Genomic DNA, 167568 nt, shown 5'->3' with positions numbered 1-167568 from the left:
CTCCCTGGCCTCGCCAGGGAGACTCGGACAGGCGCTCTACTTCGCGGCCGCCTCGCCTACGCTCGCGCCATGGACGAACTCGTAGCGCGCCTGCGCGCCGCCGGATGTGTCTTCGCCGAGGACGAGGCCCGCATCATCACCGAGGCCGCCGACGGCGACGCCGCCCGCCTCGAAGAGCTCGCCGCCGCGCGCGTCGGCGGGCTCCCGCTGGAGCACCTGGTGGGCTGGGCCGAGCTCGACGGTCGGCGCTGGCTGGTAGCGCCCGGCGTGTTCGTGCCGCGGCAGCGGTCCGAGCTGCTGGTCCGGGAGGCGGCCGCCCGCGCCGCCGACGCCGGCTCCGGCCCGGTGCTGCTGGTCGACCTGTGCTGCGGCTGCGGGGCGCTCGGTGGTGCCGTTGCGGCCCGCCTCCTCGCGACGGGACGCGATGTCGAGATCCACGCCGCCGACGTCGACCCGGCTGCCGTGACCTGCGCCCACGAAAACCTCAAGGCGCTGTCCGACGACGGCGGTCCCGGGATCGGCGCGCTCACCGCGCACACCTACGCGGGCGACCTCGCCGCCCCGCTCCGGGCCGAGGTGTGGGGCCGCGTCGACGTCCTCGTCGCGAACGCGCCGTACGTGCCGACCACGGCGATCAGCCTGATGCCGCCGGAGGCCCGAGAGCACGAGCCGCACGCCGCGCTCGACGGCGGCGACGACGGTCTGGTGATCCTCCGCCGCGTAATCGACCTCGCCCCGAGGCTCCTGCGCCCCGGCGGGCACCTGCTGATCGAGACGAGCGAGGGTCAGGTGAGCGCCGCCGTCACGCACATGACCTCTGCCGGGCTGACCGCGACAGTCCTGACCGACGACGACCTGGGTGCCACAGCCCTGGCCGCTACCTTGCCGGGGTAGGCGCACGGGGCCCGGCCCTCTCGGGGTGACTGTACGAATTCGGGGTGTGTTGCTCTGCGTCGACATTGTCAACGCAGAGCAACACACCCCGATCGCATACCAGTACTCCGGCGCGACGAAACCCCCGGTGGTCGAGCCTGTCGAGACCTCGTAGCGGGTCTCGACAGGCTCGACCAACGTCCGGCTCAGCTCAAGGGCTGGCGCGCGGCCCAGTCCTCCAGCGACGTGCGCGGGCCCGTGAAGAACGGGATCTCCTCGCGCACGTGACGGCGGGCCTCGGTCGCGCGCAGGTCCCGCATCAGGTCGACGATGCGGTGCAGCGCGTCGGCCTCGAACGCGAGGATCCACTCGTAGTCACCGAGCGCGAACGCGGACACCGTGTTGGCCCGGACGTCCTTGTAGCCGGCGGCCGCCATGCCGTGGTCACGCAGCATGGTGCGGCGCTCGGCCTCGGGCAGGAGGTACCAGTCGTAGGACCGCACGAACGGGTAGACGCAGATGTAGTCGCGCGGCGCCTCCCCCGCGAGGAACGCCGGCACGTGCCCGCGGTTGAACTCGGCCGGCCGGTGCAGCGCGGCGACCGACCACACGGGCTCCAGCGAACGGCCCAGCTCGGACGCGCGCAGCCGCTGGTAGGCGCCCTGCACCGCCTCGATCGACGCACCGTGGGTCCAGAGCAGGAGGTCGGCGTCGGACCGCAGGCCGCCGATGTCGTACCAGCCACGGGTCACGAGGTCACCGGTGGTCGCGGCTGGGTCGGTGCCCCCGCCGACTGCGGCCTCGGCGTCGGCCACCACTGCCTTGCGCTCGGCCTCGTCCGCCGGAAGCGTCTCGGTCACGGAGAAGACCGAGAACATCGTGTACCGGATGCCCTCGTTGATGGCGGCCGTGTCGATCTCGTGGCCGGTGTCCCCGTGCACGTGTGCGTCGTTCATGTGTTGCCTCTCGGTCGTGGCCGTCCCGCAGGACTCAGGAGTACAGGTCGGTGCTGCACAGCGCCGGGACGCCGCTCGGCTCGCCGTCGCGCCGCAGGCAGCAGCCCGGGGCGCAGACCGAGCGGAGGGCCGGGAGCGAGCCTACGGTCGCCTCGGTGATCTCGTCGCCGCGGGCCAGGGCGGCCCGTTCCAGCAGCAGGTCGACGAGACCGCTGACGAACGGCTGACGCGTGCCCACGGTGCCGGCACGGACCGCCGTCATGCCGAGGTCCTTCGCGGTGGCCAGCGCCTCGGTGTCGAGGTCGTAGGCCACCTCCATGTGGTCGGAGATGAACCCGATCGGGGACAGGACGACGTTGCGCAGCCCCTCTCCCGCGAGGGCCTCCAGGTGGTCGTTGACGTCCGGCTCGAGCCACGGCTGGCTCGGCGGGCCGGAGCGCGAGCAGTACGCCAGGTCCCAGGGCACCTCGTGCCCAAGCCGTTCGGCGACCTGCGCTGCGACGACCCCGGCGAGGTCGAGGTGCTGCTCGGAGTACGTGGCGTGCGAGATCCGCGACGCCGCCTCCATGGTGTCCGGGATCGAGTGCGTGACGAACACCAGCTTGGCGTCGGCGCCGGAGCCGCCCTGTGCCGCGAGCTCGGTGTACGCCTCGACGACGGCGTCGACGTTGGCCTGCGCGAAGCCCGGGTGGTTGAAGTACGAGCGGACCTTGTCGAACTGCACGCCCGTGGACCCGTCGGGCCCGAGCTGCCCGCGCTTGTCGAGCGTGATCGCGAGGTCCTCGCGGTACTGGCGGCAGCCGGAGTACGAGGAGTAGGCGCTGGTCACCAGCGCGACGGCACGTTCCGCGCCCAGCTTCTCCAGCTCGTCGACCGCGTCGCTGGTGTACGGCGCCCAGTTGCGGTTGCCCCACACGACCGGCAGGTCGATGCCGCGGTCGGCGAGCTCGGCCTCGAGCGCCGCCTTCAGCGCGAGGTTCTGCTCGTTGATGGGGCTCTTGCCACCGAACCCGTAGTAGTGCTCGCCCACCTCCTCGAGCCGCTCGTCCGGGATGCCCTTGCCTGCGGTGACGTTGCGCAGGAACGGCACCACGTCCTCCGGCTTGTTCGGGCCACCGAAGGAGTAGAGCAGGAGGGCGTCGTACGGCGCGGCGTCGTGCGCCGCAGGCTGGGGGGAGTTCGCGGGCATGCTCCCATCTTTCCACCGTCCGCCGTGCGGGCCCGCCCGGAGAGGGGCGAACGGGACGTGACATCGAAGCGACGTCCTGTCAGAACCCACCCAGGAGCGCGCCGAGCCGAACTGCCGCGTCGATACCCGCGGCTGACTCGCGGCTCAGGACGCCTTCCGCCGGGCGTGCGTGTTGCCGCGGTCCAGCCGTTCGCGCAGGCCCGGGAGGACGTCGACCAGGCCCGACGGCGCGGGGCTCCGGGTCACCAGCGACAACCGGACCCGGAACCGGACCGGCGCCGGCTCTATCCGGTCGCCGGGCGCCGCGTACCAGCGCGCCACCATGTCGGGCACGACGACGGCGCAGCGCCGCTCCCGCGCGGTCCGCACGGCCGACTCCGCGGTAGCCGAGTGCCGGACCTGCGCGCCGAGATCGGTCAGCCGCTGCAGCAGGATGTCGCGCGACAGGTCGAGCGCACAGCAGACCACCGTCTGCCCGGCGTACGGCCGCCGCCCGGACCCGCGCTCCGGGGCGCCGTCGGGCAGCAGCGTGACCAGGTCGTGCTGGCCCACCTCCGTGACCACGAGGCCCCTGGCGATCGGTACCTGCTTCGCGATCGTCACGAACGCCGCGTCGAGCGTCCCCCGCTCGACCCACTCCAGCAGCCGCGGACCGTGCTCCACCTCCGGCTGGAGGACCACGTCGTCGAGCAGCACGTCCAGCACCGCGAACAGCGTGCCCGCAAGGCTCGGGATGGTGCCGACGGACACCGTCCGCGACTGGGCGGCCGCGAGCGCGCGGCCGACTATCGCGCCCAGGTGGTCGAGGACGTGCGCGGCCTGCTCGTAGAACTCCCGCCCGGCCGCCGTCGGACGCGCACCGGTGGTGTCCCGGTCGAACAGTGTGACGCCCACGCGCCGCTCCAGCGCGGCCAGCCGCTGGCTCGCCGACGGCTGGCTCACCAGCAGCTCGCGCGCGGCGGCGCCGAGCGACCCGTGGCGGGCGACCGCGTCGACCAGCCGAAGGTCCTCGACCGTGGGGTATGAGCTCATAGGTCAAGCCTATGTCCGGCCATGCCCGAGGGCTGTCTACCGGCTCCTGCGGCGACTGCCCAGGATGAGCATGTGCGTCACCCACACCTCACCACCCTGACCGCCACGACCTTCGTCACGTGGACCGGCCAGCGCATCACCGCCGTCGCACTGCCGCTGGTCGCGCTCGACCAGACCGGCGACGCCTGGACCACCGGTCTCGTCGGCGGCTTCGCGGGCCTGCCCCTGCTCACCTCCGCCTGGTGGGGCCGGCGCCTGCGGGCGCGGCTGACGTCGGGGCGCTCGCTCGCGATCCTCCTCGCGGTGCAGGTGCTCGGGCTGGTCATGGTGCCGGTCGCCGCGGCGACCGTGGGTGTCGGCGCGGTCGTGCTGTGCGCGACGGGCCTGGTCACGGGCACGACGTCGGCGATGCTCGCGCCCGCACAGCGCGCGCTGACCGCCGACCTCGCCGAGCTGCCCGGCAACGGGCCGGACATCGGCGCGCGGGCGCTGGCCTGGCAGGACCTCGCGCACCGGTCGTCGATGATCTTCGCGCCGCCGCTCGGGGCGTGGCTGCTGGTCGTGTGGGGCGCCGAGCCGTTGCTGTGGTGCGAGGCGGCAGCCGTCGCACTGAGCGCCGTCGCGATGCTGACGGTGCCGGGGGTGTCGTCCCGGCGGTCGAGCTTGTCCAGGCCTGGTGGGGTCTCGACAAGCTCGACCGACGAAGAGGGCTCGACCGACGAAGATCGCTCGACCAGCGGATCGGACGAGCCCTCACCCTCCATCCGTGCGGTGCTGCGTCAGCATCCGGACCTGGCCGTCGGCATCTGGCTGGCCGGCATAGGCGGTGTCACCTGGTTCGCGTTCACGCTGGGCCTCACCCTGCTCGGGGCGGAGCTGGACCGGCCCGGCGAGCTGGTCGCGGCAGGCATGGCGGGCTACGGCGCCGCGACGGTCGGGCTGTCGTTCGTCGTGCCGCTGGTGGTGCACCGGGTGCCGCGCATCCCGGCGATAGTGGTCTCGTGGGTCGTGTTCGGGCTCGCGTACCTCGCGCTGCCGCTGGCCGCGCCGAACCTGCTCGCGGTCGCCCTGGTGTCCGCCGTCGGGGGCGTGACCATGCCGTTCGGGATAGCCGCGCTCAACGCGCTGATCGTCGAACGGACGACCGGTGCGGAGCGCCGGACGGCGTTCACCGCGGAGACCGTGCTGCACAGCGGCGGCGCCTCGGCGGGGCTGCTCGTCGGCGGCGCGCTGATCGGCGCGTTCGGCGCGGGTCCGGTCCTGGTGGTCACCGGGCTGGTGCAGGTGGTCGCGGCCGTCGTGGCGGTGCTGTGGCTCCGCAGGCGACGGGTGCTAGCGGCGGACGGCGCCGACCAGGTTCGTGACGGCCGCGGCGAGCTCGCGCAGACGCGGCGCGGTGCGGGCGATCAGGTCGTCCAGCTCGACCGGTCCGGGAGCGATCGAGAACGCGGCGGTGATGCCTGAGGCGCGGGCAAGCGCCTCAGGAAGCAGCACCTGGCCCGCCACGACCACCACCGGTGGCCGGGTAGGTGACGCCGCGGCGAGCTGCGCGACGCCGTCGGCCACCTTGCCGTTCACGGACTGGGAGTCGAAGGATCCCTCCCCCGTGATCACCAGGTCGGCGGAGGCGAGCGCGGCGGGCAGGCCCACCGCCTCGGCGACGAGCACGGCGCCAGGGGTGTTCTCGGCGCCGAGCACGGCGATCAGCCCGGCGGGCACACCGCCTGCGGCACCCGTGCCGGGGAGCTCGGCGACGGCGACGCCCGTCTCGCGCTCCAGGACCTCCGACCAGTGCCGCAGCGCATCGTCGAGGTATTCCGCCACGCCGTCGCGCGCGCCCTTCTGCGGCCCGAACACCCGCGCCGCCCCGTGCTCGCCCACCAGCGGGTTCGTGACGTCGACGGCGAGGCGCCAGCGCACCGCGCGCGCCCGGGGGTGCAGCCCGGACAGGTCGAGGGACGCGACGGAGGCCAGCCCCTCCCCGCCGTCGGGCACCTGCTGGCCGTCCGCGTCGAGGAGGCGGGCACCCAGCCCGGTCAGGATGCCGGAGCCGCCGTCCGTGGAGGCCGAGCCGCCCAGGCAGAGGAGGATCTCCGCGACACCGGCGTCGAGCGCGGCCCGCGCGACGTCGCCGGTGCCGCGGGTGCTCGCGTGCAGCGGCTGGAGCGGCGCGTCGGAGACCCCCGGCAGACCGCTGGCCTCGGCGAGCTCGACGACGGCGGTACGCCCGTCCGGTGACACCGCCCACCGGGCAGTCGCCGGACGGCCTATCGCGTCCACCGTCGCGACGGTCAGCGGTTCCCCGCCCCAGGCGGCGAGCAGCGCGTCGAGCGTGCCCTCACCGCCGTCGGCCATGGGCAGGCGCGTCACGACGGCGTCCGGGGCGACGTCCAGCACCCCGTCGGCGACGGCGGACGCGACCTCGGCAGCGGACAGGCTGCCCTTGAACGAGTCGGGACAGACAACGACGTGCAGCGGCTCCACGCGCCGATCGTAGGCGGTCGGGACGCTCAGTCGGACAGGATTTCGGCCACTGGTACGGCGTGGGCGCCGAACGCCTCCGCCACGCCGGCGTTGGTGATCTGCCCGGCGTGCGTGCTGAGCCCGTGGGCGAGTGCCGCGTCGGCGCGCATCGCGTCCCGCCAGCCCTTGTCCGCGAGCGCCGCGACGTACGGCAGCGTCGCGTTCGTCAGGGCCCGCGTCGCCGTCACGGGCACGGCGCCCGGCATGTTGGCCACGCAGTAGTAGAGGGTGTCGTGCACGGCGAAGGTCGGGGCGTCGTGCGTGGTGGGGTGCGAGTGCTCGAAGCAGCCGCCCTGGTCGATGGCGATGTCGACGAGCAGGGCGCCGGGCTTCATGGCCTTGACCATGGCGTCCGTGACGAGCTTCGGAGCGGCGGCGCCGGGGATCAGGACCGAGCCGATGACCAGGTCGGCGGTCTCCACCTGCTCGGCCACCTCGTATGCCGTCGATGCGCGGGTGGCCAGCGCTCCGCCGAACTGCACCTCGAGCTGGCGCAGCCGCGGGATGGAGACGTCCAGCACCGTGACGTCGGCGCCCATGCCCAGCGCGTTGGCCGCCGCATGCTCGCCTGCCACGCCGCCGCCGATGACGACGACCTTGGCCTTCGGCGTGCCGGCCACCCCGCCCATCAGGACCCCGGTGCCGCCCTGGGGCCGCATCAGGTGGTAGGCGCCGACCTGTGCGGAAAGCCGTCCGGCGACCTCGCTCATGGGGCTCAGCAGCGGGAGGGAGCGGTCGGGGAGCTGGACGGTCTCGTACGCGACGGCGGTGGTGCCCGCTGCCAGCAGTGCGTCTGTGCACGGCGCGGACGCCGCGAGGTGGAGGTAGGTGAAGAGGGTCAGGTCGGGCCGCATGAGCGCGTACTCGGGCTCGATCGGCTCCTTGACCTTGACCAGGAGGTCGACGCTGCCCCACACCTCCTCGGCGGTGTCGGCGATCCGCGCGCCGGCGAGCCGGTACGCGTCGTCGTCGAAGCCGGAACCGAGCCCGGCGCCGGCCTGCACGAGCACGTCGTGGCCGCGCCGGACCAGCTCGTGGGTGCCGGCGGGCGTGAGCGCGACCCGGCTCTCGTTGTTCTTGATCTCTGTGGGGACGCCGACGTTCATAAGGTGACGGTAATCACTGTGGGGTGTGCGGGTCCAGGACACGTTCCCGAATAGAATGTTCGGCAGTTGTGCACAAGAATGGGCGGATGCTGAACCCCTGGCGACTGCGCCTCCTGCACCAGCTGCACCTGCTCGGCACCGTGCGTGCCGTCGCCGAGGCGGCCCGGATGAGCCCGTCGAGCGTCTCCCAGCAGCTCGCGACGCTGGAGACCGAGGCGAAGGCACAGCTCTTCGAGCGCGTCGGCCGACGTATCCGGCTGACACCGGCGGGCGTCACGCTCTCGGGCCACGCGTCGGACATCCTCGACCGGATCGCCGCGGCGGAGGCGGACATCGCGGGCCTGCGCTCCGAGCCCACCGGCGTGGTGCGGCTCGCTGCCTTCACGAGCGCCTTCCACGGCATCGTCGTGCCGGCGGTCGCCGCCCTCGCCGAGGAGCACCCCCGCATCACCGTGGAGCTCACCGAGGCGGAACCACTGGTCAGCCGGCCCGCCTTGCAACGAGGTGAGGTGGACGTCGCCGTCTGCGCGGACTTCCCGGACGCCCCCGTCCCGCCGGACACCGACCTCACGCGCATGCCCCTGACGGGCGACCGCGTGGTGCTCGTGACGGCGCGGGACACGGCCACCGGCGCACGCTCGGGACGAGTCGACCTGGCCACCCTCGCGAACGAGCCCTGGGCGTTCGAGCACCCCGGGGCCCACCTCGCCGACCTGGCCGAACGCCTGTGCCGTCGGGCGGGATTCACACCGCGGACCGTTGCCCGGTTCGAGAGCCACGGCACGCTGCTCAGCCATGTCGAGGCCGGGCTCTCGGTGACGCTGCTGCCCCTGCTCGCCGTCCACGACCGGTACGCGGTGCGCACGCTGGACCTCACGGACCCGCCACGCCGGGACATCCATCTGGTGGTCCGGCACACCACCATGGACCGGGCGGCGGTCCGGGTGGTGGTGGAGGCGCTCCGGCACCAGGCACGATCGGCCTGAGAGCCGGCCTGAGCATCAGCCTGAGAGCCGGCCCTCGATCCGGTCAGAAGTCGTCGATGTCCGCCTGGGCCGACCGCAGCATCTCCGTCAGCTCGCGCAGCCGCATCAGGTCCTCGACATCCATCGCGGGCGTCACGTAGTGCGCTATCGACCGCACGTGGCGCCGCCCGAGCTCCTTCTGGGTGGCGGCACCCTCCGGGGTCAGGCTCACCAGGACGCCTCGCCCGTCGTCCGGCGACGGGTGCCTGCGGACCAGGCCGCGCTTCTCGAGCCGCTCCACCATGCGCGAGAGCGACGACTGGGCCATGAGGATGTTCTCGTTGAGCTCACGCAGGCGCAGCGTCTCCCCGGGGGCGAGGGCGAGCGTGAACAGCACGTCGTACTCGCGCATGCTGAGGTCGCCCCAGATGTCGTCCGCCAGGAGCCGGCGCATCACTGTCACCTGTGCGCGGAACAGCGACTCCCACGCCTCGGCGGCCTCGCGAGCCGACGGCACACGTCGCTCGGTCATCAGCGCACCCTCCTCGTCATCCAGGGCACGCTACCCGACTGAACTTTCAGTTTCCTACCTCAGTTGGTGGTGGCGAATTTCACCATACGGAGAACTGTCCAGAGGACCTGAAAGGCTCCTCTCGACAGGCGTCGGGACCGGCCCGGATCAGCGTCCGAGACGACGTTCCCGCAGCGAGAAGTCACGCAGCGCGCGCAGGAAGTCCACCCGCCGGAACGCGGGCCAGTACGCCTCGCAGAAGTAGAACTCGGTGTGCTGGCTCTGCCACATCAGGAACCCGCCGATGCGCTGCTCGCCAGAGGTCCGGATGACCAGCTCCGGGTCCGGCTGCCCCTTGGTGTACAGGTGCTCGGCGATGTGCTCGACGTCTATCGACTCGGCGAGGTCCGCGAGCGTCGCCCCGTCCTTCGCGCGCTCGGTGAGGTAGCTGCGGACGGCGTCTGCGATCTCCGTGCGGCCGCCGTAGCCGATCGCCACGTTGACCTGGAGACCCTTCACGCCGGCGGTCCGGTCGGCAGCGGCGCGCAGGGCTGAGGCGAGGCGCGCGGGCAGCAGGTCGAGCCGGCCGATGACGCGCAGGCGCCAGCGGCCCGACTCCGCGAGGTCCGACACCGCGTCCTCGATGATGTCGAGGAGGTTGCTCAGCTCGTCGGCCGACCGGCTCAGGTTGTCCGTGGACAGCATCCACAGCGTGACGACCTCGATGCCCAGCGAATCGGCCCAGCCTAGGAACTCGGTGATCTTGTCGGCGCCGCGACGGTGTCCCGTCGCCGCCGTCTCCCCGAAGGAGCGTGCCCAACGGCGGTTGCCGTCGAGCATCACGCCGATGTGCCGGGGCAGCGTCGCGCCGTGCAGGGCGAACGCCAGGCGTCGCTCGTAGAGGCGGTACAACGGGCTGGGCAGGCGCACGAATACCTCAGTGGATCGGGCCGTGGGAGCCGCGGGACGCGGCGGCACGGAAGCTCTGGCGCTGGGTGGAACCCGGCAGGACGTGGACAAAGGTACCTCTCGAACGCGCGCGTTCCTGCGCACCGAGACCCTTCTGGGACGCCTGGCGGGCGACTCCCGCCAACCCAGCGCAGTATCTTCACAAGGCCCTTGTCAGGCGGGCGATCACCTAACCTACGCTAGAGTAAGTTACGCAACCGTAGGTAGCGTCCCAGCACCCAGAGGACGCCGGTTGCCGAACGTAGAGGAGAGCAGCGTGCGAGCACCTACGGGCGAGCCGGACCACTCGGCGGGCCGCTCGGACGATGTGGCGGGCACGTTCGACGACAAGTTGGACGACGTGCGCGACAAGGCCTCCGACGTCATGCACGACATCTCGGACTCGGTCTCGACCACCGTCGAGAAGGTCGAGCGCAAGATCAAGCCGCGACTGCGCGGCTGGATCCACGCGGGCACGTTCCCGCTCGCCCTGGCGGCGAGCATCGTGCTGATCGCGCTCGCCCCGACGATGGCGGGGAAGATCTCGGCCTCGGTGTTCGGCCTGAGCGCCTGCTTGCTGTTCGGTGTGTCGGCGGTGTATCACCGCGGCAACTGGTCCCCCAGGACCGACGCCGTGCTCCGCCGCCTCGACCACACCAACATCTTCCTGATCATCGCGGGCACGTACACGCCGCTCGCGGTCCTGCTCCTGCCTCGCGACCAGGGCACCGTGCTGCTCTGGCTGGTGTGGAGCGGCGCACTGCTCGGCCTGCTGGCCCGGGTCTTCTGGCTCAACGCCCCGCGCTGGGTCTACGTACCGGTCTACCTCGCGCTCGGCTGGGTGGCAGTCGCCTACATGGGGCAGTTCTGGGCGATCGGTGGCCCCGCCGTCGTCTGGCTCATCCTGGCGGGCGGCCTCGCCTACACGGTCGGCGCGATCGTCTACGGCACCAAGAAGCCCGATCCCAGCCCCGCCTGGTTCGGCTTCCACGAGATCTTCCACGTGCTCACGGTCGTCGGCTTCGCCTGCCACCTGGTCGCGATCTACCTGGCCAACCTCGCGGTCTGACCGCAGGCCGGCCGGCGGCCCCCTACGAGTCGCTGTGGCCCCGGCCGAGCCTCTTGTGCATCTTGATCGTGGTCGTCTCGTAGCCGAGCGACTCGTAGAGACCGTGCGCGCCGGTGTTGAACCCGAAGACGCGTGGGTCGTCCTTACGTTCGCGTCCCGCCCCTCGGGCGGGGTCGGAGTGCCTCACACGCCCGTGGGCACCACCGCGTAGCGACGGTTCACCAGGGACGGGTTCGTCCGGCGGATCGCCGCGAGCGGGGCGGGGTCCAGATCGACCGTGCGGTACGCCTGCTCCTCGCCCATCTCCAGCCCTACGACGCCGTCCGGCCCCACCAGGAGCGTGCGCCCCGTGACGCCCTTGCCGGTCATGCCGACGCCGATCGTCACAGCGGTGTTCTCGATCGCTCGCGCCTGCAGCAGCGTGCGCCAGTGGTCCGCCTTGAGCGGCCCCGCGACCCAGGCGGCCGGGTACACGAGGACGTCCGCCCCGGCGTCCACGAGACGGCGGGCCGACTCAGGGAACCGCAGGTCGTAGCAGGTCAGCACACCGAAGGTGAACCCGCCCAGGCGCAGGGTGACGGGCTCGGCGTCGGCAGGGCCGGGCTCGAGCAGGTCCGACTCCTGGTACCCGAACGCGTCGTACAGGTGCACCTTGCGGTAGACACCGGCGATCTCGCCGGCGTCGTCGACCACGACCAGCGCGTTCACCGCTCGGACGCCGTCGGATCCCGGCAGGGTGACGCCCGCGATCACGGCGACCCCGTGCTTGCGCGCACGGGCCCGCAGGAGCGTGACGAACGGTCCGTCGAGCTCCTCGGCATGCTCCGGCCCGACGCCACGCGGGTCGTAGGCGGACGCGTACTCCGGCAGCACCAGGAGGTTGGCCTTGGCGCGCGCCGCGACCTTGAACGCGTCGAGCACGGTCTGGCGGTTGGCGCCGTGGTCGTCAGAGACGGCCACCTGCGCGACCGTCACGCGGACCACGCCGGCCGGGGCGCCCGGCTCGGTAGCGTCAGCCGTGTCAGCCGTGTCAGTCACCTGACCCGCCACCGCTGCTGCTGCCGGACGAGCCGCCGTCGGACGACGAGCCCGAGGAGCCGGACGACGAGCCGGACCCTTCAGGTGTGCTGGGCGCCGCGGAGCCTTCGGCGCCCTGCTCGGCCTTGGTGTCGTCTGTACGGGTGTCGTCCTCCGACCGGCGGAAGCTGACGACCTGCGGGGCCGGTACCGGCAGACCCTGCTCGCGCGCGTTGTGGCCCGCGCGGCGCAGGTGCTTGCTCATGTTCAGGAACAGCAGCACGCACGCGACCGCGAGCGCGAAGGTGACGACGAAGCCGATGAGCCCCGGCGAGACCTGCCACTCCTCGAGGCCCGGGCGGAGCCTGCCCTCGGTGGGGTTCGGCGACGGTTCGGTCGCGAAGGCTATCGCTCCGGTGATCAGCGGGCTCATGCGGGGACCTCCGACCGGACACCCTCGAACAGGTCCTGCTCGTACTCACCATCGGCACGCTCGGGCAGCGGCACGCGGGACTCCGCGAGCTCGTACTCGTCCCAGGGCCACACGTCGACCTCGAGGTCGCGCGGCACCGCGAAGAAGAAGCCCTTGGGGTCGATCTGGGAGGCGTGCGCCGTCAGGGCGGCGTCCCGGTTCGGGAAGAAGTCGGCGACGGGGACCAGCGTGGTGACCTGACGCTCCGGGATCTCCCGTGCGTCGCGGGACTCGACCCAGTCGCCGAAGGGCGACTCGAGCCCGGCACCTTCCATCGCCTCGTGCACCGCACGGATCCGCTTCATCGAGAAGCCGTGGTTGTAGTAGAGCTTGAGCGGCTCCCACGGCTCACCCGTGCCCGGGTAGCGCTCCGGGTCCCCCGCCGCGTGGAAGGCCTCGAACGACACCTCGTGGCACTTGATGTGGTCGGGGTGCGGGTAGCCGCCCGACGGGTCGTACGTCGTGATGACGTGCGGGCGGAACTCCCGGATCGCCTGCACCAGCGGTGCGGCGGCCTCTTCCAGGGGGACGAGCGCGAAGCAGCCCTCGGGCAGCGGGGGCAGCGGGTCACCCTCGGGCAGGCCCGAGTCCACGAAGCCCAGCCACTGCTGACGCACACCCATCGCCTCGGCCGCCCGGGCCATCTCCAGCCGGCGGACCGCGCGGCGGCCCTCTGTCGACTCGAACTCGTGGCCCTCGGGAACCTCGAAGGACGGGTTCAGGATGTCGCCCCGCTCGCCCCCGGTGCATGTCACGACGAGGACCTCGACCCCTTCTGCGGCGTAGCGGGCCGTCGTCGCGGCGCCCTTGCTCGACTCGTCGTCCGGGTGCGCGTGCACCGCCATCAGACGGAGCGGCTCGCGCTCGGGTACGGACACTGGGTCCTCCTGTGTGGGATGCGTACTGGGACAATCACTCACATGGACCATGATGGTCCAGGGACAATCTTGCTACGAACCACTGACACCTCGAACCGAGCGAGCCGTGATGACCGACCCTGACCCCGCCGCCCCGACCGGCACCGCGCACCCGCAGGCACCGAGCCTCGCCGAGCGCTACGGCCGTGCAAAGCCTGGAGCGCAGCCGATACCCGCGCAGCGCGGCGAGGACGACCCGTGGGACGAGGACGACGACATCCGGCCCCGCCCCAAGCTCTCGGTGGGCGCCCGGATCGCGGTGGCCCTGGCCCTCGCCGCCGGTGTCGCGATCGCCGCGTGGTTCACGATCGTCGACACCCAGCGCGACCCCGTGACCTTCGCCGACGTCGGCTTCTCGGTGACGAGCGCCGAAGCGGTGGACGTGACGTTCGAGGTCAGCATGCCCCCCGGCACCGAGGCCGTGTGCACGGTGACCGCGCTGAGCAAGAACTACGCCGAGGTCGGCGCGGTCGACGTCGAGGTGGGCCCGGACGAGGCACGCACGACCCGGCACACGGTGACGATAGGCACGACGGAGCTCGCGACCACCGGCATCGTCGACCACTGTGACCTGCGCTGAAACCCGCTGTTCAGAATAGATAGCCCGTCCGCTCAGAGCGGAAACAGGGATTGTCTTGGCAAGTCTTTCCCGGGAATTGGTATTCTCGTCGTTTCACACGCTGTGTTGACCGGCTGACGCGCGTGCCCGATCCGCTCCGTCGGCCGGGCCCGGCGCGCTGCCGTAACTGTGGCTCGATCGAGCAACGACGAAAGGAGAGCCCCCGTGGCCGACGCTTCTGTCACCTGGCTCACCCAGGAGGCGCACGACAAGCTCAAGGCTGAGCTGGAGCACCTCTCCGGCCCCTACCGGGCGGAGATCACCGAGCGCATCGCGGCTGCTCGCGACGAGGGCGACCTCAAGGAGAACGGCGGCTACCACGCCGCGCGCGAGGAGCAGGGAAAGAACGAGCTGCGCATTCTCGAGCTCACCGAGAAGCTCCGTAACGTCCAGGTCGGTACTCCCGCGGACGACGGCAAGGTCGAGCCGGGCATGGTCGTGACCGCGATCGTCGCGGGCGACGAGATGAACTTCCTCTTCGGCTCGCGCGAGATGGCTGGGTCCACTGACCTCGACGTCTACTCGCCGACGTCGCCGCTGGGCGCTGCGATCGACGGAAAGTCGATCGGCGCGAAGACGAGCTACCACGCCCCGAACGGGCGCGACATCCCCGTGGAGATCACGGGCGCCAAGCCCTTCCAGGGCTGAACGAACCTCGGCAGAGTCCTCGGGCCTGTCAGACGTGCAGGTCACCATGGTGATCTGCACGTCTGACAGGCCCTTCGCCGTTTGTCAGGTCCGCGAGCCGGCGCTCGAGGAGCTTCCGGTCACCATCCCGGTCGACCTGGTCGAGCGCCCGCCGGTACTCCGCCGCGGCCTCTACGGGCCGGCCAGCACGCCGCAACAGGTCCGCCCGCATCGCCGGCAGCAGGTGATACGCCGTCAGCTCGGGTGCTGACGCGACGTCGTCGAGCGCGGCCAGACCGGCCTCGGGCCCCCGCGACATCCCCACGGCGACCGCCCGGTTGAGCTCGACGACCGGCGAGCGCGTCATCTCCACGAGAACACCGTAGAGAGCCTCGATCTCTGCCCAGTCCGTCGTGTCAGCGGCGGTCGCCCGTGCGTGCAGCGCGGCGATCGCCGCCTGCACCTGGTACGGACCGGCACGACGCGCCGCGAGCGCGTCGTCGAGCACGGCCAGCCCCTCAGCGATCTCGTCGCGCCGCCAGAGCGACCGGTCCTGCTCCTCGAGCGTGCGCGGCACCCCTTCGGGTGCGGGGCCCAGGCGTGCCCATCGGCGCGCGTGCTGGAGCAGCAGCAGCGCGAGCAGCCCTCGCGCCTCGGGCTCGTCGGGCAGCAGGCGCGCGACGAGCCGGGCGACACGGACCGCGTCGTCAGCCAGGGCACGGCGGGCCGCGGCACCCGCGTCGTCCTCGGCAGGCTCCGCCCACGCGTCGTAGCCCTCGGTGAACAGCACGTACAACACGGCGAGGACCGCCGAGACCCGTTCGTGCAGCAGCTCGGGCGGCGGCACACGGAACGCGATGCCGGTGCTCCGGATCTTGCGCTTGGCCCTGGTCAGGCGCTGGGCCATCGTGGTCTCCGGCACCAGGAAGGCCCGCGCGACCTGCGCCGTCGTCATGCCGGTGAGGGACCGCAGGGTGAGCGCCACGCGCCCCTCCAGCGGCAGCGCGGGGTGGCAGCAGGTGAAGACGAGGCGCAGCAGGTCGCCGTCGGGGTCCTCCGGTTCGACCCCGGCCCAGCCGTCGCCGTCGTCCAGGGCGTCCGCCGCCTCGGCGACCGGGTCGGCGACCGCCGGGTCGAGCCGTTCGGTCAGCCGCGCCGACGTCGCCACCTTCTCCGTCTCGACCTTGCGCCGCCGCAGCCGGTCCAGCGCGCGGTTGCGCGCCGTGGTGGTGAGCCACGCACCCGGTCGGTCGGGCACGCCGTCGCGCTGCCAGGTGCGCAGCGCGACGGCGAACGCCTCCTGCGCGCAGTCCTCGGCGAGGTCGAGGTCGCCGGTGCTGCGCGCCACGGCCGCGAGCACGCGGCCCCACTCGTCGCGGAACGCAGCGGTGACGGCCTGCCCGACGTCGGTCACGGTTCCGTCGGCCAGAACGGGTGCACCTCGACCAGCGCATCCCGCGCCCCCGGGGACGCGGCAGCTATCGCGAGCGCCTCCTGGAGGGTCGCCGCCTCGATGATGTCGAACCCGCCGATGACCTCCTTCGACTCCGAGAAGGGCCCGTCCGTCACGACGGTCTCGCCCTCTCGCACGGTCACCCGGCGGACGTCGGCACCCGGGCGCAGGCGCGAACCCAGGACGCGTGCGCCGGAGGCGTCCTGCTCAGCGACCCAGGTCTCGGTCTCCGGCCTCGGCGCCCGGTCGTCCGGCTCGATGACGAGCATGAGGTAGCGCATCAGCGCGCCCCGGCCTCGGGCTCCGTGGCCGTGGCGTCGCTGTCGAGCTCCAGCGGCCAGAAGGGGCGCAGCTCGACCGCGCCGGTGTGCGCCATCGGATGGGCGGCGGCGATCCTGATCGCCTCGTCGAGGTCGGGCGCCTCCAGGATGTCGAAGCCCGCGATCACCTCTTTGGTCTCCGAGAACGGGCCGTCGGTGACGACCACCTCGCCGGTACGGACCTGCACGCCGACGGCGTCGGCGGGCGGGCGCAGCCGGTCACCGAGGATCGCGCGGCCGGTGCCGTAGGTGTCCCGCACCCAGTCCTCGATCTCGGGCACGTTCCCCGGGTCGGCCGGGGCGTCAGGGGTGGACAGGACGAGCATGAGATAGCGCATGGTGTGCTCCCTTCCGGGGCGGTCCCCGGTGTCATGGTCGCGCGGCAGGTCGGCCGCGTCACCCTGACGACGAACGGGAACGCGCCCGCACGACACCCGCACGACGATCAGTTCGCGATGACCTCGTAGCCCTCGGACTCCAGGCGTTCGACGACGGCGGTCCGGTGGTCGGCGCCCTTGGTCTCGAGCTGCAGGTTGACCCGCACCTCGGACACCGCCAGCGAGACGTCGGTCCGCGTGTGGTCGACGGCGACGATGTTGGCGCCCGCCGCGGCGATCGTCTCCACGAGCCGGGCGAGAGCGCCTGGCTTGTCCATCAGCCGCACCTGCAGCTTGAGGTACCGCCCGGCCGCCACGAGGCCGTGCTGCACCACACGCAGCAGCACCAGGGGGTCGATGTTCCCGCCCGACAGCACCGCGACGATCGGGCCCTTGAACGCTCCGGGGCCGGCGGCCATGATGCCGGCGACCGCTGCCGCGCCGGCGGGCTCGACCATCAGCTTCGAGCGCTCGAGCACCGCGAGGAGACCACGCGAGAGCTGGTCCTCGGTGACGGTCCGGACCTCGACGCCCTCCTTCTGCACGATCCCGAACGGCACGTCGCCGGGCAGCCCGACGGCGATGCCGTCGGCCATCGTGGAGCCGAGCTTTCCCGCCAGCGGCTTGCCGGCCTTGAGCGAGCCCGGGTACGCGGCGGCCGACGCCGCCTGCACGCCCACGACCTTCACGTGCGGTGCGACCTCGGCCAGCACCGCGGCGATGCCGGCTACCAGACCGCCACCGCCCAGCGGCACGACGACGGTGGCGACGTCCGGCACCTGCTCCAGGATCTCCAGGGCGACGGTGCCCTGGCCCGCGACGACGTCCACGTGGTCGAACGGATGGATGAGCACGCGCCCGGAACGAGCGGCCTCGACGCGTGCGGCGGCGAGCGCCTCGTCCACCGACGAGCCCACCATCCGCACCTCCGCCCCGTAGCCACGGGTCGCGGCGACCTTGGGCAGGGCGGCATCGACCGGCATGTAGACGACCGTGTCGATGCCGAGCATCCCCGCGGCTACCGCCACGCCCTGCGCGTGGTTCCCGGCGGAGGCGGCGACGACCCCGCGCTCCCGCTCAGCGGCCGACAGACGCGCGAGGCGCACGTACGCGCCGCGCACCTTGAACGAGCCGGCGCGCTGCAAGTTCTCGCACTTGAGCAGCACCTTCGTGCCGGCGATGGTGGAGAGCGCGCGGCTCTCGGTGATGGGGGTACGGGTGATGACGCCGTCAAGCATTGCTGCGGCGGCACGGGCGTCGTCGGCGGACACCGTGAGGTGGCCGCCGTACGACTCCAGGTCGAACGGATCCAGGGGCACAGCGGGCATGTTGCCCGACTAAGCCGCCGGATGCACGTTCAGCGCTTCTGATCACCCTCTGAAGCGCCTCGGCCCGAGGGGTCCAACTCCTCGTCGATGCCGACGTCCTCGACGGCCGCCTCGGCCACCACGCCGGGGCTGCGGCGCAGCCGGAGCGGGATCGGCGGTGCGTCGGCCGCTCGCCACCGGATGGGCAAGGCGTCCTCGTCGCCGAGCTCGGGGAACTTGTCGTGCCCGTTGAGGTAAAGGATCACGGTGTTCAGCACGGCTGCGAGCGGGACCGCGAACAGGGCACCGACGATGCCGGCGGCGTACGACCCGGCGGCCACGGCGAGGATCACGGCGACCGGGTGCAGCGAGACGGCCTGGCCCATGAGGAACGGCTGCAGCGCGTGCGACTCGATCTGCTGCACCAGCAGCACCACGCCGAGCATGATGAGTGCGGCGACCCAGCCGTTCGACACAAGGACCACGACGACGGCGATGGCACCCGTCACGATGGCACCGACCACGGGCACGAACGAACCGACGAACACCAGGATGCTGATCGGCAGGGCGAGCGACGGGACGAAGAACACCGCGCCGATCCCGATACCGAGGGCGTCCACCCCGGCGACGAGGATCTGCGTACGGGTGTAGGCGGCGAGCGTGACGGCCCCGCGCCGGCCGGCCTGGTTGACACGCTCCCGGGAGGACTGCGGCAGCAGACCGACGAGCCAGCCCCAGATGCCCCGCGGGTCGTGCAGGAAGAAGAACGTGCAGAACAGCGCGATCAACGCCCCGACCAGCACGCTGCCCGCCGTGGCGGCGGCGCCGAAGACGCCGCTCACGATCGCGCTCTGCTGCGCCTCGAGCTGGTCGAGGATGTCCTGGCTGTAGCTCCGCAGCTCCTGCTCGAGGCCGAAGGTCACCGAGACCTGTGTCCACAGCTCGTTGAAGCCGCTGATGGCCTGGGTCCGCAGGTCGGCGAACCCGTTGGCGATCGACTGCCCGGCCAGCGTGATCAGGCCGACGACCACGACGACCAGACCGACCAGCGACAGGCCCGCGGACAGCCCGCGCGGCACGCGCAGCCGCTCGTTCAGCAGGCGGCGGAACGGCGTCAGCATGATCGTGAGCAGCAGGGCCACCGCCACCGGGATCACGATCGTCTTCAGGAGCGTGATGAGCCAGAGCGCGGCGGCCACGAACGCGCCGATGAGGAGCATGCGCCATGACCATGAGGCGGCCGCCTGGATGGCTGGTGGGACAGCGCCCGACTTGTCGATGGGCGGCGCGGTGGTCTGGTCGGACGTCACGCTTGTCTCCTCGGTCTGCGACACGGATACGACCCTACGGCGTGTTTCAGAAAGTCGTGTGGCTTTTGAGACACCGCCCTTCTCGGGCGTCCAATCTTCAGGCCGCGGGTGCGGTCTGAAGATTGGTTCCCACGTCATCCAGTCCCTTGCCACCAAGGCCACGAGAGCCGGGGTGGGTGGGGGTGTCCTGTCGGTGGGCGTTGTTGACGGGGCCGTCTGCTTGACGGTCCCCGACCCGGGCAACACCACGCCCCGCACCGTCATCGACGGGCAGGGTGTGGTTCTCGGCCCAGGCGGCGAGATTCACTGCGGCATTCAGATCCCGATCCAGCACAAGCCCGCACCCGCGGCACTCGAAGACGCGGTCCTTAAGCGTCAGGTCCTTACGCACAGTGCCGCAGGACGAGCAGGTCTTGGACGACGGGAACCACCGGTCCGCGACCACGACCTGCCCGCTGCGCCAGGCCTGCTTGTAGGTGATCTGCCGGGCGAGCTCACCCCAGGCAGCGTCCGAGATGGCGCGGGAGAGCTTGGGGTTGGACCGCATGCCGGTGATGTTCAGGTCTTCCAGGACCAGTAGGGCGTGGTTCTTGACCAGCTGGTTGGAGACCTGATGAAGCAGATGGCGACGACGGTCACGGATCCGGGCGTGCTGTCGTCCCAGACGCACGACAGCCTTCTTGCGGTTCTTCGATCCCTTCTTCTTCCGGGACACGGCCTTGGACAGGCGACGTAGACGCGGCAGGCCACGCCGGAGGGCTCGTGGGTTGTTCAGACGGAGTACCTCGACGCCGTCGGACGAGCCCGCGACGGCCAGGGCATGCAGGCCGCGATCCACGCCCACCCAACTGTTCTCGCGGCGCGGGGGCTCGATAGGCGGTGGTGTGTGTCGCCGAGCGGGGTGCAGGTCGGCGGCCTCGACGGTGATGGAGATCCACCACCGGCTCGCACCCCGGGACACTGTCACGAACAGGATCCGGGCACGATCCTTGGCGATCATCCGGCGCAGCCGGCGCGTGCATTCCCGCACCCGCAGGACGCCGATCTTCGGCAAGGTCACCGACCGGACGCGCTCTCCGTCCCCGACACGAACGCTGGCCCGCCCCTTGCCGGTCGTGTTCCGGATCCGGAACGACCCACCCATCGGACCCTTCTTCTTGAACCGGGGGAACCCGACCTTCGGTCCCTTCCGAGTGACCGTGCGGGAGTCGGTGAACGCCTTCAGCCCACGGCCGAGATCGACGCAGGCTTCCTCGAACACCTGCGCCAGCACCCGGCCCTGCCAGGCCAGACCAGTGACCTCCATCCGCGTCATCCCGGTTGGGGCGACCAGGAATCGACGCCCAGCAGCCTCGGAACGCTTCCACTTGTTGAACCCGTTGATCAGATCGAACCCCGTCCAGGGCACGTGGATGGCGTCGGAGACGTCACGCCCAGGGTGGTCGTCGGGCCCGCCTGCGGCCTCGGGCGTGGAGTCCCGGCCCTGCCCGCGCTCGGCGGCGGCACGGGCGTTCTTGTGCAGGCGCAGGGCCTGGTTGAACGCGAATCTCGCAGCCCCCACGTGCTGGGACAGCACGTGTTCCTGCTCGACCGACGGGTCGAGACGGAACCGGAACGACGTGTGCCTGGGCATGTCAACCATACTGCCATCAGCCGCTGACATATTCCCGTTATCAGCACTACAACTATTCATTGATGCGGACATCAGTTCGACATTTCCACCAATTCTCCAGGCCACCCGGCTTACTCCCGGATTCCCACGAGTTCCGAAGCACAGGCCTGCGGGGAACCAACCGAGACACCGCTGACGTGCTCACGCGCCGCACCAAAGGTGCACCGCCCGTACACCGGTCCGACATGTCTCGAAAGTCGTCCGGGTGCCGCTCCCCGCCGTCAGGCTTCCAGCTTCCGCTTCTGCGGATGCGGCGTCTCGCCGCGCTCCAGCATCTCGACGAACTTGGTGATGTTGCGGGCGCGGGTCTCCGCCTTCTTGACTCCCGTGACCCGGAACAGGATCGAGAACCGGTTCTGCGCGGTGAGGATCTCGAACATCGCCGCGGCACGGGGACTCGCCGCGAGCGCCTCGGCGAGGTCGGGCGGCACCTCGAAGTTGCTGTTGACCTCGTAGGCGGCTTCCCAGCGCCCGTCGGCCTTGGCCTTGTCGATCTCCTCCTGGCCGCGCGGACGCATCCGCCCCTCGGCGACCAGGCGGTCCGCGATGCGCACGTTCCGCGCCGACCAGCGGCTACGGGACCGGCGGGGGCAGTACCGCTGCAGGGTGGTCGTGTCGTCCCGGCTGAGCGCCTGGGCGTCGATCCAGCCGCTGCACAGCGACTCCTCGAGTGCCTGGTCGCGGGTCAGGCTCGTCGCGGAGTCCTTGCCCTTCCTCGCGAGGACCAGCCAGACGCCGTCCGACGTCCCCTCGTGCTCGTCGAGCCAGGCGCGCCACGCTGTGACGTCGGTGATGAGTAGCTCGGGATCGGTGTCGGCCATGGGACGCACGCTACGCCGGGACACCGACATCGACGGCTCGATCCGGCTCACTGGCCACGGGAAGGATCACGAGAGCGGCTGCGCACCCCGCCAGGGCCCGAGCTTGTCAGGGTTGCGCACCGTCCAGATGTGCGTGATCCGGTCGCCTTCGACGTGGAACGCCGCCACGGTCACAGTCACGCCGTCTCGCTGAGCCACCAGTCCCGGCCGGCCGTTGACCACGCGTTCCAGGACCTTCAGGCCGGGCACCCGCTCGGCCAGAGCGACGATGTAGCGCGCGATCTGCTCGCTGCCCTCTACCGGGCGGAGCACTGTGCTGACGAGGCCGCCGCCGTCGGCGATCACTGTGGCATCGGGGTCGAGGAGCCCGACGAGGGCGTCGATGTCCTTGGCCTCCCAGGCCTGCTTGAACTCCCTGACGATGCCGGCCTGCTGGGCTGCGGGACCCGCGGCAGCACGTGAGGTGTGCAGGCGACGGCGGGCCGAGGAGGCGAGCTGGCGGCATGCCGCCGGCGTGCGGCCGACGATCTCGGCGACGTCCACGAAGGAATAGCGGAAGACGTCGTGCAGGACGAAGGCGACTCGCTCGGCCGGTGTCATCGAGTCGAGCACCACGAGGAAGGCCATGGTGATCGACTCGTCGAGGCCGACCCGCTCGGCGGGGTCGTCCGGGGCGCTGCCCGATGACCCGCTGATCCACTCCGTACCGCCGGGCAGCGGTTCCGGGATCCATTCGCCCACGTACCGCTCCCGTCGGGATCGTGCCGACTTGAGCAGGTCGAGGCAGATGCGCCCGGCCACCTTCGTCAGCCACGCACCTGGGACGTCGATGGCCTCCTGCTGCTCCGGGGTCATGGCGTACCAGCGCGCGTACGTCTCCTGCACGACGTCCTCTGCGTCGGCCAGAGAGCCGAGGAGCCGGTAGGCGACGCTGATCACCTGGCGTCGCTCGCTGACGAGCACCTGCAGGACCGGATCGGTCGGGCTCTGCCCGGGCTCGGGATCCGTGGTCATGTCGTGGCTGCTCCCTCGGTCGCTCCTGCTGTCACCCACCCGACGAGACAGCCTGCCGGAACGTGCGGCCGGCGGGCCGCCTGACCTTCTCGGCGGCTACGTCGTCGGACCGTCGGCGGTGACGAGATCCGGCATCCGCCAAGACGAACGGAGCAACGATGACGACATGGGGACTGGTGGTCGTAGTGGTGGCCATCGCGATGAATGCGATGTCCGGTGTGCTGTGGGTGGCTCGCCCCGAGCGGGTCGTGAAGAGTATCCGGCAGAACCTGGCCACGATCGGCGTCCCGGAGTCCTGGACGGTGTTCCCGATCGGGACGCTGAAGCTCGCCGGAGCGGCGGGCCTGCTGGCCGGGCTGCTCGGCGTGCCCGCCGTCGGGGCGATCGCGGCCTTCGGGCTGATCCTGTTCTGGGTCTGCGCGACCTTCAGCCACGTCCGGGTCGGCGACTGGTCTGCCCAGTTCTACGCCACGTCCTGCCTCTACGCGCCCCTCTCGGTCGGGGCGTTCCTGGCCTACGTGGGATGGCCGTACTGACGAGGCCTCATAGCCGGCCGTCCCGGGGAGCGAACGCCCGCAGCGCGTCCGCGTCGCTGTTGGCCGACGTCACGTACTCCCGTGCCCACTCCTCGGCGCCGGGGTACGTGCTGGCCGTCGCGACAGCGGCCACCGCCGCCTCGACGTCGACCGGCGTGTGCCGCAGCTCGACCTGCCCGTCCCGCAGGAGCGCCCAGGATCCGCCCGCCCGGCCGTAGGGCATACCGACGCTGCCGGGATTCACGCACAGCCGCCGGTCGACGAGGCGCACGAACGGCATGTGCGTGTGACCCATGACGACGGTGCCGACGTCGGCGTCGAGCCCGCCGAGCACCTCGGCCCAGCGCGCCAGGGAGGAGTCGACGAGCACTACCTCCTCGTCGTCCCGCGGGGTGCCGTGGCAGAACACCACGCGGCCGGACCCGCGCACGGTCAGTTCTGCGGGATGCGGCAGGCCGGCGAGCAGGGCGACGTCGTCGGGCCGTAGCTGGGCCGCCGCCCAGGGCGCGACCGGATCGGGGATGGCCGTGCCGCCGCCTCGCGCGAGCGTGACAAGCTCGCGGTCCGCGTTCCCACGGACCAGGAGCGCCCGCTCCCCCAGGGATCGCAGGCGGTCCAGCACCGCGACGGGCTGCGGCCCGGCGGCGTGGTCACCGGTGACGACGACGCGGTCGGCGGCCGCCACATCGGGTTCCGCGAGCACCGCCTCCAGCACCGGAAGTACCCCGTGGACGTCCGACAGGACCGCTACGGCACCGACCTCGCTGCTCATGACCCGACCTTGGCCCGAACCGCTTCGCGACGCCACCAGAGTCTGCCGACGGCAGAACGGCAGCCCCGGAACACTGCCGGGCCTGCGGGCGTTGCCATAGGCAAACGTGCTGTCGCACGAAGCAGACCTTTAAGGATGTGTGTCGGATGACGTTCCTCAACTCCCTCTTCGGCCCCGGCTCCGGTTCCACGAAGACCACGATGGTCGCGCCCGAGAACGCACTGCCCGGCCGTTCCGCGCCGGTGCTGCAGAACCCGCGCCCCCACACGGTCCTCGGCTCGTCGATCACGGGCCCGTGGGAGCCCGGTACGCGCGTGCTGTACCTGGCGATGGGCTGTTTCTGGGGCGCCGAGGAGATCTACTGGCAGGTACCCGGCGTGGTGAGCACCGCCGTCGGCTACATGGGCGGCACCTCGCCCAACCCGACGTACGACGAGGTCTGCACCGCGCGGACCGGCCACACGGAGACTGCGCTCGTCGCGTACGACCCGACCAAGGTGACCGAGGAAGAGCTGCTCAAGATCTTCTGGGAGCGGCACGACCCGACGCAGGGCTTCCGCCAGGGCAACGACGTCGGGACCCAGTACCGCTCGGCGGTCTACTGGACGTCGCCTGAGCAGGCAGAGGCGGCGCAGGCGACGGCGAAGCGGTACGCCGAGGTACTCAGCGCCAAGGGCTACGACGCGATCACGACGGAGATCGCCCCGGCCGCCGAGGCCGGGCCGTTCTACTACGCCGAGGACTACCACCAGCAGTACCTGTCCGACGCGAAGAACCCGAACGGCTACCGCTGCCACGCGACCACGGGCGTGCCGTATCCGGCGCCTGCTGCCTAGCACCACATAGCTGCGCCCGGTGATCCGTTCGACGGATCACCGGGCGCATCTTTGTGTGCAGGGCCTGCGGTCAGGCCGAACCTGCGGTTCGGGTCAGCGACCCGTCACGCGACGTCGCGCGATGATCAGCGAGACACCTGCCGCAACGGTCAGCAGGGCGGCCCCGCCCAGCACCGCCGCGTCCGACGGACCGGTGGCAGCCAGCTGCTCCGGCTCCGCCCCCGACGGCCTGGGCTGTCCCGCTCCGGGCTCGCACGTCACCTCGTCGAGCTTCACGTCGTACCACGCGACGTCCACATCCGACCAGGTCCAACCCTCAGGGAACTTCTCTTCTTTCGCCCAGAAGTAGCTCCAGGAAAGTGTCGCAACCACGTCATGGGTGGACTCGGGATCGGACACGTGGTCAGCCAGCCGGTAGGTGATCCCATCGCCGGCCTCCGGCAACGTGACCGTCGGCTCCGTCAACTCACCGTCCACGCACTCCGCCTGCGTCACCACAGGCAGTTCCGGCACGACCGGGTCATTGTGCGGCGCACACGGCACGTCCTCGAACTTCACCTCGTACTCCGCCGAGTCCGGGTACTCCGCGAACAAGAGCCAGCCATCCGGCATCTCTGCCGCCCAGGTGTAACCCTCCTTCAGCGATGCGGACACCTCCAGGTCGATAGGCACGAGGAACGGATTCGTGTACCAGTAGCCCTCGAACAGGTACTCGATGCCTTCGCTGTTAGGCGGGGCGCTGAGCGTCGGAGGGATGTACTTGTCGCCCTCGCACCTCGGCCAGGTGATCGCGGGCATTGCGGGCACGACCTCGATCAGCCCATCGTCCGGGGCGGAGGGTTCCGGGGTGGGTTCTGGAGTCGCCTCTGGAGTCGCCTCTGGAGTCGTCTCTGGAGTCGCCTCTGGAGTCGCCTCCGGGGTCACTTCCGGAGTCGCCTCCGGGGTCACTTCCGCGGTCTGGATCGGCCCCTCGGTATCGGCCGCGATCGCCGGCATCGCGCCCAGTGCGCCGATGAGACCGGTGAGGCCGAGGGCGATGACGACGCCAGTCGACTTCGCACCGCTCAGCCTTCTCTTGTGCTCGGGCACATCTCCTCCTCAAATCCCTGGGAACTGTTCCCACACCCCATGACGCGCCGCGAGAAGGTTTCGTTGGTCGACCGTGAAGCGCCCGAACGCCTACCGCTGCCACCGACCACGGGCGTCCCGTATCCGGCGCCTGCTGCTTCGCACCACGTAGCTGCGCCCGGTGATCCGACGAACGGATCACCGGGCGCATCGGTGTGTGCGGGGCTCGCCGTCAGGCCGGCCCGGCGGTCCGGGGGTCAGTGACCCGTCACGCGGCGTCGCGCGATGATCAATGAGACACCTGCCGCAACGGTCAGCAGGGCGGCCCCGCCCAGAACCGCCGCGTCCGACGGACCGGTGGCAGCCAGCTCCTCACGCTGCTCCGGCTGTTCCGGCTGTTCCGCTCCGGGCTCGCACGACACCTCGTCGAACTTCACGTCGTACCACGCGACGTCAAGATCTGAAAAAAGCCAACCCTCAGGAAGCTTCTCTTGGTCGGCGAAGCGGTAGCTCCAGGAAGCCTTCGCAAGCACCCGAGGGTCGGAGTCTTCGTACTCACGCAGCTCATAAGTGACCCCCTCGCTGTTCTCCGGCAACGTGACCGTCGGCTCCGTCAGCTCACCGTCCACGCACTCCGCCTGCGTCACCACGGGCACCTCCGGGACGATCCGGTCGTGGTGCGGCGCACACGGCACGTCCTCGAAGTACACGTCGTAGAAGGCCCCATCCCCGGAGCTGTACGCGACCCAGCCGTCGGGCATCTCCGCCGCCCAGGTGTAGCCCTCTTTCAGCTCCGCGTACACCTGCAGCCTCAGGGGCACGGTGAACGGCAGCGGCTCGTACCAGTAGCTCTCGAACGTGTAGTCGATGGCCTCGTCGTCCGGCGGGGCCTGAAGCGTCGGAGGGATGAACTTGTCGCCCTCGCACATCGGCCAGGTGATCGCGGGCATCGCGGGCACGACCTCGATCAGCGCATCGTCCGTGGCGGACGGTTCCGGAGTCGCCTCCGGAGTCGCTTCCGGAGTCGTCTCCGGAGTCGTCTCCGGAGTCGTCTCCGGAGTCGCTTCCGGAGTCGCTTCCGCGCTGACTTCTGGAGCCACTTCCGCAGTCTGGATCGGGCCTTCGGTATCGGCCGCGATCGCCGGCGTCGCGCCTAGTGCTCCGATGACGCAGGTAAGGCCAAGAGCAATGACGACGCCAGTCGGCCTCGCACCGCTCAGCCTTCTTTTCTTGTTCTCGAACACGTCTCCTCCTCAAATTTCTGGGAACTGTTTCCACTCACCGTGACGCGCCACGAGAGGGTTTCGTTGGTCAACCGCGAAATACCCGAACGGCTACCGCTGCCCGGGGCGTGTCAGTGGGGCGCCGTAGGGTCCCTCCCATGATTCGAATGCCCGCCACCGAGATCACCGTCGCCCGCGAGGACTGGTACGGCCGTGACCTCACCGGCGAGGACCACATGGCCACGCTGTTCGCCGACGTGGACATGACCGAGACCACGGGGACGGGCGCGACGTTCGACTCGTGTGTCTTCCGGGGCGTTCGCTTCAACAGTGCCCACTTCACGGAGTTCGCGTTCACGTCCTGCGTGTTCGACGCGTGCGTCTTCTTCGACGCGCAGCTGGAGCGCTGCAAGCTCGTCGGTTCCCAGTTCGCCGACTGCCGGTTCGACATCCTCAAGGTCACCGGCGGGAACTGGTCCTTCACCGACCTGCACCGGGCCGCCCTGGCCGGCGCTGAGTTCGATGGCGTCCGCTTCCGAGAGGCCGACCTGGCCGGCGTCAAGGCATCCGGTGCGGTTCTGATCGGCTGCGACCTGTCGGGCGCCGACCTCGAACAGGCCGACCTGAGCAACACCGACCTGCGGGGTAGCGACCTGTCGTCGCTGGACCCGCTCTCGGCCAGTCTCACCGGGGCGATCGTCAGCGAGGCGCAGGCAATCGCGCTGGCCGAGACGCTCGGCCTGGTGGTCCGGCCGGACTGATCTGCCGGCCGAACCGCAGGGTGATATCGCTTCGATCGGGGCGACGCACGCCCTCTATGCTCGGGTCGGCTCGCACACGCACTGAGCACGTTGCTCTGGGAGGACGAGGATCGATGAAGATCAGCCGCGACCTGACCGACTGGACCCTGACGGCCACGGGAGGCCCCGTGCCGGCGAACCTCGCGGGGGTTCCCGTCCCCGCGACGGTCCCGGGCACCAGTCACACCGCCCTGCTGGAGCAGGAGCTCATCCCCGACCCGTATCTCGGCACGAACGAGACCTCGCTCGCCTGGATGAAGCGCACCACCTGGCGGTACGCGACGGTCCTCGACGAGCCGCCCGCGGAGCCGGACGAGCGCGTCGACCTGCTCTTCGAGGGCATCGACACGGTGTCCACCGTCGTCGTCGACACGGACGTGGAGCGGACCGGTGTTGGCCAGGGTCGCACCGAGCTGGGCCGCACCGCGAACATGCACCGCTCCTACCGGTACGACGTGCGCGAGCTCGTCGGGACGCCCGCCAACCTCGTGGTCGACCTGGACTCCGCGCTCGAGACGGCCGAGGCAGAGGCGCAGCGGATCGGCACGCGCCCCATGGCCTACGACCAACCATTCAACATGGTCCGCAAGATGGCCTGCTCCTTCGGCTGGGACTGGGGTCCTGACCTGCAGACAGCAGGCCTCTGGAAGCCCGTCCGCGTGCAGCGCTGGCGCGTGGCGCGCCTCGCGCAGGTCACGCCGCTGGTGACGGTGGCCGACGACGGCACGGGGCTGGTCGACGTCCGCGTCGAGGTCGAGACGTCCGGCCTGTCCGACGCCGGGCCGCTCACCGTCGATGTCTCCGTCGGGGGCCGGGGCCTGACCATCGGGTCGCGGGGCGGCGACGGCTCCGCCCACGTCAAGGTGCTCACCGGCCAGGTCGAGGTGCCCGACGTCGACCTGTGGTGGCCGGCCGGGTACGGCGAGCAGCCCCTCTACCCCATCGAGGTGACGCTCTACGAGGGTAACGGGGAGGACCGATCCGACCCGCTGGACGCCTGGTCCGGCAGGGTCGCCTTCCGCACCGTCGAGGTGGACCGCACACCCGACGAGCACGGCACACGTTTCACGTTCGTCATCAACGGCAAGCCCGTGTTCGTGCGGGGAGCCAACTGGATCCCCGACGACCACCTGCTGACCCGCATCACGCGCGAGCGCCTGAAACACCGCGTCGACCAGGCGCTCGGCGCGAACCTGAACCTGCTGCGGGTGTGGGGCGGCGGCATCTACGAGTCCGACGACTTCTACGACGTCTGCGACGAGAAGGGCGTCATGGTCTGGCAGGACATCCTGCTGGCCTGCGCCGCCTACCCGGAGGAGTCCCCGCACCGGTCCGAGTTCGAGGCGGAGCTGCGGGAGAACGCCGCCCGCCTGGCACCGCACCCTTCGCTCGTGCTGTGGAACGGCGGCAACGAGAACATCTGGGGCCACGAGGACTGGGACTGGAAGGAGCCGCTGGGCGACCTCACGTGGGGCGCCGGCTACTACTACGACCTCTTCCCGAAGGTCCTCGCCGAGGTCGACCCGACCCGTCCCTACTGCGCCGGCTCGCCCTACTCCCCCGGCTTCACGCCCGAGGAGATGCACCCCAACGACCCGGACCACGGCACGCACCACCAGTGGGACGTCTGGAACCGCGTCGACTACACGCACTACCGCGACGACGTGCCGCGGTTCGTGTCGGAGTTCGGCTTCCAGGGCCCGGCGACCTGGGCGACGATGGGCCGCGCCATCCTGCCCGACGGCGCGGCAGAGGCCCCGCCCGGGTTCAAGGAGTCCGAGGTCTTCCTGCTCCACCAGAAGGCGGACTACGGCAACCTCAAGCTCGACGGCGGCATGGCCGCACACCTGGACGTCCCGGAGGAATTCACCGACTGGCACTGGGCCACACAGCTCAACCAGGCGCGTGCCATCCAGTACGCCCTCGAGCACTACCGGTCCTGGTGGCCGCGCACGGCCGGGGCGATCGTGTGGCAGCTCAACGACTGCTGGCCCGTGACGTCCTGGGCAGCGGTCGACGGCGACGCCCGGCGCAAGCCGCTCTGGTACGCGCTGAAGCACGCGTTCGCCGACCGGATGGTGACGGTGCAGCCGCGCGGCGCGGAGCTGGTGGCGGCGCTCGTGAACGACTCCGACAAGCCGTGGACCGGGCAGGTGAGAGTGGCCCGGACCACCCTCGGCGGTGAGGTGCTGGCGACGTCAGGCGTGGCCGCAGAGGCAGTGACCGTCGGTCCGCGGTCGGTGACCCTGGTACCGCTGGCCGGCGACCTGGTCGCCGTCGGCGATCCGGCGAACGAGGTACTGGTCGTCACGCTCGGCGAGGCCCTCGGGCTGCACCGCTGGGCGGAGAGCAAGGACCTCGCCCTCGACCCCGCGCCAGTTCGAGCCACTGTGACGGCGGAGGACGGCGGCTACCGCGTGGACGTGACCGCGACGTCGCTGGCCCTCGGCGTGACGCTGCTCGCCGACCGCCTCGATCCGGACGCGCAGGTGGACGACCAGGTGGTCGACCTTCCGGCAGGCGCGACGGCCGTGTTCCACGTGACGAGCCGCGGCCTGGACCAGGACGCGCTGGCCACCCGGCCGGTGCTGCGCACGGAGAACGACCTGGTGGCGCACCCAGCGAGCTAGGACCCTTTCGGTTTGGATGTCGGTGACCACTCGTACCGTGTGGTCCATGGGCGGAGGACAGCACGATGAAGGATTTTGACGAGGTCACCAGCTGGTCGGTGCTGCGGCGCGACGGCGTAGCCGTCGTCGTCGCGCATCCGGAGGTGGGGCTGCCGCTGGTGCTCCACTGGGGTGCGGACCTGGGCGAGCTCTCGTCCGCGGATCTGCAGGCGCTCGACCTGGCGACCAGCCGCCAGACCGCGCCCGGCACGCTCGACGCGGCCTGGCGCCCGTCGCTCCTGCCGCAGGAGTCGGACGGTTGGGCGGGTCGGCCCGGCCTCCTCGTCGTGTCGGACGGCGTCCCGCTCTACCCCCGGTGGACCGTCACCGAGGCAGAGCGAGCGACGGCCGAGCTGGTGGTCACGGCCCGGGACAGCGTGCTGGGGCTCACGCTCCGGTCGTACCTGGAGATCGGTCCGGGTGGGCTGGTGCTCCTGCGGCACGAGCTCACCAACGACGGTTCCGCCGTGGTCGACGTGCACTGGCTCGAGGCCATGCTGCCCGTACCCCGCTCCGCGGACCACCTCACGCAGTTCACCGGGCGCTGGTCCCGCGAGAAGGTGCCGGTCACGACTGCCATGCCGGCCGGCAGCACCGTCCGCCAGACCCGGCGGGGACGTTCGGGGCACGACGCACCCTGGGTGACCCTGGCGTCGTCGGGCACGCCGCGGAACCGGACCGGCGAGGTGTGGGCGACCCACCTGGGGTGGAGCGCCGACGTCACGCACCGGGTGGACCACCTCACCGAGCACGCCACGCTGCTCGGTGCCGGCGAGCTGGTGCGGCCGGGAGAGATCCACCTGTCTCCTGGCGAGTCCTACCGGACGCCGGTGGCGTACTTCGCATGGTCCCCGACGGGGCTGGACGGTGTCTCGGACCGGTTCCACGCGTGGATGCGGGCACGCCCGCAGCACGTGACGAGCCCCCGGCCGCTGGTACTGAACACGTGGGAGGCCGTGTACTTCGACCACTCGCCGGCCAAGCTGGAGCGACTCGCCAGGCGCGCCGCGGCAGTCGGCGTCGAGCGCTTCGTGCTCGACGACGGGTGGTTCCACTCCCGCCGGGACGACACCACGGGCCTGGGCGACTGGGTCGTCGACCGCGACGTCTGGCCAGAGGGCCTGGACCCGCTCGCCGGCCTGGTGCACGAGCTGGGGATGCAGTTCGGGCTGTGGTTCGAGCCCGAGATGGTCAACCTCGACTCCGACCTGGCGCGCGCCCATCCGGACTGGATCCTGTCGAACACGGCGGCGGTCCCGTCGCCGGACGGACTCTCGTTCCGCACGCAGTACGTGCTCAACCTCGCGAACCCCGACGCGTGGGAGCACGTGCGCGGACAGATCTCGGCCCTCGTGACGCAGCTGGGGATCGACTTCATCAAGTGGGACCACAACCGCGACCTCGCCGAGCCCGTCCACATCGGCTCCGACGGCGTCTCCCGGCCAGGCACACACGTACAGACCCTTGCCGCGTACGCGCTGATCGCTCGGCTCAAGGCAGACCACCCAGGGTTGGAGATCGAGTCGTGCTCGTCGGGCGGGGGCCGGACGGACCTGGGGATCCTGGAGGTCACCGACCGGGTGTGGGCGTCGGACTCCAACGACCCCCTGGAGCGCCAGGACATCCAGCGGTGGACGTCGCTGGTCCTGCCGCCCGAGCTGATCGGGGCGCACGTGGGGCCGTCACCGACGCACTCGTCGGGGCGGACCACCGACCTCTCGTACCGGGTCGCCACCGCGCTGCAGGGACACGCGGGATTCGAGTGGGACCTGCTGGCCTGCACCGAGGACGAGCTGGTCGCTGTCGCGGCGTACGCAGCGATCTACAAGGAGCTCCGTTCCCTCGTACACACCGGCACGGTGGTGCACGCCGACACGGTGGACCCGGCACTGCGGGTCACCGGCTTCGTGTCACCCGACCGCACGGCGGGTATGTGGACCGTCGCGACCGTGGCGTCGCCGCAGGACGCACTCACCGAACGTGTGCGGCTCGACGGGCTCGATCCCGCTCTGCGGTACAGCGTGCAGGTGCGCGACGAGGTCGGGACGGCGAAGTGGCTCGGCGGGGTCACGCCGGGCTGGCTCGGCAAGGAAGCGATCGACATTCCCGGCTCCGTGCTGACCGGTGTCGGCCTGCAGCTGCCGACGCTGTGGCCGATGCAGGCGCTGATCATCCAGGTGACGGCTACTACCGCAGCTGAGTAGAAACCGCCGGTAGAGGACCGACGCCACAGAAGCGGGGCGACGTAGAACCGAACCATCGGTTCTACGTCGCCCCGGTTCTGTTTTGAAAGGGTCGGATCTGCGTGGATCGCTCAGGCGAGCCGTCGCCGAGCGAGCACGATGAATGCGACGCCTCCGCCGATCATGGCGAGGGCCAGCATCGAATAGCCGATCGTCTCGGCCGGGCCGGTCGAAGCGAGCTCGGACGGGGGTGCCTGGGCCGGCGGCTTGGGCGTCGGCTTCTCCGTCGGCGTGGGCTTATCGGTCGGCTCCGTCGGCGTCGGAGTCGGCGTCGGCTCCGTGGGCGTCGGAGTCGGCGTCGGCTCCGTCGGTGTCGGGGTCGGGGTCGGCGTGGGCTCGGTCGGGGTCGGTGTGGGAGTCGGCGTCGGCTCCGTCGGAGTCGGAGTCGGAGTCGGAGTCGGAGTCGGAGTAGGCGTCGGCGTCGGCGTCGGTGCCGGCGCGTAGGTCACGGAGTAGTGGCTGACGTCCTTGCCGGACGAGTGCGTGATCGTCACCTCGGTGGCCGGTGGGTCGACGACCACGAACTCGGGACCGTCACCCTGTTGTGCGGATCCTGCCTTCACGCAGTACCCGATGATGACCATGCCTTCGGGTGCAGTGACGGTGACGGACGAGTGGTTCCCGACGACGTCGATCTTGTCGCCGGGACAGACCTGCTCCTCACCTGCGGCTACTACCGGGGCGCCGTTCGCCACGGCCGAAGCCGAGCCATAGAGTCCCAGCGCCAGAAGCGCAGCGGCCCCTAGCGCGGTTATGGTCTTCATTTCGATGTTCCTTTTCTCGGCGCGGGACGCCGCAGAGAAGGTTCGCGGCGCGTCTGTTGATTTCGACGCTAGATCCGCAGCGGATCCCATGCAAGAGCATCAAAACGGACATTACTGTCTGCTCGTGACGTGGCCCAGGACAGCAATTCGCGGCGCGCGATCGCCCCTTTCCGACAGGACCGGAAAGAAAGGGTGAACTTCAGTGGTGCTCAGCCACCCGGCCTCGCGCAGAGCCCGGGTGACCAGGAGCTTGACCTGAAACGCTGGGACCAGGGCGTATGCGCAGGCATCCACGCTCAACCGGACTTCGAGGGTGTCACATTGCATGGATTCAACGCCGAACGCCTCGGAACAAGGCCACACCTGGGTCCGCGATCCGCTCCCAGGAGGGGGATTCGATCGCAACCAGATGTGCAACAAACTTTTACCGCAAATCGCCCAGGATCACGATAGTTGAATTCACCCGGCCCTCGAAGGATTTCACCCGATCACAACAAAGAACGGGCGCCGTTCTGCCCCGGAGCGCGGCCGAATGAAGCGTGACGCCTGACTCTCCTGAGGTCAGGAGCCCGGTGTGGGAGTCGGCGTCGGCGTCGGCTCGTAGGTGGGCTCGTAGTACACGGAGTAGTGGCTGATGGCCTTCTCCGACATGTGCGTGATGGTCACGGTCGTGGCGGGTTCGTCGAGAAGCACATACATGGGACCGTCCCCCTGCTTGACGGAGCCGGCCTTGACGCAGTAGCCGGTGATGACCATGCCCGCAGGCGCGGTGACGGTGACCAAGGTCTGCTCGTCCGAGACCTCCACCTTGCCCTCCGCAGGGCAGACCGCCGGGTCGGACGATCCGGTCGGAGTGGCACTCGCTGCGACCGAAGCCGTGGCGAAGAGGCCAAGTGCCAGAAGCGCAGCGGCCCCGAGCGCAAGTAAACGCTTCATTCGGTGTTCCTCTTTCTGACGAATAGCGCCGCTTCGGACGCGACGCAGCTGTTGCACCGAAGGTAGATGCGGTGGAAATACCGTGCAACAGGTCAACTTCGCCATACCCGCCCCGCCGATCACGCCCACTCGAACAGCTTTTCCACCCACTACGGCGGCGTTCAGCGTGATCAGGTGAACGCCTCACACCACCTGGATCTGGGGAGCCACTTGGCCGCGCTGCCAGCAGATTCACCCCTTCGGGGCCCGGACCAGCAGGGATACGCCGACCTTGTCCGGCCCGGGAGGCAGCGCGCTCATGAAAGGGGAGCTGGTCGAGCAGAAATCGGCCCAGGAAACAACACGCGGATCACCCGAACACCGCGCTGGACCCAGCATTTCACCTCAGGGCGAAAGAACGTTTCAAATAGCCGTTGTCACACGCAGGAACATCGAAATATCTCACCCCTGGAGATCACCCGCCCGCACAGCAGAGCGGGCACCCAGCCGACACATCTTCTCCCTGAGCCCGATGCTCGAGGAACCGGATGGCGGCCGGACGCCCGCTCTGCTCAGCGGTCGTTCGGTACGGCTGGATCAGCTACCCAGGACGCCCTTGCGGCGAAGCACGATCAGCGTCACGCCGCCGCCCACGAGGGCCAGTGCGATCAGCGTGAAGCCGATGGCGGTGCTGGCGCCGGTGGCAGCGAGCTCACCCGGCTCCTCGGAGGGCGCGGTAGTCGCCTCCCCCTCGCCGGCCGGGACGGTGGACTCGTCGTCCGGGGTGCCCGTGGTCGGCTCGACGGCGGGCTCCGACGGCGTGCCGGACGAACCCTCGGAGGGCTCGCCGCTCGGCACGACGCTCGGCTCCTGGCTCGGCTCCGTCGGGGTGGGCTCCGGCGTCGGCTCCGCCTTGACCGTGACGAGCGTGTAGTGGCTGATCGCCTTGCCGGACGGGTGCGAGATCGTCACGGTGGCGGTCGGCGGGTCGACGACCACATCGACGGGACCGTCGCCCTGCTTGTCCGAGCCGGCCTTCACGCAGTAACCGGTGATCAGGTAGCCAGGCTCTGCGGTCACCTCGAGAGTGAGGTGCTCGCCCGTGACGTCGACCTTGCCGTCCTTCGGGCAGGTGGACTCCCCACCGCCGGGGGTAGCCACGACGGGAGCGCCGGCGATCGGTGCGGCGAACGCGGCGGCCGGCGAGCCCATGAGGCCGGCGAGGAGGAGCGCGGAAGCTCCCAAGACGGTCATCTTGCGCACTGAGCGCTCCTTCGATACGGGGATCTGTCGCGTGCCCAATATTTCGGGCACGACCCCGGAGCGTAGCGACAATGGCGCAGTTCGCCAATATCCGTTATTTCATTGAAATAACTTACAAAGGCTTGAACTCACACCTACTTGCCTTTGCCCTTTTTCTTCCCCTTGGATGCCGGACGCGCACTCTTGCCCCGCTGGAGACCGCCACCAGCCCGCTGAACACCCCCGCGACCACCTGCCTTGGCCCCGCTGCGCCCCGCACCGGAGCGTCCAGCGGACCCGCCCGAGCCGCCCTTCGCCGCTTTCTTCACCCCGGCCCTGGCCGATTTTCCAGCGGCGCCCGCGGCGGCATCCTCGGCCTGCTGAGCACTCGGGCGGCCCCGGCCGCGCGAGCTGTTCACCGTGCGCCCGCGGACGATCCCGACGAGCTCCTCGACCAGGTCGGTGGTGCGCTCGTAGGGCCAGATCAGCCCCACCGGCGCCGTCGGCCCGTCCACGAGGGGGCGATAGACCACGTCCTTACGGCGGTGCAGGCGGGCGAGCGACATGGGCAGCACCGCCACCCCCACGTTCGCGGCGACCGTCGCCACGGCGTCGGCTGTGGTCGCGACCTGACCCAGCGGGTTCCCGTCCGGATCCACGGGCACGACGCCGGGAACCGGATGTGTGGCGAAGAGGACGTCGTCCGCGGGGACCCAGACCGGATCCCCGGCGATGTCGGCGACGGACACCGTCTCCTCCTCGTCGAGGGCGGCGAGCAGGTGGTCGCGCGAGAAGCACACCACCGACGTCTCCTCGTAGAGCGGGATCGCGGAGAACACTTCCTTGTCCACGGGGAGCCTGCCGATCGCGGCATCGGCCTCGCCCGCCTCCAGGGCGGGGAGCATGGCGTCCGGCTCGAGCTGTACCAGGTCGAGCCGCACGTCAGGCAGCCGTTCACGCCACACGGACGCCCACTTCCCGGGTGTCGCACCCGGCACGTACGCCAGGCGGAAGCGCGGCAGGCTCGGGTCGACGTCGGCGTCCTCCACCGGCTCCGCGCCTTCCTCGACCTCCGGCACAGCGGTCGAGGGGTCGGTGGCGTCGCCGCCCGGTACAGGCGGTCCGACGTCGGGCAGGGGCTGGCTCACGTGCCAAGGCTACGGGCTGGACCCCACCCAGGTTCCGCCTGGATCCCGGCAGACCTGGATGAGCGGTGAGGATCACGCCCGCCATGGAGAGCGAGAAGGGCAGGCGCCGATACCCTGGGAACATGAGTTCCTCCTTCGCCTCGCAGCGGTTCAAGCCGTCCAATGCCGCCAAGCGACTCGGCGTCTACCTGCCTGCCACCCCGCAGGAGTTCCAGGACAACCCGATAACGCGCGCAGAGCTCGAGGAGCTGGAGACCAACCCGCCCGAGTGGCTCGCCGAGCTGCGCCGCAACGGACCGCACCCGCGGCCCGTCGTGGCGGGGCGCCTCGGCATCTCGATCGCCGGCCTGGCCCGTGGTGGCATCACCGAGCCGCTGACCACCGAGCAGATCAACGAGATGCGCGACAACCCGCCGGCCTGGCTGGCCCAGGAGCGCGAGATCGCCGCTCAGGTGCGCGCCGAGGAGGAGCGGGTCGAGGAGGCCCGCAAGGCTGCGGAGAAGAAGGCCCGCTCCGCCCGGTGAGCCCAGAGGCCGACGCCGTCCTGGCCGGGCTCCTGCCTTTCCCCGAGGACGGTTCACGCGCCGACGGCCCGGTCGCCGTCGACGCGACCGACCGGCTCCTGCTCGACGAGGCCGCGCCGCTGATCGCGCAGGACCCGGACGGCGTGGTGGTGATCGGCGACCGGTTCGGAGCGCTGAGCCTGGGCGCTCTGGCGCTGGGCGCCCGTGACGTCCGGGTGCACCAGGACGCGATCACGGCGGAGGCAGCGCTCAGCGCCAACTCCAAACGCGTGTCCGGGGTGCTGTGGGAAGGACACGCGAGGGCCGCCACCAACGCGGCAGTACCGCACGAACCGGCCCCGCTGGGACTGACCCAGCACGACAAGTTCGAGCCCCACCTGCTCGCCGGTGCGCGGCTCGTGCTCCTCCAGCTGCCCACGTCGCTGGCGGAGCTGACCGAGATCGCCGAGCACGTGGCCTGGTACGCCGACCCGGCGGTCACGCTGCTCGCCGGCGGCCGGGTCAAGCACATGACGCACGCGATGAACGACGTGCTCGGCGCGTCGTTCGCGCAGGTCAGCGCTTCGCTCGCCCGGCAGAAGTCGCGGCTGCTGATCGCGCGGGAGCCACGGTCCGACGTCGGGCCGCTCACCTACCCCGTCACCGCCCGGCTCACCGACCGCGAGATCCTGGCCGCCATCGGCTCGCCCGCGGGTACGACAGCGCCGGACGCCGGGCTGACCGTCGTCGCGCACGGAGCCGCCTTCGCCGGCGCCACGCTCGACCTCGGCACACGCTTCCTGCTGGCGCAGGCCGACCGCTGGCCCGAGCTGGCGGATGCACCAGGCACTCAGGACACCCCGGCGGACTTCCCTGCCGGACCCGACTACCTGGACGGCCGACCCATCGCGGTCGATCTGGGCTGCGGCACCGGCATCCTCGCAGCCGTCCTGGCGCTGCGCTACCCCCGCGCCCACGTGATCGCGACGGACCGGAGCGCCGCCGCCTGCGCCTCGACGACGGCGACGCTCGCCGCGAACGGCGTCAGGGCCGCCGTCGTACGGGGCGACGCCGGGGATCTGCTCCCTGTCCCCGACGGCTCGGCGGACCTCGTGCTGCTCAACCCGCCGTTCCACGACCGCGCCGCACTGAGCACCGATGCCGCGCACCGCATGTTCGCCGCGGCGGGCAAGGTCCTGCGGGAAGGCGGCGAGCTGTGGACCGTCTTCAACACGGGGCTGCACTACCGGGGCGCGCTGCAGCGCGCCGTCGGGCCGACGGAGCACGTGGCCCAGAACCCGAAGTTCACGGTGACCCGGAGTCTGCGGAAAGCACTTACAGACGAGTCAGTGGCGGACCGCTAGCCTTGCGGGGCGCTCGCCCCGGGCGCACCCGCACCGGCAGCGCGCCCGGTCATCGCCGGCCTGCCCCGAGCTCGAAGGATCTGTCGATGAGGACACTCCGCACCACACTGCGCGGCGCCGCCGTCGCGGCGGTCGCAGCATCGCTCGCCGCCGGAGCCGCGGTCGCAGCGCTGCCGGCCACCGCCGCGCCGTCCGCCACGGACGCGGGCAGGGCCATAGCGAAGACCTCCGTGGCCAAGCCTGGCGCGACGTCCGAGGCCAAGGAGCAGAAGGCGAAGAAACCAAAGGTGAAGAAGCCGAAGAAGGCAGCGGCCGACCCGGACTTCGGGCCCAACGTCACGTTCATCGACCAGTCCTGGACGACAGACCAGATCAACACGTTCCTCGACTCGGTGAACGACGAGGCCGAGATGAGCCTGGGCCGGCACCAGGTCTTCTTCGAGCCCGGCACCTACGGCAGCGCCGCAGGCCAGGATGACCCGGCCACAGCCACCGACATCGTCAACCAGACCGTCGGGTACTACGAGTCGATCTCGGGCCTCGGCGCGCAGCCGAACGCGGTCCAGATCAACGGTGCACTGCACGTGGAGCCCGTTGTCGGCTGCCCGGACCGGCCGTGGGAGTGCGCCGCCCCCGGCTCGCTCAACCACTTCTGGCGGTCGATGTCGAACCTGGCGATCAACCCGATCCAGCGCCCGGTCGGCGAGGACGCCGCTCGCCCGTTCCCGGCGGGCGTGACCGAGCCGCACCAGATGCGCTGGGCGGTGTCGCAGGCAGCGCCGATGCGCCGCATGGACATCCAGGGCAGCCTCACGGTCTTCGGCCGGTACGGCGAGTTCGCCTCCGGCGGCTACCTCGCGAACTCCCGGGTGGCCGGCACCATCGCCACCGGCTCGCAGCAGCAGTGGTTCACGCGCAACAGCGAGGTCGGCACCTGGGACGGCGGCGTCTGGAACATGGTGTTCTCGGGCGTCGACGGCGCTCCCGCGACCGACTTCGGGCAGGACCTCGGCAACGGGGTGAAGGGCGTCAAGACCACGTTCGACAACACCCCGATCAGCCGCGAGGCCCCCTTCCTGTACCGGACCGGAAACGGTGAGCTCGCCGTCTTCGTGCCGAACGCGCGCACCGACAGCAGCGGCACCGACTGGTCGACGTCTGCCGAGTCGGGCACGTCGATCGGCATGGACGACTTCTACGTCGCCCGCGAGGACGTCGACGACGCCGCGTCGATCAATGCCGCGCTGGCCGACGGCAAGAACCTCATCCTCACGCCGGGCGTCTACGAGCTCGACGCCGCGCTGCGGGTCGACCGTGCCGACACGGTGGTGCTCGGCCTCGGCTACGCCTCGCTCACCCCGACGGCGGGCAACAGCGTGCTGGAGATCGGCGACGTCGCGGGCGTGAAGGTCGCGGGCATCACCGCCGACGCGAACGTGCCGGAGTCGGCGACGCTCATCAAGGTGGGTCCAGAGGACGCGAGCGTCTCGGACCCGGCCAACCCGACCACGCTCACCGACGTCTTCGTCCGCGTGGGCGGCCCTTGGGAGGGCAAGGCGGTCACCTCGATCGAGGTGAACAGCGATCACACGCTGCTCGACCACATCTGGGCGTGGCGCGCGGACCACGGCCAGGGCGTCTCCTGGGGCGGCAACACGGGCGCGCACGGCGTCGTCGTCAACGGTGACGACGTGACGGCGACCGGCCTGTTCGTCGAGCACTACCAGGAGGAGCAGACGATCTGGAACGGCGAGAACGGCCGCACGATCTTCTACCAGAGCGAGATCCCGTACGACCCGCCGTCGCAGGCGGCGTTCATGGACGGCGACCGCCTCGGCTACGCCTCCTACCGCGTGGCCGACGACGTGACGCGCCACGAGGCGACAGGCCTCGGCGTCTACTCGTTCTTCAACCAGGGCCAGGACATCCGCGTGGAGTCGGGCATCCAGGCCCCCACCACCCCGAACGTGAAGTTCCGCTCCATGACGAGCGTCTTCCTCAACGGCTCGGGCGGCATCAACCACATCATCAACAACACGGGCGCCCCAGCAGTAGGCAGCTTCGCCTCCCCCCAGCTGATCGCCTACCCCCCAACCAGCTAACCCCCACCAGCCAGCCAGCCAACCGGTAGGCCCCGCCAAACCAGCCAACCAACCCCCACGGGAAGTGACGCCCACAGAAGAGCGGGCGGAGAACAAGAACGCCTGCGCGGACGTAAAGGGACGAAACAGGTGAGCCGCCTCAGGAGGCCCCTCGTCGGCCCAGTCCGCGCAGGCGTTCTTGTTCTCCGCCCGCGGGCCCTAAAGAAGCGTCACTTCACGTCGACAACATCCACGACGAACACCAGCGTGTCCCCGCCGCCGATCCCAGCCTGCGGAACCCCCCGCGCCCCGTACCCGTGCTCCGGCGGGATCGACAGCAGCAGACGCGAGCCCACGTTCTGGCCCACCATGCCCTTGTCCCACCCGCCGATGACGGCGCCGACGCCGATCGGGAAGTCGATGGTCGTGCCGCGGTCGTACGAGTTGTCGAAGACGTGGCCGCCCCAGGTCTGGCCCAGGTAGTTCACCACGATGGTGCGCCCGGACTCGACGACCGGGCCGTTGCCCTCGGAGAGGACCTGTACCTGCAGGCCGGCGGGTGCGCCACCCTCGGGGAACGTCAGCTCCGGCTTGTCACCGAAGGTGCCGGAGGCGGTAGGAAGCGTGGTCACGAGGATTACCTCTCGATCGGGAGGGCGCCGAGCAGTCCCCGGCGCCGTTACCCATCCACCCTATGCGGCCACCACGGCTGCCCGCGAAGCGACGGCGGCCTGCCGCAGCGCGTCCAGGGCGGCGATGGCGGGCGGGGTGTGCGCGACGGCGTCCTGCAGCACCGCGTAGATCGAGCGCACGGGAGCGGGCCGCACCACGGGCACCGAGACGGTCGCCGGCGGCAGGTTGACGGCGCCGAGCTCGGGCAGCACCGTCATGCCGATCCCCGCCTCCACGAACGCGACCGCCGTCGGGTAGTCGTGCGCCTCGACGCGGAACGTGGGGCTGAAGCCCGCCGCCGTGCACGCCTGAAGGAGGTTGCGCCGGCACCAGCCGCGAGCGAAGTCGTTGTCGATCCAGGACTCGTCCTCGAGCTCGGCGAGCTCGATCTCGTCCCGGTCGGCGAACCGGTGGTTCTGCGGCAGGACGGCGACGTACGGGTCGTCGAGGAGGTGGTAGGCCGTGAAGCCGCTCCCCGCCGCGAACTCGGCGTTCGCGACGACGATCTGCAGGTCCGCCCGGTCCTCGGTCTTGTCCGGGATGTGCTCGGCCAGCTCCAGGTCGAGGCGGACGCCGGGGAACTGCGTGGTCACGGTGCGTACGACGTCGGGCAGCCAGGCCGAGCCGACCGAGGCGAAGTAGGCCACCGAGAGCGACCCGGTGCGGCCCGCGCGCAGGTCGGCGACCATGGCCTCGGCCTCGCCGAGCCGTTCGAGCACGCCGTCGGCCTGGGCGGCCAGCGCATGCCCGGCCGCGGTGGGCCGGATGCCGCGGCCGTGCCGGGCCAGGAGCTTGAGGCCCGTCTCGCGCTGGAGCGCCGAGACGTGCTGGCTGACGGCGGACGGCGTGTAGCCGAGGTTCGCCGCGGCCGCACCGATGGAACCGGAGGCGACGACGGAACGGAAGACGCGGAGGCGGTGGACGTCGAGCATGCGGCCACTGTACAGCGAGACTGAATTCGGATGAAGAAAGAATCGCTGGTGCTTCACAGTAGTTCGGGGCGACGATCGCACCATGACCAACACCACGGCCGATAACCGCCAGACCCCGGCTCCGACGTCGGGCAGGGTTCCGGACATGACCCTGATCGCCGTGGCTGCTCCGCCGGCCACCAACCGCTTTCTCGTCCCCGCGGCCGCCGCGGTGACCGTGGTGCTGTGGGCGTCCGCGTTCATCGGGATCCGGGCGGCTGGTCACGACTTCTCCCCCGGCCCGCTCGCCCTGGGCAGGATGTTCGTCGGCGCCCTCGCGCTCACCGTCATCGCCGGCCTGGCCGGCAAGATTCGGCTGCCGCGCGGCCGGACACTGGCCGGCGTCATCGTCTGGGGCGTCCTCTGGTTCGGGCTGTACAACCTGGCCCTCAACACCGCGGAGCGCACCCTCGACGCCGGGACCGCATCCCTCCTGGTCGGGCTCGCCCCCATCCTGATCGCGGTGTTCGCCGGGATATCGCTCGGTGAGGGATTCCCGGCACGGCTCCTCGCCGGCATCGGCATCGCCTTCGCCGGCGTCGCCGGGATCGCGCTCGCCACGTCGAGCGGGGCGTCCGACACAGTGAGCGTCGCCCTCGGCCTGGCCGCCGCCGTCATCTACGCCGGGAGCACGATCCTGCAGAAGCGCCTGCTGCCGAAGGTGGACTCCCTGACCATGACGTGGCTGGGCTGCGTGGTCGGCGCGGTCGCGTGCCTCCCGTTCGCGCCGGTGCTCCTGCACGAGCTCGCCGCGGCCCCGACGTCGGCCACGCTGAGTGTCGTCTACCTCGGCGTCTTTCCCACGGCCATCGCGTTCATCACCTGGGGCTTCGCCCTGACCCGCACGACGGCGGGCCGGCTCGGTGCCGCGACCTACGCCGCCGCGCCGCTCGCCGTCCTCATGTCGTGGGCCGTACTGGGCGAGATCCCGACCCTGTTCGCCCTGATCGGCGGAACCCTGTGCCTCACGGGCGTCCTGGTAGCCACCCTCCGCCTCCGCTAGACCGTTGAGTGCTGGGTATTTGTCCTCTCAGAACGATTCGAAAGGGCAAATACCCAGCACTCAACGGTCTGGGGCGGGTCATGGGAGCGCCGAGGCCTTGCGCTCCAGGACGCCCCGCTCCGCGGTGTTGCCGCACAGCTCGGCCGCGCGCAGGTACTCGCCACGCGCCTCGGCGGTGCGGCCCAGCCGCGCGAGCAGCTCGCCCCGCACCCCCGGCAGCAGGTGCGATCCCGCCAGCACACCCTGCTCCACCAGGCCGTCCACCACACGCAGCCCGACGCCGGGCCCGCGTGCCATCGCGACAGCCACCGCCCGGTTCAGGTCCACCACGGGTGAGGGCGCCAGGCGACCCAGGGCCTCGTAGAGCACGACTATCCGCTCCCAGTCCGTCTCGGCCACCGAGCTCGCCACCGCGTGACACTCCGCGATCGCCGCCTGCAGGGCGTACACCCCCATACCCGCCGGGCCGACGGCGCGGCGCAGCGCCGCCCTGCCCCGGATGATCGCCGCCCGGTCCCAGCGCCGCCGGTCCTGGTCCTCCAGCAGGATCGGCTCCCCCGACGGCCCCGTGCGGGCCGGGAACCGGGCTGCGGTCAGCTCCAGCAGTGCGAGCAGGCCGAACGTCTCCGGCTCGGGCGCGAGCCGGCTGAGCACCCGGGCGAGGCGCACCGCCTCGCGCGCCAGGTCGTGCCGGATCCAGTCGTCGCCCGACGTCGCCGACGAACCCTCCGTGAAGATCACGTACAGCACACCGCGGACCGAGGCGAGCCGGGCGGTCCGGTCCGCGCCGTCGGGCACCTCGAACGGGACCTGCGCCGCCGCGATGGTCTTCTTGGCGCGCGTGATGCGCGCCTGCACCGTCGCGACCGGCACCAGGAACGCCCGGGCGATCTCGTCGCTCGTCAGGCCGCCCACGACGCGCAGCGTGAGCGCGACCTGCGCCTCCCGCGAGAGCACGGGATGGCAGGACACGAACATGAGCGCGAGCACGTCGTCGTCGATCCGGTCGGGATCGACATCAGCCGGGTCAGAGCCCGGCTGACCTGCGACGACACTCATCCCGGCCCCAGCGGGCCCCGTTCCGATGCCCGACGTCGCCTCCCCCTCGGCCAGACCGTGCGCAAGCGCGGCGTACCGTTCGTCCCGCCCGGCGCGGCGCCGGTAGGCGTCGATCGCCCGGCGCCGCGCCGTCGCGACGAGCCATGCGGCGGGATCGCGCGGTGCACCGTCGCGTGGCCAGGAGACGAGCGCCTCGGCGAGCGCCTCCTGGGCCACGTCCTCGGCGAGCTCGAAGTCGCGGGTGTAGCGGGTGAGCGCACCCACTATGCGCGCGGACTCGATCCGCCAGACCGCCTCGACGGCCCGCCGGGCGGCGTCCTCGCTGGTCAGAGCTGACCGGTCGACTCGCGCCACGAGCGCTCCTTCTGGACGTGCTCGTTGTCCTGCGGGAAGTCGTCCAGCTGCTGTACGCGGCGGATCTCCAGCTTGCTCCCCGGGCCGGCCAGCGGTGCCCGCTTGGCCCACTCGACGGCTTCCTCTCGCGAGGCGACGTCGACGATCCAGAAGCCGTTGAACAGCTCCTTGGTCTCGCCGTAGGGACCGTCGGTCACGACGGGCGTCTCGGACGAGTAGTCGACGACGACGGAGTCGGCCGCGTCCGTGAGGCCCTCGCCGGCGACGAGCACGCCCGCCTGGACCATGTCCTCGTTGAACTTGCCCATGTCGTTCATGATCTTCTCGAAGTCCATGTTCTCGTAGACGGCCATCGTCTCGTCGGTCGAGCGCATGATCAGCATGTACTTCGGCATGGTTTCTTCTCCTGAGTGTCCGGGCCCCCTGATGGGACCTTCTCACCCACAGGTCGAACGGGAAACCGCTCGATCGACACAACCCGGATATTCCCTTCAAGAGTTCATGACGGTGCATGGAGCGGGGGTTCCGCGCGTCACACACGCCCGGCTTGCCAGGCGCGCGGAACGTGCGGAACCCTTGAGTCTCATGACGCTCGAATCGATTGAGCCCGTGGGGGCCGATGCCGAAGTTCCCACGGCATCCGGCAAATCCTCACGGCGCCGCCAGACCCCGAAGCCCACGAACTCGGGTCCGGTGAAGGGACACACGACGAGCGACGGCGCCTCCCCACGTGCCTGGGACGGGCGCAGCAAGTTCCCGCACATCGGCGAGTACGGGTTCCTCTCCGACTGCGAGACCAACGCGCTGATCGCGCCGTCGGGCAGCGTCGAGTGGATGTGCGTCCCTCGACCCGACTCCCCGAGCATCTTCGCCAAGATCCTCGACCGGGGAGCCGGCTACTTCCGCGTGGGACCGCACGGCGTGCGGGTCCCCGTCGCGCGCCGCTACCTGCCCGGCACGCTCATCCTCGAGACGACCTGGCAGACTCCGACCGGCTGGCTCGTGGTCCGCGACGCGATGCTGATGGGCCCGTGGCACGACCTCGAGTCGCGCTCGGGCACGCACCGCCGCACCCCCACGGACGACGACGCCGAGCACATCCTGATGCGCACCATCAAGTGCGTCTCGGGCACGGTGGACCTCGAGGTCGTGTGCGAGCCGCGCCCGGACTACGCCCGGTCCGAGGTCGACTGGGAGTACGAGAACAGCGGGTACTCGTCGGTGGTGGCCCACGTCGGCGACTCCAACCCCGACCTGCACCTGCAGTCCAGCCTGCGGTTCGGGCTGGAGGGCAAGCGCGCCACCGCGCGCACGCGGATGACGGAGGGCGCCACGCACTTCGTCGCGATGTCGTGGGGCTCGCAGAGCGCGCCGACGACGTACGCGGGCGCCCTCGACGCGATGTGGCGCACCGAGCGGTTCTGGCGCGACTGGATCACGCAGGGCGAGTTCCCGGACCACCCGTGGCGTGCCTACCTCCAGCGGTCGGCGCTCACCCTGAAGGGCCTCACCTACTCCCCCACGGGCGCGCTGATCGCCGCAGCCACCACGTCCCTGCCCGAGACCCCGGGCGGCGAACGCAACTGGGACTACCGGTACGCGTGGATCCGTGACTCCACGTTCGCGCTGTGGGGGCTGTACACCCTCGGCCTGGAGCGCGAGGCGAACGACTTCTTCGCGTTCATCCAGGACGTCTGCCGCGACAACCGGCAGCTCCAGATCATGTACGGCGTGGGCGGCGAGGAGACCCTCGAGGAGTTCGAGCTGCCGCACCTGTCGGGCTACGAGGGCGCGCAGCCGGTCCGCATCGGCAACGCCGCGTACGACCAGCGGCAGCACGACGTGTGGGGTGCCGTGCTGGACTCCGTGTGGCTGCACGCCAAGTCGCGCGACCAGCTGCCCGAGTCGCTGTGGCCCATCCTCAAGCGGCAGGTCGAGGAGGCCGCGAAGCACTGGCACGAGCCCGACCGGGGCATCTGGGAGGTGCGCGGCGAGCCGCAGCACTTCACCAGCTCCAAGCTCATGTGCTGGGTCGCGATGGACCGGGGCGCCAAGCTCGCCCGGCTGTACGACGAGCTCGACTACGCGCAGTCCTGGCAGAAGATCGCCGACGAGATCGCCGACGACATCTGCACCAAGGGCGTCGACGAGCGCGGCGTCTTCACGCAGCGCTACGGCGACCCGGCGCTCGACGCGTCGCTGCTGCTGGTCCCGCTGCTGCGCTTCCTGCCGCCGGACGACCACCGGGTCAAGGCGACGGTGCTGGCGATCGCGGACGAGCTCACCGAGGACGGCCTGGTGCTGCGCTACCGCACCGACGAGACCGACGACGGCCTGCAGGGCGAGGAGGGCACCTTCACGATCTGCTCGTTCTGGCTCGTGTCGGCGCTGGTCGAGATCGGTGAGGTGGAGCGCGCCAAGTCGCTGTGCGAGCGGCTGCTCGGTTACGCGTCGTCGCTCAACCTCTACGCCGAGGAGATCGAGCCGGGCACGGGACGCCACCTCGGGAACTTCCCGCAGGCGTTCACGCACCTGGCGCTGATCAATGCCGTGATGCACGTGATCAAGGCGGAGAACGGCGAGGCGGAGAAGGGCTACTTCGGAGTGGTGCCCCGCCCGTCCTGACCCCGCCGGGGCCGCTCGCAAGATCCCGTGCACCTGTCAGAACTTCGCGCATGTGTCAGACGCTCAGGTCACCCGGGTGACCTGAGCGTCTGACACATGCGCGAAGTTCTGACAGGTCTTGTGCTCCTTGGCTAATAGGCGTAGCTTTCTGGCTATGACGACCAGCCAGAGTGCCTCGCTCGCCTTCCTTCCGCGCCCCGAGGGCAAGATCGCGTACAGCGACACGGGCGCGGGGCCGCTCGTCGTCGCCGTCCCCGGCATGGGCGACCTCCGGTCCACCTACGACGACGTCGCCCCCGCGCTCGTCGACGCCGGCTACCGCGTGGTCGTCGCCGACCTGCGCGGCCACGGCGACTCGGACGCCACGTTCCACACGCACGGCGACGACGCGACGGGCACCGACCTCATCGCGCTCGTCGAGCACCTCGACGCCGGACCTGCGGTGCTGATCGGCAACTCGATGGGCGCCTCGGCCGCCGCCTGGGCCGCCGCGGAGCGCCCGGACCTGGTGCGCGGCCTGGTCCTGCTCAGCCCGTACCTGCGCCAGCCCGGCGCCCCGGGCATGCAGAAGGTCATGGGAGTGGCCTACCGGGTGCTCTTCGCCCGGCCGTGGGGCGCCGCGTTCTGGAAGTCCTTCTACTCCTCGATCACCAAGGGCCGTCGCTCCCCCCGGCACGCCGAGCACGTCGCCGCGATCCGGCGGAACATGAGCGAGCCCGCCCGGCTGCGCTCCCTCCGCGACCTTGCGGTAGCGCTGGACCACTCGGTGGTCGAGGCCCGCCTGGCGGCCGTCAAGGCGCCTTCCGTCACCGTGGTCGGCGCACTCGACCCCGACTTCTCCGACCCCGCGGCCGAGCTCGCCTGGATCACCGGGGCGATCGACACCCGCGGCATCCTGGTTCCCGACGTCGGCCACTACCCGCAGCACCAGGCGGCCGACGTCGTCGTGCCCGCCGTGCTCGAGCTCCTCGCCGGTCTCCCGCCCCTGCCCGCACCTACCGCTTCCCAGGCCCAGGACGGCGGCGCACGTGCCTAGGGCGGGCCTGTCCCCCGACGCCGTGGTGCGTCTGGCGGTCGAGGTCGTCGACGCCGGCGGGCCGACCGGGTTCGCCGACCTGACGCTCGCGAAGGTCGCCGCGAAGGCAGGCGTCGCGGCCCCCAGCCTCTACAAGCACGTCGGCTCGCTGGCCGACCTGCGCCGCGAGGTCACGCTGATCGCCGTCGCCGAGCTCACGGCGGCCGGTACCTCGGTGACCGTCGGCCGGGCGGGGGCCGACGCGCTCCGCGCTCTGGCGACGGCCTGGCGCAGCTACGCCCTGGACCACCCCGGGCGGTACGCGGCCACCCAGATCGGCCCGGACCCCGACGCTCCGGCCGACGCCGCGCTCCGCGACGCGGCGGCCGAGAGCGTTCAGGTGGTCGTCGCCGTCCTGCGGGGCTTCGGCCTCCCGGACGCCCGCCTGATCGACGCCGTCCGCGCGGTCCGCGCCGGTGTGCACGGCTTCGTCACCCTCGAGCTCGGCGGCGGCTTCCGGATGCGGGAGGACGTCGACCAGAGCTTCACGGTGCTGCTCGACATGCTCGTCGCGGGAGTCGCCGCACTCGCACGGTCCGACACACCTCAGAGCGACACCATCACCGGGAGCCACTCATGACCACCGTCCGCTGGACCCGCTTCGCCTTCGTCGCCGCAGGCCTCGCCTTCCTCCTCTTCCCCCTGCTGCGGCCCTGGCCGGACGAGATGGTGGCCACCATCAACCTCGCCACGGCCTTCGCGTCCGACCGCTGGGTGGTGGCGCACCTGTTCGGGATCCTCGGCCTCGCCCTCGTCGCGCCCGCGTTCCTGGGACTGCGGACGGTCCTCGCCCAGGCAGGTCCCGCCGACGACGGCGATCGTGCCGGCGTCCGGCCGGGAGCCGGCGTCGGCGCCGCGACCTGGGCGCTCGTCACCGCATGGACCGGCGCCGGTCTTGCGGCGCTCTACTTCGGCGCCGAGATCTTCGGCATCCGCACCATCGCGGAAGCCGCGCTGCGGGACGGCGACCTCGGGATGCTCGCCGACATCGAGGTGCTGCGCATGCAGCCGTGGGCAGTCACCCTGTTCGCCGCGGGCCTGCTCCTGCTTGCGGTGTCCGGGGTGCTGGCAGGGGTCGCCCTGTGGCGGGCGGGTACCCGCCCGAGGTGGGCCGGCATCCCGCTGGCGATCGCCCTGGTGCTCGTGCTCCCCCAGTTCTTCGGTGGGCCGGAGCTGCGGATCACGCACGGGTTCCTCTTCGCCGCGGGATGCGTGCTGGTCGCCGCCGCCGTGCGGCCTCGGACAGCTCGGGCATAGTCCCGCCGCGCACGACGACGGCCCGGTCACCTTCCGCTGGAAGGTGACCGGGCCGCCGTTGGTACAGCCGGTGGGTCAGTCGCTGCCGAAGCTGCTGATGATCGTCACGAGACGAAGCAGCTCGAGGTACAGCCAGATCAGCGTCACCAGCAGGCCGAAGGCCGCCGCCCAGGCCATCTTGGCGGGCACGCCGGCCTCGACACCACGCTTGATGGAGTCGAAGTCGACGATCAGGGACGCGGCGGCGAGGCCTACCGCGACGAGGCCGATAATCACGCCCAGCGGGCCGCTGCGCATACCGAAGTCGTCAAGCACGCCCGTCATCAGCAGCACGAAGTTCACCAGGCTGAACAGGGCGTACCCGAGCAGGGCGAACATGAGCCAGCGCGTGAACTTCGGGGTGACCCGAACCTTGCCGCTCTTGAACAGGAACAGGCTCACGGCAAACACGGAGGCTGTCCCGATCACCGCCTGAGGTACAGCACCCTGCGCGAGCTGGCTGTAGACAAGCGAGATCGCGCCGAGGAACGCGCCCTCGAACACCGTGTAAGCCACGATGAGCGCGGGGCTCGGGTTCTTCTTGAAGGCGTTGACCAGGCCGAGAACAAGTCCGCCGATCAGGCCGATCCACATGACAGTGCTGAGCATGGCTGGGGGAACCAGCGTCCACGTCGCCGCGGCCACCACGACCAGGAGGGCGAGCAGCCCACCGGTCTTGATGATCACGTCGTCATAGGTCATGCGCTTGGTGTCCGCCGTGGTGGCGGACGGCGACTGGTACATCGCGTCAAGATCTGACGCATCCATGGGCTGCTGGCCGCCGTACTGGCCGTACTGGCCGGCCTGCGGCGGGGTGCCATATGCGGGAGTCTGGTTGGGGTAGGTGGCGGTGCCGCCACGGCGAGCGCCAGCTGCACCGGTGCGACGGGGCTCACCGAAGACGTCGCTTCTCGAAAAGACGGGGTTGCTCATCTGCTCCTCCTGGTCTGTCGGACCATCCTAGGGAACGCTGGGAAGGTCTCAGTAGTTCCCGGGTCATACCTTCGGATGAACTCGGTCCGCCCGAGGGATGATCCGGGCGTGTAAAGGGTGCGGCGGGCGCCGTCGGCTCCCTAGTCTCGTCGTAACCAATCTTGTCGTGACCGAACCAGTGGCCGCAGAGGCCACCCCGGCGTGCCAGATGGAAGGGCAAGTGATGATCGAGGCCACAGGCCTGACGAAGAGGTACGGCACGAAGACGGCCGTGGACGGAGTCACGTTCACCGTGCAGCCGGGCCAGGTGACGGGCTTCCTGGGCCCGAACGGCGCCGGAAAGTCGACCACCATGCGCATGATCGTGGGCCTGGACAAGCCCACCGCGGGCACGGTCACCGTGAACGGCAAGCCCTACGCCGCGCACCGCAGCCCGCTCGGCGAGGTGGGCGCGCTGCTCGACGCGAAGGCCGTGCACACCGGGCGGACCGCCCGCAACCACCTGCTGGCCATGGCAGCCACACATGGCATCCCGACGAAGCGGGTCGACGAGGTGATCGAACTCACAGGCCTGCGGCCCGTCGCGAACAAGCGCGTGGGCGGGTTCTCGCTCGGCATGGGCCAGCGCCTCGGTATCGCGGCGGCCCTGCTCGGCGACCCCCGCACGCTCATCCTCGACGAGCCCGTCAACGGGCTCGACCCCGAGGGCGTGCTCTGGGTCCGCAACATCGCGAAGTTCCTCGCGTCGGAGGGCCGCACGGTCTTCCTGTCCAGCCACCTGATGAGCGAGGTCGCCCTCACCGCCGACCACGTGCTCGTCATCGGCAAGGGCCGCATCCTCGCCGACGCACCGGTCTCCGAGATCGTCGACGGCGCCGCGCGCAAGATCGTGCGGGTCCGGTCGCCGCAGGCCACGGTGCTCGCCGAGCTCCTGAAGGGCACCGACGCCGAGGTGGAGTCCGTCGAACCCGGCCTCCTGGAGATCCGGGGCACGGACGCGGCCACCGTCGGTGAGCTCGCCTCCTCCGCCAGGATCGTGCTGCACGAGCTCACGCCCGTCGCGTCCACGCTCGAAGAGGCCTACATGTCGCTGACCGCCGATTCCGTGGAGTACCAGTCCGAGGCCATCGCGGGCCACGCGGGCACCCAGACCGACCTCGAGGGGAGCAAGGCATGAGCGCGACGGTCACGGCTCCGGCGGACGGAACTGCGCCGGGCACGACGACGGGGCACACCCCGGTACACAACGTCACCTTCTTCCGGCTGCTGCGCTCGGAATGGATCAAGCTCTGGTCGCTGCGCTCGACGTGGTGGACGCTCGGCTCCACCGTGGTCATCATGGTCGGCGTCGCGGTGATGATGGCCTTCGTGGCGCAGTTCCTGAGCGACCAGATGAGCGACGTCGAGATGGCTGCCGAGGACCAGGCCTCGATGGATGCGGTGTTCGGCGCGCCCACGGTCATCGCGGGCGGGTACGAGTTCGCCGCCCTCGTGGTCGCGGTGCTCGGCGCCATGCTGATCACGGGCGAGTACTCGACGGGCATGATCCGGTCCACGTTCGCCGCGGCGCCCGGCCGGCTCGGGGCGTTCGCCGCGAAAGCGGTAGTGCTCGCCCTCGTCACGGCCGTGCTGACCGCCGTGTCCCTCCTCGTGGGCTGGCTCGTGACCTACCCCATCCTGAACGCCAACGACATGTCGCTGGACTGGTCCGACGGCGTCCAGCTCCGACAGCTCTACGGCGTCGTCATCTACACCGTGCTGGTGGCGCTGTTCGCGCTGGGCATCGGCACGCTGCTGCGCCACACGGCGGGCGCGATCTTCACGACCGTGGCGGTGTTCCTGGTGATCCCGATGGTGTTCGGCATCGCCGTGGCGCTCGCATCGAGCGTGGAGTGGGTGCTCGACGTGAACAAGTTCCTGCCGAGCGTGGCGGGATCGGCGATCACGCCGACCGGCGCGCAGGTGCCCGAGGTCCTCGACCCGTGGGTGGGCATCAGCGTGCTCGCCGGGTACACGGTGATCGTCCTCGTCGGCGGCGCCCTGCGCCTCAAGCTCGACGACGCGTAGCAGGCCGACGTCGGCCGGTCGCCCCGGCGGAAGCCCGTCTCCATCACACGATCAGGCACGGTTCTGGCCCCGGAACCGTGCCTGATCGTGTTCTCGAAGCGGACGTCGGAGCCGGCCGTCAGTCGGGCGGATCCAGCGGGTGCGGCCAGGCCGGAGGCGGGGCGGGCCGTCGGTAGGTCGGCTCAGCATCCCCTCCGGGCTGCGGCGGCCACGGTGACGGGGGTCGGTGCTGGGGTGTCTGGTTCTGCGGCTGGAACTGGGGCGGCTGGAACTGGGGCGGCTGGTTCTGCGGCGGCTGGTTCTGCGGCGGGTGCGGTGCGGCCGCCCGCAGCGGCGCTTGTCGCTGTGGGGCTGGCTGCTGAGGGGCCTGCTGCTGCCAGGCCGGCGCTACCTGAGGTGGCCAGGCGGCTGGAGCCTGAGCCGGCGTCGGCCTGCTGTGCCGCGCCGGACGCAGCTGGTCGGGCTGCGCCGGAGGCCAGCTCGGCCGGACAGGTCCACCCTGCTGGACAGGTCCGCCCTGTGCCCGACGCTGCGCCGCGGCCTCCCGGCCGACGGTCTGGAAAGCACCGGTCGCCACACTGGGGAAGGCTCCGGTCAGCGGCCGGCGTGTGGTGCGCCCGGCCGCCTCGTCGGCCGCTCGGCGCCGCTCGGTCCGGCGTTCGAAGATCACGTAGATCACCGGCACCACGTACAGCGTCAGCAGGGTCGAGGACACGAGCCCGCCGATCACGACCAGCGCCAGCGGCTGCGAGATGAACGCCCCGCCGCCGGTCAGCCCGAGGGCCATCGGCAGCAGCGCGAAGACCGTGGCGAGGGCGGTCATGACGATGGGCCGCAGGCGCTTCCGGGCGCCGTCGCGCACGGCCTCGTCGAGCCCCATGCCGTCCTGGCGGTACTGGTTGATCAGGTCGATCAGCACGATCGCGTTCGACACGACGATGCCCACCAGCAGGAGGGTGCCGATCAGCGCGGGCACGCCCAGCGGCGTGTTCGTGGCGACCAGCGCGACCAGCGCCCCGACCGCCGCGAACGGGATCGACACCAGCAGGATGAACGGCTGCGCCAGGCTGCGGAACGCCGCCACCATGACGATGAACACGAGGGCGATGGCGGCCAGGAGCGCCATCCCCAGGTTCTTGAAGGCCTCCGCCTGGTCGGCCGCCGCGCCACCCACCGACACCGTCGCCCCGGCCGGCAGGTCCATCGACTCGATCTCGGCGTTCACCGTCTCGGTGACCGCGCCGAGGTCGTCACCGGCGGGCGTCACCGAGACGGTCGCCGACCGGTCGCCCTCGATCCGGCTGATCGACGTCGGCGTCCTGGCGACCTCCACGTTCGCGACGTCGCTCAGCGGTATGGCGCCGGCCGCCGTCGGGACCGGGATCTCCCTGATCTCGCCCATCGTGCTCGGCACCGCACCCGCGGCGAGCGTGACCCCGACCGGACCCTCGGCGGTGTGCAGCTCGCCGATCTCCCGCGCACCGGCCATCGCGGCGGACGCGACGGCGGTCACCTGGGTCTCGGTGAGCCCGTAGCCGGCCGCAGCCTTGCGATCGACGGTCACCTCGACGATCTCCTGCGCCGCCGCCAGGTCGTTGCTGACCTCGGCGACCCCGGTCAGACCCCTCGTCGCTTCCTGCAGCTGGCCGGTGGCCTCGGTCAGGGTCGCGTCGTCGCGCGCACGGACCACGAGGTCGATGGACGACGTACCCACGGAGTCACCGGCGGACACGGAGACCTCGGTCGCGGGTTCCTCGGTCAGCCCTCCGACGGCGGCGCGGATGTCGGCTGCGGCGTCCGCGCCGTCGGCGTCCTCGGTGAGGGTGACCGCGAAGGATGCCTTGAGGCCGGCGCTGGCCCCGCCGAAGGCCGCCATCGACATGTCGCCGCCGCTGCCGACGGTGGCCTGCACGCTCTCGACCGCCTCGACGTCGGCCAGGGCGGCCTCCACCTGCTGCGCCGCCTCGTCCTGCCCGGCGAGCGACGTGCCGGGCGCGTAGTGCTGCGTGACGGTCACCGTGTCCTGGCCGCTGTCCCCGAGAAAGCTCGTCTCCATGTTCGGGACGAGGGCGGCCGTGCCGCCGAGGATCGCGACGGCCACGGCGATCGTCACGACCGGCCGGCCCAGCGCGCCGTCCAGCGTCGGCACGTAGATCCGCTGCCAGACGCCGCGGCTCTCCTTCTCCTCCGCCGCCGCCCGGGCGAGCGCCGCGCCGCGGCCGGCCTTCTTGGGCGGGCTGATGAACCAGTACGCCAGCACCGGCACGATCGTCAGCGCCACGACGAGCGAGGCGAGCATCGCTATCGACACGGTCAGGGCGAACGGCCGGAACAGCTCGCCGACCATGCCGCCGACGAACGCGATGGGCAGGAAGACGGCGACGGTGCAGATCGTGGAGGCGGCGATGGCCCCGCCGACCTCACGCACGGCCGCGAGGATCGCTGTGGTCTTCTCCTCGCCGTACGACATGTGCCGCTTGATGTTCTCGATCACGACTATCGCGTCGTCGACCACACGGCCGATCGAGATCGTGAGCGCACCCAGCGTCAGGATGTTGAGGGTGTAGCCGCCCGCGCTCATGGCGATGAACGTCACCGCCAGCGACAGCGGGATCGAGATCGCGGACACGAGCGTTGAGCGCATCGACATCAGGAAGACCAGGATGACGAGGACGGCGAACAGCAAGCCGAGCCCGCCCTCCGTGGCCAGCCCGTGGATCGAGTCCTCGACGAAGGGCGCCTGGTCGAACACGACCGCGGTGTCGACGCCGCGCTCGGTCAGCGTGTCCGCCACCTCGGGCTCCGCGAGCGCCCGCTCGACCGCGTGCGACACCTCGACGGTGTTCGCCTCCGGCGTCTTCGTGATGGCCAGCCCGAGGGAGGGCTCGCCGTCGAGGCGGGAGTACGACGTCGCCTCCACGGGCTCGAGCTGCACGGATGCGACCTGCCCCAGCAGCGGCGGGCTGTCCGGCACGGCAGGCGCACCCGGGTCGGCGGGCAGGACGCCGGCCATCGCGTCGGCGTCCGGGCCCGTGGCGCCGCCCGCTGCCGCGTCGCCTGCTGCCGCACCCGGGCCGCCGGCTCCACCGGGGATGACGGGCAGCTGCTCGATCTGGTCGACCATGTCGACGGGCTTGCCGAGCTGGACGGACCAGGCGCGCCCGCCCTCGGTGATCTCGCCTGCCGGCACGACCACGCCGTTGTCCTGCAGCACCGTGGTCAGGTCCTCGGCGGTGAGGCCTGCAGCGGAGAGCTTCTCCTGGTCGGGCAGGATGCGGACCTCTGTCTCGCGCTCGCCGGTGACCGCGACCGCGCGGACGCCGTCGACGTCCTCCAGTGCGGGTACGACCACGTTCTCGACAGTGTCGGCGAGCGCGTTGGGGCTCTTGTCGCCCGCCACGGCCAGCTGGACCACCGGGACGTCGTCGACGGAGCCGGTGGTGACCTGAGGGCTGACACCCTCGGGCAGGGCGGGCTGAATGCCCGCCACCGCGGTCTGGAGACGCTGGGAGGCGGCCTCCATGTCGGTGCCGTAGGTGAACTCGACGGTGGTGAGCGAGACGCCGGTGGACGCGGTGGACCGGACTGCCGCGATCCCGTCGATCGAGCCGATGGCGTCCTCGATCACGTCAGTGACCTGCTCCTCCACGACCTCGGGTGACGAGCCCTGGTACTGCGCGCTCACGATGCCGGTCGGGAGCTGCAGGGACGGGATCAGCTCCTGCTTGAGGGAGGTCATGCTCAGCACCCCGAACACCGCTGTCGCGATGGTCACCAGCGCCACGACGGCTCGGTTCGCGAGGGACAGCCGGGCGAGATGGAACACGAAGACTCCACGGTGCGGACGAGGTTCGGGCATACGGCGCGACGCCGCCGTCGTGGCCTGCTTCGGACCAAGGGGGTGAAAACCGACGGAAGTTACAGAGTAGGGCAGTGCCCGGTGGCGCTTGCAAGCCCGGCGGAGGCAGCTCCGCACCAGAGCCAGTTCCAAAGAGTTAGTTGCAAAGAATCTCTTGCAAAGAGATGTTGGCATGCGTAGGGTGGCGCACACCTGCTAGTCCCCTCACGAGCCCCGAAGCCAGGAGATCGCGATGAGCGTCTACTCACCCGCCGTCCGCACCGCCGTTCCGCAGCCCCTGGGAGTGCTCCGCGCTGCCGCCCCCGCCAGGGTCCGGCAGCCCGCTGCGCCGAGGCAGACCGACCCCGAGGCACAGCGCCGCGAGATCGAGCGCGCCGAGCGACAGCGCGCCCAGGCCGAGCGTGTGCGCGACAACCTGGCGGCTCGCCACCCGCTCTCCCTGCGCTGATCGTCGTGTGCCCCGTACCCACCGCCCGGTCTCGGCCACGTCGAGTGGGTAACGTCCTGCCTATGGCGACAGCACGCAAGAACCTTCCGGGCGGGCAGGCGGGACGAGACTCTCGCTCCTCGGCGCCATTACCTCGCGTGGTGCCGGACGCCGCCACACCCACCGCCGCGGGCCCGCCGGCCGAGCTCGGCCCCGCAGCGCTGCGCGCACTCGCCCATCCACTGCGCATCCGCATCCTCGACCTGCTGCCGATCCGCGGGCCCCTCACGGCCAGCAAGCTCGGCGAGATCGTCGGCGAGTCCAGCGGCTCGACGAGCTACCACCTCCGCCAGCTGGCCAAGCACGGGCTGGTCCGCGAGGTCGAGGGCAAGGGCACCGCACGGGAGCGCTGGTGGGAACGCACCCCCGGTGGGTTCAGCATCTCGAGCGCGGGCAAGGACTCCCCCGCGGGCCGGCAGACCGCCGAGGCGGTCAACATGGAGTTCCTGCGCCTCCGCAACGAACGGGTGATGGCCTTCACCCGCGCGGGCCAGGAGGCGGACGAGGAGACCCTGGAGTCGTGGATGGGCTCCGCGACGTTCGTCACGGTCAACAAGTGGGCCACGCGGGAGCAGGCGAAGGCGGTCGTCGAGGCCTGGGAGCAGTTCGCCGCGGAACATCTCGACCCGCTGAACAATCAGGAGGGTATGCCGGGAGCCGTGCCGTTCGAGATCCACTTCGATGTGTTCCCGACGGTCGACCCCGAGGGCAACCCGCTCTGATGCACCCGCTCTGGCGCACGGTCTGCCATGAGCAGATCTGCGGCGGGCAGAGATCGCTACCCGGCCGGTCCGCACGGGGCGATCGTGGGGACATGACCGAGACAGCGCACACCCAGCCCTTCGACGACCACCTCGGCTCGCGCCTGCTGCACCAGCGCATGGTGCTCATCGGCACAGAGATCGACGACGCCGTCGCCAACCGCGTCACCTCGCAGCTCCTGCTGCTCTCCGCCGAGGACTCCGGGGCCGAGATCGGCCTCTACCTCAACTCCCCCGGCGGCTCCATCAGCGCCGGGCTCGCCGTCTACGACACGATGAGGCTCCTGCCGAACGCCGTCTCGACGGTCGCCGTCGGCTTCGTGGGCAGCATCGCGCAGTTCCTGCTCGCCGCGGGCACCAAGGGCAAGCGATACGCACTGCCGCACGCGCGGATCATGATGCACCAGCCGACGGGTGAGGTCAGCGGGACGACGAGCGACGTCGTCGTCCAGGCCGAGAACATCCGGCACCTGAAGGACGTCATGACCCGGCTGCAGTCCGAGCACACCGGTCAGCTCGTCGAGACGGTCGCCGCGGACGCGGAGCGCGATCGCTGGTTCACTGCCGAGCAGGCACTGGCCTACGGGATGATCGACAAGATCGTGGACCGGGTGGACGACGTCCGTCCGGGCGGAAGGCGACGCGCGGGGCTCTGAGGCCTCACGCCGCGAGCAGCACCGCCTCGCCTCGCCGGCCGGTGCCCGAGGTGCCGGCCGGTGCGGCCTGCTCCGCCTGCAGCGGGTGGCGGGACGACGAGAAGCCCGCCGCACGACGAGCAGCGGACGACAGGACACGAACCCTGCGGCTCTCCTCCTGCGCCGCCAGCGCGAGGGCGAGCTCCGCCCACGCCCGCTCGACCAGGTCGACGAGCCGCATGCCGAGTGCCTCGCACACGGCGGCAAGCACCTCGGAGGATGCCTCCTTGCGCCCGCGCTCGACCTCGGACAGGTAGGCGGTGGAGACCCGGGCGTCGGTCGCGACGTCGGCGAGCGTGCGCCGTTGCTCCCGGCGTGTGCGCCGCAGGATGCCGCCGACCAGGTCACGCAACAGCGGTTCGCGGGTGTGTTCGAGCGTGCCGGGTCTGGCTCCGGGCCCGCCCTCGTTCGTGGTGCCGAGCCCAGCAGTACGTGCGGTACCTATTGAGATCATTGCCATCTGCCCACTCCCGCCGTTGGTACCCGTCACGGTACCCAACCCCACTGACACCGTAGGTCGTTCCGCCGTCTGCTCCTGGCGTAACGGCCCCCGGCCGAAACGCCCGCCTGCGCAGTCAGGGTGAGTGTCAGTGCCTGCTGGCACGATGGGACCACCGACCAGGAAAGGACAGTGGTGTTCGGATCTATCGAGGTGCGCGGGGCTCGCGAGAACAACCTGCGGGGAGTCTCCATCGACATCCCCAAGCGAAAGCTCACCGTCTTCACGGGGGTCTCCGGCTCGGGTAAGAGCTCGCTCGTGTTCGGCACTGTCGCCGCCGAGTCGCGGCGTCTGATCGACGAGACGTACTCGGCGTTCCTCCAGGGCTTCATGCCGTCCCGGCCGCGGCCCGACGTCGACACCCTGTCCAACCTCTCCGCGGCGATCGTCGTGGACCAGGAGCCCATGGGCGCGAACGCGCGCTCGACCGTCGGCACGGCCACCGACGCCTACACGATGCTGCGCGTCATCTGGTCGCGTCTGGGCCAGCCGTACATCGGCGGGTCCAACCTCTTCTCCTTCAACGACCCGCAGGGCATGTGCGCCGAGTGCGAGGGCCTGGGCCGCGTCTCGGCCATCGACACCGAGGCCCTCGTGGACCGCAGCAAGTCGCTGAACGAGGGCGCCATCACGTTCCCGAACTTCGGGGTCGGCAGCTGGTACTGGAAGGTCTACGCCGACTCGGGCCTGTTCGACGTCGACAAGCCGCTGGCGGACTACAGCGAGACCGAGTGGCACGACCTGATGTACGGCGCCGAGCGGAAGATCGTCGCGGGCGGCATCAACGTCACCTACGAGTCGCTGGTCCCCAAGATCACGCGCCTCTACCTCGTCAAGGACGTCGAGTCGATGAAGGGCGCCATGCGCGCCGCCGTCGACCGGCTCGCCACGTTCACCGCCTGCCCGGCGTGCGGCGGCACCCGGCTCAACGACCGGGCTCGGTCGTCGCTGGTGAAGGGCAAGCACATCGGCGAAGCGGCTGCCATGCAGCTCACCGACCTCGCCGAGCTCGTGCGCGACCTCACCGACCCGCAGGTCCAGCCCATCCTCGACGGCCTCGGCGACCTGCTCGCCACGTTCGAGCAGATCGGGCTGGGGTACCTGTCGCTGGACCGGGAATCGTCGTCGCTGTCCGGCGGAGAGGCCCAGCGCACCAAGATGGTGCGGCACATGGGTTCAGCCCTGACGGACATGACCTACGTGTTCGACGAGCCGACGATCGGCCTCCACCCGCACGACGTACGGCAGATGAACGCGCTGCTCCAGCGGCTGCGGGACAAGGGCAACACGGTGCTCGTCGTCGAGCACAAGCCCGAGGTCATGGCCGCGGCCGACCATCTCGTCGACATGGGCCCAGGCGCCGGCACGCACGGCGGCACCGTCGTCTATGAGGGCGACATCGCGGGGTTGCGCAACTCCGGGACCGCGACGGGCAAGCACCTGGACCAGGCCGTCACGGTCAAGCAGACGCCGCGCACCCCCACCGGCTTCCTCCGGATCGAGCACGCGACCCTGCACAACCTGCAGGACGTCACGGTCGACGTCCCGCTCGGCGTGCTCGTGGCGGTGACCGGCGTGGCCGGGTCGGGCAAGAGCTCCCTCATCCACGGCTGCCTGCCGCGCGACGGCGTGACGTTCGTGGACCAGTCGGTCATCCGCGGTTCGCGGCGGTCGAACCCCGCCACGTACACCGGGATCCTCGAGCCCATCCGCAAGCAGTACGCCCGCGCGAACGGCGTCAAGCCTGCGCTCTTCAGCGCGAACTCGGCCGGCGCGTGCCCTGTGTGCAAGGGAGTCGGCCTGATCTACACCGACCTCGCCTTCATGGCGGGTGTCGCGAGCCCGTGCGAGGCGTGCGGCGGCAAACGGTTCACCGACGAGGTCCTCGGCTACACCCTGCGCGGCAAGAACATCGCCGACGTGCTCGCCATGTCCGTCGAGGAGGCGCTGGGCTTCTTCACGGAGAAGGCGATCGTGCCGATGCTCTCCCGCCTGTCCGACGTCGGGCTGCACTACATCTCCCTCGGCCAGCACCTCAACACCCTGTCCGGCGGCGAGCGGCAGCGGCTCAAGCTCGCTATCGAGATGGGCGGCGACACCCCGGCGTTCGTCCTCGACGAGCCCACCGCCGGCCTGCACATGCAGGACGTCGACAACCTGGCCGGCCTGCTCGACCGTCTGGTGGACTCCGGCCGGTCGGTCATCGTCGTGGAGCACAACCTGTCGGTCGTCGCGCGCGCCGACTGGGTGATCGACATGGGTCCCGGCGGCGGGCACGACGGCGGCCGAGTCGTCTTCGAGGGCACGCCCGCCGACCTGGCCCGCGAGGAGGCGTCACTGACCGGCCGCCATCTCGCGGAGCTCATCGCCTGACCGACCGCCTCCTCGCGGAGCCCGTCACCTGGTCGGCTGCACCCGAGCCCATCACCGAGGCTACCCGGGCCGGCCGCCGGCCGGCCGGTCATGCGAGCGCTACGTGCCCCCACCCGGATTCGAACCGGGACTGTGCCGGGTTTAAGCCGGCTGCCTCTGCCAGTTGGGCTATGGGGGCGCACCCCAGAGACTACCGAGCGACGGCCAGCGAAGGGACCCTCGCCGTCAGGCTGTCAGAACCTCGCTGACGTGTCAGACCACCTGCGTGTTGTCAGACCGACAGGTCACTCGGGTGACCTGTCGGTCTGACACGTCCGCGAAGGTCTGACAACTCACGCAAAGGCCGGAGTCAGGACTTGGCGCCCGACTCGGCGCGCTCGGCGGACGACTCCGCCTTCTGCTCGACCTTCTCGCCCGCCGGCTTGGGCGGCACCGACGCGTTGCGGAACTCCTGACGCGGGTCGTGCAGCGAGCCCAGCGAGACCAGCTCGCGGCCCATGAGGAACTGGCCGATCCAGCCGATCAGGATCCGGACCTTGCGGTTGCCGGTCGGCATCGCCATCACGTGGTAGCCACGGTGCGCCACCCAGGCCAGGAAGCCGCGCAGCTTGATGAAGCCGAACAGCTCGGCGACACCCTTGTACAGGCCCAGCGATGCGACGACGCCCAGGTTCTTGTGGTCGTAGTCGACGGCGGGCTTCTCCTTGTAGAGCGCCACGATGTTGTCGGCCAGGCGCACGGCCTCGCGGATCGCGTGCTGCGCGTTCGGCGGGCAGAACTTGCCCGGGTTGTTCACGTCGGGCACCGCGGCGCAGTCGCCCGCGGCCCAGGCACCCTCGACGATCTCGCCGTCCTCGGTCGCGACCTGCAGCGTGGGCAGCACGGTGACGCGGCCCATCTTGTCGAACGGGAGGTCGGACGCCTCCTTGATGACCGGGTTCGCCTTGACGCCCGCGGTCCACACGATGGTCTCGGTGTCGAACTCGACGCCCGTCGACGTGACGACGTGCCCGTCCACGCAGGACGAGAGGAAGGTGTTGAGGTGGAACTCGATGCCGCGCTTCTTCAGCTCGGCGAGGGCGTACTCGCCCATCGGCTCCGTGACCTCGGGCAGGATGCGCCCGGCGCCCTCGATCATGACGAACCGCAGGTCGGACGCCTCGATCGTCTGGTACTGCCGCGTCGCGTAACGCGCCATGTCCTCGATCTCGGCGAGGGCCTCGATGCCGGCGAACCCGCCACCGACGAAGGTGAACGTCAGCATGCGCTTGCGCAGGTCGGCGTCCCACGTGGAGGACGCGACGTCCATCCGGTTGATCACGTGGTTACGGACCGCGATGGCCTCTTCGACGTTCTTGAAGCCGATGGCCGACTCCGCGAGCCCCGGGATGGGCAGCGTGCGCGACACCGAGCCGAGGCCGACGACGAGCTGGTCGTAGGTCACCTCGTACTCGTCGCCCGACTCGGGCTGGATCTTCACGGCCTTGCGCCCGTGCTCGATCGTGGTGACCTTGCCCTGCAGCACGTCGATGCCCTTGAGGGCCTTGCGGTGCGGTGCTACGACGTCGCGGGCGTCGATCGACCCAGCGGCCGCCTCGGGCAGGAAGGGCGCGTACGTCATGTACGGCCGCGGGTCGACGACGACGATCGCCGCCTCCCGCTTCTTCAGCTTCTTTCGCAGGCGGCGCGCCACGTAGAGGCCGACGGACCCGCCGCCGAGCACCACGATGCGCGGCACCTTCCGCGGGCGCGGCGTGCTCGCCGCATCGGAAGCATGGCTGACCGAGGTCAGGTCGTTCTGAGGCATGATTCCCAGGATACCGCGCGCCACGCATCCGCATTGACATGCCAAAGGGCGGCGTGTGCGTGATGCACCCCACGCCGTCGTCGCCGCTGCAGGAACGTCCTCGATCCTCTGGCACCCACAACGGGCCGCCACCGCCGGAAGTTCCCGGCGGACGGAAGTCACGCCCTGCGGGCATGGCGTGAGCCTGCGGTTCCGCTTCGGGCGCGTGCCTCGTTCCTCGGCCCGCGCCCTGCGCTTCACCTCCGGCTCACGCCATGGACAACGCGATCCCGTCGAGGATGTCGTGCTCGCTCGTCACCACGCTCGTCAGCGAACCGCCGGCGGCCGCGACGTCGGCGGCCACGCGGGTGATCACCTCGGACCAGACGAGGGCCCCGGCCGCGATGACGTCGACCCGGCCCGGGTGCAGGAAGCCCATCGCCGCGCGCTCGGCGCGCGGTGCCTCGACCAGCGCCGCGCAGGAGTCCAGCACCGCCTGCACCGGCAGCTCTGCCTGGTTCACCCGCTCGCGCCGGTACTCCGACAGCCCCAGCGCGTGCGCGGTCACCGTGGTGATCGAACCGGCCAGCCCGACCAGGGTGGCCGTCTTCGCGAGCGGGACCGCGCGTGCGGCGTCGTCCAGGTGGGCCCGCACGTCCGCGCGGGCCGCCGCGATCTCCGCCGACGACGGCGGATCGCTGTGCAGGTGCCGCTCCGTCATCCGCACCGAACCGACGTCCATCGAGACGCTCGCGTCGACGGAGCCGGTGCCGAGCACCAGCTCGGTGGATCCCCCACCGAGGTCGACCACCAGGAAGGGGCCGGCGTGCGCCTCGGCGACCGCCCCGGTGGCCCCACGGAACGAGAGCTGCGCCTCCTCGGCGCCGGTGATGACCTCGACGTCGACGCCGAGCGCCGCCCGGACGCCGTCGAAGAACTCGTCACGGTTCCGCGCGTCCCGCGTGGCCGACGTCGCCACGAACCGCACGCGCCGCACCCCCGCGGCCTCGATCGCCGCCGCGTACTGCCGGGTCGCCGCCAGCGTGCGCTCCAGCGCCTCGGGCGCCAGCTCGCCGGTGCGGTCCACGCCCTGGCCGAGCCGCACGACCTCCATGCGGCGGTCGAGCTCGGTGAGGTTGCCGGCGGCGTCGACGTCCGCGACGAGCAGGCGGATCGAGTTGGTGCCGCAGTCGATCGCGGCCACACGAGAGGAAGTCACGCGAAGATTCTTCCAGCCCGCTCCGCCCTACGGGTGCCGGAGCGCGCGTTCCGCGAGAAACCTCACGTGGTTGTGGACGAGGCTCAGCAGGTGCAGCGGTCCGGGCGCCAGCTGTCCTTGGCCAGCTCCAGCGCCTCGTCGCCCAGCGGGTTCACGCCGGGCCCGGCGGCCAGCGCGTGCGCGAAGAGGACGTGCAGGCACTTGACGCGCGTCGGCATGCCGCCGGCCGAGATGCCGGCGATCTCCTCGACGTGCCCGATCGCCTCACGCTGGGCGAGGTAGTGCTCGTGCGCCTTCCGGTAGGCGGCGGCGAGCTCCTCGTCCTGCTCGAGCCGCGCCGTCATCTCCCTCATCACACCGTTCGCCTCGAGCGTCGACGCGGCGGCGGTCGCGCCCGGGTGGGTCAGGTAGAAGACCGTCGGGAACGGGGTGCCGTCGGGCAGGCGGGGCGCGGTGCGCACCACGGTCGGACGGCCGCACACGCAGCGCGCCGCGATCCCCACGACGCCGCGCGGCTCGCGGCCGAGCTGCTCGGCCAGGACGCGCAGATCGTCGTCGGACACTGTCTCGATCACGGAGTTCACCGCTCCATTGTCCCTCAAGAGATGTGTCCCTCAAGAGACCGTTCCCAGGAGTGGTGCGGCACGTGATCGGACGGACGCGCGCGCTAGTCCTCGCCGCCCGCGATCCGCACGGAGTCCCACACGCTGGTGAACCAGGGGGTGTCCGCGTCCTCCGACGCGCCGGGCGACGGCTCGACGACGCCGGGCGGCGGCTCCTCCTGCTGCACGGAGTCGGTGTCCAGGGGGCGCCACACCTTGTCCCCCGGCATGACGAAGTGCAGCCGCGACCGTGCCTGCTCGATCACGTACGACGGGTCGTCCCAGCGGGCGAGCTCGGTATCGAGCTCCTCCTTCTGCACCAGCTGCTGGTTCAGCTCCGCCCGCAGCTCGCGCAGCTCGGCCTGCTGGGTCACGACGGCGCGCACGGTCGGCAGCAGCAGCACCACCGCGAGGAGCACCACCACGGACAGCACCATGGCGCGGACCGTCAGCACCTCGGGCAGCACGAGCCCGAAGCTGCCGCGCTTACGGTCGGCGCGCGGCGGCGGGACGCTGCCGTTGACGGCGCTGCGGCGACGCGGCTGCGCGGGTCGCTTCACCCCGCCGCCCGACGCCGGCCGCGCAGCCCTCGGAGCTGCGGTGCCCGGGCGCGCGGCAGATCGAGCGGGCGCACTTCGCGGCGCGGCGGTGCGGCGGCTCGTCGACGACGGCGCGGCGGGCTTGCGCGCGGCTGACCCGCCGGGCGCCGACCTGGTCGGCGTGGCCCTGCTCGCGGACGAAGCCGGCGACGAGGCCGCCGAACCTCCCCCGGCGGAACCCTTCGCCGTCGAACCGGACTGCTTCTTCTTGGGGGCAGCCTTGCCCGTAGGCGCAGGCTTCGAGCCCGTTGCCTTCTTGGCGCCCGATGCACCCGCTCCCGCACGCGGGGTCGACGGGCGCGCGCCCGAACCGCGGGCCGAGCCCGAGGGTCGCGCCGGACGACGTGAGGAAGGCATGGGTCGATTGTGCCGATTCGCGAGGCCTTTGTACCGGCATTACCTCCGGCGCGCCGTGTGTCGACCCTGTGGAACCCAAGAGCTGTCAGACACCGACGGACGTGTCAGACGCACAGGTCACTCGGGTGACCTGTGCGTCTGACACGTCCGTCGGTGTCTGACAGCTCAGCGCAGGCGGAACAGATCAGCCCTGGAAGCGCGGGAACGCCGACCGGCCGGCGTAGGTGCCGGCCTCGTCGAGCGCCTCTTCGATGCGCAGCAGCTGGTTGTACTTGGCGATGCGCTCGCCACGTGCCGGGGCACCGGTCTTGATCTGGCCGGCGTTGGTCGCCACGGACAGGTCGGCGATGGTGGTGTCCTCGGTCTCGCCGGAGCGGTGCGAGGTCATCGTGGTGAAGCCGTTGCGCTGGGCCAGCTCCACGGCGTCGAGCGTCTCGGTGAGCGAGCCGATCTGGTTGAGCTTGACCAGCAGCGAGTTGGCCGACTTCTCGGCGATGCCGCGGGCGAGGCGCTCGGGGTTGGTGACGAACAGGTCGTCGCCGACGATCTGCACCTTGTCGCCGACCTTCCCCATGAGCCCGGCCCAGGCGTCCCACTCGTCCTCGGACAGCGGGTCCTCGATCGAGACCAGCGGGTAGTCAGCCACCAGCTGCTCGTAGTACGCGATCATCTCGTCCGACGTCTTCTTGCCGCCCTCGAACGCGTACACGCCGTCGGAGAAGAACTCCGTGGCGGCGACGTCGAGCGCGAGCGCGACGTCCTTGCCCGGGGTGAGGCCCGCGCGCTCGATGGCGACGAGGATCAGGTCGAGCGCCTCACGGTTGCTGCCGAGGTTCGGCGCGAAGCCGCCCTCGTCGCCCAGCCCGGTGGCCAGGCCCTTCTCCTTCAGCACGGACTTGAGGGAGTGGTACACCTCGGTGCCGGTGCGCAGCGCCTCGCGGAACGTCGGGGCGCCGATCGGGGCGACCATGAACTCCTGGACGTCCACGTTCGAGTCGGCGTGCGACCCGCCGTTGAGGATGTTCATCATCGGCACGGGCAGGACGTGCGCGTTCGGGCCGCCCACGTAGCGGAACAGGTCCAGGCCCGAGCTCTTGGCGGCGGCCTTCGCGACGGCGAGCGACACACCGAGGATGGCGTTCGCGCCCAGCTTGCCCTTGTTCGGCGTGCCGTCCAGGTCGAGGAGAGCCTGGTCGATGATGCGCTGCTCGTCGGCGTCGTACCCGATGAGCTCGGGGGCGATCACGTCGTTGACGGCCGCGACGGCCTTCTCGACGCCCTTGCCCAGGTAACGGCCCTTGTCGCCGTCACGCAGCTCGACGGCCTCGAACGCGCCGGTCGATGCGCCGGACGGGACCGCCGCACGGGCGAAGGTGCCGTCGTCCAGGACGAGCTCCACCTCCACGGTGGGGTTGCCGCGCGAGTCGAGGATCTCGCGTGCTCCAACGGCTTCGATGCTAGCCACGGAATCTCCTTCTAAGGATGTTGCTCGATGGTTACGACCTCAGCGTAGGACGTCCGGCGACGCTGCGCGGAACCGTCCACGGCTCGCTCGCGCCCGAACGGCGAACCCGGTCGCCGCGCCGTGCGCCCGCGGTTCACAGGGTCACCACAGGTCCGCGACAGGGCCACCACAGCGAGCCCGCCTAGCGTTCCGGACGTCCGGCGCAGACCGTCCTGCGGCGCGAACCGCTCCGCCCGCTCGCCCCGTACCCCAGAGCGCAGCGCTACAGCCCGCAAGGCGGTCCGCGCGGACACCAACTTTCCGCACGTCCCCTCCCGACCCCAGGCAGGAGCCCATGTTCTTCACCTATCTGCGCAGAGAGCTGCGCAACCGACGCAAGCAGACCGTCGTCGTAGCAATCGGTCTCGCGGTAGCGATCGCGCTCGTCATCGTCGTCAACGCGGTATCGACAGGCGTCAGGAACGCCCAGTCCGAGGTGCTCGAGTCCGTCTACGGAGTCGGCACCGACATCGCCGTCACCCAGGCCGCCGAGCGGGGTGAGGGCGGCGGCCCCGGCCGCTTCGACTTCGGCGAGGAGGAAGGAGAGACGACCGAGGAGGGCACACGCAACCTCTCGCAGGACCGCCTCACCGCCGCGATGGGGTCGACACCCTTCGATGCCACCGCCCTGGAGACCGTCACCCGCCTGGACCACGTGTCCGGCGTCGCCGCGACGCTCAACCTGCAGAACATGTCGTTCTCCGGCGAGATGCCAGACCCTGCCGACGGCCCAGTCCGGATGCAGATGGGTGCGGACGGCAGCGGTGAGGGCTCGACAGGCGGCTCGTCGTTCGAGATCGACCAGTTCACGGTCACGGGCGTGGACCCCGACGCCACCGCCGTCGGCCCGCTGACCACCGCAGAGGTGGCCGACGGCCGGACGCTGGAGGCGGACGACGAGAACGTGGCCGTCCTGGACGCCACCTACGCCGAGCAGGAGGAGCTCGCCGTCGGCGACACGATCACGGTGGGCGGCAAGGACCTGGAGATCGTGGGCACCGTCACGTCCACGACGGGTGACGGCGTCGCGACGGCGTCCGACGCCTACCTCCCGCTCGCCACTGCCCAGACCCTCGCGGACCTCGCCGACCAGGTCACCGACGTCTACGTGCAGGTCGACTCGGCCGAGAACGTGGACGCCGTCGCCGCCGCCATCGAGAGCGAGCTGCCCGACGCGTCGGTGAGCACCCAGTCCGACCTCGCGGAGGGCGTGACCGGCTCCCTCTCGACGGCGTCCAACCTGATCGGCACGCTGGGCACCTGGCTGAGCGTGATCGTGCTCGCGGCGGCGTTCGGCCTCGCGATCCTGTTCACCGTCTCGGGCGTGAACCGCCGGACGCGCGAGCTGGGCACCCTCAAGGCGATCGGCTGGAGCCGGAACCGGGTGGTGGGGCAGGTGGCCGGCGAGTCCGTCGTGCAGGGCCTCATCGGCGGCGCGGTGGGCCTCGCACTCGGCGCGCTGGCCGTGTGGGCGGTGAACCTCGCGGGCATCACGCTCAGCGGGGCGTCGGGCGGCCTCACCATGGGCGGGCCCGGCGGGCTGATGCCGGCGGGCGGCGGCCCGCAGGGCGGCGACAGCGCGCCCGACGGCGGTGGGGGCGGCGCGTTCGGTGAACGCTCCGACGCCTTCGCCGGGGCCGCGGGCAACGCCGTCGACATCGTGCTCCAGGCGCCCGTGAGCCTGTGGATAGTCCTGGCAGCGGTCGGTCTCGCGGTGCTGGGCGGGCTGCTCGCGGGCGTCGTCGGCGGTCAGCGCGCGGCGAAGCTGCGCCCCGCCGAAGCCCTCCGGTCCCTCGCTTAGTCCCCTCCCAGCGCTCAGAAAGGGCAAGTCCATGTATCAGATCGACGACCTGACCAAGACGTACCGCCAGGGCAAGCGCCAGGTGCGCGCGCTCAAGAACGTGTCGGTGACCATCGGCGACGGCGAGCTCGTGGCCGTCCAGGGCCCGACGGGCGGCGGCAAGTCCACCCTGCTGCAGATGCTCGGCGGGCTGGACCGGCCGACGTCCGGCACGGTCAAGCTGGACGGCAAGGACCTCGCGGGCATGACCGACGCGCAGCTCACGGCCGCGCGGGCCGAGACCATCGGCTTCGTGTTCCAGAACTTCAACCTCATCCCCACGCTCACCGCGCTGGAGAACGTGGAGACGGCGCTCGTGCCGGCAAAGGTCGCGCGGCAGAGCCGGACGGCGCGCGCGCTGGCCGCGCTGGAGTCCGTGGGCCTCGGCGACCGCGGCGACCACCTGCCGGGCGAGCTCTCGGGCGGGCAGCAGCAGCGCGTCGCGATCGCGCGGGCGCTGGTGAAGAACCCGAAGGTGCTGCTGGCCGACGAGCCCACGGGCAACCTCGACGAGGAGACGCGCGACGAGATCGTGGACCTCATCGAGGGGCTGTGGAAGGACCAGGGGCTGACGATCGTGCTGGTCACGCACGACTCGGTGGTCGCGCGCCGGACGCCGCGGCGGCTGCGCATCGCGAAGGGAGCCCTGAAGGAGCTGCCGGCGGCGTAGCCCGCCGGGGCCGCGGCGCTCCGCGCTCCGCAGTTCGGCCACAGCCCAGTGATCGGGCCCAGAAACGTACGGTTTCCGGGCCCGATCGCTGGGCCGGCGCGGGAGCCCACGAGAGGGGGCGGGGAACAGCGCGCGGCCCAGCCTCTCGACGGCACCGCTCCCGCTGGCTACTCTGCCCTTACGTACGCCGCTGCACCGTCGCTCCGGCGTCCGCCCCGCACCTGAAGACACGCGCAAGGGAGCGCCGAATGCCTCTTCGAAATCGTTTCACCCATGAGCCCCGACCGGCACACAGACCCCGTCCGACGGGCGGATCCCGTTCGTCGCTCAGAAATCGTTTAACACGAGCGGGAACCAGCACGGGCCTCGCGGCCCTCGTCCTCTCCGGCGCGCTGGTCAACGCACCGGTCGCCACCGCCGGCAGCACGGCCACCGCGGCCACAGCCGACACCGTCGTCACCGCCGTCGACTTCGAGGACGGCACCACCGGTGCCTGGACGCCCAGCGGCGGCGCGGGCCTCGAGATCGTCGCGGACCCCGACGGCGCGGGCAGCGTGCTCGCCATCACCCGGGCAGCGGACTACGAGGGCATCCAGTCCCCCACCGGCATCTTCCACGCCGGCTCGACCTACACGTTCAGCATGCGCGCCCGCGTGGCCGAACCCGCCGAACCCACCGGCCCCACCAGCGCCGATGTCCGGTTCGTCATGAAGCCGTCCTACAGCTGGATCGGCAACACGACCATCGGCACCGACTGGACCACCGTCACCGGCACCTGGACGGCCGACGGCGACCCGGCCGAGCTGCAGGCCTACCTCGGCAGCACCGACCAAGCCGCTCCCTACACGATCCTCGTGGACGACATCATGGTGACCACCTCCGACACGGTCCCGCCGGGCGACGTCGTCCCCGGCGGGGCGATCAACCCCGTCCCCACCCCCGCGTACGCGGCGGAGGGCAGCGGCAACGTGTCCGCCCTGACCTTCGACGACGGCCCGAACCCCGGCACCACACCCGCCCTGCTCGACTTCCTCGCGGAGCACGAGATCAAGGCCGTGTTCTGCGTCATCGGGCAGAACATCCAGGCTGACGGCGGGGCCGCGATCCTGCGCCGGATCGTCGCCGACGGCCACGTGCTGTGCAACCACTCGACGGGCTACGCCGACATGGGCTCCTGGACCGAGGAGCAGGTGCGCGCGGACCTCGTCGAGAACCTGGGGATCATCCGCGACGCGCTCGGCAACCCGAACCAGAAGATCCCGTTCTGGCGCGCGCCGAACGGGTCGTGGGGCGTGACGCCCGGCGTCGCCGTCGAGCTGGGGATGCAGCCGCTCGCCGTGCGCAACACGATCGCCGACTGGGAGACCCAGGACGTCGAGACCCTGACCGCCAACCTCCGCACCGCGATGGTCCCGGGCGAGCTCGTCCTGGCGCACGACGGCGGCGGCGACCGGTCGGGCACTCTCGCCGCGGTCCGGACCGTCGTCACCGAACGGCTGGCCGACGGCTGGAGCTTCACGTTCCCGCAGGGCACTCCCCCGGCGTCGGGCCCGGTGATCAGCACCGACTTCGAGGACGGCACGCTCGGCGGCTGGGTGCCGCGCGAGGGCACCGAGACCTCGGACTTCACGCTCGCGGTCACCGACTCGGACGCCCACGACTCCACCCGGTCCGCCGCACTGACCGGCCGGGACGCCACGGGCGACGGGATCGCCCGGGACGTCACCGGCGTGCTCCGGGCGGGCGTCACCTACGACGCCTCGGCCTGGGTCCGCTTCGCCGAGGGCCAGACCCCCGGCGACATCTGGCTGAGCCTGGCGACCACCACGGACGGCGCCCAGACCTTCTCGACGCTCGGCCAGTTCAGCGGCATCACGAGCGCCGGCTGGACCCAGGTGACCGCCACCTTCACGGTGCCGGACCACGACGACGCCCTGCTCTACTTCGAGACCGCCTACAACGGGGGCAACACGAGCGACTGGTTGATCGACGACATCGTCGTCTCCGTGCCGGAGCCGCCGCTGATCGAGGACCTGACCGGCATCAAGGAGACCGTCGACTTCCCGATGGGCGTCGCCATCGACAGCCGCGAGACGTCTGGCGCGGCCGCCCAGCTACTGAACCGCCACTTCGGTCAGATCACTCCCGAGAACCACATGAAGCCCGAGGCCTGGTACGACGACGAGCGCACGTTCCGCCGTCATCCCGAGGCCACTGCGCTCATGGACTTCGCCCAGGCCAACGACGTGCGGGTCTACGGCCACGTGCTGGTGTGGCACGGCCAGACCCCCGAGTGGTTCTTCCAGGACGACGCCGGCGAGCCGCTCCCGGCCACCGCGGAAGGCCAGGCGGTCCTCCGCGAGCGCCTGCGCACCCACATCTTCGACGTCGCGGAGAACCTCAGCACCGAATACGGGCCGTTCGGCTCGGACACCAACCCGCTGGTCGCGTTCGACGTGGTCAACGAGGTCGTGTCCGACGGCGCGGAGAACCCGGACGGGCTGCGGCGCAGCGAGTGGTTCCGGGTGCTGGGCGAGGAGTTCATCGACCTCGCGTTCCGGTACGCGGACGAGGCGTTCAACGAGACGTACGCGGCGGAGGACACCGCACGGCCCGTGACCCTGTTCATCAACGACTACAACACCGAGCAGGGCGGCAAGCAGGACCGCTACCTCGCCCTGGTGGAGCGACTGCTGGCGCGCGGGGTGCCGGTGGACGGCGTGGGGCACCAGTTCCACGTGTCGCTCGCCATGCCGGTCAGCGCGCTGGAGGGTGCGCTCGCGCGGTTCGAGGACCTGCCGGTCACGCAGGCGGTCACGGAGTTCGACGTCACGACGGGAACTCCGGTGAGCCAGGCCCGGCTGATCGACCAGGGGTACTACTTCCGGGACGCGTTCGAGGCGTTCCGCGCGCACGCGGACGACCTGTTCTGCGTGACGGCGTGGGGCCTGACCGACGGCCGGTCGTGGCGGGTCGACAGCGGCGCGCCGCTGATCTTCGACGACCGGTACCAGGCGAAGCCCGCCTACTACGGCGCGGTGGGCGCCGAGCTGCCGGCCCGGCTGCGCACGGCGAACGTGTTCGCGGGTGACGTGCCGCTGGACTCCTCGGCGACCGCCTCCCCGGTGTGGGACCGGCTGCCGCTGCACACGTTCGACGCGCCGGACGGCGGCGAGGCCGCCTTCCAGCTGCGCTGGGCGGCCGACCACCTGACGGCGTTCGTCTCGGTGGACGACGCCGGAGCGGCGGCCGGCGACGCGGTCACGCTGGCGCTCGGCGACGCGGAGTACGTGGTCGCCCGGGACGGGTCCGTGACCGGCGGGGCCGAGGGCGCGGACGCGGTCGCGACCGAGCGGGAGGGTGGCTACGACGTCGTCGTGCACCTGCCCGCTGCCTTCGAGGAGGGCACGACCGCGGCGTTCGATGCCCGCGTGACCAGCGGCGACGAGACCGCGACGTGGAACACGCCGGGTGCGCTGGGCACCCTGACGCTGCTCGAGGAGCTGTCGTACCTGGAGGTCGCGGAGGCGACGACGGCGCCGGAGATCGACGGCGAGCTGGACGACGTGTGGGCCACCGCAGGCACGGTGACGACGACCAAGGAGGTGGAGGGTTCGGGCGGAGCGGTCGCGACCGTCCGCACGCTGTGGCGCGGGAGCACGCTGTTCGTCCTGGCCGACGTCGCCGACCCGGTGGTCGACGTCTCCGGCTCCGACCCGTGGATCCAGGACTCCGTGGAGATCTACGTGGACGGCGGCAACGCGAAGAACGGCGGGTACCGGGCCGACGACACGCAGATCCGCGTCTCGGCACAGAACGCGGTGTCGTTCGGGACGGGTGATGAGGCGGCGCAGCGCGCCCGCCTGACGAGCGCCACCACCCTGACCGACGGCGGGTACCGGGTCGAGGCGGCGATCGACCTGCTGTCCTACGGCGGGCCGGGCACGTTCCACGGCCTGGACTTCCAGGTCAACGACGCGGCCGACGGCGCACGGACCGCCGTCCGCAACTGGGCCGACCCGACCGGGGCCGGCTACCAGTCCACGGCCCGCTGGGGCGTGGGACAGCTCGTGGCCGACCCCGGGCTGGTCAGCCTCACGCCGCCCGTGGTCAAGGGCAGGCCGGCCAAGGGAAAGACCCTCACCGCCGACCCCGGCACGTGGTCGCAGGAGGCGACGTTCACCTACCGCTGGCTCCGTGACGGCGAGCCGATCCGGGGCGGCAGCAAGTCGTCCGGTGACGACCAGAGGTACAAGGTCAAGCCCTGGGACGTCGGGCACGAGCTGTCCGTCGAGGTGACGGCCCGGGCCGAGGACGGCACGACGGCCTCGGCGACGAGCGAGGCGGTGCGAGTACGGCGCTGACGGTCCTGCACTGAGCTGCCGGCCGGAGTTGTTTCCGCCACGCACCCGCGTGGCGGAAACGGCTCCGGCCCGCGCACTTCGCGCGCCTCGTTCGTCCCGCGAACGCTGGGAAGGGGTCCTGACGAATCGTTACAGCCGGTTTACACGAATTTCCAAGCGACCGGCCTCCTGTGGCGATATGGTCCAAACCTCCCCGACCTCCGACCGGGGAGCCGAACAGGGGAGGCAAGAAGTGAGGCAAGCACGAGCAGCACGGAAGAGGAAGGCACCACTCGCCACAGTTGCCGCGTGTGCCGCCGTGGCTCTGACCGTCGCCGGGTGCACCCCGGACGACACCGAGCCGGACAGCGCCGGGCCGCTCACGCTCGAGACCTGGCTCAGCCAGGACATGGAGACCCTCTTCCCGGGCGACGCGGGGTCCTACGACAACATCAGCGTTCTCGACACCGTCTACGACGGTCTGGTCCGGTACGACCCGGAGACCACCGAGCCGTACAACTACGTGGCCGAGTCGATCGAGCCGAACGACGACAACACGGTCTGGACCATCACGATCAAGCCGGACCTGACCTTCCAGAACGGTGAGCCCGTCGACGCCGAGGCGTTCGCCCGTTCCTGGAACTACACGGCTGACGGCGACAACGGCCTGTACTCCAACTACTTCTTCGGCATCATCAAGGGCTACGACGAGATGCAGCCCGAGACGGACGACGCGGGCGAGATCATCGCGGAGGGCGCGGCGGACGAGCTGTCCGGGGTCGAGGTCGTCGACGACCTGACGCTCGAGGTCACGCTCAACTCGCCGTTCGCGGGCTTCGCGACGATGCTCGGCTACACGGGCTTCTTCCCGGTCGCCCAGGAGTGCCTGGACGACGTCGAGGCGTGCGCCACGCAGCCCATCGGCAACGGCCCGTTCCAGGTCACCGGCTGGCAGCAGGGCCAGGAGCTGACCGCCGAGCGGTGGGCCGACTACCCGCTGGACGAGGCCCCGAGCTACGACGCGATCCACTGGACCGAGTACTCGGAGGGCGAGACCGCGAGCTGGGCGGACTTCCAGACCGGCGACATCGACCTGTCCTTCCCGCCCACGGCGGAGGTCGAGGCCGCGCAGAGCGACCCCGAGCTCTCCGAGCGCTACGTCGAGCGCCCGGGATCGGCCCTGACGTTCCTCGGCTTCTCCGGCTACACCGAGGGCCCGTGGAACGACAAGGAGTTCCGCAAGGCGATCTCGATGGCGATCGACCGTGAGGGCATCATCTCCTCGCTGGGCAGCGGCCAGGCGACCCCCGCCGACTCCTGGGTTGTCCCGGGCGGCGTCCCCGGTGGCGAGGCGGGCACGTGCGAGTGGTGCGTCTACGACCCCGAGGCGGCCAAGGCGGCGCTGGAGGCGGCCGGCGGCTGGCCCGATGGCGAGACGCTGCAGATCAGCCTGGGCGACGACGACGCCGAGGTGGAGTACTTCACCGCCATCGGCAACTCGATCGAGGAGGTGCTGGGCATCCCCTACGAGCTCGACATCGTCTCGAGCGACGACTACTTCACCCTCCGCGCCGACCAGGGCTTCGACGGCATGTTCCGGAACAACTGGTTCCCGGACTACCCGCTGAACGAGAACTACCTCAGCTTCTACGCGTCCGGCGAGCCCGGCGCGGGGCACTGGGGCTGGTACAGCGAGGAGTTCGAGGACAAGCTGGACGAGGCCGCGGCGGCGCCGTCGCTCGACGAGTCCGTGGCGCTCTACCAGGAGGCCGAGGCGATCCTCGCAGAGGAGTTCCCGACCATCCCGTTCCGGTGGAGCTTCAGCGCCACCTACTACAGCGAGCGGCTCGGCAACGTGATCCTCAACCCGTTCTCGGGTGCGCCGGTCCTGCGCGACATCGAGATCACCGAGTAGTACGCACCCACCCCCGGGTGGTGCTGGGGCGAGCAGCGACGCTCGCTCCACGCGCCGCCCGGGGCCCGCTCCCCCCGAGGCAAGGAACTCCAGGACGTATGGGCCGCTACATCGCGCGGCGTCTGGCCCAGGCGGTTGGCACGCTGCTGCTCGTGATGTTCGTGCTGCACCTGCTCACGACCGTCGCCATCCAGCTCAACGGCACCCCGGCGCAGGCGTTCTTCGGCGACCGGGCCGCGTCGCCGGCGCAGATCGCCTCCGTCGAGCGGCGGTTCAACCTCGACGACCCGTGCTTCGACCAGGTCGGCAACCCCTGCCTCGGCCCGTTCGTCGAACGCCTCGGCCAGTACGCGCGCGGCGACCTCGGCACCAACCTGCGCGGCCGCGAGGTCACCGACATCGTCGCCGCCGCCGCACCCAACACGCTGCGGCTGTTCAGCGTCGTGCTGGTCACGTGGCTCGCCCTCGGCATGCTGCTCGGGTCGGCTGCCGCGCGGTGGCGGGGCTCCTTCGGTGATCACGGGATCCGGCTCAGCTCGGTCCTCATCGACGCGTTCCCGGTCTTCGTACTGCTCGTCGTCTACCGATATGTCGTTGCCGTGCCGCTGAACCGCTGGTCCGAGCAGACGTTCGGCGAGAACTCGTGGCCGCCCTACTGGTTCAAGCCGTCCTTCGACCCCAGCCACCCGTGGGCCACGATCGTCGTCCCCGGCATCCTGCTGGGCCTGGCCGGCTCCGCCGCGTTCATCCGGCTCGTCCGCGCCAGCCAGCTCGAGTCCTACCAGGGCGACCACGTACGCACGGCGCGCTCGAAGGGACTCGGCGAGCGGCGCGTCGTCCTGCACCACGTGGTGCGCAACTCCTCGGTGCCGGTGGTCACCGCGATCGGCCTGGCCTTCGTCGAGGGGCTCGGCGGCGCCGTCATCACCGAGGGAATCATGAACATCTACGGCATCGGCGGTGTGCTGTGGCAGGCGGTGCGGGACGACGACGTCGCACTCGTCATCGCCGTCGTGACCCTGCTGACCGTCGTGACCGTCCTGGTGATGATCGTCGTCGACATCGTCTATGCCCTACTCGACCCGAGGATCCGTTATGAATGACGTCGGCCTCCTCTCCGCCGCGTGGCGCACGCTCCGCCGCCGCCCGGACGTGATCGTCGCGGCCCTCATCGTCCTGTTCTTCGCGGTCATGGCCGCGTTCCCGCGGCTGTTCACGGCGACGAGCCCGCGGTCCTGCGCCATCCGCGAGGCGCGGCTCGACCCGCAGGGCTGGGGCGCGGCGCATCCGCTCGGCACCGACGCGCTCGGCTGCGACGTGCTGGCCACCATGGTGGCCGGGGTGCGACCCTCCCTGCTGCTCGCGTTCGTCGTGGTGGGTGCCTCGCTGCTCATCGGCGTCACGCTCGGCCTGCTCGCCGGCTACTACCTGGGCTGGGCGGACTACCTCATCTCGCGCACCATCGAGGTGTTCCTCGTGGTCCCGCTGCTGCTGGCGGCGCTGCTTCTGCTCTCACTGTTCAAGAACGTGGACCTGGGCGCGGGCACGTTCGACGTGATCCTGCTGCCCGCCGTCGTGCTCATCCTGTTCAACTGGATGGGCTACGCCCGGTACGTCCGCGCCAGCGTCCTGGAGGCGAAGAACCTGGACTACGTGACGGCCGCCCGCTCGCTGGGCGCCTCGGACCTGCGCATCATGTTCCGGCACGTCCTGCCCAACGCGGTCGGGCCGGTCACTGCCCTCGTGCCGACCTCGATCGCGGCGGTCATCGGCACGGAGGCCGTGCTGTCGTTCCTGGGTATCGGGGTGCGGCCGCCCGCGACGAGCTGGGGCATCCAGATCTCGCAGGGCTCCGAGTGGGTGCTCGGCGGGGCGCCGCACATCCTGATCGCCCCACTGGTCTGCCTGATCGCCGCCGTCCTGTCCCTGGTGGTGCTCGGCGACGCCTTGCGCGACGCCCTCGACCCGAGGCTGGCGGCATGAGCGCCGCGACGAACGCGGGCACGCCGCTCCTCGAGGTCACCGACCTCGCCGTCGAGTTCCGGACGTCCGACGGTGTCGTGCGCGCCGTCGACGGCCTGTCCTACCGGGTGGAGGCCGGCCGCACGCTCGCCATCGTCGGCGAGTCCGGCTCGGGCAAGTCGGTGTCGTCGCTGGCCGTGCTGGGCCTGCTCCCGGAGACGGCGCGGGTCGCGGGCGGCAGCGTCCGCCTCGCGGGCACCGACCTGCTCACCCTGAGCCGCAAGGAGCACCGCGCGCGCTGCGGCGACCAGGTGGCGATGGTGTTCCAGGACGCGCTGGCCGCGCTCAACCCCGTGCACACCGTCGGCTACCAGCTCACGGAGGCGCTGCGGGCGCGGCGCGGGATGTCCCGGGGTGACGCCCGCAAGCGGGCCGTCGAGCTGCTCGACCTGGTCAAGGTGCCGAACGCGAAGGCCCGCGTCAAGGAGTACCCCCACCAGTTCTCCGGCGGCATGCGGCAGCGCGTCATGATCGCGTCGGCGCTGGCGCTGGACCCCGACGTGCTCATCGCCGACGAGCCCACCACCGCCCTCGACGTCACCGTCCAGGCGCAGGTGCTGCGGCTGCTCGCGGAGATCCAGGCGGAGCGGCAGATGGGCCTCGTGCTCATCACGCACGACCTGGGCGTCGTGGCCGGCGTGGCCGACGACGTCACCGTGATGTACGCGGGCCGCGCCGTCGAGCAGGCACCGGTAGTGCCCGTCTACCGGGCCCCCGCGCACCCGTACACGCGAGCGCTGCTGCGCTCGATCCCGTCGGCGTCCGGCACCGGCCGCCTGCCCGTCATCCCTGGTCGGCCGCCGAGCCCGGCCGCCATGCCCTCGGGCTGCCCGTTCCACCCGCGCTGCGACGCCGTCCGCGACATCTGCCGCACGGAGGTGCCTCCGCTGGCCGTCCCGGCCGAGGGCCGGGCATCCGCGTGCCACTTCGCCCCGGACATCATGGCGGGCCGGGAGCCACGGCCCGATGTCCCGGCGGCCGAGCCTGTCGAGACCCAGCCCGCGCCGTCCGCCGTCGAAGGAGGCAGCGATGACTGATCCCGTGCTCGAGGTGCGTGACCTCGTCAAGCACTACCCCGTGCGCACCGGCCTGCTGCGGCGATCGACCGGCGCCGTCAAGGCGGTCGACGGCGTCTCGCTCAGCCTGGACGGTGGCAGGACCCTCGGCCTGGTGGGCGAGTCCGGTTCGGGCAAGTCGACGCTCGCGCGCGTGCTGGTCGGCATCGAGAAGCCGACGTCGGGCGCGGTGCTCGTGGACGGCGTGGACGTCTCGCGCCTGTCCCGGGCGGGCCGCAAGCAGCTGCGCCGCGACGTGCAGATGGTGTTCCAGGACCCCTACACGTCGCTGAACCCGCGGATGTCGGTGGGCGAGATCGTGGGCGAGCCGTTCGCCATCCACGGCATCGACCCGGCGGGCGGACGGCGGACCGCGGTGGGCGAGCTGCTGGAGCTCGTCGGCCTGGATCCCGACCACACGAGCCGGTACCCGCACCAGTTCTCCGGTGGCCAGCGGCAGCGGGTCGGCATCGCCCGCGCGCTCGCGCTGCGGCCCAAGATCCTGGTGTGCGACGAGCCGGTCTCCGCCCTCGACGTGTCGGTGCAGGGTCAGGTCATCAACCTGCTGGAGGACCTCCAGGCGGAGCTCGGCCTGTCGTACCTGTTCGTGGCGCACGACCTCGGAGTGGTGCGGCACATCGCCCACGACGTCGCGGTGATGTACCTGGGGCGCATCGTCGAACAAGGCCCTGAGTCCGAGGTGTACGACGGCGCGCAGCACCCGTACACCCAGGCCCTGCTGTCGGCGGTGCCCGTGCCGGACCCGTCGATCCGGCTGGCAGCGCCTTCGCTGGCCGAGCCCTCGCCCAGCGGATCGGTCACCGTCGGCGGCGGCGCCATAGTCCTCGAGGGCGACCCACCCTCCCCCGTGGACCCGCCGTCCGGCTGCCCGTTCCACACGCGTTGCTGGCTCGCGCCCACCCTGCCCGAGGCGCGCACGGCTCCGTCGGCCGACCGCCCCGAGACCGGCCTGCGGCTCATCCCGGCGGTGTGCGAGACCGAACGGCCCGCTCTCGTCGTCCGCGACGGCACGGGCTCCGACGCTGGTTCCCACGTGGCGGCCTGTCACTTCGCGCGAGAACTGGTGGCGCCTAGGGTCGAGGCATGACGCGTGTCCTGGTTGTCCTGAACTCGCCCACCAGCCTGATGGGCCGGCTCGAACAGTGGCTTCCCGAAGCCGGCCTCGAACCCGTCCTGATTCCCGGCGCCGAGCTTCCCGAGAATCTCGACGGGTTCGCGGGCCTGGTCCTGCTGGGCGGTGGCTTCATGCCGGACGACGACCTGCACCACCCGTTCCTGGCGCGCGAGCGGCGGCTGACCACGGAGGCGCTGGACGCCGGGTTGCCGCTGCTCGGCCTGTGCCTGGGCGGCCAGTTGCTGGCGCACGTCACGGGAGGCGGCGTGACCGCGCAGTCAGGTGAGACGGAGCGCGGGATGTGCGCGCTGACGGTGCTGCCCGCCGCCGCCGCCGACCCGCTCTTCGGCGATCTGCCGGGCATTCCCGACGAACCCCTGTGGATGATCGAGAACCACGAGGACTCGGTGACCGCGCTGCCGCCGTCGGCGACGCTCCTGGTCTCCAGCGGGGAGTGCCCGATCCAGGCCTTCCGCGTGGGGGAACGCGCCTGGGGGCTGCAGTTCCACCCCGAGGCGCGGCCGGAGCGGGTGGCGGCGTGGGACGAGGCCGCGCTCTCGGAGCAGGGCATCGACCGGGCGGCGCTGGCTGCGGCGGCAATGGTCCACGCGGCGGAGAACGAGGCGCAGTCGCGGGCGCTGATCCGGGGGTGGACCGACGTCGTCCACCAGACCGCGACATAGGGCGAGGATCGACGAGAGGACTGGACCGGATGGTGTCGACAGGGACGCACAGCGACGGGGTGCCGGTGGTGGCCTACCGGATCGCCCGCGCGTCGGGCGAGGTCCTGGCCGCGCGGCAGGACCGGCTGGACTTCTACGCCGCCTCGACGGTGAAGCTCGCGGTACTGGTCGCGGCGGCCCGCGCGCTCGACGCGGGGACGGCGAGCCTGACCGAGACCTGCACCGCGACCCGCACGTTCACCTCCCAGGTGCCCGGCGCGGGCGAGTACACGATCGAGCCCGACGACGTCGACAGCGGCCTGCCGCCGGACGGCACCCCGATGCCGCTGGGCGACGTCGTCGAACGCATGATCGTGGTCTCGTCCAACGAGGCGACCAACATCGTGGCCGAGCGGGTGGGCCTGCCCGCCGTGAACAAGGTCCTGGCCGACGCCGGTGCCGCCGGCTCGGTCTTCGGCCGCAAGTACTCCGACCTGGCCGCGGAACAGGCGGGCGCTTCGCACCGCACGACGGCGGCCGACCTGTGCCTCCTCATGTCCGCCCTGGTCACGGGCAGGCTGGCCGGCCCGGAACGGACCGCGTGGATGTGCGAGATGCTCGGCCGCCAGACCGACCGCCAGCTCACCGCGGCCGTACCGCATGGCGTCCCGTTCGGCTCGAAGTCCGGCTGGGTGGACGGCATCCGGCACGACGTCGCGTTCGTGGGCGCGCCGGGTCCGGACGCCCTGGTGATCGCGGTGTGCACGCGCGGCTACGACGAGCAGGCGGCCGAGGAGACCCTCAAGTCCCTGGGCGCCCTGGCACTCTCTCTCACCAACTCTTCGCCGAAGTAGAGCGTGTGTCCCGGACACACGCTCTACTTCGCGGCATGTGAGTCAGCGAGGTAGAGCGTGTGTCCGGGACACACGCTCTACTTCGGCGACAAAGAGGTCAGCCCAGCAGGGCGTGGATCGTCCAGAGGCCTTCCGCGACCTCCGTGAAGCTTGTGCTCAGTGGCGAGAGGCCCACGCGCAGGCCCTGCGGCGGGCGGAAGTCCGGCACGACGCCGCGAGCCCAGGCCTCCGCGACGACGCGCCTGAAGTCCGGGTGGTCGAGCATGATGTGGCTCCCCCGGCGTTCCGGGTCGCGCGGCGAGGCCACCCGCACACCGGCCAGGTACTCGTCGGCGATCTCCATCGCGAACCCGGTCAGCGCCAGCGACTTCGCGCGCACCGCCGGCATGCCGGCCTCCTCGACGAGCGCCAGCATGTCGCGCATCGGCAGCATGCCGATCACCGGCGGCGTGCCGCTGATGAGCTGCCGGATCCCGGTCGCGGGCTCGTACTCTGGCCCCATCGCGAACGGGTCGGCCGCCCCCATCCAGCCCTGGACCGGCTGCCGCACCTCGTCCTGCAGGCCCGCCGCCAGGTAGGCGAACGCGGGCGACCCCGGCCCCCCGTTGAGGTACTTGTAGGTGCAGCCGACGGCGATGTCCACCCCGCCGGCGTCCAGGTCCAGCGGGACCGAGCCCGCGGAGTGGCACAGGTCCCACAGGACGAGCGCCCCGGCGTCGTGCACGATCCGCGTGATCGCCGGCAGATCGGCGACGTACCCGGACTTGTAGGCGACGTGGCTGAGCAGGACCAGGGCGGTGTCCGGCCCGACGGCGTCCGCCACGTCCTGCGGCGTCACACCCGCCTCGGCGTCCGGCGTGATCCAGCGGAGCTCCAGGCCGCGCTCGGCGGCGATGCCCTGCAGCACGAACCGGTCGGTGGGGAAGTTCTCGGTGTCGGCGACGATCACGCGGCGCCCGGGGCGCGCGTCGACCGCGGCGCGGGCGAGCTTGTAGAGCAGCACCGTCGTGGAGTCGGCGACGACGGTCTGCCCCGGCGCCGCGCCCAGCACCACGCGGCCGAGGGTGTCGCCGAGCTCGGTCGGCGCGTCCATCCAGCCCTCATCCCACGACCGGATCAGGCGCGCCGCCCACGGCCCATCGACGAAGGAGGCGAGCCGCTCGCGCGTGGCGGTCAGCGGCCGGCCCAGCGAGTTGCCGTCCAGGTAGGCGATCAGGCCCTCGCTCGGGGCGAAGCGGTCGCGGTAGCGGGCGAGCGGGTCGCCCGCGTCGAGCGCGGCGGCCCGTTCGCGCAGAGCGGCGGGCAGGTTCACGGGCGGGGCGGCGGATGCAGCGGGGACTGTCACGAAGGCTCCAGGTCGATCGGCTTCGGCCCGAGCGTACGTCCTGCACAGGCCGCGGCCGAACCAGGTGCCGGCGTCGGACCCTTGACGCCCCAACCGCACCGTCAGTAAAGTCCGTACCGCTCCAGCGCAAAAACTCTACAAGTGACTGCACGTTTATCAACAGCAGCACGGCAAGTACCGACGATTCATCAGACGACGACACCCCGTCAACGACGACGGGAGATCGGGGACGACGATGTTCCGCTCCACGACGCCACGCCACGCAACGGGCCCCGGGCCCAGACCGGGACGAGCTCCCGCGCTCCTGGCACTGCTCACCGCCGCGGCCCTCACGGCCGCAGGGCTCGCTCCGGTGACGGCCGCCGCCGCGCCCGTCGTTCTCTCTGCGGGCGCGCCCGCGGCCGCGAGCAGCAACAACGCGCCCTACCTGGCCGGCAACCTGACCGACGGCAACCAGGCGACCTACTGGGAGTCCACCAACAACAGCTTCCCGCAGTGGGCCCAGGTCGACCTGGGCGCGGGGGCCACCGTCGAGGAGGTCGTCCTCAAGCTCCCCGCCGCCTGGGAGGCCCGGACACAGACCCTGTCGGTACAGGCCGGAGCCGACGGTGCGTCCTTCACCACGCTCGCCGCGAGCGCCCAGCGGCGGTTCGACCCGGCGTCGGGCAACACGGTGACGATCGACGTGCCGAACACGGCGGCGCGCTACCTGCGCGTCGCCATCACCGCGAACACCGGCTGGTCCGCGGGCCAGCTCTCCGAGCTCGAGGTGCGCGGCACGCGCGACGCCCCCGACCCGGAGGAGCCGGTAGAGGGCACTGACCTCGCCCCGGGCCGCCCCGTCGCGGCCTCGTCGACCGAGTGGAACTACGTGGCGAGCAACGCCAACGACGGCAACACCTCGACCTACTGGGAGGGCGCGGGCGGCCAGTACCCGAGCACGCTCGCGGTGACGCTGGAGTCGGCGGCCACGCTGAGCGACGTCGTCGTGAAGCTGCCCCCGGCCACCGCCTGGGGACCACGGACCCAGACCTTCGAGGTGCAGGGCCGTACGGGGACCGGTGACGCGTGGGCCACGCTCGCACCGTCCGCCGCACGGGCCTTCTCCCCCGCCACGGGCAACACCGTGACCGTCCCGGTCACTGGTACCGCGCGCGAGGTGCGTCTGCGGTTCACGGGCAACACCGGTTCGGGCAACGGTCAGGTGGCCGAGCTCCAGGTGTTCGGCGCACCGGCAGCGAACCCCAACCTCACGGTCACGGGTGTCTCGGCGACCCCGGCGACGCCGACCGAGTCCGACGACGTCACGCTGTCCGCCACGGTGCGGAACATCGGGACGCTGGGCTCGCCGGCGACGAACGTCGCGCTCACCGTGGACGGTGAGACGGAGGCGACCGTACCGGTCGGCGCCCTCGCAGCCGGCGCCACAGCAGCTGTCAGCGCGAACGTCGGGGCGCTGCCCGCCGGCTCCTACGAGATCGGTGCCGCGGTCGACCCGTCGAACACCGTTTCCGAGCAGTCCGAGAACGACAACGAGTACGTCAGACCAGATCCGCTGGTGGTCGCCCAGATCGCCAGCTCCGACCTGGTCCCGACGGTGTCGTGGACGCCGAGCACCCCCGCGGCGGGCGAGACGGTCACCTTCTCGGCGACGATCGCGAACCGCGGCACGGTCGCCACCTCGTCCGGGGCGCACGGCCTCACCGTCGTCGTGAAGAACTCGTCGGGAACGACGGTGCGCACCCTTACGGGCTCGGTCTCCGGCACCATCGCTGCCGGCGCCACCAGCCAGAGTGTGAACCTGGGCACCTGGCCGGCCGCCGACGGCTCCTACGACGTCACGATCACCGCCGCTCCCGACTCGACGGAGGTCGAGGCGCGGCGCGCGAACAACGAGGCGACGCAGTCGCTGTTCATCGGCCGCGGCGCCAACATGCCGTTCGACACCTACGAGGCGGAGGACGGCGTGACCGGCGGCGGGGCGGTCGCCATCGGGCCGAACCGGGTGGTCGGCGACCTCGCGGGCGAGGCGTCCGGGCGCCGAGCGGTCACGCTCGACGCGACGGGTGAGTACGTCCAGTGGACCACGCGGGCGCCCACCAACTCCCTGGTGGTGCGGTTCTCCATGCCCGACGCCGCGGGCGGCGGCGGTACGAACTCCACGCTGGCCGTGTACGTGGACGGCCAGTTCCTCAAGAACATCGACCTGACCTCGCGGTACGCGTGGCTGTACGGCCCGGAGGCGAACCCAGGCAACCAGCCGGGACAGGGCGCGCCACGGCACATCTACGACGAGGCGAACGCCCTGCTCGGCACCACCGTCCAGGCCGGGCACACCATCCGCCTGCAGAAGACCGCGAGCAACACCAGCACGTACACCGTGGACTTCGTCGACCTGGAGCAGGTGACGCCGCAGGCCAACCCGGACCCCGCCCGCTACATCCAGCCCACGGGCTTCACGCACCAGGACGTGCAGAACGCGCTCGACCGGTTCCGCATGGACACCACCGGCAACCTGGCCGGCGTCTACCTGCCTGCGGGCGACTACCAGACCGCGAGCAAGTTCCAGGTCTACGGCAAGGCGGTAGACATCGTGGGCGCCGGGCCGTGGTTCACGCGCTTCCATGCGCCGGCCGCGCAGGAGAACACAGACATCGGCTTCCGGGCCGAGGGCACGGCGAACGGCTCGACGTTCCGCGACTTCGCCTACTTCGGCAACTACACCTCGCGGATCGACGGCCCCGGCAAGGTGTTCGACTTCGCCAACGTGTCCGACATGACCATCGACAACATCTGGGTCGAGCACATGATCTGCATGTTCTGGGCCGCCAACATGGACGGCTCGGAGATCAAGGACTCCCGGATCCGGAACACCTTCGCGGACGCCCTGAACATGACCAACGGCAGCGCGAACAACCACGTGCACAACAACCAGGCACGCGGCACCGGGGACGACTCGTTCGCGCTGTTCGCCGCCACCGACGCCGGTGGCAGCGGCCAGCGGGGCAACGTGTTCGAGAACCTGACGTCCACGAACACCTGGCGGGCCGCCGGCCTCGCCGTCTACGGCGGGCAGGACAACACGTTCCGCAACATCTACATCGCGGACACGCTCGTCTACTCCGGCGTGACCATCAGCTCGCTGGACTTCGGGTACCCGATGGAGGGGTTCGGCCCGGCGCCGACCCGGTTCGAGGGCATCTCCGTGGTGCGTTCGGGCGGACACTTCTGGGGCGCGCAGGTGTTCCCGGCGGTGTGGCTGTTCTCGGCGTCGAAGACGTTCACGGCTATCCGGGTCAACGACCTCGACATCGTGGACCCGACGTACTCCGGGATCATGTTCCAGACCCAGTACCTGGGCGGGCAGCCGGTCAACCCGATCCGGGACACCGTGTTCACCGACGTGTCGATCACCGGTGCCCAGCGCAGCGGTGACCAGTACGACGCGAGGTCCGGGTACGGGATCTGGGCCAACCCGATGCCGGAACAGGGGCAGGGGCCGGCGGTCGGTTCGGCGACGTTCAACGGCCTGACGCTGCAGAACAACTACCGCGACATCGAGAACCCGACGTCGACGTTCACGATCACCCGCAACTGACCGGTTCGCCGAGGTAGAGCGTGTGTCCGCGACACACGCTCTACCTCGGCGGCCGGCAGACCGCGAAGTAGAGCGTGTGTCCCGGACACACGCTCTACTTCGCCGAACGGGGGAGGTGGCGGGAGGCGCGGAGCCAGGTGATGAGGTCCGCGGCCGTCTCCGGGAGCGGGAGGGGCGCTTCCAGCGCGGGGGCCGACGGCGGGCCGAGGACCGCGCGCCGCAGGGCCTCACCCTCAAGAACCCGCCCGAGCAGCTCGATCTCACGCTCGTTGACACCGACCGGCGTCGGACCGTTGCCCATGTCCGTGCCGTAGACGAGGGTGCCGCCCGCCGCGACGAAGCGCCGCGCGTTGTCGAGCGCCCGCTCCAGCCCGGCCGGCCGGCCGGGCCCGTCATGGATCGCGAACGTGGAGACCCAGGTCATGCGGGCAGCCCGGGCGATCACCTCGTCAGGGAGCGGATCGGTCCACGGCACGTGCACCAGCATGTCCGCGCCCGCGTCGACCGCGCGTTCGGCCTGACCAGCACCCTCGGCGTGCACGAGCACCGGCAACCCCGCCGACCGCGCCTCGTCGATCAGCGCGCGCAGGACGTCGTCGGGCAGCAGGGGCATACCCGCGTGCAGGGCCACCTTCACCGCGAACCCGCCCGCGGCGACGACGTCGGCTACCGCCTCGGCGGCCTCGCGCGGCGTCGCGACATGCCGCACCGCGGCATCCGGCGCCCACGACCGGCCGGTGGGATACCCGCCCGGCGCGGTATGGAACGGCCCGGCGTAACGCACCCGCACACCCGACGGCGGGTCGGCCGCCCAGGCGGCCACCTCGCGCGGGTCCCAGCCCAGGTCGTGCGCCTCGGTGACCGGGCCGTCCGCGAGGAGCGCGCGATCGACCAGGCCCAGGTGCACATGGCGGTCGACGACGCCGGGGAGCGTCACCTCCGGCACTCCGCCGGGCACGCCGTCACCCACCGAGCGGGCCGTCGATCTCGGTGCGCACGGAGATGAGCTCGGGGAAGAACGTCAGGTCCAGGGCCCGCTTGAGGAAGCCGACGCCGCTCGACCCGCCGGTGCCGGTCTTGAAGCCGATGGTCCGCTGCACGGTGCGCAGGTGGCGGAACCGCCACAGCTGGAACGCGTCCTCGATGTCGACCAGGTCCTCGCACGCCTCGTACAGCTCCCAGTTGTCGTGCGGATCCTCGTAGATCGTCTTGAAGACCTTGATCAGCTCCGGGTGCTCGACCCATGCCTGCGTGACGTCGCGGTCCAGGATCTCGGCCGGGACGGGATGCCCGCGCCGGGCCAGCAGCCGCAGGAACGCGTCGTACACGGTGGGCTCGGCCAGGAGCTGCGCCAGCTGCGCGTGCACCTCGGGCTTGTCGCGGAACACCTGCAGCATCCCGGCGTTCTTGTTGCCCAGCAGGAACTCGACGGCGCGGTACTGGTGCGACTGGAAGCCCGACGACTGCCCCAGCGACCCCCGGAACTCCGCGTACTCGCTGGGCGTGAGGGTGGCCAGCACCGACCACTGCTCGGTGATGGTGCGCTGGATGTGCTTCACGCGGGCCAGGCCCTTGAGCGCCCGCGACAGGTCGTCACTGTCGAGGAATCCGCGGACGGCACGCAGCTCGTGCACCACCAGCTTGAGCCACAGCTCGGTGGTCTGGTGCTGGATGATGAACAGCAGCTCGTCGTGGTGCGGAGGGTCGCTCATCGGGTGCTGTGCCGAGAGGAGCGCGTCGAGCCCCAGGTAGGAGCCGTAGTCCATCTCGTCGCGGAAGTCCGTGCGGATGGAGGCCTCGATGGGCCGAGTATTACCAGTCACGTCTGGAGCGTAACCCCGCGCTGCCACGTGCCGGCATGCCCGCAGGTCAGGCCGCCTGGGCCTCGTCCCGGTTCGGGTTCTCGAACGCCTCCGCCATCAGCGCGATCTCCTCGGGCGGGAGCGACATGTCGCGCGCTACCCGCGACCAGCCGGACGTCGCAGCCGCGACCTCGGCCAGCACCCGCCGGGCGTCTTCCTGCCGCAGGCCGTACGAGTCCGCGGTGGCCAGCAGCACGCGCACGTCCCGGTCGATGCGTGTGTCGCCGGGGCGCAGCGGCGTCGACTCCGCGACGGCGAACGGGTTGGGGTTCACGTCGAAGAGCGGCGAGAGCGACCAGCCGTCGGAGCGGCGCAGGAAGCCGTGGTTCTTCATGTGGTCGTCCACGTTGCGCACGAGCAGCGTGAACGCCACCCGGCGGAACAGGTCGTGCCCGTCCGTGGCCGGCCTGCCCGAGTGGTCCGCCAGCGTCTCCGCGAGCGTTCGATAGTCGATGACCTCGAAGAACGCCTTCTGCGTGAGGCTGTCGGCGGACAGGAACCCGATGCGCCCACCGTCCGGACGTCGGTCGAACCGGCGCGTCAGCAGGATGGAGCGCGCCGGGCCGATGCGGTGCAGCCGCGCCACCGGGACCTCGATACCCGCGTCCGAAGCCAGCCGCAGCGTCAGGTACTCCCAGGCCTGCACGTCCCACCGGTCGCCGCTCTCCGGCAGCTTGGCCATCCACAGGTCGCCGGCGCTGTCCTTCACCGTCACCTTGGGTCGCGCCCCGCCCATCGAGGTCCCGGCCGCGACCAGGAGCCGCACGTCGTGGTCGGTCTCCCGGTGCTGCGCGACGGCGTCCGCCGCCGCCGTCAGCGACGGCAGGTCGACCAGGTCGGGGACCTCCGCCCGCGGCGGGCCCATGAAGGTCTTGCCGTCGTCCAGCGAGAAGCGCAGCGCCCCCAGGCGGGTCTCGTCCTGCACGCCGAGCAGGAAGTCCACCTCGGTGAGGGTCATGAACCCGCGGCCCTCCGCACGAGCGGCGCGCCGCTCCGCGTTGAACAGCAGGGTGCGGCCCCACTGGTCAGGCTGGCAGTCCGCGAGGACGCCGAACAGGGGCCGATCGCTGCCGGACGGGATGTTCCCCGGCGTCAGCGGCAGCTCCGGGCACAGGGCGTACGCCCGCGCGTCGCGCAGGTAGGCGTCGTCGTAGCGGAACGTGCAGCCGACCAGGGCGCCGCCCCGGTTGAGGTGCATGTCGAGGTCACCGGCACGCGCCTGTCCGCCGCCCGGCAGCTCGACCTCGACGTGTATCGACAACGCGGTTCACCTTCTCAGCTCGGAACTCGTACCCGCTGCGGCAGGGCCCGTTCCGCGTGGAACCTGCCCATCTCGGTGGTCAGCGGATCGGTCGCGCCGACGACGGCGTCAGCCACCCCGAGCACGCGGAGCACCGCGAACGTGTTCTCCAGGCTCACCGTTCCGGTGCCCGTCTCGAGCGCGCGGAGCGTGGTGCGCGTGATACCCGCACGATCGGCGACGAGCTGGGCCGTGAGGCCGTGGATCTTGCGCCAGGCACGGACGTGGTCGCCGAGTGAGGCGAGGTCGCGCCGGGTCCGGAGGGAAGTTCTGGCCATGACTGCTCCTTTCGGTTACCAGGCTAACCGACGAGCGACGTAATGGTCACTAGGGTGACCACTATTCCTGGGATGATTGAGCGGCCGACGTGGCGGACGGCGCGGCGGCCGTCGCGGAGCCGCGTCTGGAGGTTCCCGACAAAGCAGGACGGGCCGCCCCACGGTGTGGGACGGCCCGTCGCGCGCGACGTTCAGCGATGCGTCACTGCGACGCCGCCTGGTTGTTGATCGTGGCCGTCTCCAGCGCACCGACCGACAGGTCGTGCTTCGCGAGGATCTTGGCGTACGTGCCGTCGTCGATGATGCTCTGCACGGCAGCCTGGTAGGCCCGCACCAGCTCGACGTCGCCCTTCAGGAACCGGAAGCCCAGGGGCGTCGGGTTGAGGAGCTCGGTGTTGGCGACCTCGAAGACGTCGCCGGAGCCGATCTGCTTCGCGTTGTACCGGCCGGTCGACCACTGCGTGAGCTCTGCGTCCGCCTTGCCTGCCTCGACCTGGGCGAGCGCCTCGGCGTCAGACCCGAACTCGAGCACGGTGACGGGCTTGGCCTGGCACTCGGCCGAGTTCAGCGCGGCAAGCGCGTCGGCCTGCGTGGACTCGCCGAGCACCGCTACCGGCCGGCCGCACAGGTCCGCGAGCGTCTTGATTCCCTTGGGATTTCCCGCGGGGACCATGATCGCGTCGCTGTCGTTGTAGTAGTTGACGAAGTCGGAGTCGAGCTGTCGCTCCGGGGTGTCGGACATGGCGGCAGCCACGACGTCGACATTGCTCGCGTACAGCTCAGGGACCAGCGAGTCCCACGGCATGTCGCTGAACGTGTACTTCAGGCCCAGCCGGTCCGAGGCGGCGTCGAACAGGTCGATCTCGAACCCGACGATGCGTCCCGCCTCGTTCGTGTACTCGAAGGGCGGGTAGCCCGACTCCGTGCCGACGGTGATGCGCGTGGACTCGGCCAGCAGCTCACCGGGCAGCATCGCACGCAGGTCCGGATCCGCCTGGACCTGCTCCGCGGCTTCCGCCGTCTCGTCCGAGCTGGCCGAGCAGCCGGTCAGCAGCGCTCCGAGTGCGGCTGCTGCCGTGATCGAGCCGATGACCGCACGCGTGCGGTGTCCGAGAGCCATGCGGGGTCCTCCACACAAAAAAGACATGATGAGCGAGTTACGCGGGTGGAGCCTATACGTTCCCGGCCAGTTGCTGTGAATTCGAGTTTCACCTACGCCCACATGCCGCGACACCAGGGCTCAAGCGCTGGTGCCGACCTTAGCCGCCGCCCCGACGTCCGCCAGAATCACCGCATCGATTAGGCCCCTGGCCCATTCCAGGACCTCGGTGCCACGCAGCGGCCGGCCGCCGATCCGCGCGGTGGTGGGGAACGGTACGAGGATCGCCCGGATGGCGGGCTTGAGCACGGTCCCGGGGTAGAGCCGCTTGAGGCGCAGCTGCGCCGACTCGGGCAGGCTCACCGGCGCGAACCGGACGAACTTGCCCTGTGCGGTGATGTCCGTGAGCCCCGCCTGACGTGCGTGGTTGCGGAAGCCCGCGACGTCGAACAGCGCGTCCGCGACGTCGGGCAGCGCACCGTACCGGTCGGTGAGCTCGGCGCGCACCTCGTCGAGGGCCGCGGCGTCGTGCGCGGTGGCGATCTTCTTGTACGCCTCCAGCCGCAGCCGTTCCGTGGCGATGTAGGACTCGGGCAGGTGCGCGTCGACGGGCAGCTCGATGGTGACCTCGGGGGCCTCCTCCTCGGCGTCGCCGCGGAACGCGGAGACCGCCTCGCCCACCATGCGCACGTAGAGGTCGAACCCGACCCCGGCGATGTGGCCGGACTGCTCGCCGCCGAGCAGGTTGCCCGCACCGCGGATCTCGAGGTCCTTCATGGCGATCTGCATGCCCGCCCCGAGGTCGGTGTGGGCGGCCATGGTCGCGAGCCGGTCGTGCGCCGTCTCGGTGAGCGGCTTCTCCGGCGGGTAGAGGAAGTACGCGTAGGCGCGCTCACGCCCACGGCCCACCCGGCCCCTGAGCTGGTGCAGCTGGGACAGGCCCAGCATGTCGGAGCGCTCCAGGATCAGGGTGTTGGCGTTGGAGATGTCCAGGCCGGTCTCGATGATCGTGGTGCACACGAGGACGTCGAGCTCCTTCTCCCAGAAGGCGCGGATGACCCGGTCGAGCTCGTGCTCGCCCATCTTGCCGTGGGCCACGCCGATGCGAGCCTCGGGCACGAGCTCGTTGAGCCGGGACGCGGTGCGCTGGATGGTCTCCACCTTGTTGTGCACGTAGAAGACCTGGCCCTCGCGCAGGAGCTCGCGCCGCAGCGCGGCCGCGATCTGCTTCTCCTCGAAGGCGCCGACGTAGGTGAGCACCGGGTGCCGCTCCTCCGGGGGCGTGGCCAGCGTCGACATCTCGCGGATGCCGGTCACCGCCATCTCGAGCGTGCGCGGGATCGGGGTCGCGGACATGGCCAGCACGTCCACGTTGGTGCGCAGCTGCTTGAGCGTCTCCTTGTGCTCGACGCCGAAGCGCTGCTCCTCGTCGATGACCACGAGACCCAGGTCCTTGAACTGGACGGACCCGGTGATGAGGCGGTGCGTGCCGATGACTATGTCGACGCTGCCGTCCTTGAGGCCGGCCAGCGTCTCCTCGGACTCCTTCGCCGACTGGAAGCGGCTCAGCGCCCGCACGTTCACCGGGAACCCGGTGTACCGCTCGGAGAACGTCTCGAAGTGCTGCTGCACCAGGAGCGTCGTGGGGACCAGGATGGCGACCTGCTTGCCGTCCTGCACCGCCTTGAACGCGGCCCGGATGGCGATCTCCGTCTTGCCGTACCCGACGTCGCCGCACACCAGTCGGTCCATCGGCACGGACTTCTCCATGTCGGCCTTGACCTCGTCGATCGTCGCGAGCTGGTCCGGGGTCTCGACGTAGGCGAAGGCGTCCTCGAGCTCACGCTGCCACGGGGTGTCCGGCCCGTACGCGTGGCCCTGCGTGGCCATGCGCGCGCTGTAGAGCCGGATGAGCTCGCTCGCGATCTCCTTGACGTGCTTGCGCGCCTTGGCCTTGGTGTTCTTCCAGTCAGCACCGCCCATCTTGGACAGCGACGGCGACTCCCCGCCGGTGTACTTGGTGACCTGGTCGAGCTGGTCGGTGGGCACGAACAGGCGGTCACCCGGCTGGCCGCGCTTGCTGCTCGCGTACTCGATCACGAGGTACTCGCGCGTGGCACGGTTGCCGCCCGTGCCCATGGTGCGCTGCGCCATCTCGACGAACCGGCCGACGCCGTGCTGCTCGTGCACCACGAAGTCGCCGGCCTTGAGCTGGAGCGGGTCCACCACGTTGCGCCGTCGGCTGGGCATCTTGCGCATGTCGCGCGTGCCGGAGCCCGCCCGCCCGGTCAGGTCCTGCTCGGAGAAGACGGCGAGCTTGAGGTCGGGCGCCACGAAGCCCTTGCCGACGCCGCCCGCGACCACGTGCACGACGCCCGGCTCGGGCTCGTCCTCCAGCGAGATCGCCAGCCGGGCCGCGGTGCCTGCCGCCGAAAGCTGCTCCGTCATGCGCTTCGCGGGGCCGTGGCCCTCGGTCGTCAGCACGAGCCGCCAGCTCGCGACCTGCAGGCCGTGCACGTCGTCGAGCGCCCGCGCGAGGTCCCCGCGATACGACTCGACGTCCCGAGCGCTCACTACGAACGTGTCAGACGCTGAGGCCACTCCGGTGACCTGTGCGTCTGACAGGTCGTTGAGCTCCGTGTCCTGCGTGAACGACGACAGCGTCCACCAGCCTAGGGCGCGGCGGGCCGCTACCTCGCGCACCTCGGCGAACGTCGCGAAGGACGCGGCGGACAGGTCGATGGGCGCCGCACCGCCGGCCACCGCCCCGGTCCAGGCCGCGGCGAGGAACTCCTCGGTGGTCGCCACCAGGTCGTGGGCGCGACGGCGCACGCGCTCGGGCTCGTTGACCACCAGGAGCGCGTCGTCGGGGACGAGCTCCAGGACGGAGATCATGCGGTCCACCAGCACGGGCGCCAGCGACTCCATGCCCTCGACGGCGACGCCGGCGGCCAGCTTGTCGAGCATCTCGACCGCGCCCGGCAGGGTCTCGACGAGCTCTGCGGCACGCGCCCGGACGGCGTCGTCCAGCAGGATCTCGCGGCAGGGCGGCGCCCAGAGCCCGCGCTCCGCGATCTCCAGGCTGCGCTGGTCGGCCACCGCGAACCAGCGGATCTCCGTGACCTCGTCGCCCCAGAACTCGCACCGCAGCGGGTGGTCCTCCGTGGGCGGGAAGATGTCGAGGATGCCGCCGCGCACCGCGTACTCGCCGCGCCGCTCCACCATGTCGACGCGGGTGTAGGCGGCTGCGGTGAGCCGCTCGGCGACGTCGGTCAGGTCGGCCGTGGCGCCGATGTCCAGCTGGACCGGCTCGAGCTCACCGAGACCCTCGACGACCGGCTGCAGCAGCGCACGGACCGGCATGACCAGGACCCGGATCGCGCCCGCCTGCCCGTGCCCCTCGGCCGGGTGCGCCAGGCGGCGGAACACGGCGAGGCGCTTGGCCACGGTGTCCGCGCGCGGGCTGAGCCGCTCGTGCGGCAGCGTCTCCCAGGCGGGAAGCACCGCGACGTCGTCGGCCTGGTCCTCCGGGAGGTAGCTCCGCAGGCTCGCGGCCAGGTCGTCGGCCTCCCGGCCCGTCGCGGTGACCACCACGAGCGGACGCCGCCCGGACGCGGCGACGAGCAGGGGCGGGCGCACGCCCGCCGGCCCCACCACGTCCGCGAAGCCGCGGGCACGCACATGCTCGACGGCAGCGGCAGCGCCGGGATCGCGCAGAAGAGTGGGAAGCAGGCCGGTGAGGTTCATGGGTTCTGTCCTTCGAGGGCGCACGACGACGGGCCCATCACGAGCACGACCGGGTGCGGTCGACGGCGTGAGGGGCTGATCCCAGGCTACTCCCGGACACTGACAGCGCCTCCCACGGTGCTGCCGGCGCCACTGCCCTTCCGGGGTGCACTGCACGTACGATGACCCGCGATGTTCACCCCTCCCGGATCCCCGCGGCACGCAGGCGTGCCGGGGCACCGCCCCGCCGTCGGGCCGCGCACCCCCGTCCGTCTCGCCTGGCCCGACGCCGCCCGCGGCCTCGCCATCGGTCTCGTCGTGCTGTACCACGCGACCAACTGGACGTGGTCGACGGGGTACGAGGTGAGCGTGCTGCGCGAGGTGAACGAGACGCTGCGCAGCCTGCGCATGCCGCTGTTCTTCGCGGTGGCCGGCATGTTCGCCGCGAAGTGGACGGCGGTGCCGTGGTCCCGCCTGGCGCGCGGCAAGCTGCTGTTCTTCGCCTGGGTGTTCGTGCTGTGGGAGCCGATCTCCCTGGTGGTCCGCCTGCTCACCGGCTACTACCAGGTGGCAGACGCCGACTGGGGCACCCTGGGAGGCCACCTCGCCTGGTCGCTCCTGGTCCCCCGCTCCGAGCTCTGGTTCATCTGGACGCTCGCCGCGTTCTTCGTGATCGCGCGAGCGCTGCGCCGGGTGCCCGCACCCGTACAGCTCGTGCTCGCCGCCTGCGTGAGCGGGTGGGCGCTGGCCGGCTGGGACCCGGAGAGCATCGCGTGGCGGGGTACCGCGCAGTTCCTGCTCTTCTTCCTGGGTGGCCTGCACCTGCGGGCGCTGCTCGAACGGTTCGCCCAGCGGGTCACCTGGCTGTGGGCCGTGGTCGCCGTCGTCGTCTGGCTCGGGATCCAGGTGGCCGTGCGGCAGCTGGGCGTCGCCGACGTGCCCGGCCTCTACCTGCTGGCCAACATCGCGGGCGTACCGGCGGGGGTGGCCGTGAGCGTGCTGGTGTCCCGGGTGCCCGGCACCCGGTATCTGCCCAGGTCGCTCGGGTTGGAGTGGATCGGAGCGCGGACGCTGCCGGTGTTCGTCACGCATACGTCGGTGGTGCTCGGGCTGCTGTGCCTGCTGTACCGCAACGCCATCTGGATCCCCGCCCCGCAGTCGCAGTGGCTGCCGGTGGCGCTCTGGGCTGCTGCGATCGCCGTCGGGCTGGGGCTCGGTGCCCTGGCACCGAGGATCGGGGCGCGCTGGCTCTTCGCGCCTCCCCGGCGGCTCACCGGGACCACCAGCTGAACCTCGGCAAGAAGTGGCTTGTTAGTTTTTGCCGACATCTACCCTGTGCGTGACAAGTCCTGTTATTGTGTCGAACTCAGCAACGGCAAAGGCGCCGTCGCGACCCGGCGGAGCCCTGGCCTCGCCCCGGCCAGCGGGAGGTCTTGTGCGACGCATCAGACGAACGGCGGTTCTCGCGGCCGCGGTCACCGCCGCCTGCCTCAGCGCGACGGCGCTGCTGGCACCGGCTCAGGCGACACCGGAGCGGACCGCCGAGGAACAAGCCGCGGCGGCGCTCGCTGAACCCACGCTGCCCAGCCCCGAGTCAGAGGTCAATGTCACGGGCACGCCCTTCACCGGGACCCGGCCGGACGGGACCGTGTACGGCCTCATCGATGCGCACACCCACCTGTTCATGGAGGACGGCATGGGTGGCGCCGCCGTCTGCGGCAAGGTGTTCTCGGAGCAGGGGATCGCGGCGGCCCTGCGGGACTGCCCGTCGCACGAGCCGCACGGGCTCGGCGCCCTGCTGGAGAACCTGACCCGCGACGGCTCGCCCATCGGCACGCACGACACCACCGGCTGGCCCACGTTCGCCGACTGGCCCGCCTACGACTCCCTCACCCACCAGCAGATGTACTACCGCTGGGTCGAGCGGGCCTGGCGCGGCGGGCAACGCGTCATGGTCAACGACCTGGTCACCAACGGCCTGCTGTGCTCCATCAACCCGGGCACCTACCAGAGCTGCGACGAGATGACGGCGATCCGCCTCCAGGCGCAGGACACCTACGACCTGCAGGCCTATGTCGACGCGCAGTACGGCGGGGCGGGCAAGGGCTGGTTCCGGATAGTGACCACGAGCGAGCAGGCCCGCCAGGTGATCGAGGAGGGCAAGCTCGCCGTCGTGCTCGGCGTCGAGACGTCGGAGCCGTTCGGCTGCAAGCAGACCCTGCGCATCCCGAACTGCTCGCGGGCCGACATCGACGCCGGCCTCGACGAGCTGTACGACCTGGGCGTCCGATCGATGTACCTGTGCCACAAGTTCGACAACGCGCTGTGCGGCGTGCGGTTCGACGAGGGGTCCATGGGCACGATCATCAATGCCGGCCAGTTCCTCTCGACCGGCACCTGGTGGGACGCGCGCTCCTGCCCCGCCGACCAGCCGCACGACCACAACCCGGGCAACGGCGAGCTGCCGCCCGAGCTGGAGGACGACCTCCCGCCCGTGCTGCCCCTCTACCCGCCGGGGACGCTCTGCAACACCAAGGGGCTGAGCGGGCTCGGCGCCTACGCCGTCCGCGGCATGATCGAGCGCAACATGATGGTCGAGATCGACCACATGAGCGCGAAGGCCGCCGACCAGACGCTCGACATCCTGGAGGCCGAGGACTACCCCGGCGTCCTGTCCACCCACTCCTGGATGGACGAGCGGTACCTCGACCGGCTCTACGCCCTCGGTGGGTTCGCCACCATCTACGGGCACGCCGCCCACGAGTTCGTCGAGGAGTACGAGCGCACCGCACCGGTACGCGACCGGTACGGCGCGGGCATCGGCTTCGGGTTCGACATGAACGGGTTCGGCGGCACGCCGCCGCCCAGGGGTGACGCGGCCGACCCCGTCACCTACCCGTTCCGGTCGTTCGACGGCGGCACGCTGCTCGACCGGCAGACCACCGGCGAGCGCACGTGGGACATCAACGTCGACGGTGTCGCGCACTACGGGCTCGTGCCCGACTACGTCGAGGACCTGCGGCTCGTGGGCGGGCAGGAGATCATCGACGACCTGGCACGCGGCCCGGAGAGCTACCTGACGACCTGGGCGGGGGCGGAGGCGCACTGACGCGCGCCGCCGGTTGAGCAGCTCCGGTGGCCGGGCGGTCGAGAACTGGGTCTCGACCGGCCTGGCCACCGCGAGCATCACGCCTTGGCGGTGTGGAACTTCCCCTGGGCGGCGAGCAGGCCCTCGGTGACCAGCAGCTCGACGGCGTCGGCGGCGTCGTCCACCAGGATCGGCAGGTCCTTCTTCTCCGTGGTGGAGAAGTCCTTGAGCACGTGGTCCGCGGTGTCCATCCGGCCCGGCGGCCGGCCGACGCCCACCCGCACGCGGTGGTAGTCCTTGGTCCCGAGCGCCTTGGTGGTGTCGCGCAGGCCGTTGTGGCCGCCTTCGCCCCCGCCGATCTTGAGCTTGATCGTGTCGAAGGGGATGTCCACCTCGTCGTGCACCATGACCACCTGCTCGGGGTCGACGTCGTAGTACTTGGCGAGCGCGCTGACCGGACCCCCCGACGTGTTCATGTAGGTGGTGGGCTTCGCGAGGATCACGCGGGGACCGGGGGCTCCGCCGGGAAGCACGCCGAGCCGCGCCTCGGCGACGACCGCCTGCGCCCGCGCGTGCTTCGAGAAGCGCGCGCCCGTGCGCTCGGCGAGCAGGTCCAGCACCATCTGGCCCACGTTGTGCCGGTTGCCGGCGTACTTGGGGCCAGGATTGCCGAGCCCGACGACGAGCCAGGGCCGGTCGCTCATCCAGGTGTCCTTCACGGTTGGTGAGTGGTCGGCAGATTGTCAGGTGATCGGCAGTTGGAGCTACCGATCACCTGACAATCTGCCGATCACTCGGGGTGCTACGGGAGACTCAGCTCTCCGAGGACGCCTCGGCGGGCGACTCGGCGGAAGCGGCGTCGTCGTCGCCGGCCTCGCCGCGCGGCTCGGTGACGAGCACGACGACGGCCTTGGGGTCGGTGAGCAGGACCGAGCCCGCCGGGAGGGCGACGTCCTCGGCGTGGATCTGCGCGCCGGACTCGAGGCCCTCGATGGAGACCTCGACGGACTCGGGCAGGTGCGTGGCCTCGGCCTCGACCGAGAGCGTCTGCTCCTCGACGAGGTGGATGGTGCCCGGGGCCGACTCGCCGACGATGTTGACGGCGATGTCGACGGTGATCTTCTCGCCGGCGCGCACGACCTGCAGGTCGATGTGCTCGATGGTGTTGCGGACCGGGTCGCGCTGGACGTCCTTGGCGACGGCCAGCTGGCCCTTGCCGTCCACGTCGATGTTGAGCAGCACGTTGGTCTGGCGCAGCGCCAGCATGGACTCGTGGCCCGGCAGGGTCACGTGCACCGGGTCGCCACCGTGCCCGTAGAGGACAGCGGGGATCTTGTTGTCACGGCGGATGCGGCGGGCAGCGCCCTTGCCGAACTCGGTACGGGCCTCAGCGGCGAGCTTGATCTCGGCCATGGGAATTCACTCCTGGAAGGTCTGTGTGTGCAACTCGGTCGGCGGCTGCGTCGGCGCGGGACACGTGACGGGCGCGGAGCGGGGCCGTGGGACGGAGTGCTGGAGGGAACTCCAGGGGCCGCCGACGGCCGCCCAGTCGATCACGGACGCCGGCCTGGTGCTGGCGGGATCGAGTCCCGCCGCGGCCGTCAAGCGTCCCTCGCCGAGGCAACCTGACTACTGTACCCGCTCGTCGGCGCGGTCCGCACCGAGAGACGATGTGACGCCGATCGACGGCTGCGTGCGACGCGGCTTGTAGACGACCTGGACGTGGAAGACGAAGCGCAGCAGGAACGCCACGACGAGGGTCACCGCCTGCACGAGCACCGGCCACATGCCCGTGAACTCGACGAGCCACCACAGCACGGGCAGGCGGATCGCCGCCTCGGTGCCGTTGAACGCGAACGAGTGCGCGAACCGCGACCAGACGCCGCGGCCCTCGTTCCGCAGGTCGCGGAACACGAACCGCTCCTGCAGCAGGAAGTTCGTCAGGATCGTGACGACGGCGGAGATCACCGCACCCGCCACGTAGTGCACGCCCAGCCCGGTGAGGGCCCACAGGATGAGGATGTTCAGCACGGCTCCGAAGCCGCCGATGATCGCGAACCGCGACATCCGCCCGAACCGCAGGGCGGCGAGCTGTTCCAGGTAGCGCAGGCCGGTCTTGAAGGTGGCCTTGGAGTGCCCGGCGTACCGCTCGCCGAACACGAACGGCTCCTCCCCCACGGCCAGCGTGTTGCGGGCGAGGAGCTCGAGCAGGATCTTGAAGCCACGCGGGTGCAGGGCGTCGAGGTCCAGCCGGTCCACCCGGGTGGCGAAGAACCCCGTGAGCGGGTCGGTCACGTTGCGCAGCCGCACCGGGAACATCGAACGCGCCAGGAGCGCCGAGGCGATCGAGACACCGTGGCGCCACCAGCCGTCCAGGCCACCGGCGTCGCCGTCGCCGGTGTAGCGGGAGGCGACGACGATGTCGAGCCCCGCCTCGCGTCCGCGCGTGACGAGCGCGGGCACGAGCTCCGGCGGGTGCTGCAGGTCGCCGTCCATCACGACCGCCCACTCGGTGGTGACGGTCCGCAGCCCGGCCACGACGGCGCCGCTGAGCCCGCCCTCGGCCTGCTCCCGGTGCAGCAGGCGCACCGGCACCGGTGCGGTGGCCGCGACCTCGCGGATCAGGTCAGGGGTGTTGTCGGTGGAGTCGTCGACGAAGAGGATCTCCGCCAGGTCCGGCGCCCCTATCGGCGCCGGGCCGCCCTCGGGCCCGTGCAGGGCTCCCGAGGGCCGACCGTCGTCGGGCAGCACACCGAAGGCGGCGCACAGCCGCTCGGTGAGCACCCGGACGTTGGGCCCCTCGTTGAACGTGGGCACCACGACGGTGACGGTCACTGACCCTCCCAGATCGTTGTCAAGACACGGTCCTCCGTTGACCGCGTCCGAGTCAAGGGTCAGACCGTATACCCAGACAGGCGCCCGGACGGACACCCGGGCTGACCTCGAAGGATCAGGAGTTGCCGTCGAAGAGCGATGTCACCGAGCCGTCGGAGTGGACCTCGTTGATCGCCGACGCGAGCAGCGGCGCGATCGAGAGCACCTTGAGGTTGGGGAACCGGCGGTCGTCCTCGATGGGCAGGGTGTCGGTCACGACGACCTCGCGCGCACCGCACTCGGTGAGCCGCTGCGCGGCCGGGCCGGACAGCACGCCGTGCGTCGCCGCGACGGTCACGGACTTGGCGCCCGCGGCCATGATGACCTTGACGGCCTCGGCGATCGTGCCGCCGGTGTCGATGAGGTCGTCGACCAGCACGCAGTCGCGGCCCTGCACGTCACCGACGACGCGGTTGGCGACGGACTGGTTGGGCCGCGTGACGTCGCGCGTCTTGTGCACGAACGCCAGCGGGCCACCGCCCAGCTTGGAGGCCCAGATCTCGGCGACGCGGATGCGTCCGGCGTCCGGCGAGACGACCGTGACGTTCTCGACGTCCACGCGGGTGCGCACGTAGTCGACGAGGATCGGCATGGCCCACAGGTGGTCCACGGGGCCGTCGAAGAAGCCCTGGATCTGCGCGGTGTGCAGGTCCACGCTCATCAGGCGGTCGGCGCCGGCCGTCTTGAACAGGTCCGCGATGAGCCGGGCCGAGATCGGCTCGCGGCCACGGCTCTTCTTGTCCTGGCGCGCATAACCGAAGAACGGCGCGACGACCGTGACCGAGTGCGCGGAGGCCCGCTTGGCCGCGTCGACCATGAGCAGCTGCTCCATGATCCACTGGTTCACCGGCATCGTGTGCGACTGGAGCAGGAACAGGTCCATGCCACGCACCGACTCGCTGAACCGCACGTAGGTCTCGCTGTTCGCGAAGTCGTACGCGGAGACGCCGAGCAGATCGATGCCCAGCTCCTTCGCGACGTTCTTCGCCAGCTCAGGGTGTGCCCGTCCCGCTGCGAGGACGAGCGGGTGGCGGTTCGGACCGGGAGCGATGCTGGTGGACATCAGTGGGACTTTCCTTCCTTGTCGGCCCCGGGAACGGGGGCCAGGTCGGCCGGATCGGCCTGGGCAGCCGCGGCCTGCGGGGCAGTGGGCGCCCCGGCTGCATTCTGCTGGGCAAGCTGTCGCTGTGCCTGATCACCGAGACCGGACGCCACGCCGTGGGCGTTCGCCGCGGCGTCCGCGGCGGCCGTCCCCGGCCGACGACGGGCGACCCAGCCCTCGATGTTCCGCTGCTGCCCGGCGGTGACGCCGAGCGCGCCGGCGGGCACGTCCCGGCGGATCACGGAGCCGGCGGCGGTGTAGGCACCGTCACCCACCGTGACGGGCGCGACGAACATGTTGTCCGCGCCCGTGCGGGCGTGCGAGCCGATCACCGTGCGGTGCTTGTGCACGCCGTCGTAGTTCACGGTCACCGACGCCGCACCGACGTTGGAGTGCTCGCCGATGGTCGCGTCGCCCACGTAGGAGAGGTGCGGGACCTTGCTGCCCTCGCCGATCTGGGCGTTCTTGGTCTCGACGAACGTACCGATCTTGCCCTTGCGCCCCAGGCTGGTGCCGGGACGCAGGTAGGCGAACGGCCCGACGGACGCGCCCTCGCCGATGACGGCGAGCGAACCGTGCGTGCGGACGATCGTCGCGCCGACCCCCACCTCGACGTCGGTCAGGGTGGTGTCGGGGCCGATCGTGGCGCCGGTCGCGACCACCGTCGCGCCCTTGAGCTGCGTGTTCGGCAGCAGCGTGACATCAGGAGACAGCTCGACGTCGACGTCGATCCACGTGGTGGCCGGGTCCTGGACCGTGACGCCCGCGCGCTGCCACTCCTCGACGATGCGGCGGTTCATCTCGCGGGCCAGGACCGAGAGGGCCACCCGGTCGTTGACGCCCTCGACGAGCATCGGGTCGTCGGCGAGCAGCGCCCGCACGTGCAGGCCCTCGGTACGGGCGAACGCGATGACGTCGGTCAGGTAGACCTCGCCCTGCGCGTTCCGGCTGTCGAGACCGCCGAGGCCCTTGCGCAGCGTCGCGGCGTCGAACACGTAGACCGACGAGTTGATCTCCCGGATCTCGAGCTGGTCGGCGTTCGCGTCCTTGTGCTCGACGATCTCGAGCACGTCGCCGGTGTCCGGCTCGCGGACGATCCGGCCGTAGCCGGTGGCGTCGGCGACCTCGGTGGTGAGGACCGTCACCGCGTTGCCGTCGGCGCGGTGCGCCGAGAGCAGCTGGCCGAGGGTGGCGCCGTCGAGCAGCGGTACGTCGCCCGCGACGACCACGACGGCGCCCTCGACGCCGTCGCCCACGATCTCGCCGTCGGCGATACCCGCGACCACCGCGGCGGCCTGCGCCTTGGCGTCGAGCGCCGCGAGGGCGCACTGCACCGCTCGGCCCGTGCCGGGGATGTCGTCCTGGTCCACGAGGATCGCCTCGGGATCGAGCTGGCCGATCGCCTCCGCGACGAGCTCGCGCTCGTGCCGGACCACCACGGCGACCTGCAAGGGCTCGAGCTCACGAGCGGCGGTCAGCGCGTGCCCGACCATCGGCTTGCCGCCGAGCGGGTGCAGGATCTTCGGCAACGCTGACTTCATGCGGGTGCCTTGGCCGGCGGCAAGAACGATGACTGCTGCCGGCTGAGGTGTCTCGGTCACGAGTGCTCCGATCGGTGGGTTCGTCAGATCCGGATGGCTCCGCCCCCAGGATTCGAACCTGGACTAAAGGCACCAAAAACCTCTGTGCTGCCGATTACACCAAGGCGGACCGGGCGCGCGCGGCTCCGTCGTGACCCGAAGCGGGCGTGTGCCACCGTCGCACGTCCGTGAACAGTCTGCCAGGTCCTGAGCCATGCCCCTGCCCGTACCGAGCGAGTCGTCAGCCACATCCGCGTTCCACCGCGTTGGCCCGTCCGGCACGTTCCGGACACGTCCGGAACTGTCGCTCGGGCACAATGAGCACCATGGCCGCCGACAACCGACGTACCCACCGACCTCGTATGACGGCCAGTCAGCGCCGCGAGCAACTGCTCGCGGTCAGCCGCGGACTGTTCGCCGGAAAAGGCTTCGAAGGCACGAGCGTGGAGGAGATCGCGGCGCGCGCCGAGGTCTCCAAGCCCGTCGTGTACGAGCACTTCGGCGGCAAGGAAGGCATCTACGCGGTAGTGGTGGACCGCGAGGTCCAGGCACTCACCACCGCGCTGACGGGTGCGCTCGGCTCGGGCGGTCACCCCAAGGTCCTGCTGGAGCGGACGGCGCTCGCCCTGCTGGACTACATCGAGTCGTCCGAGGACGGTTTCCGCATCCTCGTGCGCGACTCCCCCGTCGCTCAGGCGACCGGGACGTTCTCGAGCCTGATCGGCGACGTCGCCACCCAGGTCGAGTCGATCCTCGAACCGCAGTTCCGGGCCGCGGGGCTCGAGACGAGGACCGCCCCGCTCTACGCGCAGATGCTGGTCGGCATGATCGCGCTCACCGGCCAGTACTGGCTGGACGCCCGCAGCCCCAAGAAGACCGAGGTGGCGGCCCACCTCGTCAACCTGGCGTGGAACGGCCTGCACAACATGGAAAAGAAGCCGGAGCTGACCCGGCACTCGCGCTGAGGCGCTGAGCTGCCGAGCAATGCGCCCGAACTGCCACCATCCGGGCACGCAGTTGCGCTGGCGCACCCGTATTTTCCCTGAGGCAAAAAGTGTGCGTGCCGCATTTATATAACGAACACCCCTCGCGATAACTCGCGAGGGGTGTTCGTTCAGCTGGGGATGCTACTCATGCCGCCGCGGAACGCGGCTGACGACGTACCTGCAGGTCAGAGACCGATCAGGCAGAGGATCTGCTCGACGGTGTAGCCGAGGTTGTGCAGGAGCTCCGAGAGGATGTCAACAACGGTCATGGGGCTATTCCTTCCAAAAAACGGGAAATCACAGGATGATCACCTGCGAGCGGAACAGTGTTCGCGTTCCATACATTAAGCACACGACACGGACTCTGCAATGGGAAAGGGATATTCACCCCTAATAGGCGCCCGGTTTCACCCTGTGATATTGGATCAGAAACCGAAGCACTGTTCGCCGCAAAATGGACATATTCTTGAGCGTGAGTCAGCGATTGCCGACCGACGGCGCACTAGGCTGCGGCGCGTGACGTCCCCCGAACATCTCGCGACCGTTCGAAGCGACTACGACGGCATGGCCGATGCCTATACGGCGTACATCGGTGAAGCGTTCGCCGGCTACCCGCTGAACCACGTGCTGATCCGGGCGTTCGCGGACCTGGTCCGGCAGGCGGGCGGAGGCCCGGTGGCCGACGTCGGCTGCGGGCCCGGACACGTCACCGCGTACCTGCGCGACCGCGGCGTCGACGCGTTCGGCGTCGACCTCTCGCCGCAGCTCGTGGCGACAGCCCGCGCGGCCAACCCCGGCGTCCGCTTCGACGTCGGCGACATGGGCTCGCTCGAGATCGCCTCCGGGACGCTCGCCGGGGTGCTGGCAAACTACTCGATCATCCACACGCCGCCCGACGCTCTCCCGGCGACGCTCGCCGAGCTCAGCCGGGTCGTGGCACCCGGCGGTCATCTGCTGGTCGCGTTCCAGGCGCTCGGCGACGCCGGCCGCGCTGCCGAGCACTTCGACCACAAGGTGTCGCCCGCGTGGCGGTACTCGCCCGACCACGTGACGGGGCTGCTGGCGGAGTCCGGTGCGGACGAGGTGGCGCGCCTCGTCATCGCACCGGCCGAGGATCCGGCGCGCGGCTTCCCGCAGGCGCATCTCCTCGCGCGCAAGCCGGCCGCCTGAGGTTCACCAGGCGGCGAGCAACAGCTCCTCCACGGCGTCGGCGGTCACGGGCCGAGGGTTGGGATAGGGATCGGCCGCCACTCGTTCGGCCACCCCGCGCAGGGCGGTGCGCGGCACGCCGAGCGCGCCCAGCGACGTCGGACCGTCGTGCTTGGCTGCCAGGGCGGCGATAGCGAGCGCCGGGTCGCCGTCCGCGACGCGTGCCAGGCGCGCGGCGGCGTCGGGTGCAGCGGCGAGGTTGAACCGCATGACGTGCGCGAGGAGCAGGGCGTGCAGCTCCGCGTGGGGCAGGCCGAAGGTCCCGCCGAGCACGTGCGCGAGCTGGTGGTGCAGGCCCATCCGGGCCTGCGCCAGGCAGGCGCCCGCGAGCCAGGCGGCTTCCTGGAGCCGGCCGCGGGCGACGACGTCGGACGGGCGGTCCAGCACCACGGGGAGCGCAGTGAGGATGCCGTCGGCGGCCTCGACCCCGTACGCCCGGGTCGCCGCGCTCGCGCCGGTGTCCCACAGTGCCTCGACGGCGTGCGCCAGCGCGTTGAGGGCCGAGGTCAGCGTGAGCCCGCGGGGCAGGGACAGCGTCAGCTCCGGGTCGTACACGACTGTGCCCGGCGCGAAGACAGGGTCCCGCCGCGTCGTCTTGACGCCGTTCTCCGTCTCGCCGAGCACCGGCGTGGCCTCCGAACCCGCGTACGTGGTCGGTACCGCCACCTGGGGCATGCCCGTCCGGATGGCCAGCGCCTTCGACAGCCCGATGGCCGAACCACCACCGATGGCGATGATCGCGTCGGCCCGCGCCTCCCCGGCCACGGCGAGCGCCTCGGCGGTCACCTCGACGGGCGTGTGCTGGACCGGGCGCGCGAAGGTCGCGACATGCCGCTCCCCGAGGGCGACTGCGAGGCCCTGGCCCACCTCGGCCGACGACGGCGTCGTCACCAGCAGCACGCGCTCCGACCCGAGCCGCTCCAGCTCGTCCGGCACGAGCGACCGCGCGCCCGGACCCTGCAGCACTCGACCGGCGTAGACCTGGTGCACCCTGATGTCTCTTCCCACGAGGCCTGAGCCTACGGTCGTCGTACACCCCCTGACCAAGAGCGACGCCGTACGGGCGTCCTGTCGAGATTCTTGATGTCGAGATATCCGGTAGCCTCTCGCCATGGAGCACACAGGTCCCGCCGACGAGGTCGACCGCATCGTCGCCGCGTGGCGCCACGTGCGCCCGGACCTGGAGCTCGAACCCCTCACGGTGTTCAGCCGCGTGTCCCGCCTCGCGCGGCACCTCGATCTCGCCCGCCGCACCGCCTTCGCCCGGCACAGCCTGGAGACGTGGGAGTTCGACGTGCTCTCCGCGCTGCGCCGAGCCGGCGAGCCCTTTCGGCTGTCGCCCGGCACGCTCGTCACCCAGACGCTGGTCACCAGCGGCACCATGACCAACCGGATAGACCGGCTGGAGTCGCGCGGGTTCGTGCAGCGGCACCGCTCCCCCGACGACCGCCGCGGGGTGCTGGTCGAGCTCACCGACGAGGGGCTCGCGCGGGTCGACGCGGCGATGAGCGACCTCCTGGACATCGAGGCCAAGGTGCTGACCGCCCTGTCGCCCGCGGAGCGCCCGCAGCTCGCGGACCTCCTGCGCACGGTGACCGCTCAGTTCGACGACTGAGCTCGACGGCTGAGCTCGACGAGCACCTGTAACAGGATCGGCGCATGACCGACGACCACCTCATGCGCATCCACAGCCCCGAGTTCCAGGCGATGGCCGAGCGAGTCCTGCGGGCCACCGAGCTCACCTCCCGCCTGAACGTCCTGCCGTTCGACGACGAGGCGGGCAAGGCGGAGCTGTTCGAGCAGATCCTCGGTCGGCCGCTGCCGGCGAGGGCCACCATCTATCCGCCGTTCTACACGGACCATGGCCTGAACCTGGACCTCGGCGAGCGGGTGTTCATCAACCAGAACTGCACGTTCCTGGACTACGCGGGCATCCGGCTCGGCGAGCGCGTCATGGTGGGGCCGAAGGCCACGTTCATCACGATGGGCCATCCGGTCGATCCGGAGGACCGCCGGACCTGGCTGAGCGGCGCGCCCATCGACGTGGCGGAGAACGTCTGGATCGGCGCCGGCGCCACGATCCTGCCCGGCGTCAGCATCGGCAGGGACGCGGTAGTGGCAGCGGGCGCCGTGGTGGCCGACGACGTCCCCGCCGCGAGCCTGGTGACCGGCGGCAAGGCGACCGTACGCCGGAAGTGGTGACGGGCGGGCCCGGCTCAGCGGTCCCGGCGGACCACTATCTTCTCGCGTCCGAGCTGGTCGGGCAGGAAGAACAGGTCGTCGGCGTCCGCGACGTACAGCGGCAGCTCGCCCAGCTCCGCCGGCATGCCGTCGGCGTCGGTGACCGTCAGCTCGACGTGGTCGGCCGAGCTCTTCGAGTCGTACTTCCAGGTGCCCTCGATCTCGGCGGGGACCTCGTCGACCGTGCCACCCGTCGCGTTGGCCAGCACCTCGTCCGGGACGCCGACGGCGGTGAAGGTGCGGTCCTCACCGAGCGCGACGACGGTCGTGGCGCCGTCGCCCACGTACGAGCCGACGAACTCCGGCTCGGTGTAGTCGAGCTTCCCCAGCTCGAACGCGCAGCCTGAGAGCATGAGTACGCCGACGAGTGCTCCCACACCTCGGAAGACCTGTCGCTGCTTCATTCGACACCCCTGTTGTCCCGGACCTGCTGACCGGTCGCCCAATCTAACGGGAAAGCCGCATTCCCTCCTGGGAAGCCGTTATGACGATCTGCACACCATGTACCGATGCGCTGGACGCCCGACGCACCAACAGACCCCGTCGCGCACAATGACAGCATCATGAGCAACATCCGCACCGCGGCAGGCGGCTCCGCGCTGCTCGTCGCGGTCCTCTTCTTCGCCCTGAACCTGCGCACCCCCATCACATCCCTCCCGCCGGTCATGGCCGACGTCGCGACAGGGCTGGGGCTGGACCAGACCCTCGCCGGACTGCTCGTGGGGATCCCCGCACTGTGCTTCAGCGTGGTGGCGCCGGCGGCGTCGGCCCTGATCGCCCGGGCCGGGCCGTACTCGGCGGTCACGGTAGCCCTGGTGGGCGTGATCGCCGGGACCCTGATCCGGTCGGCGGGCACGGGCACACCGGGTGTCGTCGCGGCCTTCGCCGGCACGGTGCTGCTGGGCAGCGCGATCACGGTGGGCAACGTCGTGGTGCCGGTCATCATCGCGCGGGACTTCCCGACCAGGACGGCGCTGGCGACCGGCCTGTACTCGTCCACGATGAACCTCGGCAGCGTCTTCGCGACGTCGCTCACCGCGCCGTTCGCGGCCCTCGTGGGCTGGCAGGGCGCCGTCGCCTCCTGGTCGCTCGTCGCGGCGGCGGCGCTCGTCGTCTGGCTCGTCACCACCCGCCGCACGACGGACCCGCACGTCACGCGTGCGACCCGTGCGCCCCGCACGCCAGGGGACGACGGTGGCGCCCCCGGCGAGACGCCCGCCGAAAGGCTGGTCGACGGGCCTACCGGTACGCCCGCCCCGCCACCGACCGAGCGGCCCGACGAGACCTGGGGCGGTGTGGTGCGGCGTCCGATCACCTGGGCGCTGGCGGTGGCGTTCGCCGGGCAGTCGTTCTCGTACTTCGCGGTCACCGCCTGGCTCCCCGAGCTGCTGCGCGACCTGCTGGACCTGTCCGTGACCACGGCGGGCAACGCGGCCGCACCCTTCCAGGGCCTGGCCATAGCGGGCAGCGTGCTGGTCCCGCTCGCACTGGCGGCCCGGGTGCCGATGCGGGGTGCCGCGGTGACGATGGGCCTGCTGTGGGTCTCGCTCCCGGCCGGCCTCCTGCTGGCGCCGCAGTGGTGGCTGCTGTGGGTGAGCCTCGCCGGGATCGCCCAGGGCGGGAACTTCGTGGTGATCTTCACGCTCGTCGCCCTGCGGTGCCGCACCGTCGCCCAGATCCGGCGGACGGTCGCGGCGGTGCAGGCGTTCGGCTACGCCGTGGCCGCTGCCGCTCCCGCCGTGATCGGCGCCGTGCACGCGGCGTCGGGCGGCTGGAACCTGGTGCTCCTGGTGCTGCTGGGGTCCACGCTCACGCTCGGGACGGCCGAGCTGCTAGCCACGCGACGCCCCAAGTACATGCGGGGCTAACAGGAACATTTCCATAGGCATTGAAACTTGGCAGGATCATTGCCTACCTTTCCAGCATGACGACACATCTTGAGCCCACCGCAGTGCTCCCCACCCTTCGCGAGCACCTCCTGGTCGACGGGTTCGACCTCGTCCTCGACCTCACCCGGTCGCACGGCTCCACACTTGTCGACGCGCGTGACGGTCGCGAGTGGCTCGACCTGTTCACCTTCTTCGCCTCCTCGCCCCTCGGCATGAACCACCCCGCCCTTGCCGAGGACGCGGCGTTCCGCGAAGAGCTCGCCACGGCAGCGATCAACAAGCCGTCCAACTCCGACATCTACACGGTCGAGATGGCACGCTTCGCCGACACGTTCGCGCGCGTCCTCGGCGACCCCGCGCTGCCGCACCTGTTCTTCATCGACGGCGGCGCGCTCGCCGTCGAGAACGCGCTCAAGGTCGCGTTCGACTGGAAGTCCCGCTTCAACGAGGCGAACGGCCGCTCCGCCGAGCTCGGCACCCAGGTGATGCACCTGGAGCACGCGTTCCACGGCCGTTCGGGGTACACGATGTCGCTGACGAACACGGAACCGGGAAAGGTGGCCCGGTTCCCCAAGTTCGACTGGCCGCGCATCCCCTCGCCGTACATCGCCGAGGGCAAGGACATGGACGCGGCAGAGGCGGCGGCCCTCGGGGCCGCTCGCGCGGCGTTCGAGGCCAACCCGCACGACATCGCGGCGTTCATCATGGAGCCCATCCAGGGCGAGGGCGGCGACCACCACTTCCGCACCTCGTTCCTGCAGGGCATGCAGGACCTGTGCCGCGAGTTCGACGCGCTGTTCATCGTGGACGAGGTCCAGACCGGCGCCGGGATCACCGGCACGACCTGGGCGTACCAGCAGCTCGGCATCACCCCCGACGTCGTCGCCTTCGGCAAGAAGACCCAGGTCTGCGGCGTCATGGCCGGTGGCCGCGTCGACGAGGTCCCGGACAACGCGTTCGCCGTCTCGTCGCGCATCAACTCCACCTGGGGCGGCAACCTCACCGACATGGTGCGCTCGCGCCGCATCCTGGAGACCTACGAGGCCGAGGGCCTGGTCGACCGGGCCCGCACGATGGGCAAGCGCCTGCACGACGCGCTCACCGAGCTGGCCACCCGGCACGACGGCGTGACCGACGTCCGCGGCAAGGGCCTGATGTGCGCGCTGACGCTGCCCTCCCGCGAGGTCCGCGACCGGGTGCTGGGCGCGCTCACCGAGCGGAGCGTCCTGCTGCTGGGCTGCGGCGAGCGGTCCGTCCGGTTCCGCCCGGCGCTGACGGTCACCACCGAGGCGCTGGAGGCCGGCGTCAAGGCCCTGGACGAGGTCCTGACCGAGACGCTCTGACTCCGTAGCAGGACCGCGAAGTAGAGCGCTTGTCCGCAGTCTCCTGGGTGCCGCCCGGGAGACTGCGGACAAGCGCTCTACTTCGCGGTCGGGTTACCCGTCCTCCGCTGCGACGCTGTCCGCGATCCTGAGCAGCTCGGCCACCGTCGGCCCCGAGCCGCCCTCCGGCGTGCGGCCCATCGTGCCGAGCAGCAGGTAGGAGCCCGCGTCGTCGGTCCATTCGACCCGCACCGGCCCGAACCCGTTGTTGTCCACGCGAGTCACCCGCGCCTCCCGGCCCGAGTCCGCGAGATCCGACCACTCGACGGTCACGTTGTCGCCGGACAGCTCGCCCGACAGCTCGGTGGAGCCCGGGTACGCCACGTAGGTGATGGCCGACGCCGGGTGGTACGCGCCGGAGCGGACCTCGTCCTCTGGCCAGGACAGGCCGGGCCCGCCGCGGAACGTCTGACCGTTGTCGTCGCCCTCCAGCGGGTAGGTGATCCACGTGCCGAGGTGGTCCTCCGCGGTCGTGCGGCCGATCGCTGCCGAGATGTCCGCGGGGCACTCGACCTCCGCCCGATCGACGGCCTCCGGCACCCAGTGCGGCTGGCGCAGGTCCTCGGCGCAGGTGCCGGCGGTGAGCTCCGTGGCGTCCACCGGCGTGACGACGGGCTCGTCCTCCCGCGCGCCGAGGATCAGCGTCACGACGATGATGATGATCGCGCCGAGCAGCGTCACCGCGCCGCCGAGCAGCCACTCCGGCCGGATCCTCGGCTCCTCGATGGTGGTGACCACGTCAGCTCTCGCACTCGATCTCGACCACCGCGTCCCGCGAGAGCGCGGTGATCTTGTTCGACGTGACAGGACTGCCTGCGGCGCCCGGCAGCACGTAGGAGCCCCAGTCGCACTCGTTGTCGGCGAAGAAGGCCTGCCGCGCGCCGCCCGGCGCGGCGTACCGCACGCGGTGGTCGGGCCCCCGGCAGTCGAACTCCGGGTCGCACAGGGAGATCAGGTAGGCACGCATGGTGAGCCACGTGCTGGTGTCGACGCAGCCGTTCACCGGCAGGCCGTTGTAGGCCTGGAACGCCTTGGCCGCGACCTCTGACTCGGCGTCCCACGACCCGTCGACCGGCTCCAGACCGGTGCCCGCCGACAGCACGTTCTGCGCCGCGACCACCGCGCCGCCGGACGTCTGGCCGCACTCGCCGACGGGGTCGTTGGACACCCACATCGCACTCGAGTTCATCGCCTGCACCACGGCGGCGACGATCAGGGCGGCTGCGACGGTGCCACCGCCCGCCTGCAGCCAGGTTCGGGTGGTGGGCATTCCCTCGGCGCTCCTTCGTCATCCCGACGCCGGGCCGGGCGATGTACTGGCGAGCGTGAGCGTAACAATCCGCCCTTAAAAGACGGAAGCGACGCACCGGGAGAAACTCGGCCAGCCCCTCGGTACGGGACTGGTCGAACGTAGGAGCAGTCGCCGCTTGGGCCCCAATAGAGCGACGAAGCCTACGTTCGGCGATCGAGCGACGACAACGCCTACGTTCGACGGCATCTCAGCGCGTCGACGTCGTCGGGCGTCGGCCGTCAGGCCGGTTCGGTCGTCTGACCCTCGAAGTAGGTCTGCAGCACCACGGTGGTGCGGGTCGAGACCTTCGCCGTGCGGCGGATGCGCCCGAGCAGCTCCTCGAGCGCCCTCGGCGAGGCCACCCGCACCGTGAGCAGATAGTTCGCGTTGCCCGCCACCGAGTAGCAGGACTCGATGCCCGGCATGCCGCGCAGGCGTTCGGGCGCGTCGTCCTCCTGCGCCTGGTCCAGGGGCGTGATCTCCACGAACGCGGAGAGCGGCAGCCCTACCGCCTCCGGGTTCACCACCGCTCGATACCCCGTGATGACGCCGCGCGCCTCGAGCTTCCGCACCCGCACCTGCACCGCCGACAGGGACAGCCCCGAGATCTCGGACAGCACCGCGAGCGTCGTGCGCCCGTCCTTGCGCAGTGCGTCCACGAGCGCTCGGTCCACCCCGTCGAGCGGTGCCAGATCGTTGTCGGTCATCCCGCCACCTCCGCCGCTTCCAGCCAGGCCGCCTCGAGCTCGTCGCGCTCGCTCACCAGGTCGCGGAGCTCCGCGTCCAGCCGAGCGACAGCCTGGTAGTCCGTGGCCTGCTGTGCGATTGTTTCGTGCAGCTCGGCCTCCTTCTGGGCAATCTTCGCAAGACGGCGCTCGATTCGGGAGACCTCTTTCTTGGCGGCACGGATGTCGCGCTGGTTGACCGCGTCTCCCCCGGAGTCGCCGCCCGACGCCGGAGCCGTGCCCGACGTCGTCCCGCCGGCGGCCGAACCGCCCGCCGTACCGGCGCCGCCGCCTGCCGGGGTGCCCGAGGCGGAGGCGCCGGCGGCCTTGGCCGCTGCCCGGAGCCGCAGGTACTCCTCCACGCCGCCGGGCAGGTCGCGGATCGTCCCGTCGCCGAGCAGCGCGACCTGCCGGTCCGCGACCCGTTCCAGCAGGTACCGGTCGTGGGAGACCACTATCAGCGTGCCCAGCCAGCCGTCCAGCAGGTCCTCGACCGCTGCGAGCGTGTCGGTGTCGAGGTCGTTGGTGGGCTCGTCGAGCAGCAGCACGTTGGGCTCGGCCACCAGCAGGCGCAACAGCTGCAGCCGACGCCGCTCGCCGCCCGACAGGTCCTTCACCGGCGTGTAGGCCCGCTCCCGCGTGAAGCCGAGCTTCTCGGTGAGCTGCGACGCCGTGAGCTCCTTGCCGTCGACGACGACCCGGCCCTTCTCCGACTCGATCACCTCGACCGCCGTGAGCCGCCCGAGCTCGTCCAGCTCGGAGACGTCCTGCGTCAGCTCCTTGACGTGGATCGTCTTGCCGCGCTTGACGCGGCCCGAGTCCGGCTCGCGGCGGCCGGCGAGCATTGCGAGCAGCGTCGTCTTGCCCGCACCGTTGACGCCGACCACGCCGTACCGGTCCCCGGGGCCGAGGCGCCACGTCACGTCGTCGAACAGGACCTTGCCGCCGAGCTCGAGCGAGACCGACTCCAGGTCCAGCACGTCCTTGCCCAGCCGGCGCGTCGCCATCCGGGTGAGCTCCATCGAGTCGCGCGGCGGCGGCTCGTCGTCGATCAGCGCGGACGCGGCGTCGAGCCGGAACTTCGGCTTGGACGTACGGGCCGGGGCCCCGCGGCGGAGCCAGGCGAGCTCCTTGCGCAGCAGGTTGTCCCGCTTCTCCGCGGCCGTCGCGGCCTGCCGCGCCCGCTCGGCGCGCGCCAGGATGTAGGCGGCATAACCGCCCTCGTACCCGTCGATGGCGCCGGTGCCGTCGCCGCGCACCTCCCACATGCGCGTGCAGACCTCGTCGAGGAACCAGCGGTCGTGCGTCACGACCACCAGCGCCCCGGTCGCGCCGGGGCGGCCGTACCGCTCGCGGAGGTGGGCGGCGAGCCAGGCCACGCCCTCGACGTCGAGGTGGTTGGTGGGCTCGTCGAGCAGCAGCACGTCCGGGTCCCGCACGAGCAGGGCCGCGAGCGCCACACGCCGGCGCTGGCCGCCGGAGAGCTTGGCGACCGGGGCGTCCCAGGCGAGGTCGGCGAGCAGGCCTTCCTGCACCTGGCGGACCCGGGCGTCGGACGCCCAGACGTGCGTCTCCGCGTCGCCGTGCACGACGTCGAGGATCGTCGCGTCCGCGTCGAGCTCGTCCCGCTGGTCGAGCATGCCGAGGACCGTGCCGCCCACCTTCGTGACCCGTCCGGCGTCGGGCTGCGACGTGCCGGTGAGGATGCGCAGGAGGGTCGACTTGCCGGCGCCGTTGGGTCCGACCACGCCGACGCGGTCGCCGTCGTCGAGGCCGAGGGAGACCTCGGACAGGAGGGTGCGAGTACCGATGGTCAGCGCGATGCCGTCCGCGCCGAGAAGATGTGCCACCCAAGCAGCCTAGTTCGCCGCGGGACGGCGGGCGGACACGGGCCGTTGTCCTGTCTGGCCCGGGAGGCTCCGACAGGTACCTGTTCGATGTCGGACGCCGCGGTTACGCTGTCCACCGTCGACGGCGATCGTGCCCGTCGACTCCGCCGTCGGCCCTGCTGACGACTACGCCGAGGAGCATCCACGTGGCCCAGTTCGACATGCCGCTGTCCGATCTCGAGAGGTATCTCCCCGAGGTGGACGAGCCCGCCGACTTCGACGAGTTCTGGTCTGCGACCCTGACCGAGGCGCGCACGTTCGACGAGGCGCCGCAGGTGGAGCGCATCGACGTCGGGCTCACCGAGGTGGTGGTCGACGACGTGACGTTCCCGGGCTTCGGCGGGCATCCCGTCAAGGCGTGGCTCACGCGCCCCGCGCACGCGGACGGCGACCTTCCCGTGGTGGTCGAGTACGAGGGCTACGGCGGCGGGCGGGGTCTGCCGCACGAGAAGATCCACTGGGCCGCCGCCGGCTACGCGCACCTGCGCATGGACACGCGCGGGCAGGGCTCTGGCTGGGGCGCGGGCGGGGCGACGGCGGACCCGGTGGGTTCCGGCCCCGCGGCCCCGGGGTTCATGACCCGTGGCGTGCTCGACCCGCACGAGCACTACTACCGCCGCGTCTTCACCGACGGTGCCCGGGCCGTCGACGCCGTGCGCGCGATCCCTGGTCTGGACCCGCTGCGCGTGGCGGTGAACGGGGGGAGCCAGGGCGGCGGCATCAGCATCGCGGTGGCCGGGCTGGTGCCCGACGTCGTCGCCGCGATGCCTGACGTGCCGTTCCTGACCCACTACCGCCACGCCGTGTCGATCACTGACTCGTTCCCGTACGGCGAGATCACGAAGTACCTGTCCGTATACCGTGACCCGGAGGTCGAGGCGCAGGTCTGGCGCACCTTCTCCTATCTGGACGGGGTGTCGTTCTCCCGTCGGGCCCGCGCGGCAGGCCTGTTCTCGGTGGCGCTCATGGATGCCACCTGCCCGCCGTCCACGGTGTACGCGGCGTTCAACAACTGGGCGCCCGACCAGGCCGAACCGGTGGTCAAGGAGATGGACGTCTACCCGTACAACAACCACGAGGGTGGCGGGGACTACCGGTTCCCCCGCAAGCTCGCGTGGCTGGGCAAGATCATCTGACGGGAAGCCGGGGCACGGACGGGAAATTTACCTGTCGCGCCCGGGCGGTAGGCTCCGCAACGCACGTTCATCCCCGGAGGTTTCCCCGTGCCCCAGTACGACCTGCCGCTCGTCGCGGTGGCGCCGGCAGCGCCGCCGGCCACCGACGAGCCCGCCAACTTCGACGCGTTCTGGTCGCAGGCCTTCGCCGCGCACCGCGACATCGAGGTCGCGCCGGTGCTGTCGGCTGCTTCCGCCCGGGCCCGGGACCTGACGGTGGAGGCAGTGACGTTCGCCGGGTTCGAGGGGTACCCCGTAGCGGGCCGGCTCATCACCCCGACCGGCGCCGGTAGCACGCTGCCCGGCCTGGTCGAGCTGCGGCCCGCCGGCCGTACGGCGGACCGGGACCTCGAGTGGCTCGCGTCGGGCGGGTTCGCGCACCTCGTCGTCGAGCTGCCCCCGGACGACCTCGACGACCCCTACAACCGCGTCGTCTTCACCGACGCCGTGCGGGCGGTGCAGGCGCTGCGGACCCTCGCGCGCGTGGACCCGTCACGTGTCGCGGTGCTCGGCAGCGGGCCGGTGGCAGCGGCAGTGGTCGCGGCGGCAGGGCTGCTCCCCGACCTGGCCTGCGCGATGGTCGAGGGCGACATCCCCGCAGCGCACAAGGACTCGCTCGTCGCGTTCGCCCGGCGGGCGAGCACGCCGCTCCAGCTCACCAACGGCGCGGGCGCGCAGGTGCTGCTGGAGGAGTGGGGCATCAACGCCGCGCAGGCGCTGGCCGCGATGACGGGCTCCGTCGAGCGGGTGGTCGAGTGCGTGCTGACCACCGAGAGCAACACGGCGGCGCGCCGCACGCGCTGGATCGCGGCGCACACGCAGCTGACGAACGTCTTCGTCCCCCAGATCGCCTACTGAACCTCCGCGAAGCAGGGCCGGCAGGGTCAGCGGGTGATCGACGTGACTATCTGCGTGCCCGGGGCGGGGCCGCTCGCGCACCAGACGGCGTCCACGACGTCGGCCGCCGTCCACGCGGCGCCCAGCGCCAGCGCGTGCTGCCGAGAGCGCCCCAGCGCGGCGACCGTGGGACCGGAACCGGACACGATGACGCCCAGCGCCCCCGACTCGGTGGCGACGTCCAGCACCTCGGCGAGCTCGGGCCGCAGATCCAGCGCCGGCGCCTGCAGGTCGTTGTGCAGCGCCTTGCCGAGCGCCACGGGGTCCCCGGCCCGGAGCGCGTGCATCAGCTCGGTGTCGTCGGCAGGTGCGACGGCGGGCGTCGACGGGCCGGCCAGCTCGTCGAACCGCCGGAACACGCTGGGCGTCGACAGGCCGACGCGCTGCGTGCCGAAGCACCAGTGGAACTCCCCGCGCGTCATCGCCGGTGTCAGCAGGTCGCCACGGCCCGTGCCGACGGCGGTGTGTCCCAGGAGCGAGAACGGCACGTCCGCGCCGAGCTCGGCGGCGATCTCCACCAGCTCGGAGCGCGGCACCCCGGCCTCCCAGAGCGTGTCGCAGGCCAGGAGCGCGGCAGCGGCGTCAGCGGATCCGCCGGCCATGCCCCCCGCGACCGGCACGCCCTTGGTGATGTGCAGCGCGACGTCGGCCGCGAGCCCCGTGCGGTCGGCGAGCAGCGCGGCCGCCCGCCAGGCGAGGTTCGTCTCGTCGGTGGGGACGTCGTCCGCCTGCGGGCCGGAGACGGTGAGCGAGATGCCGGCTCCCGGCGGCGCCAGCGTGGCCGTGACCTCCTCGAACAGGGTCACCGCCTGGAAGATGGTCGCCAGCGGGTGGTAGCCGTCGCTCCCGACCGGTCCGACACGCAACGCGAGGTTGACCTTCCCGGGCGCACGAACCCGGACCGACGGCGGCGGCGCCGCGCTCAGACGCCCGCTCACTCGTCCCCCTCCGCCGGCTGATCCGTACCCAGCTGTTCCGCGATGCGCGCGAACTGCTCGACCACCAGCGTCTCCCCACGCGCACTCGGGTCGATACCCGCGGCACGGAGCGCCGCCTCCGCGGCGACCCCCGAGCCGAACAGCCCGGACAGCGCGGCCCGCAGGGTCTTGCGGCGCTGCGCGAACGCGGTGTCGACGACCTTGAAGACCTGTTCGCGCGGCGCGGTGGTCGACGGCGGCTCCCTGCGCTCGAGGTACACGAGCGCGGAGTCGACGTTCGGGGCGGGCCAGAAGACGTTGCGCCCGATGGTCCCGGCCCGGCGGGCCGACGCGTACCAGGCGGCCTTCACCGACGGGATGCCGTAGATCTTGGAACCCGGCACGGCGGCGATCCGGTCGGCCACCTCCGCCTGGACCATCACGAGCACGCGTTCCAGCGAGTCGAACCGCTCCAGCATGGTGAGCAGCACGGGGACCGCCACGTTGTACGGGAGGTTCGCCACGAGCGCCGTCGGCGGGGCACCGGGCAGGGTGGTGACGTCCAGCGCGTCGGAGAGCACGACCTCGAAGTCGGCGTCCGGGAACCGGTCCCGCACGGTCTCGGCGATCTGCCCGGCCAGGAGCCGGTCGATCTCGATGGCCACCACAGAGGCTCCGGCCTCGACCAGGCCAAGAGTCAGGGAGCCCAGCCCGGGTCCGACCTCGACCACGCGCTCACCGGGCTTCAGCCCGGCGATCCGCACGATCTTGCGGACCGTGCCGCCGTCGTGCAGGAAGTTCTGGCCGAGCGTCTTCGTGGGCCGAACGCCCAAACGCCCTGCCAGGTCGCGGATCTCCGCGGGACCGAGCAGGGCGTTTGAGGTTTCGTTCATGCAGGCGAGCCTATCTGGAGCGTTCGTGCGGAGCGCACTCGGAGGTGGGACGCAGCGAAGCAAGTCCCGCCGGAGAGGGCGCGCAGCACAAGAGCGACCTAGGGCTGGATCAGTACCAACCCACCGACTCCGAGTGGCCCCACGCACCGCACGGCGTGCCGTAGCGGTCCGCGATGTAGCCGAGACCCCACTCGATCTGCGTGGCCGGGTTGGTCGCCCAGTCCGCACCGGCGGAGGCCATCTTGTCGCCCGGCAGCGCCTGCGCGATGCCGTAGGCGCCCGACGACGGGTTGGCCGCCAGGTGGTTCCAGCCGGACTCGCGCTCCCACAGGAGGTCGAGGCAGGTCCACTCCTCGCCGGTCCAGCCACGAGCGGCGGCCATCTGCTGGCCGATCTCCCTGGCGGAGCCCGCAGGCACCGGGGAGCTCTTGGTGGGCTCTACGTCGGCGGTGGCTTCCTCCGCGACGGGACGCTCCTTGGTGCCCTCGACGACGACGCGGTCGACCGGCTTCTTGGTGACCGCGTTGGAGAGCTCCTTGCGGGACACGATCTCGCCGTCGACCATACGCACCAGGACGACCCGGGTGCGCACACCCTGCTCGCCCTCGGTCCGGACCAGGTTGTCCTCGTCCTCGTAGCGGTCGTCGTCCTGGACGGTCTTCGTGTCGAAGTCCAGGTTGGCCTTCCTGGTGACCTTCTTGCTCTCGACACGCTGCACCTGGATGGCGACGTCGGCGCCAGCCTTCTCGGCGGACGTCGCGTCCTTGGCGGCGATCGCCTTGTCCTGTGCCAGGGAGGCCACCGGGGCGATGCTCACGAGGTCGTCCTTGTCGAGCTCGACCTCGAGGCCGTCGAGCACCTCGTCGACGCTCGCCGAGTGGTCCTCGACCACACGGGTGGTGCCGTCGGCGACTACTGCGACGGGGCCGTCGTCGTTCAGGCGGAGCGGGAGGGAGGCGCGGTCGCCGGAGCGGGACGCCACCAGTGCGACGTCGCCGCCGCGCTCGGCGAGGGTCGTCAGCGCCTCTCCCGCGTCGGTGACGGTGACCCACACGTCACGCTCCGCGTCGCCGTCGGTCATGGTGACCTGGCGGGCGTAGCGGACGACTACCTGGTCGCCGTCGGAGAGCTTGGCATCGGTTCCGGGGGCGACGACGTCACGCTCGCCCAGGCGGACACCTTGCGACTCGAGCATGCCCGCGACGGAACCGGCGTAGGTGGTGATGGTCTTGGTGGTGCCGTCGACGTCCAACGTGACGGTCTTCTGTACCTCGGCGAAGGCGACCGAACCGGACGCGACGATCGCGACGGCCGAGAGGCCGGCGATCAGCGGCCAACGACGGCGATGCTTCGAGGGGGTGTCCTGAGGTGCTACAGCCTCGGACTCTGAGTTGATGCTGGGGATGGAGCCAGAACTCTGCTGCTCAAAACGGGGGTTCACTCGTGTCCAGTCGTCGGACGTCCCGGGCACGGGCGGCGAGGCGGGCATCCCGTTTGGGGCGAGATTCCCTACCACGAAGCGGCCGAACAGGCCCTGCAGCTCTTGCGAGCCGTCGCGGTCTCGACCGGCCGATCCGGCGGTCTCACACTGCCCGCGAGGTTCCGCGTCCAGTGCCGTCCTGCCGCCGCTGGAGTGCCGTGGCCTACACCACGTGACACCCCCGCGCCAGCGAGGACAACCGAAAGTAACTGATTTGTTACCGCTCGGCCAACCATCTTTGTGGGTTGCAACTGTGTTGTCGGTCACTCGTTCAGGACAAGCGTCCAACTCGTGGGAGGCCCCGAACGGGGCCCGCGGGAGGGGCCGCGACCGGGCGGACAGTGGATCTCCGCAGGCCAGGATGGGCGCGGAGGCCGCGGGGCGACGCCGACACGGCCGCCGCCCCGCGCCCTCGCGGCCCCTCCGACCGTTAGTCGGAATCCGGCGTCGAATCCGGTTTCGGCTCAGAATCCGGTTCTGGTTCCGGCTTCGGCTCGGGCTCCGAGCCTGACTTCGAATCGGGCTTCGAGTCGGACCTCGAGTCGGACTTCGAGTCGGACTTCGACTTGGGCTTCGGTTCCGGCTTGGGCTTGGGGCGCTCCTTGGTGCCGTACACGATCACCTTGTCCACAGGTGTCCGCGCGACCCAGCTGTTCACCTTCTCCTTGCTCACCACCTTGCCGTCGATCCGGGTGACGTCCCAGGCCGTCACCCGCTTGCCGTCGGCGCCCTCGGACGCCAGGTACGGGCCCAGGTCCGCGTAGTGGCCCGGATCCGTCGTGGTCACCGTCTCGTACGGGATCCTGCTGGCGACCTCCTCGATCGTGGCCTTGACCTCCTTGACGAGGACGGTCACCACCGGCTCGCTCTGCCCGCGCACGTCCCGGTGCAGGACGGATACCCGGTCGTCGCTGTCGACGGCAGCGTCCTGGGCTGCGAGCAGCTCGTCGAGCCGCACGGAGCCGTCGGCCACCCGCCGTACCTCCCCGCCGATCGCCAGGTGCACGGGACCGTCGACGTCGAGCTGCATCGGGAGCGTCACCCGACCTTCGGCCCGCGTCGGGACCAGGACCACCGTGCCGTCCCCTCGCGAGAGCTGGGTCAGCGCCTCGTCGGCGTCGAGTGCCGTCACCCATGCGGTCCGCTCCCCGCCGTCGGCCCACACGGCGACCTTGTGGCCGTAGCGCACCACCACCGTGCCGCCGTCACGCAGCGCACCGTCGAGGCCCGGTGTCACGGCGTCCCGCCCGGTGACCTCGACACCCTGGTCGGTCAGCAGGTCGGCGACGTCACCCTCGAAGGTCTCGACGGAGGTGACCTCGCCGCCGACGTCGAGCGTGACGGTCTTGTGGGCCGCCCCGTAGACCGCGACGCCACCGGCACCGACCAGGGCGACGGTGACGAGGCTCCCGAGGACCACTACCCCGCGGCGACGCCGGGGAGGCCCCGGCGCAGGCGGTGGCGGAGGCGGAGGGGGCGTCGCGAGCGTTGCCCCGTCCTTCGCCACGACCGGCATCGGGCCGGAAGGGTGTCCGGGCGGAAGAGTGTCCATCACCTCGGAGCGGGTGTTGGCAATGTCCGCGACGGTCATTCCCGCGGGAAATACCTCGTCCGCCGGCGGCGCCGGGCCGAATTGCGCCGAACCGAAGAAAGGCGAGTCGGAGAAAGGCGCGTCGAACAGTTCTGTGACGCCGGCGTCGCCGTCGGCCTCAGAGTCGGTGAATTGTTGTCCGGGGCTGCCCTGAGCCGGATGCGGAGATGTCACGCGAGTCCAGTCCTCGAGCGGTCCGGGCACGGAAGACAAGACGGCGCGCCTCCCACGCAGCTCCCGCGCGAGGCACGAGCCCGGCCGACCGATCCGGCGGTCCCTGAGACGGTAACTCCGCCGTTACCGAATGCAAGCCGAAAGCGGCAATACGTTCAGCAAAGGGTCCGAAACGCCAAGCAATATCCCAAATGTCGTTTGGAAAGAACGTGGATCAGTACCAACCGATCTCGACCGAGTGCGCCCACGCGCCGCACGGCGTTCCGTAACGCCCGGATATGTAACCGAGGCCCCACTCGATCTGGGTGGCCGGGTTCGTCAGCCAGTCGCTGCCGACCGTTGCCATCTTCGAGCCTGGGTTCGCCTGCGCGATGCCGTACGCGCTGCTGCTCGGGTTGTCGGCATTCCAGCGCCAGCCGCTCTCCTTCTGCCAGAGCTGGTCCAGGCACGAGAACTCGTCGGCGCCCCAGCCGCGCTCGGCCGCCATCGCCTGACCCAGCGCCCGGGCGGAGCCGGGATCCACGGGGGCGGTGGCTACGTCCATGGTCCCCACCACCACCTCCTCGTTCACCGGCTTCCGGGTGACCTTGCGCTCGATCTCGGTGCGTTCGACGACGGCCCCGCCCACGGTCTTCACCGCATACGTCACCCTGACCTCGCCGGCCACGCCCGCGGTGCGGATCGACTCGTAGCCTTCCGGAAGGCTCGGGTCCTCGATCGTCTCGGTCTCGAACGGGAGCACCTCGGTCACCGTGCGCGACGACGAGGCGTCGCGGCTGACCATGACGACCATCCCGTCCACCGCCGCGGCGTCGGGCGGTACGGAGGTGACGTCGCCGTCGGACAGCGTGATACCCGCCTCGCGGAACACGCCGCGCACCGTCGACTGGGTGGTGTGGAACTCGAGCACCGAGCCGTCCACGGCGATGTTGACCTGCTTGACCGTGGAGAACCGGACCGGGTCGCGGTCCAGCCGCGTGGTACGGGAGGCGGTGGCGAGCGCACCGTCGCCACGCGGCCCCAGCGCCGCCAGCAGCTCGCCGACGGTGCCCGCCGTGGTGCGCAGCGTCATGACCTGGCCGTCGAGCTCGACGGTGACCTCACGGCTGGTCCGGACGACCACCGTGCCGCCCTGCCCGATCCTGGAGGAAGCAGCGGGCTGTACGACGTCGTCCCGCCCGAGCTCGACGTGCTGCGATGCGAGGGCCTCGCCGACGGTGTCACCGTAGACGCCCACGGTGTGGAGCTCGCCGTTGTAGTCGATGGTCAGGACGTTCGCGTTGGCGACGTAGACGCCGGTCACAGCGACGAGCGTGCCGACGACGGCGCCACGGACCACCCAGCGGGCCGCTCTGCTCGCGAGCCACGGCCGTGCGTACCTCACCACGAGCACCAGACCGTAACGGAACAATCTCTCTGGGAAAAGCCGTGCGGGTATGAAATGAAATACCGCATTCTTCGTCTCAGCGCGCCATTCTCACCAATTGCCGTAGACCCGCTCCGAGTTCACGGTTATGTCGGTGCACAACGTGCCGAGGTCCTCTTCGAGATGAGCCGCCATCGCCCGGACCGTGTGGGCCGCCGCGAAGGGGGCGTTCGGCTGCCCCCGGAACGGGTGCGGCGTGAGGTAGGGGGCGTCGGTCTCCAGCAGGATCAGCTCCCGCGGCGCCGCCGTCAGGGCGTCCCGCAGATCGTGGTTCGCCTTGAACGTGACCGGTCCCGCGAACGAGAGGTACCAGCCGTTCTCGGCGCAGACGCGGGCCATCTCGGCGTCGCCGCTGAAGCAGTGGAAGACGGTGCGTTCGGGGGCGCCGTCGGCCAGCAGGACCTCGATGACCTGGGCGTGCGCGTCCCGGTCGTGGATCTGCAGGGCGAGGCCCAGCTCCTTGGCCAGGGCGATGTGTGCGCGGAAGCTCGCCCGCTGAGCCTGTTCGCCGCGCGGGCCCGTGCGGAACAGGTCCATGCCTGTCTCGCCGATCGCGCGGATGCGATGGTTGCCCTTGGCCAGGTCGGCGATCTCCGCGATCGCGTCGTCGAGGCTCACCGCATGGTGCTCCTCGGCCTCGGGAGTCAGCCCGTCCGGTCCCACCTCGAGCACCCCGGCATGCAGGGTCGCCTCGTTCGGATGAATAGCCACCGCCCCCACCACCCTGGCCTGTTGAGTGCTGGCTATCTGCGCCGTTCCGGGTGCCGTAGGCCGCAGATAGCCAGCACTCAACGAGGTCAGGAGGTCGGCGGTCCAGCGGGCCGAGGGCAGGTCGCAGCCCACCTGGACCACCCGGTCCACGCCCGCACGCGCCGCGCGGGCCAGGTGGTCGGCCACGGTCGGCGGCCAGGCCTGGCCCGCCGGCTCGCCGTCGGGCGCTGCCTCGGCGAGGACGGCACCGATGTGGTCGAGGTGGGTGTGGTTGTCCACGACGGGTACGGGCAGCGGCTCCGGATCGGCCGGAAATCCGCGCTCCCGCGTGCGCTTCGCCATCTCCGGGTCAGTCCACCGACCCCGCGCCGAACCGCTCGCGGAACCCCTCCAGGTCCTCGTCGCTGATCTTGGCGAACAGCACCGGGGGCACGGTGAAGCTGGCCCCGGCGGGCACGGCGTCGAGCGCGGCCGCCGCTTCCGGGGTCACCCAGGTCGCGGTGTCGCCGTCGAGCGCGAACACCCCGCGCAGCGTCGCCGCGCTCGCCGGGATGAACGGCTCGGAGACCACGGCGTACAGGTGGATCAGGTTCATCGCGGTACGCAGGGTCACGGCAGCCGCGGCCTCGTCCGTCTTGACCTGCTTCCACGGCTCCTTCTCGACGAGGTACGCGTTGCCCGCCGACCAGAGCGCCCGCAGGGCGTTGGCGGCCTTGCGGTACTGCAGGGCCTCCATGTGCTCCTCGAGCTCGGTCAGGAGGCGCGTGACCTCTGCCCCGAGCTTCGCCTCGGCCTCGCCCGGCTCGCCGCCGGCGGGGACGGTGTTCCCGAACCGCTTGGCGGAGAACGTCAGCACCCGGTTCACGAAGTTGCCGAGCGTGTCGGCCAGGTCCTTGTTCACCGTCCCGGCGAAGTGCTCCCACGTGAACGAGGAGTCGTCGGACTCCGGCGCGTTCGCGATCAGGAAGTACCGCCAGTAGTCGGCCGGCAGGATCTCGAGGGCGGCGTCGGTGAAGACGCCGCGCTGCTGCGACGTCGAGAACTTGCCGCCGTAGTACGTCAGCCAGCTGAAGCCCTTGACGTAGTCGACCATCTTCCACGGCTCGCGGACGCCGAGCTGCGTTGCCGGGAACATCACCGTGTGGAACGGGACGTTGTCCTTGGCCATGAACTGCGTGTAGCGGACGTCGGCGGCCTCGTACCACCAGGACTTCCAGTCCCGCGTCTCGCCGTCGGGAGCGGCGTCCGCCCACTCCTTGGTGGCGCCGATGTACTCGATCGGGGCGTCGAACCAGACGTAGAAGACCTTGCCGTCGGCGGCGAGCTCCGGCCAGGTGTCGGCCGGGACCGGGACGCCCCACTCCAGGTCACGCGTGATGGCGCGGTCGTGCAGTCCCTCGGCGAGCCACTTGCGCGCGATCGACGTCGACAGCAGCGGCCACTCCTTGCTGTTCTCGTCGATCCACGCCTCGACCTCGCCCTGCAGCTTCGACTGCAGCAGGAACAGGTGCGTCGTCTCGCGCACCTCGAGATCGGTGGAGCCGCTGATCGCCGAGCGGGGGTTGATCAGGTCGGTCGGGTCCAGCACGCGGGTGCAGTTCTCGCACTGGTCGCCGCGCGCCTTGTCGTAGCCGCAGTGCGGGCAGGTGCCCTCGACGTAACGGTCGGGCAGGAAGCGCCCGTCGACCGGCGAGTAGACCTGCCGGATGGCGCGCTCCTCGATGAACCCGTTCTCGTGCAGGCGCCGTGCGAAGTGCTGTGTGATCTCGGCGTTCTGCGGCGACGAGCTGCGCCCGAAGTAGTCGAACGTCAGGCCGAAGCCGTCGTAGATCTCCTTCTGCGTCTCGTGCGCCCCGGCGCAGAACTCGGCGACGGGCTGGCCGGCCTTCGCGGCGGCGAGCTCCGCGGGCGTGCCGTGCTCGTCGGTGGCGCAGATGTACAGCACGTCGTGGCCGCGTTGCCGCAGATAACGCGCGTAGACGTCAGCCGGGAGCATCGACCCGACCATGTTCCCCAGGTGCTTGATGCCGTTGATGTACGGAAGCGCACTGGTGACAAGGTGGCGAGCCATCGCTGGATGCTCCAATTCGTAAGGACGGGAAAACTGCTCTCCAATCCTAGAGCCCCGCGCCCAGCGGAATACGCCGGTGGCTGTGGTCCCTGGATCACTCCGCCGGCGTCAGCGTGACCCGCAGCATCCTGTCGTCGACCAATGGGCCATCCGGAGTCTCCCTCATCGGCTCACCCCTGCCGTCTGTGTTGCTCGTCAGCACGTAGAGCTCGCCGTCAGGCCCCGCGTGAACCGCCCTGAGCCTGCCGAACTCCCCCTCCAACAGCGCTTGCGGCTCCCCGAACCCGGGGCTCTCGCCGTCCGCCACTGCCGCGGCATCCCCGAGCAGCGGCACGCGCCACAGGCGCTCGCCCCGCAGGGAAGCCAGGTACACGGCCTCCTCGGTGACGGCGATGCCCGACGGCGACGCCTCCGACGTCGGCCACCAGGCCACGGGGTCGATGAACCCGGCCTCGTCGCCCGGGCCCTCGACCTCGGGCCAGCCGTAGTTGCCGCCGGGCTCTATGACGTTCAGCTCGTCGAGCTCGTCCTGGCCGAACTCACCGGCGAACATCCGCCCGCTGGGGTCCCAGCCGAGGCCCTGCACGTTGCGGTGGCCCATCGACCACACCGGCGAGCCCGCATCCGGGTTGCCGGGCGCCGGCTCGCCGTCGGGCGTGACGCGTAGGATCTTGCCGGCCAGCGACTCCGGGTCCTGCGCGTTGGCGGGGTCACCGGCGTCGCCCGTGGCGACGTACAGGTAGCCGTCCGGCCCGAACGCTATCCGGCCGCCGTTGTGGTTCGAGGCCTTGGGGATGCCGTCGAGGACGGTCGTGAGGTCGCGCAGGACTCCGCTGTCGAGGTCCAGCTCGGCCCGTAGCACGGCGTTGTCCGTCTCCCCCGTGCGGTACAGGAAGACCGCGATCACCGGGCCGGCGTCCTCCGGGTCCACGGTCACGCCCAGGAGCCCGCCCTCGCCCTCGGCCACGGTCTGCTCGGCGAGCTCCTGCGCTCCGCTCGACCAGGCGAGGTACTCGACACCACCGTTCTCGGCACCATCGCTCGGGTGGACCCTCGCGAGCATGGCGTCGTCCCGCATCGTGACGAGGAAGCTGTCGTCCGGCAGCGGGGCCAAGGCCCACGGGACCGGGAGCTCCTGCGAGACCACCTCGACGTCGGTGGTCACCTGCCCGTCCCAGGGTTCGCCGCCCGACGCCGGGTCTGACGCCGTGGAGGGCACCGAGGCGGTCGGGCTCGGCGACACGACGCCCGGTTCAGGCGAACCGGTGCAGCCGAGGAGCAGCAGGGCCACACCCGCCGACCCAGCGATGGCAGAACCGGAGCGCCGCGGCCTGGAGGTGATGGAGTCCATGCCCCATCCAAGCACCCTGCGGCTGCGGCCCCGCCGGAAATTCGCGACCCCTACACACTGCCTCCCGTCGTCGGCGTGTCGCATGCAGTGTGCTGGGCTGGACGGTCAGGGCAGGCCCCCCGCCGCGGTGGCAGAGTAGAAGCATGAGCCTCACCGAGTCCGAGCCCGCACGGCGGGCCCTCGTTGTCGTCGACGTCCAGCCCACGTTCTGCGAGGGTGGCGAGCTCGCCACCGAGGGCGCGAACGAGATAGCGCACCGCGTCGCGGCCTATGCCGCCGCCCACCGCGACCGGTACGCCACGGTCGTGACCACACAGGACTGGCACATCGACCCGGGCGAGCACTTCAGCGAGACCCCCGACTTCGTCGACTCCTGGCCGGCCCACGGCATCGCCGGCACGCCCAACGCCGAGCTGCATCCCGCGCTGGCCGACCTCGACCCCGACGTCCGGCTCAAGAAGGGCCAGTACTCGCACGGGTACTCGGGCTTCGAGGGCGCGGACGAGCACGGCCGCACCCTCGCGACGGTTCTGGAGGACGCCGGGATCACCGCCGTCGACGTCGTGGGTCTCGTGGAGTCGCACTGCGTCAAGCACACCGCGCTCGACGCCCGCCGCGCGGGCCTGGCGGCGCGGGTGCTGACCGATCTGACGATCCCCGTGTCGGAGGCGCAGGGCGAGGTCGCGGAGAGGGAGCTGACGGCCGCGGGGGTGGACCTGCGCGACTCGTCCGCCGTCTGATCGCGGTGTGCGGTCAGATCCAGCTCGGTAGCACCATGAGCCGCTGCCAGTAGTCGTACGGCACCGGCATCGCCGTCCAGATCGGGTAGTAGAGCACGCTCACGCCCACGATGAGCACCACCACCACAGCCGCGAGCCAGCACACTATGCGCCGGTCACCGCTCCTGCGCGAGGTCCGTTCGATCCCTACGGCCAGCAGGTACACGAGGGTCAGGATCACGAACGGCGTGAACACGATCGTGTAGAACGTGAAGATGGTCCGGTCGGCCAGCGGCCACGAGTACTGGAACCAGGGCAGCCAGCCCGCGGCGATCCCCGTCAGGGCGGCGGCGCCACGCCAGTCGCGGAACCGGACGGCGAGCACCAGCACGATGGGGATCGCCACCGCGCCCAGCCACCACAGGAGTGGGTTGCCGAGCGACGTCACGGCGGTCGCGCAGTCGCTCACGGCGTCGGCGGGGCAGGGGCCCTGGCCCGGCGTGTACTTGTCCCAGTAGAACGACGTCGGCCGCCATTGCACTATCCAGCCCAGCGGGTGCGACGCGTAGTTGTGGTCCGAGTCCAGGCCCGTATGGAAGTCCCACATCATGTGGTGGTACTCCCACAGCGACCGCCCGGCCTCCCAGGCGCCCTGCGCCCATCCCCAGTCGGGCCACCAGGTCGGTGGTGCGACACCGTTCACCTCGGCCCAGTTGCGCAGGTAGGACTTCGGGTGCGCGAACCAGGCGGACCAGGACGCGATGTAGACGGCGACCACGGTGGGCAGCATGATCAGGGCGGCCGGGACGGCGTCGACCACCAGCGCGTCCTCCCACCAGCGCTCGACGCCCGCGGTGCGCCGCGCCGTCATGTCCCAGACGACTGTGAGCACGCAGAACGCCGCGACGAAGTACAGGCCCGACCACTTGACGCCGCACGCGAGGCCCAGCGACACCGCGGCCGCGAACCGCCAGCCGCGGAACCCGAGCCGCGGACCGTACTTGCCGATCGCACCGCCGGCGTCGACGATCTGCGCCACGCGGTCGGCGAGCCGCCGTCGGGCCCACTCCCGGTCCAGCACCAGGCAACCGAACGCGACCAGGACCCAGAACATGAGGAACTGGTCCAGCAGGCCGGTGCGCGAGTGCACTATCGCCTCGCCGTCGACCGCGAGCAGCAGACCCGCGACCAGACCCAGCATGGTGGACGAGAACATGCGGCGGGCGATGCGCACCATCAGCAGCACGGCCAGGATGCCGATCACGGCGCTGGCGATGCGCCAGTGCATCGGGTCCTGCGCCCCGCCCATGAGGCGCATCCCGATGGCGATCATCCACTTGCCGACCGGCGGATGGACCACGTACTCGGCCTCGTCGGTCTTGTACGAGCTGACGTCGCCCGCCTCGAACGCCGGGTTCGGCTTGTCGGGCCACGCCGCCTCGAAGCCGAGGCTGGCCAGCGACCAGCCCTCCTTGACGTAGTAGGTCTCGTCGAAGACCAGCTTGCCCGGGCGCCCGAGCTCCCACAGCCGCGCTCCGGCGGCGATCGCCGTCACCACGAGCGCGCCGAGCACGCCCCAGAACCGGTCGGAGACGCTCCGCCCGAGCGCGAGGCGGCGCTCGCCCAGCAGATCCCGCAGGAGCTGGTCGCGCAGCGGGGGTTCGGGCTCCGCAGCCCGCTGTCCGACGGCGGGGAACGACCCGGTGCGCGTCATGTGGCCGCCGACGACCTCACGGCGCATGTGCGCGCCGTACGTTCCGGGCAGAGCCTGCTCCGTTGCGGCGAAATGCGCTCCTGTGGCGTCAGGCTGCTGAGACACCGGGCCAGCATAGAGCGTGGGACCCTGTGCTTCATGACCGAACCGTCCCTGGTTCCCGGGCCCGCGCCCGAGGCCGGCTCCCTCGTCCTGGCCGCCACGCCGATCGGCAACACGGAGGACGCCTCACCGCGACTGATCCGCCTGCTGGCCCAGGCCGACGTCGTGGCGGCGGAGGACACCCGCCGCCTGCACGGGCTGGTCGGCCGGCTCGGCGTCGAGGTGCGCGGCCGGGTGACCAGCTACCACGAGCACAACGAGACGGCCCGGGCCGACGAGCTGCTCGACGTGGTCGCCGGGGGCGGCACGGTGGTGGTCGTGACCGACGCCGGGATGCCTTCCGTCTCGGACCCGGGGTACCGGATCGTGGAGCGCGCCATCGAGCGCGACCTGCGGGTCACCGCTGCCCCCGGGCCGAGTGCCGTGCTGACGGCGCTGGCGCTCTCCGGCATGCCGACCGACCGCTTCACCTTCGAGGGCTTCCTGCCGCGCAAGGCAGGCGACCGCGCCCGGACGCTCGGCGCCCTGGCCACCGAGCCGCGCACGATGGTGTTCTTCGAGGCGCCGCACCGGATAGCGGAGACGCTGGCCGCCATGGCCGTCGCGTTCGGGGAGACCCGGCCCGCCGCCGTCGCGCGTGAGCTCACCAAGACCTACGAGGAGGTGCTGCGCGGCCCGCTGGCGGACCTCGCCGAGCGGGCAGCGGCGGAGCAGCTCCGCGGCGAGATCTGCGTGGTGGTCAGCGGCGCACCCGAGGTGCAAGCGAGCGTGGACGACGTGGTGGGCGAGGTCCTGGAACGGGTCGCAGCCGGTGAACGCCTCAAGGCGGCGGTGGCCGAGGTGGCGGAGACGGCAGGCGTCCCGAAGCGGGACCTCTACGCGGCCGCGCTGGCCGCCCGCCCCGCGAAGCCCGCGAAGTAGAGCGCCTGTCCGGACGCCCGCTCTACTTCGCCAACAGGCCGTCGGCGAAGTAGAGCGTGTGTCCGGACAGGCGCTCTACTTCGGCGACGTCACCAGTCGATCTGGGGGGTGGGGTGGTAGGCCGCGTTCTCGCGGCGCCAGGTGGCCGCCTCGACCGCCACGCGGGCACGGAACGACTCCCAGTCCTTCGCCTCCGGCTGCGACCACGCGATCTCGGCCACCGCGGCGAGCCGGGGCAGCAGCATCGAGAACAGGTCGTCACGGTTCAACAGGGTCTCGGTCCAGACGGCGGCCGAGACGCCCTCGATCGCCGACTCGGGCAGGCCGTCGATCAGGGCCGCCGGGTCCCAGTCGTAGGAGTCGTGCAGCTCGACGAACGCCGCCCAGGCCTGGCCCAGCGGATGCTCGGGCGTGTACTTCATGTCGAGGTACGCCCGGTCCGCCGGTGACATCACGAACTTCGCGCCGGCCTGCGCGGCGCGCACGAACGGCGCGTGGTCCGGCCGGGTGTCCCAGTACTGCAGGATCGTGCCGGGCCGGACGAGTGCGGGCTGCTCGCCGTCGGCCGCCCCGGCATCAGTGCCCGACGCCGCGGCGTCACCCGCCAGCGCCGCAGCCGCCGCCTGGTCGCCGTGCGCGGAGCCCCCGGCCTCCTGCCAGGCGACCGGCGTCTTGCCCGCACCCGCGATGATCTCCTGGCACAGCACCACGAACCGGCCGAACTCCTCGGGCTGCATCACCAGCACCTCGTCGCCGCCGAAGTGCACCCATGGCCCCAGCGTCATGCGCGCGACGTCGCTGAACACGTCCCGCAGGAACGGCTCGGTGGCCGGCAGGTCGAGGTGCAGCTTCGAGAAGCCGACCTCGATCCCGTCATAGGTGTCTGTCGGCTCGCCAGACGGCATGAGCTCGCCGTAAGCGTGGGTCGCCGCGTTGACGTGCCCGGGGACGTCGATCTCCGGCACGACGACGATCTCCCGCTCGGCCGCGTACTCCTGCAGCTCGCGGTACTCCCGCGCGGTGAGGAAACCGCCCGTCGCGCCCGACACCGCACCCTGCGACGACTTCTCCGTCAGCGCGGGCCGGGACGGGATCTCCAGCCGCCAGCCCTGGTCGTCGGTCAGATGCAGGTGCAGGCGGTTCATCTTGTACGAGCCGACGAGGTCAACGACGGCCCGCAGGTCCGCCGGCCCGAACCAGTGCCGCACCACGTCCAGCGACAGCCCGCGCCACGCGTACCGCGGCTCGTCCCGCACGACGACGGCGCCCACCTCGAGCGGCACGCCGGCCTCCCGGCGGGCGGCGGCGACGAGCTGCCGCAGCGTGCGCACGCCGTGCAGCAGGCCGCTCCGCTCGGGCGCCGCGACGGTCACGCCGTCGGCGGTCACGGTCAGCGTGTAGCGCTCGGGGTTGCTGGAGCCCGCGGGGCCCGCCGCGGGATCCGGCGTCAGGGCCACGGGAACCCCGCCGTCCGGCACCACCAGGGCGCCGGCGGCGGCGAGGAGCTCGCCCGCGAGACCCGCGACCGCGCCGTCAGCCGCGTGGACGGTGACCGTCGTGAGGTCCAGCACCCCCTCGGCCGGCTCGAGCTCGACAGGTGCTGGGATGACGGCGTCGGCGACGATGCCCGCGCCGCTGCTCACGGTGGTCACGATTGTTAGGGCCCCTTCGCTCCGATGGTTGCCCGCAGTTTCGCAGGTTCAGCTTGCGGAGACCAGACCCAGGAGCGGTTCGGTGGGCATGATGCTGGCGGGGTCGGCCGGGACCGCGCTGGGCGCGGACCAGCCCAGGACGGCGCCCCGGGGGAGGTCGGCGGCGACGTCGGCCCAGACGCCGTCCGCCGTGGCCTGCCCCTCGGCCGGACCCGCGGCGGTGAAGACGACCGCCACCTGCGGCGGGACCCGCAGAGCCGACCGGTCCACCACCGACGCCGCCGTCGACTGGTGCACCTCCAGCATGATCTGCGGCAGGCCGCGCGCCGTCGCCATCGCGGCGAGCCGGTCGACCACCGCCTGCAGCTCCGCGACGGGCACCGCGCCCGCCTCCGCACCGTTGCCGGCCACCCGGAACTCCGGGTGCACCGACAGGCCGACGCCCGGCTTGGCCAGCAGCGGCTCGATCTCCTTGAGCTTCGCGGCCAGCGGCTTGTTGCCGGGCGCGACGTCGAGCAGCACGAGCTGGCCCGCCTCGCGGATCGCGTCGACCGCCTGGGTGAGCACGTCCAGGGGCTGCTCGTCGACGTAGTCGCCGTCCTCCCCCGCCGCGCCGGATCGCATGCTCGCGGTGATGGTGACCAGGGGCGTGCCGCCCAGCAGCTCGCCGTTGGCAGCGGCTCCGGCCACGGCACCGGTAGCTGCGGCGGCCGGGTCGGTGGAACCGGCGGGCACGGTGTACGACGTCGATACGTACCGGCCGGGGAACAGCTGCAGCGCGCCGTCGGGCAGCGTCGTGCCCGACGTCGCCATGGTCACCTGCCAGCCCAGGTCGTCGGCCGAGCCGAACTCGCTGCCGATCCCGACCACACCGAGCGGCTGGAGCGTACGGATGGTCTCGACGGTCTCCGGTCCGGCGACGACGCTGCCGCCCGGGACCATTACCGGGACCGCTCCGGCGGCGAGCGCGGTGCCGATCGCCGCCTCCTGGCCGACCTTCGGGTCGACCGCCACGAGGATCTCCTGCAGCAGCTCCGGGTCCGCGACGTCGGGGATCTCCGAACGGAGCCTGTCCACCTTGTTCGCATCGAGGCGGTCGGCAGTGGGTATCTCGACCTTGGTCACGTTCTGCTTCTTGTCGTCCCCGCCACCACGACCCGCGGAGGCAGCGGCCTCGGCGGCCGCGCTGAGCGCACCCGGGTCGAACCGGACGACGTCCGCCTTGCCGGTGGCCTCCCCGGCGGCGGCGACCGCCGCCTCGTCACCGATGACGACGACGGTGCTCACGCCGAGCCGTTCGAGCTCCGTGACGAGGTTGTCGTCGGAGACACCACCGTCGCTGAGGAGCACGGGGGCGGTGACAGCGACTCCCGTGGCCGCGGCGGTCGCGCGCGCGTCGTCGTCGTCGGCCGATGCGAGCACGGCGACGGGCGACGCGTGGAAGAAGGCCTGGCTCGCGGTGAGCGCGAGCTCTGCGGGGTCGGTCGAGTTGAGCACGAGCGCCGGCCCGGATGGTTCACGGACCTGAAAGTTCTCCCCCGTCCTGCCGTCGACGCCCTCGGCCGTCGGCACCGCGCAGCCGGCGAGGACGAGGGCGGCTGCCGCGAGCAGAGCCGCAGCGGACGCAGATCGGTGGTGCGGGACGAATCGGGCGTTCCGGATGACCACGGATCACATTCTCCCCCACGACGCCGGGATGTGGAAACCCCGGGGTGGCGGCGAACCCAACGCCGGCTGACTCCCGGGTGAACAGGTCGGACCCGAACGAGGCGAGGTAGACGAACCCGTCAGTACACCTCCGCGTAGACTGTTCGTTCCGATCATCCGGAACGAACACGGAAGCAGATGGCGCGATGAGCACCACCACATCGAGCGGCCCGACCACCCGGGACCGCATCCTCGACGCGGCGACCGAGCTGTTCTACTCGCAGGGGATCCGCGCGGTGAGCGCCGACAAGATCATCGAGCGCGCCGGGATCACGAAGGTCACCTTCTACCGCCACTTCCGCACCAAGGACACGCTGGTGGTGGCCTATCTCGAACGGCAGGCAGCCTGGGAGCGCCAGGCGCTCGAGGGCGTACGCGCGGCTACCGGCGACGACGCCGAGGTCCTCCGCCGGTTCGCCCGCGCCGTCGGTACCGAGACGTGCCGCCCGGGTTTCCGCGGCTGCTCGTTCATCAACGCCGCCGCCGAGTACGCCGACCCGGGCAGCCCGGTCCGGAAGACCGTCGCGGAGCACCGCGCCTGGTACCGGCAGACCTTCGCCGCGATGGCGGGGCGGCTGGGCGTGGCCGACCCCGAGCAGGCGGCCGACGAGCTGATGATGCTGCGCGACGGCGCCATGCTGACCGGCTACCTCGACGACCCGTCCCGGGTGGGCACCGCCCTGGAGCGCGCGATCTTCGCGGTGGTCGACGCCGCCCGGGCCGGCTCGCCCACGTAGACCGCACCCTGCTCCGACCTGCGCGAGCCCGCCGCCATCGCACGTGGCGGCGGGCTCGCGCCGCTCTTCGCCACGACCCCGTTCGGACCGCTACTTGTGCCGAGCCACATTCACCCCTTACGGTAGACGTACTAGTTCGTCTACATGGTTGGCGCTGCACGCGCGCCGGCCTCGAGAAGGAGCGCAACATGGCTGACAGCATCTACACGGCGGTCGCGACGTCTACGGGAGACGGCCGCCGCGGAGGCCAGGTCGTGTCCGACGACGGCGTGCTGGACCTCAAGCTGGCCATCCCCACCGCGATGGGCGGGTCGGGCGAAGGCACCAACCCGGAGCAGATGTTCGCCGCCGGCTGGGCGGCGTGCTTCCACAGCGCGCTGAAGTCCGTGGCCGCAGCGCACAAGGTGCAGATCAACGACTCCGCGGTCGTCGCCGAGGTCGGCATCGCTCCGCTGGACGGCGGCGGCTACGGCCTGAGCGCCGCGCTGCACGTCGAGGTCTCCGGGGTGGACCAGGAGACCGCCGACAAGCTGGTCGAGGGCGCGCACGCCATGTGCCCGTACTCGAACGCCACCCGCGGCAACATCCCGGTGACGGTCGACACGACCATCGCCTGAGCCGGAGGCGCAGCGGAGGGTGCGGGCCGAGGAACGAGGCACGCGCCCGGAGCGGAACCGCAGGCTCGGGCGAGCTTGAGCGCCGGTGTCAGAGGCTCAGGTCACCATGGTGACCTGAGCCTCTGACACGTCCGCCCTCGTCGAGAAGGAATCGCATGCCGTTCGCCGACCAGCTCATCAGTGACCGCACGGCCACCACCCTCACCGAGGCCGTGGCCGCGGCGGCTCCAGGCGTCGCCCTGCACGCGCTGCCCGCGACGGCCGGCCGGCTCGGTGAGCTCGCGCTCCGCGAACGGGCGGACCTCTTGCGCGACGCGCTGCTGGCCGACCTGCCGGGCGGATACGCGGACCTCGCGCGCGTGGTCCGCGCGGCGCGCGACGGCGCGACGCCGTTCACCGGCTGGCTGATCTGGCCCGTCACGAGCGCCGTGGCGGCCAGGGCCGTCGAGGAGAGGACGGACGCGGCCTTCGACGACGCGATGGCTCTCCTGGCCGAGCTCACCGGGCGCCTCACCGCGGAGTTCGCGGTGCGCACCCTCCTGCGCCACGACCTGGACCGCGCCCTCGGCATCGCCGCGGGCTGGGCCCGGTCGGACGACGTCGACGTCCGCAGGCTGGCCAGCGAGGGCACGCGCCCGTACCTGCCCTGGGCGGTGCGCGTGCCGGAGCTGCTCGCGCGCCCCGGGGCGACGGTCCCCGTCCTCGACGCCCTCTACCGGGACGAGAGCGACTACGTGCGCCGCTCCGTCGCCAACCACCTGAATGACCTGAGCCGCGACCATCCCGGGCTGGTGGTCGACACGGCCGGGCGCTGGCTCGCCGAACCCGTCGCGACGACCCAGGGCCTCGTCCGGCATGCGCTCCGCACGCTGGTCAAGCGCGGACATCCGGGCGCCCTCGGGCTGCTCGGGTTCGCCCCCGCCGCGCTCGAGATCGACGGCCCGGTGCTCGACGGCGACCGCGTGCCGTTCGGCGGCACGCTCCGGTTCACGGCGGAGGTCCGCAACGTCGGCGCCGAGGAGGCTCGGCTGTCCATCGACTACGTCGTCCACCATCAGAAGGCCAACGGCTCCCAGACTGCCAAGACGTTCAAGCTGGCCACCCGGACCCTCGCGCCCGGCGAGCAGGTGCGGCTCAGCCGTGAGCACTCGTTCCGGCCGATTACTACCCGCCGCTACTACCCGGGGCCGCACGCCGTCGCGCTCCAGGTCAACGGCGTCGCCACGGAGCTGGCCTCGTTCGAGCTGGACCGGCCGGCCGGCGTCTGACCGGCGGCGCGGGAACGTTGGGCGACGTCCGGGTGATCCCGGCCGCATCCGAGCCCTGTCCTCCCCGATCACGTTGCACTAGCGTCTTTCCAGCACGGCGCATGGACTGACATGTCCTTCGGGGGGAGAGACGACAGGTGCAGAGCGGGCAGATCATCGGCGACCGCTACCGGCTCGAGGAACGCCTCGGCTCCGGCGGCCACGGCGAGGTATGGCGGGCCGCCGACCTCCGGCTGCACGAGCGGCCGGTGGCACTCAAGCGCACGCGGTACGAGGGCGACGACGACGGCGCTGACCGGGTCCGCCGCGAGGCCCGGACCCTCTCCCGGATCAACCACCCGCACGTGGTCGCCGTGCACGACGTGGTCGACGACGGCGGCGAGGTCTGGGTGGTCATGGAGTACGTGGCCGGCCGGCCGCTCTCCAAGATCGGGCGGGTCACCGTCGAGGAGGCCGCCCGCTACGGCGCCCAGCTCGCCGGCGGCCTCGAGGCGGTCCACGCCCACCGGATCCTGCACCGCGACATCAAGCCGGCGAACGTCCTGGTGACCGACGACGGGTTCGCGAAGCTCGCGGACTTCGGCATCTCCCGCGCGCTGCACAACGACGAGACGGTCACCGCAACGGGCGCCCTCACCGGGACCCCGGGCTATCTGGCGCCAGAGGTAGCCAAGGGCGAGCGGTTCACCGAGGCCTCCGACGTCTGGTCGCTCGGCGCGACCCTGTACTACACGCTCGAGGGCACCACGCCGTTCGGCGACGACAACGCGCACGCCCTGCTGTGGAAGACGGTCTCCGAGGAGGTCAGGCCGCCCACGAGGGCAGGCCGGATGTCGCCCGTCATGCTGCGGATGCTGGCCAAGAAGCCCGGCGGCCGGCCGCACCTCCGCGAGGCGCGGCGGGAGCTGGCGATCCTGGCCGGCGACCCGACGACGGGTGTCGGACCGGCACTGGCCGGAGCCCCGCGACGCCCGCGGTGGCTCCTCGCAGCGGTCGCCGCCGCCGTCGTGCTGGTTGCCGCGATCTCCACCGCGATCTGGGTCGCCGTGGACCGCGGCAACACGCCCGTCGCGGGAGCGGACACGGGCAGCGGCGACGGCGACGGCGGCCCCGATCCAGAGCGCGCGGCCGGGGAGAACACCAGCATCGTCGGCGACCCGGCGACCGCCGACCCGTGCGCGCTCCTCGACGTCGAGTCGCTCGGCGCGTTCGGCCAGACCCGGATCCGTACCGACAACGGCGACCTCAACAGCTGCGACGTCGTCGTGACGAGGGACGACGGTGCGCTGATCGTGGCCGGCCTGACGATCTGGCACAACAGCGCGGAGCCCGACGAGCCGAACCGGCAGGTCGGCGAGATCACCGTGGTGAACGACGAGTCCGACCTGCCCGAGGAGTGCAGCCGCGACCTCTACCTGCCCGGCGGCGACTACAACATCACGCTGGACGTGTGGCAGGAGACGTGGAACGAGCCGGCGGGGGCGGGCGAGGTCGACAATCTCTGCGAGATCGCCGACGCGAACCTGGACCACACCACCACCCTGCTCAACGAGGGTCAGGTCCCCCGCCGCACATGGGAACCCGCCGCGGGCTCGCTCTACACGCAGAGCGCGTGCGACCTGCTCGCCGGGGAGCCGCTCGAACGCCTGCCCGGCAATGCCGCCCGTCCCGTCGTCGGGTTCGCCGAGTGGGACTGCCAGTGGGACGTCGACGACGGCACGGAGCTGCGGGTGCTGTTCCAGCACAGCGACCCGCTCTCGGAAGACAGCGGCGAGCGCTTCGTCCTCAGCGGGCACGAGGTGTTCAACGAGGGCGACTCGTGGTCGGAGGACTCGTGCCTGGTCTCCATCGTCAACCGCGTGGCGGTCAGCAGGGACGGTGACGGCGACATCGTCGCGGAGCTGGTCCGCATCCACCTCGAGGGGAGCGGGGAGGAGTCGGTCGACGAGCTCTGTGCCCTCGCCCTGGACATCGCCGAGCCGGTCGCGGCCGCCCTCCCCGCCGTGTCCTGACCGGGCGCCGGGAGGGGTCCCGGGGATGGCGTGCGACGCTGGCGACGGGAAACACTTGGAGGTCGCCTTGACGGACATACCGCAGATGGAGGGCACCGAACCGCTCTCCCCCAACCACGCGAGCCTGGCGTTCGGCGTGCCGACGTCCGAGCCGAACACCATCTACGCCCTCTCCGTGTCAGGCGGCGTCCGGCTCGGTGCCCGGGAGGAGCGGACCGTGGTGTTCGGGCGCAACCGCCCGGAGGTGCACGTCTGCGTCGGCGAGGACGACCTGCGGATCAGCCGCAGCCAGGGTTCCGTGACGTTCCGGGGCGGCCGGTGGTGGCTCGCCAACACGGGGCACCGCGCGCTCCAGCTGCCCCGTTCGATGACGCTGTTCCCCGAGGACGACCCCTACCCGGTCGAGGCCGGGTACACGCCGGTCTTCGTCAACGGCACGGCGAGGCGCCGGCACCTGCTCGAACTGTACGTCGCGGACCAGGACGGACGCCTGCCCCGACCCGCGCCCGACGCGGCGACGCTGCGCGACAAGCCGTGGAAGCTGCGCGCCGACGAGCGGCTGGCCCTCGTCTCGCTCGCGCAGAAGTACCTGCTCCACGAGGCCTACCCGCAGCCGTGCACGTGGCAGCAGGTCGCCACCGACCTCGGCGCCCTGCTGCCCGACGAGCAGTGGAGCTCCAAGCGCGTGGAGCACCTCGTGTCCGGCGTCCGACGGCGGCTGTCACGCGCGGGTGTGCCCGGACTGACCCGCGAGGAGGTCGGCGAGCCGGTGGGCAACATGCTGAACCACAACCTGGTCACCGAGCTGCTGCAGACCCGCACCCTGGTGCCGCCGGACGTCCTCCTGCTCGACGACGTCTGACCGGCGTCAGCCGAACGTCATCGTGTAGACCTGCACGCCCTCCGGGACCTCGAGGTCCACCAACCCCTCGGTCGGCCCGTCGCCCTCGAGCACCGGGTAGAGCCTCGGGTTGCCCGAGACGTCGATGCTCGTGGTGGTCGAGCGGCCGCCGGTGGTCACCGTCGACTCGACGCTCCCTTCCCCGCCGAGGACCACGAAGACGTCGGCCGACCGGTACGCAAGGCGCACCCGCGCGTCGTCGGACAGTGCACGCGCGCCCTGAAAGTCCACCTCCCAGGTCCCGCCGAGCGAGAAGGTGTCCTGCTTCTGCTCGTCGGCGAGCGTGAACTCCTGGCGGCCCGCCGCATACCTCGGCTCGCCCGAGTAGTTGATGACGCGCTTGATGGAGAAGTAGGTCTCCGGCGTGATCTCGTCGAGCGGCGTCGCGTCCTGGACCGTCGTGGGCTCGGGCAGGTCGACGCCGGGGTCGGCGTCCGCCAGGAGCTCCCGGATCAGCTTCTCCGTGTTCTCGTACCCGCCCTCGCCCAGCCGGATGTGCCGCACGGTGCCGTCCGCGTCGATCAGGTACTGCGCCGGCCAGTAGCGGTTCCGGTAGGCCGTCCAGGTCGCGTAGGAGTTGTCCTGCGCGATCGGGTAGGTCACGTCGAGATCCTTCGCCCCCTGGATCACGTTGCGCGTCTCCCGCTCGAACGCGAACTCGGGGGTGTGCACCCCGATCACCTCGAAGCCCTCGCCGACGTCGGCGTACCTGTCGTACCAGGCGTTCAGGTGCGGGATGGACCGCTGGCAGTTGATGCAGGAGTAGGTCCAGAAGTCGACCAGCACGACCTGGCCGCGCAGGGCCTCCAGCTGGAGCGCCTCCCCGTCCGGCGTGTTGAGCCACGCGTCGATGCCGCGGATCTCCGGCGCGGTGCCGCAGTCCTCCAGGACCGGCGCCCCGTTCGAGCAGTTGGACAGCTCACGGTTCTCGTCGGTCACGAGGCCGCCGAGGTCGAGCGCCTCGCGCACGGTCTCCGAGGAGTCGACGCGCTGCTGCAGCGCGCCCGTGTAGTCCGGGAGCAGCCGCTGGATCGCGGCGGGCAGGTTGAACGCGAGGGCGATGGCCAGCAGGATGACGATCACGCCGCCACCGGTCCGGATGGCCTTCGTGTGCCGCTGGAAGGCTTGTACCCGCTCGGCGATCCGCCGTCCGGCAAGTGCGAACAGCAGGAGCGGGAGCGCCGCGCCGACGGCGAAGGACACCGTGAGGGCGACTGTCTCCGGCCCGATGTTGCCTGTCGCACCGGCGACCGTGATCGCGGCGAGCACCGGTCCGGCGCACGGCACGTAGAGGACGCCGAGGCCCATGCCGAGGACGAACGCGCCCCGGTCCTGCCGGGCCGCACCCCGCTTCGCCCCGAAGACGGCGATGCGCTGGAAGGGACGTTCGAGGATGGTCTCGAGCCGGGGCACGATCATGCCGATGCCCAGCAGGACGAGCAGGGTGATGCCGGCCCAGCGCAGCAGGTCCTGGGGCAGACCCAGCACCGAGAGCAGCAGGGAGCCGAGCAGCGTGAAGACGCTGAAGCTCAGGACCAGCCCGGCGATGACTATGTAGGGGCGCAGGGAGCGCCGCGTGCGCACGGCGGCGGTGGTGGTGGCGGTGGCGGTGGCGGTAGCAGTACCGCCGGTGCCTGTGCCCCCGGTGCCGTCGGCGCTCCGTGTCCGTGCACCCTGCACGCCGCCCGCGAAGAAGATCACGGGCAGCATCGGCAGGATGCACGGCGATATTCCGGTGATGAGGCCTCCCAGGAGGCCGATGACGATGAGGGTTCCCATGTGCCCGGTTCGGCACGGCGGCCGTGCCGGATGGGTGGGGCAGGGGTTCAGGGCAGATCCGGCGCGGGTCAGGGAAGCCGAAAAAAACTCGTCCACATCCGGTCCCATCCGGGTGGCCGCCCGCTCCGAACCTCGGTCAAGACGCCCCGTGAGACGCGGGGTGACGACACACCGAGGAGAGACCGATGAACGTTCGTACCCGCAAGTCTTATGCAGCAGTCGGCATCGTCGCCCTGACCATGATCGGCCTCACCGCCTGCAGCTCGGGCCCCGAGGACGAGGCGGCCGGAACGAGCGAGACCACCGCGACCGAGGAGGCCCCCGCGGAGGAGCCCTCGGACGAGATGACCGAGGACATGGCCGTAGACCCGGCCGCCAACCTCGTGGGCCCCGGTTGCGCGGGCTACGCCGAGCAGGTGCCGGACGGCCCCGGTTCGGTCACCGGCATGTCCACCGACCCGGTCGCCGTGGCCGCCTCCAACAACCCGCTGCTGAAGACCCTGGTGGCGGCGGTGAGCGGTGAGGTGAACCCCGACGTGAACCTCGTCGACACCCTGAACGGTGACGAGTTCACCGTGTTCGCCCCGGTCGACGACGCCTTCAAGGCGATCGACGCCGCGACGATGGACACCCTGTCCAAGGACAGCGACCTGCTGACGCAGATCCTCACGTACCACGTGGTGCCCGGCCAGCTCACCCCCGACCAGGTCATGGGCGAGCAGACCACCGTCCAGGGCGAGACCCTCGAGGTCACCGGCAGCGGTGACGAGCTCAAGGTGAACGACGCGAACGTGATCTGTGGTGGCGTGATGACCCAGAACGCGACCGTCTACCTCGTGGACGCGGTGCTCATGCCGAAGATGTGACCCTTCTCTGAAGGGTGACCGCTGAGCGGGCCCTCCGGTTCTCGACAGGCTCCACCACCGGTGGTGGAGCCTGTCGAGAACCGGAGGGCCCGTTCTTCTGTGCGCATACGAAGGGCTGTGCGCACGCGAAGGAGCGGGCGCACACGAAGAGCGGTCACACGAAAGAGCGGTCACACGAAAGAGCGGGCAACCCGTCGTCCGGGTTGCCCGCTGCAGGCGGTCAGGCGCCGATGACCACTACCGGGTCCGTCGTCGGCTGCTCGGAGCCGCCCTCCGGCTCGACGGTCACGGCCATCCCGATGCCCTCGACACCCTGGACGAGTGACGCCGTCTCGCCGTCCCGCACGGAGAGGACACCCGCCGAGGAGACGCTGCCGTCCTCCGCGACCACCCAGAGCTGGTAGGCGCGGCCGGCGCCCGGCTCCGGCAGATCATCGGCGCGGAAGAACATGTCGTCGTCGGCGACCAGCACCGACGCCTGTCCGCCGCCCTCGACGGTGCCGCGGAGGATCGAGGCGTCGGGGTCGACCAGCATCTCCGACACGATCTCGCTCTGCTCCCGGAGCCGGTCGCGTTCCGCCGTCACCTGCACGGCGATGGTCGTCGGCACGGCGATGGCCGCCGCGGCGGCCACGGCGGTGAGCCCGACACCCCAGCGACGGGTCCGCCGGCGCGCGGCGAGGTCGACGACGTCGCCGTCACCGCCCGCCGTCGGCCCCTGACCCGGAGGCAGGGCCGTAGCCGGCGACGGCGTGGCCGTACCGGACGACTCATCAGTGCCTGACGGCTCAGCCGGGGCGCTCGCGCCGAAGACCTGCGGTGTGTTCCGGACGCGGTCGAGCACGCTCGCACGCAGCGCGGCCGGGGGTTCGGTGTCGACGGCGAACGACGCGACGACCTCGTGGTACTCGTCCAGGGCGCGGCGCGCGTCGGCGTCCGACTCGAGGAGCCGCTCCACGGACCGGCGTTCCAGGTCGTCGAGGGCGTGCAGTGCGTACCCGGGCAGGAGGTCACGGACGTCGCCTCGCGCGTCGTCCCTGGTCCCGCCGTCGTTTCGGTCAGACATGGTGCGCCACCCCCAGGCAGTCCCGCAGCCGGATGAGCCCGTCGCGGATCCGGCTCTTCACCGTCGGGAGGGCCGCGCCGAGCTGCTCCGCGACCTCGCGATAGGTGAGGCCGCCGTAGTACGCGACCACCACCGCCTCGCGCTGGGTCGGGGTGAGCCCCTCGATGCAGCGGCGCACGGCAGAGCCTTCGAGGCTGCGCTCGACGTCCTCGACGACGACGTCGCGCGCGGACTCGCCGTTGCGCAGGTCGGTATCGCGCTGGTCCCGGTCGCGGCGTGCCTGCTCCGAGCGGACTCGGTCGACCGCGCGCCGTCGGGCGAGTGTCGCGACCCAGGTGCGCGCGGAGCCGCGAGCCGCGTCGAACCGTGCCGCCGTCTGCCACACCTCCACCATTACCTCCTGGGTCACTTCTGCCGCGTGGTCGGGGTCCCGGAGGACGCCGAGCGACGCGCCGTACGCTACCGGGGCCAGCGCGTCGTACACAGGAGTGAACGACGCCGGGTCACCGCCGGCGCACGCCGAGAGGAGCGCGTCGACAGAGTCGCGCGAGGAAGTCCGGACCGGTGGTGATGCCACCGGCCCAGTCTGCCTCACGCAGACCCGTTCATCTCTACACACCAGGTTCGGTGCCGATCCGTTATCGGATGGGCGTGCATCTGCCGCGAAGCTGTGATCCGCCGCACGCACAGCTCACCAGTCGTGGACCGAGCCGTCCTGGAGGCGGTTGACCGGGAGGTAGCCCGGGGCATACGGGTGGGCCGCCGCCAGCTCTTCGTCCAGCTCGACGCCGATGCCCGGAGCCTCGCCCGGGTGCAGGTAGCCGTCGTCGAACGTGTACGCGTGCCGGAAGACCTCGTTGGTGAGGTCCGTGTGGCCCGAGTACTCCTGGATGCCGAAGTTGTGGATCGCCAGGTCCAGGTGGAGCGCCGCGGCCATGCCCACCGGCGAGATGTCCTCGGGTCCGTGGATCGCGCTCTTGATCCCGCGCTGGCCGGCGTAGTCGAACAGCTTCTTCATGGGGCTGACGCCGCCGAAGTGCGTGACGGCGGAGCGCACGTAGTCGATGAGCCGCTCGTCGACGAGCGTCTGGTAGTCGAACACTGTGTTGAACACTTCGCCGATGGCCAGCGGCGTCGTCGTGTGCTGCCGCACCAGGCGCAGCGCCTCCTGGTCCTCTGCGGGCGTGCAGTCCTCGAGCCAGAACAGGTCGTACGGCTCCAGGTCCTTGCCGAGCCGGGCCGCCTCGATCGGGGACAGCCGGTGGTGCGCGTCGTGCAGCAGCGGCAGGTCCGGGCCGAACTCGTTGCGCACCGCCTCGAACACGCGCGGGATGTACCGCAGGTACGCGGCGGTGTCCCAGTCCTCGACCACGGGCCGGGCGAGCACGTCCGGGGCCGACCCGTCGGCCGACGTCGTCGCGTGGACCCCGTAGACCGACTGCAGACCCGGCACCCCGCTCTGGACGCGGATGCTGCGGTAGCCGCGCTCCTGCATCGCCCGCACGGAGTCGAAGATCTCGGGCAGGCTCGCGCCGCTCGCGTGCCCGTACGCCATGATCCGGTCCCTGCTGGCGCCGCCGAGCAGCTGGTACAGCGGCAGGCCGGCGACCTTCGCCTTGATGTCCCACAGCGCGACGTCGACGGCGGCGATGGCCGCCATGGTGACGGGACCCCGGCGCCAGTACGCGCCGCGGTAGAGGTACTGCCAGGCGTCCTCGATCCGGTGCGGGTCCCTCCCCATCAGCAGCGGCGCGACGTGGTCCCGCAGGTAGCTGACGACGGCCAGCTCCCGCCCGTTGAGGGTGGCGTCGCCAAGCCCGGTCACACCGTCGTCGGTGGTGATCTGGAGCGTGACGAAGTTACGGCCGGGCGAGGTGACGACGACCTTGGCGTCGACGATCTTCATGCGGAGACTTTCTGTTGGCGGTTGAGGATTCGGGACTGGCGGTCCAAACCGTAGGCCCTCGACTCAGATGATCGAGGCAGCCCTGTCGACGGAGGTGGGCGGATCCGCGTCGACCGCGATGAGCGCACCGTCGTCGTACTCCATCAACGTGACCGTATCCAGCGTGCTGCCACCGCTTCGGATGATGCGCACCAGGTCGCGGGCACAGCTGCGGGACGAACTGACCGCATCGCCACTACCGAAGCCAGCATCGATCACCTCTGGAGACACCAGACGTCCACCGAGCTCGTGGTCATCGAGACGCCCTGCCCACCACCGCGCACGAGCGCGTTCGTGTGCGGTCGTCCTGTTCGTCTCGACCGACACGATGATCAGCTGCCGACAGGCAGCCTTCGAGAGCGACAGAAGCAGCCGCTCTCCAAAGGCAGGTGTGGACATGGTGCTCTCGACCACGATGTCGAGCCCACTCTCGAGTGCCGAGCGCCGCACAGCGTTGCACACCTCGGTAGACACGGTCTGCAGCAACGGCGACAGGTCCAAGGGCATGACGTTCCGCCCATCGGGCAGGACCCGGGAGAGGACGTCGCTGTAGGTCCCGGCGTCCACACACCAGCGTGCAAGAAATTCCGTGGCGACGTCGGCATCGATGACGAGGCGTGAGCGGACGTCCTCCACAGCTGTCGACAAGGTCGAGCTCTTGCCTGCACCAGGCGGTCCCGCAGTGACCACCACACACGTCCCGCCTCGTGTCACGCTCTCGGCGTGCGTATCGAGATACCAGTCACGAGCGAACCGCACGAGTCGGCGCTGCTCCGCGCGCGTAAGAATCAAGTCCAGCGGGCGCTCGTCCGAGATCGCGGTCAGCGCAGCAGCGTGAACCTCGTCGCGCAGCTCACTCATGCGCATCAAGGATCAGGTCAACCTCGGCCTCGGTGAGAAACCCACCTTCGAGCAGGACCTCGACGTCTTCCTCTGACGAACCGGGTAGAACACCATCGACAGGGTCGACGACGCGGGGCAGCCAGGCCCTCGTCTCCCGCAGACGTCGAAGCATCTCGTCGGTCGAGCACTTGCCCACGTGTCTCTCGAGGACGATCTCTTCGACCGACTCACCGACGCCCAGCACCTTGGCCCTGGCAATCAGCCGATGCACAGCGGACTGAGACATGTGCACGGCACGCGCGATGTCGCGCTGTGGCATTCCACCTTCGGCCGCGAGATACACGCGCCGGGTCCGCTCGATCTCCGCCAGGCGCGCACGGACATAAGCCATCCTCAGGTCCGACTCATCAACACGGGCAATGTTGTTCGACATGGTGACCTCCTGCCGCGAGACTACGCGGTGATTCATTTTGAATCAACAGGCTGACACTGCTCGTAGGCGTAGGCGGCGCCGTCGGGACCCACCAGGTCCCGGTCGCGCAGGATCGTCAGCGGGGCACGGTCCGGGTCGGCGCAGACGGCGTCGAACCCGGCGGGAAGGTTGTCGGTGTACTCGATCTGGAGCACGCGCTCCCCGTAGACGCCGGTGTACGAGCCGCACTCGCTGTAGGCCGCGCACTCCTCGGTGACCGCGAAGTCGAAGCCGAGCTCACGGGCCGCCGTCGTCGCCTCGGCGGCATTCTTCTGGCCGATGGCCAGGCCCGACTCGTGCGCGAGGTCGATGTACGAGCCGGCGAGCGCGAGCGCGGGGTCCCGCTCGATCAGGCCCGTGCTCGGTTCGGTGAACCGGGTCCAGGTGTCGAGGTTGTCGATCTCCACCGCGTCGAAGCCCGCGTCGGCGCACCCCGTGATCACCGGGCCGAGGATGTCGACGATGCGATCGCGCTTCGCCTCGGTAGACGGGTCCAGGACGTACTCGTCCTGCCAGTCCGGGTCGACGACTAACTCCCCCGCCGCGTCGTGCAGCAGCAGGTCCTCGTTGCCGTCGAGCCAGAGATCGGCCTCGCCGGGCTGGGTCTGGAACCCGTTGACGTAGCAGACGTTGTAGGCGCCCGCGGCGGGCCCGGCCGTCGCGTCCCGCACTACGACGTCGAGCCCACCGTCGAGCTCGTAGGCGGTTCCGAGCTGATAGTCGAACTGCCCGTTCGTCGGTGGAAGAGTCACGGACGTGGCCTCTTGACCTGCAGGTTCATCTACAGCCTGCCCCGTGCCGGAGCCTGCCTGACAGCTCGTGAGCACAAGGACGACGAGCGCGGCGACGACCAGCTTCTGAGGCATCTGCCGATCGTATGGGCAGCGGTGGTGACGCTCCGCCCCGCGCCATCGTGTCTGATGATCAGCAACCCCTACTCACGATGGAAGAGCTGTGCCGCAGGCGCGTGATTCGCACCGAAGATCGGTACACCCGGAGCGCCCCGGTAGATGGCGTCACCCGCGAGCAGCGGAATACCCGTTGCGATGGCCGTGGCAGCGACCCAACGGTCGCCGGTGTGCTGCTTGTGCTGGAGCGCGTGACCGGCACGGCGGCAATCACCAGTGAGGTCGGCGTACGCGACGACGATGTCCTCTGTGACAGGAACGGTTGGAGTCGCGTCGAGCTGTGCCACGATCGCTGAACGTCGACGCTCACCGAGATCTCTCGACGCCAGACCCGACAGGACCTCTGCCCGAGTCTGTGTCGAGATCACAACTGTCCTGCCTTGCAGTTGCGCTGCCCATCCTGCCGCCCGCTCGTCACGCTTCTTCGGCGCGCGGGCATAGACCATGCTCCAGACGTCTGTATCCAGCAAGACGAACTGTGCGTCGACCACGGGTCACCCACCCCGAACAGCGGCGAGAAAGCTGTCCCACTCGTCGTCGTCGAATTCGACGCCGCCGTCGGGATCAGGTCCGGTCATAGTGGCGTCGGGAACCCATCGATTCGCTTCTCCCCGGTGCTGCCACGTGTCAGGGATTTCGACCGCGTGCAGTTCCGGCGATTCGATGGACGTCACTTTTCCTCGTGAATCCCGGACGGCGACACCTGTCGCCTCCGTGCGCCGGCCCACAAGTTCGCGTGAAACAGCCTCCGCGTCATCTACCTGCTCAAGAGTGATTCGATTGCCGACGTCGTCAGCGAGCCGGAACCGCCTGGCACGCAGGTCGACCATCTCGAGCTTTCCAACCACTGACGTCGCCGACGGCACCGATGCTGTCGGTTGCTCCAGCCAGACCGCCCTGTCGCGCTCACTCGGTCGGAACGTCACGCGAGCGCCGTCGTTCCGAGTCACCTCGACCAACGGTGCCGCGTGCTGCAACGAGTCGAGGAGCGCGACCGCGCTCTCCCGTACGTTGACCGGCGCGTCCGCTGGAGGGGTGTCATTACCGATCGCAGTGACGATCTCCCAGAATCTCGAACTCACCTCTCGTTCGAACGGCATGTCGAAGTCCAGTGCGTCGTGCGTCCCGTTCTTGAACTGAAGAGTGGTGCTGCCCTGCCCGATACCGGAGATCCTTAGTGCGGCCGCGGCTTCAACCGCACGTGAACCACGGCCGACGCCATCGATGCCGCCGATCCAACGACTTACCCTCGTCGATAGTTCTTGCAGCTTGCCGCTGATCGCCACCAGGTCGGCGACTGATATCTCCCCGTCAGGCATCGGCATCTCGACAAGTCGAACATCGAACTGCACTGTCATCGCGATCCCTCCTCAGGCAGGACGACGCACGTATGTTTGGCCGTCACCAAGTATCCCAGCGACTAGCGCGGTGACCGAGGGTTATTCACAGGCTCGGATTGGCGCGGGCCGCGGGTGCTCAACACAACCGATGTCGGCAACGCAGCCCGGTCGTCAACAGACCTGAATCAGCTCTGGACCGTGCCGCTGACTGCCTCCGCGATCGGCGTCCCGCCGTTGCCGAACGCGATGGTGCGCCCCACGGTGGTGCTGTCCGCCAGGACAGCCGCGACGACCGCCGCGACGTCGGCACGGGAGACCCGGCCGTCGCCCGGGTCGGCCACCTCGATGAGCCCGGTGGGCTCGTCGAGCGTGAGCGGGCCGGGCTGGAGGATCGTGTAGTCGAGATCCGAGGCGCGCAGGTGCTCGTCGGCCGCCGTCTTCGCCTCCGCGTAGGCGAAGAACGAGTTGTCCTCCGGCACCCTGTGACCAGGCCCGGCGCCGAGGTACGACACCATCACGTAGCGCGATACGCCCGCCGCCTTCGCGGCGTCCATCGAGCGGACGGCGGCATCGCGGTCGACGGCGTAGGTGCGCTCCGGGCTCCCGCCGCCCGCGCCGGCCGACCAGACCACGGCGTCCTGCCCGTCCAGGAGCGCGGTCAGCCCGTCGGTGTCGAGGTGCTCGACGTCGGCGATCAGCGGGATCGCTCCGGTGGCCGCCACCTCGTCCTGGTGGTCGGGGTTGCGGATCACGCTCGTGACGACATCGCCGCGCTCCACGAGGAGAGGGGCGAGCCGGAGCGCGATCTTGCCGTGGCCACCGATGATGAGAACGCGGGACATGGTGCTTCCTTCCGTCGGGTTCGGCTCCAGGCTATGCCGCTTGATCGATGCGGGCGGCAGCGAAAGGCCCGTCCAGAGCCGCCCACTGCAGGAGCAGAATCGTCTTGCCGTCGACGATGCGTCCGTCGCGGGTCATGGCGAGCGCCTCGGCGAATGACAGCTCGAGCACCTCGATGTCCTCGCCGTCCTCTTCGAGCCCGCCGCCGGCCCCGGTCCGGTCCGCCGGCGTGTAGGGCGCGGCGAAGAAGTGCAGACGCTCGGTGACCGACCCGGGGCTCATGTAGGCGTCGAGGACGTGGGTGAGCTCGCCGAGGGTGACGCCGAGCTCCTCGGCGCTCTCCCGTCGGACGGCGGTCACCGGATCGTCGGCGTCGAGCAGCCCGGCGGCGGCTTCGACGACCATCCCGTCGGGGTGGTCGTTGACGTAGGCCGGGTAGCGGAACTGCCGGGTGAGCAGCACGCAGCCGCGTCCGACGTCGTAGGGCAGGACGACGGCGCCGTTGCCCCTGTCGTAGGTCTCGCGCTGCTGGCTCTCCCAGCGCCCGTCGCGGCGGCGGTAGTCGAGAGTGGTGCGGCGCAGGACGTGCCAGCCCCGCGAGGTGAGCTCGACGTCGCGGACCACGACGCCGGGATTGCGGTCCAGGCCCCGGCCGACCTGGTCGAGGCCGGTGCGGCCGCGGTGGTCCGGGACCTCGACGCCGGGGTGGCCGGTCATGCGATCTCCTGCGGAACCCGACGGGGGATCTCGGTCACGTCGTGATAGACGGCCAGGCCCCGACGACGGGCGATGGCGACGTCCTGGTCGGCTCCGGCAGAGTCGCCGGGCAGGCGCAGCACCGCGTCACAGTGCGCGAGCAGGCGATCGGCGGCCGGGTACAGGACCTCGTCCGCCAGGGGGTCGGTGATCCCGGCGCCGGCGGAGCGCAGCACGGGCAGGGCCACCCACTCCCCGATCATCGGGATGTGCCCGGCCTCGAAGACCGGCCAGGCAGCGGCTTCGAGGCGCGCGAGGTTGGCGGCCATGGCCTGTGGGTCGCCGTCCGTGCCGGAGCGGTAGGGGCCGGCGATCAGGATCAGCAGGGGCTTGTCGGTCATGAGTGTTACCGTACATGCATAAACGTGCAAGAACGGGAGAGAATGCGGATGCTGGCTGCTGAACGGCGTGATCACCTGCTCGGACTCCTGGCGCGCGAGGGCAAGGTCGTCGCCAAGGACGTCGCCGCGAACCTCGGCATCTCCGAGGACAGCGTGCGGCGCGACCTGCGCGACCTCGCCGCCGAGGGCCTGGTCCAGCGCGTCTACGGTGGCGCGCTCCCCGTCTCGCCGGCCGTGGTCGGTTACGCCGCACGGCAGAGCGTGGCTCCGGACAGCAAGCGCAAGGTCGCCTCGCTGGCCGCCGGGCTGGTGCGCCCCGGTGGGGCGCTCATTCTCGACGGCGGGACGACCGCCCTCGCCGTGGCCCAGGCGCTCCCGCCGGACCTCGCGTGCACGGTCATCACGCACAGCCCGACCATCGCCGTCGCCCTGCTCGAGCATCCGCAGGCGGAGATCTTCCTGCTCGGCGGCCGGGTCTTCAAGCACTCAGCGGTCGCCTACGGTGCCGCCGCGGTCGAGGCGGCGCAGAACGTCTCCGCCGACATCTGCCTGATCGGCGTCACCGGCGTACACCCCGAGGCCGGTCTGACCACCGGAGACGCGGAGGAGGCCGCGATGAAGCGGGCCTTGTCCGCGCGAGCGGCGGACACGTACATCCTCGCGTCGTCGGAGAAGATCGGGACCGCCTCCCGGTTCCGGGTGCTGCCCTGGGAGAAGGTGAGCGGGGTGATCACGGACGCGGACCCGCACGACGCCGTCGTCAAGCAGATCAGAGCGCTGGGTGTCGAGGTACTGACGACGGGGTGACTCCCCGGAGCCCTCCGTCTACCCGGGCAAGAGCAGCTACCCGGCCCGGCGCCGGTCCAGACGCTCAGGCAGGCGTTCAAAACCTGCCGACATGTAGGTAGCGACGGCGGCAGCGCGGGTGCTCTCGGTGATGACGAGGGCGCTCGACGAACCCAGCTCGCGCAGAGCGGCCGCCCCGGCGACGGTGAGCGCTGTGCCGTAGCCGTGACCGCGCTGGTGCGGGTGCACCCCCAACGGCTCGATCAGCCCGGGCTTTCCAGGACCGGCCGACCACACCGTGATCGCCCCCACGGCCTCGCCCGCGTCGTCATAGCCGAGCAGGCATCGCGCGTCGGCGTAGAGAGGACCGGCCGCCATCGCGTGCCATCGCTCGTCGGTGAACGTCGAGACGTCGAACGACGCTCGCTGCGCTGCCGTGCGCTCGCTGACCTGGTCCGGCCCGACCACCTCGACCCGCACGCCGGCTTCCTCGACCGGATCGGTGAGGTCACGCAGCAACGGGGTGAACGGCGCGTCGGTGCCCCAGCCCTCGGCCGCCAGCAGGTCGTTCACCAGGGTGCCGGACGGCGCCTCGACGTTCACCGCTCCCTCAGGGAGCACCCCGTGCTCCGGCCGCGTCACATCCGCCACCAGCTGCCGCGCCAGCTCCTCGTCGCGCCGCACGTCGGGCGCCGTCGTCAGCCGCAGGATGGTGGCGCCGTCGAGCAGCCCGACGGCGAGCACCCGCCCGTCCCGGCTCCAGGTCCGCAGGGCCTCGGCGGTCTGCTGAGCACCGAACCTCCAGTACCAGCCGACGTCCCCCGGGTGCAGCTGCACCGGCGCGGCGTCGTCCTGCCACTCACGCAGCGTGCCGAGGACTTCGCTCAGCTCGTCGATCCCGGGCTTGCTGATGATGACCGCCATGACCGCATCCAATCTCCCCGCGCGACCCGTCCGCGATCCTTTTTACGCGCCCGCCGGACGCACACAGGTGTCACGCCCGCTGCCGCTCCGCACGCCCCCGGACCAGCTCCTCGACCGCGCTCGGCAGGGTCGCCTCGAAGTCGATCAGCTTCGCCCACGTCGGGGTCACGACGATCCGGACCATCCCGTCGTAGAGCGAGCGGACCTCCTTCTCCCACTCGACCCGCTGCTCCGCCGTCATCTCGTAGCTCGTGTTCATCGTCAGGTACTCGTCCGGGATGCCGTCCACGTCGTCCAGCTCCACCCGCCCGCGGATCAGCAGGATCTTGGGCGGGTGCGACTCGGTGTCGATGGTCAGCGCGACCGTCGGGTTGGCGCGCAGGCTCGCCAGCTTCGGGGCGTTCCTCGTGGTGCACATGACGATCGTCGAGCCGTTCCAGACGAACGCGATGGGGACGTTGCGCGGCGTACCGTCCTTGGCGACGTAGGCCAGGCGGGTGATGTCACGGGCCAGCAGCTCCTGGCTGTAGGGCCGGTTCAGGACCTCGGTGAGCTCGTTCTGTTCCATCGGTATCGCTCCTCGGGTTGTTCTCGGGTCGTGCGTCTGATCGGACGGCGGCAGATCTGGCGGACCGTCAGCCGAGCTTCTCCGCGAACGCCACGATGATTCCCTCGGGACCGCGGACGTAGCAGAAGAGGTAGCTGTCCTCGATGCGCGTCAGCTCGCCCAGGAGCTCCACGCCGCGGGACCCGAGGCCGGCGACGACACCCTCGATGTCGTCGACGGCGAACAGGACGCGGTGCAGACCCAGCGTGTTCGCCGGTGCGTTCACCGGTCCGGTGCGGACCGCCGTCGGCGTGCGGTACCTCATCAGCTCGACGCGGCCGTTGCCGTCCGGAGTCCGCAGCATCGCGATGTCGCACCGGACCTCGTCGAACCCGCAGACGCGGGCCGCCCAGTCCTGGTCGACGGTGGCCTCGCCCTCCAGCTCCAGCCCGAGCTCGGTGAAGAACTCGATGACGCCCGGCAGGTCCTCGACGACGATGCCTACGTTTTCCATCCGCGTGATCATGATGCTGCTCGCTCTCTGTAGCGCGGCCCGTGCGGCCGCTTCTGACCCTGGGACGGAGCCGCCGCCGGATTCTCGACATGGGTCATGAGATCTGGCCGTCGCATCAAGAATGAAATGCACATTTTTCGCCCGACCGTGGTCGGATGTGCTTCGTCCGAGACTCCACAGCACCGTTGCCGTGAGGAAACCGATGACCGAGCGTGTCCTGCCCGACGCCGACACGATCGAGGCCGCGCTGGCCTCCCACGACGGACCCTGGGGCGCGGGCGCGCGAGTGCTCTCGGTGGTGGACCAGTCGACCGGTCTTGGTCAGGCGGCGGTCCTGCGGGCGAGCATCGCGGCGCCGAACACCTGCCCGTCCCTGTGGGCGGTCAAGATCCTGGGCTGGGGCCGCCATACGCTGCTCGACTCGCGCGACAGCCTCCTGGACCGCCGCGAGGCGCACTTCTACGGCAGCGGCATCTCCGACCTGCTGCCCAACGGGCTGACGACGCCGCCTGCCGCGACGGTGTTCAGCCATCACGGCTTCACCTGGGTGGTGATGCGCGACATCGGCGCCGTCCTGCAGCAGAGCTGGACCCCCGACACCGCGACGATCGCCGCCAGCCGCGCCGCGCTCCTGTACATCCCTGGGGTGCTGCGCCCCGGCCTGCTCGACGCCCCCTGGCTGGAGCTGGAGGGCTACGCCGCCTATACCCATCACATCCAGACGGGCCACGAGAACCTCGAGGCGCTGGCCGACGACCCACTGCTCCGGGCGCTGTTCACCCCCGACCAGGTCCGCGACCTGCACACCTGCCTGGACGCCGCAGAGGGTCTGGGCGCACGGGCCGCGGAGCTGCCGAAGACCCTGGTCCACGGTGATCTCACACCCCGCAACGCCGGCCTGGACCCGCGCGGCACCCTCGCCCTCATCGACTGGGAGCACGTGGGCGTCGGGCCCGTGGGGTTCGACCTCGGCACCTTCGTCTCCCTCTACCGCGGGTTCGGTGGCTCCGGCGAGCTGGACGAGCCGGCGATCCTCGAGACCTACGGCCGGGCCCTCAGCGATCTCGCCGGGACCGACCTGCGCCATGCCGCGGCCCTCGGCTTCGCCATCGCGCACCTGACCTGGGGGCTCCACCTCCGCCTCGGCCCCGGTCTGACACTGCTGCGCCAGGGCTTCCAGCACGACAACCCGGCGAAGCTCGCCGCGCACGTCGACGACATCCGGTCCGGAGGCCTGCGCGCCCTGTCCTGGGCGGCCGCGGCCGGGGTGGTGACGCCGGTCCGCTGATCCCGGGCGCCGGTCGGCTCAGCCCACGGTGGTCAGCACGCGCCGCTCGCCGAGCACCTCGGCGGGCGCCGGCACCCGCGCCGGCCGCCGGCCGAAGCTGTCCCATGCGGTCCGGACGGCGACGGCCGCCCACGCCACCACCAGCCCGGCGAAGAGCAGCACGGACAGCACCGCGAGCGCCGTCAGCCCGGTGTGCGCGGCGAGCCCGGCGGTCGCCGTCACGCAGGTGCCGACCGGGAACGTGAACGACCACCAGGTGAGCGAGAACGGCAGCCCGTGGACGGCGGCGCGCACCGTGACGGCGGCGGCGATCGCCGCCCACATCAGGGCGAAGCCCAGCACCGAGACTCCGAACACGACGGCGAAGTACACGAGCCCGCGCTCGAAGGTGGCCCCGAACGTGCCGCCCGCGTGGGCCGCCAGCAGGCTGGCCGCGGTGACCGACTGGCCGAGCGGACCGAGCGCTATCCACAGGGTGGGGACCATCCTGGCCGCGCCGACCTGGTGGTGCATCAGCCGGCTCCAGAGCTGGGGCAGGATCACCAGCGACGCGACGAGGCTCAGCCCGAACATCGCGTAGCAGGCCAGGAGCATCGTCTCGCGGGCCTCCCCCGGCGCGATGTGCGGCAGGAGGAGCGCGCCGGTCGCGGCCGAGACCATGGGCGGGACCACCGGCATCAGCCATCCGGCGAAGGCCGCGTCGGGGGCGTTCCGGTGCCGGGTGAAGGCAAGGTACGGCACGGCCACCGCGCTGACCAGGCCGGCGATGGTCCCCGCCGTCCACAGCACCGCGTCGATGGCGACCGCGGCCTGCAGGCCCACCACGTCCCGGCCGATCAGGAGCGTCCCGGCGCCCACGGTGAGCAGTGCCATCGGCGGGGCGCCGTAGAAGTGCGCCATCACCGGGTCGGCGTGGTGCGCACGCGCGACCGCGGGGTGCCGCAGCCAGTGCAGCACCGTGGCGGTCAGGAAGAAGACGAGCATCGCGGACGCGAGCAGCCAGAAGCCGACCGCGGCCTGGCGCAGGCCCGGGAGCTGCACGGGCAGCGTCACCGCGGCGTTGGCGACTATCCCGGTACCCATGACCGATGCGAACCAGTTCGGTGTGACGGCGGCGATGCTGAAGCGGGCCATACGTCTCAGTCTCCCGACCGGTGGACCCGGCCGGTATCCTCGATCTCATTGTGGAACCACAACCTCACGTTGTAGCTGGGAGCGGTGTGGACCTGCCGTCGCTCCGGCTTCTCTCGGCGATCGCGGAGGTCGGCTCGATCTCCGCCGCGAGCAGGACGCTGGACATCACCCAGCAGGCCGCGTCGACCCGGATGCGCCGGCTGGAACGCATGCTCGGGGTGGCGCTCCTGGTCCGCGGGCCGCGCGGCAGCACGCTCACGCTCGACGGCACGATGGCGGCGCAGTGGGCCGCCGAGACGGTCGAGGCGGCCGATCGGTTCGACGCCGGTGTCGCCGCACTGCGCACCGCCGGTCACGCGCGACCTCTCGCGATCGCCGCGAGCCTCACGGTCGCGGAGTACCTGCTGCCCCGCTGGCTCATGACGCTCCGGGGCCACGACGCCGCCGAGCATGCCATCTCGGTGACCGCGACGAACAGCGCGCACGCCATCGAGCTGGTCACCGACGGCAGTCACCAGCTCGGGTTCGTGGAGACACCGACGGAGATCCCCGGCCTGCTCACGACCACCGTCGCGAAGGACGAGCTCGTCGCCGTCGTCGCGCCGCAGCACCCCTGGGCCCGACGCCGGGGCGTGACCGCCGCCGAGCTCGCCCGCACCCCGCTCGTGACCCGCGAGAAGGGCTCCGGCACCCGGCTCAGCGCCGAGCAGCTCCTGACCGACGCCGGGCACGAGATCGCCACCCCGCTGGCCGAGCTCCCGACCACCGCGGCGGTGCGGACGGCCGTCGCGTCGGGTGCGGCGCCGGCGGTGCTCAGCATCCTGGCCGTCCGGGACGACCTCACCGCCGGGCGGCTGGTCCGCGTCCCGGTCAAGGGCCTGCGCTTCGTCCGCGAGCTGCGCGCCATCCGGTCCCCCGGGGCGTCGCCGCTCCCGCTGCTGGAGAAGCTGCTGGCCGTCGCGGCGCGGAACGGCTGATCCGACGGCGCCCGCGCCGGTCACCTCTCGCTCCCGCGTCAGTCCTCGGCGTCGAACCGTGCCCGCGCCCGCTCGACGTCGGGCATGTTCTCGGCGCTCCAGTGGAACAGCGCGTCGATGAGGTCCTGGATGGATCGCCCGAGTGCCGAGATGCGGTACTCGACGGCGATCGGGCGCGAGCTCACGATGACCCGGTCGACCATCCCGTTGCGTTCGAGGCGCCGCAGCGTCGCGGTCAGCGACTTCTGGGTCACGACCGGGATGGCCCGGCGCAGCTCGTTGAACCGCAGCGGCTGCTCGCAGAGCTCGTCCAGCACCTGCAGCGACCACTTGTCGAGCACCTGGTCGAGCAGCTCACGGTGGTGCGTGGAGATCTGTATGCGCTCGGCTGGTTCGGCGGTATCCGGCATGAAACCTAGTCTCGTTGAAGTTCCCTTCGGACACCAGGTAGACATGCGATACCTGCTAGACCGGCAACGAAGGGACCTTCCATGACCGTCCAGCTGCTCACTCCCGAGGGCATGTTCCAGCCAGTCCCCTATCACCACGTCTCGATCGGCACGGGCAGCCGCCAGGTGCACGTGGCCGGCCAGATCGCGCGCGACGCCGAGGCGAACCACATAGCTCCGGGCGACCTCACCGGCCAGGTGGCACAGGCGCTCCGCAACACGGCCCGCGGCCTCGCCGGCGCCGGCGCGACCTTCGCCGACGTCGTGCGCCTCCGGTTCTTCGTCACGCACTGGAGCCCCGAGAAGATGGACGACTTCATGGCGGGCCTCGCGAGCGTGTCCGACGAGCTCGGCATCCCGAGTCCGCTGCCGCCTGTCTCGCTCATCGGCGTCGACTACCTGTTCGAGCCCGACGTGCTCGTCGAGGTCGAGGCGTTCGCCGTCCTCGACTGAGCCCCTCGGTGGCGATCTTGACGCATGGTTCAAGTTCCGCCTAAGGTTCTTGACCATGACGTCAAGTAATGTGATCGCGGATCCGGCCCCGGTGGTCGCCTCCCCCGCGGAGAAGTCCACCGAGGCCGTCGACGCCGCCGCGTCGCCCGTCCCCACGTCGCCGTTCGAGCTCCTGCCCACGGGCGAGGCGTTCGGCGTCTGCGACCTGGACGGGGCGTGCTCCTGATGGCCGGCGAGGCATTCGGCCAGGCCACGGACCGCCTGGTGGTCGACGTGTGGAGCGACGTGATGTGCCCGTTCTGCTACATGGGCGACACCCTCCTGGCGCAGGCGCTGGAGAAGTTCCCGCACGCCTCCGGCGTCGACATCCGCTACCACAGCTTCCTCCTGATGCCCCACCTGACCGACGACGACGCCCCGGTCAGCCCGACCGAGCTGCTGTCGGCCAAGCACGGCCTCCCGCGTGAGCAGGCGCAGGCGATGAACGACCAGGTCACCGAGCGCGCCCGCCAGATCGGCCTGGACTACCGCCTGGACCAGGCCCAGGCGGTGGCCACCCGCACCGCGCACCAGCTCAGCCACTTCGCGGCCGCGCACGGCAAGCAGCACGAGCTGGTCCAGCAGCTGTTCAAGGCGTACTTCACCGACGGGCTCAACGTCGCCGACCACCAGGTCCTGGCGGACCTGGCCGCCGAGGTCGGCCTGGACCGCGACGCCGCTCTCGCCGCGCTGGCGAGCGGGGAGTTCGCGGACGCCGTCGAGGCCGACATCCAGCAGGCCCACCAGTACGGCATACAGGGTGTGCCCTTCTTCGTGTTCGGCGGCAAGTACGCCGTCTCGGGCGCTCAGCCGGTCGACGCGTTCCTGCAGGCCCTGGACACGAGCTGGGCCGAGACGGTCGGTACGCCCGCCTCTGCCGGGGCCGGTCGGTGACGTCGGAGACCCCGCGCCTGCGCGCCGACGCGCAGCGCAACGTCGAGGGCATCCGCCTGGCTGCCCTCGACGTGTTCCGCGCCCACGGGCTGAACACCCCGCTCGACGCCGTGGCGCGCGCGGCGGGCGTCAGCAAGGGCACCATCTACCACCGCTTCGGCGGCCGGCAGGGCCTGATCGACGCGGTGGTCGAAGAGCTCGTCGCCGAGCGCATCAAGGGCATCATCACGGCCGTCGGTGCGATCGACGACCCGGTCGAACAGTTCGAGAGCTACCTACGGCAGATCTGGCTCCTCCAGTACGACGAGCCCGCCGCGAACGACGTCCTGCTGCGGTCCATGCCCACCTCCGGGGCGGTCAACGCCCTCTGCGAGCACGCCAACGAGAACGCCGCGAGGCTCCTCGCCGACGCGCAGGCCACCGGCAAGGTCCGGGCGGACCTTACGGCGGAGGACGTCTGGCTCCTCATCTGGGAACGCGGAATCATCGCCCGGGCCTGTGCCGAACAGCCGCGCGACGGCTACCGCCGTCGCTCCGAGTACACGCTCCGGGGCCTGCGCAGCGCCTCCTAGCCTCATGGGCACGGCGTCCGAAGTGCGACCTCAGGAGCGCTTGCCCTCCGCGCGGTCCTTCACCACGCGGTCCAGGCTCTCCGGATCGATGCCGCGGTCCTCCAGCAGCGCGTCGATCTTGGACTCGACGCGCTCCTCGCCCTCACGGGACTGCGACGAGCCCCAGAAGTAGAAGAGCATCAGGCCGGCCGCCTGCCACACGAGCTGCAGGAACTCGGACTGCCAGTTCTCGAACGTGGACGAGAGGAACTGCGGAAAGAAGTCGGACCACGTGAACTCCGAGCCGTGCTCCACGGCGTCGTTCCGCACCGCGATGGCCTGGAAGACGAACTGGCCGACCCACGACACGATGAAGAAGATGCCCGTGACGATGCCGAAGGAATAGGCACGGTGGAACCTCGGCCGGGACTTCGCTTCGTCAGTAGCGCTGTCAACCGTGGCAAGCGACCCCACCAGGCCCGACGTGCGCTTCCACGGGACCACGGGGCGCCCGGAGACGCTGGAGAAGGCCGCGGGCGCGGTGCAGGACGCCCTGCACAAGGAGTAGCCGTCCGTCGTCGTGGCGCGGCAGCGCAGTCGTCGAGACCGCGCTGCCGCCCCACGAAGCTAGGACGGTCACCGCCCACTCGCATCCAGAGCGCGATCAGAGCTGTCGCGGTGTGGCGAGGTGGTGCAATCCCCGCGGTACGCCGTTTCATCTACGGTGGACGGATGGAACCTGCGACGGAAGGGACCGGCCGGCCGACCCTCGTCTTCGACGTCCTGGGCACCCTGGTCGATCAGACCGGGAGCATGGAACGGCGCGTGACGGCGGTGGCCGGCATCGACAGCGGTGCGGCAGCGGAGGTGGCCGGCCGGTGGCTGGGACACGTCGCCGAGGAGGAACGCGCGATCGTCGAGGGCCGGCGCGCGTTCGCACCCAGCCATGAGCTGGACGGCGAGGCGCTGGGCCTGCTGGTTCGCGAGGGCCTGCTGCTGCCCGACGCCGCCGCCCGACTCGCCGACGCGTCCGAGTGGCTGGAGCCCTGGCCGGACAGCGTCGCCGGCCTGGACCTGCTCGCCGCCGACTTCACGGTGCTCGGCCTGTCGAACGCGAGCCGCCGGGTGCTGGCCGGCATCGGCACGAACGCCGGGCTGCGGTGGCACCAGGTGCTGTCGAGCGAGGACGCGCGTACGTACAAGCCGGACCAGGCGATCTACGCGCTGGCGAACGACAGCGCACCCACCGGATCCGGCACGCCGGTCATGGTGGCCGCGCACGCGTGGGACCTGCGGGCCGCCGCGAAGGCAGGCATGCGGACGGCGTACGTACCCCGGTCCGACGGCGATCCGCCCGGCCCGGACGACACGTTCGACCTGCGGGCGACGAGCCTCCTGGACCTGCACGCACAGCTGCTCGACCTGGGCTGAGCTCAGCCTTCGCAAAGGGAATATCACACCCAAATTTCGATGTATCCACATCCACAGTAAAACTAGGACCCAGCCGGTCAAAACCGGACGCCGTGCGCACAGGGGGCTGGAACGCGTGACGATCGCCATCGACCTGGATATCGACGACCTACGCGCGGTGTTCGACACCGACGCCGAGGCCAGCGGTTCCATGGCGGACCTGCCGCTGCCCGACCACGTCCGGGCAGGCGCGGCACCCCGTGTCGCCCACGTCCGCGCCGTCACCGGGCCGGAGTGCCGCTCCACCCGCGCCGCCATGCACGACTACCTCGACCGGCACCTGCCGCCGCGCCGCGCGCGCCGGCTCGAGCTCCACCTGGACGGCTGTGCCGAGTGCATCCGCGCGTTCATCGACATCCGCGAGGTCGCCTGGGCGCGTCGCGCCGTGGTCGACACCGCGACGCTGACCATCACCCGTTCCGACGTCTCCGAACGGCTCGGGCCGCGCCGCCGTCGGTAGTCCGGCAACCTTCGGTGAGGGGCGCCGACCGGGTCGCCCGGCCGGTCACAGCCGCTTCGCCAGGAACAGCAAGTCCCCGTGCGCCTCGTCGCGTTCCACGCGGCCGGTCTCGGCGAACCCGAGCTTCGCCAGCACGCCGAGCGAGGCGACGTTCCAGGCCCGGACCGTCGCCCAGAGACGTCGGTAGCCCGACTCGTGCGCCCACCCGAGGACCGCCCGCGCGGCCTCCGTCGCGTACCCCTGGCCCCAGGCTCGGCGCAGCAGCTCGTAGGCGAGCTCCGGCTCGTCGTCCTGTCCGTGGGTGTTGGCGATCAGCCCGCAGTAGCCGACGACGTCACCGGATCCCTTGCGCTCCGCCGCGAGCAGGGCGAGAGAGCCGGATCGCGACTGGCCGCGGATCCAGCCCTCGATGTCTTCGATGGTGGGACGGCCCTGGGGGTCGATCCGACGGTGCGGAGGGACGCGCGGGTCACGCTCGGCCCACATCTCCCGCTGTACCGCGGCCTCGGACACCCGCCAGGGCCGGAGGAGCAGGCGATCGGTCTCGAGCACCGTCTCGGGCTCCCGCGAGGTGGGACCTTCCATGGCGGCGACAGTAACAGGGCGGCGCGAGCGCAGCGGGTGAATGTCGAAACTGCCCAGGAACTCGGGGCTTTCGTCCCTCGCGCAAGGGTCCGAACAGGCGCACACTTTCGACAGGACGACTGGTCCGTCAGCAGTAACAGCAGGAGGTGCGCCATGGCCGCCAGACACACGATCCTCCGGGCTGCGGCCGTTCTCGGCAGCAGCCTGGCGATCCTCGTCGCGGGACTGACCGTCCCCGCGGCCGCCGAGCCCGAGACCCCTGTCCTGTATCCGTCAGGCTCGACGGTGACGCGCGCCGTCGGCCTCGGGTTCGACGCCTGTACCGCGCCGTCGCTCGCCGCGCTGCAGGCCTGGAAAGGCACTTCGCCGTACAGCACGGTGAACATCTACTTCGGCGGCAACAACCGCGCCTGCGCACAGCCGAACCTGACCTCGTCCTGGGTCCGCGACGCCGTCGCGGGCGGCTGGAAGCTGCTGCCGACCTACCTCGGCTACCAGCCGTACTGCATGTTCGGCGACAAGCCGAACCTCTTCACCGCCGACAACGCAACGGCCCGGGGGACCTCTGACGCCGGTGACGCGGTCACCAGGGCCAAGGCTCTGGGCCTGCTGCCGGGAAGCGCCCTGTACGCGGACGTCGAGCACTACGACCGCGCGGTCTCGTCGTGCCGCACCGCGGTGCTCCGATACGTCTCGGCCTGGACGAAGAAGCTGCACCAATCGGGGTACCTGGCCGGCGTGTACGTCCATCAGGACTCGGGGCTGCGCGACCTCTCCGACTCGTACAGCTCGACCACGTACGCCCGCCCGGACGCGGTGTGGATGGCCCGCTGGGACGGGAACTCCGCGCTGACCGGCTGGCCGACCGCGCCGAACTCGCACTGGGCCGACTTCCAGCGGGCGAAGCAGTACCGCGGGGACCATGACGAGACCTGGGGCGGGGTGACCATCAACATCGACTCCGACTCTCTCAGGGCGCCCGTCGCCACCGTCGCACGCACCTACCGCGTGACGAGCAGTACGTCGCTGAACGCCCGCACCGGCCCGGCGCCCACCTACCCCGTCGTCCGCTCCTACTCGCCGGGCGCCTCGCTGTCCGTGATGTGCCAGACGACCGGGCAGCAGGTCCACACGACCTCCGTGTGGAACCGGCTGACCAGCGGTGCGTGGGTCAGCGACTACTACGTCTCGACCCCGTCGAACACCGGGTTCACTCAGGTGCTCCCGCGGTGCATCTACCCGGGACAGGTGACCACCACCTCGCTCAACGCCCGCACCGGGCCCGGGACGTCGTACGCGATCACCGGAAGCCCGCTGCCACGTGGCGCTCTTGCCCACGTGATGTGCCAGGACCGGGGCAGCACCGTCGGGAGCACAAGGGTGTGGAACAAGCTGCGCGACGGCCGCTGGGTCAGCGACTACTACGTCTCGAACCGTTCGAGCAGCACCTGGAGCGCACCGGTCCCGCACTGCCCGTGACGCTTCGATAACCTCGACGTGTGTTCGAGGGATTCGCTACCGGGCAGGTAGAGACAGACGATGCGTCCATCTTCGTCCGGCATGCCGGGTCAGGTCCGCCTGTCCTCCTCCTGCACGGCCATCCGCGGACGTCGGCGACCTGGCACCGCGTGGCTCCCCGGCTCGTCGACGCGGGCTTCTCCGTGGTGTGTCCCGACCTTCGCGGATATGGCAGGTCGCGGGGCCCTGCCGCCAACCCCGAGCACACCGCCCACTCGAAGCGGGCAGTCGCCGGCGACATGCTCACGGTCATGCGGCAGCTGGGCCACGAACGGTTCTGCCTGACGGGCCATGACCGCGGAAGCTACGTGGCGCTGCGGCTGGCCCTCGACCACCCGCAGGCGGTCGAGCGGCTGGCGCTGGTCGACTGCGTACCCATCAGCGAACATCTCCGCCGAGCGGACGCGAGGTTCGCCACGGAGTGGTGGCACTGGTTCTTCTTCGCCCAGCCGGACATCCCGGAACGCGTGATCAACGCCGATCCGGTCGCGTGGTACGGCGGCAAGGCCGACCCGGCCGCCATGGGCGCCGAGAACCACGCCGAGCTCATGGACGCGGTGGCCCGTCCGGAGGTGGTGCGCGCGATGCTGGAGGACTACCGCGCCGGCCTCACGGTGGACCGCGCGCACGAGGAGGCGGACCGCGCTGCCGGCAGACGGGTCACCGCACCGCTCCGCGTCCTGTGGTCGCTCCAGGACGACATCGAGGACCTGTACGGCGATCCCCTGGTCATCTGGCGCGAGTGGGCCGACGACGTGGACGGATTCGGCATCGACTCCGGACATCACGTCGCCGAGGAGAAGCCGGAGGACCTCGCGCTGGCCCTGGCCGGTCACTTCCGGCCCGAGGACGCGCCGACGTCGTCCGCCCTGAACGAGTAGGTGCCCGAACCCATTGTGACGTCGCGGGCTAGCGCGAGGCGAGCCGCTCCAGCAGAGCGGCACTCCGGGCCAGCAACGCCCGTTCCTCGTCGGTGAGCTCGGCCTCGATGGCCTGCGCGAGCCACCCGGCCCTGCGTCCGCGTTCCGCCTCGAGCGCGGCACGGCCGGCGTCCGACAGCTCGACCAGCGCCTTGCGGCCGTCGGTGGGGTGCGCCCGGCGCGTGATCAGGTTCTCGTCCATGAGCAGCCCCACCACCCGGGCCATCGACTGGGGGCGTACGCGCTGGTCGGCGGCGAGGTCGCTGGTGGTCATCGCGCCGTCACGGTCCAGCGCACCGAGCACCGCCACCTGACCCAGCGGGATGCGGTCCTCGTGCTTCACGCGCCGCGTGAGCTTGCCCATCGCGGTGCGCAGCTCTGCGGCGATGGCGGCGGCTTCCGAGGTAGGCACAGGACACTCTACCCCGCTGCCCAGCGGAACTGTGCAGCATATCTGTACACCTATTCTGCACACCTAATCTGTACAGGTTTGCTGTATGGTTCGGCGTTGTCGGGCTCAGCGCCAGCGTTGTCGCAGCCGGGGCACGGCACACGACAACGGGAAGGACTCCCATGTCCGCACGAGCAGTCGGAAGCAGCAGCACCGTTATCGAGAGCGTCATCGCCCGCCGGATCATCGACAGCCGGGGCAACCCGACGGTCGAGGTCGACGTCGTCCTGGCGGACGGATCACTGGGGCGCGCGGCAGTCCCGTCGGGCGCCTCCACGGGCGCCCGGGAGGCCATGGAGCTGCGCGACGGCGACCCCGCGCGCTGGCACGGCAAGGGCGTCGACCGGGCAGTGGCCCACGCCAACGGGGAGATCGCGACAGCGGTGCGCGGCTGGGACGCGACGGACCAGGCGGGTCTCGACGCGGCGCTGGTCGCCCTGGACGGCACCGCCACGAAGTCCCGGCTGGGCGCCAACGCGATCCTCGGTGTCTCGCTCGCCGCCGCCAAGGCCGCCGCGGCGTCCGCCGACGAACCCCTGTACCGCTACCTCGGCGGCCCCGACGTGCACCTCCTGCCGCTGCCGATGATGAACATCGTCAACGGCGGCGCGCACGCCGACAACCCGCTGGACTTCCAGGAGTTCATGATCGCGCCCCTGGGGGCAGGCACCTTCGCCGAGGCCGTCCGCATGGGCAGCGAGGTCTTCCACACCCTACGCAGCGACCTGCTCGCGGCCGGCCACTCCACGGGGGTCGGCGACGAGGGCGGGTTCGCGCCCGCGCTGCGGACCGCCGAGGAGGCGCTCGACTTCGTGCTGGCCGCCATCGAGCGCACCGGCTACCGGCCCGGCACGGACATCGGCCTGGTCATGGACCCGGCGTCGTCGGAGTTCTTCCGCGACGGCGTCTACGACTACGCGGGCGAAGGGGTGCGCCGCACACCCTCCGAGCAGGCCGACTACCTGGCCGGGCTCATCGACGCCTACCCGGTCGTCTCCATCGAGGACCCGATGGCGGAGGACGACCTGGACGGCTGGCGCGAGCTGACCGCCCGCGTCGGCGACCGCTGCCAGCTCACGGGCGACGACGTGTTCTGCACCAACCAGGCCCTGCTGAGGGAGGGCATCCGCACCGGCGTCGGCAACTCGGTGCTGGTCAAGGTCAACCAGATCGGGACCCTCACCGAGGCGCTGGCCACGGTGGCCACCGCCCACCAGGCGGGCTGGACGGTGGTCATGTCGCACCGGTCGGGCGAGACCGAGGACACCACCATCGCCGACCTCGCGGTGGCGACCGGCTGCGGTCAGATCAAGACCGGATCGCTCTCGCGTTCCGACCGCACGGCGAAGTACAACCAGCTGATCCGCATCGAGGAGGAGCTGGGAGACGCGGCGCGTT

The 167568-nt window shown here is 71.0% G+C and carries 152 protein-coding genes, 2 tRNA genes and 1 pseudogene; 66 read left to right on the top strand and 89 right to left on the bottom strand.

Features of this window, described 5'->3' with window-relative positions; genetic code table 11:
* Positions 1-69: 69 nt before the first annotated feature.
* The gene (locus tag ACFO6V_RS25265) at positions 70-894 is read left to right on the top strand and encodes a putative protein N(5)-glutamine methyltransferase (RefSeq protein ID WP_377141045.1); all 825 of its coding nucleotides are present in this window, start codon (positions 70-72) and stop codon (positions 892-894) included.
* Positions 895-1079: 185 nt separating this feature from the next.
* Here ACFO6V_RS25265 and hemQ read toward each other — a convergent pair whose 3' ends face one another.
* From hemQ to ACFO6V_RS25250, 3 genes are all read right to left on the bottom strand, one after another.
* A complete protein-coding gene (gene hemQ / locus ACFO6V_RS25260; protein WP_377141042.1) occupies positions 1080-1829 on the bottom strand; it encodes a hydrogen peroxide-dependent heme synthase in 750 nt (249 codons plus the stop codon).
* Between the two features lie 34 nt (positions 1830-1863).
* Positions 1864-3018: a ferrochelatase gene (locus ACFO6V_RS25255; protein WP_377141039.1), complete on the bottom strand. Its 1155-nt coding sequence runs from the start codon at positions 3016-3018 to the stop codon at positions 1864-1866.
* Positions 3019-3162: 144 nt separating this feature from the next.
* The gene (locus tag ACFO6V_RS25250; protein ID WP_377141036.1) at positions 3163-4050 is read right to left on the bottom strand and encodes a LysR family transcriptional regulator; all 888 of its coding nucleotides are present in this window, start codon (positions 4048-4050) and stop codon (positions 3163-3165) included.
* A 21-nt stretch (positions 4051-4071) separates the two neighbouring features.
* Between ACFO6V_RS25250 and ACFO6V_RS25245 the strand changes: the two are divergent.
* Positions 4072-5373 (top strand): annotated as a pseudogene (locus tag ACFO6V_RS25245) (MFS transporter); the annotation flags it as partial.
* Between the two features lie 9 nt (positions 5374-5382).
* On the opposite strand, the gene ACFO6V_RS25240 reads toward ACFO6V_RS25245, so the two are convergent.
* Together ACFO6V_RS25240 and ald are read right to left on the bottom strand one after the other, a co-directional pair.
* Positions 5383-6534: a glycerate kinase gene (locus tag ACFO6V_RS25240; protein ID WP_377141033.1), complete on the bottom strand. Its 1152-nt coding sequence runs from the start codon at positions 6532-6534 to the stop codon at positions 5383-5385.
* Positions 6535-6560: 26 nt separating this feature from the next.
* Positions 6561-7679, bottom strand: coding sequence for an alanine dehydrogenase (gene ald, locus ACFO6V_RS25235; RefSeq protein WP_377141030.1), 1119 nt, complete (start codon positions 7677-7679; stop codon positions 6561-6563).
* An 86-nt stretch (positions 7680-7765) separates the two neighbouring features.
* Between ald and ACFO6V_RS25230 the strand changes: the two genes are divergently transcribed.
* On the top strand, positions 7766-8665 hold the full coding sequence (locus ACFO6V_RS25230) for a LysR family transcriptional regulator (protein ID WP_377141027.1): 900 nt from the start codon (positions 7766-7768) through the stop codon (positions 8663-8665).
* A 43-nt stretch (positions 8666-8708) separates the two neighbouring features.
* Here ACFO6V_RS25230 and ACFO6V_RS25225 read toward each other — a convergent pair whose 3' ends face one another.
* Both ACFO6V_RS25225 and ACFO6V_RS25220 read right to left on the bottom strand, forming a co-directional pair.
* A complete protein-coding gene (locus tag ACFO6V_RS25225) occupies positions 8709-9176 on the bottom strand; it encodes a MarR family winged helix-turn-helix transcriptional regulator (protein WP_377141024.1) in 468 nt (155 codons plus the stop codon).
* Between the two features lie 147 nt (positions 9177-9323).
* Positions 9324-10085 (bottom strand): isoprenyl transferase, encoded by a 762-nt coding sequence (locus tag ACFO6V_RS25220; protein ID WP_377141021.1) that lies wholly within the window; start codon positions 10083-10085, stop codon positions 9324-9326.
* Positions 10086-10488: 403 nt separating this feature from the next.
* Here ACFO6V_RS25220 and trhA point away from each other — a divergent pair, with 403 nt between their 5' ends.
* Complete coding sequence (trhA, locus tag ACFO6V_RS25215; protein ID WP_377141176.1) at positions 10489-11172, top strand: PAQR family membrane homeostasis protein TrhA; 684 nt, start codon at positions 10489-10491, stop codon at positions 11170-11172.
* Positions 11173-11194: 22 nt separating this feature from the next.
* On the opposite strand, the gene ACFO6V_RS25210 is transcribed toward trhA, so the two are convergent.
* From ACFO6V_RS25210 to mca, 4 genes are read right to left on the bottom strand one after another with little or no spacing between them, the layout of a single operon-like run.
* Positions 11195-11359 carry a hypothetical protein gene (locus tag ACFO6V_RS25210; protein ID WP_377141018.1) on the bottom strand — a complete coding sequence of 55 codons (165 nt, stop codon included), beginning with the start codon at positions 11357-11359 and terminating at the stop codon, positions 11195-11197.
* Positions 11356-12210, bottom strand: coding sequence for a carbon-nitrogen hydrolase family protein (locus tag ACFO6V_RS25205; protein ID WP_377141015.1), 855 nt, complete (start codon positions 12208-12210; stop codon positions 11356-11358). The genes ACFO6V_RS25210 and ACFO6V_RS25205 overlap by 4 nt, the downstream gene beginning before the upstream one ends.
* On the bottom strand, positions 12203-12622 hold the full coding sequence (locus ACFO6V_RS25200; RefSeq protein ID WP_377141012.1) for a hypothetical protein: 420 nt from the start codon (positions 12620-12622) through the stop codon (positions 12203-12205). Before ACFO6V_RS25200 ends, ACFO6V_RS25205 begins: the two co-directional genes overlap by 8 nt.
* Entirely contained in the window at positions 12619-13506 is an 888-nt protein-coding gene (gene mca / locus ACFO6V_RS25195; protein ID WP_377141173.1) for a mycothiol conjugate amidase Mca, read from the bottom strand. Before mca ends, ACFO6V_RS25200 begins: the two co-directional genes overlap by 4 nt.
* Before the next feature lie 142 nt (positions 13507-13648).
* Here mca and ACFO6V_RS25190 point away from each other — a divergent pair, with 142 nt between their 5' ends.
* Together ACFO6V_RS25190 and greA are read left to right on the top strand one after the other, a co-directional pair.
* On the top strand, positions 13649-14158 hold the full coding sequence (locus tag ACFO6V_RS25190) for a DUF4307 domain-containing protein (protein WP_377141009.1): 510 nt from the start codon (positions 13649-13651) through the stop codon (positions 14156-14158).
* Positions 14159-14362: 204 nt separating this feature from the next.
* On the top strand, positions 14363-14845 hold the full coding sequence (gene greA, locus ACFO6V_RS25185; protein WP_357454871.1) for a transcription elongation factor GreA: 483 nt from the start codon (positions 14363-14365) through the stop codon (positions 14843-14845).
* A gap of 28 nt (positions 14846-14873) precedes the next feature.
* Here the strand turns inward: greA and ACFO6V_RS25180 are convergent, their stop codons facing one another.
* From ACFO6V_RS25180 to sigJ, 8 genes are all read right to left on the bottom strand, one after another.
* Complete coding sequence (locus tag ACFO6V_RS25180; RefSeq protein WP_377141006.1) at positions 14874-16238, bottom strand: RNA polymerase sigma factor; 1365 nt, start codon at positions 16236-16238, stop codon at positions 14874-14876.
* The gene (locus tag ACFO6V_RS25175) at positions 16235-16558 is read right to left on the bottom strand and encodes a YciI family protein (RefSeq protein ID WP_377141003.1); all 324 of its coding nucleotides are present in this window, start codon (positions 16556-16558) and stop codon (positions 16235-16237) included. Before ACFO6V_RS25175 ends, ACFO6V_RS25180 begins: the two co-directional genes overlap by 4 nt.
* Positions 16558-16935: a YciI family protein gene (locus ACFO6V_RS25170; protein WP_377141000.1), complete on the bottom strand. Its 378-nt coding sequence runs from the start codon at positions 16933-16935 to the stop codon at positions 16558-16560. The genes ACFO6V_RS25175 and ACFO6V_RS25170 overlap by 1 nt, the downstream gene beginning before the upstream one ends.
* A 107-nt stretch (positions 16936-17042) precedes the next feature.
* Positions 17043-18302, bottom strand: coding sequence for a threonine ammonia-lyase (gene ilvA, locus ACFO6V_RS25165; RefSeq protein ID WP_377140997.1), 1260 nt, complete (start codon positions 18300-18302; stop codon positions 17043-17045).
* A gap of 29 nt (positions 18303-18331) precedes the next feature.
* Positions 18332-19591 (bottom strand): AI-2E family transporter, encoded by a 1260-nt coding sequence (locus ACFO6V_RS25160; RefSeq protein WP_377140994.1) that lies wholly within the window; start codon positions 19589-19591, stop codon positions 18332-18334.
* Positions 19592-19688: 97 nt separating this feature from the next.
* The gene (locus ACFO6V_RS25155) at positions 19689-21224 is read right to left on the bottom strand and encodes an RNA-guided endonuclease InsQ/TnpB family protein (RefSeq protein ID WP_377140991.1); all 1536 of its coding nucleotides are present in this window, start codon (positions 21222-21224) and stop codon (positions 19689-19691) included.
* Between the two features lie 260 nt (positions 21225-21484).
* Positions 21485-22084, bottom strand: coding sequence for a YdeI/OmpD-associated family protein (locus ACFO6V_RS25150; protein ID WP_377140988.1), 600 nt, complete (start codon positions 22082-22084; stop codon positions 21485-21487).
* A gap of 66 nt (positions 22085-22150) precedes the next feature.
* Positions 22151-23098 carry an RNA polymerase sigma factor SigJ gene (sigJ, locus tag ACFO6V_RS25145; RefSeq protein ID WP_377140985.1) on the bottom strand — a complete coding sequence of 316 codons (948 nt, stop codon included), beginning with the start codon at positions 23096-23098 and terminating at the stop codon, positions 22151-22153.
* Between the two features lie 158 nt (positions 23099-23256).
* Here sigJ and ACFO6V_RS25140 point away from each other — a divergent pair, with 158 nt between their 5' ends.
* Entirely contained in the window at positions 23257-23634 is a 378-nt protein-coding gene (locus ACFO6V_RS25140) for a DoxX family protein (protein WP_377140982.1), read from the top strand.
* A 7-nt stretch (positions 23635-23641) separates the two neighbouring features.
* Here ACFO6V_RS25140 and ACFO6V_RS25135 read toward each other — a convergent pair whose 3' ends face one another.
* Positions 23642-24406 (bottom strand): metallophosphoesterase family protein, encoded by a 765-nt coding sequence (locus tag ACFO6V_RS25135; protein WP_377140979.1) that lies wholly within the window; start codon positions 24404-24406, stop codon positions 23642-23644.
* Positions 24407-24552: 146 nt separating this feature from the next.
* On the opposite strand from ACFO6V_RS25135, the gene msrA reads away from it, so the two are divergent.
* Positions 24553-25242 (top strand): peptide-methionine (S)-S-oxide reductase MsrA, encoded by a 690-nt coding sequence (msrA, locus tag ACFO6V_RS25130; protein WP_377140976.1) that lies wholly within the window; start codon positions 24553-24555, stop codon positions 25240-25242.
* Positions 25243-25335: 93 nt separating this feature from the next.
* On the opposite strand, the gene ACFO6V_RS25125 is transcribed toward msrA, so the two are convergent.
* Both ACFO6V_RS25125 and ACFO6V_RS25120 read right to left on the bottom strand, forming a co-directional pair.
* Positions 25336-26331, bottom strand: a complete 996-nt coding sequence (locus ACFO6V_RS25125; RefSeq protein WP_377140973.1) for a superantigen-like protein SSL4 — start codon at positions 26329-26331, stop codon at positions 25336-25338.
* Positions 26332-26567: 236 nt separating this feature from the next.
* Positions 26568-27554 carry a hypothetical protein gene (locus ACFO6V_RS25120; protein ID WP_377140970.1) on the bottom strand — a complete coding sequence of 329 codons (987 nt, stop codon included), beginning with the start codon at positions 27552-27554 and terminating at the stop codon, positions 26568-26570.
* Between the two features lie 137 nt (positions 27555-27691).
* Between ACFO6V_RS25120 and ACFO6V_RS25115 the strand changes: the two genes are divergently transcribed.
* The 3 genes from ACFO6V_RS25115 (at position 27692) to ACFO6V_RS25105 (ending at position 33206) form a co-directional block, all read left to right on the top strand.
* On the top strand, positions 27692-28294 hold the full coding sequence (locus tag ACFO6V_RS25115; protein WP_377140967.1) for a pentapeptide repeat-containing protein: 603 nt from the start codon (positions 27692-27694) through the stop codon (positions 28292-28294).
* Between the two features lie 113 nt (positions 28295-28407).
* Positions 28408-30963, top strand: coding sequence for a glycoside hydrolase family 2 protein (locus ACFO6V_RS25110; RefSeq protein WP_377140964.1), 2556 nt, complete (start codon positions 28408-28410; stop codon positions 30961-30963).
* Between the two features lie 65 nt (positions 30964-31028).
* A complete protein-coding gene (locus tag ACFO6V_RS25105) occupies positions 31029-33206 on the top strand; it encodes an alpha-galactosidase (RefSeq protein ID WP_377140961.1) in 2178 nt (725 codons plus the stop codon).
* Positions 33207-33316: 110 nt separating this feature from the next.
* On the opposite strand, the gene ACFO6V_RS25100 is transcribed toward ACFO6V_RS25105, so the two are convergent.
* The 4 genes from ACFO6V_RS25100 to ACFO6V_RS25085 all read right to left on the bottom strand — a co-directional run bounded on the left by ACFO6V_RS25100 (position 33317) and on the right by ACFO6V_RS25085 (position 37314).
* Entirely contained in the window at positions 33317-34009 is a 693-nt protein-coding gene (locus ACFO6V_RS25100) for a hypothetical protein (RefSeq protein WP_377140958.1), read from the bottom strand.
* 561 nt (positions 34010-34570) lie between these two features.
* Positions 34571-34945, bottom strand: coding sequence for a hypothetical protein (locus ACFO6V_RS25095; RefSeq protein WP_377140955.1), 375 nt, complete (start codon positions 34943-34945; stop codon positions 34571-34573).
* A 576-nt stretch (positions 34946-35521) separates the two neighbouring features.
* Positions 35522-36178: an LPXTG cell wall anchor domain-containing protein gene (locus ACFO6V_RS25090; RefSeq protein ID WP_377141170.1), complete on the bottom strand. Its 657-nt coding sequence runs from the start codon at positions 36176-36178 to the stop codon at positions 35522-35524.
* 143 nt (positions 36179-36321) lie between these two features.
* Positions 36322-37314 carry a LysR substrate-binding domain-containing protein gene (locus ACFO6V_RS25085; protein WP_377140952.1) on the bottom strand — a complete coding sequence of 331 codons (993 nt, stop codon included), beginning with the start codon at positions 37312-37314 and terminating at the stop codon, positions 36322-36324.
* 122 nt (positions 37315-37436) lie between these two features.
* Here ACFO6V_RS25085 and ACFO6V_RS25080 point away from each other — a divergent pair, with 122 nt between their 5' ends.
* The 3 genes from ACFO6V_RS25080 (at position 37437) to ACFO6V_RS25070 (ending at position 41283) form a co-directional block, all read left to right on the top strand.
* Positions 37437-37838, top strand: coding sequence for a DUF5997 family protein (locus ACFO6V_RS25080; protein ID WP_377140949.1), 402 nt, complete (start codon positions 37437-37439; stop codon positions 37836-37838).
* Positions 37835-39181 carry a class I SAM-dependent methyltransferase gene (locus ACFO6V_RS25075; protein WP_377140946.1) on the top strand — a complete coding sequence of 449 codons (1347 nt, stop codon included), beginning with the start codon at positions 37835-37837 and terminating at the stop codon, positions 39179-39181. Before ACFO6V_RS25080 ends, ACFO6V_RS25075 begins: the two co-directional genes overlap by 4 nt.
* Before the next feature lie 86 nt (positions 39182-39267).
* Positions 39268-41283, top strand: coding sequence for an adenylyl cyclase (locus ACFO6V_RS25070; RefSeq protein ID WP_377140943.1), 2016 nt, complete (start codon positions 39268-39270; stop codon positions 41281-41283).
* A 209-nt stretch (positions 41284-41492) separates the two neighbouring features.
* On the opposite strand, the gene ACFO6V_RS25065 is transcribed toward ACFO6V_RS25070, so the two are convergent.
* Together ACFO6V_RS25065 and ACFO6V_RS25060 are read right to left on the bottom strand one after the other, a co-directional pair.
* Positions 41493-41894, bottom strand: a complete 402-nt coding sequence (locus ACFO6V_RS25065) for an FKBP-type peptidyl-prolyl cis-trans isomerase (protein WP_357454817.1) — start codon at positions 41892-41894, stop codon at positions 41493-41495.
* A 60-nt stretch (positions 41895-41954) separates the two neighbouring features.
* Complete coding sequence (locus ACFO6V_RS25060; protein ID WP_377140940.1) at positions 41955-42866, bottom strand: LysR family transcriptional regulator; 912 nt, start codon at positions 42864-42866, stop codon at positions 41955-41957.
* An 82-nt stretch (positions 42867-42948) separates the two neighbouring features.
* On the opposite strand from ACFO6V_RS25060, the gene ACFO6V_RS25055 reads away from it, so the two are divergent.
* Positions 42949-43908 carry a DMT family transporter gene (locus ACFO6V_RS25055; RefSeq protein ID WP_377140937.1) on the top strand — a complete coding sequence of 320 codons (960 nt, stop codon included), beginning with the start codon at positions 42949-42951 and terminating at the stop codon, positions 43906-43908.
* Positions 43909-43986: 78 nt separating this feature from the next.
* Here the strand turns inward: ACFO6V_RS25055 and ACFO6V_RS25050 are convergent, their stop codons facing one another.
* The gene (locus ACFO6V_RS25050; protein WP_377140934.1) at positions 43987-45321 is read right to left on the bottom strand and encodes an RNA polymerase sigma factor; all 1335 of its coding nucleotides are present in this window, start codon (positions 45319-45321) and stop codon (positions 43987-43989) included.
* Positions 45294-45716 (bottom strand): YciI family protein, encoded by a 423-nt coding sequence (locus ACFO6V_RS25045; protein ID WP_377140931.1) that lies wholly within the window; start codon positions 45714-45716, stop codon positions 45294-45296. The genes ACFO6V_RS25050 and ACFO6V_RS25045 overlap by 28 nt, the downstream gene beginning before the upstream one ends.
* A gap of 298 nt (positions 45717-46014) precedes the next feature.
* Between ACFO6V_RS25045 and ACFO6V_RS25040 the strand changes: the two genes are divergently transcribed.
* The 4 genes from ACFO6V_RS25040 to ACFO6V_RS25025 all read left to right on the top strand — a co-directional run bounded on the left by ACFO6V_RS25040 (position 46015) and on the right by ACFO6V_RS25025 (position 50278).
* Positions 46015-47946, top strand: a complete 1932-nt coding sequence (locus ACFO6V_RS25040) for a glycoside hydrolase family 15 protein (RefSeq protein WP_377140928.1) — start codon at positions 46015-46017, stop codon at positions 47944-47946.
* A 154-nt stretch (positions 47947-48100) separates the two neighbouring features.
* Positions 48101-48982 (top strand): alpha/beta fold hydrolase, encoded by an 882-nt coding sequence (locus ACFO6V_RS25035; RefSeq protein ID WP_377140925.1) that lies wholly within the window; start codon positions 48101-48103, stop codon positions 48980-48982.
* Positions 48975-49601 (top strand): TetR/AcrR family transcriptional regulator, encoded by a 627-nt coding sequence (locus ACFO6V_RS25030; RefSeq protein ID WP_377140922.1) that lies wholly within the window; start codon positions 48975-48977, stop codon positions 49599-49601. Before ACFO6V_RS25035 ends, ACFO6V_RS25030 begins: the two co-directional genes overlap by 8 nt.
* Entirely contained in the window at positions 49598-50278 is a 681-nt protein-coding gene (locus ACFO6V_RS25025) for a hypothetical protein (RefSeq protein ID WP_377140919.1), read from the top strand. Before ACFO6V_RS25030 ends, ACFO6V_RS25025 begins: the two co-directional genes overlap by 4 nt.
* Positions 50279-50353: 75 nt before the next feature.
* Here ACFO6V_RS25025 and ACFO6V_RS25020 read toward each other — a convergent pair whose 3' ends face one another.
* Entirely contained in the window at positions 50354-51250 is an 897-nt protein-coding gene (locus ACFO6V_RS25020; RefSeq protein WP_377140917.1) for a Bax inhibitor-1/YccA family protein, read from the bottom strand.
* A 223-nt stretch (positions 51251-51473) separates the two neighbouring features.
* Here ACFO6V_RS25020 and ACFO6V_RS25015 point away from each other — a divergent pair, with 223 nt between their 5' ends.
* Both ACFO6V_RS25015 and ACFO6V_RS25010 read left to right on the top strand, forming a co-directional pair.
* On the top strand, positions 51474-52427 hold the full coding sequence (locus ACFO6V_RS25015; RefSeq protein ID WP_377141167.1) for an ABC transporter ATP-binding protein: 954 nt from the start codon (positions 51474-51476) through the stop codon (positions 52425-52427).
* The gene (locus tag ACFO6V_RS25010; RefSeq protein WP_377140914.1) at positions 52424-53317 is read left to right on the top strand and encodes an ABC transporter permease subunit; all 894 of its coding nucleotides are present in this window, start codon (positions 52424-52426) and stop codon (positions 53315-53317) included. Before ACFO6V_RS25015 ends, ACFO6V_RS25010 begins: the two co-directional genes overlap by 4 nt.
* 118 nt (positions 53318-53435) lie before the next feature.
* Here the strand turns inward: ACFO6V_RS25010 and ACFO6V_RS25005 are convergent, their stop codons facing one another.
* On the bottom strand, positions 53436-57143 hold the full coding sequence (locus ACFO6V_RS25005) for an efflux RND transporter permease subunit (protein ID WP_377140911.1): 3708 nt from the start codon (positions 57141-57143) through the stop codon (positions 53436-53438).
* Positions 57144-57408: 265 nt separating this feature from the next.
* Between ACFO6V_RS25005 and ACFO6V_RS25000 the strand changes: the two genes are divergently transcribed.
* The 3 genes from ACFO6V_RS25000 (at position 57409) to ACFO6V_RS24990 (ending at position 59080) form a co-directional block, all read left to right on the top strand.
* Positions 57409-57624: a hypothetical protein gene (locus tag ACFO6V_RS25000; protein ID WP_377140908.1), complete on the top strand. Its 216-nt coding sequence runs from the start codon at positions 57409-57411 to the stop codon at positions 57622-57624.
* A 62-nt stretch (positions 57625-57686) separates the two neighbouring features.
* Positions 57687-58385, top strand: a complete 699-nt coding sequence (locus ACFO6V_RS24995) for an ArsR/SmtB family transcription factor (RefSeq protein ID WP_377140905.1) — start codon at positions 57687-57689, stop codon at positions 58383-58385.
* 92 nt (positions 58386-58477) lie between these two features.
* Complete coding sequence (locus ACFO6V_RS24990; RefSeq protein ID WP_377140902.1) at positions 58478-59080, top strand: ClpP family protease; 603 nt, start codon at positions 58478-58480, stop codon at positions 59078-59080.
* A 4-nt stretch (positions 59081-59084) separates the two neighbouring features.
* Here ACFO6V_RS24990 and ACFO6V_RS24985 read toward each other — a convergent pair whose 3' ends face one another.
* A complete protein-coding gene (locus tag ACFO6V_RS24985) occupies positions 59085-59579 on the bottom strand; it encodes a helix-turn-helix domain-containing protein (protein ID WP_377140899.1) in 495 nt (164 codons plus the stop codon).
* Positions 59580-59750: 171 nt separating this feature from the next.
* Here ACFO6V_RS24985 and ACFO6V_RS24980 point away from each other — a divergent pair, with 171 nt between their 5' ends.
* Positions 59751-61991 carry an excinuclease ABC subunit UvrA gene (locus ACFO6V_RS24980; protein WP_377140896.1) on the top strand — a complete coding sequence of 747 codons (2241 nt, stop codon included), beginning with the start codon at positions 59751-59753 and terminating at the stop codon, positions 61989-61991.
* Between the two features lie 104 nt (positions 61992-62095).
* On the opposite strand, the gene ACFO6V_RS24975 is transcribed toward ACFO6V_RS24980, so the two are convergent.
* From ACFO6V_RS24975 to eno (ACFO6V_RS24950), 6 genes are all read right to left on the bottom strand, one after another.
* Positions 62096-62169 (bottom strand) — tRNA-Leu (locus tag ACFO6V_RS24975).
* Positions 62170-62340: 171 nt separating this feature from the next.
* On the bottom strand, positions 62341-63798 hold the full coding sequence (locus tag ACFO6V_RS24970) for an NAD(P)/FAD-dependent oxidoreductase (protein WP_116676833.1): 1458 nt from the start codon (positions 63796-63798) through the stop codon (positions 62341-62343).
* Positions 63799-64045: 247 nt separating this feature from the next.
* Positions 64046-64996, bottom strand: a complete 951-nt coding sequence (locus ACFO6V_RS24965; protein WP_377140893.1) for a Ppx/GppA phosphatase family protein — start codon at positions 64994-64996, stop codon at positions 64046-64048.
* 83 nt (positions 64997-65079) lie between these two features.
* Complete coding sequence (locus tag ACFO6V_RS24960; RefSeq protein WP_377140890.1) at positions 65080-65580, bottom strand: DUF501 domain-containing protein; 501 nt, start codon at positions 65578-65580, stop codon at positions 65080-65082.
* 83 nt (positions 65581-65663) lie between these two features.
* On the bottom strand, positions 65664-66554 hold the full coding sequence (locus tag ACFO6V_RS24955; RefSeq protein WP_377140887.1) for a septum formation initiator family protein: 891 nt from the start codon (positions 66552-66554) through the stop codon (positions 65664-65666).
* A gap of 184 nt (positions 66555-66738) precedes the next feature.
* Positions 66739-68019 carry a phosphopyruvate hydratase gene (gene eno, locus ACFO6V_RS24950; RefSeq protein ID WP_377140884.1) on the bottom strand — a complete coding sequence of 427 codons (1281 nt, stop codon included), beginning with the start codon at positions 68017-68019 and terminating at the stop codon, positions 66739-66741.
* Between the two features lie 334 nt (positions 68020-68353).
* Here eno (ACFO6V_RS24950) and ACFO6V_RS24945 point away from each other — a divergent pair, with 334 nt between their 5' ends.
* The 10 genes from ACFO6V_RS24945 to ACFO6V_RS24900 all read left to right on the top strand — a co-directional run bounded on the left by ACFO6V_RS24945 (position 68354) and on the right by ACFO6V_RS24900 (position 82554).
* Positions 68354-69859 carry an ABC transporter permease gene (locus ACFO6V_RS24945; protein WP_377140881.1) on the top strand — a complete coding sequence of 502 codons (1506 nt, stop codon included), beginning with the start codon at positions 68354-68356 and terminating at the stop codon, positions 69857-69859.
* A gap of 31 nt (positions 69860-69890) precedes the next feature.
* A complete protein-coding gene (locus tag ACFO6V_RS24940; protein ID WP_377140878.1) occupies positions 69891-70568 on the top strand; it encodes an ABC transporter ATP-binding protein in 678 nt (225 codons plus the stop codon).
* 248 nt (positions 70569-70816) lie between these two features.
* Positions 70817-74932 carry an endo-1,4-beta-xylanase gene (locus ACFO6V_RS24935; RefSeq protein WP_377140875.1) on the top strand — a complete coding sequence of 1372 codons (4116 nt, stop codon included), beginning with the start codon at positions 70817-70819 and terminating at the stop codon, positions 74930-74932.
* 298 nt (positions 74933-75230) lie between these two features.
* Positions 75231-76826 carry a peptide ABC transporter substrate-binding protein gene (locus ACFO6V_RS24930; protein WP_377140872.1) on the top strand — a complete coding sequence of 532 codons (1596 nt, stop codon included), beginning with the start codon at positions 75231-75233 and terminating at the stop codon, positions 76824-76826.
* Between the two features lie 98 nt (positions 76827-76924).
* Positions 76925-77929: an ABC transporter permease gene (locus ACFO6V_RS24925; RefSeq protein WP_377140869.1), complete on the top strand. Its 1005-nt coding sequence runs from the start codon at positions 76925-76927 to the stop codon at positions 77927-77929.
* A complete protein-coding gene (locus ACFO6V_RS24920) occupies positions 77922-78809 on the top strand; it encodes an ABC transporter permease (RefSeq protein ID WP_377140866.1) in 888 nt (295 codons plus the stop codon). Before ACFO6V_RS24925 ends, ACFO6V_RS24920 begins: the two co-directional genes overlap by 8 nt.
* Positions 78806-79885 (top strand): ABC transporter ATP-binding protein, encoded by a 1080-nt coding sequence (locus ACFO6V_RS24915; protein ID WP_377140864.1) that lies wholly within the window; start codon positions 78806-78808, stop codon positions 79883-79885. Before ACFO6V_RS24920 ends, ACFO6V_RS24915 begins: the two co-directional genes overlap by 4 nt.
* Positions 79878-81011 (top strand): ABC transporter ATP-binding protein, encoded by a 1134-nt coding sequence (locus tag ACFO6V_RS24910; RefSeq protein ID WP_377140861.1) that lies wholly within the window; start codon positions 79878-79880, stop codon positions 81009-81011. The genes ACFO6V_RS24915 and ACFO6V_RS24910 overlap by 8 nt, the downstream gene beginning before the upstream one ends.
* Positions 81008-81721: a type 1 glutamine amidotransferase gene (locus tag ACFO6V_RS24905; RefSeq protein ID WP_377140859.1), complete on the top strand. Its 714-nt coding sequence runs from the start codon at positions 81008-81010 to the stop codon at positions 81719-81721. The genes ACFO6V_RS24910 and ACFO6V_RS24905 overlap by 4 nt, the downstream gene beginning before the upstream one ends.
* A 29-nt stretch (positions 81722-81750) precedes the next feature.
* Positions 81751-82554, top strand: coding sequence for a serine hydrolase (locus ACFO6V_RS24900; RefSeq protein WP_377140856.1), 804 nt, complete (start codon positions 81751-81753; stop codon positions 82552-82554).
* 97 nt (positions 82555-82651) lie between these two features.
* Here the strand turns inward: ACFO6V_RS24900 and ACFO6V_RS24895 are convergent, their stop codons facing one another.
* Complete coding sequence (locus ACFO6V_RS24895) at positions 82652-83899, bottom strand: kynureninase (RefSeq protein ID WP_377140853.1); 1248 nt, start codon at positions 83897-83899, stop codon at positions 82652-82654.
* A 235-nt stretch (positions 83900-84134) separates the two neighbouring features.
* Here ACFO6V_RS24895 and ACFO6V_RS24890 point away from each other — a divergent pair, with 235 nt between their 5' ends.
* A complete protein-coding gene (locus ACFO6V_RS24890) occupies positions 84135-87497 on the top strand; it encodes a galactose-binding domain-containing protein (RefSeq protein ID WP_377140850.1) in 3363 nt (1120 codons plus the stop codon).
* Between the two features lie 94 nt (positions 87498-87591).
* On the opposite strand, the gene ACFO6V_RS24885 is transcribed toward ACFO6V_RS24890, so the two are convergent.
* From ACFO6V_RS24885 to mfd, 6 genes are all read right to left on the bottom strand, one after another.
* Entirely contained in the window at positions 87592-88455 is an 864-nt protein-coding gene (locus ACFO6V_RS24885; protein ID WP_377140847.1) for an amidohydrolase family protein, read from the bottom strand.
* Between the two features lie 4 nt (positions 88456-88459).
* Positions 88460-89263 carry a tryptophan 2,3-dioxygenase gene (locus ACFO6V_RS24880; protein ID WP_377141164.1) on the bottom strand — a complete coding sequence of 268 codons (804 nt, stop codon included), beginning with the start codon at positions 89261-89263 and terminating at the stop codon, positions 88460-88462.
* 103 nt (positions 89264-89366) lie between these two features.
* Positions 89367-90620: a type II toxin-antitoxin system HipA family toxin gene (locus tag ACFO6V_RS24875; RefSeq protein WP_377140844.1), complete on the bottom strand. Its 1254-nt coding sequence runs from the start codon at positions 90618-90620 to the stop codon at positions 89367-89369.
* Positions 90621-90634: 14 nt separating this feature from the next.
* Positions 90635-90937 (bottom strand): helix-turn-helix transcriptional regulator, encoded by a 303-nt coding sequence (locus ACFO6V_RS24870; RefSeq protein WP_116676849.1) that lies wholly within the window; start codon positions 90935-90937, stop codon positions 90635-90637.
* A gap of 202 nt (positions 90938-91139) precedes the next feature.
* Positions 91140-92057, bottom strand: coding sequence for an ABC transporter substrate-binding protein (locus tag ACFO6V_RS24865; protein ID WP_377140842.1), 918 nt, complete (start codon positions 92055-92057; stop codon positions 91140-91142).
* A 120-nt stretch (positions 92058-92177) separates the two neighbouring features.
* Entirely contained in the window at positions 92178-95783 is a 3606-nt protein-coding gene (gene mfd / locus ACFO6V_RS24860) for a transcription-repair coupling factor (protein ID WP_377140839.1), read from the bottom strand.
* A 171-nt stretch (positions 95784-95954) separates the two neighbouring features.
* Between mfd and ACFO6V_RS24855 the strand changes: the two genes are divergently transcribed.
* The gene (locus ACFO6V_RS24855) at positions 95955-97052 is read left to right on the top strand and encodes an acyltransferase family protein (RefSeq protein ID WP_377140836.1); all 1098 of its coding nucleotides are present in this window, start codon (positions 95955-95957) and stop codon (positions 97050-97052) included.
* Positions 97053-97197: 145 nt separating this feature from the next.
* Complete coding sequence (locus ACFO6V_RS24850; RefSeq protein ID WP_377140833.1) at positions 97198-98871, top strand: Coagulation factor 5/8 type domain-containing protein; 1674 nt, start codon at positions 97198-97200, stop codon at positions 98869-98871.
* A gap of 77 nt (positions 98872-98948) precedes the next feature.
* On the opposite strand, the gene pth is transcribed toward ACFO6V_RS24850, so the two are convergent.
* The 6 genes from pth to ACFO6V_RS24820 all read right to left on the bottom strand — a co-directional run bounded on the left by pth (position 98949) and on the right by ACFO6V_RS24820 (position 104536).
* Positions 98949-99554, bottom strand: a complete 606-nt coding sequence (pth, locus tag ACFO6V_RS24845; protein WP_377140830.1) for an aminoacyl-tRNA hydrolase — start codon at positions 99552-99554, stop codon at positions 98949-98951.
* Between the two features lie 109 nt (positions 99555-99663).
* A complete protein-coding gene (locus ACFO6V_RS24840; RefSeq protein WP_377140828.1) occupies positions 99664-100263 on the bottom strand; it encodes a 50S ribosomal protein L25/general stress protein Ctc in 600 nt (199 codons plus the stop codon).
* Positions 100264-100479: 216 nt separating this feature from the next.
* The gene (locus tag ACFO6V_RS24835) at positions 100480-101685 is read right to left on the bottom strand and encodes a glycosyltransferase (protein WP_377140825.1); all 1206 of its coding nucleotides are present in this window, start codon (positions 101683-101685) and stop codon (positions 100480-100482) included.
* A 115-nt stretch (positions 101686-101800) separates the two neighbouring features.
* Positions 101801-102787, bottom strand: a complete 987-nt coding sequence (locus tag ACFO6V_RS24830; RefSeq protein WP_377140822.1) for a ribose-phosphate diphosphokinase — start codon at positions 102785-102787, stop codon at positions 101801-101803.
* Positions 102787-104367 (bottom strand): bifunctional UDP-N-acetylglucosamine diphosphorylase/glucosamine-1-phosphate N-acetyltransferase GlmU, encoded by a 1581-nt coding sequence (glmU, locus tag ACFO6V_RS24825; protein WP_377140819.1) that lies wholly within the window; start codon positions 104365-104367, stop codon positions 102787-102789. The genes ACFO6V_RS24830 and glmU overlap by 1 nt, the downstream gene beginning before the upstream one ends.
* 94 nt (positions 104368-104461) lie before the next feature.
* Positions 104462-104536: transfer RNA gene (locus ACFO6V_RS24820), tRNA-Gln, on the bottom strand.
* 232 nt (positions 104537-104768) lie between these two features.
* Between ACFO6V_RS24820 and ACFO6V_RS24815 the strand changes: the two genes are divergently transcribed.
* Positions 104769-105371, top strand: coding sequence for a TetR/AcrR family transcriptional regulator (locus tag ACFO6V_RS24815; RefSeq protein ID WP_357454106.1), 603 nt, complete (start codon positions 104769-104771; stop codon positions 105369-105371).
* Between the two features lie 537 nt (positions 105372-105908).
* On the top strand, positions 105909-106562 hold the full coding sequence (locus tag ACFO6V_RS24810) for a class I SAM-dependent DNA methyltransferase (RefSeq protein ID WP_377140816.1): 654 nt from the start codon (positions 105909-105911) through the stop codon (positions 106560-106562).
* 3 nt (positions 106563-106565) lie between these two features.
* Here the strand turns inward: ACFO6V_RS24810 and ACFO6V_RS24805 are convergent, their stop codons facing one another.
* Positions 106566-107609, bottom strand: a complete 1044-nt coding sequence (locus ACFO6V_RS24805) for a maleylacetate reductase (protein ID WP_377140814.1) — start codon at positions 107607-107609, stop codon at positions 106566-106568.
* A 103-nt stretch (positions 107610-107712) separates the two neighbouring features.
* On the opposite strand from ACFO6V_RS24805, the gene ACFO6V_RS24800 reads away from it, so the two are divergent.
* Positions 107713-108216, top strand: coding sequence for a MarR family winged helix-turn-helix transcriptional regulator (locus ACFO6V_RS24800; RefSeq protein WP_116676863.1), 504 nt, complete (start codon positions 107713-107715; stop codon positions 108214-108216).
* A 44-nt stretch (positions 108217-108260) separates the two neighbouring features.
* Entirely contained in the window at positions 108261-108803 is a 543-nt protein-coding gene (locus ACFO6V_RS24795) for a DapH/DapD/GlmU-related protein (protein WP_377140811.1), read from the top strand.
* Between the two features lie 14 nt (positions 108804-108817).
* Here the strand turns inward: ACFO6V_RS24795 and ACFO6V_RS24790 are convergent, their stop codons facing one another.
* Positions 108818-109246: a hypothetical protein gene (locus ACFO6V_RS24790; protein ID WP_377140808.1), complete on the bottom strand. Its 429-nt coding sequence runs from the start codon at positions 109244-109246 to the stop codon at positions 108818-108820.
* A 159-nt stretch (positions 109247-109405) separates the two neighbouring features.
* On the opposite strand from ACFO6V_RS24790, the gene ACFO6V_RS24785 reads away from it, so the two are divergent.
* Both ACFO6V_RS24785 and lat read left to right on the top strand, forming a co-directional pair.
* Positions 109406-110710, top strand: coding sequence for an MFS transporter (locus ACFO6V_RS24785; RefSeq protein ID WP_377140806.1), 1305 nt, complete (start codon positions 109406-109408; stop codon positions 110708-110710).
* 56 nt (positions 110711-110766) lie between these two features.
* Entirely contained in the window at positions 110767-112074 is a 1308-nt protein-coding gene (lat, locus tag ACFO6V_RS24780) for an L-lysine 6-transaminase (RefSeq protein ID WP_377140803.1), read from the top strand.
* A gap of 93 nt (positions 112075-112167) precedes the next feature.
* Here lat and ACFO6V_RS24775 read toward each other — a convergent pair whose 3' ends face one another.
* The 4 genes from ACFO6V_RS24775 to ACFO6V_RS24760 all read right to left on the bottom strand — a co-directional run bounded on the left by ACFO6V_RS24775 (position 112168) and on the right by ACFO6V_RS24760 (position 115979).
* On the bottom strand, positions 112168-112851 hold the full coding sequence (locus ACFO6V_RS24775; RefSeq protein WP_377140801.1) for a hypothetical protein: 684 nt from the start codon (positions 112849-112851) through the stop codon (positions 112168-112170).
* A gap of 1 nt (position 112852) precedes the next feature.
* Entirely contained in the window at positions 112853-113383 is a 531-nt protein-coding gene (locus ACFO6V_RS24770; protein WP_377140798.1) for a peptidoglycan-binding domain-containing protein, read from the bottom strand.
* Positions 113384-113643: 260 nt separating this feature from the next.
* Entirely contained in the window at positions 113644-114111 is a 468-nt protein-coding gene (locus tag ACFO6V_RS24765; RefSeq protein WP_116676871.1) for an Lrp/AsnC family transcriptional regulator, read from the bottom strand.
* A complete protein-coding gene (locus ACFO6V_RS24760; protein ID WP_377140796.1) occupies positions 114108-115979 on the bottom strand; it encodes an ABC-F family ATP-binding cassette domain-containing protein in 1872 nt (623 codons plus the stop codon). The genes ACFO6V_RS24765 and ACFO6V_RS24760 overlap by 4 nt, the downstream gene beginning before the upstream one ends.
* Before the next feature lie 185 nt (positions 115980-116164).
* Here ACFO6V_RS24760 and ACFO6V_RS24755 point away from each other — a divergent pair, with 185 nt between their 5' ends.
* Both ACFO6V_RS24755 and ACFO6V_RS24750 read left to right on the top strand, forming a co-directional pair.
* Positions 116165-117154 carry an acetylxylan esterase gene (locus tag ACFO6V_RS24755; RefSeq protein WP_377140794.1) on the top strand — a complete coding sequence of 330 codons (990 nt, stop codon included), beginning with the start codon at positions 116165-116167 and terminating at the stop codon, positions 117152-117154.
* 87 nt (positions 117155-117241) lie between these two features.
* Positions 117242-118051 (top strand): acetylxylan esterase, encoded by an 810-nt coding sequence (locus ACFO6V_RS24750; protein ID WP_377140791.1) that lies wholly within the window; start codon positions 117242-117244, stop codon positions 118049-118051.
* 26 nt (positions 118052-118077) lie between these two features.
* Here the strand turns inward: ACFO6V_RS24750 and ACFO6V_RS24745 are convergent, their stop codons facing one another.
* The 8 genes from ACFO6V_RS24745 to ACFO6V_RS24710 all read right to left on the bottom strand — a co-directional run bounded on the left by ACFO6V_RS24745 (position 118078) and on the right by ACFO6V_RS24710 (position 128704).
* The gene (locus tag ACFO6V_RS24745; RefSeq protein WP_116676875.1) at positions 118078-119028 is read right to left on the bottom strand and encodes a 4-(cytidine 5'-diphospho)-2-C-methyl-D-erythritol kinase; all 951 of its coding nucleotides are present in this window, start codon (positions 119026-119028) and stop codon (positions 118078-118080) included.
* Positions 119025-119900, bottom strand: a complete 876-nt coding sequence (gene rsmA / locus ACFO6V_RS24740) for a 16S rRNA (adenine(1518)-N(6)/adenine(1519)-N(6))-dimethyltransferase RsmA (protein WP_377140789.1) — start codon at positions 119898-119900, stop codon at positions 119025-119027. Before rsmA ends, ACFO6V_RS24745 begins: the two co-directional genes overlap by 4 nt.
* Before the next feature lie 109 nt (positions 119901-120009).
* Positions 120010-121389, bottom strand: coding sequence for an aggregation-promoting factor C-terminal-like domain-containing protein (locus tag ACFO6V_RS24735; protein ID WP_377140786.1), 1380 nt, complete (start codon positions 121387-121389; stop codon positions 120010-120012).
* A gap of 421 nt (positions 121390-121810) precedes the next feature.
* Entirely contained in the window at positions 121811-122800 is a 990-nt protein-coding gene (locus ACFO6V_RS24730) for a G5 domain-containing protein (protein ID WP_377140784.1), read from the bottom strand.
* 559 nt (positions 122801-123359) lie between these two features.
* Complete coding sequence (locus ACFO6V_RS24725; protein ID WP_377140782.1) at positions 123360-124529, bottom strand: aggregation-promoting factor C-terminal-like domain-containing protein; 1170 nt, start codon at positions 124527-124529, stop codon at positions 123360-123362.
* Positions 124530-124622: 93 nt separating this feature from the next.
* The gene (locus tag ACFO6V_RS24720; RefSeq protein WP_377140779.1) at positions 124623-125624 is read right to left on the bottom strand and encodes a TatD family hydrolase; all 1002 of its coding nucleotides are present in this window, start codon (positions 125622-125624) and stop codon (positions 124623-124625) included.
* A 7-nt stretch (positions 125625-125631) separates the two neighbouring features.
* Positions 125632-127353 carry a methionine--tRNA ligase gene (metG, locus tag ACFO6V_RS24715; protein ID WP_377140776.1) on the bottom strand — a complete coding sequence of 574 codons (1722 nt, stop codon included), beginning with the start codon at positions 127351-127353 and terminating at the stop codon, positions 125632-125634.
* A gap of 94 nt (positions 127354-127447) precedes the next feature.
* On the bottom strand, positions 127448-128704 hold the full coding sequence (locus ACFO6V_RS24710) for a PQQ-dependent sugar dehydrogenase (RefSeq protein WP_377140774.1): 1257 nt from the start codon (positions 128702-128704) through the stop codon (positions 127448-127450).
* Between the two features lie 143 nt (positions 128705-128847).
* Between ACFO6V_RS24710 and ACFO6V_RS24705 the strand changes: the two genes are divergently transcribed.
* Positions 128848-129444 carry an isochorismatase family protein gene (locus ACFO6V_RS24705; RefSeq protein WP_377140771.1) on the top strand — a complete coding sequence of 199 codons (597 nt, stop codon included), beginning with the start codon at positions 128848-128850 and terminating at the stop codon, positions 129442-129444.
* 13 nt (positions 129445-129457) lie between these two features.
* On the opposite strand, the gene ACFO6V_RS24700 is transcribed toward ACFO6V_RS24705, so the two are convergent.
* The gene (locus tag ACFO6V_RS24700) at positions 129458-131242 is read right to left on the bottom strand and encodes a dolichyl-phosphate-mannose--protein mannosyltransferase (protein ID WP_377140768.1); all 1785 of its coding nucleotides are present in this window, start codon (positions 131240-131242) and stop codon (positions 129458-129460) included.
* Positions 131243-131275: 33 nt separating this feature from the next.
* Between ACFO6V_RS24700 and rsmI the strand changes: the two genes are divergently transcribed.
* On the top strand, positions 131276-132160 hold the full coding sequence (gene rsmI / locus ACFO6V_RS24695) for a 16S rRNA (cytidine(1402)-2'-O)-methyltransferase (RefSeq protein ID WP_377140765.1): 885 nt from the start codon (positions 131276-131278) through the stop codon (positions 132158-132160).
* 89 nt (positions 132161-132249) lie between these two features.
* On the opposite strand, the gene ACFO6V_RS24690 is transcribed toward rsmI, so the two are convergent.
* Both ACFO6V_RS24690 and ACFO6V_RS24685 read right to left on the bottom strand, forming a co-directional pair.
* On the bottom strand, positions 132250-133812 hold the full coding sequence (locus ACFO6V_RS24690) for a family 20 glycosylhydrolase (protein ID WP_377140763.1): 1563 nt from the start codon (positions 133810-133812) through the stop codon (positions 132250-132252).
* Between the two features lie 48 nt (positions 133813-133860).
* Entirely contained in the window at positions 133861-135480 is a 1620-nt protein-coding gene (locus ACFO6V_RS24685; protein ID WP_377140760.1) for a hypothetical protein, read from the bottom strand.
* A 185-nt stretch (positions 135481-135665) separates the two neighbouring features.
* On the opposite strand from ACFO6V_RS24685, the gene ACFO6V_RS24680 reads away from it, so the two are divergent.
* From ACFO6V_RS24680 to ACFO6V_RS24660, 5 genes are all read left to right on the top strand, one after another.
* On the top strand, positions 135666-136256 hold the full coding sequence (locus tag ACFO6V_RS24680) for a TetR/AcrR family transcriptional regulator (protein ID WP_377140758.1): 591 nt from the start codon (positions 135666-135668) through the stop codon (positions 136254-136256).
* Positions 136257-136444: 188 nt separating this feature from the next.
* Positions 136445-136873: an organic hydroperoxide resistance protein gene (locus ACFO6V_RS24675; protein WP_377140755.1), complete on the top strand. Its 429-nt coding sequence runs from the start codon at positions 136445-136447 to the stop codon at positions 136871-136873.
* Between the two features lie 155 nt (positions 136874-137028).
* Positions 137029-138141, top strand: coding sequence for a DNA alkylation repair protein (locus ACFO6V_RS24670; RefSeq protein WP_377140752.1), 1113 nt, complete (start codon positions 137029-137031; stop codon positions 138139-138141).
* Positions 138142-138278: 137 nt separating this feature from the next.
* Positions 138279-140153, top strand: a complete 1875-nt coding sequence (locus tag ACFO6V_RS24665; protein ID WP_377140749.1) for a serine/threonine-protein kinase — start codon at positions 138279-138281, stop codon at positions 140151-140153.
* 67 nt (positions 140154-140220) lie between these two features.
* On the top strand, positions 140221-141015 hold the full coding sequence (locus ACFO6V_RS24660) for a hypothetical protein (RefSeq protein WP_377140747.1): 795 nt from the start codon (positions 140221-140223) through the stop codon (positions 141013-141015).
* Positions 141016-141021: 6 nt separating this feature from the next.
* Here ACFO6V_RS24660 and ACFO6V_RS24655 read toward each other — a convergent pair whose 3' ends face one another.
* Positions 141022-142833, bottom strand: coding sequence for a cytochrome c biogenesis protein CcdA (locus ACFO6V_RS24655; protein ID WP_377140744.1), 1812 nt, complete (start codon positions 142831-142833; stop codon positions 141022-141024).
* A 185-nt stretch (positions 142834-143018) separates the two neighbouring features.
* Here ACFO6V_RS24655 and ACFO6V_RS24650 point away from each other — a divergent pair, with 185 nt between their 5' ends.
* Positions 143019-143699: a fasciclin domain-containing protein gene (locus ACFO6V_RS24650; protein WP_377140742.1), complete on the top strand. Its 681-nt coding sequence runs from the start codon at positions 143019-143021 to the stop codon at positions 143697-143699.
* 220 nt (positions 143700-143919) lie between these two features.
* On the opposite strand, the gene ACFO6V_RS24645 is transcribed toward ACFO6V_RS24650, so the two are convergent.
* The 11 genes from ACFO6V_RS24645 to ACFO6V_RS24595 all read right to left on the bottom strand — a co-directional run bounded on the left by ACFO6V_RS24645 (position 143920) and on the right by ACFO6V_RS24595 (position 152210).
* Positions 143920-144765, bottom strand: coding sequence for an anti-sigma factor (locus ACFO6V_RS24645; protein ID WP_377140739.1), 846 nt, complete (start codon positions 144763-144765; stop codon positions 143920-143922).
* Complete coding sequence (sigK, locus tag ACFO6V_RS24640; RefSeq protein WP_377140736.1) at positions 144758-145342, bottom strand: ECF RNA polymerase sigma factor SigK; 585 nt, start codon at positions 145340-145342, stop codon at positions 144758-144760. The genes ACFO6V_RS24645 and sigK overlap by 8 nt, the downstream gene beginning before the upstream one ends.
* Before the next feature lie 114 nt (positions 145343-145456).
* Entirely contained in the window at positions 145457-146671 is a 1215-nt protein-coding gene (gene manD / locus ACFO6V_RS24635; protein ID WP_377140733.1) for a D-mannonate dehydratase ManD, read from the bottom strand.
* Between the two features lie 63 nt (positions 146672-146734).
* Positions 146735-147571, bottom strand: a complete 837-nt coding sequence (locus ACFO6V_RS24630) for a zeta toxin family protein (protein WP_377140730.1) — start codon at positions 147569-147571, stop codon at positions 146735-146737.
* Complete coding sequence (locus tag ACFO6V_RS24625) at positions 147564-147986, bottom strand: sigma factor-like helix-turn-helix DNA-binding protein (RefSeq protein WP_377140728.1); 423 nt, start codon at positions 147984-147986, stop codon at positions 147564-147566. Before ACFO6V_RS24625 ends, ACFO6V_RS24630 begins: the two co-directional genes overlap by 8 nt.
* Before the next feature lie 32 nt (positions 147987-148018).
* Positions 148019-148891: an endo alpha-1,4 polygalactosaminidase gene (locus tag ACFO6V_RS24620; protein WP_377140725.1), complete on the bottom strand. Its 873-nt coding sequence runs from the start codon at positions 148889-148891 to the stop codon at positions 148019-148021.
* 68 nt (positions 148892-148959) lie between these two features.
* Positions 148960-149424: a PIN domain-containing protein gene (locus ACFO6V_RS24615; RefSeq protein WP_377140722.1), complete on the bottom strand. Its 465-nt coding sequence runs from the start codon at positions 149422-149424 to the stop codon at positions 148960-148962.
* A gap of 3 nt (positions 149425-149427) precedes the next feature.
* Complete coding sequence (locus ACFO6V_RS24610) at positions 149428-150291, bottom strand: hypothetical protein (protein ID WP_377140720.1); 864 nt, start codon at positions 150289-150291, stop codon at positions 149428-149430.
* A gap of 167 nt (positions 150292-150458) precedes the next feature.
* On the bottom strand, positions 150459-151115 hold the full coding sequence (locus tag ACFO6V_RS24605; RefSeq protein ID WP_377140717.1) for an SDR family oxidoreductase: 657 nt from the start codon (positions 151113-151115) through the stop codon (positions 150459-150461).
* Positions 151116-151146: 31 nt separating this feature from the next.
* Positions 151147-151830, bottom strand: coding sequence for an NUDIX domain-containing protein (locus ACFO6V_RS24600; protein WP_377140714.1), 684 nt, complete (start codon positions 151828-151830; stop codon positions 151147-151149).
* Complete coding sequence (locus ACFO6V_RS24595; protein WP_377140711.1) at positions 151827-152210, bottom strand: DUF4406 domain-containing protein; 384 nt, start codon at positions 152208-152210, stop codon at positions 151827-151829. The genes ACFO6V_RS24600 and ACFO6V_RS24595 overlap by 4 nt, the downstream gene beginning before the upstream one ends.
* A 48-nt stretch (positions 152211-152258) precedes the next feature.
* Here ACFO6V_RS24595 and ACFO6V_RS24590 point away from each other — a divergent pair, with 48 nt between their 5' ends.
* Entirely contained in the window at positions 152259-153017 is a 759-nt protein-coding gene (locus ACFO6V_RS24590) for a DeoR/GlpR family DNA-binding transcription regulator (protein ID WP_377140708.1), read from the top strand.
* A 36-nt stretch (positions 153018-153053) separates the two neighbouring features.
* On the opposite strand, the gene ACFO6V_RS24585 is transcribed toward ACFO6V_RS24590, so the two are convergent.
* From ACFO6V_RS24585 to ACFO6V_RS24575, 3 genes are all read right to left on the bottom strand, one after another.
* Positions 153054-153920 (bottom strand): GNAT family N-acetyltransferase, encoded by an 867-nt coding sequence (locus tag ACFO6V_RS24585; protein WP_377140705.1) that lies wholly within the window; start codon positions 153918-153920, stop codon positions 153054-153056.
* A 70-nt stretch (positions 153921-153990) separates the two neighbouring features.
* Positions 153991-154488 carry a pyridoxamine 5'-phosphate oxidase family protein gene (locus tag ACFO6V_RS24580; RefSeq protein WP_377140702.1) on the bottom strand — a complete coding sequence of 166 codons (498 nt, stop codon included), beginning with the start codon at positions 154486-154488 and terminating at the stop codon, positions 153991-153993.
* A gap of 67 nt (positions 154489-154555) precedes the next feature.
* Positions 154556-154981, bottom strand: coding sequence for a VOC family protein (locus ACFO6V_RS24575; protein ID WP_377140699.1), 426 nt, complete (start codon positions 154979-154981; stop codon positions 154556-154558).
* Positions 154982-155183: 202 nt separating this feature from the next.
* On the opposite strand from ACFO6V_RS24575, the gene ACFO6V_RS24570 reads away from it, so the two are divergent.
* Positions 155184-156269, top strand: coding sequence for a phosphotransferase family protein (locus ACFO6V_RS24570; protein ID WP_377140697.1), 1086 nt, complete (start codon positions 155184-155186; stop codon positions 156267-156269).
* Positions 156270-156287: 18 nt separating this feature from the next.
* On the opposite strand, the gene ACFO6V_RS24565 is transcribed toward ACFO6V_RS24570, so the two are convergent.
* Positions 156288-157403 (bottom strand): TDT family transporter, encoded by a 1116-nt coding sequence (locus tag ACFO6V_RS24565; protein ID WP_377140694.1) that lies wholly within the window; start codon positions 157401-157403, stop codon positions 156288-156290.
* Positions 157404-157489: 86 nt separating this feature from the next.
* Here ACFO6V_RS24565 and ACFO6V_RS24560 point away from each other — a divergent pair, with 86 nt between their 5' ends.
* Positions 157490-158380 (top strand): LysR family transcriptional regulator, encoded by an 891-nt coding sequence (locus ACFO6V_RS24560; RefSeq protein WP_377140691.1) that lies wholly within the window; start codon positions 157490-157492, stop codon positions 158378-158380.
* A 38-nt stretch (positions 158381-158418) separates the two neighbouring features.
* Here ACFO6V_RS24560 and ACFO6V_RS24555 read toward each other — a convergent pair whose 3' ends face one another.
* The gene (locus ACFO6V_RS24555) at positions 158419-158790 is read right to left on the bottom strand and encodes a winged helix-turn-helix transcriptional regulator (protein ID WP_377140688.1); all 372 of its coding nucleotides are present in this window, start codon (positions 158788-158790) and stop codon (positions 158419-158421) included.
* Positions 158791-158871: 81 nt separating this feature from the next.
* On the opposite strand from ACFO6V_RS24555, the gene ACFO6V_RS24550 reads away from it, so the two are divergent.
* From ACFO6V_RS24550 to ACFO6V_RS24535, 4 genes are read left to right on the top strand one after another with little or no spacing between them, the layout of a single operon-like run.
* The gene (locus ACFO6V_RS24550; protein WP_377140686.1) at positions 158872-159282 is read left to right on the top strand and encodes a RidA family protein; all 411 of its coding nucleotides are present in this window, start codon (positions 158872-158874) and stop codon (positions 159280-159282) included.
* 55 nt (positions 159283-159337) lie between these two features.
* Entirely contained in the window at positions 159338-159508 is a 171-nt protein-coding gene (locus tag ACFO6V_RS24545) for a hypothetical protein (protein WP_377140683.1), read from the top strand.
* A complete protein-coding gene (locus tag ACFO6V_RS24540; RefSeq protein WP_377141161.1) occupies positions 159508-160215 on the top strand; it encodes a DsbA family oxidoreductase in 708 nt (235 codons plus the stop codon). The genes ACFO6V_RS24545 and ACFO6V_RS24540 overlap by 1 nt, the downstream gene beginning before the upstream one ends.
* Positions 160212-160787, top strand: coding sequence for a TetR/AcrR family transcriptional regulator (locus ACFO6V_RS24535; protein WP_377140680.1), 576 nt, complete (start codon positions 160212-160214; stop codon positions 160785-160787). Before ACFO6V_RS24540 ends, ACFO6V_RS24535 begins: the two co-directional genes overlap by 4 nt.
* Before the next feature lie 30 nt (positions 160788-160817).
* Here ACFO6V_RS24535 and ACFO6V_RS24530 read toward each other — a convergent pair whose 3' ends face one another.
* Positions 160818-161240, bottom strand: coding sequence for a DUF6766 family protein (locus ACFO6V_RS24530; RefSeq protein ID WP_377140678.1), 423 nt, complete (start codon positions 161238-161240; stop codon positions 160818-160820).
* Between the two features lie 258 nt (positions 161241-161498).
* On the opposite strand from ACFO6V_RS24530, the gene ACFO6V_RS24525 reads away from it, so the two are divergent.
* Both ACFO6V_RS24525 and ACFO6V_RS24520 read left to right on the top strand, forming a co-directional pair.
* Complete coding sequence (locus ACFO6V_RS24525; protein ID WP_377140675.1) at positions 161499-162197, top strand: haloacid dehalogenase type II; 699 nt, start codon at positions 161499-161501, stop codon at positions 162195-162197.
* 115 nt (positions 162198-162312) lie between these two features.
* A complete protein-coding gene (locus tag ACFO6V_RS24520) occupies positions 162313-162696 on the top strand; it encodes a zf-HC2 domain-containing protein (protein ID WP_377140673.1) in 384 nt (127 codons plus the stop codon).
* Between the two features lie 45 nt (positions 162697-162741).
* On the opposite strand, the gene ACFO6V_RS24515 is transcribed toward ACFO6V_RS24520, so the two are convergent.
* Positions 162742-163281, bottom strand: a complete 540-nt coding sequence (locus ACFO6V_RS24515) for a GNAT family N-acetyltransferase (protein WP_377140670.1) — start codon at positions 163279-163281, stop codon at positions 162742-162744.
* A 153-nt stretch (positions 163282-163434) separates the two neighbouring features.
* On the opposite strand from ACFO6V_RS24515, the gene ACFO6V_RS24510 reads away from it, so the two are divergent.
* Both ACFO6V_RS24510 and ACFO6V_RS24505 read left to right on the top strand, forming a co-directional pair.
* Entirely contained in the window at positions 163435-164760 is a 1326-nt protein-coding gene (locus ACFO6V_RS24510) for a glycoside hydrolase domain-containing protein (protein WP_377140668.1), read from the top strand.
* Between the two features lie 20 nt (positions 164761-164780).
* Positions 164781-165680, top strand: a complete 900-nt coding sequence (locus tag ACFO6V_RS24505; RefSeq protein WP_377140665.1) for an alpha/beta fold hydrolase — start codon at positions 164781-164783, stop codon at positions 165678-165680.
* Positions 165681-165708: 28 nt separating this feature from the next.
* On the opposite strand, the gene ACFO6V_RS24500 is transcribed toward ACFO6V_RS24505, so the two are convergent.
* Positions 165709-166131: a MarR family winged helix-turn-helix transcriptional regulator gene (locus ACFO6V_RS24500; protein ID WP_377140663.1), complete on the bottom strand. Its 423-nt coding sequence runs from the start codon at positions 166129-166131 to the stop codon at positions 165709-165711.
* 161 nt (positions 166132-166292) lie between these two features.
* On the opposite strand from ACFO6V_RS24500, the gene eno (ACFO6V_RS24495) reads away from it, so the two are divergent.
* Positions 166293-167568 (top strand): phosphopyruvate hydratase (gene eno, locus ACFO6V_RS24495; RefSeq protein WP_377140660.1); only part of this gene is annotated, 1276 nt, incomplete at its 3' end.

The sequence above is a fragment of the Promicromonospora alba genome, from assembly GCF_042654905.1.
GTDB classification, from domain to species: Bacteria; Actinomycetota; Actinomycetes; order Actinomycetales; family Cellulomonadaceae; genus Promicromonospora; species Promicromonospora alba.
This window is presented reverse-complemented; position numbering and strand designations above follow the sequence as displayed.

Excerpts from the sequence above, each read along its gene's own strand:
- ACFO6V_RS25265 (WP_377141045.1), top strand. The coding sequence starts at position 70 with ATGGACGAACTCGTAGCGCGCCTGCGCGCCGCCGGATGTGTCTTCGCC.
- hemQ (WP_377141042.1), bottom strand. The coding sequence starts at position 1,829 with ATGAACGACGCACACGTGCACGGGGACACCGGCCACGAGATCGACACG.
- ACFO6V_RS25255 (WP_377141039.1), bottom strand. The coding sequence starts at position 3,018 with ATGCCCGCGAACTCCCCCCAGCCTGCGGCGCACGACGCCGCGCCGTAC.
- ACFO6V_RS25250 (WP_377141036.1), bottom strand. The coding sequence starts at position 4,050 with ATGAGCTCATACCCCACGGTCGAGGACCTTCGGCTGGTCGACGCGGTC.
- ald (WP_377141030.1), bottom strand. The coding sequence starts at position 7,679 with ATGAACGTCGGCGTCCCCACAGAGATCAAGAACAACGAGAGCCGGGTC.
- ACFO6V_RS25230 (WP_377141027.1), top strand. The coding sequence starts at position 7,766 with ATGCTGAACCCCTGGCGACTGCGCCTCCTGCACCAGCTGCACCTGCTC.
- ACFO6V_RS25225 (WP_377141024.1), bottom strand. The coding sequence starts at position 9,176 with ATGACCGAGCGACGTGTGCCGTCGGCTCGCGAGGCCGCCGAGGCGTGG.
- trhA (WP_377141176.1), top strand. The coding sequence starts at position 10,489 with ATGCACGACATCTCGGACTCGGTCTCGACCACCGTCGAGAAGGTCGAG.
- ACFO6V_RS25200 (WP_377141012.1), bottom strand. The coding sequence starts at position 12,622 with ATGAGCCCGCTGATCACCGGAGCGATAGCCTTCGCGACCGAACCGTCG.
- mca (WP_377141173.1), bottom strand. The coding sequence starts at position 13,506 with ATGGCGGTGCACGCGCACCCGGACGACGAGTCGAGCAAGGGCGCCGCG.
- ACFO6V_RS25190 (WP_377141009.1), top strand. The coding sequence starts at position 13,649 with ATGACCGACCCTGACCCCGCCGCCCCGACCGGCACCGCGCACCCGCAG.
- ACFO6V_RS25175 (WP_377141003.1), bottom strand. The coding sequence starts at position 16,558 with ATGCGCTACCTCATGCTCGTCATCGAGCCGGACGACCGGGCGCCGAGG.
- ACFO6V_RS25170 (WP_377141000.1), bottom strand. The coding sequence starts at position 16,935 with ATGCGCTATCTCATGCTCGTCCTGTCCACCCCTGACGCCCCGGCCGAC.
- ilvA (WP_377140997.1), bottom strand. The coding sequence starts at position 18,302 with ATGCCCGCTGTGCCCCTGGATCCGTTCGACCTGGAGTCGTACGGCGGC.
- ACFO6V_RS25155 (WP_377140991.1), bottom strand. The coding sequence starts at position 21,224 with ATGCCCAGGCACACGTCGTTCCGGTTCCGTCTCGACCCGTCGGTCGAG.
- ACFO6V_RS25150 (WP_377140988.1), bottom strand. The coding sequence starts at position 22,084 with ATGGCCGACACCGATCCCGAGCTACTCATCACCGACGTCACAGCGTGG.
- sigJ (WP_377140985.1), bottom strand. The coding sequence starts at position 23,098 with ATGACCACGGATCCCGAGCCCGGGCAGAGCCCGACCGATCCGGTCCTG.
- ACFO6V_RS25140 (WP_377140982.1), top strand. The coding sequence starts at position 23,257 with ATGACGACATGGGGACTGGTGGTCGTAGTGGTGGCCATCGCGATGAAT.
- ACFO6V_RS25135 (WP_377140979.1), bottom strand. The coding sequence starts at position 24,406 with ATGAGCAGCGAGGTCGGTGCCGTAGCGGTCCTGTCGGACGTCCACGGG.
- msrA (WP_377140976.1), top strand. The coding sequence starts at position 24,553 with ATGACGTTCCTCAACTCCCTCTTCGGCCCCGGCTCCGGTTCCACGAAG.
- ACFO6V_RS25115 (WP_377140967.1), top strand. The coding sequence starts at position 27,692 with ATGATTCGAATGCCCGCCACCGAGATCACCGTCGCCCGCGAGGACTGG.
- ACFO6V_RS25110 (WP_377140964.1), top strand. The coding sequence starts at position 28,408 with ATGAAGATCAGCCGCGACCTGACCGACTGGACCCTGACGGCCACGGGA.
- ACFO6V_RS25105 (WP_377140961.1), top strand. The coding sequence starts at position 31,029 with ATGAAGGATTTTGACGAGGTCACCAGCTGGTCGGTGCTGCGGCGCGAC.
- ACFO6V_RS25100 (WP_377140958.1), bottom strand. The coding sequence starts at position 34,009 with ATGAAGACCATAACCGCGCTAGGGGCCGCTGCGCTTCTGGCGCTGGGA.
- ACFO6V_RS25095 (WP_377140955.1), bottom strand. The coding sequence starts at position 34,945 with ATGAAGCGTTTACTTGCGCTCGGGGCCGCTGCGCTTCTGGCACTTGGC.
- ACFO6V_RS25090 (WP_377141170.1), bottom strand. The coding sequence starts at position 36,178 with ATGACCGTCTTGGGAGCTTCCGCGCTCCTCCTCGCCGGCCTCATGGGC.
- ACFO6V_RS25080 (WP_377140949.1), top strand. The coding sequence starts at position 37,437 with ATGAGTTCCTCCTTCGCCTCGCAGCGGTTCAAGCCGTCCAATGCCGCC.
- ACFO6V_RS25070 (WP_377140943.1), top strand. The coding sequence starts at position 39,268 with ATGAGGACACTCCGCACCACACTGCGCGGCGCCGCCGTCGCGGCGGTC.
- ACFO6V_RS25060 (WP_377140940.1), bottom strand. The coding sequence starts at position 42,866 with ATGCTCGACGTCCACCGCCTCCGCGTCTTCCGTTCCGTCGTCGCCTCC.
- ACFO6V_RS25055 (WP_377140937.1), top strand. The coding sequence starts at position 42,949 with ATGACCAACACCACGGCCGATAACCGCCAGACCCCGGCTCCGACGTCG.
- ACFO6V_RS25045 (WP_377140931.1), bottom strand. The coding sequence starts at position 45,716 with ATGCCGAAGTACATGCTGATCATGCGCTCGACCGACGAGACGATGGCC.
- ACFO6V_RS25035 (WP_377140925.1), top strand. The coding sequence starts at position 48,101 with ATGACGACCAGCCAGAGTGCCTCGCTCGCCTTCCTTCCGCGCCCCGAG.
- ACFO6V_RS25025 (WP_377140919.1), top strand. The coding sequence starts at position 49,598 with ATGACCACCGTCCGCTGGACCCGCTTCGCCTTCGTCGCCGCAGGCCTC.
- ACFO6V_RS25020 (WP_377140917.1), bottom strand. The coding sequence starts at position 51,250 with ATGAGCAACCCCGTCTTTTCGAGAAGCGACGTCTTCGGTGAGCCCCGT.
- ACFO6V_RS25015 (WP_377141167.1), top strand. The coding sequence starts at position 51,474 with ATGATCGAGGCCACAGGCCTGACGAAGAGGTACGGCACGAAGACGGCC.
- ACFO6V_RS25010 (WP_377140914.1), top strand. The coding sequence starts at position 52,424 with ATGAGCGCGACGGTCACGGCTCCGGCGGACGGAACTGCGCCGGGCACG.
- ACFO6V_RS25000 (WP_377140908.1), top strand. The coding sequence starts at position 57,409 with ATGAGCGTCTACTCACCCGCCGTCCGCACCGCCGTTCCGCAGCCCCTG.
- ACFO6V_RS24995 (WP_377140905.1), top strand. The coding sequence starts at position 57,687 with ATGGCGACAGCACGCAAGAACCTTCCGGGCGGGCAGGCGGGACGAGAC.
- ACFO6V_RS24990 (WP_377140902.1), top strand. The coding sequence starts at position 58,478 with ATGACCGAGACAGCGCACACCCAGCCCTTCGACGACCACCTCGGCTCG.
- ACFO6V_RS24985 (WP_377140899.1), bottom strand. The coding sequence starts at position 59,579 with ATGGCAATGATCTCAATAGGTACCGCACGTACTGCTGGGCTCGGCACC.
- ACFO6V_RS24970 (WP_116676833.1), bottom strand. The coding sequence starts at position 63,798 with ATGCCTCAGAACGACCTGACCTCGGTCAGCCATGCTTCCGATGCGGCG.
- ACFO6V_RS24955 (WP_377140887.1), bottom strand. The coding sequence starts at position 66,554 with ATGCCTTCCTCACGTCGTCCGGCGCGACCCTCGGGCTCGGCCCGCGGT.
- ACFO6V_RS24945 (WP_377140881.1), top strand. The coding sequence starts at position 68,354 with ATGTTCTTCACCTATCTGCGCAGAGAGCTGCGCAACCGACGCAAGCAG.
- ACFO6V_RS24940 (WP_377140878.1), top strand. The coding sequence starts at position 69,891 with ATGTATCAGATCGACGACCTGACCAAGACGTACCGCCAGGGCAAGCGC.
- ACFO6V_RS24935 (WP_377140875.1), top strand. The coding sequence starts at position 70,817 with ATGCCTCTTCGAAATCGTTTCACCCATGAGCCCCGACCGGCACACAGA.
- ACFO6V_RS24925 (WP_377140869.1), top strand. The coding sequence starts at position 76,925 with ATGGGCCGCTACATCGCGCGGCGTCTGGCCCAGGCGGTTGGCACGCTG.
- ACFO6V_RS24920 (WP_377140866.1), top strand. The coding sequence starts at position 77,922 with ATGAATGACGTCGGCCTCCTCTCCGCCGCGTGGCGCACGCTCCGCCGC.
- ACFO6V_RS24915 (WP_377140864.1), top strand. The coding sequence starts at position 78,806 with ATGAGCGCCGCGACGAACGCGGGCACGCCGCTCCTCGAGGTCACCGAC.
- ACFO6V_RS24910 (WP_377140861.1), top strand. The coding sequence starts at position 79,878 with ATGACTGATCCCGTGCTCGAGGTGCGTGACCTCGTCAAGCACTACCCC.
- ACFO6V_RS24905 (WP_377140859.1), top strand. The coding sequence starts at position 81,008 with ATGACGCGTGTCCTGGTTGTCCTGAACTCGCCCACCAGCCTGATGGGC.
- ACFO6V_RS24900 (WP_377140856.1), top strand. The coding sequence starts at position 81,751 with ATGGTGTCGACAGGGACGCACAGCGACGGGGTGCCGGTGGTGGCCTAC.
- ACFO6V_RS24890 (WP_377140850.1), top strand. The coding sequence starts at position 84,135 with ATGTTCCGCTCCACGACGCCACGCCACGCAACGGGCCCCGGGCCCAGA.
- ACFO6V_RS24880 (WP_377141164.1), bottom strand. The coding sequence starts at position 89,263 with ATGGACTACGGCTCCTACCTGGGGCTCGACGCGCTCCTCTCGGCACAG.
- ACFO6V_RS24870 (WP_116676849.1), bottom strand. The coding sequence starts at position 90,937 with ATGGCCAGAACTTCCCTCCGGACCCGGCGCGACCTCGCCTCACTCGGC.
- ACFO6V_RS24865 (WP_377140842.1), bottom strand. The coding sequence starts at position 92,057 with ATGGCTCTCGGACACCGCACGCGTGCGGTCATCGGCTCGATCACGGCA.
- mfd (WP_377140839.1), bottom strand. The coding sequence starts at position 95,783 with ATGAACCTCACCGGCCTGCTTCCCACTCTTCTGCGCGATCCCGGCGCT.
- ACFO6V_RS24855 (WP_377140836.1), top strand. The coding sequence starts at position 95,955 with ATGTTCACCCCTCCCGGATCCCCGCGGCACGCAGGCGTGCCGGGGCAC.
- pth (WP_377140830.1), bottom strand. The coding sequence starts at position 99,554 with ATGAGCGACCGGCCCTGGCTCGTCGTCGGGCTCGGCAATCCTGGCCCC.
- ACFO6V_RS24840 (WP_377140828.1), bottom strand. The coding sequence starts at position 100,263 with ATGGCCGAGATCAAGCTCGCCGCTGAGGCCCGTACCGAGTTCGGCAAG.
- ACFO6V_RS24830 (WP_377140822.1), bottom strand. The coding sequence starts at position 102,787 with ATGTCCACCAGCATCGCTCCCGGTCCGAACCGCCACCCGCTCGTCCTC.
- glmU (WP_377140819.1), bottom strand. The coding sequence starts at position 104,367 with ATGAAGTCAGCGTTGCCGAAGATCCTGCACCCGCTCGGCGGCAAGCCG.
- ACFO6V_RS24815 (WP_357454106.1), top strand. The coding sequence starts at position 104,769 with ATGACGGCCAGTCAGCGCCGCGAGCAACTGCTCGCGGTCAGCCGCGGA.
- ACFO6V_RS24800 (WP_116676863.1), top strand. The coding sequence starts at position 107,713 with ATGGAGCACACAGGTCCCGCCGACGAGGTCGACCGCATCGTCGCCGCG.
- ACFO6V_RS24795 (WP_377140811.1), top strand. The coding sequence starts at position 108,261 with ATGACCGACGACCACCTCATGCGCATCCACAGCCCCGAGTTCCAGGCG.
- ACFO6V_RS24790 (WP_377140808.1), bottom strand. The coding sequence starts at position 109,246 with ATGAAGCAGCGACAGGTCTTCCGAGGTGTGGGAGCACTCGTCGGCGTA.
- ACFO6V_RS24785 (WP_377140806.1), top strand. The coding sequence starts at position 109,406 with ATGAGCAACATCCGCACCGCGGCAGGCGGCTCCGCGCTGCTCGTCGCG.
- lat (WP_377140803.1), top strand. The coding sequence starts at position 110,767 with ATGACGACACATCTTGAGCCCACCGCAGTGCTCCCCACCCTTCGCGAG.
- ACFO6V_RS24770 (WP_377140798.1), bottom strand. The coding sequence starts at position 113,383 with ATGCCCACCACCCGAACCTGGCTGCAGGCGGGCGGTGGCACCGTCGCA.
- ACFO6V_RS24765 (WP_116676871.1), bottom strand. The coding sequence starts at position 114,111 with ATGACCGACAACGATCTGGCACCGCTCGACGGGGTGGACCGAGCGCTC.
- rsmA (WP_377140789.1), bottom strand. The coding sequence starts at position 119,900 with ATGAACGAAACCTCAAACGCCCTGCTCGGTCCCGCGGAGATCCGCGAC.
- ACFO6V_RS24735 (WP_377140786.1), bottom strand. The coding sequence starts at position 121,389 with ATGCCCGCCTCGCCGCCCGTGCCCGGGACGTCCGACGACTGGACACGA.
- ACFO6V_RS24720 (WP_377140779.1), bottom strand. The coding sequence starts at position 125,624 with ATGGCGAAGCGCACGCGGGAGCGCGGATTTCCGGCCGATCCGGAGCCG.
- metG (WP_377140776.1), bottom strand. The coding sequence starts at position 127,353 with ATGGCTCGCCACCTTGTCACCAGTGCGCTTCCGTACATCAACGGCATC.
- ACFO6V_RS24710 (WP_377140774.1), bottom strand. The coding sequence starts at position 128,704 with ATGGACTCCATCACCTCCAGGCCGCGGCGCTCCGGTTCTGCCATCGCT.
- ACFO6V_RS24705 (WP_377140771.1), top strand. The coding sequence starts at position 128,848 with ATGAGCCTCACCGAGTCCGAGCCCGCACGGCGGGCCCTCGTTGTCGTC.
- rsmI (WP_377140765.1), top strand. The coding sequence starts at position 131,276 with ATGACCGAACCGTCCCTGGTTCCCGGGCCCGCGCCCGAGGCCGGCTCC.
- ACFO6V_RS24680 (WP_377140758.1), top strand. The coding sequence starts at position 135,666 with ATGAGCACCACCACATCGAGCGGCCCGACCACCCGGGACCGCATCCTC.
- ACFO6V_RS24675 (WP_377140755.1), top strand. The coding sequence starts at position 136,445 with ATGGCTGACAGCATCTACACGGCGGTCGCGACGTCTACGGGAGACGGC.
- ACFO6V_RS24670 (WP_377140752.1), top strand. The coding sequence starts at position 137,029 with ATGCCGTTCGCCGACCAGCTCATCAGTGACCGCACGGCCACCACCCTC.
- ACFO6V_RS24655 (WP_377140744.1), bottom strand. The coding sequence starts at position 142,833 with ATGGGAACCCTCATCGTCATCGGCCTCCTGGGAGGCCTCATCACCGGA.
- ACFO6V_RS24650 (WP_377140742.1), top strand. The coding sequence starts at position 143,019 with ATGAACGTTCGTACCCGCAAGTCTTATGCAGCAGTCGGCATCGTCGCC.
- ACFO6V_RS24645 (WP_377140739.1), bottom strand. The coding sequence starts at position 144,765 with ATGTCTGACCGAAACGACGGCGGGACCAGGGACGACGCGCGAGGCGAC.
- manD (WP_377140733.1), bottom strand. The coding sequence starts at position 146,671 with ATGAAGATCGTCGACGCCAAGGTCGTCGTCACCTCGCCCGGCCGTAAC.
- ACFO6V_RS24630 (WP_377140730.1), bottom strand. The coding sequence starts at position 147,571 with ATGAGTGAGCTGCGCGACGAGGTTCACGCTGCTGCGCTGACCGCGATC.
- ACFO6V_RS24625 (WP_377140728.1), bottom strand. The coding sequence starts at position 147,986 with ATGTCGAACAACATTGCCCGTGTTGATGAGTCGGACCTGAGGATGGCT.
- ACFO6V_RS24620 (WP_377140725.1), bottom strand. The coding sequence starts at position 148,891 with ATGCCTCAGAAGCTGGTCGTCGCCGCGCTCGTCGTCCTTGTGCTCACG.
- ACFO6V_RS24610 (WP_377140720.1), bottom strand. The coding sequence starts at position 150,291 with ATGACAGTGCAGTTCGATGTTCGACTTGTCGAGATGCCGATGCCTGAC.
- ACFO6V_RS24605 (WP_377140717.1), bottom strand. The coding sequence starts at position 151,115 with ATGTCCCGCGTTCTCATCATCGGTGGCCACGGCAAGATCGCGCTCCGG.
- ACFO6V_RS24600 (WP_377140714.1), bottom strand. The coding sequence starts at position 151,830 with ATGACCGGCCACCCCGGCGTCGAGGTCCCGGACCACCGCGGCCGCACC.
- ACFO6V_RS24595 (WP_377140711.1), bottom strand. The coding sequence starts at position 152,210 with ATGACCGACAAGCCCCTGCTGATCCTGATCGCCGGCCCCTACCGCTCC.
- ACFO6V_RS24590 (WP_377140708.1), top strand. The coding sequence starts at position 152,259 with ATGCTGGCTGCTGAACGGCGTGATCACCTGCTCGGACTCCTGGCGCGC.
- ACFO6V_RS24585 (WP_377140705.1), bottom strand. The coding sequence starts at position 153,920 with ATGGCGGTCATCATCAGCAAGCCCGGGATCGACGAGCTGAGCGAAGTC.
- ACFO6V_RS24580 (WP_377140702.1), bottom strand. The coding sequence starts at position 154,488 with ATGGAACAGAACGAGCTCACCGAGGTCCTGAACCGGCCCTACAGCCAG.
- ACFO6V_RS24575 (WP_377140699.1), bottom strand. The coding sequence starts at position 154,981 with ATGGAAAACGTAGGCATCGTCGTCGAGGACCTGCCGGGCGTCATCGAG.
- ACFO6V_RS24570 (WP_377140697.1), top strand. The coding sequence starts at position 155,184 with ATGACCGAGCGTGTCCTGCCCGACGCCGACACGATCGAGGCCGCGCTG.
- ACFO6V_RS24565 (WP_377140694.1), bottom strand. The coding sequence starts at position 157,403 with ATGGCCCGCTTCAGCATCGCCGCCGTCACACCGAACTGGTTCGCATCG.
- ACFO6V_RS24555 (WP_377140688.1), bottom strand. The coding sequence starts at position 158,790 with ATGCCGGATACCGCCGAACCAGCCGAGCGCATACAGATCTCCACGCAC.
- ACFO6V_RS24550 (WP_377140686.1), top strand. The coding sequence starts at position 158,872 with ATGACCGTCCAGCTGCTCACTCCCGAGGGCATGTTCCAGCCAGTCCCC.
- ACFO6V_RS24545 (WP_377140683.1), top strand. The coding sequence starts at position 159,338 with ATGACGTCAAGTAATGTGATCGCGGATCCGGCCCCGGTGGTCGCCTCC.
- ACFO6V_RS24540 (WP_377141161.1), top strand. The coding sequence starts at position 159,508 with ATGGCCGGCGAGGCATTCGGCCAGGCCACGGACCGCCTGGTGGTCGAC.
- ACFO6V_RS24525 (WP_377140675.1), top strand. The coding sequence starts at position 161,499 with ATGGAACCTGCGACGGAAGGGACCGGCCGGCCGACCCTCGTCTTCGAC.
- ACFO6V_RS24515 (WP_377140670.1), bottom strand. The coding sequence starts at position 163,281 with ATGGAAGGTCCCACCTCGCGGGAGCCCGAGACGGTGCTCGAGACCGAT.
- ACFO6V_RS24510 (WP_377140668.1), top strand. The coding sequence starts at position 163,435 with ATGGCCGCCAGACACACGATCCTCCGGGCTGCGGCCGTTCTCGGCAGC.